Annotated in this window: 215 protein-coding genes and 3 tRNA genes (1 of these 218 only partly in view); 68 read left to right on the top strand and 150 right to left on the bottom strand. The window is 69.3% G+C overall.

All coding sequences use genetic code 11. From position 1 onward, the window contains the following. Positions 1-513, bottom strand: partial view of a ubiquinone-dependent pyruvate dehydrogenase gene (gene poxB / locus QQX04_RS09775; RefSeq protein ID WP_301128650.1) — the 5' end (the start) only. The gene continues 1,233 nt to the left of window position 1, outside the view; 513 of the gene's 1,746 nt are visible here — the first part of the coding sequence; its start codon is at positions 511-513; its stop codon lies beyond the left edge, outside the window. A 168-nt stretch (positions 514-681) separates the two neighbouring features. On the opposite strand from poxB, the gene QQX04_RS09770 reads away from it, so the two are divergent. Next, complete coding sequence (locus QQX04_RS09770; RefSeq protein WP_301128648.1) at positions 682-1,287, top strand: TetR/AcrR family transcriptional regulator; 606 nt, start codon at positions 682-684, stop codon at positions 1,285-1,287. Positions 1,288-1,316: 29 nt separating this feature from the next. Here QQX04_RS09770 and QQX04_RS09765 read toward each other — a convergent pair whose 3' ends face one another. The 16 genes from QQX04_RS09765 to QQX04_RS09690 all read right to left on the bottom strand — a co-directional run bounded on the left by QQX04_RS09765 (position 1,317) and on the right by QQX04_RS09690 (position 16,872). After that, positions 1,317-2,222 carry an NUDIX domain-containing protein gene (locus QQX04_RS09765; RefSeq protein WP_301128646.1) on the bottom strand — a complete coding sequence of 302 codons (906 nt, stop codon included), beginning with the start codon at positions 2,220-2,222 and terminating at the stop codon, positions 1,317-1,319. A gap of 33 nt (positions 2,223-2,255) precedes the next feature. Further along, a complete protein-coding gene (locus tag QQX04_RS09760) occupies positions 2,256-3,569 on the bottom strand; it encodes an aspartate aminotransferase family protein (RefSeq protein ID WP_301128644.1) in 1,314 nt (437 codons plus the stop codon). A gap of 25 nt (positions 3,570-3,594) precedes the next feature. Continuing rightward, positions 3,595-4,212: a YitT family protein gene (locus QQX04_RS09755; protein WP_301128642.1), complete on the bottom strand. Its 618-nt coding sequence runs from the start codon at positions 4,210-4,212 to the stop codon at positions 3,595-3,597. Positions 4,213-4,325: 113 nt separating this feature from the next. Further along, on the bottom strand, positions 4,326-5,504 hold the full coding sequence (locus QQX04_RS09750) for an acetyl-CoA C-acetyltransferase (protein WP_301128640.1): 1,179 nt from the start codon (positions 5,502-5,504) through the stop codon (positions 4,326-4,328). Continuing rightward, entirely contained in the window at positions 5,501-6,142 is a 642-nt protein-coding gene (locus QQX04_RS09745) for a 3-oxoacid CoA-transferase subunit B (protein ID WP_301128621.1), read from the bottom strand. Before QQX04_RS09745 ends, QQX04_RS09750 begins: the two co-directional genes overlap by 4 nt. 1 nt (position 6,143) lies before the next feature. Continuing rightward, positions 6,144-6,920, bottom strand: a complete 777-nt coding sequence (locus tag QQX04_RS09740) for a CoA transferase subunit A (RefSeq protein WP_301128619.1) — start codon at positions 6,918-6,920, stop codon at positions 6,144-6,146. Further along, the gene (locus QQX04_RS09735; RefSeq protein WP_301128617.1) at positions 6,917-7,819 is read right to left on the bottom strand and encodes an alpha/beta hydrolase; all 903 of its coding nucleotides are present in this window, start codon (positions 7,817-7,819) and stop codon (positions 6,917-6,919) included. The genes QQX04_RS09740 and QQX04_RS09735 overlap by 4 nt, the downstream gene beginning before the upstream one ends. Next, the gene (locus tag QQX04_RS09730; RefSeq protein ID WP_301128615.1) at positions 7,816-8,568 is read right to left on the bottom strand and encodes a 3-hydroxybutyrate dehydrogenase; all 753 of its coding nucleotides are present in this window, start codon (positions 8,566-8,568) and stop codon (positions 7,816-7,818) included. Before QQX04_RS09730 ends, QQX04_RS09735 begins: the two co-directional genes overlap by 4 nt. Then, positions 8,568-9,269 (bottom strand): TetR/AcrR family transcriptional regulator, encoded by a 702-nt coding sequence (locus QQX04_RS09725; protein ID WP_301128613.1) that lies wholly within the window; start codon positions 9,267-9,269, stop codon positions 8,568-8,570. The genes QQX04_RS09730 and QQX04_RS09725 overlap by 1 nt, the downstream gene beginning before the upstream one ends. After that, entirely contained in the window at positions 9,266-10,795 is a 1,530-nt protein-coding gene (locus QQX04_RS09720) for a class I adenylate-forming enzyme family protein (protein WP_301128611.1), read from the bottom strand. Before QQX04_RS09720 ends, QQX04_RS09725 begins: the two co-directional genes overlap by 4 nt. Further along, positions 10,792-11,847, bottom strand: a complete 1,056-nt coding sequence (locus tag QQX04_RS09715) for a branched-chain amino acid ABC transporter permease (protein WP_301128802.1) — start codon at positions 11,845-11,847, stop codon at positions 10,792-10,794. The genes QQX04_RS09720 and QQX04_RS09715 overlap by 4 nt, the downstream gene beginning before the upstream one ends. A gap of 56 nt (positions 11,848-11,903) precedes the next feature. Continuing rightward, the gene (locus QQX04_RS09710; RefSeq protein ID WP_301128609.1) at positions 11,904-12,782 is read right to left on the bottom strand and encodes a branched-chain amino acid ABC transporter permease; all 879 of its coding nucleotides are present in this window, start codon (positions 12,780-12,782) and stop codon (positions 11,904-11,906) included. Then, positions 12,779-13,504 (bottom strand): ABC transporter ATP-binding protein, encoded by a 726-nt coding sequence (locus QQX04_RS09705; RefSeq protein WP_301128607.1) that lies wholly within the window; start codon positions 13,502-13,504, stop codon positions 12,779-12,781. The genes QQX04_RS09710 and QQX04_RS09705 overlap by 4 nt, the downstream gene beginning before the upstream one ends. Continuing rightward, entirely contained in the window at positions 13,501-14,268 is a 768-nt protein-coding gene (locus tag QQX04_RS09700; RefSeq protein WP_301128605.1) for an ABC transporter ATP-binding protein, read from the bottom strand. Before QQX04_RS09700 ends, QQX04_RS09705 begins: the two co-directional genes overlap by 4 nt. Before the next feature lie 7 nt (positions 14,269-14,275). Next, positions 14,276-15,487, bottom strand: coding sequence for a substrate-binding domain-containing protein (locus QQX04_RS09695; protein WP_301128603.1), 1,212 nt, complete (start codon positions 15,485-15,487; stop codon positions 14,276-14,278). A gap of 131 nt (positions 15,488-15,618) precedes the next feature. Then, on the bottom strand, positions 15,619-16,872 hold the full coding sequence (locus QQX04_RS09690) for an MFS transporter (RefSeq protein WP_301128601.1): 1,254 nt from the start codon (positions 16,870-16,872) through the stop codon (positions 15,619-15,621). A gap of 146 nt (positions 16,873-17,018) precedes the next feature. Here QQX04_RS09690 and QQX04_RS09685 point away from each other — a divergent pair, with 146 nt between their 5' ends. Next, positions 17,019-17,513, top strand: coding sequence for a glutathione peroxidase (locus QQX04_RS09685; RefSeq protein WP_301128599.1), 495 nt, complete (start codon positions 17,019-17,021; stop codon positions 17,511-17,513). Positions 17,514-17,535: 22 nt separating this feature from the next. On the opposite strand, the gene QQX04_RS09680 is transcribed toward QQX04_RS09685, so the two are convergent. Together QQX04_RS09680 and QQX04_RS09675 are read right to left on the bottom strand one after the other, a co-directional pair. Next, positions 17,536-19,488, bottom strand: a complete 1,953-nt coding sequence (locus tag QQX04_RS09680) for an acyl-CoA dehydrogenase family protein (RefSeq protein ID WP_301128597.1) — start codon at positions 19,486-19,488, stop codon at positions 17,536-17,538. 26 nt (positions 19,489-19,514) lie between these two features. Next, complete coding sequence (locus tag QQX04_RS09675; RefSeq protein WP_301128596.1) at positions 19,515-20,147, bottom strand: TetR/AcrR family transcriptional regulator; 633 nt, start codon at positions 20,145-20,147, stop codon at positions 19,515-19,517. Positions 20,148-20,223: 76 nt separating this feature from the next. Here QQX04_RS09675 and QQX04_RS09670 point away from each other — a divergent pair, with 76 nt between their 5' ends. The 4 genes from QQX04_RS09670 (at position 20,224) to QQX04_RS09655 (ending at position 25,560) form a co-directional block, all read left to right on the top strand. Next, on the top strand, positions 20,224-21,492 hold the full coding sequence (locus tag QQX04_RS09670; RefSeq protein WP_301128594.1) for an acetyl-CoA C-acetyltransferase: 1,269 nt from the start codon (positions 20,224-20,226) through the stop codon (positions 21,490-21,492). Further along, positions 21,492-22,838 carry a 3-oxoacyl-ACP reductase gene (locus QQX04_RS09665; RefSeq protein WP_301128592.1) on the top strand — a complete coding sequence of 449 codons (1,347 nt, stop codon included), beginning with the start codon at positions 21,492-21,494 and terminating at the stop codon, positions 22,836-22,838. Before QQX04_RS09670 ends, QQX04_RS09665 begins: the two co-directional genes overlap by 1 nt. Further along, complete coding sequence (locus QQX04_RS09660) at positions 22,838-23,689, top strand: MaoC/PaaZ C-terminal domain-containing protein (RefSeq protein ID WP_301128590.1); 852 nt, start codon at positions 22,838-22,840, stop codon at positions 23,687-23,689. The genes QQX04_RS09665 and QQX04_RS09660 overlap by 1 nt, the downstream gene beginning before the upstream one ends. Before the next feature lie 143 nt (positions 23,690-23,832). Next, positions 23,833-25,560: an AMP-binding protein gene (locus QQX04_RS09655; RefSeq protein WP_301128589.1), complete on the top strand. Its 1,728-nt coding sequence runs from the start codon at positions 23,833-23,835 to the stop codon at positions 25,558-25,560. A gap of 83 nt (positions 25,561-25,643) precedes the next feature. Here the strand turns inward: QQX04_RS09655 and QQX04_RS09650 are convergent, their stop codons facing one another. From QQX04_RS09650 to QQX04_RS09635, 4 genes are all read right to left on the bottom strand, one after another. Then, entirely contained in the window at positions 25,644-27,290 is a 1,647-nt protein-coding gene (locus QQX04_RS09650) for an FAD-binding protein (protein ID WP_301128587.1), read from the bottom strand. 108 nt (positions 27,291-27,398) lie between these two features. Next, entirely contained in the window at positions 27,399-27,992 is a 594-nt protein-coding gene (nrdG, locus tag QQX04_RS09645; RefSeq protein WP_301128585.1) for an anaerobic ribonucleoside-triphosphate reductase activating protein, read from the bottom strand. A 9-nt stretch (positions 27,993-28,001) separates the two neighbouring features. Next, positions 28,002-30,260 (bottom strand): anaerobic ribonucleoside-triphosphate reductase, encoded by a 2,259-nt coding sequence (gene nrdD, locus QQX04_RS09640; RefSeq protein WP_301128583.1) that lies wholly within the window; start codon positions 30,258-30,260, stop codon positions 28,002-28,004. Positions 30,261-30,539: 279 nt separating this feature from the next. Next, entirely contained in the window at positions 30,540-31,598 is a 1,059-nt protein-coding gene (locus tag QQX04_RS09635) for a tRNA-dihydrouridine synthase (protein ID WP_301128581.1), read from the bottom strand. A 154-nt stretch (positions 31,599-31,752) separates the two neighbouring features. On the opposite strand from QQX04_RS09635, the gene ppdK reads away from it, so the two are divergent. Further along, positions 31,753-34,473 carry a pyruvate, phosphate dikinase gene (ppdK, locus tag QQX04_RS09630; protein WP_301128579.1) on the top strand — a complete coding sequence of 907 codons (2,721 nt, stop codon included), beginning with the start codon at positions 31,753-31,755 and terminating at the stop codon, positions 34,471-34,473. A gap of 76 nt (positions 34,474-34,549) precedes the next feature. Here the strand turns inward: ppdK and QQX04_RS09625 are convergent, their stop codons facing one another. Next, entirely contained in the window at positions 34,550-35,008 is a 459-nt protein-coding gene (locus QQX04_RS09625) for a thiol-disulfide oxidoreductase DCC family protein (protein WP_301128578.1), read from the bottom strand. Positions 35,009-35,170: 162 nt separating this feature from the next. Here QQX04_RS09625 and QQX04_RS09620 point away from each other — a divergent pair, with 162 nt between their 5' ends. Beyond that, positions 35,171-36,115: an NAD(P)H-binding protein gene (locus tag QQX04_RS09620; RefSeq protein WP_301128576.1), complete on the top strand. Its 945-nt coding sequence runs from the start codon at positions 35,171-35,173 to the stop codon at positions 36,113-36,115. Here the strand turns inward: QQX04_RS09620 and QQX04_RS09615 are convergent. Beyond that, positions 36,090-36,554, bottom strand: a complete 465-nt coding sequence (locus QQX04_RS09615) for a winged helix-turn-helix transcriptional regulator (RefSeq protein WP_301128574.1) — start codon at positions 36,552-36,554, stop codon at positions 36,090-36,092. The two genes, QQX04_RS09620 and QQX04_RS09615, sit on opposite strands and share 26 nt — an antisense overlap. A gap of 189 nt (positions 36,555-36,743) precedes the next feature. On the opposite strand from QQX04_RS09615, the gene QQX04_RS09610 reads away from it, so the two are divergent. Next, positions 36,744-37,352: a Pr6Pr family membrane protein gene (locus tag QQX04_RS09610; RefSeq protein ID WP_301128572.1), complete on the top strand. Its 609-nt coding sequence runs from the start codon at positions 36,744-36,746 to the stop codon at positions 37,350-37,352. On the opposite strand, the gene aceB is transcribed toward QQX04_RS09610, so the two are convergent. Both aceB and aceA read right to left on the bottom strand, forming a co-directional pair. Then, positions 37,319-38,938, bottom strand: coding sequence for a malate synthase A (gene aceB / locus QQX04_RS09605; RefSeq protein ID WP_436968475.1), 1,620 nt, complete (start codon positions 38,936-38,938; stop codon positions 37,319-37,321). The two genes, QQX04_RS09610 and aceB, sit on opposite strands and share 34 nt — an antisense overlap. 8 nt (positions 38,939-38,946) lie before the next feature. After that, positions 38,947-40,257, bottom strand: a complete 1,311-nt coding sequence (gene aceA, locus QQX04_RS09600; protein WP_301128571.1) for an isocitrate lyase — start codon at positions 40,255-40,257, stop codon at positions 38,947-38,949. 138 nt (positions 40,258-40,395) lie between these two features. On the opposite strand from aceA, the gene QQX04_RS09595 reads away from it, so the two are divergent. Both QQX04_RS09595 and QQX04_RS09590 read left to right on the top strand, forming a co-directional pair. After that, positions 40,396-41,868: an XRE family transcriptional regulator gene (locus tag QQX04_RS09595; RefSeq protein ID WP_301128569.1), complete on the top strand. Its 1,473-nt coding sequence runs from the start codon at positions 40,396-40,398 to the stop codon at positions 41,866-41,868. A 67-nt stretch (positions 41,869-41,935) separates the two neighbouring features. Beyond that, positions 41,936-43,750 (top strand): DEAD/DEAH box helicase, encoded by a 1,815-nt coding sequence (locus tag QQX04_RS09590; protein ID WP_301128568.1) that lies wholly within the window; start codon positions 41,936-41,938, stop codon positions 43,748-43,750. A 37-nt stretch (positions 43,751-43,787) separates the two neighbouring features. On the opposite strand, the gene QQX04_RS09585 is transcribed toward QQX04_RS09590, so the two are convergent. Next, on the bottom strand, positions 43,788-44,069 hold the full coding sequence (locus QQX04_RS09585) for a hypothetical protein (RefSeq protein ID WP_301128566.1): 282 nt from the start codon (positions 44,067-44,069) through the stop codon (positions 43,788-43,790). A gap of 143 nt (positions 44,070-44,212) precedes the next feature. Here QQX04_RS09585 and QQX04_RS09580 point away from each other — a divergent pair, with 143 nt between their 5' ends. From QQX04_RS09580 to QQX04_RS09550, 7 genes are all read left to right on the top strand, one after another. Beyond that, positions 44,213-44,827 carry a 2-oxoacid:acceptor oxidoreductase family protein gene (locus tag QQX04_RS09580; protein ID WP_301128565.1) on the top strand — a complete coding sequence of 205 codons (615 nt, stop codon included), beginning with the start codon at positions 44,213-44,215 and terminating at the stop codon, positions 44,825-44,827. Beyond that, complete coding sequence (locus tag QQX04_RS09575; RefSeq protein WP_301128559.1) at positions 44,820-46,049, top strand: transketolase C-terminal domain-containing protein; 1,230 nt, start codon at positions 44,820-44,822, stop codon at positions 46,047-46,049. Before QQX04_RS09580 ends, QQX04_RS09575 begins: the two co-directional genes overlap by 8 nt. Continuing rightward, positions 46,046-47,041, top strand: coding sequence for a thiamine pyrophosphate-dependent enzyme (locus QQX04_RS09570; protein WP_301128557.1), 996 nt, complete (start codon positions 46,046-46,048; stop codon positions 47,039-47,041). The genes QQX04_RS09575 and QQX04_RS09570 overlap by 4 nt, the downstream gene beginning before the upstream one ends. Then, positions 47,038-48,681 carry an NAD(P)-binding protein gene (locus tag QQX04_RS09565; protein WP_301128555.1) on the top strand — a complete coding sequence of 548 codons (1,644 nt, stop codon included), beginning with the start codon at positions 47,038-47,040 and terminating at the stop codon, positions 48,679-48,681. The genes QQX04_RS09570 and QQX04_RS09565 overlap by 4 nt, the downstream gene beginning before the upstream one ends. A 78-nt stretch (positions 48,682-48,759) precedes the next feature. Further along, positions 48,760-49,176 carry an NUDIX hydrolase gene (locus QQX04_RS09560; protein ID WP_301128553.1) on the top strand — a complete coding sequence of 139 codons (417 nt, stop codon included), beginning with the start codon at positions 48,760-48,762 and terminating at the stop codon, positions 49,174-49,176. A gap of 37 nt (positions 49,177-49,213) precedes the next feature. After that, positions 49,214-49,546 (top strand): YciI family protein, encoded by a 333-nt coding sequence (locus tag QQX04_RS09555; protein WP_301128552.1) that lies wholly within the window; start codon positions 49,214-49,216, stop codon positions 49,544-49,546. 119 nt (positions 49,547-49,665) lie between these two features. Further along, a complete protein-coding gene (locus QQX04_RS09550) occupies positions 49,666-50,841 on the top strand; it encodes an aminotransferase class I/II-fold pyridoxal phosphate-dependent enzyme (RefSeq protein WP_301128550.1) in 1,176 nt (391 codons plus the stop codon). 27 nt (positions 50,842-50,868) lie between these two features. On the opposite strand, the gene QQX04_RS09545 is transcribed toward QQX04_RS09550, so the two are convergent. Then, positions 50,869-51,756: an endo alpha-1,4 polygalactosaminidase gene (locus tag QQX04_RS09545; protein WP_301128548.1), complete on the bottom strand. Its 888-nt coding sequence runs from the start codon at positions 51,754-51,756 to the stop codon at positions 50,869-50,871. 109 nt (positions 51,757-51,865) lie between these two features. On the opposite strand from QQX04_RS09545, the gene pcp reads away from it, so the two are divergent. Further along, positions 51,866-52,525 (top strand): pyroglutamyl-peptidase I, encoded by a 660-nt coding sequence (gene pcp, locus QQX04_RS09540; RefSeq protein WP_301128546.1) that lies wholly within the window; start codon positions 51,866-51,868, stop codon positions 52,523-52,525. Here the strand turns inward: pcp and QQX04_RS09535 are convergent. Continuing rightward, positions 52,477-52,866 (bottom strand): ribonuclease E inhibitor RraB, encoded by a 390-nt coding sequence (locus QQX04_RS09535; RefSeq protein ID WP_301128544.1) that lies wholly within the window; start codon positions 52,864-52,866, stop codon positions 52,477-52,479. The two genes, pcp and QQX04_RS09535, sit on opposite strands and share 49 nt — an antisense overlap. Positions 52,867-53,001: 135 nt before the next feature. On the opposite strand from QQX04_RS09535, the gene QQX04_RS09530 reads away from it, so the two are divergent. After that, positions 53,002-53,529: a hypothetical protein gene (locus QQX04_RS09530; RefSeq protein ID WP_301128542.1), complete on the top strand. Its 528-nt coding sequence runs from the start codon at positions 53,002-53,004 to the stop codon at positions 53,527-53,529. Positions 53,530-53,624: 95 nt separating this feature from the next. Further along, positions 53,625-55,190: an SDR family oxidoreductase gene (locus QQX04_RS09525; protein ID WP_301128540.1), complete on the top strand. Its 1,566-nt coding sequence runs from the start codon at positions 53,625-53,627 to the stop codon at positions 55,188-55,190. A gap of 30 nt (positions 55,191-55,220) precedes the next feature. Here QQX04_RS09525 and QQX04_RS09520 read toward each other — a convergent pair whose 3' ends face one another. Beyond that, positions 55,221-56,894 (bottom strand): alpha/beta-hydrolase family protein, encoded by a 1,674-nt coding sequence (locus QQX04_RS09520; RefSeq protein ID WP_301128538.1) that lies wholly within the window; start codon positions 56,892-56,894, stop codon positions 55,221-55,223. Between the two features lie 540 nt (positions 56,895-57,434). Here QQX04_RS09520 and QQX04_RS09515 point away from each other — a divergent pair. The 4 genes from QQX04_RS09515 (at position 57,435) to QQX04_RS09500 (ending at position 60,949) form a co-directional block, all read left to right on the top strand. Beyond that, positions 57,435-58,865 (top strand): FAD-binding oxidoreductase, encoded by a 1,431-nt coding sequence (locus QQX04_RS09515; protein WP_301128536.1) that lies wholly within the window; start codon positions 57,435-57,437, stop codon positions 58,863-58,865. A gap of 68 nt (positions 58,866-58,933) precedes the next feature. Next, on the top strand, positions 58,934-59,164 hold the full coding sequence (locus tag QQX04_RS09510) for a hypothetical protein (RefSeq protein ID WP_301128534.1): 231 nt from the start codon (positions 58,934-58,936) through the stop codon (positions 59,162-59,164). Between the two features lie 79 nt (positions 59,165-59,243). Beyond that, positions 59,244-60,272 (top strand): P1 family peptidase, encoded by a 1,029-nt coding sequence (locus tag QQX04_RS09505; protein WP_301128533.1) that lies wholly within the window; start codon positions 59,244-59,246, stop codon positions 60,270-60,272. 101 nt (positions 60,273-60,373) lie between these two features. Continuing rightward, the gene (locus tag QQX04_RS09500; protein WP_301128531.1) at positions 60,374-60,949 is read left to right on the top strand and encodes a hypothetical protein; all 576 of its coding nucleotides are present in this window, start codon (positions 60,374-60,376) and stop codon (positions 60,947-60,949) included. Positions 60,950-61,045: 96 nt separating this feature from the next. Here the strand turns inward: QQX04_RS09500 and QQX04_RS09495 are convergent, their stop codons facing one another. Further along, complete coding sequence (locus QQX04_RS09495) at positions 61,046-61,279, bottom strand: hypothetical protein (RefSeq protein ID WP_301128529.1); 234 nt, start codon at positions 61,277-61,279, stop codon at positions 61,046-61,048. Positions 61,280-61,423: 144 nt separating this feature from the next. On the opposite strand from QQX04_RS09495, the gene QQX04_RS09490 reads away from it, so the two are divergent. Next, the gene (locus QQX04_RS09490; protein WP_301128527.1) at positions 61,424-62,377 is read left to right on the top strand and encodes a hypothetical protein; all 954 of its coding nucleotides are present in this window, start codon (positions 61,424-61,426) and stop codon (positions 62,375-62,377) included. Positions 62,378-62,381: 4 nt separating this feature from the next. On the opposite strand, the gene QQX04_RS14665 is transcribed toward QQX04_RS09490, so the two are convergent. Next, entirely contained in the window at positions 62,382-62,624 is a 243-nt protein-coding gene (locus QQX04_RS14665) for a putative acetyltransferase (RefSeq protein ID WP_436968474.1), read from the bottom strand. Positions 62,625-62,815: 191 nt separating this feature from the next. On the opposite strand from QQX04_RS14665, the gene QQX04_RS09485 reads away from it, so the two are divergent. Further along, entirely contained in the window at positions 62,816-63,913 is a 1,098-nt protein-coding gene (locus QQX04_RS09485; protein WP_436968478.1) for a class I SAM-dependent methyltransferase, read from the top strand. A 50-nt stretch (positions 63,914-63,963) separates the two neighbouring features. Here QQX04_RS09485 and QQX04_RS09480 read toward each other — a convergent pair whose 3' ends face one another. The 13 genes from QQX04_RS09480 to QQX04_RS09420 all read right to left on the bottom strand — a co-directional run bounded on the left by QQX04_RS09480 (position 63,964) and on the right by QQX04_RS09420 (position 76,313). Further along, positions 63,964-64,965: an amidohydrolase family protein gene (locus tag QQX04_RS09480; RefSeq protein WP_301128523.1), complete on the bottom strand. Its 1,002-nt coding sequence runs from the start codon at positions 64,963-64,965 to the stop codon at positions 63,964-63,966. A 2-nt stretch (positions 64,966-64,967) separates the two neighbouring features. After that, positions 64,968-65,852 carry a DUF1932 domain-containing protein gene (locus QQX04_RS09475; RefSeq protein ID WP_301128521.1) on the bottom strand — a complete coding sequence of 295 codons (885 nt, stop codon included), beginning with the start codon at positions 65,850-65,852 and terminating at the stop codon, positions 64,968-64,970. Continuing rightward, on the bottom strand, positions 65,849-66,898 hold the full coding sequence (locus QQX04_RS09470; protein WP_301128520.1) for a PrpF domain-containing protein: 1,050 nt from the start codon (positions 66,896-66,898) through the stop codon (positions 65,849-65,851). The genes QQX04_RS09475 and QQX04_RS09470 overlap by 4 nt, the downstream gene beginning before the upstream one ends. 1 nt (position 66,899) lies before the next feature. Next, positions 66,900-67,592: a 4-carboxy-4-hydroxy-2-oxoadipate aldolase/oxaloacetate decarboxylase gene (locus QQX04_RS09465; RefSeq protein ID WP_301128518.1), complete on the bottom strand. Its 693-nt coding sequence runs from the start codon at positions 67,590-67,592 to the stop codon at positions 66,900-66,902. Between the two features lies 1 nt (position 67,593). After that, positions 67,594-68,457, bottom strand: a complete 864-nt coding sequence (locus tag QQX04_RS09460) for an ABC transporter ATP-binding protein (protein ID WP_301128516.1) — start codon at positions 68,455-68,457, stop codon at positions 67,594-67,596. A gap of 2 nt (positions 68,458-68,459) precedes the next feature. Then, complete coding sequence (locus QQX04_RS09455) at positions 68,460-69,239, bottom strand: ABC transporter permease (RefSeq protein ID WP_301128514.1); 780 nt, start codon at positions 69,237-69,239, stop codon at positions 68,460-68,462. Then, positions 69,236-70,087, bottom strand: coding sequence for an ABC transporter permease (locus QQX04_RS09450; RefSeq protein WP_301128512.1), 852 nt, complete (start codon positions 70,085-70,087; stop codon positions 69,236-69,238). Before QQX04_RS09450 ends, QQX04_RS09455 begins: the two co-directional genes overlap by 4 nt. A 94-nt stretch (positions 70,088-70,181) precedes the next feature. Further along, a complete protein-coding gene (locus QQX04_RS09445; protein WP_301128510.1) occupies positions 70,182-71,201 on the bottom strand; it encodes an ABC transporter substrate-binding protein in 1,020 nt (339 codons plus the stop codon). Positions 71,202-71,323: 122 nt separating this feature from the next. Beyond that, entirely contained in the window at positions 71,324-71,950 is a 627-nt protein-coding gene (locus tag QQX04_RS09440) for a GntR family transcriptional regulator (RefSeq protein WP_301128508.1), read from the bottom strand. 119 nt (positions 71,951-72,069) lie between these two features. Then, on the bottom strand, positions 72,070-73,044 hold the full coding sequence (locus QQX04_RS09435) for an aldo/keto reductase (protein WP_301128506.1): 975 nt from the start codon (positions 73,042-73,044) through the stop codon (positions 72,070-72,072). Then, positions 73,041-73,997 carry a Gfo/Idh/MocA family oxidoreductase gene (locus QQX04_RS09430; protein WP_301128504.1) on the bottom strand — a complete coding sequence of 319 codons (957 nt, stop codon included), beginning with the start codon at positions 73,995-73,997 and terminating at the stop codon, positions 73,041-73,043. The genes QQX04_RS09435 and QQX04_RS09430 overlap by 4 nt, the downstream gene beginning before the upstream one ends. After that, positions 73,994-75,337 (bottom strand): protocatechuate 4,5-dioxygenase subunit alpha/beta, encoded by a 1,344-nt coding sequence (locus QQX04_RS09425; RefSeq protein ID WP_301128503.1) that lies wholly within the window; start codon positions 75,335-75,337, stop codon positions 73,994-73,996. The genes QQX04_RS09430 and QQX04_RS09425 overlap by 4 nt, the downstream gene beginning before the upstream one ends. Before the next feature lies 1 nt (position 75,338). Next, positions 75,339-76,313, bottom strand: coding sequence for an amidohydrolase family protein (locus tag QQX04_RS09420; RefSeq protein WP_301128501.1), 975 nt, complete (start codon positions 76,311-76,313; stop codon positions 75,339-75,341). Between the two features lie 103 nt (positions 76,314-76,416). Here QQX04_RS09420 and QQX04_RS09415 point away from each other — a divergent pair, with 103 nt between their 5' ends. Then, on the top strand, positions 76,417-77,334 hold the full coding sequence (locus tag QQX04_RS09415; protein WP_301128499.1) for a LysR family transcriptional regulator: 918 nt from the start codon (positions 76,417-76,419) through the stop codon (positions 77,332-77,334). On the opposite strand, the gene QQX04_RS09410 is transcribed toward QQX04_RS09415, so the two are convergent. The 4 genes from QQX04_RS09410 to QQX04_RS09395 all read right to left on the bottom strand — a co-directional run bounded on the left by QQX04_RS09410 (position 77,325) and on the right by QQX04_RS09395 (position 80,705). Then, entirely contained in the window at positions 77,325-77,984 is a 660-nt protein-coding gene (locus QQX04_RS09410; protein WP_301128497.1) for a hypothetical protein, read from the bottom strand. The genes QQX04_RS09415 and QQX04_RS09410 overlap by 10 nt on opposite strands. Positions 77,985-78,097: 113 nt before the next feature. Beyond that, positions 78,098-79,264 (bottom strand): 4-hydroxybenzoate 3-monooxygenase, encoded by a 1,167-nt coding sequence (locus tag QQX04_RS09405; protein ID WP_301128495.1) that lies wholly within the window; start codon positions 79,262-79,264, stop codon positions 78,098-78,100. A gap of 105 nt (positions 79,265-79,369) precedes the next feature. Continuing rightward, complete coding sequence (locus tag QQX04_RS09400) at positions 79,370-80,122, bottom strand: IclR family transcriptional regulator (protein WP_301128494.1); 753 nt, start codon at positions 80,120-80,122, stop codon at positions 79,370-79,372. Positions 80,123-80,252: 130 nt separating this feature from the next. Continuing rightward, positions 80,253-80,705 (bottom strand): MarR family winged helix-turn-helix transcriptional regulator, encoded by a 453-nt coding sequence (locus QQX04_RS09395; protein ID WP_301128492.1) that lies wholly within the window; start codon positions 80,703-80,705, stop codon positions 80,253-80,255. A gap of 91 nt (positions 80,706-80,796) precedes the next feature. On the opposite strand from QQX04_RS09395, the gene QQX04_RS09390 reads away from it, so the two are divergent. The 4 genes from QQX04_RS09390 to QQX04_RS09375 are packed head-to-tail and all read left to right on the top strand — an operon-like array spanning position 80,797 to position 84,741. Next, entirely contained in the window at positions 80,797-81,744 is a 948-nt protein-coding gene (locus QQX04_RS09390; RefSeq protein WP_301128490.1) for an SDR family oxidoreductase, read from the top strand. 11 nt (positions 81,745-81,755) lie between these two features. Beyond that, positions 81,756-82,640, top strand: a complete 885-nt coding sequence (locus QQX04_RS09385) for an amidohydrolase family protein (RefSeq protein WP_301128488.1) — start codon at positions 81,756-81,758, stop codon at positions 82,638-82,640. Between the two features lie 55 nt (positions 82,641-82,695). After that, positions 82,696-83,151: a MaoC family dehydratase gene (locus QQX04_RS09380; protein WP_301128486.1), complete on the top strand. Its 456-nt coding sequence runs from the start codon at positions 82,696-82,698 to the stop codon at positions 83,149-83,151. A 42-nt stretch (positions 83,152-83,193) separates the two neighbouring features. Next, positions 83,194-84,741, top strand: a complete 1,548-nt coding sequence (locus QQX04_RS09375) for an acyl-CoA synthetase (protein WP_301128484.1) — start codon at positions 83,194-83,196, stop codon at positions 84,739-84,741. 124 nt (positions 84,742-84,865) lie between these two features. Here the strand turns inward: QQX04_RS09375 and QQX04_RS09370 are convergent. The 3 genes from QQX04_RS09370 to QQX04_RS09360 all read right to left on the bottom strand — a co-directional run bounded on the left by QQX04_RS09370 (position 84,866) and on the right by QQX04_RS09360 (position 87,362). Further along, positions 84,866-84,939 (bottom strand) — tRNA-Pro (locus QQX04_RS09370). A 71-nt stretch (positions 84,940-85,010) separates the two neighbouring features. Beyond that, positions 85,011-86,180 carry a GGDEF domain-containing protein gene (locus QQX04_RS09365; RefSeq protein ID WP_301128482.1) on the bottom strand — a complete coding sequence of 390 codons (1,170 nt, stop codon included), beginning with the start codon at positions 86,178-86,180 and terminating at the stop codon, positions 85,011-85,013. A 9-nt stretch (positions 86,181-86,189) separates the two neighbouring features. Further along, positions 86,190-87,362, bottom strand: coding sequence for a GGDEF domain-containing protein (locus QQX04_RS09360; protein ID WP_301128480.1), 1,173 nt, complete (start codon positions 87,360-87,362; stop codon positions 86,190-86,192). 110 nt (positions 87,363-87,472) lie between these two features. Here QQX04_RS09360 and QQX04_RS09355 point away from each other — a divergent pair, with 110 nt between their 5' ends. Then, the gene (locus QQX04_RS09355; RefSeq protein ID WP_301128478.1) at positions 87,473-88,078 is read left to right on the top strand and encodes a nucleoside deaminase; all 606 of its coding nucleotides are present in this window, start codon (positions 87,473-87,475) and stop codon (positions 88,076-88,078) included. A gap of 22 nt (positions 88,079-88,100) precedes the next feature. Here QQX04_RS09355 and QQX04_RS09350 read toward each other — a convergent pair whose 3' ends face one another. Next, positions 88,101-89,480, bottom strand: a complete 1,380-nt coding sequence (locus tag QQX04_RS09350; protein WP_301128476.1) for an MFS transporter — start codon at positions 89,478-89,480, stop codon at positions 88,101-88,103. A 78-nt stretch (positions 89,481-89,558) separates the two neighbouring features. Between QQX04_RS09350 and QQX04_RS09345 the strand changes: the two genes are divergently transcribed. The 4 genes from QQX04_RS09345 (at position 89,559) to QQX04_RS09330 (ending at position 92,017) form a co-directional block, all read left to right on the top strand. After that, the gene (locus QQX04_RS09345; RefSeq protein ID WP_301128474.1) at positions 89,559-90,521 is read left to right on the top strand and encodes an alpha/beta hydrolase; all 963 of its coding nucleotides are present in this window, start codon (positions 89,559-89,561) and stop codon (positions 90,519-90,521) included. Then, complete coding sequence (locus tag QQX04_RS09340) at positions 90,514-91,284, top strand: glycerophosphodiester phosphodiesterase family protein (RefSeq protein ID WP_301128472.1); 771 nt, start codon at positions 90,514-90,516, stop codon at positions 91,282-91,284. Before QQX04_RS09345 ends, QQX04_RS09340 begins: the two co-directional genes overlap by 8 nt. Positions 91,285-91,346: 62 nt before the next feature. After that, on the top strand, positions 91,347-91,781 hold the full coding sequence (locus tag QQX04_RS09335) for a DUF1801 domain-containing protein (RefSeq protein ID WP_301128470.1): 435 nt from the start codon (positions 91,347-91,349) through the stop codon (positions 91,779-91,781). Positions 91,782-91,828: 47 nt separating this feature from the next. Next, positions 91,829-92,017, top strand: coding sequence for a hypothetical protein (locus tag QQX04_RS09330; RefSeq protein WP_301128469.1), 189 nt, complete (start codon positions 91,829-91,831; stop codon positions 92,015-92,017). A gap of 3 nt (positions 92,018-92,020) precedes the next feature. Here QQX04_RS09330 and der read toward each other — a convergent pair whose 3' ends face one another. From der to QQX04_RS09275, 11 genes are read right to left on the bottom strand one after another with little or no spacing between them, the layout of a single operon-like run. Continuing rightward, on the bottom strand, positions 92,021-93,520 hold the full coding sequence (der, locus tag QQX04_RS09325; protein WP_301128467.1) for a ribosome biogenesis GTPase Der: 1,500 nt from the start codon (positions 93,518-93,520) through the stop codon (positions 92,021-92,023). Further along, the gene (locus tag QQX04_RS09320) at positions 93,520-94,221 is read right to left on the bottom strand and encodes a lysophospholipid acyltransferase family protein (RefSeq protein ID WP_301128466.1); all 702 of its coding nucleotides are present in this window, start codon (positions 94,219-94,221) and stop codon (positions 93,520-93,522) included. The genes der and QQX04_RS09320 overlap by 1 nt, the downstream gene beginning before the upstream one ends. Beyond that, the gene (cmk, locus tag QQX04_RS09315; protein ID WP_301128465.1) at positions 94,218-94,892 is read right to left on the bottom strand and encodes a (d)CMP kinase; all 675 of its coding nucleotides are present in this window, start codon (positions 94,890-94,892) and stop codon (positions 94,218-94,220) included. Before cmk ends, QQX04_RS09320 begins: the two co-directional genes overlap by 4 nt. Then, on the bottom strand, positions 94,889-95,941 hold the full coding sequence (locus tag QQX04_RS09310; protein ID WP_301128463.1) for a prephenate dehydrogenase: 1,053 nt from the start codon (positions 95,939-95,941) through the stop codon (positions 94,889-94,891). Before QQX04_RS09310 ends, cmk begins: the two co-directional genes overlap by 4 nt. Positions 95,942-95,944: 3 nt before the next feature. After that, positions 95,945-96,307: a chorismate mutase gene (aroH, locus tag QQX04_RS09305; protein ID WP_301128462.1), complete on the bottom strand. Its 363-nt coding sequence runs from the start codon at positions 96,305-96,307 to the stop codon at positions 95,945-95,947. A gap of 47 nt (positions 96,308-96,354) precedes the next feature. After that, entirely contained in the window at positions 96,355-97,107 is a 753-nt protein-coding gene (locus tag QQX04_RS09300; protein WP_301128460.1) for a pseudouridine synthase, read from the bottom strand. After that, on the bottom strand, positions 97,104-97,658 hold the full coding sequence (gene scpB, locus QQX04_RS09295) for an SMC-Scp complex subunit ScpB (protein ID WP_301128458.1): 555 nt from the start codon (positions 97,656-97,658) through the stop codon (positions 97,104-97,106). The genes QQX04_RS09300 and scpB overlap by 4 nt, the downstream gene beginning before the upstream one ends. Then, on the bottom strand, positions 97,658-98,530 hold the full coding sequence (locus tag QQX04_RS09290) for a segregation and condensation protein A (protein ID WP_301128456.1): 873 nt from the start codon (positions 98,528-98,530) through the stop codon (positions 97,658-97,660). Before QQX04_RS09290 ends, scpB begins: the two co-directional genes overlap by 1 nt. A 2-nt stretch (positions 98,531-98,532) precedes the next feature. Next, complete coding sequence (locus QQX04_RS09285) at positions 98,533-99,348, bottom strand: ParA family protein (protein WP_301128455.1); 816 nt, start codon at positions 99,346-99,348, stop codon at positions 98,533-98,535. Positions 99,349-99,378: 30 nt separating this feature from the next. Then, complete coding sequence (locus tag QQX04_RS09280) at positions 99,379-100,299, bottom strand: site-specific tyrosine recombinase XerD (protein ID WP_301128453.1); 921 nt, start codon at positions 100,297-100,299, stop codon at positions 99,379-99,381. 1 nt (position 100,300) lies between these two features. Next, the gene (locus tag QQX04_RS09275) at positions 100,301-101,263 is read right to left on the bottom strand and encodes a heme o synthase (protein WP_301128451.1); all 963 of its coding nucleotides are present in this window, start codon (positions 101,261-101,263) and stop codon (positions 100,301-100,303) included. A 185-nt stretch (positions 101,264-101,448) separates the two neighbouring features. Here QQX04_RS09275 and tkt point away from each other — a divergent pair, with 185 nt between their 5' ends. The 5 genes from tkt to pgl are packed head-to-tail and all read left to right on the top strand — an operon-like array spanning position 101,449 to position 108,275. Then, a complete protein-coding gene (tkt, locus tag QQX04_RS09270; protein ID WP_301128449.1) occupies positions 101,449-103,512 on the top strand; it encodes a transketolase in 2,064 nt (687 codons plus the stop codon). Then, positions 103,509-105,137, top strand: a complete 1,629-nt coding sequence (locus QQX04_RS09265) for a phosphoglucose isomerase-related protein (RefSeq protein ID WP_301128447.1) — start codon at positions 103,509-103,511, stop codon at positions 105,135-105,137. The genes tkt and QQX04_RS09265 overlap by 4 nt, the downstream gene beginning before the upstream one ends. Next, entirely contained in the window at positions 105,134-106,657 is a 1,524-nt protein-coding gene (zwf, locus tag QQX04_RS09260; protein ID WP_436968473.1) for a glucose-6-phosphate dehydrogenase, read from the top strand. The genes QQX04_RS09265 and zwf overlap by 4 nt, the downstream gene beginning before the upstream one ends. Then, on the top strand, positions 106,654-107,562 hold the full coding sequence (locus QQX04_RS09255; protein WP_301128443.1) for a glucose-6-phosphate dehydrogenase assembly protein OpcA: 909 nt from the start codon (positions 106,654-106,656) through the stop codon (positions 107,560-107,562). Before zwf ends, QQX04_RS09255 begins: the two co-directional genes overlap by 4 nt. Continuing rightward, positions 107,559-108,275 carry a 6-phosphogluconolactonase gene (gene pgl, locus QQX04_RS09250; protein WP_301128441.1) on the top strand — a complete coding sequence of 239 codons (717 nt, stop codon included), beginning with the start codon at positions 107,559-107,561 and terminating at the stop codon, positions 108,273-108,275. Before QQX04_RS09255 ends, pgl begins: the two co-directional genes overlap by 4 nt. A gap of 77 nt (positions 108,276-108,352) precedes the next feature. Here pgl and QQX04_RS09245 read toward each other — a convergent pair whose 3' ends face one another. The 11 genes from QQX04_RS09245 to uvrA all read right to left on the bottom strand — a co-directional run bounded on the left by QQX04_RS09245 (position 108,353) and on the right by uvrA (position 120,242). Continuing rightward, positions 108,353-108,634 (bottom strand): SelT/SelW/SelH family protein, encoded by a 282-nt coding sequence (locus QQX04_RS09245; protein ID WP_301128440.1) that lies wholly within the window; start codon positions 108,632-108,634, stop codon positions 108,353-108,355. Further along, positions 108,634-109,011 (bottom strand): RNA polymerase-binding protein RbpA, encoded by a 378-nt coding sequence (locus QQX04_RS09240; RefSeq protein ID WP_301128438.1) that lies wholly within the window; start codon positions 109,009-109,011, stop codon positions 108,634-108,636. Before QQX04_RS09240 ends, QQX04_RS09245 begins: the two co-directional genes overlap by 1 nt. 29 nt (positions 109,012-109,040) lie before the next feature. After that, positions 109,041-109,286 (bottom strand): preprotein translocase subunit SecG, encoded by a 246-nt coding sequence (secG, locus tag QQX04_RS09235; RefSeq protein ID WP_301128437.1) that lies wholly within the window; start codon positions 109,284-109,286, stop codon positions 109,041-109,043. Positions 109,287-109,371: 85 nt separating this feature from the next. After that, entirely contained in the window at positions 109,372-110,163 is a 792-nt protein-coding gene (tpiA, locus tag QQX04_RS09230; RefSeq protein ID WP_301128435.1) for a triose-phosphate isomerase, read from the bottom strand. Between the two features lie 3 nt (positions 110,164-110,166). Then, entirely contained in the window at positions 110,167-111,357 is a 1,191-nt protein-coding gene (locus tag QQX04_RS09225) for a phosphoglycerate kinase (protein WP_301128433.1), read from the bottom strand. Positions 111,358-111,462: 105 nt separating this feature from the next. Further along, a complete protein-coding gene (gap, locus tag QQX04_RS09220) occupies positions 111,463-112,467 on the bottom strand; it encodes a type I glyceraldehyde-3-phosphate dehydrogenase (protein WP_301128431.1) in 1,005 nt (334 codons plus the stop codon). A 171-nt stretch (positions 112,468-112,638) separates the two neighbouring features. Continuing rightward, complete coding sequence (whiA, locus tag QQX04_RS09215) at positions 112,639-113,622, bottom strand: DNA-binding protein WhiA (RefSeq protein ID WP_301128429.1); 984 nt, start codon at positions 113,620-113,622, stop codon at positions 112,639-112,641. A 20-nt stretch (positions 113,623-113,642) separates the two neighbouring features. Continuing rightward, positions 113,643-114,611 carry a gluconeogenesis factor YvcK family protein gene (locus QQX04_RS09210; protein WP_301128427.1) on the bottom strand — a complete coding sequence of 323 codons (969 nt, stop codon included), beginning with the start codon at positions 114,609-114,611 and terminating at the stop codon, positions 113,643-113,645. Further along, positions 114,595-115,512 carry an RNase adapter RapZ gene (gene rapZ, locus QQX04_RS09205; protein ID WP_301128425.1) on the bottom strand — a complete coding sequence of 306 codons (918 nt, stop codon included), beginning with the start codon at positions 115,510-115,512 and terminating at the stop codon, positions 114,595-114,597. Before rapZ ends, QQX04_RS09210 begins: the two co-directional genes overlap by 17 nt. After that, positions 115,509-117,392, bottom strand: coding sequence for an excinuclease ABC subunit UvrC (gene uvrC / locus QQX04_RS09200; RefSeq protein WP_301128424.1), 1,884 nt, complete (start codon positions 117,390-117,392; stop codon positions 115,509-115,511). Before uvrC ends, rapZ begins: the two co-directional genes overlap by 4 nt. A 9-nt stretch (positions 117,393-117,401) precedes the next feature. Then, positions 117,402-120,242 carry an excinuclease ABC subunit UvrA gene (gene uvrA, locus QQX04_RS09195; RefSeq protein WP_301128422.1) on the bottom strand — a complete coding sequence of 947 codons (2,841 nt, stop codon included), beginning with the start codon at positions 120,240-120,242 and terminating at the stop codon, positions 117,402-117,404. A 113-nt stretch (positions 120,243-120,355) separates the two neighbouring features. On the opposite strand from uvrA, the gene QQX04_RS09190 reads away from it, so the two are divergent. Then, a complete protein-coding gene (locus QQX04_RS09190) occupies positions 120,356-120,655 on the top strand; it encodes a YciI family protein (RefSeq protein WP_301128420.1) in 300 nt (99 codons plus the stop codon). 79 nt (positions 120,656-120,734) lie between these two features. Here QQX04_RS09190 and QQX04_RS09185 read toward each other — a convergent pair whose 3' ends face one another. The 6 genes from QQX04_RS09185 to polA form a co-directional block, all read right to left on the bottom strand. Further along, positions 120,735-121,775: a TerC family protein gene (locus tag QQX04_RS09185; RefSeq protein ID WP_301128419.1), complete on the bottom strand. Its 1,041-nt coding sequence runs from the start codon at positions 121,773-121,775 to the stop codon at positions 120,735-120,737. A gap of 25 nt (positions 121,776-121,800) precedes the next feature. Next, positions 121,801-123,858, bottom strand: a complete 2,058-nt coding sequence (uvrB, locus tag QQX04_RS09180) for an excinuclease ABC subunit UvrB (protein WP_301128417.1) — start codon at positions 123,856-123,858, stop codon at positions 121,801-121,803. 34 nt (positions 123,859-123,892) lie between these two features. Continuing rightward, positions 123,893-124,492, bottom strand: coding sequence for a dephospho-CoA kinase (gene coaE, locus QQX04_RS09175; protein WP_301128415.1), 600 nt, complete (start codon positions 124,490-124,492; stop codon positions 123,893-123,895). A gap of 126 nt (positions 124,493-124,618) precedes the next feature. Further along, on the bottom strand, positions 124,619-126,112 hold the full coding sequence (gene rpsA, locus QQX04_RS09170; protein WP_301128413.1) for a 30S ribosomal protein S1: 1,494 nt from the start codon (positions 126,110-126,112) through the stop codon (positions 124,619-124,621). 176 nt (positions 126,113-126,288) lie between these two features. Further along, on the bottom strand, positions 126,289-127,311 hold the full coding sequence (locus QQX04_RS09165; protein WP_301128412.1) for a 6-phosphofructokinase: 1,023 nt from the start codon (positions 127,309-127,311) through the stop codon (positions 126,289-126,291). A 10-nt stretch (positions 127,312-127,321) separates the two neighbouring features. Next, a complete protein-coding gene (gene polA, locus QQX04_RS09160) occupies positions 127,322-129,976 on the bottom strand; it encodes a DNA polymerase I (protein ID WP_301128410.1) in 2,655 nt (884 codons plus the stop codon). 18 nt (positions 129,977-129,994) lie between these two features. Between polA and QQX04_RS09155 the strand changes: the two genes are divergently transcribed. From QQX04_RS09155 to QQX04_RS09135, 5 genes are all read left to right on the top strand, one after another. Continuing rightward, positions 129,995-130,405 carry a PaaI family thioesterase gene (locus QQX04_RS09155; protein ID WP_301128408.1) on the top strand — a complete coding sequence of 137 codons (411 nt, stop codon included), beginning with the start codon at positions 129,995-129,997 and terminating at the stop codon, positions 130,403-130,405. A 101-nt stretch (positions 130,406-130,506) separates the two neighbouring features. Beyond that, positions 130,507-131,613, top strand: coding sequence for a branched-chain amino acid ABC transporter permease (locus tag QQX04_RS09150; RefSeq protein WP_301128406.1), 1,107 nt, complete (start codon positions 130,507-130,509; stop codon positions 131,611-131,613). Positions 131,614-131,616: 3 nt separating this feature from the next. Further along, a complete protein-coding gene (locus QQX04_RS09145; protein WP_301128404.1) occupies positions 131,617-132,600 on the top strand; it encodes a branched-chain amino acid ABC transporter permease in 984 nt (327 codons plus the stop codon). After that, on the top strand, positions 132,593-133,456 hold the full coding sequence (locus tag QQX04_RS09140; RefSeq protein ID WP_301128402.1) for an ABC transporter ATP-binding protein: 864 nt from the start codon (positions 132,593-132,595) through the stop codon (positions 133,454-133,456). Before QQX04_RS09145 ends, QQX04_RS09140 begins: the two co-directional genes overlap by 8 nt. Further along, positions 133,457-134,185, top strand: coding sequence for an ABC transporter ATP-binding protein (locus QQX04_RS09135; RefSeq protein ID WP_301128400.1), 729 nt, complete (start codon positions 133,457-133,459; stop codon positions 134,183-134,185). A 459-nt stretch (positions 134,186-134,644) separates the two neighbouring features. Here QQX04_RS09135 and QQX04_RS09130 read toward each other — a convergent pair whose 3' ends face one another. Together QQX04_RS09130 and QQX04_RS09125 are read right to left on the bottom strand one after the other, a co-directional pair. Continuing rightward, positions 134,645-135,916, bottom strand: a complete 1,272-nt coding sequence (locus QQX04_RS09130) for an ABC transporter substrate-binding protein (RefSeq protein ID WP_301128398.1) — start codon at positions 135,914-135,916, stop codon at positions 134,645-134,647. Between the two features lie 284 nt (positions 135,917-136,200). Continuing rightward, positions 136,201-136,824 (bottom strand): ANTAR domain-containing response regulator, encoded by a 624-nt coding sequence (locus tag QQX04_RS09125; protein ID WP_301128397.1) that lies wholly within the window; start codon positions 136,822-136,824, stop codon positions 136,201-136,203. Between the two features lie 21 nt (positions 136,825-136,845). Here QQX04_RS09125 and QQX04_RS09120 point away from each other — a divergent pair. Together QQX04_RS09120 and QQX04_RS09115 are read left to right on the top strand one after the other, a co-directional pair. After that, a tRNA-Leu gene (locus QQX04_RS09120) sits at positions 136,846-136,919 on the top strand. A gap of 178 nt (positions 136,920-137,097) precedes the next feature. Beyond that, positions 137,098-137,556: a methylglyoxal synthase gene (locus tag QQX04_RS09115; RefSeq protein WP_301128395.1), complete on the top strand. Its 459-nt coding sequence runs from the start codon at positions 137,098-137,100 to the stop codon at positions 137,554-137,556. A gap of 122 nt (positions 137,557-137,678) precedes the next feature. On the opposite strand, the gene pyk is transcribed toward QQX04_RS09115, so the two are convergent. The 22 genes from pyk to QQX04_RS09005 form a co-directional block, all read right to left on the bottom strand. Beyond that, positions 137,679-139,097: a pyruvate kinase gene (pyk, locus tag QQX04_RS09110; protein WP_301128393.1), complete on the bottom strand. Its 1,419-nt coding sequence runs from the start codon at positions 139,095-139,097 to the stop codon at positions 137,679-137,681. Positions 139,098-139,113: 16 nt separating this feature from the next. Further along, the gene (locus QQX04_RS09105; RefSeq protein WP_301128391.1) at positions 139,114-140,580 is read right to left on the bottom strand and encodes a glutamate synthase subunit beta; all 1,467 of its coding nucleotides are present in this window, start codon (positions 140,578-140,580) and stop codon (positions 139,114-139,116) included. Then, positions 140,573-145,108 (bottom strand): glutamate synthase large subunit, encoded by a 4,536-nt coding sequence (gltB, locus tag QQX04_RS09100; protein ID WP_301128389.1) that lies wholly within the window; start codon positions 145,106-145,108, stop codon positions 140,573-140,575. Before gltB ends, QQX04_RS09105 begins: the two co-directional genes overlap by 8 nt. Positions 145,109-145,226: 118 nt before the next feature. Further along, complete coding sequence (lgt, locus tag QQX04_RS09095) at positions 145,227-146,192, bottom strand: prolipoprotein diacylglyceryl transferase (protein WP_301128387.1); 966 nt, start codon at positions 146,190-146,192, stop codon at positions 145,227-145,229. Further along, on the bottom strand, positions 146,189-146,992 hold the full coding sequence (gene trpA, locus QQX04_RS09090) for a tryptophan synthase subunit alpha (protein ID WP_301128385.1): 804 nt from the start codon (positions 146,990-146,992) through the stop codon (positions 146,189-146,191). Before trpA ends, lgt begins: the two co-directional genes overlap by 4 nt. After that, on the bottom strand, positions 146,989-148,197 hold the full coding sequence (gene trpB / locus QQX04_RS09085; protein ID WP_301128383.1) for a tryptophan synthase subunit beta: 1,209 nt from the start codon (positions 148,195-148,197) through the stop codon (positions 146,989-146,991). Before trpB ends, trpA begins: the two co-directional genes overlap by 4 nt. Then, complete coding sequence (trpC, locus tag QQX04_RS09080; RefSeq protein WP_301128381.1) at positions 148,194-149,003, bottom strand: indole-3-glycerol phosphate synthase TrpC; 810 nt, start codon at positions 149,001-149,003, stop codon at positions 148,194-148,196. Before trpC ends, trpB begins: the two co-directional genes overlap by 4 nt. Before the next feature lie 80 nt (positions 149,004-149,083). Further along, entirely contained in the window at positions 149,084-149,509 is a 426-nt protein-coding gene (locus QQX04_RS09075; protein ID WP_301128380.1) for a DUF2752 domain-containing protein, read from the bottom strand. Between the two features lie 7 nt (positions 149,510-149,516). Beyond that, positions 149,517-149,822, bottom strand: a complete 306-nt coding sequence (locus QQX04_RS09070) for a DUF4190 domain-containing protein (protein WP_301128378.1) — start codon at positions 149,820-149,822, stop codon at positions 149,517-149,519. A 51-nt stretch (positions 149,823-149,873) separates the two neighbouring features. Beyond that, positions 149,874-150,113: an HGxxPAAW family protein gene (locus tag QQX04_RS09065; RefSeq protein WP_301128376.1), complete on the bottom strand. Its 240-nt coding sequence runs from the start codon at positions 150,111-150,113 to the stop codon at positions 149,874-149,876. A 30-nt stretch (positions 150,114-150,143) separates the two neighbouring features. Next, positions 150,144-151,691, bottom strand: a complete 1,548-nt coding sequence (locus tag QQX04_RS09060) for an anthranilate synthase component I (RefSeq protein ID WP_301128374.1) — start codon at positions 151,689-151,691, stop codon at positions 150,144-150,146. Continuing rightward, positions 151,688-152,053: a phosphoribosyl-AMP cyclohydrolase gene (gene hisI / locus QQX04_RS09055; protein WP_301128372.1), complete on the bottom strand. Its 366-nt coding sequence runs from the start codon at positions 152,051-152,053 to the stop codon at positions 151,688-151,690. The genes QQX04_RS09060 and hisI overlap by 4 nt, the downstream gene beginning before the upstream one ends. A 30-nt stretch (positions 152,054-152,083) precedes the next feature. After that, positions 152,084-153,859 carry an ABC transporter ATP-binding protein gene (locus QQX04_RS09050; protein WP_301128370.1) on the bottom strand — a complete coding sequence of 592 codons (1,776 nt, stop codon included), beginning with the start codon at positions 153,857-153,859 and terminating at the stop codon, positions 152,084-152,086. After that, on the bottom strand, positions 153,856-155,733 hold the full coding sequence (locus QQX04_RS09045; protein WP_301128369.1) for an ABC transporter ATP-binding protein: 1,878 nt from the start codon (positions 155,731-155,733) through the stop codon (positions 153,856-153,858). Before QQX04_RS09045 ends, QQX04_RS09050 begins: the two co-directional genes overlap by 4 nt. Further along, a complete protein-coding gene (hisF, locus tag QQX04_RS09040; protein ID WP_301128367.1) occupies positions 155,733-156,503 on the bottom strand; it encodes an imidazole glycerol phosphate synthase subunit HisF in 771 nt (256 codons plus the stop codon). The genes QQX04_RS09045 and hisF overlap by 1 nt, the downstream gene beginning before the upstream one ends. Next, positions 156,503-157,390, bottom strand: a complete 888-nt coding sequence (locus QQX04_RS09035) for an FKBP-type peptidyl-prolyl cis-trans isomerase (RefSeq protein WP_301128365.1) — start codon at positions 157,388-157,390, stop codon at positions 156,503-156,505. Before QQX04_RS09035 ends, hisF begins: the two co-directional genes overlap by 1 nt. Positions 157,391-157,443: 53 nt before the next feature. Further along, positions 157,444-158,850: a Pup--protein ligase gene (pafA, locus tag QQX04_RS09030; protein WP_301128363.1), complete on the bottom strand. Its 1,407-nt coding sequence runs from the start codon at positions 158,848-158,850 to the stop codon at positions 157,444-157,446. Between the two features lie 39 nt (positions 158,851-158,889). Next, positions 158,890-159,069 carry a ubiquitin-like protein Pup gene (locus tag QQX04_RS09025; protein WP_301128361.1) on the bottom strand — a complete coding sequence of 60 codons (180 nt, stop codon included), beginning with the start codon at positions 159,067-159,069 and terminating at the stop codon, positions 158,890-158,892. 9 nt (positions 159,070-159,078) lie between these two features. Further along, a complete protein-coding gene (dop, locus tag QQX04_RS09020; RefSeq protein ID WP_301128359.1) occupies positions 159,079-160,590 on the bottom strand; it encodes a depupylase/deamidase Dop in 1,512 nt (503 codons plus the stop codon). A gap of 1 nt (position 160,591) precedes the next feature. Further along, positions 160,592-161,995 carry a proteasome ATPase gene (arc, locus tag QQX04_RS09015; protein ID WP_301128358.1) on the bottom strand — a complete coding sequence of 468 codons (1,404 nt, stop codon included), beginning with the start codon at positions 161,993-161,995 and terminating at the stop codon, positions 160,592-160,594. Beyond that, on the bottom strand, positions 161,995-162,993 hold the full coding sequence (locus QQX04_RS09010) for a tRNA (adenine-N1)-methyltransferase (RefSeq protein WP_301128356.1): 999 nt from the start codon (positions 162,991-162,993) through the stop codon (positions 161,995-161,997). The genes arc and QQX04_RS09010 overlap by 1 nt, the downstream gene beginning before the upstream one ends. Before the next feature lie 20 nt (positions 162,994-163,013). Continuing rightward, positions 163,014-164,123, bottom strand: a complete 1,110-nt coding sequence (locus QQX04_RS09005; RefSeq protein WP_301128354.1) for a M50 family metallopeptidase — start codon at positions 164,121-164,123, stop codon at positions 163,014-163,016. 73 nt (positions 164,124-164,196) lie between these two features. Between QQX04_RS09005 and QQX04_RS09000 the strand changes: the two genes are divergently transcribed. Then, positions 164,197-165,015 (top strand): RecB family exonuclease, encoded by an 819-nt coding sequence (locus QQX04_RS09000; protein WP_301128352.1) that lies wholly within the window; start codon positions 164,197-164,199, stop codon positions 165,013-165,015. Positions 165,016-165,060: 45 nt separating this feature from the next. On the opposite strand, the gene QQX04_RS08995 is transcribed toward QQX04_RS09000, so the two are convergent. Both QQX04_RS08995 and QQX04_RS08990 read right to left on the bottom strand, forming a co-directional pair. Continuing rightward, complete coding sequence (locus QQX04_RS08995) at positions 165,061-166,641, bottom strand: methyl-accepting chemotaxis protein (protein WP_301128351.1); 1,581 nt, start codon at positions 166,639-166,641, stop codon at positions 165,061-165,063. A 96-nt stretch (positions 166,642-166,737) separates the two neighbouring features. Beyond that, positions 166,738-167,418, bottom strand: a complete 681-nt coding sequence (locus QQX04_RS08990; protein WP_301128349.1) for an HAD family hydrolase — start codon at positions 167,416-167,418, stop codon at positions 166,738-166,740. A gap of 23 nt (positions 167,419-167,441) precedes the next feature. Here QQX04_RS08990 and QQX04_RS08985 point away from each other — a divergent pair, with 23 nt between their 5' ends. Then, positions 167,442-168,305, top strand: a complete 864-nt coding sequence (locus QQX04_RS08985) for a PAC2 family protein (protein ID WP_301128347.1) — start codon at positions 167,442-167,444, stop codon at positions 168,303-168,305. Positions 168,306-168,351: 46 nt separating this feature from the next. Here QQX04_RS08985 and QQX04_RS08980 read toward each other — a convergent pair whose 3' ends face one another. Next, positions 168,352-169,212, bottom strand: a complete 861-nt coding sequence (locus QQX04_RS08980) for an undecaprenyl-diphosphate phosphatase (RefSeq protein WP_301128345.1) — start codon at positions 169,210-169,212, stop codon at positions 168,352-168,354. 67 nt (positions 169,213-169,279) lie between these two features. On the opposite strand from QQX04_RS08980, the gene QQX04_RS08975 reads away from it, so the two are divergent. Further along, complete coding sequence (locus tag QQX04_RS08975) at positions 169,280-170,242, top strand: aldo/keto reductase (protein ID WP_301128798.1); 963 nt, start codon at positions 169,280-169,282, stop codon at positions 170,240-170,242. 37 nt (positions 170,243-170,279) lie between these two features. Here the strand turns inward: QQX04_RS08975 and QQX04_RS08970 are convergent, their stop codons facing one another. Further along, positions 170,280-170,552 (bottom strand): primosomal protein, encoded by a 273-nt coding sequence (locus QQX04_RS08970; protein WP_301128343.1) that lies wholly within the window; start codon positions 170,550-170,552, stop codon positions 170,280-170,282. 45 nt (positions 170,553-170,597) lie between these two features. On the opposite strand from QQX04_RS08970, the gene QQX04_RS08965 reads away from it, so the two are divergent. Continuing rightward, the gene (locus tag QQX04_RS08965) at positions 170,598-170,852 is read left to right on the top strand and encodes a DUF5703 family protein (protein WP_301128341.1); all 255 of its coding nucleotides are present in this window, start codon (positions 170,598-170,600) and stop codon (positions 170,850-170,852) included. Positions 170,853-170,902: 50 nt separating this feature from the next. Here the strand turns inward: QQX04_RS08965 and QQX04_RS08960 are convergent, their stop codons facing one another. Both QQX04_RS08960 and QQX04_RS08955 read right to left on the bottom strand, forming a co-directional pair. Then, the gene (locus QQX04_RS08960) at positions 170,903-172,201 is read right to left on the bottom strand and encodes a M20/M25/M40 family metallo-hydrolase (protein ID WP_301128339.1); all 1,299 of its coding nucleotides are present in this window, start codon (positions 172,199-172,201) and stop codon (positions 170,903-170,905) included. Positions 172,202-172,282: 81 nt separating this feature from the next. Further along, a tRNA-Leu gene (locus QQX04_RS08955) sits at positions 172,283-172,371 on the bottom strand. Between the two features lie 319 nt (positions 172,372-172,690). Between QQX04_RS08955 and QQX04_RS08950 the strand changes: the two genes are divergently transcribed. Together QQX04_RS08950 and QQX04_RS08945 are read left to right on the top strand one after the other, a co-directional pair. Beyond that, positions 172,691-173,467 carry a hypothetical protein gene (locus tag QQX04_RS08950; protein ID WP_301128337.1) on the top strand — a complete coding sequence of 259 codons (777 nt, stop codon included), beginning with the start codon at positions 172,691-172,693 and terminating at the stop codon, positions 173,465-173,467. A 31-nt stretch (positions 173,468-173,498) separates the two neighbouring features. After that, positions 173,499-175,718, top strand: a complete 2,220-nt coding sequence (locus QQX04_RS08945; RefSeq protein ID WP_301128335.1) for a sodium-translocating pyrophosphatase — start codon at positions 173,499-173,501, stop codon at positions 175,716-175,718. 86 nt (positions 175,719-175,804) lie between these two features. On the opposite strand, the gene QQX04_RS08940 is transcribed toward QQX04_RS08945, so the two are convergent. The 7 genes from QQX04_RS08940 to QQX04_RS08910 all read right to left on the bottom strand — a co-directional run bounded on the left by QQX04_RS08940 (position 175,805) and on the right by QQX04_RS08910 (position 185,154). Then, on the bottom strand, positions 175,805-175,951 hold the full coding sequence (locus QQX04_RS08940; protein ID WP_301128333.1) for a GPGG-motif small membrane protein: 147 nt from the start codon (positions 175,949-175,951) through the stop codon (positions 175,805-175,807). Positions 175,952-176,202: 251 nt separating this feature from the next. Further along, positions 176,203-176,748: a methylated-DNA--[protein]-cysteine S-methyltransferase gene (locus tag QQX04_RS08935; protein ID WP_301128331.1), complete on the bottom strand. Its 546-nt coding sequence runs from the start codon at positions 176,746-176,748 to the stop codon at positions 176,203-176,205. Then, the gene (locus tag QQX04_RS08930) at positions 176,732-178,234 is read right to left on the bottom strand and encodes an AlkA N-terminal domain-containing protein (protein ID WP_301128330.1); all 1,503 of its coding nucleotides are present in this window, start codon (positions 178,232-178,234) and stop codon (positions 176,732-176,734) included. Before QQX04_RS08930 ends, QQX04_RS08935 begins: the two co-directional genes overlap by 17 nt. A 115-nt stretch (positions 178,235-178,349) precedes the next feature. Next, complete coding sequence (locus tag QQX04_RS08925; protein ID WP_301128329.1) at positions 178,350-181,742, bottom strand: error-prone DNA polymerase; 3,393 nt, start codon at positions 181,740-181,742, stop codon at positions 178,350-178,352. A 111-nt stretch (positions 181,743-181,853) separates the two neighbouring features. Further along, positions 181,854-183,569 (bottom strand): DNA polymerase Y family protein, encoded by a 1,716-nt coding sequence (locus QQX04_RS08920; protein WP_301128328.1) that lies wholly within the window; start codon positions 183,567-183,569, stop codon positions 181,854-181,856. Beyond that, positions 183,566-184,249 carry a DnaE2-dependent mutagenesis accessory factor ImuA' gene (imuA', locus tag QQX04_RS08915; RefSeq protein ID WP_301128321.1) on the bottom strand — a complete coding sequence of 228 codons (684 nt, stop codon included), beginning with the start codon at positions 184,247-184,249 and terminating at the stop codon, positions 183,566-183,568. Before imuA' ends, QQX04_RS08920 begins: the two co-directional genes overlap by 4 nt. A gap of 95 nt (positions 184,250-184,344) precedes the next feature. Continuing rightward, positions 184,345-185,154: a TrmH family RNA methyltransferase gene (locus QQX04_RS08910; protein ID WP_301128319.1), complete on the bottom strand. Its 810-nt coding sequence runs from the start codon at positions 185,152-185,154 to the stop codon at positions 184,345-184,347. Positions 185,155-185,249: 95 nt separating this feature from the next. Between QQX04_RS08910 and QQX04_RS08905 the strand changes: the two genes are divergently transcribed. Further along, positions 185,250-186,257 (top strand): DUF2157 domain-containing protein, encoded by a 1,008-nt coding sequence (locus QQX04_RS08905; RefSeq protein ID WP_301128318.1) that lies wholly within the window; start codon positions 185,250-185,252, stop codon positions 186,255-186,257. Between the two features lie 71 nt (positions 186,258-186,328). On the opposite strand, the gene QQX04_RS08900 is transcribed toward QQX04_RS08905, so the two are convergent. The 5 genes from QQX04_RS08900 to glgA form a co-directional block, all read right to left on the bottom strand. Continuing rightward, positions 186,329-187,408, bottom strand: coding sequence for an SPFH domain-containing protein (locus QQX04_RS08900; protein WP_301128316.1), 1,080 nt, complete (start codon positions 187,406-187,408; stop codon positions 186,329-186,331). Between the two features lie 6 nt (positions 187,409-187,414). After that, a complete protein-coding gene (locus QQX04_RS08895) occupies positions 187,415-187,873 on the bottom strand; it encodes an NfeD family protein (protein ID WP_301128314.1) in 459 nt (152 codons plus the stop codon). Between the two features lie 134 nt (positions 187,874-188,007). Beyond that, positions 188,008-188,460 carry an RrF2 family transcriptional regulator gene (locus QQX04_RS08890; protein ID WP_301128312.1) on the bottom strand — a complete coding sequence of 151 codons (453 nt, stop codon included), beginning with the start codon at positions 188,458-188,460 and terminating at the stop codon, positions 188,008-188,010. A gap of 9 nt (positions 188,461-188,469) precedes the next feature. Continuing rightward, complete coding sequence (locus tag QQX04_RS08885; RefSeq protein ID WP_301128310.1) at positions 188,470-189,255, bottom strand: ABC transporter ATP-binding protein; 786 nt, start codon at positions 189,253-189,255, stop codon at positions 188,470-188,472. Positions 189,256-189,265: 10 nt separating this feature from the next. After that, positions 189,266-190,468 (bottom strand): glycogen synthase, encoded by a 1,203-nt coding sequence (gene glgA, locus QQX04_RS08880; RefSeq protein ID WP_301128308.1) that lies wholly within the window; start codon positions 190,466-190,468, stop codon positions 189,266-189,268. Positions 190,469-190,541: 73 nt separating this feature from the next. Here glgA and QQX04_RS08875 point away from each other — a divergent pair, with 73 nt between their 5' ends. Together QQX04_RS08875 and serB are read left to right on the top strand one after the other, a co-directional pair. Continuing rightward, positions 190,542-191,783, top strand: a complete 1,242-nt coding sequence (locus tag QQX04_RS08875; protein WP_301128306.1) for a glucose-1-phosphate adenylyltransferase — start codon at positions 190,542-190,544, stop codon at positions 191,781-191,783. Further along, complete coding sequence (gene serB, locus QQX04_RS08870) at positions 191,780-192,409, top strand: phosphoserine phosphatase SerB (RefSeq protein WP_301128304.1); 630 nt, start codon at positions 191,780-191,782, stop codon at positions 192,407-192,409. The genes QQX04_RS08875 and serB overlap by 4 nt, the downstream gene beginning before the upstream one ends. Positions 192,410-192,466: 57 nt before the next feature. Here the strand turns inward: serB and QQX04_RS08865 are convergent, their stop codons facing one another. From QQX04_RS08865 to fabG, 4 genes are all read right to left on the bottom strand, one after another. Further along, on the bottom strand, positions 192,467-193,414 hold the full coding sequence (locus QQX04_RS08865; protein WP_301128302.1) for a glycoside hydrolase family 88 protein: 948 nt from the start codon (positions 193,412-193,414) through the stop codon (positions 192,467-192,469). A gap of 7 nt (positions 193,415-193,421) precedes the next feature. Further along, positions 193,422-193,928 carry a SixA phosphatase family protein gene (locus QQX04_RS08860; RefSeq protein ID WP_301128300.1) on the bottom strand — a complete coding sequence of 169 codons (507 nt, stop codon included), beginning with the start codon at positions 193,926-193,928 and terminating at the stop codon, positions 193,422-193,424. A 4-nt stretch (positions 193,929-193,932) separates the two neighbouring features. Beyond that, positions 193,933-194,700: an enoyl-ACP reductase FabI gene (gene fabI, locus QQX04_RS08855; RefSeq protein WP_301128299.1), complete on the bottom strand. Its 768-nt coding sequence runs from the start codon at positions 194,698-194,700 to the stop codon at positions 193,933-193,935. Between the two features lie 78 nt (positions 194,701-194,778). Further along, positions 194,779-195,483, bottom strand: a complete 705-nt coding sequence (gene fabG, locus QQX04_RS08850; protein WP_301128297.1) for a 3-oxoacyl-ACP reductase FabG — start codon at positions 195,481-195,483, stop codon at positions 194,779-194,781. A 143-nt stretch (positions 195,484-195,626) separates the two neighbouring features. Between fabG and QQX04_RS08845 the strand changes: the two genes are divergently transcribed. Together QQX04_RS08845 and QQX04_RS08840 are read left to right on the top strand one after the other, a co-directional pair. Continuing rightward, positions 195,627-196,481, top strand: a complete 855-nt coding sequence (locus tag QQX04_RS08845; RefSeq protein WP_301128296.1) for an SURF1 family protein — start codon at positions 195,627-195,629, stop codon at positions 196,479-196,481. A 102-nt stretch (positions 196,482-196,583) separates the two neighbouring features. Beyond that, on the top strand, positions 196,584-197,120 hold the full coding sequence (locus tag QQX04_RS08840) for a hypothetical protein (protein ID WP_301128294.1): 537 nt from the start codon (positions 196,584-196,586) through the stop codon (positions 197,118-197,120). A 36-nt stretch (positions 197,121-197,156) separates the two neighbouring features. Here the strand turns inward: QQX04_RS08840 and QQX04_RS08835 are convergent, their stop codons facing one another. After that, entirely contained in the window at positions 197,157-198,731 is a 1,575-nt protein-coding gene (locus tag QQX04_RS08835; RefSeq protein WP_436968477.1) for an ABC-F family ATP-binding cassette domain-containing protein, read from the bottom strand. A 185-nt stretch (positions 198,732-198,916) separates the two neighbouring features. Between QQX04_RS08835 and QQX04_RS08830 the strand changes: the two genes are divergently transcribed. The 4 genes from QQX04_RS08830 (at position 198,917) to QQX04_RS08815 (ending at position 202,443) form a co-directional block, all read left to right on the top strand. Continuing rightward, on the top strand, positions 198,917-199,525 hold the full coding sequence (locus QQX04_RS08830; RefSeq protein ID WP_301128290.1) for a biotin transporter BioY: 609 nt from the start codon (positions 198,917-198,919) through the stop codon (positions 199,523-199,525). Between the two features lie 9 nt (positions 199,526-199,534). Next, positions 199,535-200,242: an energy-coupling factor ABC transporter ATP-binding protein gene (locus QQX04_RS08825; RefSeq protein WP_301128286.1), complete on the top strand. Its 708-nt coding sequence runs from the start codon at positions 199,535-199,537 to the stop codon at positions 200,240-200,242. Beyond that, positions 200,239-200,946 carry an energy-coupling factor transporter transmembrane component T family protein gene (locus QQX04_RS08820; RefSeq protein ID WP_301128282.1) on the top strand — a complete coding sequence of 236 codons (708 nt, stop codon included), beginning with the start codon at positions 200,239-200,241 and terminating at the stop codon, positions 200,944-200,946. The genes QQX04_RS08825 and QQX04_RS08820 overlap by 4 nt, the downstream gene beginning before the upstream one ends. An 81-nt stretch (positions 200,947-201,027) precedes the next feature. Beyond that, complete coding sequence (locus QQX04_RS08815) at positions 201,028-202,443, top strand: basic amino acid/polyamine antiporter (protein ID WP_301128281.1); 1,416 nt, start codon at positions 201,028-201,030, stop codon at positions 202,441-202,443. 28 nt (positions 202,444-202,471) lie between these two features. Here QQX04_RS08815 and QQX04_RS08810 read toward each other — a convergent pair whose 3' ends face one another. The 11 genes from QQX04_RS08810 to QQX04_RS08760 all read right to left on the bottom strand — a co-directional run bounded on the left by QQX04_RS08810 (position 202,472) and on the right by QQX04_RS08760 (position 211,391). After that, the gene (locus QQX04_RS08810; protein ID WP_301128280.1) at positions 202,472-204,070 is read right to left on the bottom strand and encodes a Na+/H+ antiporter; all 1,599 of its coding nucleotides are present in this window, start codon (positions 204,068-204,070) and stop codon (positions 202,472-202,474) included. Positions 204,071-204,103: 33 nt separating this feature from the next. Further along, positions 204,104-204,646 (bottom strand): DUF1697 domain-containing protein, encoded by a 543-nt coding sequence (locus QQX04_RS08805; RefSeq protein WP_301128278.1) that lies wholly within the window; start codon positions 204,644-204,646, stop codon positions 204,104-204,106. A gap of 7 nt (positions 204,647-204,653) precedes the next feature. Then, entirely contained in the window at positions 204,654-204,977 is a 324-nt protein-coding gene (locus QQX04_RS08800; RefSeq protein ID WP_301128276.1) for a metal-sulfur cluster assembly factor, read from the bottom strand. After that, positions 204,970-205,452 carry a Fe-S cluster assembly sulfur transfer protein SufU gene (sufU, locus tag QQX04_RS08795; protein WP_301128274.1) on the bottom strand — a complete coding sequence of 161 codons (483 nt, stop codon included), beginning with the start codon at positions 205,450-205,452 and terminating at the stop codon, positions 204,970-204,972. Before sufU ends, QQX04_RS08800 begins: the two co-directional genes overlap by 8 nt. Further along, positions 205,449-206,723, bottom strand: coding sequence for an aminotransferase class V-fold PLP-dependent enzyme (locus QQX04_RS08790; protein WP_301128272.1), 1,275 nt, complete (start codon positions 206,721-206,723; stop codon positions 205,449-205,451). The genes sufU and QQX04_RS08790 overlap by 4 nt, the downstream gene beginning before the upstream one ends. Positions 206,724-206,728: 5 nt before the next feature. After that, on the bottom strand, positions 206,729-207,484 hold the full coding sequence (gene sufC / locus QQX04_RS08785) for a Fe-S cluster assembly ATPase SufC (RefSeq protein ID WP_301128270.1): 756 nt from the start codon (positions 207,482-207,484) through the stop codon (positions 206,729-206,731). Between the two features lie 24 nt (positions 207,485-207,508). Continuing rightward, complete coding sequence (locus tag QQX04_RS08780; protein WP_301128269.1) at positions 207,509-207,850, bottom strand: non-heme iron oxygenase ferredoxin subunit; 342 nt, start codon at positions 207,848-207,850, stop codon at positions 207,509-207,511. Beyond that, positions 207,847-209,028: a Fe-S cluster assembly protein SufD gene (gene sufD, locus QQX04_RS08775; RefSeq protein WP_301128267.1), complete on the bottom strand. Its 1,182-nt coding sequence runs from the start codon at positions 209,026-209,028 to the stop codon at positions 207,847-207,849. The genes QQX04_RS08780 and sufD overlap by 4 nt, the downstream gene beginning before the upstream one ends. Next, on the bottom strand, positions 209,025-210,461 hold the full coding sequence (sufB, locus tag QQX04_RS08770; RefSeq protein WP_301128265.1) for a Fe-S cluster assembly protein SufB: 1,437 nt from the start codon (positions 210,459-210,461) through the stop codon (positions 209,025-209,027). The genes sufD and sufB overlap by 4 nt, the downstream gene beginning before the upstream one ends. 2 nt (positions 210,462-210,463) lie before the next feature. After that, the gene (locus QQX04_RS08765; protein WP_301128264.1) at positions 210,464-211,114 is read right to left on the bottom strand and encodes a helix-turn-helix transcriptional regulator; all 651 of its coding nucleotides are present in this window, start codon (positions 211,112-211,114) and stop codon (positions 210,464-210,466) included. Between the two features lie 103 nt (positions 211,115-211,217). Further along, positions 211,218-211,391 (bottom strand): hypothetical protein, encoded by a 174-nt coding sequence (locus QQX04_RS08760; protein WP_301128262.1) that lies wholly within the window; start codon positions 211,389-211,391, stop codon positions 211,218-211,220. A 144-nt stretch (positions 211,392-211,535) separates the two neighbouring features. Between QQX04_RS08760 and QQX04_RS08755 the strand changes: the two genes are divergently transcribed. Continuing rightward, positions 211,536-212,486, top strand: coding sequence for a COX15/CtaA family protein (locus QQX04_RS08755; RefSeq protein ID WP_301128260.1), 951 nt, complete (start codon positions 211,536-211,538; stop codon positions 212,484-212,486). Further along, on the top strand, positions 212,483-213,715 hold the full coding sequence (ilvA, locus tag QQX04_RS08750) for a threonine ammonia-lyase (RefSeq protein ID WP_301128258.1): 1,233 nt from the start codon (positions 212,483-212,485) through the stop codon (positions 213,713-213,715). The genes QQX04_RS08755 and ilvA overlap by 4 nt, the downstream gene beginning before the upstream one ends. 36 nt (positions 213,716-213,751) lie before the next feature. Here the strand turns inward: ilvA and QQX04_RS08745 are convergent, their stop codons facing one another. Genes QQX04_RS08745 through QQX04_RS08700 form a run of 10 tightly spaced genes read right to left on the bottom strand, consistent with a single transcriptional unit; the run spans position 213,752 to position 223,551 of the window. Then, complete coding sequence (locus QQX04_RS08745) at positions 213,752-214,399, bottom strand: NUDIX domain-containing protein (RefSeq protein ID WP_301128257.1); 648 nt, start codon at positions 214,397-214,399, stop codon at positions 213,752-213,754. A 3-nt stretch (positions 214,400-214,402) separates the two neighbouring features. Beyond that, positions 214,403-216,091, bottom strand: coding sequence for a CTP synthase (gene pyrG / locus QQX04_RS08740; protein WP_301128255.1), 1,689 nt, complete (start codon positions 216,089-216,091; stop codon positions 214,403-214,405). 52 nt (positions 216,092-216,143) lie between these two features. Then, entirely contained in the window at positions 216,144-217,070 is a 927-nt protein-coding gene (locus tag QQX04_RS08735) for a copper transporter (RefSeq protein ID WP_301128253.1), read from the bottom strand. Further along, the gene (gene steA, locus QQX04_RS08730) at positions 217,070-218,242 is read right to left on the bottom strand and encodes a putative cytokinetic ring protein SteA (RefSeq protein WP_301128251.1); all 1,173 of its coding nucleotides are present in this window, start codon (positions 218,240-218,242) and stop codon (positions 217,070-217,072) included. Before steA ends, QQX04_RS08735 begins: the two co-directional genes overlap by 1 nt. Positions 218,243-218,247: 5 nt before the next feature. Beyond that, positions 218,248-219,936, bottom strand: coding sequence for a DNA repair protein RecN (gene recN, locus QQX04_RS08725; RefSeq protein WP_301128249.1), 1,689 nt, complete (start codon positions 219,934-219,936; stop codon positions 218,248-218,250). After that, the gene (locus QQX04_RS08720) at positions 219,937-220,812 is read right to left on the bottom strand and encodes an NAD kinase (protein ID WP_301128247.1); all 876 of its coding nucleotides are present in this window, start codon (positions 220,810-220,812) and stop codon (positions 219,937-219,939) included. It abuts the gene before it with no gap. Continuing rightward, the gene (locus QQX04_RS08715) at positions 220,812-221,657 is read right to left on the bottom strand and encodes a TlyA family RNA methyltransferase (protein ID WP_301128245.1); all 846 of its coding nucleotides are present in this window, start codon (positions 221,655-221,657) and stop codon (positions 220,812-220,814) included. Before QQX04_RS08715 ends, QQX04_RS08720 begins: the two co-directional genes overlap by 1 nt. Positions 221,658-221,664: 7 nt before the next feature. Continuing rightward, entirely contained in the window at positions 221,665-221,835 is a 171-nt protein-coding gene (locus QQX04_RS08710; RefSeq protein ID WP_301128243.1) for a hypothetical protein, read from the bottom strand. 4 nt (positions 221,836-221,839) lie between these two features. Continuing rightward, the gene (locus QQX04_RS08705; RefSeq protein ID WP_367312952.1) at positions 221,840-222,853 is read right to left on the bottom strand and encodes an HAD-IIA family hydrolase; all 1,014 of its coding nucleotides are present in this window, start codon (positions 222,851-222,853) and stop codon (positions 221,840-221,842) included. Continuing rightward, complete coding sequence (locus QQX04_RS08700) at positions 222,850-223,551, bottom strand: tetratricopeptide repeat protein (protein WP_301128242.1); 702 nt, start codon at positions 223,549-223,551, stop codon at positions 222,850-222,852. The genes QQX04_RS08705 and QQX04_RS08700 overlap by 4 nt, the downstream gene beginning before the upstream one ends. A 6-nt stretch (positions 223,552-223,557) precedes the next feature. Between QQX04_RS08700 and QQX04_RS08695 the strand changes: the two genes are divergently transcribed. Continuing rightward, positions 223,558-224,517, top strand: coding sequence for a hypothetical protein (locus tag QQX04_RS08695; RefSeq protein WP_301128240.1), 960 nt, complete (start codon positions 223,558-223,560; stop codon positions 224,515-224,517). Positions 224,518-224,556 lie beyond the last annotated feature (39 nt).

Below are 224,556 nucleotides of genomic sequence, written 5' to 3'. Positions count from 1 at the left end.
TCGCGACGGTGCAGGCTGGAAGAAGATGTCCGACGGCACGGTCACCACCGCGACGCCCTTGCGCTCCACGGCGGCGCGCATCGCGGTCTCAAGCACCCACGGGAGCTGGGAGGCGTCGCTCACGAGCTCGGAGTAGACGGAGCACTCGCGGTACAGCTCCTGCGGGTGGGTCTCCTGGAAGTAGTTGCTCCCGATCTGGTCGAGCGGGATGTGCGACGCGATCGCGAGCACCGGGACGTGATTGCGCTGCGCATCGAAGAGGCCGTTGATGAAGTGGAGGTTCCCCGGACCCGAGCTGCCCGCGAGCACAGCGAGCCGGCCGGTCACGTCGGCGTCCGCGCCCGCCGCGAAGGCGGCCGCCTCCTCGTGCCGCGTGTGCATCCATTCGATGCGTCCGTCCACGCGCAGCGCGTCTGTGAGCGCGTTGAGCGAGTCGCCCGCGATGCCCCAGATGCGGGTCACCCCCGCGCGCACCAGTGTGTCGATGAAGGTGTTCGCCACCGTATCGGCCATCGTCCGTGCCTCCGTCCTGTGAGAGTCATGGCGCGCCAGGCGTCGCGCCGCATAATATGTGTACGCCGCGTTCATTAAGTGTATTCCCGTCTCCCTCGAGCGCTGCGACACGGGTCGACCGCGCGCCTGACGCCGGGACCCACGTGCACGACGGATATGCTGGACACGATGTCCACCTCGTCCGCGCCCGCACCCGGCGCCCGCACTCGCGGGCGGCCCCGGGACCCTGCGCTGCGCGAGCGCATCCTGGAAGCCGCGGCGAACCTCGCGATGGCGAGCGGCGTGGAGCTCGGCTTCGAGCGCATCGCCCAGGAGGCTGGAGCGAGCCGGACCACGCTCTACCGATGGTGGGACAGCCCCCAGGAGCTTCTGCTCGACGCGATGCTCGAGCGCACGCGCTGGTCTCTGGACCACGACTCCGAGGGCACCGCCGCCGCTCGCCTGAGAGCCCAGGTCGTCGACGCGGTGGAGATCCTCTCGGCCCCCGACACAGGACGACCGCTGCGCGCGCTTGCCGCCGGTGCCCTCACGAACGAGAAGGTGCGCACGGCCTTCATCGAGCACTGGCTCAGCCCTCGCCGGGAGGTGGCCGCGCGCATCCTCTCGGACGGCATGATCACCGGCGAGTTCAGGCAGGACCTCGACGCAGAGGCGGTGATCGATGCCCTCTTCTCCCCCATCTATCACCGGTTGCTGCTGACCCGCATGCCGCTCGGCAGGGGCTTCGCGGACACCCTCTGGCGGATCGTCGAGCCCGGGCTGTCGCCCGCCTGAGCGGCCGACCTCGCTCCGGCGCGTCTGCGTCAGCCGGGGAGGAGCTCCCTCAACCACGACGGGCCGACGGTCCTGACACCTTCAGGGAGCCGTGCGCGGAGACCGCGATCCGACGTGACGACCGTGACGGCGAAACCTTCGGAAGCAAGCGCGCTGGCCTGCGCGACGATCTCGGAGTCGCCATCGCGCTCGGCCTTGACCGCACGCACGGGTAGCGCGCTCTCGGCAGACCGGGCATCGCCCTCGAGCACCGCCACGACATGCGGCATCACGCGCCCGCCCTCGATCCCCCAAGGATCGCCCGGGAGGCCGCTCGCTATCGCGTCGGCCACGGCCGCGAGCAAGGCGGTGGTGGATCCCGCGCGATCGCGCCACCAGCCGTCGGGCACCGAGCCCACCACATTCGCGGTGTCGACGAGGAGAGCGGGCCGCGCCTCGAGCAGCGTCCTGAGAACGGGCCACGCGTCGGCGAGTCCAGGATGAAGCGGAAGATCGGTCACGGCGTCGATCCCCACCCATGCGAGAGACAGCGACTCCGCATCCGCCACCTCCGGCTCGAAGGGTGTGTCGACGCGTGCGACCACGGTGGTGTAGGTCCAGATCTCAAGGTCGAGCGTGTGCTCGGCCACCGGCACCAGGGCGTTCCGAGGCACCGCGGCCTCCTCCTCCGCCTCCCGAAGGGCGCCCTCGAGCGCCGACTCCCCCAGATGCCTCGCACCACCCGGGATGCCCCAGGTGCCGCCGAAATGGCTCCATGCGGCGCGGTGCTGCAGCAGCACCCCACGCGCTGGGTCGTGTGCCAGAAGGCCCGCGGCGCCGTACAGGCCCCAGTACCGTTCGCCCGAGTCCGCGAACACCCAGGCATCTGCCGGGTCACGGTGCGCGGGCAACGGTGGAGGGACGCTCGGGTCGTCCGGGGGCGGTGACGTCACCATGTCAGCGTCCCACACCCGTGCGCGGGGCTCTGGTCACGGACGGGCGTGGCGGTCAGCGACCTCGCGCATCGCTGCGGCCAGGATGTCGATGCCGCGATGCAGCTCGTCGTCCGTGACCGTCAACGGCGGCGCGATGCGGAACACGCCTCCCATGCCCTTGAGCTGACCGATGTTCATGTGAAGACCGCGTCGGAGGCTCGCCTCGGTCACCTCCACACCGAACGTCTCCGCGGGCGCCTTGGTCTTACGGTCGTCGACCACCTCGATGCCCTGGAGCAGCCCGCGCCCGCGGACGTCGCCGACCTGCGAGAAGGTCTCGTGAAGCTCCCGAAGTCGCAGCGACAGCTGGGTGCCGAGCTCTGCAGCCCTCTCCACCAGGCCTTCGCGCTGGATCACGTCGAGCACCGCGAGCGCGACGGAGGCAGGAAGCGGATCGTTCACGTGCGTCGTGTAGAAGAGGAAGCCGCGCTCCTTGCAGCGCTGCTCGATCTCGTCTCCGGTCATGACTGCCGCGACGGGCATGCCTGCACCGAGCGTCTTCGACAGCGTGATGATGTCCGGCACGACGCCGTCGCGCTCGAAGGCGTACATGAGGCCCGTGCGTCCCATGCCCGTCTGCGCCTCGTCGAGCACCAGCAGCGCGCCGCGCTCGTCGCACCACGTCCTCAGGCGCGCCAGATAGCCGGGCGGGAGCTCGATGATGCCGCCGGACGACAGGATGGGCTCTACGAGGCATGCGGCGATCGAGCCGGAGCTCGCGCGATCCACGGCGTCCAGCCCGTACTCGAGCTCCGCCTCCCAGTCGTACGAGCCGTCCTCGCGGCGGAACGGCGACCTGTACCCGTCGGGCGTCGGGAGCGCGTACAGTCCGACCCCCATAGGCCCATATCCCTGGCGCCCGGCTGAGAACGTGGCGCTCGACGCGCCCCCGGTCATGCCATGCCAGGACCTGTTGAAGGAGACGACCTCGTAGTGGCCGGTCGCGATCTTCGCCATCTTCAGGGCGGCCTCGTTCGCCTCGGCGCCCGTGCTCAGCAGGAGCATGCGTGAGAGCTCCGCGGGAAGGGTCTCCGCGAGACGCTCGGCCAGGTCGACCACGGGTCGGCTGAGCATCCCGCTGAAGAGGTGGTCGAGGGTGCGGACGCTGCTCGAGACCGCCTCGACGATGGCAGGGTGCGAGTGCCCGAGCACCGCGCTCATCTGGCCCGACGTGAAGTCGAGCAGGGCGTTCCCGTCCGAGTCGTACACGTAGGCGCCCGAGGCGCGCTCGATGATCCGGGGCGTGAACGGCGCGCCGTAGCGCACCAGGTGAGCCTCCGCTGATGCCCAGAAGGCCTCGTCGGACATGGGAACCCCCTTCGCTCGGGTGGTGTCAGCCGAAGTAGCGCCCCGGCCTGTGGTTGATGGCGATCACGAAGTTCAGGAGCACGGCGCCGATGATCGAGCACAGCAGGATCCACGGGTCGACGAGGGCGAGCGAGGCGATCACCACGGTGACGTCGAGCGCACCCTGCACGTAGCCGGCGCGGATGTTGAACCGCTCCTGCGCGTATGCGGCGAGGATCCCGAACCCTCCCGCGCTGGACCCGTGCCGGAACAGCACGAGCATGCCCATGCCGATCGACAGGCCGGCGAAGATCGCCGCGTACATGGGGCTCAGCTGCCCGATGTCGATGAAGTGCGGGTGCAGCGACGAGCCGACGGAGACGAGGGCGACCGCGATCAGCGTCTTCACCGTGAACGTCCAGCCGAGGCGCTTCACCGCCAGGTAGTAGAAGGGCAGGTTGATGACGAAGTAGACGACTCCGAAGCTCCACCCGCTCAGGTAGGTCGTCAGGAAGGCGACTCCTGCGAGGCCTCCGGACACGCCGTCGATGGCACCGAGAAGGTAGATGCCCCACGACATCATGAACGCCCCGACGACGAGCGCGAGGGCGTCCTCCCATAGGGCGTGCTTCTTCACCTCGAGCGGCGGCTCGATGACAGTCACTGTGGTCCTCCGAGATACAGGCGTCGGCCTGACTCGGCGACGCGAACCGCACCATTGTGCTGTATCCGGATGACGCGCAGGTTTCACCGCCCCACGGGAGGCGTCGCTTATCGCTACGCGGTGAGCAGCAGCGCCTCTCCCTGACCTCCGCCGCCGCAGAGTGACACGCCTGCCGTGCCGCCACCACGACGGTTCAGCGCATGGACGGCGTGGACCACGAGCCGTGCGCCCGAAGCGCCGATCGGGTGGCCGAGCGAGATGCCACCACCCTCGACGTTCACGGTCTCAGGAGAGACGCCCAGCACCTCGGCGGACCGCGCCACCACGGCCGCGAAGGCCTCATTGATCTCGATCACGTCCAGGTCGGTCGGCGCGACGGCGTCCTTCTCGCACGCGGCGAGCAAGGCATGGGCCGGCTGCTCCTGGAGCGAGTTGTCGGGGCCCGCGACCTGCCCGTACGCGCCAAGGGTCGCGAGTACCGTCAGGCCGTGGCGGTCCGCGTAGGCGCGGGTGGTGAGGACGAGCGCCGCGGCGCCGTCTGAGATCTGCGACGAGTTGCCTGCGGTCAGCGTGCCCTCGCGGTCGAACGCAGGTCGAAGGCCCGCAAGCCGCTCCTCGGTGGTGTCGGCGCGCACCCCCTCGTCCTGGGCGACCGTCACCGGCTCGCCACGGCGCTGGGGCACCTCCACAGGAACGATCTCCCCGTCGAGGAGGCCGGCCACCTGTGCGGCGGCCGCCGCCTGGTGCGAGCGCGCGGCTATCGAGTCCTGCGCCTCACGGGACACGCGCAGCCGCGCGTTATGACGTTCGGTGGACAGGCCCATGCTCTCGCGGTCGATCGCGTCCGTGAGCCCGTCGTGGGCCATGTGGTCGAGCGCTTCGACGGAGCCGTAGCTCCAGCCGCGGCGGGTGCCGGTGAGCAGGTGCGGGGCCTGTGACATGGACTCCATGCCGCCCGCGACCACGACGTCGGCGTCGCCGAGCCGGAGGACCCGCGAGGCGTCGATCACCGCAGCGAGCCCCGACAGGCACACCTTGTTCACGGTGACAGCCGGAGCGCTCCACGGCACGCCCGCCGCGATCGCCGCCTGCCGTGCGGGGTTCTGGCCGCACCCGGCCTGCAGCACCTGTCCCATGATGACCTGTCCGACGGACGCGGCATCGACCCCTGCGTGCGCGAGCGCCCCGTTGATGGCCGCTGCGCCCAGCTCGACGGCGGTGAGGGAGGACAGCGCGCCCTGGAGCCTGCCCTGAGGCGTGCGGACAGCGCCGACGATGACGATGTCGCTCATGCGCGCACGCCGATGCGCAGCTCAGGCTCGGTGGCCGCGACGACCTCGTCGGTCGTCACGCCTGGCGCGGTCTCCACCAGCACGAGCCCGTCCGGCGTGACGTCGATGACCGCCAGATCGGTGATGATGCGGTCGACGACGCCCCGCCCTGTGAGGGGAAGCGAGCACTGCTCGACGATCTTGGGCGACCCGTCGCGCGCCACATGCTCCATGAGCACGATCAGCCGTCCGGCACCGTGCACCAGGTCCATCGCGCCGCCGGGCCCCTTCACCATCTTGCCGGGGATCATCCAGTTCGCGAGGTCGCCCGACGCGGAGACCTGCATCGCGCCCAGGATCGCGGCGTCGATCTTGCCGCCGCGGATCATGCCGAAGCTGAGGGCCGAGTCGAAGTAGGCGGCTCCTTCGCCTACAGTCACCGTCTCCTTGCCTGCGTTGATGAGGTCCGGGTCGACGTCGGCCTCGGCGGGGTATGGGCCGACGCCCAGGATGCCGTTCTCCGATTGCAGCGTCACGGAGACGCCCGCGGGCATGTGGTTCGGCACGAGCGTCGGGAGCCCGATGCCCAGGTTGACGTACTCCCCGTCGTGAAGCTCGAGTGCGGCACGTGCTGCCATCTCGGGTCGTGTGAGGGCCATGTCAGCTCGCTCCGTTCTCGGCGACGGTGCGCCGTTCGATGCGCTTCTCGATGTCGGTGCCCACCTCGAGGATCCTGTGCACGTACACGCCCGGAAGGTGGACGGCGTCGGCCGGGATCTCCCCTGGCTCCACGAGCGTCTCGACCTGGGCGATGCATACCCGGCCGGCCATCGCGGCGAGGGGGTTGAAGTTCCTTGCCGAGCTGTGGAACACGAGGTTGCCGAGGGTGTCGCCGACAGCGGCGTGCACGAGGGCGAAGTCGGTGGTGATCGCCTCCTCGAGGACGAACTCCCGGGGACCGCGCGCGGTGTCGAAGGTGCGGACCTCCTTAGGAGGCGACGCGACGGCGACCGCGCCGGTGCCGTCGTACCTTCGCGGAAGCCCGCCCTCCGCGACCTGCGTGCCCACTCCCGTCTGGGTGAAGAAGCCCGCGATCCCCGAGCCGCCGGCGCGGAGCTTCTCGGCGAGCGTGCCCTGCGGCGTCAGCTCGACCTCGAGCTCGCCGGACAGGAACTGGCGCTCGAACTCCTTGTTCTCCCCCACGTACGACGAGGTCATCTTGCGGAGCCGGCCGGCACCGAGCAGGACACCCAGCCCCCAGTCGTCGACTCCGCAGTTGTTGGACACGACCGAGAGATCGGTCGTGCCCTGCGCGAGGAGCGCGTCGATGAGCGCCATGGGGTTGCCGCACAGCCCGAAGCCGCCGACGGCGAGCGAGGCGCCGTCGTGAATGTCCGCGACCGCTTCGGCGGCGGTCGCGACTGTCTTGCCAGTCATGCCTGTCCTCCTCGAACCGGGGTGGCGAGCAGCGCATCGTCGAGCAGCTCCGCCACCGTGGCCGCCCCTTCGGGCGTCATGGTGATCGTGTAGTGGTTGAAGTCGGGATTCCGGGTGTGCCGCACGTCCGTGCCTTCGAGCAGCGGGGCGAGCAGGGGCTCCGGGTACAGGCCCGGAGGCTGGTCGGTGAGCCCGCGGGGGACCGTGAGCATCCAGGTGGGAAGAGCCAGCGCCTTCCACGCGCGGGGCAGGTCCTCCCCGGCGATCAGATCCTCGGTGTCACGCGCCGTCGTGTCGTAGGACGTCGCGGGACGGAGCGAGCCGTCGGCGGGCACGAGGTCGTACGCGAAGTAGTCCTCGAGCTCGGCGCACCACGCCTCGGTGAAGGCCGGATGCTGGTGCCAGAAGTCCAGGTAGGCGTCGACGTCCGCGAAACGCATCTGGAGCCGCTGCGCTGTGGGGCCGAGCACCTGGGTCATCGCCTGGTCGGCGGTGACGCCCTCGGGGATCCCGAGCGGGAGACCGCCGTCCACGAGGATCAGCGCCCTCGCGATGTCGGGGTGGCGGTGCGCGGCGACGACAGACACGAACGCTCCCATCGAATGGCCGAGCAGCACGGGCCTGTCGAGCCCGAGCGTCTCGACCACCGCGGCGAGGTCGTCGGCGTGCGTCGCCATCCCCTGCCCCGGCGCGACCTCCTGCGAGCGTCCGCGCCCACGGAGGTCGGGAGCGACGATGCGCAGGTCCGGTGCCGCGTCCGCGAGCCACTGCCACGCGAGGTGGGACGACGTGATCCCGTGCACCGCGACCACCTCGCCCCGCACCGCTCCGTCCGGTTCCCAGACCGCGACACGAAGGTTGCCTCCGTCCACGGCGACATCGATCTCTCGCTTCGTCATCGGGCCGACCATCCGCCGTCCATCGTGTACGAGGCCCCGGTGACCATGCCGGCGTCGTCCGACGCCAGCCAGCAGGCGAGGGACGCGACCTCCGACGGCTCGACCAGGCGCTTCACCGCGGATTCGGTGAGCATCACCTTCTCGACGACCTCGGACTCGGGGATGCCGTGGACCCTCGCCTGATCTGCGATCTGCTTCTCCACGAGCGGCGTCCGCACGTACCCGGGGTTGATGCAGTTGGAGGTCACCCCGTGGGGGCCGCCCTCAAGCGCCGTCACCTTGGACAGGCCCTCAAGCCCATGCTTGGCGGCCACGTACGCCGACTTGAAGGGCGAGGCCCGAAGCCCGTGCACCGAGGAGAGGTTCACGATCCGTCCCCACCCCCGCTCATACATCCCCGGCAAGGCGGCGCGGATGAGGAGGAAGGGCGAGACGAGCATCAGGTCCTGGATGAGCCTGAAGGCATCCGGAGGGAAGTCCTCGAGCGGGCTGACGCGCTGGATGCCCGCGTTATTGACGATGACGTCCACGTCGAGCTCGAGATCGTCGAGCGACTCGGTGTCCGACAGGTCGACCACCCATGCGGTGCCCGAGACCTCGTCTGCGGCCCGATGTGCAGCCTCCTCGTTGAAGTCGGCGATCGTGACGGCGGCACCCCTCGCAGCGAACGCACGCGCGCATGCGAGGCCGATCCCGCTCGCCCCGCCCGTCACCAGGGCCCTGCGACCCGTCATGTCCTGCTCGGCCATCACGCCTCCTCGTCGGATCCGGTGGTCTTGTCTGCGGCGTCGTGGCGCGGTCCCCGACGGAGCGCGCCGTCGATCACCCGCATCGCCGCGTCGAGCACGGCGGGGTCGATCGCCTGCGGCGCCTGCCCGCCCGCGTCCCGCTCCCACAGCACGTAGCGCATCCCGATGAGCTCGCCGATGCCCATGAGGGCCCAGGCCGTCACCTCGGGATCGAGCTCAGCGTCGATCTCGCCATCGTGCTGCGCGGCGGTGAGTCCCTCCCGGTAGCCGGCGACGATCCTCGCGTAGTGCTCACGCATGGTCTCGGGCGAGACGAGCTCGGCCTCCCGGACGACCCGGTACAGCGCAGGGTGCTCCGCGGTGAAGCGGAAGAACCCCTCGAAGCCGAGCCGCTCCGCCTCCATGCGGTCCCGTGCGCCCTCCATGGCGGTCGACATGGCCTGTCGCACACGGCTGTTGAGGTCGAGCACGAGCGCCTCGAAGATCGTCTGCTTCGAGTCGAAGTACAGGTAGAAGGTGCCGAGTCCGATGCCCGCGCGCTCGGTGATGCGCACGATCGACGCCTCGTGATAGCCGGCGTCGGCGAAGACCTCCTCCGCGGCCTCGAGGAGGCGCCTTCGCGTGGCCTGGCCGCGCGTGGTGAGAGGCTTCCCTGTCGCCTGCGAGACGGGAACCTCCTCCTGCTCGTCGAGCTGGGTCATCGGGTCCTCCTCTCGGCGACGGCACGCTCCCGCAGGTGGCGCCTCTCGACCTTGTCGAGCGTCCCTGTGGGCAGGTCCTCGACGATGGTGAACTGGACGGGCACCTTGAATCCGGCGAGCAGGGAGCGTGCGTGCGCCTCCATCTCGTCTCGCGTGAGGACTGCTCCGGCGACGGGCCGCACGAAGGCGGCGCCTCGCTCTCCCCAGACGTCGTCGGGAACTCCGACGACGGCGGCGCGCGCGACCAGCGGGTGCGACTCGAGCACCCGCTCGACCTCCGCGGGCGCGACGTTCTCCCCGCCGGAGATGTAGATGTCCTTGATCCGGTCGACGATCGAGTAGCGGCCGGACTCGTCCCGGGACGCGAGGTCGCCGCTGCGGAGCCAGCCGTCCGTGAGGACCTGCGCGGTCGCGGCGGGGTCGTCGAGGTATCCGCTGAAGAGCGACGGGGAGCGCACCCACAGCTCGCCGGCGGCTGCGCCCTCGAGCACGAGCCCCGACTCGGGATCGCGCAGCGACACCTCCACGTGCGGGTACGGCACGCCGACGGCCTCTGGGGCGTCGGCCGCCTGCGCCGCCGGAAGGTGGAGGGTGTTGGGCCCGGCCTCTGTCAGTCCGTAGCCGGGTGTCAACGGCGTGCCACGCTCTCGCCATGCCTGCGCGACCTCTGGCGACAGCCGTGCGCCACCTGAGACGGCGAGTCTGAGGGTGGCGAGATCGGTCTGGTCCCACGCGGGATCGTCGAGCAGCAGCCTGTACTGCGTGGGGACGCCCATCATCGCGGTCACGCCCCGGGTCTCGAGCAGGCTCAGCACGCGCGAGGGCGAGAAGCCGCGCTCGAGCACGACTGTGGCTCCGGTGCGCCATGCAAGAAGCGGCTGCACGTTCCATGCCGCCACGTGATATTGCGGCAGCACGCACAGCACGACGTCGTCCTCGCGCAGAGGCATCGCCTGGTCGAGCGCAAGGTTGGTCCAGAAGCAGGCCTCGTGGCTGAGCAGGACCCCCTTGGGCGCCGCCTCGGCACCGGAGGTGAAGATCAGCAGCAGCGGATCGGAGTCCGCGGCGGCGCGTGCGGGCGTGGGCCGTGCGCTCCCAGGCGCGTGGCTCTCGACTCCCGCGGTGCCGAGCGACGCACGCGGGCACCGTTGCGGCTCCGCCTCGAGCGCGGAGGCGAGCAGCCGCTCGTGCTCCTCGTCCACCAGGATCAACGCCGGGTCCGTCCGGGTGAGCAGCGCACCGAGCTCCGCGGGAGCGAGGCGTACCGACAGCGGTGCGAAGGTGAGCCCGGTGAGAGCGCATGCGAAGAACGCGACGACGTGATCGGCCGACGTGCCCGACACCGTGGCGATGCGGTCCCCCGCGCCGTAGCCGGCGCCCGCGAGGCGGGCGGCGAGGTCCCGGGCACGGGCCGCCACCTCCTTGTAGGTGAGGACCACACCCCTGTCGTCGATCGCCGGGTGGGCTGGCCGACGGTCCGCAGAGTCGAGCAGCCAGCGGCCGACGGTGTGGCGGGAGGACGTCATGACCGCCTCGTCTCCGCCGGCTCGAGGACCTCCTCGGCGTCGTCCTCGAGCTCCCCCAGCTCGTCGCGCGGGCGACCGCCGCTGCGGCGGGCCCACCATGACTGCACGGTGCCGGCGATGCCGCCCGGCAGGAACATCACGACGAGGATGAAGAGCGTACCCAGGAGGAAGAGCGGCTCGCTGAGCGGCACCCTGAGCACCGATGGCAGCGACTCGATCGCCTCGGATCCCGCGAGCACCGTGAGGCGCTGGTCGAGCACCGTGTAGAGGAACCCTCCGAGGATCGCACCCCAGCGGTAGCCGACCCCGCCCAGCACCACCATCACGAGCACCGTGATGGTGAGGTCGGCCGACACGGCTCGAGGCACTGTGCCTGACTGGAGGAGGATGTACCCCACGCCGGCCAACGAGGCGGAGACCGCGGCGATGAGGAACAGCACCAGCTTCGCGCGGTTCGGCTCAAGACCGAGCACACGCAGTCTCAGCTCGTTCTCACGGGCAGCGGACGCGAGATGCCCGAGCCGTGAGCGATCGACCCACAGAGCTACCAGGTAGACGACCACGAGGAGCGCGAGCGTGAGCCAGTAGAGGTTGCGCGTGTTCGCGACCCCGACCAGGAAGTCGGGCACATGGTCGGTCTCAAGCGAGAGCCCCTCCTCTCCACCGGTGATCGACGAGTTGCGCCGCACCAGGACCGATCCGGCCTGGGCGAACGCGAGCGTCACCATGGCGAAGGGGATCCCCGTGACCCGCATGCTGATCGCGCCCGTGACAAAGGCGATCGCGAGGCCGCCCACGAGCGCGAGCACCACTCCCGGCCACAGCGGCACGCCGAGGTTGGCGAGGATGATGCCCAGACCGTAGGCGCCGGCGCCGAAGTAGAGCGCGTGACCGAACGAGAGCATGCCTCCCGTGCCGAGCAGCATGTTGTAGGACAGCGCGAGCGCCGAGAACACCATGGCGAGCGAGAGCATCGCCAGCGCACCGGGCTGGTAGGTGGGCGTCGGCAGGACCCCGGGGATGGAGATGTTGAGCAAGGGAAGCAGGGCCATGAGGACTACGAGCGCGACCCCGAACGCCGCGGCTCCGTAGGAGCGGATGAGCGCGTTCACGCGGGCCTCCTTCCGAGCAGTCCCCTGGGTCGTGCCAGGAGGACGACGGCGAGGGCGGCGACGACGATGAAGTCGCCGGTGCCACCCAGGTAGTAGTTGGCGAGCTGCTGAAGCACGGCGACGAGCACTGACGCGATCGCCGCGCCGGCGAGGGAGCCCAGACCTCCGATGACGGTGACGATGAACGCGAAGATCAGCAGGCCCTGTCCGAGGTGGGCCGACACGTAGCCGGTGTAGTGCGCGGCGAGCACGCCGCCGACGCCTGCTGCCGAGCCGCCGATGGCGAAGACGAGCGTGAAGGACTTCTTCACGTCGATGCCGAGGGCCGTCACCATCGCCCTGTTCTCGACGCCTGCGCGGATGATCATGCCGAAGCGCGTGTACTTGAGGAACACGACGAGGCTGGCCAGAAGCGCGGTCGCCGCGATCATGAGGACGAAGTAGACGTTCGGGATGCGTGCCCCGAGCAGCGAGGTGGTCTCGTCGAGCCACGCGGGCCCGGAGATGTAGAGCGGGTCCGAGCCCCAGATGCCTTCGAAGAGCGCGACGGCCGCGAACGCGAGGCCGACTGTCACGAGCACCTGCTCGATGTGCCTCTCGTAGAGCGGCCTGATCAGCGCGAGCTCGGTGACGGTCGCGAAGAGGGTGCCGACGATGCCGCCCACGAGGATCGACACCACGAAGGCGGCCCAGCCCGACGCGCCCATGCGCTGTGCTGCCTCCCAGCCGATGAACGCGCCGAGGGTGAGGAAGACGCCATGCGCGAAGTTGAGGACGTGCATGAGCCCGTAGATCAGGCTCAGGCCCGAGGCGACGAGGAAGTAGAGGGCGCCGAGCCCGACGCCGGTGGCGAGGACGAGGACGAGGGTGCTCATGCGTGCGCCTCCCCCGCCGGAGCCTCGCCGTGCACTCCGAGCAGACGCTTGGTGAGCGCGGCGTCGTCAAGCAGCTCCTTGGCGTCGCCGCGGTGGACGACGCGGCCGCTGTCAATCACGATCGCATCGGTCGCGAGTCGGCGCACGACCTCGAGGTTCTGCTCGACGAGCAGCATCGGGACCGTGTGCGAGGCCTCCTCGAGCGCGTCGGCCACCTCGCCGACGATCCTGGGGGCCAAGCCCTTGGTGGGCTCGTCGACCAGCAGCAGGCGGTTGTCGTTCAGCAGGGCTCGGGCGACCGAGACCATCTGCTGCTGACCACCGGAGAGCGTGCCGGCCATCTGCTTGCTGCGGGCGACCAGGTCCGGGAAGAGCTCGGCGACGAACTCGCGGCGCGGCGCGGCCTGACGCTCGGCGAGGGCGAAGTTCTCGGCGACGGTGAGCGAGGCGAAGACCTCGCGGTCCTCGGGCACGTATCCGATGCCGCGCCGCACGATCTTGTGCGTCGGCTCGTGGTCGATCCTGTCGCCCGCGAGCGTCACGCGGCCCTGACGCTTGATCAGCCCGAGGATGCCGCGCAGCGTCGACGTCTTGCCGACGCCGTTGCGGCCGAGCACGGCGGTGATACCGGTGCTCGGCACCTCGAAGGTGACCGATTCCACGACCTGCTGCCCACCGATCGAGGCGCTCATGCCGTCGACCGTGAGGATCGGCTCGCTCATGCGGCGTTCCCCAGGTAGGCGCTCTGGACGACCGGGTTGCTCATGATCTGCTCCGGGGTGTCGTAGGCGAGGATCGACCCGCCGTGCATGACGGCGACCATGTCGACCAGGCCGAGCAGCACGTCGATGTGGTGCTCGACCATGAGGACTGTGCGGCGTCCGCCCCCGTGGAGCTCGCGGATGCGGGCGACGAGACCGTCGACGTCTCCGGAGCCGACGCCTGCCATCGGCTCGTCGAGCAGGGCGATGCCTGTGTCGATCGCCATCAGGGTGGCGATCTCAAGCTTGCGCTTGTCGCCGTGGGAGATGTCCCCGGCGGGAGTGTCGAGGCGGTGCGAGAGGCCGACGGCCTCGAGGGCCTCCTCGGCGCGGCGGGTCGCCTCGTCGCCTCGGCGGGGGAACCTCAACAAGGTGTAGTTGCCGCCGAGCTGCACCTGGGCCGCGATGCGCACGTTCTCGCGCACGCTCAGCCGTGGGAAGTAGCTCGAGGTCTGGAACGTGCGTCCCAGGCCCGCGCGGGCCCGAGCGGGCACCGACATCGAGGTGATGTCGGTGCCGCCCAGGGTCACGCTGCCAGCCGTCGGCCGCATGATGCCGGAGATCACGTTGAACAGCGTGGTCTTGCCTGCACCGTTGGGTCCGATCACTCCGATCATCGCGCCTGGCGCGACGTCGAGGTCCACCCCGTCGAGGATCGTGGCTCCGCCGATGCGGAGGCCCACGCCCTCGACCTGCAGGGAAGGAGGCTGGCTGGTGGTGCTCATGCCGGGGCTACTCCGTCGCCTCGGCGGGGGCCACGTCGTCAGCCGCGACCGTCGAGAGCAGCTCCGGCGCGTAGCTGTCGCCGTCGGCGACGAGGGAGACCTGGTACATCTCCTGGATGAGGGCGTGGTCACCTGCACGGACCGTCGTGGTGCCCTTCGGCCCGTCGAAGGTCCAGCCCTCGAGGGCGGAGATCATGGCGTCGACGTCGTCGTAGCCTGCCTCGATCGCGTGGACGATCATGAGCGCGGCGTTGAATCCGTCGGGGCTGAAGAGGTCGGCGGTGCCGCCCTCGGCCTCGATCGCCGCGACCATCGCGTCGTTGACGGAGTTCGACGGTCCGCCCGCGAAGTAGTGGTTGAGGAACGAGATCTGCTCGCTCGCCGCGCCGTACGCGCCGAAGGTGGCGGCGTCGCCGAGTCCGGTGACGACCGGGATGCTGGCGAACACGTCCTGCTGGCTCATCGCCTCCCACATCGCACCGGAGGTGGCGCCGGCCCAGGCGACGAACACGAGGTCAGGATCGGCGTCGACGACCTGCTGGGCGAACGTCGTGAACTCGGTGACGTCCTCGGCGACGAGCAGTGAGTCCACCGTCGCACCCTGGGTGCCGAGGATCGCATCGACGGCTGCGACGTTGCCCTGTCCGAACGCCGAGTCCTGAGCGAAGACGAGGACGTCCTTGCCCGCGATGTCGTCCAGGAACGTTCCTGCGGTCGCGACGTCCTGGGAGGACTGGCGACCTGAGCGGAACGTGTAGTCGTTGATGCCGGTGATCGCGTCTGCGGCTGCAGGGCCGGAGATGTAGAGCACCTGGTTCTGCTCGGCCTGCTCCGCGACGGAGAGCGCGACGCCGGAGGAGACGGTTCCGGCGATGATGTTCACGCCCGATCCGATCAGCTCCTTGGTGATCGTCACGGCCTTGTCGACATCGCCTGCGTCGTCGCGATAGTCGACGTTGATCATGGTGTCGCCCACCATGTTCGTGCCGTCGGTCGCGTAGTCCAGTCCTGCGCGGAAGCCCGCGAGGTACTGCTCTCCGTAGCCGGCGAGGACGCCGGTCTCGGAGGTGATGATGCCGACTGTGACCTCGGTGGTCGTCTCAGCGGCATCGGATGCGGACGTCGTGGTGTCCGCCTCGGTCTCGGAGGGAGCGCATCCTGCGATCGTGAGCGCAGCGACTGCTGCGGCCCCCGCGAGCAACGTCTTTGTAGCACGCATCGGTGGGTACCTTTCGCCATTGAAGGGTCCTGACCTGAAAGGTGATTCAGGTTGCTGCTGACGCTAGACCGGGACCAAAGTCCTGTCAAGGGAACCGGGTGACACGTCCACCAATACGAGCGACTAGCAGGCTATTCGGCGGCGCCGACACGCACGTGCTCGCGCGTCGGCTCGGCAGGCGCCGAGGGGGCCGACCGGCGCGTGACGGCCCATCCGGCGAGCGCGAACAGCACGCCGGGCACGCACAGCACGAGCCCCAGCCATGCCGGTGCGAGATAGCCCCAGCCCGCCGCGATGACGACGCCGCCCAGCAAGGCTCCCAGGCTGTTTCCGATGTTCAGCGCCGAGTGGTTGAGCGCCGCCGCGAGGGTCTGGCTCTCCCCCGCGACGTCCATGAGCCGCGTCTGCACCGCAGGCGACAGCGCCGCCGAGGAGGCCCCCACAAGGAACAGCCCCGCGAGCAGACCGGGCACGGTCGCCGCCGCGAGTATCAGGACCAGCAGCGAGGCCGCGAACCCGCCGAACAGCAGGAAGACGGCCCGCATCGGACTGCTGTCCGCAAGCCTTCCGCCCACATGGTTGCCGGCGGTCATTCCCAGGCCGAGGGTCACCAACGCCCACGGCACGAACGACTCGGCAGTGCCGGTGACGCCGGTCGCCAGGGGCGAGACGTAGCTGTAGACGGCGAAGAATCCACCGAACCCCAGCGCTCCCGTGAGAAGCGCGAGCCACACCGCGGGACGCGCCAGCGCCCCCAGCTCGCGCCGGACGGTGGCCGCAGGGTCCCCCGCCTGCCACGGCACGACCGCGAGGATCGCGACGGTGGTGGCCGCGAAGATCGCGGCGACCGCGAGATACGCGACACGCCATCCCGCCTGCTGGCCCAGGTAGGTGATGGTGGGAACGCCCACCACGTTCGACACCGTGAGGCCCGTGAGGACCAGCGCGACCGCACGGCCGCGCTTTCCCGGCCCCATGAGCTCGGCTGCCACGAGCGCCGCGACGCCGAAGTACGCGCCGTGCGGCAGCGCCGCGACGAATCGTGCTGCCACCACGAGCTCGAACGTCGGGGCGAGCGCGGACGCCACGGTCCCGACGGTGAACACCACGGCAAGCACGGTCAGCAGCCTCTTGCGCGGGAAGCGTGCGGCGAACGCGGCGATCGCCGGAGCCCCGACGACGACACCGGCCGCGTACGCCGAGATGATCAGACCGGCACGGGCGAGCGCTGCGTCCGGGTCCTCCGCGTACAGAGAAGGAAGCAGGTCGCGCGCGATGTCCGGCAGCAGGCCCATGGCGACGAACTCGGTCGCACCGATCCCGAAGCCTCCAAGAGCGAGCGCCAGCAGCGCGAGGCGTGTGCGGGCGGGGCTGAGTGCGGTCATGACGACGCCGATCTGAGAGGGGACGGACAGGTCGCTCGCCGTCGAGCAGGGCGCGGTGCGCGCCAGGTGCAACGCTACAGGTGTGCAGAAGTGTTCCGGCGGCGGGGGCCTTCAGCCGGGGGCGCTCTCATGCGAGACTCGTGGACATGACAACCACCGCTCATCTCGGAGACTTCCGCGCCATCGACCTCACCGGCACCGACCAGCCGCTCGAGCAGTACGTCGGCAAGGTGGTGCTGGTGGTCAACACTGCGTCGAAGTGCGGGCTCACCCCGCAGTTCGAGGGGCTGGAGTCGCTGTACCAGGACCTGCGCGAGGAGGGCCTGGAGATCCTCGGATTCCCCTGCAACCAGTTCGCGGGCCAGGAGCCCGGCGACGCGGAGCAGATCGGGGACTTCTGCCAGCGGAACTACGGCGTGAGCTTCCCGATGTTCGACAAGATCGACGTCAACGGGCCGCACGCGCACCCGCTCTACCGATGGCTGAAGAAGGAGACGCGGGGCGTGCTCACGGGCGGTCCCATCAAGTGGAACTTCACCAAGTTCCTGGTGGCTCGCGACGGCTCGGTGGTGCGCCGTTACGCGCCCACCACCGAGCCCGCCGCGATCGCTGAGGACATCCGCGCCGAGCTCGCCCGCTGACGGAGGCCCGGCGCGGCACCGCTCAGTCCTCGAGGATCGCCGCCCGCAGCCACTCCGCGGGGACACCGAGCCCCTCGACGAGCGGCAGCGCGTGGGGCCGCAGCTCGCGGCACAGGGCATCGATCTGGTCGCCGATCGCCTTCGACCGGCCGGTGGAGATCCTCTGGTGCTCCATGAACCAGGCCCGGTCCTCGTGGATCGAGCTGAGCGCGTAGAGCGAGCACACGCGCTCCATCACGTCCCTCGTCTCGGGGTCCTCGCACGCGTCGAGCGCCTCCATGAAGGCCTCGAGCACGAGCCGTTCCACGTGCGCCCTCGCGACGAACTGCATGTGCCCACCCAGGCGGTTGATCGCCTCGAAGCGGTCTCCCCCTCCCTTCGTGGCGGCGCGGATGCGGCGCGCGAGCGATCCGAGCGCATGCTTCTCGCGCTCCTCGAACATGAGCGCGTGCCAGCCGCGATCCACGAGGGTCGTGCTCTCAGGCCCCCGGCGCGCGGTGTCGGCGAGCCTCTGCGAGAGCAGGCGGGCTGACGTTCGCTCCCCGACTGCCTCGCCGACCATGCGCGTGGTCGCCTGCATCACGCCCGCGCGATCGAGCGCCTTCCACTCCTCCGCGTAGCCGCCGAGCATGCCCTTGGCCACGAGCTGCAGGAGCACCGTGTTGTCACCCTCGAACGTGGCGAACACGTCCACGTCCTCGCGGATGCCGACGATGCGGTTCTCGCTCATGTACCCGGCTCCGCCGCAGGCCTCGCGGGCCTCCTGGACCGCGTCGTTCGCGAAGCGTGAGGTCATCGCCTTGAGGCCCGCGGCGCGCAGCTCGAGCTCGCGCTGGTCCTCCTCGGTGTGCTCTCCCCCGCCCTGGATGTGGATCAGGCGGCCCGTCAGCTCGTTCTGCGCGAAGCCGAGCGCATAGCTGCGCGCCACGAGCGGCAGCAGGCGTCGCTGATGGGTCTGGTAGTCGAGGAGCAGCACCCCCTCCGGACGCCCGGGCGCCGGGAACTGGCGGCGCCGCAAGCCGTGGCGGACGGCGATCGACAGCGCGCGGCGCGCGGCGATGCCGGAGCCGGCTGCGATGCAGACCCGCCCCCTCACGAGCGTGCCGAGCATGGTGAAGAACCTGCGGTTCGGGTTCTCGATCGAAGACTCGTAGGTCCCGTCGTCGGCGATGCCGCCGTAGCGGTTGAGAAGCATGCGGCGAGGCACGCGCACGTGGTCGAAGCGAAGGGTGCCGTTGTCGACGCCGAGCAGTCCCCCCTTATGGCCGTGATCGCCCGTGGTGACGCCAGGAGCGTCCCGACCTTCATCGTCGCGTATCGGCACGAGCACCGTGTGCACGCCATGGTTCACGCCGTCCACCTGAAGCTGGCCGAACACTGCCGCCATGGTGCCGTGGGTGGCGGCATTGCCCAGGTAGGCCTTGGTCGCGCCGGGCGTCGGCGAGTGCACCTCGATCTCGTCGGTCTCGGGCAGGTAGGTGAAGGTGGTCTCGAGGTGCTGGACGTCGGACCCGTGGCCCAGCTCCGTCATCGCGAAGGCCCCGAGGAGCCTCAGGGCGGTGATGTCCGGCAGGTAGGTCTCGTGGTGCCACTCGGTTCCCAGGTTCATCACTGCGCCGCCGAAGAGCCCGAACTGCACGCCGGACTTGATCGTGACCGAGAGATCGCCGTGCGCGAGCGTCTCGAAGGTCACGACTGCGGTGAGGGGGTCCGAGACCGAGTTCGCCCCGTCGGGCACGCCTGCAGAGCCGAACCCTGCCGCCTCGAGCTCGCGAAGGCGATCGAGGACCCAGTCCCGCGACTCCTCGACGCCGAGCTCCGGGTCGCGCAGGAGGTTCTCAGCGGGGAACTCCGCGCGGGCCGCCGCGCGCTCATGGCCGTACGGGCCGTCGAGCTGGGCGCGCAGCCGGGAGCCGAGGCTCGTGAGCCGCTCCGAGGGCGTCTGAGATGAGGGGCGGGTGTCGGTCGACGTCATTGTCGGTACCTCCATGGGTGTCGGGGTCAGGGAGCGGTCGCCTCCATGAAGGCGGGACCGAAGAGCGTGGTGATCTGCGTGACGACGCTGTCTCGCGGGGGACGCGGGTCTGAGGCCATCCAGTGGTCCGCGGAGGCGCGGATGAACCCGACGAGGCCGTGTCCCCACGTCTCGCTCGGAGCGGGATCGAGCCCGCGCATCACGAGGTGGGCTGCGATCGCGTCGGCGACGTGAGCGCCCATGAGGTCGGTCAGGGCGCCTGCCGGATCCAGGCTGGGATCGGCAGCCGAGGGTGGGCGGTGCAGCACGAACCGGTAGATCTCCGGGTCACGATCCACGAGCCGCATGTATGCGTCGGCCAGGTCGTGCACAAGCGAGGTCAGGTCCCCCGCCTCCGACGCCTCGAGCGCGGCCGTCAGGCCGTCGTGGATGTAGTGGTGCACCGAGTCCACGATCGCGGCGTAGAGGCCCGCCCTGTCGCCGAAGTGACGGTAGATGACGGTCTTGGAGGTGCCCGCACGGGCAGCGATCTCGTCCATGCCGACGCTCGCGCCGTGGGCGCGGATGGCTCGGAGCGCATGGGAGACCAGCTCGCGTCGCCGCTCCGCGCGGTGCTCCGCCCAGCGGGTGTCCCTGCCGTCCACTCTGACCCCGGTCATGACGTCAATATACCGCGTACTCGGAGTATCTGCTACCGTCGGTATCGGTGAAGTTCCCACACTCAACGGAGGCACCATGAACCACGACGTCGTGGTGGTCGGAGGCAATCGCACGCCGTTCGCCAAGTCGGGCGGCCCGCTGCGCGAGGCCTCGAACCATGATCTGCTCACGTCCGCGCTCGACGGGCTCGTCGCCCGCTACGGACTCGCCGGCACGCGCGTAGGAGAGGTGGCCGCAGGCGCCGTCCTCAAGCATCCGCGCGACTTCAACCTCACCCGCGAAGCTGTCCTGAGCTCCGCGCTCGCCCCCGAGACCCCGGCGTGCGACCTGCAGCAGGCGTGCGCCACCGGGCTCGAGACGACCATGTACATCGCGAACAAGATCGCGCTCGGTCAGCTGACCCACGGGATCGCCGCAGGCACGGACACGGCATCCGACGCGCCCATCTCCGTGAGCGACCCGCTCCGCCGCATCCTGCTGCAGGCGAGCGCCGCGCGTTCCGCGAAGGCCCGGCTCGCCGCCTTCGCGAAGCTCCGTCCCTCCCACCTCGCTCCCCTGGCGCCCCGTGTCGAGGAACCCCGCACCGGACTGTCGATGGGCGAGCACCAGGCGCTCACCACCGAGCGCTGGCAGGTCACCCGCGAGGAGCAGGACGAGATCGCCGTCTCCTCGCACCGCCACCTCGCCGCCGCGTGGGAGTCAGGCTTCTTCGACGACCTCGTCACCCCGTACCTGGGCCTCGCCAAGGACGCGATCCTTCGGCCTGAGACCTCCATGGAGGCGCTCGCGAAGCTGCGTCCCGTGTTCGGCGGGGACAACGGCACGATGACGGCAGGCAACTCGACAGCGCTCTCCGACGGCGCGGCAGCGGTCCTCCTCGCCGATGCGGCCTGGGCCAAGGAGCAGGGCCTGCCCGCGCTGGCCCGCATCGTCGACGCTGAGGTCGCCGCCGTCGACCACCCCACCGGCGCCGACCTGCTGCTCGCGCCGGTCGCGGCCACCGGAAGGATCCTCGCGCGGCAGGGGCTCAGCATCGCCGACATGGATCTCGTGGAGATCCACGAGGCGTTCGCCTCGACCGTCGCCGCGACGCTCAAGGCCTGGCAGGACGAGGACTACTGCACCTCGGTCGGTCTCGACGGAGCGATCGGCACGATCGACCGCGACCATCTGAACGTCACGGGCTCGTCGCTCGCCACCGGGCATCCGTTCGCCGCCACCGGCGCGCGGCTGGTCCCCACGCTCGCGAAGCTGCTGCACGAGCGCGGTCCCGGATCCCGAGGGCTGATCTCGGTATGCGCCGCCGGCGGCCAGGGGCTCGTCGTCCTCCTGGAGGCGGTGTGATGTCAGTGCTCGAGAAGGCGTTCACGTCCCCCGTCGGTCGCAAGGTCGCCGCCAAGGCCGGGCTCGCGGAGCCGCCCAGGCTTCGTCGCGGCCGCACCTATCCGTCCGGTCCGATCGTGCTGGCCGCCCTCGGCGACTCCACGCTCGGCGCGGACACGCTCACACTGCTCGGCCGTCCGTACGAAGCGCCGGTGCTCGACTCGGGCGACGATCCGGTGCCCGGCTACGGCGACAGGATCGGTGCGCTCGTCGTCGATGCCACGGCGCTGACCCGCGTCGACCAGCTTGAGCAGCTGCGTGCGGTCCTCCGCCCAGCCGTACGCGGCCTCGAGGGCGCCGGAAGGATCATCCTGCTCGGCCGGCCAGGCACCGGCGACTGGGAGCAGCGGTCCGTCGCCCGCGCGCTCGATGGCATCGACAGGACGGTCGCCAAGGAGCTGCGCAAGGGGGCCACGTCGAACCTGGTGCGGGTGGCCGAGGGCGCAGGCCCCGAGCAGCTCGCCTCGACGCTCGACTTCGTGCTGCAGGGCCGGTCGGCCTTCGTGGACGGCCAGACGTGGCAGGTCGAGCCTGCCGACGAGGTCGCGCCTCACTCCCAGCGCCCTCTCGACGGGCGCGTGATCGTGGTCACGGGCGCCGCACGGGGCATCGGCGCCGCGATCGCACGGACGCTCGCGCGTGACGGTGCCACGATCGTCGCCGTGGACATCCCCGCCGCAGGGGAGTCGCTCGCCGCCGTCGCCAACGAGGTGGCCGGGACGGCCCTCCAGCTGGACATCACTGCCCCCGACGCGGGCGCACGCATCGCCGCCCATGTGGCGGCGCGCGCTGAAGGGATCCACGGAATCGTCCACAACGCCGGCATCACGAGGGACAAGATGCTCGCCAACACCGACGCGGCGCGATGGGCCTCGGTGCTCGAGGTCAACCTCGTCTCCCAGATGAGGATCAACGAGGTGCTTCTCGACCCCAGCGTGGACGGTGGGCTGCTCAGCGGCGGCCGGATCGTCGGAGTCGCGTCCACCTCCGGGCTCGCGGGCAACAAGGGTCAGACCAACTACGCGGCCTCCAAGGCGGGCGTCGCGGGTCTCGTGCAGGCCATGGCCCCCGATCTCGCCGCGCGTGGCATCACTGTCAACGCGGTCGCTCCGGGCTTCATCGAGACCGACATGACGGCGCGCATCCCGTTCGTCCAGCGCGAGGTGTTCAGGCGGTCCAACAGCCTGAGCCAAGGTGGTCGACCCGTCGACGTGGCCGAGACGATCGGATACCTGCTCGACCCTGCGTCCCAGGGCGTCACCGGTCAGGTCGTCAGGGTGTGCGGTCAGAACCTGGTGGGTGCGTGATGACCGTCGCGGCACAGACGTTGAACGCTCCCCCGGCGATGGGTCCCGCGTTCGCTCACGCGTTGCTCCCTTCCCGTTCGCACACCGCGCGCATCCCCGCGCACGCGGCCGTGGTGCAGGACTGGACGCCCGACCCCGCCCGCCTCGCGGAGTACAGCCGGGTGTGCGGCTTCACCCTGCGTTCGACGGTGCCGCCGACGTGGCTGCACGTGCTCACCTTCCCCCTCCACGTGCATCTGCTCGGCGACAGGTCGAGCTCGGTGCGGCTCGTGGGGGCGGTCCACGTGAGCAACGAGATGACGCTGCACCGGCCCGTCGGCGCCACGGAACGGCTCACCCTCGAGGTGCGCGCCGATCATCTCCGCCGGCACGCCAAGGGCGCGCTCGTGGACCTCGTGGGCCAGATCCGCGTGGACGACGAGGTGGTCTGGGACGGCGTGAGCACATACCTCGCCCGCGGGGTGGAGGTCGCGGGCGAGCCCGCCAAGATGCCGCACCTCGGCTTCGAGCCCGGCATGCCGCAGGGCCGCTGGCGACTGCCCGCGGACCTGGGGCGCCGGTACAGGTCCGTCTCGCACGACCCGAACCCGATCCACACGAGCCGCGTGATGGCGCGCGCCTTCGGCTTCCCCCGCCCAGTGATCCACGGGATGTGGACTCACGCCCGGGCGCTCGCGGCCCTGGAGCAGCGGCTGCCGGAGTCGTACACCGTTCGGGTCGGGTTCGCGAAGCCGCTCCTGCTGCCCGGAACCGTCGGCTTCAGAGCGTACGAGGACGACGATGTCCTCCACGCCGCCGTCACGTCGCGCGATGGGGCGCGGCCGTACATGGTGATGGAGATCGACCGCTAGGTCCGCTCCCTCCACGCCGACCAGGCCCGCGGGTCGGCGTGGACGCAACACTGAGAACGGGTAGCCTGTGTGGGCCTCGGCCTGAGCCACGCTCGGTCCTCGGCGGCTCGCGCATCACTTCATACCGTCAAGGAGGATGGCCCATGGACGAGACGACGCACGGTCGCGTCGACGACCCGGTAGGCGGCGAGGACCGTCCCTGGTTCGACTACTACGGACCTTCGGTGCCTCGCACCATTCCTGAGCTGACCGAGGTGTCGCTCGGCGAGCTCGCCGCTGCGGCCGCCGCCACCCACGGCGATGCGCCGGCGTTCTCCAACCTGGGCGGCACCCTGTCGTTCAACCAGGTCGACGCGCTCGCGACCAGGTTCGCTGCCTTCCTTCAGCACGACCTGGGGCTGCACAAGGGCGACCGCTTCGTCATCCAGATGCCCAACGTGCTGCAGTACCCCGTGGCGTTCTTCGGGGCGCTTCGTGCAGGACTCGTCGTCGTCAACGCGAACCCGCTCTACACGACACGCGAGATGGTGGGCGTCTTCAAGGATGCCCAGCCCCGGGCGATCCTGGTGCTCGCCAACTTCGCCCACAAGGTCGAGGAGGTGCTCCCCTCGACGTCCATCGAGCATGTGATCGTCACCGAGGTCGGGGACCTGCTGCCTCAGCCGAAGCGGACCATCGTGAACTTCGTCGCCGACAAGGTGAAGAAGATGGTGCCCGACTACCACCTGCCCCACGCGGTCCCGTTCCGCAAGGCCATCGCGCTCGGTCGCACCGAGCGTTTCACCGACCCCGGGGTCACGCTCGACGACATCGCGCTGCTGCAGTACACGGGCGGCACGACGGGAGGCGCCAAGGCCGCCATCCTCACGCACCGCAACCTCCTGTCCAACCAGGAGCAGTTCATGGCGCAGATCCGCGCCACGCTAGGCGAGGAGCGGCAGTCGACGATCATCGCGGCGCTCCCGCTCTATCACGTGTTCGCCTTGACGGTGAACTGCCTGGGCTTCTACCGCTTCGGCTCCCACACCGTGCTCATCACCAACCCCCGCGACATCAAGGGGTTCGTCAAGGAGCTCGACAAGGCGCGTCCCGACGGGATCATGCTTGTCAGCACCCTCGCTGGCGCCCTCCTCGACGAGCCGACGTTCAAGGACATCGATCTCAAGCGGCTCAGCCTCACCGTCGCAGGCGGCATGGCGGTCCGCACCGCGGTCGCGGAACGGTGGAAGGAGACGGTCGGCACCGAGATCATCGAGGGCTACGGCCTCACCGAGGCCTCCCCCGTCGTCTCCGTGAACCCCACGCACATCCCGCCGCGGATCGGCACCATCGGCGTCCCCCTGCCCTCCACCGACGTGCGCGTGGTGGACGACGAGGCGCGCCCCGTGGGGATCGGCACCGCCGGCGAGCTCGCGGTGAAGGGGCCGCAGGTGATGCGCGGTTACTGGAACAACGATGAGGAGACGAGCCGCGTGCTCACCGAGGACGGCTGGCTCCTCACGGGAGACGTCGCGGTGATGTCCGAGGACGGCTTCTTCACCATCGTCGACCGCAAGAAGGAGATCATCGTCGCGTCCGGCTTCAACGTGTACCCGGGCGAGATCGAGGACGCCGCCATGATGCACCCGCTCGTGGCGGAGGCGGGCGCGATCCCGATCCCCGACGAGCGTGCGGGCGAGGTGCCGAAGCTCTTCATCGTGCGCCGCGACGACTCGCTGACCGAGGAGGCGCTCAAGGCCTTCCTCAAGGAGCGGCTCACCGGCTACAAGCGCCCCCGCGTGATCGAGTTCATCGACGAGATGCCCAAGACCAACGTGGGCAAGGTGCTGCGGCGCGCGCTGCGCGAGCGCGAGGCCGCATCGCAGGACTGAGCAGGACGCGCCGGAGCGCGCTCCGGCCCGCATGACGAAGGCCGCCCCCGTCGCGCAGACGGAGGCGGCCTTCGTGCGTGACGTCAGCGAGTCGCGGCGTGCTTGCCCGCGATGTACCCGAAGACGAGGGCCGGGCCCAGCGTCGACCCGGCGCCCGGATAGGTCCGTCCGACCACGGATGCCGAGCAGTTGCCCGCGGCGTACAGCCCGTCGATGACCGCACCCTTCGTGTCGAGCACCCGCGAGTGCTCGTCGGTGAGGAGGCCGCCCTTCGTGCCGAGGTCGCCGAGCACGATCTTGATCGCGACGAAGGGCCCGTAGGCGATCTCGCCCAGGTTGGGGTTGGGTCCGTGCGTGGGGTCGCCGTAGTAGTTGTCGTACGCGTCGTGGCCGCGGTCGTAGTCCTGGTCCACGCCGTCGCGGGCGAAGCCGTTGAACCGCTGGATCGTGGCCTTCAGGTTCTCCTTGGGCACGTCCATGGCCTCGGCCAGCTCCTCGAGGGTGTCCGCCTTCACCGCGAGACCCTCGTCGTAGAACTTCTTGGAGCCCATGAGGAACGCGTTGTTCATGTAGCGGCGACGGTGCCGACGGTCCAGGATCATCCAGCTCGGCTCGGAACGCTCCATGCCGTTCTCCAGCATCGCGTGGCCGAAGTCCACGTAGCTGGTGGACTCGTTCACGTACCGCTTGCCGTCCTGGTCCACGACGATCGTGTACGGCATCGACCGCTCGGAGACGAGGAAGATCGGACCGCTCTCGGACGTCGGCGCCACAGACGGCCCCCACCACGCGTCGTCCATGAGCGCCACGTCGGCGCCGTGCTTCATGCCGATCTCGATCGCGGTGCCGGTGTTGTAGGGGTTACCGGAGGAGCTCCCCTCGACGCCCTGGTACTTCAGGCGCATCTCCTTGTTGTGATCGAAGCCGCCCGCCCCCAGGTGCACGCCCTTGCGGGTACGGATGCGGCGCTCACCGTCAGGGCCGGTGACAACCGCGCCGACGACCGCACCGTCCTCCACCACGAGGTCAGTGAGGGGCGTCGAGAGCCGCACGTCGGTCCCCTGCTCGAACTTGGAGATCCACATCAGGCGCGCGGCGAGCGACATCCCCAGCCCCGAGAGCCGCTGGAGGGTGACGAGCCCGCCGAGCGTGCGGAAGACCATCTTCGCGCCACCGATCATGCCGGAGAACGTCGACCACGCGCGTGCGAGCAGATACGTGTCTCCCGCGAAGAGCGGGATGGGCGGGAGCTCCTTGCGCGCCGAGTCCCACCAGTCACCGAACTTCTTCGTGTTGAACGGCGCAGGTTCGACCGTGCGGCCACCTGCGATGCCGCCGGGCAGGTCCGGGTAGTAGTCCGGGTACGCCTTCGCGGGCTTCCACACCATGCCGTGGCGCTCGAGCCACGAGAACACGACGGGTGCGTGGTCCACGAACGCCTCGCGTCGCGGCAGTGACGATGCGGGCCCCACCTCCTCAGGCGTGCCGACGCATGCGTCGAGATAGGTGAGCACCTTCTCCTTCGAGTCGTCGACACCGAGTCGCTTCATCGCGGGGTGCGTGGGGAGCCAGCAGCCGCCGCCGCTCATCGCCGTCGAGCCGCCCCACTTGTCGGATCCTTCGACGACCACGACCTCCACTCCCTCATCGGCAGCCGCGATCGCGGCGGACATCGCCGCCGCTCCGGTGCCGACGACCAGAAGGTCGATCTCCTCGTCCCAATGAGCCATCTACGTCTCTCCCTCTAGACAGACCGGACAGCGTTGTCCGGTTGCTCCATGCTAAAGGGTTGCACGTCGATCCTTCCACCCGCCCTCGGCGGGCACGCGCACACGGCGTCAGGCGACGTGCTGCTCCATCCTCCCGAGCGGATCCTCGATCCGGGAGTAGGGAACCGCAGCGCCGTGCGCGAACGACGCCCGCGCATCGAGGACTCGCTGATTCCTGCTGCCCCGGTGAGGCAGCGTCAGGTCACGGAGCTCATGCTCGTACCGACCGTCGACGAGCACGTCGATCTGCGACAGCAGCGCACGCTTGTCCTCCGAGTCGACGATCAGCTCCTCGAACGTATAGCCGGTCCAGCACCAGATGTCCTTGGCGCTGCCGAACCGCTCACGCAGCGCCGTCACGATGCTCAGCGCCACCTGGGTGTTGAGGAACGGCTCACCGCCCAGGAGCGAGAGCCCCTGGATGGACTCGTGCGCGAGGTCGGTGAGGATCTGCTCCTGCAACGCGTCGTCGTACGGCCTGCCGCACCGGAAGCTCCACGCGTCCTCGTTGAAGCAGCCGTCGCATTTGAACAGGCATCCGCTCACGTAGAGGCTGCATCGCACGCCCTCGCCGTCCACGAATGAGAACGGCTTGTAGTCGGCGACGTAGCCATGGCTCACCTTCTCGGCGACCCAGAGCCGAGGGATGGGATCGCGGGCCATCGTCGGCGGCTACGGACGGGAGGTCGGCGCGCTGCCGCCCTCGTGCCCGGCAGAGAGCGGCACCCGGACGTCGCCGTCCATGTGCTTGACGCGGGAGGAGATCTCCACGTGGCGACCGTGCACCATGGGGCGCTGCTGGGGGTTGCCGAGGTAGCCGCACGTGCGCTTCACGACGTCGCACGTGCGAGGGTCCTCGTTCCCGCATGAGGGGCACGCGAAGCCTTCCGCCGTGGGGTCGAAGTCGCCGGCGAAGCCGCACTCGTAGCAGCGGTCGATCGGGGTGTTGGTCCCCAGGTAGCCCACGCGGTCGTACGCGTAGTCCCAGACAGCCTCGAGCGCCTTGGGGTTCTGGCGCAGCACCGGGTACTCGCAGTAGTGGATGAACCCGCCACCCGTGAACGGCGCGTAGTCCTTCTCGAAGTCGAGCTTCTCGAACGGGGTGGGGTTCTTGCGGACGTCGTAGTGGAAGCTGTTCGTGTAGTAGTCCTTGTCGGTGATGTCAGGCACCGAGCCGAACCGCTCCTTGTCGAGCCTGCAGAAGCGGTCCGTGAGGCTCTCGGACGGGGTCGAGTAGACGCTCACCCAGTAGCCGGACTCGGACGCCCAGGTCAGCGCGTGATCCTTGAGCGTCGCCATGACGCTCAGCGTGAGCTCCTTCGCCTCAGGGTTCGACTCCCACTCGGGCCCGTAGAAGGCCGTCGCGACCTCGTACAGGCCGATGTAGCCGAGCGACACGGTCGCACGCCCATTCCGGAAGAGCTCGTCGACGTCCTGCCCGGCGGACAGACGCTGCCCGAAGGCACCGTGCTGGTAGAGGATCGGCGCGTTCCCAGGCACGGCCTCCTTGCACCGGTCGACCCGGAACATGATCGCGTCGCGCATGGTCTGCAGGCGCTCCTCGAGAAGCGCCCAGAAGGCGCCCAGGTCGCCGTCGGACTCGAGCGCGATGCGAGGAAGGTTGAGCGTGACCACGCCGAGGTTCATGCGACCCTCGACCTCGTCCTCCCCTGCCTCGTTGGTCCAGCCCTGGAGGAACGACCGGCAGCCCATCGGGGCCTTGAACGAGCCGGTGATCTCGACCACCTTGTCGTAGCTCAGGATGTCCGGGTACATGCGCTCGGTCGCGCACTGCACCGCGAGCTGCTTGATGTCGTAGTTGGCGTCGCCCTCGGACAGGTTCAGCCCGCGCTTGAGCGTGAAGAGCAGCTTCGGGAAGATCGCCGTACGCCCCTCCTTGCCCAGGCCGCGCCTGCGGATCTGCAGGATCGCCTTCTGGATCTCCCGCTCGTACCAGCCTGTGCCCAGACCGAAGCCGACGGAGGTGAAGGGGGTCTGCCCGTTCGAGGTGAAGAGCGTGTTGATCTCGTACTCGAGCGACTGCATCGCGTCGTAGATGTCCTTGCGCGTGCGCTCCTCGACGTAGGCGAGCCGCTTGTGCTCGTCGTCGATCCAGCGCTCCGCCTCGGACGCGTGCTTGTCGTAGTTGAGCTTGGCGTAGGGCGCCAGGAGCTCGTCGATGCGGTTGACGGTCGCACCCCCGTACTGGGACGACGAGACGTTCGCGATGATCTGTGCGATCTGCGCGGTGGCGGTGCCGATCGACCTCGGGGGCTCCACCTGCGCGTTGCCGATGCGGAAGCCCTTCGACAGCATCGACTTGAAGTCGATCAGGCAGCAGTTCGTCATGGGCGCGTAGGGGTGGTAGTCGAGGTCGTGGTAGTGGATGTCGCCCTTCTGGTGCGCGTTCGCGACGTGGGGCGGGAGCATGCGCAGACCGATCGACTTGCCGACCATGCCGGCGGTGAGGTCGCGCTGCGTGTTGAAGACCTCGGCGTCCTTGTTGGCGTTCTCGTTGACGACCGTGTGGTCCTTCTCGAGCAGCTTGTTGATCGAGTGGTTGAGGTCGGTGGCCTGCGAGCGGGCGAAGTCGCGCTGGACGCGGTAGTCGATGTAGGCGCGGGCGACGTCGTAGAGGCGAGCCTCGAGCAGGACGTGCTCGACCACGCTCTGGATCTCGTAGATCTTGACGGTGTCGGCGAAGCGCGTGGCGATCTCGGCGTCGATGCGTGCGACCATCTCGTTGACGGTGCGCTCATCGAGCGGCGACAGGGGTCCATTGACCTCCTTGTACGCCTTGATCAGGGCGGCCCGGATGCGCGAGTCGTCGAAGCGCAGCGTCCGTCCGTCGCGCTTGACGATGTTGAGACCTGCGGTGGTCGCGGTCGTGGTGGACGCCTCTGCGGCGCTGTCGCTCTCGACGATGCTCACGGTGTCTCCCTCCTGTGGCAGCGACACGTCCCGGGGCCGGCACCTTGCCGACTGTCAGCCGCCTCCACCACAACATCTAGTGTTGCTTCGGTGGATTCACGCTAGATGTCGTAGTCGAACGGCTCTGGGCCCTTGGTCCTACACTCAGCCCCTGAAGGCGTCTTGCCGTCTTCCTGAAGTCGCTGCCCGTGCGGGATCACGCCGTCAGAGGCATGACAGAAAGATGGGCGACCTCGGCGTGTCGTCAGGGGCGTTCCGGCGTGTCGCGGCGAGCCAGGCTCACACCCGGTCTGCAGAGCGCACCGCGCGCCCCAACGACGGGTCGAGCATCGCACCGGTGGCGGACATGACGACGTCTGCCCCGGCGTCGACATAGGCGGCACGGTCCTCGACCGAGAGGACTCCGCCTACGCCGATCAGACGCACACGCGAAGCCCTGTGCTCGCGAAGGCGCGCGAGACGCGCGGTCATCTCGAGCCCGGCCCACCTGATCGCGCGGCCGCACACGCCCGAGACGGCACGCCCCTCGCCGGGCAGTGCCTGCGCGCCCGCGTCATCCACGAGGCGCGCGGGCATGGTGTTCACCGCCGCGTAGCCGTCGACCACGCCATCGGTCGCGGCGACGAGCTCCTCGAGCGCCGCATCCTCCGCGAAGTACGCCAGCTTCAGCACGAGCGGAACGTCGCCGACCTCCTCCTTCACCGCCCGGGCGATGCGGGCGACGAGCGGCGCGTCGAAGCAGAGCAGTCGGTTCGTGCCCTCGTTCGGGCAGCTCAGGTTCATCTCCATCGCACGCACGCCGGTCTCCTTCACCAGGCGTGCGGCGACGACATGGTCGGCCACATACGACTCCACCGAGCCGTCACCAGAGCCGACTGTGCCCTGGAACGAACCGACAAGCAGCTGCCCAGGGCCGGCCGCCGCGGCCGCACGGGCCATCTCCGGCTGCCACACGTCGGGATCGGCCGACGGAACTCCGAACGAGTTCGAGATGCTGCTCGCGCGCTCCCAGTCGTCATCGGCCAGAAGCGGCATCGGGGTCTGAGGCGTGAGATCGCCGTCGAGGTGGACGGCGAGCGTGTTCGGGAACGGGTGCGCGCGATGCGCGCGGGTGCGGACCGTCTTGTACACGTTGACGTCGAACCCTGCTCGGAACGCCGCCGCGCACGCCGCGGACCCGACGAGCGGCCCCGCGGGGATGCCGAACGCGGTCGTCACCCTCTCACCCCACAGCGGCACGGTGCCCGCCCGGGTCGCGACCGCGTCGGCGGGAACGCCGAACGGCCCTTCGGCGAGGTTGTCCTCGTAGGTGCGGGTCGGATCGTAGAAGGCATGCATCGTGAGGGAGGCTACCTCGGCTTCGGCGCGCTCCTCTGGGACCCATGGCCACCCTGATAGGCCCTTGGTCCCCCCTGGTAGGCCCCGCCGGGGTAAGACTGGGAGGACCCGCGACGAGGCGGGCTCACGAAGGACCAGCACAAAGGGGTGCCCCATGGTGAAGTACGTCTTCGACTTCAGCGAAGGCAACAAGGATCAGAAGGACCTTCTCGGCGGCAAAGGCGCCAACCTTGCCGAGATGACGAACCTCGGACTCCCGGTTCCTCCGGGCTTCACGATCACGACCGAGGCCTGCCGCACGTACATGACGACGAGCGCGCTTCCGCCCGAGCTCCGCGTGCAGGTCACCCTCGCGGTCCGCAAGCTGGAGGACGACCTGGGCCGCCTGCTCGGCGACGCTCATGATCCTCTGCTCGTCTCGGTGCGTTCCGGGGCCAAGTTCTCCATGCCCGGCATGATGGAGACCGTCCTCAACGTCGGCCTGAACGACTCGTCGGTGCAGGGGCTCGCAGCCTTCGCGCACAACGAGCGTTTCGCGTGGGACTCGTACCGCCGCCTCATCCAGATGTTCGGCAAGACGGTGCTCGACATCGACGGCGACCTCTTCAGCGAGGCGTTGGACGCGAAGAAGGCCGCGCTGGGAGTCACCGGGGACACCGACCTCACGGCCGAGGCCCTTCACGAGCTCGTGGACGAGTACAAGACGATCGTGCGGGAGCAGTCGGGTCGCGAGTTCCCGCAGCATCCGCGCGAGCAGCTCGACATGGCGATCGAGGCCGTCTTCAACTCCTGGAACACCGAGCGGGCCCGGCTCTACCGCCGCCGGGAGCGGATCTCCGACGACCTGGGCACTGCGGTCAACGTGGTCGCCATGGTGTTCGGAAACCTGGGCGACGACTCCGGCACCGGAGTGTGCTTCACGCGCGACCCCGCCACCGGCATGACCGGCGACTACGGCGACTACCTGCAGAACGCGCAGGGCGAGGACGTGGTCGCGGGCATCCGCAACACGCTGTCCCTCGCCGACTTCGAGCAGTTGGACCCCAAGGCGTACGCGGACCTGCGCGCCGCCATGAGGCGCCTGGAGGGCCACTACAGGGACCTGTGCGACATCGAGTTCACGGTCGAGCGCGGCAAGCTGTGGATGTTGCAGACCCGAGTCGGCAAGCGCACGGCCGCCGCTGCGTTCCGCATCGCGAAGCAGCTGGTCGACGAGCACATCATCACGCTCGACGAGGCGCTGGAACGGGTCACGGGCGACCAGCTCAGCAAGCTCATGTTCCCGCAGTTCGACCACGACGCCGAGGCGACGCTGCTCGCCAAGGGCATGGCCGCCTCCCCCGGTGCCGCCGTGGGCGCGGCCGTGTTCTCGTCGGCGAAGGCGCAGGAGTGGGCCGCCCAGGGCAAGGACGTGATCCTCGTCCGGCGCGAGACCAACCCTGACGACCTGGGCGGCATGATCGCCTCCGTCGGCGTCCTCACCTCACGTGGTGGCAAGACCTCCCACGCCGCTGTGGTGGCGCGAGGGATGGGCACCACGTGCGTCGTCGGTGCGGAGGCGCTCGACGTGGACGTTCACGCGGGAAGGTTCACCGCGGGCGATACGACCGTGGTCGAGGGCGACGTCATCGCGATCGACGGCACGTCGGGTGAGATCTTCCTGGGCGAGGTCCCGGTGGTCTCCTCCCCCGTCGTGCACTACTTGGAGGACGGCCTCGAGGCGACGATCGCCGCACTGGGCGACGATGAGCACACCGTGGAGCTCGTCGAAGCCGTCGACGCGATCCTCAGCCACGCCGACCACGCCCGCACCTTGGGCGTGTACGCGAACGCCGACACCCCCGACGACGCGCACCGTGCACGGTCGCTTGGCGGTGAAGGGATCGGGCTGTGCCGCACCGAGCACATGTTCCTTGGGGACCGAAGGGTGCTCATCGAGAGGCTCATCCTCGCCAAGGACGACGCCGCGCAGCAGGAGGCGCTGGACGCTCTCCTCCCGCTCCAGCGGGAGGACTTCATCGGGCTCCTGACCGAGATGGACGGACTGCCCGTCACGATCCGCCTGATCGACCCTCCGCTTCACGAGTTCCTTCCCGACTTCACGGAGCTGTCGGTGAAGGTCGCGCTCGCCAAGGAGCGTGGCGAGTCGGGCCCCGAGGTGGATCGCGACATCGAGCTGCTCGCCGCCGTCGACAGGCATCGCGAGGCGAACCCCATGCTGGGTCTGCGCGGCGTCAGGCTCGGCATCGTGATCCCCGGCCTGTTCGTCCTGCAGATGAAGGCGATCGCTCAGGCCCAGGCGGCCAGGATCAAGGCGGGCGGGGATCCGCACGCGGAGATCATGATCCCGCTCGCGGCCTCGGTCATGGAGCTGCATCTGGTCAAGGACGAGGCCGTCAGGATCCTTGCGGAGGTCGCCGAGCAGGAAGGAGTCGAGCTCGACATCCCGGTGGGTGCGATGGTCGAGCTGCCCCGCGCAGCCCTCACCGCCGATCGCATGGCCGACGTCGCGGAGTTCTTCTCCTTCGGCACGAACGACCTCACCCAGACCACGTGGGGCTTCTCAAGGGACGACGTGGAGGGCGCCTTCTTCACGGAGTACACCGAGCACGGGGTGTTCTCCGTCTCACCGTTCGAGTCGATCGACACCCAGGGCGTCGGAAGGCTCGTGCGCATCGCTGCCGAGGAGGGACGCGCGTCACGGCCCGACCTGCGTCTCGGCGTCTGCGGCGAGCATGGCGGTGACCCGCAGTCGATCCACTTCTTCAACGAGGTGGGACTCGACTACGTGTCGTGCTCCCCGTTCCGCATCCCGATCGCCCGGCTCGAAGCGGGCCGCGCGGCGGTGGTGACGAGCGGCAGCGACACCCGGTGACCGGCGATCGGGCCACCAGCCCGATCCCGTCCATGACGGAGGCCGTCCTCACACCACGGGGGCGGCCTCCGCCATGTCAGGATGTCCTCGCCGCGACGGCGAGCGCCTCCAAGTCCTGCACGGTGGCGAGCCGCGCGCTCCAGCGTCGCCTCTCGTCTGCATCGGCGACCCTGCACGCCCGCACCCGACCGCTGAGCACCTTGCGCCGACGCGCGACCGCATCGTACATGGCGTCACGGAGGCGCCGCGGCACGAGTCGCCCTGCCCCTGCCATCACGCGCCACGGCCGACTGAGCTCACGGAGCACTCCCAGCACCGCCGCGGAGCGAAGAAGCGGGGTTCCTCGGATGATCACGACGAGAGTGTCGGACGTCAGGCCCCACGGCACGCCGACCACCTCGAGCGCAGCCCTGCCCACCTCATCGGCGTTCGGCGCGATGGCGAAGCGACCGTGCCGATCGACTCGCATGAGCCATCGCACGAAGCCGTTGCACAGCCCGCAGTCGCCATCGAAGATGACGATCCCTCTGTCCATGGATCGATGCTACTTCCCGACGGGAGCACCGCATCGTGCCTGGTCCATGCACCGTCACCGGGAGGTGACCTAGGTTACCCGAAAGTGCCTTCTACCAGCCTGATCATGCGATAGCTAGCCTGGCGACGGTCCCCGCCACACGCGATTCTCGAAAGGCAGCGCATGTATCTCATCACCGGCGTGGACGGAAAGCTCTCCGGCATGGTCGTCGACAACGTCCTGGAGCGGGTCAGCGGCGACCAGCTCATCCTCACCAGCCCCTTCCCCGACCGGATCCCAGCCGACAAGGCGAAGGCATGGACCGCGGCGGGCGCGGTGATCCGTGAGGCCAACTACTCCGATCCCGCGCAGCTCGCTGAGGCCTTCGCCGGCGCCGATGCGGGATTCATGGTGTCGGCCATGACCGTGGGCGAGGTTCGCCAGCAGCAGCACCGCAACGTCGTGGACGCCTTCAAGGCCGCCGGCGTCGGCCGCATCGTCTACTCGTCGGGCTACGGCGCGGGCGAGGCGAACGACGAGCAGGTCGTGATCATCGACCACCACGCGACCGAGGTCTACATCCGCGAGTCCGGGCTGCAGTGGAACGTGTTCAGGGACAACCTGTACCTCGAGAACTACATCTACGCGTTCGCGCAGATCGCGCTCGAGGAGGGCCGCTGGCGCACCTGCGCCGGAGACACTCCCGCCTACCTCGTGGCGAAGGCGGACTGCGCAGCGACCGCAGCGGCGCTGCTGCTGGGCGACGGCGAGCCCAACACCGCGTACGACGTGACCGGGCGCGAGGCCGTGACCGTCGGCGCGCTGTGCGCCCTGGTGGCCGAGAAGGCCGGTGTGGAGCTGACCTACGACTCGATGCCCGAGCCTGACCTGTACGCGTACTACGACTCGCTCTACATCCCTCGCAAGGCCACAGGCGACTTCTCCCGTTCGCCGTACCCGTGGTGCAGCGAGGACATCGTGACGAACGAGGCCGCGATCCGCGACGGGCTGCTCGACAACTACTCCGACGACGTGGAGCGCCTGATCGGGCGCCCCCAGCTCACGGTGGGCGACATCATCGACCAGGCCGCGGCGACCTGGGTCATCCCTGCGAAGTCGGACGCCTGAGATCTGCCGGTGCCGACGCTCCCGTGGTCGGAGCGTCGGCACCTGCATCGGCATGCGCGGCGTCGTAGTCGCGCCGTGACTGCTCGACCTGCGGCATGTAGCGCCGCGACCACTCGCACAGCACATCGATCGGACCCAACGAGGCGATCCCGAGCTCCGTGGCGCCGTACTCGACATGCGGGGGCACCTCGGGGAAGACGGTGCGGGTGATCATCCCGTCGCGTTCGATCCCTCTGAGGGTCTGCGTGAGCATCTTCCGTGAGATCCCTGGGAGCGCCCGCTCGAGCGCGCCGAAGCGCTGAGGCCCCTGCTCCGCGAGCACGCGCATCACCGCGATGCTCCAGCGATCCGCGATCCTGTCCAGCACGTCCCTGGAAGGGAGCTCCGTGCAGGAGTGGAGCGAGGCCGGCTCGGTGCTCTCCGGCGACGGACGGGTCATACCTCGATCGTAGAGAGCCGCGCCAGGCGACTCGGGTGATGTTGGTCCCGGCGGGCGTCCTCGTGCGGCCATGCGTGCAAAACATCACGACACGGCGACTTTCAGATCACTTTTCGATCACGCTCAGGTAAAGTCGGAGCCATGGACAGGTCAATGTTGACCCAATTGTCCCGTTTGTCCGGCGCGGCCGTGATCACAGTCTCGCTTGGCATCCAGGCTTGGGCAGATCTCACGTACGGCACATTCACCTGGGCGCAGCTGCCCGGCTACTTCACCCCGCTCGCGAACATCGCCGGCATCGTCGCACTTGTCGCCGCGGCGCTCGCGGGATCGCGGGAGCCGGACTGGGTGGCGAGCCTCCGCGTGAACGCAGCCACCTACCTCGTGGTGGTCGGAGTCGTGTACTGGACCATGCTCGCTCCCTACACGAGTCCCAAGTTCCCCTTGGTCAACGCCATCCTGCACGGCGGCGCAGGCCTGATCCTCGCCCTGGACTGGCTCCTGATCGGCGGCGCGCGCCTGCCGCGCTGGCGCATGCTGTGGACGGTGATGACCCTCCCGGCAGCGTGGATGGGCTACCTGCTCGTCCGCGCCTTCCACGACGGTTGGGTGCCGTACCCCTTCCTCGACCCCGCACGCGGTGCTGTGGCGATCGCGCAGACGGTGGGCGCGATCGTGCTTGCCGGAGTCGCCGTCGCCGCGCTCCTGCGACTCCTCGCGGCCGCAGGGCCGCGGGCACGACGCCAGCGCCGTGCCCGCGGCTCCTACGCAGCGACCGGGATCCTCTCCGACAGGTAGCGCGCGCCGACGGGAACCGTGAGGAACGCGGGCAGCTCCTCCGCCAGCGCCACCTCCCGCAGCAGCTCCGCTGCGTCGTCCCACCTGTCCTCACCGGAGCGGGGCGCCTGCGCGAGGACGTCGTCGATCACCTGGGAGACGTGCTCGCGGGTCACGCGAGTGCCCTCCGCTGTGATCACGCCGTGCCGGATCCACTGCCACAGCTGCGTCCGGCTGATCTCCGCCGTCGCCACGTCCTCCATGAGGCCGTGCACCGCGGCGGCTCCGATGCCGCGCAGCCAGCTGTCCAGATAGGCGAGGCCGACCTCGACGTTCTGCCTCACGCCGCCGTCGGTGACCTGGGCGCCAGGGATGCGCACGTCGAGGAGGTCCTGCGGTGACACGGACACCTCGTCACGAAGGCGGTGGCGTTGATCCGCGCGCCCTTCCAGGACCGAGTCGAACTCCGCACGGGCAGCGTCGATGAGTCCAGGGTGCGCCACCCATGTGCCGTCGAAGCCGTCGTGGGCCTCCCGCCGCTTGTCGGCGCTCACCTGGGCGAGCGCGCGTGCGTTGGCCTCCGCGTCGCGTCGGTCGGGGATGAAGGCGCTCATCCCGCCGATCGCCTGCGCGCCCCGTCGATGGCAGGTGGAGACCAGGAGCTCGGTGTACGCCCGCATGAAGGGCACCGTCATCGTGATCGCGGACCGATCGGGCAGGACGAAGCGCGCTCCCCTGTCCCGGTACGTCTTGATGACCGAGAAGATGTAGTCCCAGCGACCGGCGTTCAGACCTGCGCAGTGGTCCCTCAGCTCATAGAGCATCTCCTCCATCTCGAAGGCCGCGGGCAGCGTCTCGATCAGCATCGTGGCGCGGATCGTCCCGTATGGGAGCCCGAGCTCGGACTCGGCGTAGCTGAAGACGTCGTTCCACAGTCGCGCCTCGAGGCGTCCCTGCATCTTCGGAAGGTAGAAGTAGGGTCCTCGGCCCGAGTCCACGAGCGCGTGCGCGTTGTGGAACAGGTACAGACCGAAGTCCACCAACGACGCCGACGCGGAGTGACGGTGGCCGTCAGCGTCCTCGTGCACCAGGTGCTGCTCCACCAGGTGCCAGCCTCGCGGACGGAACACGATGGTCGGGGTCCGCTCGCCGAGCGAGTAGACCTTCCCCTCCGCGTTCGTGAACGAGATCGTGCCCCGAATCGCGTCGTGCAGGTTGATCTGGCCCTCGACCATGTTGGTCCACGTCGGGGTGTTCGCGTCCTCGTGATCGGCGAGCCACACCTGTGCGCCGGAGTTCATCGCGTTGATGGTCATCTTGCGGTCGGTGGGACCGGTGATCTCCACGCGCCGGTCCTCCAGGCCGGGCCCGGGCCCCGCGACGCGCCAGCGCGGGTCCTCCCTGATCGCCGTCGTCTCTGACAGGAAGGCCAGGTCCCTGCCGTTGTCGACGGCGACGGACCGCTCCAGTCGGCGCTGGAGCTCGAGCGCCCTGCGGCACGCGAACCTGTCGTGAAGGCCCGCGAGGAAGGCGAGCGCGTCGGGGGTCAGGATCTCGTCGTAGCGATCGCCCTGAGGGGCGTCCGCAGTGATCTCCATGCGGGTCATGGCTGCTCCTAGAACTGCTCTGCTTCGGTCGAGCCCACCAGGGCGAGCGTCGACGCGGTGGGGTTGAGGGCGGTGGAGATCCGGTCGAAGTAGCCGGTCCCCACCTCACGCTGGTGCCTGGTCGCGGTGTAGCCGCGCTCCTCGGCAGCGAACTCGGCGTCCTGGAGACGCACATACGCGCTCATGTGGTGCTGCGCGTAGTCCTGCGCCAGCTCGAACATCCCGTGGTTGAGGGAGTGGAAGCCGGCCAACGTGATGAACTGGAAGGCGTAGCCCATCGCGGACAGCTCGCGCTGGAAGCGCGCGATCTCGTCGTCGCTCAGGTGGCTCCGCCAGTTGAAGCTGGGCGAGCAGTTGTAGGCGAGCTGCTTCCCGGGGTGCTCCGCATGGACCGCCTCGGCGAAGCGCCGTGCGAGCTCCAGGTCGGGCTTCGCGCTCTCGACCCACAGCAGGTCGGCGTATGGCGCGTAGGCGAGGCCGCGGGAGATGACGGGTTCGATTCCGTTGCGGACCTCGTAGAAGCCCTCCTGCGTCCGCTCGCCGGTGAGGAACGGGCGGTCCCGCTCGTCCACGTCGGACGTGAGCAGCGTGGCGGCAAGGGCGTCGGTGCGTGCGATCACCACCGTCGGCGCCCCGGCGACATCGGCGGCGAGGCGAGCGGCATTGAGGGTCCTGATGTGCTGTGACGTGGGGATGAGCACCTTGCCGCCCATGTGCCCGCACTTCTTCTCCGAGGCGAGCTGGTCCTCCCAGTGCACGCCGGCCGCGCCCGCGGCGATCATGCCCTGCATCAGCTCGTACGCGTTGAGAGGACCTCCGAAGCCCGCCTCGGCATCGGCCACGATCGGAGCCATCCAGTCACGCTCCTCCATGCCGACCTCGGCGTGCTCGATCTGGGCGGCCCGCATCAGCGCGTTGTTGATGCGCCGGACGACTGCAGGCACAGAGTTCGCCGGGTACAGGCTCTGGTCGGGGTAGGTCTGGCCCGAGAGGTTCGCGTCGGCCGCCACCTGCCAGCCCGACAGGTAGATGGCCTTGAGCCCTGCGCGCACCTGCTGGACGGCCTGGTTGCCGGTCAGGGCGCCGAGCGCGGCGATCCACTCGCCGTTCGGGCGGCGGTGCTCCTGGATGAGATCCCAGAGGAGCTCGGCACCGCGCTTCGCGAGCGTCGGGTCCTCACGGACGGGACCGCGCAGCGCCACGACGTCCTGTGCGGTGTAGTCGCGCTGGATGCCCTCCCAACGGGGGTTCCACGCCCACTCGGCCTCAAGCTGCTCAGCGGTCTGGGTCTGATCCCCGGGGCGGATCGAGTCGATCATGGTCTGCTCCTTCGCAGTTCTCGGCGGTGCTGCCTTGCTGTCACGCTAGGAGCCTCTTGGGTGCGCTCGGGGCGGATTGGCTCCAGAACTTTCGCCGAAGTTCTGCGAGCGAGAACATGACGTGTCACCATGTTCGTCATGAGCACGCCGAGCCCGGCGGACCTCGACGATGAGGTCGGCGCCACTCCCCTGTCCATCGGACGCCGCGTCCGCAACCTGCGCACCGCCCAGGGCCTCACTGTGAGGGAGCTCGGCGATCGCATCGGGCGGGCGGCCTCCCAGGTGTCCGTCATCGAGAACGGGCATCGCGAGCTCAAGGTCTCCGAGCTCGCCACGCTCGCCAAAGCGCTCGGCACGACCGTCGAGTACCTGTTGGACCCCGAGCCGCCCACGCGCCGCGACGCGCTCGAGATGGAGCTCGCGAAGGCCATGGACGGACCGCTGTTCGCCTCGCTGCGCCTCCCCCGGCTGGCAACGCGGCGCTCGCTGCCGGACGAGGCGATCGAGACCGTGCTGGCGCTGCACGCGGAGCTCGTCAGACTCCACCAACGTCGCGCGTCCACACCGGAGGAGGCGCGACGCGCCAACACCGAGCTGCGCCAGAGCCAACGTGCGCGCCACAACTACTACGCGCCGCTCGAGGCGACCGCCGCACGGCTCCTGGCCGCGATCGACCACCGTGGCGGACCGCTCTCCGACTCCGCGGTGTCCGCCCTTGCCTCGCACCTGGGCTTCACGGTGCACTACGTCCACGACCTCCCCATCACGACCAGGTCGGTCACCGACAGCAAGCACGGGCGCGTCTACCTTCCGGTGCGGCAGTCGCGGGGCGACCGCAGGGTGGCCCTCCTGCAGGCGCTCGCGGGCCACGTGCTCGAGGCCGACGAGCCGCACGACTACGAGGACCTTCTCACCCAGCGCGTCGAGGTCAACTACCTTGCCGGCGCGCTGATGATGCCCGAGGCCTCCGCGGTGCGCCTGCTGAGCGAGGCGAAGGCCGCGCGGCTGCTCGCGGTCGAGGACCTCAGGGACGCGTTCGCCGTGAGCTATGAGGCAGCCGCGCACCGCTTCACCAACCTCGCGACCGAGCACCTGGACCTGCCCGTGCACTTCCTCAAGGTGAGCGCGTCGGGCGTGCTGTCCAAGGCCTATGAGAACGACGAGGTGCGGTTCCCGCAGGACGCGCTCGGGCACGTGGAGGGTCAGCGGGTGTGCCGCCAATGGAGCGCCAGGCAGGTCTTCGAGCGCGACGACAGGTACGGGATCTACCACCAGTACACGGACAAGCCCAACGGCACCTACTGGTGCACCTCCGCCGTCCAGACCGACGCCGCAGGCGACTACTCGGTATCCGTCGGCACCCAGTACGCCCACTCGAAGTGGTTCCGCGGCCGCGACACCACCACGCGGCGCTACTCGAGCTGCCCCGACCCGGAGTGCTGCCGCTCGCCGCGACCCGAGCTGGCCGACCGATGGGACGGGCACGCGCACCCGGCGGCACGCATCAACTCCTCGCTGCTCGCCGCCACTCCGAACGGTTCGACGACCGGCATCGACTCCATCGCGGTGCTCGAGTTCCTCGACTCTCACGCCCCGCAGGAGCCTCACTAGGGCCCAAACAGGCCCAATCCGTCGCCGCGCGCCACGCGAAACCCCCAGGACCGCGTACCGTTGAGCCATGCCCCATGACTCAGGATCGGCGCAAGACGCTGCTGTGACCACCACCTTCGCCGACCTGGGACTCGAAGGTCCCGTCCTCGACGCGGTGAAGGGACTCGGATACGAGACCCCCTCGCCCATCCAGGCGCGCACCATTCCCACGCTCCTGTCGGGTCGCGACGTCGTGGGCCTCGCCCAGACCGGAACCGGCAAGACCGCAGCCTTCGCGCTGCCCATCCTCGCGCGCCTCGACCGCGAGCAGAAGAAGCCGCAGGCGCTCGTCCTCGCGCCCACGCGTGAGCTCGCGCTCCAGGTCTGCGAGGCCTTCGAGCGCTACGCGGCCAAGTCGCCCGGCGTCCACGTGCTGCCCGTGTACGGAGGCCAGGCGTACGGGATCCAGCTGTCCGCCCTGCGACGCGGCGTCCACATCGTCGTCGGCACGCCCGGCCGCATCATGGACCACCTCGATCGCGGCACGCTCGACCTGTCAGAGCTCAAGTACGTGGTGCTCGACGAGGCCGACGAGATGCTGCGCATGGGCTTCGCCGAGGACGTCGAGACGATCCTCGGCGCGACGCCCGAGGAGAAGCAGGTCGCCCTGTTCTCCGCGACGATGCCCAACCAGATCCGTCGCCTCTCCCAGCAGTACCTCCGCGACCCCGAGGAGGTGACGGTCAAGGGCAAGACCAGCACCTCGTCGACCATCACCCAGCGCTACCTGGTGGTGTCCTACCAGCAGAAGCTCGATGCGCTCAGCCGCATCCTCGAGGTCGAGAACTTCGAGGCCGTCATCGTCTTCACGCGCACCAAGAACGAGACGGAGACCGTCGCCGAGCGCCTGCGGGCACGCGGCTTCGGGGCCGCCGCCATCAACGGAGACGTGGTGCAGCAGCAGCGCGAGCGCCTGGTGCAGCAGCTCAAGGACGGCGACCTGGACGTGCTCGTCGCGACCGATGTCGCCGCACGCGGCCTCGACGTCGAGCGCATCACCCACGTGGTCAACTACGACATCCCCGTGGACACGGAGTCGTACGTCCACCGCGTGGGCCGCACCGGCCGCGCGGGTCGGTCCGGCGACGCGATCAGCTTCATCACACCCCGCGAGCGTCGCCTGCTCGGCGCGATCGAGAAGGCGACCCGTCAGCCGCTCACGCCGATGCAGCTCCCCACCGTGGGCGACGTGAACGCCACCCGCCTCACGCGCTTCGACGACTCGATCACCGCGGCGCTCGGCGAGACGGAACGCATCGACCGCTTCCGCGACATCATCGCGCACTACGTGGAGCACCACGACGTGCCGGAGACCGACGTGGCTGCGGCGCTTGCCGTCGTCGCGCAGGGCGACACCCCGCTGCTGCTGGACGAGGCCGACGAGATCCAGGCTGCCGCGTTCCGCGAGGAGCGTCGCAAGACCAAGGAGGGCGGCCCGACGTCCCCCGGCCGCCGCACCAGCGAGGGACGCATCTCCTACCGGATCGAGGTGGGGCGCAAGCACAAGGTCGAACCGCGTCAGATCGTCGGCGCGATCGCGAACGAGGGCGGCCTTGGACGCGACGACTTCGGTGCGATCAAGGTCAACTCGACCTTCTCGCTCGTGGAGCTTCCCGAGAACCTGTCGCCCAAGGTGCTCGACAAGCTCTCCCGCACCCGCATCTCCGGCCAGCTGATCGAGCTCAAGCCCGACAAGGGCACTCGCGTGCACCAGGCCCGCAAGGGTGGCAGGGACCGACGGGACGGCGGCGATCGTGGCGATTACGCGCCTCGACGCGGATCCAAGGGCGGGTTCGACAAGAAGGACGGGCGCAAGCCGCGCAAGGGCCGCTACTCGGACTGACGGCGGTCATGGCGCGCCAGCGCCGGGGTCGACGCCCTCAGACCTCTCTCAACGCCAGGGCGTCGATCAGTACCTGCTCCCACACCTCGAAGGGGTCCTCGGCCACCGCCTCACGCGCGATCGGCGCGAGCCTGCGATAGTCGTCCTCCGACTCGAAGATCGCGAGTCCGGCGAGCCGATCGGATCGCTCGTCCGCCAGGGTGTGGATGGATCGCAGTCCGTCGCGTCCCGAGATCGCGGCCCCATAGCGATGCATCGACTCGATCAGAGCGCCGCGATGCTCGGGATGCGGGCGATGGATCGACATGAGCACGAACATGCTTCGAGCGTAGCCGCACCCGGGACTTCAGTCCCGGTGAGCACACCCCCACCGGCATACCGTGGAGAGGTGGACGTCGCCGACGACGTTCCCCCGTGGGCCCCGAGCCCGCGCCGTCGCCGGGCGTCGCGTGAGGCGGACGCATGAGGCAGGTCAGGATCCACGGCCGCGGCGGACAAGGTGTGGTCACCGCCGCAGAGATGCTCGCTCGCGCGGGATTCCTCGCGGGTCATGAGGCGCAGGCGATCCCCTCCTTCGGATCCGAGCGCACCGGCGCGCCGGTGGTCGCCTACTGCAGATTCGCGGACGGGCCGCTGCGCACCCGCGAGCCCGTGCTCGCACCCGACGTGGTGCTCGTGACAGATCCCACGTTGCTGGGTCCCGTGAGGCCGTTCGAAGGCCTCGCTCCAGGCGGCCTCGTGATCGTCAACACCACCACGGATGCGCCAACGGTCCGCGACGCGGCAGGCGCCCGCGATGTCGATGCGACCGTCATCACCGTCCCTGCGACCACCATCACGATGACGCACCTGGGCAAGCCGAAACCGGCAGCGGCGATGCTCGCCGCATATGCCGCCGCTGCCGAGGACATCACGCTCGACGCCGTCGTCCAGGTGTTCGATGCGAGGTTCCCCGGAGCCATCGGCGCGGCCAACGCCGCCGCCGCCCGCGAGGCCTACTCGTACGTGAAGGCCGAGCTAGCCGGACCGACGCATGGGCTCGTCGCGGCGACCGGGAAGGAGGCGTCAGATGCGTGAGGTGCTCGAAGGCTCCCAGGCGGTCGCGCGGACCGTGGCACGCTGCCGTCCCGGCGTGGTCTGCGCGTACCCGATCTCTCCCCAGACGCACATCGTCGAGGCGCTCTCCGTCATGGCCCGTACGGGCGAGCTCGCGGACTGCGAGTACGTGAACGTGGAATCGGAGTTCTCCGCGATGTCCGTCGCCATCGGCGCCTCGGCCGCCGGGTCGCGGGCCTACACGGCCACCGCATCACAGGGACTCCTGTACATGTCCGAGGCCGTCTTCAACGCGGCCGGCATGGGCCTGCCGATCGTCATGACGGTCGCGAACCGAGCCATCGGCGCGCCGATCAACATCTGGAACGACCATTCCGACGCGATGGCGCTCCGCGACTCCGGCTGGTTGCAGCTCTACGCGGCCGACAACCAGGAGGCGGCGGACCTTCACGTGACCGCGTTCGCGATCGCGGAGGAGCTGGAGATCCCCGCGATGGTGTGCATGGACGGCTTCGTCCTCACGCACGCCACCGACGTGCTCGAGCTCCCCACCCAGGAGCAGATCGACGCCTTCCTTCCCGGCTACGAGCCGAAGCAGGTGCTCGACGTGCTCCACCCGACGACGATCGGCACGATGGCCGGTCCCGAGTCGTTCACCGAGACCAAGTACCTCCAGCATCTGCGGTTCCTCGACGCGGCCGACGTCATCCAACGTTGGTCGGACCGCTTCCACGACACCTTCGGGCGCGAGGCAGGCGGGCTCGTGGCCCGCTATGACGCGCACACGTTCGACCGCGATCGCGAGGCACCTGGGGCGAACGCCGAGGACATCGTCGTGGTGGCGATGGGTTCCGTGCTCGGCACCCTGCAGGCGGCCCTCCCCGAGCTCCGAGCGGAGGGCATCCCGGTGCGGTTGCTCGGGGTCTCTTCATTCCGCCCCTTCCCCGGCGGCGCGCTGCGCGATGCGCTCGGAGACAGTCGGCATGTCGTCGTCATCGACCGCGCGCTCGAGCTCGGCTCCGGAGGCGTCCTGACAGGCTGCGTGGGGCGCGCGCTCGCGGGGACGCGCTCCCGCATCCACTCCGTCGTCGCCGGCTTGGGAGGACGGCCCATCCTCGAGGAGTCGCTCCGTGACGTGATCCGACGCGCCCACTCACGGGACCTCCCCACTCTGGAGTTCATGGACCTCAAGGCGGGCGGAATCCCGCGCCCGCCCGTCGGCGCGACGGAGGTGGCACGATGACCACGGTCCACATCCCGTTCCTGCAGACCGGCACCCTCGCCGTCGGCGGCAGGCTGCTCGAGGACGAGGAGCGCTCGGTCCAGTCCCAGGCGGACCGGCCGTCGTCCCTGACCAAGGGCCACCGCGCCTGCCAGGGGTGCGCCGAGGCGCTCGCGGCCCGTTGGGTCATGGACACCGCCGTGGAGGCCGCGGACGACAAGCTGATCGTCGCCAACGCCACCGGCTGCCTCGAGGTCTTCTCCACGCTCTATCCGGAGAGCGCGTGGAAGCCGCCCTGGATCCACTCGGTGTTCGCCAACGCCGCCGCGGTCGCCACCGGCATCGCGGCATCGCTCCACGCGCAGGGCCGTGACGACATCCGAGTCCTCGCGCAGGGAGGAGACGGCGGCACGGTCGACATCGGGCTCGCCGCGGTCTCGGGCATGTTCGAGCGCAACGACGACGTGCTCTATGTCTGCTACGACAACCAGGGCTACATGAACACCGGCGTCCAGCGCTCCTCTGCCACGCCGACCTCCGCGCGCACCGCGACCACGCCCGCCGTGGGGTGCCAGCCCGGAGCACCCGTCGGCCAGGGCAAGTCGATGCCGAAGATCGCGATGGCGCACGAGATCCCCTACGTCGCCACCGCCACCGTCGCGGACCTGCGCGACCTGGAGCACAAGGTGCGCACCGCGATGTCGATCCACGGCGCCAGGTACCTGCACGTCCTCGTCCCGTGTCCGCTCGGCTGGGGCGCCTCATCGGCCGAGTCCATCCGACTGTCTCGTGCCGCCGTGCAGTCGGGGATCTTCCCGGTGATCGAGTCGCGCGCAGGTGAGCTGACCGACGTCCAGCCGATCCGACAGCGGATGGACGTCGAGGAGTATCTGCGCCCCCAGGCGCGCTTCGCGCACCTGTTCAAGCCGGGCGGCGAGGACGCCCTGGACCGGTGGCGCGCCATGGCCGAGAGGAACATCCGCCACTACGACCTGCTGGGAGAGCGCTCATGACCGGGCACGACGCACCTCCGACCCACGGACTCTCGACCGGTCCCGCCACGTCGCTCGCGTACCACACGGGCACCTGGCGCACCGAGCGACCCGTCTACGTGGAGCTGTCGCCGCCATGCTCGCTCGCGTGCCCCTCCGGCGAGGACATCCGCGGATGGCTCGGCTCCACCCAGGAAGGCGCACCCGGCTTCGAGGCCGCGTGGCGCCGGCTTGTCTCCGCGAACCCGTTCCCCGCCGTGATGGGCCGCATCTGCTACCACCCGTGCCAAGCGTCCTGCAATCGTGGCGAGCTCGATGAGGAGGTGGGCATCAACGCGGTCGAACGGTTCCTGGGAGACACCGCGCTCGCGGAGGGCTGGGAACTGCCTGCACCGACCACGGAGACGGGCCGGAGGGTGCTCGTCGTAGGGTCGGGGCCCGCGGGGCTCTCCGCGGCGTACCAGCTCCGCATGCTCGGCCACTCGGTGCTCGTGCGCGAGGCCGCAGGTGAACCGGGCGGCATGATGCGCTACGGAATCCCCGCCTACCGGCTCCCGCGCGAGGTGCTGGCGCAGGAGATCAGCCGCATCGAACGCACGGGCGTCGTGATCGAGTGCGAGGCGCCCGTCACCGACCTCGACGCCGCGCAACGCGAGTTCGACGCCGTCGTGCTCACCATGGGCGCGGGCGTCGCGCACCACGTGGACATCCCCGCGGGTGCCGCCTCCAAGATCGTCGACGCGATCGACGTGCTGCGGGACGTCGCCTCGGGCCGTCCCCCGCTCGTCGGGCGACGCGTCGCCGTCTACGGCGGCGGCAACACGGCGATGGACGCCGCTCGTACAGCCCGTCGCCTGGGAGCCCAGGACGCCGTCGTCGTGTATCGACGCACGCAGGAGCAGATGCCTGCCCACCCGACGGAGCTCCAGGATGCGATCGGCGAGGGTGTGCGCGTCCAGTGGCTGTCCACCATCTCGCAGGTGGAGGGCCAGACGCTCACCATCGAACGCATGGAGCTGGACGAGGAGGGTCGTCCGCATGGCACCGGCGAGTTCGAGGAGCTCGACGCCGACACGGTGATGCTCGCCGTCGGACAGGATGCGGACCTGACCCTGCTGGAGAACGTCCCCGACATCCACGTGTCCGACGGCGTGGTGCAGGTGGATCCGACCACGCTCATGACCGGACGGGACGGCGTGTTCGCCGCGGGCGACGTCTCTCCCGGCTCCAGGACGGCCACGTACGCGATAGGTCGTGGTGCCCGGGCCGCCAAGGCGGTCGACGCCTACCTCGCGGCCAGGGTCATCCCAGCCGAGCCTGCTCCCCGCGAGGCCACCTACGACAGGATGACCTCCTGGTACTACTCCGACGCCCCGAAGCAGCATCGCGGCGAGCTGGAGGCCGCCCGACGCGTGACGGGCTTCGAGGAGGTGCTCACCGGGCTCGACGCCGAGCATGCAGTCTTCGAGGCGCGGCGGTGCATGTCATGCGGGTCATGCTTCGAATGCGACAACTGCTTCGGCATGTGCCCTGACGACGCGATCAGGAAGCTCGGCCCCGGCATGCGGTACGAGATCGACTACGACTACTGCAAGGGGTGCGGCATCTGCGCCGAGGAGTGCCCTTGCGGCGCCATCGACATGATCCCGGAGGTCAAGTAGCCGCGGCTCCCCTCATCGTGAGTCCGACGGTGTAGCGTGCACGCGACAGTTCGCCGCACACGCAAGGAGCACCCCTTCATGGAGCCGATCATCCGCGTCGTAGGAGTCGTGATGCGCGATGAGCGTGGCCGCATCCTCACGGTGCGCAAGCGTGGGACCTCGCGCTTCATGCTCCCTGGCGGCAAGCCGGAGCCGGAGGAGACCGTGGAGGAGACCGCAGCGCGTGAGTGCGCGGAGGAGCTCCATGCCGTGCTGAACCCGGAGCAGCTCACGCTGCTCGGACGCTTCGAGTCCGCCGCCGCCAATGAGCCAGGGCACCGGCTCGAGTCCACGGTGATGGTGCACCCCCTCGTGGCCCACGGCGAGCCTGCTGCGGAGATCGCCGAGCTGCGCTGGCTCGACGCATCGGCGCCGCTCCCCGGAGACCTCGCACCCCTGCTCGAGCACCACGTGGTTCCAGCGCTCGCAGCCCAAGCGGGGCAGACTGAGGAGTAGAGCCCGCGACGAAGCGGTCCCGTCCCGAGGAGGCACGATGCCCCACTTCATGATCTCCGTGATCGACGCCTCGACGTCCTCGGCGACACCGGCGGAGATGGAGCGGATCGACGCGTTCAACGCCCATCTGATCGAGGAGGGCCGCTGGGTGCAGGCCGCCGGGCTCGCCCACCCCCGCGAGGCCAGGATCGTCGACGGGCGCGGAGAGACCGCGACGGTCACCGAGGGCGCTCTGCACACCGGCGCCGAGTTCCTGTCCGGCTTCTGGATCGTGACCGCGCCGGACCGTGACACGGCAACGCACGTCGCCGTGCAGGCCTCACGCGCGTGCGGTCGACGAGTCGAGCTCCGGGAGTTCCTGGGCGGTTGAGCGAGGGGGCCACGGTCCGTCGGCGCCCTCGGCTGCGGTTGCCGTGACCCGTGCTGTGCCGCACCCTGGATCCCAGGGGGACACGGCACCGACACCACGGCACGCACAAAGGGGTCCCCATGGAACTGGCACGGCGCGCGCAGGCGGCGGAGTCCGAGATCGCCCAGATGACGCGCTTCCTCGCGCAGATGGACGGCCTCGCCGACATCCCCGGCACGATCGACCTCACCTTCGGCAACCCGCACGAGATGCCCCTCACAGGGCTGGTCTCCGCAGTGCGCGAGCAGGTGGAGCCACGCTCTGAGAGCTGGTTCGGCTACAAGACCAACGAGGACCAGGCGCGCGACGCCGTGGCCACGGGCCTCCAAGCCGAGACCGGGCTCGCCTTCACTCCGGACGACATCGCGATGACGCAGGGCGCCTTCGGCGCGATCGAGCTCGCCTTCCACCTGCTCACCGACCCCGGCGATGAGGTCGTCATCCCCGAGCCAGGATGGTTCTGCTACCCGCCGATGCTCCGCGCCGCCGCAGCCGTGCCGGTGACGGCTGCGCTTGACGACAGCACCTTCGATCTGGATCTCGACGCGATCAGCGCGGCGCTCTCCCCGCGCACGCGGATCGTCGTGGTCAACTCCCCCGCCAACCCGACGGGACGCATCTATCCGCGTGAGCAGCTGGAGGCCCTTGCCGCGCTCCTCGAGGACGAGTCGGCCCACCATGGTCGCCGGATCTGGCTCCTCAGCGACGAGCCGTATCGCCGCATCCGATTCACGGGCGAGGGCTTCACCAGCCCCGCTGCCGTCTACCCGTGGACCATGATCGACTACAGCTACGGGAAGATCCTCCTCGCGCCAGGCCAGCGCCTCGGATACCTCGCGCTCTCACCTCTGATGCCCGACGAGGTGCGGCGGGAGATGCAGCAGGCATTCACGCCACTTCAGCTCTCGATCGGGTGGGGCTTCCCCGACGCGTTGATGCAGTACGCGGTGCCTGCGCTGGAGCGCGTCGGCATCGACCTCGTGGAGCTCGAGCGCAAGCGCGACCGCACCCATGGCGCCCTGACCGCCGCAGGCTTCGACCTCACCTTCCCCGAAGGCACCTTCTATCTGTGGGGACGCGCGCCAGGCGGCGACGGCGACGCCTTCACCGAGCAGCTTGCAGGGCGAGGAGTGTTCGTGATGCCCGGGAGGATGTTCAACCGTCCCGGCCATTTCCGCATCAGCCTGACCGCGACCAGCGAATCGCTCGAGCGGGCGGTGCCGGTGCTCATCGAGGCCGCCCGAGTCACGACGTGAGACGAACGCCGGCGACGGCGTTCCGCGTCAGCACTGGGACCGCACGTACTCGTCCTCGCCCCTGGGGACCAGGTCCCTGTCACGCAGCACCAGCAGCCGTGACCGTCCGTCAGCGCCGCAGACCTCGGTGAACGTCTTGTCGCCCTCGGCGAGCGCGTCGGGGTACTCGATCTGCAGCACCGCCGATCCATAGGCGTCGATGTAGGCCTCGCACTCGTCCCACACTGCGCACTCCTCCACCACGGCGAAGTCGAACCCGAGACCTTCCGCCGCGATCTCCACGGTGTTCTTCTGAGCGATGGCAAGCCCGGCATCGTGGGCACGTGCGACGTACGCGCGAACCAGGGCCATCGCCCCCGCCTCGGCGACGCCTGGGAAGCGGGTGAACGTGTCGAGGTTGTCCATCTCGACCGCATCGAAACCGGCCGCAGCGCAGTCATCGATCCACGGGCCCACGATCTCGAGGATCTGGGCGCGCTGCGCCGGGGTCGCGGGATCGAGCACCAGCTCGTCGGGCCAGTCGGGATCGAAGACAGGCTCACCGAGCGCGTCTCGCAGCACAGCGCCGGTCTCGAGCCACACCTCCTGGTCGCCAGGCTGGCTCTGGAAGCCGTTGACGTAACAGACGCTGTACGCGCCTTCGAGCGGTCCGTCCGACGGTTCGCGGACCACCACGTCGATGGCGACCTCACTGCCCCCGGCGGCCACCGTGTCGTACGCGCCTTCGAGCGGTCCGTCCGACGGTTCGCGGACCACCACGTCGATGGCGACCTCACTGCCCCCGGCGGCCACCGTGTCGTACGCGCCTCCGAGCTGGTAGTCGAACACGCCCTCACTCGGTGGTAGCGCGAACTCCGCATGGTCGACCGAAGGACTGACCGCGTCGGTCAGGGCCGGCAGGGGCTCCTCGCTCACGCCCGCGCACCCGGCCATGAGGACCGCGCCCAACGCCGCGCCGCTCACTCTCCCTTTCACGCCTGCCAGTATGGAGCGAGGCACCCGGACTCATCCGTAGGCTCGACCCATGCCTCATGTGCTCCTGTCAGGATTCGAGCCCTTCGACGGTGCCGATGCCAACCCTTCATGGGACGCCGTCGCGGCGCTGGCCGACTCGTGGGACGGCCCCGCCGAGGTGTCTGCGGTGCGCCTGCCGGTCGAGTTCGCGCGGGCGTCGTCGTACCTCCTCCAGGCGGTGAAGGATCGCTCGCCCGACATCGTGATCGCCACCGGAGTTGCGCAGGGCCGCAGGCACGTCACTCCGGAGCGGGTGGCGCTCAACCTGGACGATGCACGGATCCCCGACAACGCGGGAGCGCGTCCCGTCGAGACGCCGATCGACCCCGAAGCGCCGGCCGCGCTCTGGTCCACGCTGCCCGTCAGCCGGATCGTCGAAGGGCTGACCGCCGCGACCATCCCTGCACGGGTGTCGCTGTCGGCTGGGGCCTACGTGTGCAACCACACGTTCTTCAGGCTTCAAGCAGCCGACGCGCCGACCGTCAGGAGGTCCGGCTTCATCCACGTGCCTGCGACCACCGAGATGGGTCTGGGCGAGGACGTTCCGACGATGCCGCTCGCCACCCTCATCGAGGCGCTCCGCATCGCCGTCGCGACCACGCTCGCGACCCTCGAGGACGATCAGGCCTGCTTCTCCTCGTCGGTGAGGAGACCCGCCCACCCCTCGTAATCGCCGCCGTAGGTGCGCGCGAACTCCTCGCACAGGTCGATCGTCTCGCGCAGGAAGTCCGGCACGAGCGGCTCCTTGTACCCACGGATGAAGATCATCCACTCGGGGATGTCGTGGCTCGGTTCCACGAGCTCGTGGAAGATCCGGCGCGAGCGAAGCTCGTCGGCTGCGGCCTTCGCCTTCACGTCCGAGGTGAAGGAGAGGAAGAACTCCGACTCTCGGGGTGCACCGACGTCGGCACCCCGCGCCTCGAGAGCGGCGAGCTGCTCGGCGTCGTCGCTCCACAGATCGTAGGGCTCCACCCGCTTGCGCCCGCCGAAGATCTTGTCCAGGAAACCCATGGCACCACCGTAGTCGCCCCACGGAGCCGCCCCGGGAACTTCGTCACTTCCGCCGCTGCCAGAGGCGCCTCCCCACCGCGCGACCACACGCCCTGGTCACTAGGGTGGACGACAAGCCAACGACAGGAGTCCCCGATGTCAGCTCCGTGGCCAGGCGACGAAGGCGCGCGGGATCGCATAGGTCCGCAGGATGATGGCGGGCTGATCGTTCCACCCGACGACTGGACCCCGAAGCAGGCTCAGGAACCCGGCGCCGGTACGCAGATCCCTGGCTCCCCCGTTGAGGAGAGCGCGCTGCCCGGCACGGCGCCCGGCACTCCTCCGAACCCGGTGCGCGAACCCGTGCCGAACCTTGAAGGACTCGCCTTCACGCGCGCCACCGAGCACAACTCTCGTGCGGTGATCGGGATGGCGCTCTCAGGGATCGCCGCGGCGCTCATCCTCGCGTTCATCGCAGGCTTCAACTCGCCCCTGCTGATCACCGTGGCATTGGGCATCGGGGGCATCGTGATGGGCTGGCGAGGCTACCTGGCCGCCCGGAACGGGCTCGCAAGCAACGGGACGCTCGGCATCGCCGCCGTGGTCGTCGGCGCGCTCGCGATCCTCTCCGTCGTCGGGATCTACGCGATGGTGCTCTTCGCGCTCAGCCAGATCATCCCCTGAACTCCCCGTCGAGCCGACCCCGTGTGGGAATAGGGGCGGCTCACGACCGTGTTCCCACCTCGACAGCGACGACGCGATGCCGGAGGGAGCCATCCGTGGACCACGAGCAGGTCGGCCCCGGCGGACAGCCGCCGAACAGCCCCTTCGGCACGGAGGAGAGCCTTCGCGCCGTCGTGCGTGAAGACGGCACGACTCCACGCGTGCTCGTGCTCGGCGCGACCGGATACATCGGTGGACGCCTGGTCCCTCGACTTCTCGCGGGCGGCTATCGCGTAAGGGTGCTGTCGCGCTCGGCGTCCCGGATCGCCGCGCTTCCTTGGGCCGACGAGGTCGAGGTGGTCGAAGGAGACGCCGGCGACCCGCAGGCGATGGAGCGGGCGATGCAGGAGGTGGACGTCGTCTACTTCCTGGTGCATTCGATGATCAGCGGACGGGACTACGGCCGGCTCGACCGTGCGATCGCGATCAACGTCGCCAAGTCCGCAGCGGCCCACCGGGTCAGCCGGATCGTCTACCTTGGCGGTCTCCACCCCGACGACGTGGAGCTCTCCGCTCACCTCGCCTCCCGCCGCGAGGTGGGAGACATCCTGCTGGCGTCTGCCACGCCGACGCTCGTCCTCGACGCCGGCGTCGTCATCGGCTCCGGCTCGGCATCGTTCGAGATGATCCGCCACCTCACCGAGGTGCTGCCGTTCATGCCCGCGCCCAAGTGGGTCAGGAACTTCATCCAACCGATCGCAGTGCGCGACGTCGTCTACTACCTGCTCGCCGCAGCGCGAGTGCCGCCCGAGGTGAACACCGAGGTCGACATCGGCGGTCCCGACGTCATGCGCTACTCGGAGATGATGAACGGGTACGCCGCCGAGGCAGGGCTCCCCCAACGGAGCATCGCCGCCCTGCCGGTCCTCACGCCTGGCCTCGCCTCCCACTGGGTGGGCCTCGTGACGCCGGTCCCGCGCCAGATCGCGCGCCCGCTCGTCGAATCGCTGCTGCACTCCTGCGTGGTGAAGTCCGACGAGGTCGACTCCCTCATCCCGAAGCCGCCTGAGGGCCTCACCAGCTATCGCGAGGCAGTGCGCCTCGCCCTGGGACGGATCGAGCTCGACGACGTGGAGACAAGCTGGGTCGACGCTCGCGTCACGGGAGTCCCGAGCGATCCCATGCCGAGCGATCCCGAGTGGGCAGGACGTACCGTCTTCGTCGACGCGCGGCACAAGGCCACGACCGCGACGACCGATGCCGTGTGGAGCGTCGTCTCGCAGGTGGGAGGCGCGACGGGGTGGTACTCCGCCTCGGTCCTCTGGGCGGTGCGCGGCCTGATGGATCGGCTCGCTGGAGGCGTCGGGCTCCGTCGGGGCCGACGCGCGCTCACCGAGATCAGGGTGGGCGACGCCGTCGACGTGTGGCGGGTGGAACGCGTCGACCGCGGACGTCTCCTCCGCCTTCGCGCCGAGATGAGGGTGCCAGGGAAGGCCTGGCTCGAGCTCGGGGTCGACCCCACCGACGAGGGATCGGACTACTGGCAGCGTGCCGTGTTCTTCCCGCGCGGGCTCACCGGACGCCTGTACTGGCTGGCCATGCTTCCTTTCCATGGCCTCATCTTCAGCGGCATGGTCAACCGCATCGTGTCCGAGGCGGAGGAAGCGCACGCCGACGCCTGACCCCGGGCGACCGGCCCGGGCCCTCGCCCACTAGTTCGCGACCGGCGAGAAGGTGTCGTACTGCTCGATGACCGCACGGATGCGTGCAACGGCCTCGTCATCGAGCCCGGCGTCGCCGGTGATCTGGTGCAGGCCGTCGACCGCGAGGTTGCCGTACTTGTGGCCGGCATCCTCCGGGACCGCCGTGGACAGGATCAGATCGATCACGCCCTGGAACGCCGTCACCACGGGGATCCACACCATGTCGTCACTGACCGCGTCCGAGCGTTGCCCGTCGATCAGCCATTCCGGCTTGGACCAGATGACGCTGGGACCGATCCAGACGATCGGATCGTTCCCATGCTGAAGGTACGCGACGCGCGTCTCCTCCCACTCGCCCGGGAGCTCCTCCAGCCCGCCCCATGCGTCGGCCCACCTGACGTGCGATCCGCCGTCCAGGGTGGGAAGCGCATACGGACTTCCCGCGTCGCGCGCGTCCTGGGTGGCCGCCCAGATCGGCGTGAACGACGGTGTGCCGGCCAGCACCGCACCGTCCGTGGAGGCCATGAGGTCGTCCAGGTCGTCGTACGCCGACTGGATGCCGAGACTGCCGAGGCTCAGGCCGTAGACCACCAGCTGAGGGCGATCGCCTTCGGGAAGCTCGTTCCACCATCCGGTGACGGCCTCGACCAAGGCAGTCGTCCCGTCCTGGGACGCGTCGGGCGTGAGAATCGCTGAGACAGGGCTGCCAGTGGCGGTGTACTGCATGGACACGAGCGCCGTGTTGCCCGCGTGGAGGTACTCGAACCCGTCGATCGCGGCAGGATCCACCCACCCGGAGCCCGTGCTGCCCGCGATGAGCAGCACGTCGCGATCTGCCGCACCCGTGCGCTCGAGCTCGGCGACCGCCAGCTCCGCGTGCTCCTCGAACCCGCCCGGCGCGTCGAGCCCCACGTACACCCGGATGGGCTCTGTCGCCTCGACTCCGGTCACGAGCGCGATCTGCTCGGCGGTCGGTCCGCCCCCGACGATCTTGGCCCCCGCGAAACCCACCTCGTCCCACGCGACCAGGCTCTCCGCGCTTCCAGAGCGCAGCGGACTCGTGGGCTGCGCGTACTCCGGGTCGTACTGGCGGTTCTTGTGGGCCGACGCGACCGTCAGCAACCACGAGACCGCCGACAGCCCCAACGAGAAGACCACGAGCATCGCCACCACCGTCGTCACGCCCGACGTGAACGCCGCGACACGGGGCCGATCGTCACGCCCGGGCATGCGGGGCGAGATGAGCGCCCAGAGCCGTCGATAGCCGCCGGCGACGCCGCGCCCGATCGCGAACGCGAGCCACGAGCCGAGCGCGAAGGCGAGGGCAGCGATCAGCCAGTCGAAGCCGCTCGTATCGGGCATTCCCACGGCCTCGCGCACCGAGTTCTGCCACCCGAGGGCGAACGGCATGAGCGCCGCGGCGCCGACCACGCCGATGACCACCACGATCCAGGCCTTCGCGTCGGCAGCGGCGGGGATGCGCCCGCGCCCGAGCCTCGCGATGCCTCGCCACACCAGCACGCCCACTCCGTAGCCGACGGCGAACGCCAGCCCGGAGACGAGGCCCTGGCCCCATGCAGGCCGCGGAAGCAGGGACGGCGTCAGCGACAGCGCCACCGCCACCAGTCCGACCACAGCACCCGCGACATCCAGCGTCGCCCCGACCCGCACCACTCGCACCACCGCGCGCCCCTTCCGTCACGCTCACACTAGCGGGCGACGCCTCCTCGCAGGTAGGTAGCGGACTCCGACATCGTGAGACGTAGGGGCGACCCCGTGTGCGTCGGCTACCTCGGCCGCTCGTGCCGCTCGTAGACGGCGTCCAGAGGACCCGGATGCCCGTCTCACCAGCATGCGCTCGTGGACCGTGGTGGTCCACGAAACCCGCATCTTCCGGGCCTCTCCTTCTTTTGACGGTCCCGGCTCCATGGGTTTCACTTGTCGAGAGGAACACGGCGCACCATCCGACGGGGAGGGAGACCACCTAGCGCGACTACGGAGTCGCGTATCAGGGTGGTGCGGCAGATACGGCGTGAGCACGTCACGCGCCGCAGCCGAGCATCCTGACGCGCCGAGGGGGGCGCTCCTCGCCAGCCGGCCGCGACCCGCTCACGCCCGCCGACGGTCGAACGCTCCGCCCGACTCCCAAGCCGCACGCGGCACGATGTCGACCCGGGCGGGAGAAGCGGCCACGGGTCGGCACGACGGAAGACGGTCCCCACCATGTCCACATCCACCTCCCACGGCACCGGAGGGATGGTCCAGCTCGACGCGGACCAGCTCGCACAGCTCAGGATGCAGTTCCGCGGAGAGCTGCTCACCCCCGGAGAGCCCGACTACGACGCCGCACGCGCCGTCCAGAACCTGGCTATCGACAGGCATCCAGGTCTCATCATCCGATGCTCGGGCGAAGCCGACGTGATCGACGGCGTCAACCTCGCGCGCGAGCATCACCTCCTGCTCGCGGTCAGGGCCGGTGGACATCACGTCGCAGGGCACGGGAGCGTCGACGGTGGGCTGGTGCTCGATCTGCGCGACATGAACGGCGTCTGGGTGAACCCGGCGCGTCGCACCGTCCACGTTCAGGGAGGCGCCACCTGGGGCCAGGTCGATCGCGAGACGCAGGTCTTCGGCCTCGCGGTGCCGGGAGGCGTGGTCTCAACCACCGGAGTCGGAGGCCTCACTCTCGGCGGCGGAATCGGCTGGCTGCACCGTCGCTGGGGGCTGGCATGCGACAACCTCCTGTCAGCGACAGTCGTGCTGGCAGACGGGTCGCTGGTCACAGCGAGCGCCGACGAGCACCCGGATCTGTTCTGGGCCATCCGAGGCGGCGGCGGCAACTTCGGCATCGTCGTCGACTTCACCTTCGAGGCCCATCCCGTAGGACCCGAGGTGGCGCTCGCGGCCGTGTTCCACCCCATCGAGGCGGGCGCAGACCTCCTGCCCCAATGGCGGGACCTCGCGCTAGCCGCGCCCGACGAGGTGACCACACGGGCGATGTACTGGTCCATGCCTCCCAGCGACGAGCTGCCTCCGCCCATCCAAGGGCAAGACGTGCTGATCATCGCTGCCATGTACGCAGGCGACGCCACCGAGGGAGCCGAGGCCATCAGACCGTTCCGCGAGCTCGGAGCGCCAATGTTCGACATGACGGAGTTCATCCCCGACTATCGCGCCTTCCAGGCAGGATTCGATGCACTCGCGAGCGACCTCCATGCGTACTGGAAGTCCCTCTACCTGAACGAGCTCGACGACGAGGCGCTCGCGTTCATCCACGCGCAGGGGATGTCGCGCCCCGACCCCGCGACGCTGATCCATATCCCGATCATGGGAGGTGCTACCGCGCGGGTCGCGCCAGACGCGACGGCATTCGGCGACCGCGGTGCGCCCTTCATGCTCAGCTTCGACGCGCAGACCAGGGATCCCTCCAACTACGCGACGGTGCGCGAATGGGCACGCACCACCTCCGAAGCAGCGCGGTCCCTCAACGGAGCGCGTGGCGCGTACCTGAACTTCTCGGGAGACGAGGCCACGGACACGCGCGTGCTCGACCAGCAGTACGGGCAGAACATGTCCCGCCTCCGCGCGATCAAGAAGCAGTACGACCCGCACAACCTGTTCTGCGTGAACAACAACATCACCCCCGCGGCGTGAACCGCCACGCGCGCTCGGTGCATGCATCGGCGCCGGCGCCACCACCGCATGACTGAAGGGAGACAGCGATGGAGGAACTGCTCGAGGCCGGCCATTCAGCGAGTTGGGACGGACAGCGGTACGTGGTCCACGCCCCCACCGGCATCGAGATCGGGACGCTCGAGCACGTGGGCGACATCTGGGAGTGGGTGGAGTTCACCACCGAGTACGACCGGGGCGTGGAGACCGCCGACAGGTCGTTTCCCACCCCTGCCGCCGCGATGCACGCGATGCTCGAGCACGGAGGTTGGCTCGTCTGAGGAGCAGGAACAGCACCGCCCCTTCCGAGGCGCGCACGCCGTAGGGTGGCTCCACACGCACGATGAGTCGGGAGCGCCCGTGAACACCACCCTCACCGCCCTGCCAGGCGTCCGCGTCGGCCATTCCACGCATCTCGACAGGCTGACGGGGTGCACCGTGGTGCTGTTCGACGAGCCTGCCACCGTGGCACTGAAGGCGTACGGCGGCGGGGCCGGCGGATTCAACACCGGTGGCCTCAAGTCCGGGAGCACCGACTATCGGCTGAACGGAATCTTCGTCGCAGGTGGAAGCGGCACCGGGCTCATGGCGGGTGCATCGATCCTGGAGGCCATGCGGGAGGACGGGGTGGGCTTCCGCTCGGGACCTGGGGGCGTCGTCGTCAATCCCTCGGTGACAGGCGCCGCGATCTACGACCTGGGCATGAGCGTCGCACCTTTCGAGGCGGAGTTCGGGCGCGAGGCCTACCTCAAGGCGTCGGCTGATCCGGTCGCGAGCGGGAACGTCGGCGCCGGCACCGGAGCGTCGGTCGGGAAGTTCCTCTGGCTGGACGGAGGCGCGAAGGTGGGCGCGATGAAGGGTGGCGTCGGCTCAGCCCGCGTCGACCTGGGCGGCGGCATCACCGTCGTCGCGATGTCGGTCGTCAACGCGGTCGGCAACATCGTCCTCCCCGACGGACAGATTCTGGCGGGCAACCGTTCCGAGGCCGGCGGGTTCTCCAGGTACGACCAGGTGAGCGACATCGTGACCCGCAGCCTCAGCAACACCACGATCACCGTGGTCGGAACGAACGTGGATCTCGGTTCCAAGGAGCACTACGAGAAGCTCGCGCACCTCGCCACGCACGGCCAGGTGCGCGCCATCAACCCCGTGCACACCTCCGCCGATGGCGACTCGCTCTTCGTCTTCAGCACCGGCACGCTGCGCGACCCTCTCAACGCGAACGGCCCCTACTTCAAGGAAGGGCCCACGGACATCCATCTCCAGGTGGACCTGCTGGGGTACGCCGCGGCCCGCGCCGTGCAGGAGAGCATCTACGACGCGTGCCGGGCCGCCACCTCCGTGGCCTTCGACGACGCGTATGGCGGGGTGGTTCCCGCCGCTTCCTGACCGCCTGGCCGACGGTGCGCCTCCCGGTCGCAGACCCGCGTCCTCAGCGCGAGAATGGAAGAGAAGGCGTCGCCTTCCTGGCGTCGCCGGGAGAGGCCATCATGAGCGCCGTACCCACCCAGTCGCCCCCGTCCCTTGAGGGCGCCATCAAGAGACTCGCCCTCCCCTGGGGTGAACTGTGCTTCATCGGCACGTCGATCGTGCTTGTGCCGTTGCTCGGATCTCTGCTCGCACTTCTTGACCCGCCCGGGAGCCGGGGAGAGAGCTTCGGCTGGGCTTTGGTGCTGGGCGGCACGTACGCCGTCACCGGCGTGGTTCTCGGCGTTCCTCTTCTCGCGCTGACCCTCCGCGGGTGGCTGTCCCGCGTCGCCGTGCGGCGGGAGCCGTGGAGCCTGGCCCTTCTTCAGGCCGGCATTGCCGCGCTCGTGGCTCTGCCGCTGCCCCTCGCACTGCTGCTGGGCGGTGGAGAAGACCCTTCTGCCCTCACCGTGGTGGCAGGCTGCGCGTTCTACGCCGGTCCCGCCATCGTCGCCGCGGCGCTCGCAGGGCTGCTGTCGCGCTGGGCCGCCTCCGACCCGAGGCGCGCGTCGCGCCTCACTATCGCTGGCGCCGCAGCCGTCGGGATCATGCTGGTCGCGGCGCTCATCGCGCAGTTCATGCCACTGTTCCTGGCGTAGCCGAGCGAGCTGACACGCGCGAAGGGCCGTTCACCGGGGGGATCCCAGGTGAACGGCCCTTCCAGCGTCGCGATGCAGCGCGCAGTCGAATGCGCGCTAGTCGCAGAAGCCGCTCGCGGCCAGCTCGCGCGCGAGAGCGTTCTTGCCCTGGCCCTTGTTCTCCATCGACTGGACCAGCTGGCCGACGTTGTCGAGGCCAACCGCGCCGGCGTTGACGGCCTTGTGGATCTGGCCGAAGCACGCGGCGTCCGCGGGCGCGGCGTTCGCGGTGCCTGCGAGGCCGACCACTGCGAGAGCGGTCACGAATCCGGTGACGATGATGCGCTTCATTGGGCTTCCCTTTCGTCGACGGGCGCCTTGTGCGTCCCGCTTACCCCCTACTTCCGACGGGAGGCGCCGCGTGGATGCAGCGAGGCAGGAATTATGCTGTGAGCGAACGCGAATGCTCCGCTTGGCGTGTGGCAGAGTGACCACGTGAATGGATCCGCGCTGGCACGAACCGCCGAAGCCGTCCGTGCCGCCGCTGAGCGCCGCGCCGACCGGCACCGATTGTCGGTGCAGCTCCAGACCGCCGAGACGCTTGTCGCGCGGCGGCGGAACGAGCTGGCGGCGCTGGAGCGCACGCTGCAGGTGGAGCGCGCGGATGTTCACGCGCTGGAGCACCTGTCGCCCACCAAGATCTGGTCCACGCTGCGCGGCACCACGGCCGATCGCCTTGCCATCGAGCGCGCGGAAGCGGACGCCGCACAGCTCGCCGTCTCCGCCGCTCAGACGCGGCTGGGCAGCGCCCTCGCTGACGAGGCGCGCCTCCGAGCCGACCGCGATGCCCTCGGTCAGGCTGATCGTGCGTACCGCGAGGCCCTTGACGCCCATGAGGACGCGTTGCGCGCAGCCGGCGGCCGCGAAGCCTCAGCGCTTGCGGAGCTGTCTGCGCAGGTGGGCGTCGGCGAGGCGCACCAACGAGAGATCGACGAGGCTGTCGTGGCACTCCGAGAGGCACGCGCTGCCCTGCACGAGGCGCTCAGGAGTCTTGGCAGCGCAGGAGGCTGGGCGACCTACGACACGTTCTTCGGCGGCGGATTGATCGCCGACCTCGCCAAGCACTCCAAGATCGACGAGTCGACAGGGGCGTTCGTCGAGGTGAATCGGGCGCTCGAGCGGCTCTCCATCGAGCTCGCCGACATCGGGGTCACGGCGCTCGACGGAGTCACGATCTCCGACACCTTGGCGGTCTTCGACGTGGTGTTCGACAACATCGTGAGCGACTGGATGGTGAAGGACCGGATCTCCCAGGCAAGGGCAGATGCTGAGAGCCTGAGCCATCGTCTCGATCAACTCGCGGACGAGTTGGACGCGCAGTCCCGCCGGAACCAGACGCACCTCACCACGTTGCGGGGTCGACGTGAGGCCATCCTCACCGGCCTCTGATGGGTCAGCGCCCACCCCGCGGCCGCCGTTGAGGACGAGGGGGCACTCCCTTCGCCGCGACGACGGTGTCCACCGGGATCCGCTCGACTCCACGCACGCCGTCCACCACCAGCGCCTGATCATCGACGCTCAGCAGCTCACCGAGAGCATCAGTCGCCTCTCCCGTGGGGATCAGGTAGCGCACCACTACGCGCGCGCCGGGAGGCGGAAGACTGATCCGACCCTGTCTGCTGCTCCACTCAGGCATGTGCCCATCGTCCCAGAACTGCAAGGCCCCCAACTCCGGGACCGCGCTCGTCGCCCGAAGCTAGGCTTTGACCGTGATCGACCCTGCCCGCACCTCGGCTCCTCGTGAGTCCACGCACTCCCTCTTCGCTGCGTCCCGACGGCCTGGTCTACTGATGGCGGTGTGAAGCGGTGAGCAACGTCTTCGACTCGATGCGGCGCTGGCCCGACGTCGAGGCCCCGGGACTGGTGGCCGTCGACGCGGCAGACCGATTGATCCTGGACGAGTCCGCGGAGCTGCGCGAGTCAGCCGGGCCAGGCGACATCGTGGTGATCAACGACGCGTACGGAGCGCTCACGCTAGGGGCGGCCGAAGCGGGGGCAAGCGGGATCCGCACGCACCTCGACGCTCTCACCGGTGAGCGCGCGCTCGAAGCCAACGCCGCACGCGTCGGCCTCACCGGCAGTTTCCGCACGCTCCCCTTGGGGGCCGCGTTGGTAGCTGGCGCGCGAGTAGTCCTCCTGCGCCTGCCCCGGTCTCTCGACGCGCTCCGAGACATCGCGGGCCTGATCGCTGCGCACGCAGACCCCAGCGTGGTCGTCGTCGCGGGCGGGCGTCTCAAGCACATGTCCGTGTCGATGAACGCGGTGCTGAGCGAGCACTTCGGGCAGCTGGACATCAGCCATGCTCGGCAGAAGTCCCGAGTGCTGCTCGCCCGCGCACCGCGGGATGGCCGTGACCCTACGCCTGCCGCCGCACAGGTCGCTGGTCTCGAGGTGCGTGCCTTCGGCGGGGTGTTCGCCGGCGCACGGCTCGACATCGGCACCCGCCTGCTCCTCGACAACCTTCCCGACGCCCCGGCAGGCGGGACGCCGGACGATCCCCTCATCGACCTGGCGTGCGGCACGGGCGTCGTCGGCGCGTGGATGGCGACGCGATATCCCCGCGCACATGTCTATGCGTGCGACCAGTCCGCCATCGCCGTCGCGTCCGCGCACGCGACGATGCTCGCCAACGGCGTCAGCGACCGCGTTGAGGTGGCGCGCGACGACATGCTGGGCGGCAGGCCCGCCGCCAGCGCCTCCTTCATCGCCTTGAACCCGCCGTTCCACTCCGCCGCGGCCGTGACCGACCTCATCGCACCCCGCATGTTCGCCGACGCAGCCCGGGTGCTGCGCCCCGGAGGTCAGCTGTGGTGCGTGTGGAACTCCGGGCTGAGGTATCGGCCGCTGCTCGAGCGGACGATCGGCCCCACTCAGCAGGTCGCGCGCAACGCGAAGTTCACCGTCACCGTCTCCACGCGACGATGACGACCATCCGGCGCCTCGCGAGACGTAGACGGTGCCAGGATTCGTGAAGGTCAGACCCGCGCGGCGAGCCGCGGGAACACGCGAAGCGCGTTGCCGGAAAGGATGGCCTCGCGTTCGGCCTCGGACACGTGCGCGGCCTTGATGTACCGGAGCGTGTCGTCGAAGTAGTGGCCGGTCTCAGGGTCGATCCCCCTCACCGCGCCCACCATCTCCGAACCGAACAGGATGTTCTCGACCGGGATCACGTCGGTCAACAGGTCGATGCCCGGCTGGTGGTAGACGCACGTGTCGAAGAACACGTTGTTCATGAGGTGCTCGGCGAGCGCCGGCTTGCCGAGCATGTCCGCGAGCCCTCGGTAGCGACCCCAGTGATACGGCACCGCTCCCCCGCCGTGCGGGATGATCAGCCGCAACGTGGGGAAGTCGGCGAACAGGTCGCCCTGGAGCAGCTGCATGAACGCGGTGGTGTCGGCGTTCATGTAGTGCGCTCCGGTTGCATGGAACGCGGGATTGGCCGACGCGGAGACGTGGATCATCGCGGGGATGTCGTGCTCGACCATCCGCTCGTAGATCGGATACCAGTAGCGGTCGGTGAGCGGCGGCGAGGTCCAGTTCCCTCCGCTCGGGTCGGGATTGAGGTTGACGCCGATGAAGCCCTGAGCGACCCGCGCCTCGAGCTCGCGCACCGCCGCATCCAGAGGCTCGCCCGCGGTCTGCGGCAGCTGAGCGACGCCCACGAACGTCCCTGGGAAGAGGTCCACCACCCGCGCGATGAGGTCGTTGCAGGCGACGGTCCACGCGATCGAGGTGTCGAGGTCACCCAGGTGGTGACCCATCGCCGAGGCACGCGGCGAGAAGATGGTCACGTCGGCGCCGCGTTCGCGGAGGAGCCGCAGCTGGTTCGACTGGATGGTCTCGCGGATCTCGTCATCGGTGATGTGCGGGTACTCCGGGGCTGCCTGGCCCGCGTTCCACGCGGCGAGCTGAGCCTCGCGCCACTGCGTGTGCGCAGCTGGTGCGGTCGTGTAGTGCCCGTGACAGTCAATGATCATGGTCAGTCCTCCCGATCAAGGCCCGCGGCGCTGCGCACCGCGTCCACCAGCGCCGAGGTGCTCTCCTGCGGCAGCACCTCGCCGTACTGCGCCGCCCACCGCTGACGGTGCACGGCGGCGGACGCCATCCACGCGTCCACCCCCGCATCGGCCACCGTGGCGGCCGCCTCCTCCATCTCCTCCGCGCGGCGCACGCCGTGCTGGAGGGAGCGGGACATGAAGTAGCCGGCGATCGCGTCCCAATCCGCCTCGGGCAGGATGTTCGACAGCGAGGCGATCACCTCGCGATCGACCCCGTAGTGACGCGCTGCGAGCAGCGACTCCGACAGCAGCGCCTCGAGGCCCTTCACCACCACGGAGCGGCACAGCTTGGTCGCGGCGGCCACCCCGATCTGCTCCGCTCCGACGCGCGCCTCGGAGAGCCCGAACGCGTTGGCGTCGCCGCTGAACGCCGCAGCATGAGGCCCCCCAAGGATGAAGGGAGAGGCGAGGCGGCGGGGCTCGATGGGTGACATGAGCGCCGCCTCGACGTAGCGGCCCCCCGCGGCGTGGATCACACTGGCCGCCTCCTGCTTGTGCGCAGGGGAGCTCGAGTTGAGGTCGAAGAACCACGTGTCCGCGCCAAGTCCCGGGGCCGCAGATGAGGCGGCGGGCACGCAGTTCATCGCGGTCACGGCGCTCACCACGAGCGCGGCGCCTTCGACCGCCGCTGCAGCCGAGGCCGCAGTGGCGACGCCGAGGTCGTGCGCATTCCTGGCAGCGCGTGACTGAGCGTCGTCGAGCGCCACGTCCCACGCGACGAGGTCGGTGATCCCGAGCGCGCGAAGATCCTCCGCGAACACCCGGCCCACCTCGCCCAGGCCGATCAGGGCGACGCGCGGCATCATGTGGACTCCTTCCGGGGTGATCGGGGATGGACGCGGCCGTCCATGATCATGCGTGCGGTGCGCAGCAACCGGGTCTCTCCAGTGGGGTCGACCATGAGGTCGAGGAACCCCGTCGGGTGCTCGACGCGGATGCGTCGGTCGGCGCGCGGCGCCGGAGCGAGGCCCTCCGCGACGCTCCCCTGCAGGCTGACACCCGCGGCGACGGAAGCTGCGCCCAGCACCCCGATCGCCTCATGAACGCGGAACGGGATGAAGCTTCGCGTGCGGATCGCGCCGCCCTCACCAGGCTCCGAGAGAAGGACGATCTTGGGCGTGGTCGTGGTCTCCGGGGTACCGGCGATGCCCATGAGCGGGAATGCCGCGGCCCTGATCTCGGCCACACGGGCGACCAGGTCCGCGTTCGACTCGAGCTTCGCCGGGTCCTCGTCACCGGTGATCCCCAGGTCCGCGGCGCGCACCAGGACGGACGCCATGCCGTTGTCGATGAGCGTCGCATCGACCCCGGCGATCCGGTCGACCGGGTTGCCCGTCGGCAGAAGCGCACCCGACGGTGGTTCGACAGCGACCTCGACCGGCGAGGCTGTACCCGGCACACCGGAGATCTCAGCATCGCCTTCGTACGTCACCTCGCCGCCTGGTGTATGGACGGTCAGCGCGGCGACGGTCCCGGTGTTGACCATGCGCACGCGCACCACGGTGCTCCCGTCACGGGCCGGGACCAGGCTCCGTTCGATCGCGAACGGAGCTACGGCTGCCAGGATGTTGCCGCACGTCTGCGAGGTCGACACCACAGGCTTGTCGACCGCGACCTGAAGGAACAGGTAGTCGATGTCGGCCGCGTCATCCTCGGACCGGCTCACCACGCCCACCTTGGAGGTGAGCGGGTGAGCCCCGCCCAGCCCGTCGATCTGCCGCAGGTCGGGGCTGCCCATGATCCGCAACAGGAGGTCGTCGCGCGCAGCCGCGTCGGCCGGCAGGTCGTCAGCGAGGAACAGCGCCCCCTTCGAGGTGCCGCCTCGCATCAGCGCGCACGGGATACCGGACATATCAGCGCGCCTCGGGGTGGCGACGGTACGTCACGCCCAGGTCGGCGAGCACCGGCCGCATGCCGTACCGGTCGAGCCCCAGCTCGCCCTTGAGGAACGATGCCCGGGTCGCCTCCTCCTTGGCGAGGCGCGCCCGGGACTTGGCAAGCGCGTCGTCCGCCTGCCCACGAGGCACGACGACGATCCCATCGTCGTCGCACACCAGGATGTCGCCCGCGTCGATGACCTGACCGTTGATCACCACGGGCACGTTGACGGCACCGGGCGTGTTCTTCACTGTGCCCAGGACGTTGATGTGGCGGGCCCACACCGGGAAGCCCATGTCGCGGAGCTCCTGTGTGTCCCGCACGCCGGCGTCGATGATCGCGCCGGCGACGCCGCGGTGCTGGAGCCCGGTCGCGAACAGCTCGCCGAACATGCCGTGCTGCGACGGCGAGCGGGTGACCACCACAAGGATGTCACCCGGTCCGCACTGCTCGATCGCGGCGTGGATCATCAGGTTGTCGCCGGGCCAGGACAGCACCGTCACGGCCGTGCCCACGATCCGTGCGCCTGTCTGGATGGGCCGCAGGTCCGAGCCGAGGTCGCCGGTGCGGCCCAGCGCCTCGCCCACGGTGGCCGCGCCGATCCCGGCGAACCCTTCGACGGTCTCCCGCGGGGGCTTGGGCGGGTCGGTCAGGATCACGGTCTCCACGTCAAGCCTCCTGGTCCTCGTCGGGACGGTGCCCGGCCTTGGCCTTCTGGATGAGCGAGTAGACGTGACCGCGGAGCTCTCCGAAGCGCGGGTCGGAGCGGGTGGTGAGCTGATCACGCTCGGCGGGCAGGTCCACGGAGACGTCCTCCATGAGGACGGTCGGTCGATTGGACAGCACGACGACGCGCTCGCCCAGGTAGACCGCCTCGTCGATGTCGTGCGTGACGAACAGCACGGTGACGCCCAGGTGCTTCCACAGCGAGCGGACCAGGTCCTCGAGCTCGGCGCGGGTCTGCGCGTCGACAGCCGCGAAGGGCTCGTCCATGAGCAGGACCGTCGGCTCATAGGCGACCGCACGCGCGATCGCTACGCGCTGCTGCATGCCTCCGGAGAGCTGCCACGGGTGCTGGTCTGCGGCCTCGGTCAGGCTCACCTCGGCGAGCGCCCGCTCGGCCTTCGCCTTGCGTTCGGCCTTGGGGACCCCCTTCTCCTTGAGCGGGAGCTCGACGTTCTGGCGGACGGTCATCCACGGGAACAGCGAGCGCCCGTACTCCTGGAAGACCACGGCCATGCCGTCCGGCGGCCCGGTCACCGGGGTGCCGTCGAGGACCACCTCGCCCGCCGTGAGGTCGAGCAGGCCCGCGATGGAGCGCAGCAGCGTGGTCTTGCCGGCTCCCGACGGGCCCACCACGCAGACGAGCTCGCCGCGGTTGATCCGGAAGTCGAGGTTGCGGATCGCCTCGACCTCGGGACGGCCTGGCGTGTCGTAGGTCTTCTGCACGTTGCGCAGATCGAGCGCGACGTCCGTGGCGGGCGCTTCGGGGGCCTTCGCACTGCGGCCTGAGAGCAGGGTGGTGAAGGTCATGGTCAGGCTCCTCGTTCGATCTGACGCTGCCCGACGTACCAGGCCAGCATGCGGTTCTCGACCAGCTTGAACAGCGTGGCGAGCAGGACTCCGATGAGACCGAGCACGATCACTCCGGTCCACATCTGAGGGATGGCGAAGCTCCTCTGGAACTGCACGATCGCGGCGCCGAGGCCGCGGTTGGCCCCGAACAGCTCCGAGATCACCATGAGGATCACGCCGATGGACAGGGACTGGCGGGCGCCGGTGAAGATGCGCGGGCTGGCGCCCGGCAGGATCACGAAGACCAGGCGCCGCCAAGGGCTGAGCCGGTAGCTCTTCGCGGTGTCGGTGAGGGTGGGCTCGAGCCCGCGGACCCCCTCGACCGTGTTGAGCAGGATCGGCCAGAGGCAGCCGAGCGCGATGGTGACGATCTTTCCGAGCCAGCCGGTGTAGCCGGCGAACAGCGCGATGATCGGCACCAGGACCGGCGGGGGCACTGCGCGGAAGAACTCGAGCACGGGCTCGGAGAGAGCGCGCAGCGACGGCGAGAGGCCGATCGCCGTGCCGAGCACGAGCCCGAGGACCACCGCGATCCCGAACCCGATGCCGAGCCGCGCGAGCGACGGGAGGATGTCACCGACGATGCGGTCCATCGTCCATGTGGTGGGGAACGCCTCGAGGATCGTGGACAGCGGCGGCCAGAAGGGGTTGGTCGAGCCCGCCGAGGCGAACCACCATCCGGTCAGAAGGATCACGGGGAGGCCGAGCGTGTAGCCCGCCGACTTGAGGTACCTGGTCATGACTGCTCGCTCCTCACGGACGGGTGCCACCACAGGGCCTTGCGCTCGAGGAGTCTCACGAGCAGGTTGACTGCCACGCCGATGAAGCCGATCACGATGACCAGCGCGTACGTCTCGGGCACCGCGCCCGAGCTCTGGGCGATGCCGAGCTCTCGTCCCAGGCCGTCCACGCCGATCACCAGCTCGGCGGTGATCTCGAGGATGAGCGCCACCGCCGCGCCGAGCCTGAAGGCGGTCATGATGTACGGCAGCGCCGTGGGGTACACGACAGAGCGCGCGATGCGGATGGGTCCGAAGCGGTAGGAGCGCGCGGTGTCGCGGGCCACCGGGTCCACGTCCGCCACGCCGTAGAGGACCTGGACAAGCACCTGCCAGAACGCCGCATAGACCACCAGCACGAACGCGGACTGCGGCTGGGTGCCGAAGATCAGGATGACCAGCGGGATGAGCGCCACCGAGGGGATCGGGCGCAGGAACTCGACGGTCGAGCTCGTGAACCTCCTGAGGAACGTGCTCGAGCCGATGATGTAGCCGACGACGACGCCGAGCGCCATCGCCGCGGCCAGGCCGACCGCCCAGCCTCGCACGGTAAGCCACAGCGCCTCCCAGAACCAGCCCTCGCCGAGCATCGCGAAGAGGGCCGCGTACATCTCGGTCACAGGTGGCAGGAAGTCGGGGTTGACGATGCCGGTGCGGGACAGGAGCTCCGCTCCGGCGAGGACGATGAGGACACCGAGGACCCCGAGCCAGAGGTCCCGGCTGCGGCGCGGGCTACTGGAACGCGTGGCGGTCCGCGGACGGGGACGGGGACGGGAGGACGGTGTCAGCGTGGCTGAGGTCGGGCTCACGGGGAGGCCTCCGATTCAACGGCGAACCGTGGTTGAGGGGTGGGGCGAAGCCGGTGCCGGGGCCGCGGCGCGGAATGCCGCGGCCCCGGTTCCGCTACTTCAGGTTGGACAGGTCCGGGATCTCGCTGAGCGTCCCGTCCGTCACTGCCAGCTCGGCCTGGAGGTCGACCGACGCGGCGTCGATCTCGCTCGGCCAGCCCGGCAGACGCACGGCGTTCGCCGTCTCCTCGTCCATCCGCGTGTAGGTCAGCACGATCGCGCGGACCTCGTCGGGGTTCGCGGTGGCGTACTCGAACGACTTGGCGAGCGCGGCCGAGAAGGCTGCGACCGCGTCGGGGTTCTCGGCCGCGAAGTCGGACGAGGTGAAGTACTCGGCGATCATGAACGTCGGGCTCATCGCGAGGAAGTTCGAGCCGATGCTCACGAGGTCCTGGTTCACCCCGGCCGTGCGGAAGGGTTCGACGACCTGGCCTGCGTCGATGTCTCCCGACACGATCGCGGGAACGATGTCAGGGAACGGCAGCTCGACGTACGTGATCGTGGACGGGTCGCCGCCGTCGTCGCGCACCATCTGGTTGATGGTCGCGGTGTTGACGTTGGCGAGCGCGTTGACGCCGACCTTCTTTCCCTCCAGATCCTTCGCGGTGGCGATGCCAGAGTCGGGCTGGGTGAGCACCGCCGCCATGTCCTCCTCGGTGCCGTTGGTCGACGCGCCGGGGCCGACGGCCTCGAGACCGACGCCGTTGGCGGTCCCGAGGATCAGGGAGGTGACGTTGCTGAATCCGAACTCGTAGTCGCCCTGGCTCACCGAGGGGATGATGAAGGCGCCTCCCTGTGCGAGCTCGAGGGTGAGGTTGAGGCCCTCCTCCTCGAAGAACCCCTGTTCGACGCCGAGGTACACCGGCGCCACATCGAGGATCGGGATGAGGCCGACCGTGACGTCGAGCGCCTCCATCATCTCGCCCGAGTCGGCGGGCGTGGTCTCAGGCTCTGCCGAGGTGGCGGCCGGTTCGGCGTCGGAGCTGCACGCTGCGAGCGTGAGGATGGCGGCCGCGCCGGTGATGCCGAGCAAAGCCTTCACGCGGGTGGACAGCGTTGGGGACTGAACTTCCATGGGCTCTCCTCCTAGAGATCCCACCCTCGTCGTTGAGGGTGTGGCAGTACCACCATAACGCGATTGTCGACAATCTTGTAGACGATTTTGATAACGAAGTCGCTACCTGCGACGACGGTCGTCTACACGGTCGCACGGAGCGCCTCGATCACCGACGAGATGTGGGAACGCATCGCGGCCTCCGCCGCGTCGCCATCGCGCGCGATGATCGCGTCGATGATCGCCTGGTGCTGGTGCACAGAGACGCTCGAGCGGCCTGGGACGCGCGACAGCGCGTACTGATGCCTGACCATCTGACCGTGCAGGCGGGCGATGATGTCGCTCGCCTTGTGGTGACCCGCGATCTCGCGGACAGTGCTGTGCAGGCGCGAGTTCAGCTCGCCGTACGCCCCCGTGTCGCCCGCGGCAACGGCGGCATGCATGCTGGCGCCGATCGCCTCGAGGTCCGCGGCCTCCGCGTCGGTCACCCGCTCGGCCGCCCGTCGAGCGATCAGACCTTCCACCACCTCGCGCACCTCAGAGATCTCGACCGCCTCGTCGATCCCGATGTCGCGGATTCGCGCCCCGACGTTGGGGATGCGCTCCACGAGCCCCTCCGCCTCGAGCGCCTGGAGGGCCGCGCGGATCGCGAATCGACTGGCGGAGTAGTCCTCACAGAGCTCGGCCTCGACCAGGCGCTGGCGCGGCGCGTACCGGCCGGCGAGGATCGCGGCCTTCAGGTCATCGAGCACTCGCGTGTCCGCAGCCATGACACCCCTCCTTTGGGTACGACAATATCGTCAACAATATAGGCGACATTATGCCCGTGCCTGGGAGACGTGCGTCTGAGTCGCGACACGTCCCCGCACGATCGCGACGACGCGACCCCTCACGCGACGCTATCGAACGTCTCGGCGTCCACCTCGGCGGATTGCGCCGCGTTGTACCGCTGTCCCGACACGGTCGCCGTGTCGATGAGCTCGCCCGCGCGTGCGAGCAGCGTGGGATCGACCGCGAGCTCCTCCGCGGAACGGTTCTCCCTCAGGTGCTCAAGGCTCGTGGTGCCTGGGATCGCAACGACGTGCTCACCGCGCGACAGCACCCACGCGAGCGCGAGCTGCGCCGGGGTGCACCCAGCCGATGCCGCAAGCGCGCGCCACCGCGGAAGCAGAGCGGCATTCGCCGGCCAGTGATCGGGCTGGAAGCGCGGCATGCCCCGACGGATGTCCTTCGGCGCGAGAGCCTCAGGATCCGCCACTCCCCCGGCGAGGAAGCCGCGCGCGACGGGCGAGAACGCGACCAGGGCGACGCCGGCCTCTCGCGTCGCGTCGAGCATCCCGAGCTCGGGATTGCGGCTCCACAGCGAGTACTCGTTCTGAACGGCCGCGATCGGCGCGACCGTGAGCGCCTCGCGCAGTCGCGCGACCGACACCTCAGACAGCCCGATCGCACCGATCTTGCCTGCGGCGACCGCCTCGGAGAGCGCGCCGACGCTCTCGGCGATCGGCACGGCCTTGTCCCAACGGTGCAGGTAGTAGAGGTCGATGCGCTCGATGCCGAGCCGCGCCAGCGACGCGTCGACCTGTGCCTTGAGGGTCGCAGGTCTGCCATCGATGGTCTTGACCCCGTCGACCAGCGCCATCCCGCCCTTGCTGGCGACCACCGCGTCGTCCCTGCGGCCCTTCAGTGCGCGCCCCACCAGCTCCTCGTTGCGTCCGCCGCCGTAGAGCGTCGCGGTGTCGAGCAACCGCACGCCCTCGTCGAGCGCGGCGCGCAGCATCCTGACACCTTCCTCCGGAGGCGGCGCGACGCCGTACGCATGGCTCAGCTCCATGCAGCCCAGACCTATGCGCGGAAGGCTCACCCGAGCTGCTCCTCCAGCGCGCCGAGCACGCGGTAGCAGTCGATCACCTGGCGCAGCGACGAGTTCGGCTCGCGGCCCTCGCGGATCGCGGCGATGAACTCGCGATCCTGCAGCTCGATGCCGTTCATGCTCACTGCAACGTCGGACACGTCGATCGGCTCCTCCCTGCCGTCCACCAGATCGTCGTAGCGGGCGATGTAGGTGCCCGTGTCGCCGATGTAGCGGAAGAACGTGCCGAAGGGGCCGTCGTTGTTGAACGAGAGCGACAGCGTGCAGATCGCGCCCGACTCGGCGCGCAGCTGGATCGACATGTCCATCGCGATGCCGAGGTCAGGATGGATCGGTCCTTGGATCGCGTTCGCCTGGACGATCGGCCCCGACTGGTAGGCGAACAGGTCCACGGTGTGCGCGGCGTGGTGCCAGAGCAGGTGATCGGTCCAGGAGCGCGGCTCACCCTTGGCGTTCGTGTTCGTGCGTCGGAAGAAGTACGTCTGCACGTCCATCTGCTGGATGCCGAACTCGCCTTCCGTGACCCGCTGGTGGATCCACTGGTGCGAGGGATTGAAACGGCGCGTATGGCCGACCATCGCGACACGGTCGGAGGCATTGGCGGCCTCGAGAGTCGCCTCAGCGTCGGACAGCGAGTCCGCGAGAGGGATCTCGACCTCCACGTGCTTGCCTGCCGCCAGCGCGGCCTGCGTCTGGCTCGCGTGCAGGCCCGTCGGGGTCGCGAGGATGACGGCATCCACGTCGTCACGCCTCAGCACCTCCTCGTAGCTGAGCACCACGTGAGGGACGCCGTACTTGTTGGCGACCGCCTGCGTCGGCTCGGCTCGTGTGCCGCTGACGACGGTGACCTCGGCGTCAGGGATGCTCGCCAAGCCGTCGAGATGCTTCATCCCGAAGGCGCCGGCGGCCCCGACGACCGCGATCCGCACTCTGTCACCCGTCATGCGTGCACCACCTCCGGAGCCTCGTCAGCCGCGGGCGCCGTCTGGCCGACCGGGTTGCTCAGCACCAGGTGGCCGACCGCCGTGTTGGAGGCCGGCACGTGATAGAAGCGGTGGTCGACGCTCGGAGCGTCCCCTTCGAACTGATCATCCATCGCGCCGCGGGCGATCAGCCAGTCGACGAGCTCGATGCCCTCGGATCCGGCCTCGTCCACGTACTCCATGTGCGGCCACTCGGTGAGGCCCAGCGGATCGGCGATGAGGTGGTCGAGGAACGCGTTGTCCCACTCCTCATTGATCAAGCCGGCGCGCGGGCCCTGGAGCTGGTGGCTCATGCCACCGGTGCCCCAGATCTGCACGTTGAGCTCCTCGCCGTCCCACTTGTCGAGCGCCCGACGGATCGCCTTGCCCAGCTCGTAGCACCGGCGGCCCGAGGGCACCGGGTACTGCACCACGTTGACCGGCAGCGGGATGATCTTGCACGGCCACTCCTCCACGTCGCCGAACACGAGCGACAGCGGCACGGTGAGGCCGTGGTCCACGACCATCTCGTTGACGAGCGTGAGGTCGAAGTCGTCCTGGATCACCGACTGGGCGATGTGCGCCGCGAGCTCCGGGTGACCGTAGACGTCCGGCACGGGGCGGGGGCCGTACCCCTCGTCCGCGACCGGGTAGTGCGCGCCCGTGCCCAGCACGAAGGTGGGGATGATGCTCGAGTCGAAGGCGGTGGCGTGGTCGTTGTACACAAGGATGATCACATCGGGCGTGTTCTCCTTCGCCCACTTCCGGGTCCACTCGTAGCCGGCGAACATCTTCTTCCAGTACGGCTCCTCGGTCTTGCCCATGTCCATCGCGGCGCCGATGGCCGGCACGTGGGACGTGAACAGCGCCGAGGTGTACTTCGCGGGGGGATCCTCCCGCATCGTGGTCGCTTTCTCGTTCGAGGGCGGCTCCCAGCCGTCCAGGTCCTTGAGGCGCACCCCCTCGGGCCGGCGTCCGCCGCCGACCATCATGTCGCGGTAAGCGGCCTCGCTCATGCCCGTCATGGAGCCCGCCATCTGCTGGAAGCTCATGCCGTGCGTGGCGCCGATCTTGGACAGGAAGTAGATGTTGCCGCCCTCCGCCATCATCGCGTTCAGGTCGAGGTCGAGCACCGCCTGCCGCTGCGCTGGACTGAGCGGCCACTCATCGAGGTAGGCCTCGCGGTTCGCCAGGTAGCGCTCGCGGTTCTCCGGCTTCATGAGCGACATCGAGAACTGGTTGAGCTGATAGCCCTTCCGGGCCTGCTCGGCATCGAAGATGATCGTGCCAGGGATGTTCTTGTAGGGCTTGTCGAGAGCCATGTCATGCTCCTTCCGGCCAATACAGGCGTTGGGGATTGTCGACGAGCAGCTTGCGCTGCAGTTCCGGCGTCGTGGCGATCTGGGGGATGTAGTCGACCAGGAGCCCGTCGTCGGGCATGTGGTCCTTGAGGTTCGGGTGGGGCCAGTCGGTGCCCCACAGCACGCGGTCGGGGAACTGCTCGACCACGCGTCGGGCGAACGGCACCACGTCGGTGTAGGCGTGCTGCTCGCCGTCGAGAGCGCGCGGACCGGTGACGCTGAGCCGCTCGGGGCACGACACCTTGGTCCACACGTTCGGGTTCTCGCGCATGAAGCGCAGGAAGAGGTCGAACTCGGGACCGTCTGGATCCTTCGTGACGTCGGGCCGTCCCATGTGATCGACGACCACATCGGTGGGGATGGCCGAGAAGAAGTCGTACAGGTCCGGCAGGTCCTCTGCCTCGAAGTAGATGACCACGTGCCAGCCGAGCGGCGTGATCCGCTCGACGATCTCCTCGAGCGAGTCGGTCGGCACGCGGTCGACGAGACGCTTGACGAAGTTGAAGCGCACACCGCGCACTCCCGCGGCGTCGAGCTCGGCGAGCTGCGCATCGGTCACGTCACGGCGCACCGTCGCGACGCCGCGGGCACGACCCTCGCTGCGGTTCAGCGCATCGACCAGCGCACGGTTGTCGGCCCCGTGGCACGTCGCCTGAACGATGACGTTGCGTGCGAAGCCGAGGTGGTCGCGCAGCGCGAACAGTTGTGCAGCGCTTGCGTCGCACGGCGTGTACTTGCGCTCGGGAGCGAAAGGGAACTGGCCGCCCGGGCCGAAGACGTGGCAGTGCGCGTCGACCGCGCCGGCGGGCAGCTGGAAGGTGGGCGTCGTGGGCCCGTCGTACCAGTCGAGCCAGCCGGGCGTCTTCTCAAAGTCGCCGGTCGTCTCGCCGTGGCGCGCCGGGGCGTAGGCATCAGGGCCGGGGATGTCCTGGATCACGAGCAACGTCCTTGTCACTAGCTTTCTCAGTCTTGACTCTAGGCTCGCCGGCAACTGTGGTCCAATAGATTCTGCAGGGACGCCGCATAGAGAGGTTCGATAGATGTCGATAGCTGACCTCAACCAGCTCCGCACCTTCGTCGTGCTCTACGAGACGCGGAGCCTCACCGGCGCCGCAGACCGGCTCCACGTCACGCAGCCGACGGTCAGCTACACGCTCGCGCGCCTGCGCAAGCGCTTCGGCGACGACCTGTTCCGCCGCGACGGCCACGTCATGGTCCCCACGCCGCGGGCGAACCAGCTGTTCGGCCCGCTTCACGAGGCGATCGCCCAGATCGACGCCACGGTGACCGACAGCGCCGACTTCGACCCGAGCGACTTCGACGGAGAGCTGGTGCTGGGGCTCACGTCCATCGGCGAGCAGACCTTCCTTCCGCCGATCATGGCAGCGCTCACCCGAGCGAAGGCGCGCCCACGCCTGGTCGCCACACGTCTTGACGCCGACGTCGCCGAGGAGGAGATCGTCAGGGGTTCGATCGACGTCGCGCTCACCGTGTCCGTCATGGATACCGCGCGACTGTGGCGCACTCCGGTGCGCGGGGTCGAGTACGTCGCGCTGACCTCCCGCCACCATCCCGTGCCGGTCACCGGCCCGGGCATGTTCGAGGGCCGACGCTTCATCCGCGTCTCCGCGAGAGGCGGCCACACCTTCCCGCAACAGGCCCTCGTGGAGCACGGCCTCCTCCCCCAGGTCGCGCTCACGGTGGAGGAGCACTCGACCGTCCCGGCGGTGCTCGTCGCCACCGATCTGGTCGCGCTCCTGCCCCGCCACGTGGCAGACGTGTTCTGCGGCTGGTTCCCCGATCTCGAGACGGCGGACCTGCCGTGGCCGGGCATCAGCTCACCGGTGGCGCTCTACACGCGCCGCGAGATGAACCTTTCGCCTGCGGGGCGATGGTTCCGACGCCTCGTCCTCCACGCGGTGAGCAGCGGCGAGTTCACCGACGACGCTCAGCGCTGAGGGCGGTTCCAGCTCGCGCGCGCCGGGAACATCGGGGAGCGCACCGGAATGGTCCATGACGAGTGGGGGTGGATCCTGAGCAGCTGCTGCTCCCACCACGCGCGCGCCTCGTCGGACAGGTGCGGCATGACGGCGTCCTTGTCGGCATCGTCCTCGGGACGCGGACTGAAGCACTTCCAGAGGAGCTGCACCTCCGGCGCGCCTGTCGGCACCCCATCAATGTCCAGCACCACCCGATCCCACGGCAGCTGGAGCCGGGCGTCGCGACGATACATCCACGCGCGCGCGGCCCCGTCCTCGACGTTCACGCGCAGCACCCAGACGTCGGCCGGATCGTCCCTGATGAGGACCGGCTGAAGGTCGGCGTCCTCATCGGCGTCCGCGATCGGGATCATCCCTTCGCCCTCCGTACCGTCGGAGACCCATGCGGAGTACCGCGGGGGCAACACCGCGAGGAGCGGGCGAAGATCCTGCGGGATCGTGCTGACGTCGACGTTCTCGCGCCCCCGGATCTGGCGGCCAAGCCAGCGGTCGAGCGCGGCGCCGCCCGAGAGCCACCAGCGTGCCTCGCTGGGGCCGAGGAGCGCCGCGATCTCCTCCGCGGTGAGGGGCGCCCACGGCGTCGTGGGTGACGGCGTCGTCGTCGACATGGCACGAGGCTACTCCCACGACGCGCGGTCGGCCGGGGAGGTGCGGTCGAGCACACACGGTGACGACGCGCACCCGCGGGCCCTCCTCACGCGCGCCCCACGGCCACCGTGCTCTAGAGGGGCCAACCCGTGTAGGCCTCGGCGAGATAGGCGGAACCGGCCTGCGATTCGACCACGGAGCGCAACTCCCCTAGCTGACGCCGTCGATCGAAGTCGGACGCGTCGGGCGCCGTGTGAAGCATGCTCGTCATCCACCACGAGAAGTGCTGGGCCTTCCAGATACGTGCGGACGCGCGCTCGTCGAAGCTCTCAAGGAGAGACGCGTCGCCGCCTACGAGCAGAGCCTCCAGGGCCTCGGCGAGCAGCACGACGTCGGCGACCGCGAGGTTCATGCCCTTGGCTCCGGTGGGCGGCACGGTGTGCGCGGCGTCGCCGACGATCGCCATCCGCCCCCGCGTGAGCGCGCGCGCCACGAAGCTGCGGAACCGCAGGACGTCGCGCTGGAAGATCGCACCCTCATGGAGCGTCGCGCCCGGGACGCGGCGCTGGAGCGTGTCCCAGATCTGCGCGTCCGACGGCGCCTGCGCGTCTGCGTCCGGCTCGCACTGGAAGTACATCCGTTGCACCTCGGGCGTGCGCTGGCTGATGAGCGCGAAACCGTCGGGCGAGTTCGAGTAGATGAGCTCGTCCGCGCTCGGCGGCGCCTCGCACAGGATGCCGAACCAGGCGAAGGGATACTCGCGGAAGTAGCCTCCGTGACTGCCGCACACGGCCTGCCGCACGACGCTCCGTGAGCCATCGGCGCCCACCACGAAGTCCGCGCGCACCACGAGCTCCCCGCCTTCCGCGGTGGTCGCGAGGACCGCAGGCGAGACCGACTCCGCGTCCACGGCCTCGTGCGCGGTGACGCCGAAGCGGATGTCCTGCCCGTCGGCGAGCCGTGCTGCGATGAGGTCCTTGAGCGCCTCGTGCTGGGGGTAGAGCCACACACCCCGCCCCACGAGCCCGGCGAAGTCGATCCGATGACCCGTTCCGTCGAAGCGCAGCTCGATGCCGTCGTGCCGGCTGCCGACGGTGCGAGCACGGGAGCCTGACACCTCGTCGAGCAGTTCGACAGTGCCCTGCTCGAGGATCCCGGCGCGGATGGTGCTCTCGATCTCCTCGCGGCTGCGGGAGTCGAGGATGATCGAGTCGAGCCCTGCTCTCGCGAGCAGGTGGGACAGCAACAAACCTGCGGGACCGGCGCCGACGATCGCGACGCGGGTGCGGACTGCGTCCATGGCATCTCCTTTGATGTCGATGCGGCCATCTTGACGGCTACGCCCCTTGCCGTGGGATCGATTCCCGTTCAACGGGCATCTTGTCTGCGTCGAAGGTCGCCCGTGTCAGCGTCGGTGCCCCATCGCCTCCTGGATCGCGCGCGCCGCGCGATGAAGCTCTGCCAAGGCGAACGCCGTCGGCGCATCCCGCGGCAGCACGACCGAGAGCGCAGCGACCGTGCGGCCCGCCTCGTCGCGCACCGGCACTGCGAGACCCGTCGAATCCTCGTCCAGGAAGCCGGGTGTGACTGCGTGGCCCGCCTTGCGCACCCCGTCGAGCATGCGTCGGAGCACCGCGGGGTCGGTCGGAGTGCTCCGCGTGAACGCGCGCAGGCGCCCCGCGAGCACCCGCTCCTGCAGCGGGCGATCGCCGAACGCGAGCAGCACCAGCCCCGAGGACGAGGCGTGCAGCGGGAGCCGACCCGCGACACGGGTGATGTTCGCACCGGCGTCCGGGTGGCTCAGCCGCTCCAGGAAGAGGGGCTCGTCCTGGTCCAGGATCGCAAGCTGCGTGTGCTCACGGACGCGCGCCTGGACCTGCTCCATGAACGGCAGCGCGGCCTGCCTCAACAGGAGCGCATGCGATGACCGCGTGGCGAGCTCCCACAGCCGCATGCCGATCCGCACGCGTCGGTCCTCGTCCTGCTCAAGAAGCCCGGCCTCCACCAGCTCGCTCACGATGCGATGCGCTGTCGACGACGGCAGCCCCGCGGCGCGGCCGATCTCGGCGGCGGTGAGCGTGGTGCGCGTGGGCGTGAAGGCCTCCAGCACGCGCACGAGTCGCGCCGTCATCGACTCGCCGGAGGTCGAGTTCGCCACGCGCTCAGCATGGCACGCCTCGGCCATCCGATCCCGTTGAACGGGACGGCGTACTCGTTGAGCGTGATGTGGTGACACCCGTGACCGTGTCTGTGGCGGAACCCTTGGCCTCGTCACGCCGTCGCGCGTGTCACCTCAGATCGGAGTAGGCGATGCGCCGGAGGAAGGCACGAAGAGCGTCGGCCTCGTGGGTCGAGAACGACGCAAGGATCTCCCGTTGAGCGCCGTCGACCGCTGCGCGCGCACGGGCGAACAGCTCCGCGCCCGCCGGCGTCGCCGTGATCGTGCGCGCGCGACGGTCGGCAGGATCCGGGCGCCGCTCCACGTAGCCGCCCGCCTCAAGAGCGTCGACCAGCGCAACGATCTGGCTCGGATCCAGACGAAGCCTCTCGGCCAGCTCCCGCTGCGACGGACCGACCTCGACAGCAAGCGCGAGCACCGAGTACGAGCGCACCTTGAGCCCCATGCTCGACAGTGCGCGATTGCCCGCGGCCGCCGTCAGCGCGCTCGCGCGGGCGAGCAGGAAGCTCGCGTCGGCGTCCAGCGTCGGCGACACGTCCATCGGTGCGTTGTCGGTGCCCATGAGGTCATCCTGTCACGAGTGGTGAGAATCTCAATCATTGACTTTCTCAACGACTAGTGCTGTGCTGAGTCGTGAACAAAGGAGTTCAGTGATGTCCCCACAGCATGCCCCGCTCGCCGGTCGCGCCGCGATCGTCACCGGCTCGGGCCGCGGCCTCGGCCTGGCCTACGCCCTCGAGCTCGCCCGGCAGGGCGCCTCGGTCGTGGTCAATGATGTCGACGAGACCGCGGCGCAGGACGCAGTCGCCGAGATCGAGAGCGCGGGCGGCGCGGCGGTCGCCGTAGTCGCGCCCGTCGGCCCCACCTCCACCGCCGATGCTCTGGTCACGGCCGCGCTCGAGACCTTCGGTCGACTCGACATCCTGGTCACCAACGCGGGGGTCCTGCGCGACACCGTGCTGTGGAAGATGAGCGACGATGACTTCGACACCGTCATCGACGTGCACCTGCGCGGAACGTTCACCTGTGTGCGCGCAGCCGCCACGCACTTCCGCAACAACGGCGTGGCCGGGCGCATCGTCTGCATCGGCTCCCCCACCGGCCAGCGCGGCAACTTCGGTCAGACCAACTACTCGGCGGCGAAGGCCGGCATCGTCGGGATGGTGCGCACCTGGGCGATGGAGCTCAAGAAGGCAGGCGTCTCTGTCAATGCGGTGATCCCCGTGGCCGCGACAGCCATGACGGCGACCGTCCCCTACTTCGCCGCCGCGATCGAGGCCGACGCCGCAGGCGAGCCCATGCCGGACTTCTTCCGTCATGACCTGGGCTTCGGCACGTCGGACGACGTCGCAGGCTTGGTCGCCTATCTGGCTTCGGACGCCGCTGCAGGCGTCACAGGGCAGGCGCTCGGGATCGGCGGCGACCGCCTCCAGGTGTGGTCGCATCCGGAACCCGTCGCGACGGCATACCACGAGGGCGGCTGGAACCTTGAGGCGCTCACCGCCGACCTGCCGGGGATTCTTGAGGGGAACCTGCAGTCAGTGGGCGAGCGCTTCCCCGCGCTTCCTGAGTCGCTGGTGCGGCCCGCGCCCACCGCCTGAACGGGCCCGCCATGACTCGCTACGAGCCCGCGATCGACCTTCAGGCGATCGACGCGATCGATGTCCATGTGCACATCGAGGTCGACGACCACGGGCACACCTCCCTGCCGCCCGACCTGGTCGAGGCCGCGTCCCGCTACTTCCGCACCGACGGCCCGCGGCCGGAGCTCGAGGCGATCGCCGGCTACTACCGCGAGCGTCGCATGGCTGCCGTGGTCTTCACGGTCGACGCCGAGACGCAGCTGGGACACCCCACGCTCGACAGTGCGGAGATCGCCTCGCAGGCGGCGGACCACGCGGACGTCCTCATCCCCTTCGGCTCGGTCGACCCGCACCGTCCTGATGCCGTCGACCGCGTGCACCGCCTGGCACAGGACCACGGCGTGCGCGGCTTCAAGCTGCATCCCACGGTCCAGGGTTTCGACCCCTCGGACGAGCGTTGGTACCCGCTCTACGGCGCCATCCAGGACGCGGGTGTGCCCGCGCTGTTCCATACGGGGCAGACCGGCATCGGCGCGGGACTGCCGGGAGGCCGAGGTCTGCGCCTCGCATGGTCCAACCCGATGCTGCTCGACGGTGTCGCCGCCGACTTCCCCGACCTCGACATCGTGATGGCGCACCCGAGCGTGCCGTGGCAGGACGAGGCCCTCGCAGTCGCGACCCACAAGCACCGCACGTGGATCGATCTGTCGGGATGGGGGCCCAAGTACTTCCCCGAGCAGCTGGTGCGCGCAGCCAACTCCTACCTCAAGGACCGCATCCTGTTCGGTACCGACTACCCGCTCCTCACTCCCGACCGCTGGCTCGACGACATCACGCAGACAGCGCTCAAGCCCGAACGCCTGCCCGCGATCCTCAAGGGCAACGCGGCCCGCCTGCTCCGGCTTGACTCGTGATGCAGGCGCCACGCCGCATCGTCCCCCTCCACCCCCACTCCGAAAGGCACCGCTCATGACCGCCACCGTCCCCTACGCCGAGGTCCCGTCTCTCGAGGGCCGCGATCTTGGATGGTCCGACTGGCTCGAGGTCACCCAGGACCGGGTGAACCAGTTCGCCGATGCCGTGGACGACCACCAGTGGATCCACGTCGAGCCGGAGCGCGCGCGTGCGGAGAGCCCCTTCGGTGGCCCCATCGCGCATGGCTTCCTGTCGCTGTCGCTGACCACCAAGTTCTGGACAGAGCTGCTTGAGGTCGACGGCGTCACCACCAAGGTCAACTATGGACTCGACAAGGTGCGCTTCATCTCGCCGGTGCAGGTGGGCGCCCGGGTCCGCATGAACGCGGTGATCGCCGAGGTGGCGGAGATCCGCGGTGGCTTCCAGCTCACGGTCGACCAGACCATCGAGATCGAGGGCGGCACCAAGCCCGCAGTCGCGGCGCGAGGCCTCTACCGCTTCTACGCCTGACCCACGGCAGCACCCCACCCCCACTGCATCAACGAGGATGACATGAAGAACCAGGGGCTCGGCGACTGGATCGCCCGGCGACGCATCAAGTCCGAAGGCGAGACTGCGATCATCTGGTCGGGCGGCACCTACACGTTCGACCAGTACGCCGACCGCGTCGCAAGGCTCGCCCAGGTCCTCGCCGACCGAGGCCTGGCGAAGCGCGACCGCCTCGTCTATCTCGGCAACAACCACCCGGACTTCCTCACAACATTCTTCGCGTGCGGCCTGCTGGGCGCGATCTTCGTTCCCCTCAACACGCGCCTGGCGCCGCGGGAGCTCGAGTACATGATCGAGGATTCGGGCGCGGTGTTCCTCGTCACCCACGAGTCGGTGCGCGACCTCGCGCGCGCCGCCGCGTGGTCGACAGGCATCCGCAAGCGCCTCGTGGTCGACGGAGAGGCGGACCTGCCCGCGGTCGAGAGCGTCGACGAGGCGATGAGCACCACACCGCCGTTCGAGCTCGACGTCGAGGTGTCGCTCGACGATCCGGCGATGATCCTCTACACGTCGGGCACGACGGGCCGGCCCAAGGGAGCCGTCCTCACCCACGGCAACCTCACCTGGAACGTGCTCAACGCGATCGTGGACTACGACGTCACGCGCGAGGAGGTCGCGATGATGATGTCACCGATGTTCCACGTCGCCGCGCTCAGCATGGGCGCCCTGCCCACGCTGCTCAAGGGCGGCGCGGTGGTGCTGCACGAACGCTTCGATGCGGGCGATGTGCTGCACGCGATCGAGGAGCACGGGATCACCAGCCTCTCGGGCGTGCCGACCACCTTCCAGTTCCTCGCCGAGGACCCCGCTTGGAACACTACCGACCTGTCCAGCATCCGCAAGCTCACGTGCGGCGGCTCGGCGATGCCGCTACGCGTCATCGAGGCCTACGAAGCGCGAGGGCTCGCGTTCTCGAGCGGCTACGGCATGACGGAAGCGTCCCCCGGCGCCACCTCGCTGCCCGTATCGAAGGCCCGGGACCACGCGGGGACCTCCGGTCTGGCGCACTTCTTCACGGACGTGCGGGTGGTGGGCGAGGACGGTACCGAGATGCCGGTCGGCGAGCCCGGCGAGATTCAGATCAGCGGCCCCAACGTCATCCGCGAGTACTGGCGCCGCCCGGAGGCCACGGCGGAGGCCCGCGACGGCGAGTGGTTCCGGACTGGTGACATCGGCAGGCTAGACGAGGACGGCTACCTCACGGTCACCGACCGCCTCAAGGACATGATCATCTCCGGTGGAGAGAACGTGTACCCCGCGGAGATCGAGCAGCTCGTGATGGAGATGCCCGAGGTGCGCTCGGTCGCCGTCATCGGGGTGCCCGACGATCGCTGGGGCGAGGTGCCCCTGGCCATCGTCGCGATCCACGAGGGCACTCAGGTCACGCCCGAGGACGTCCTCGGCCATGTGCGCGGGCGAGTCGCGAAGTACAAGCTCCCGCGCGCGGCCGTCCTCGTGGACGACCTCCCCCGCACCGCCAGCGGCAAGGTGCGCAAGGTCGAATTGCGCGAGCGATTCCGTTCGCTGCCGGACCGCGCGCCAGAGTCGTAGGTCGCTCCTGGGACCGCCGTGCCTCAGGCGGGATCGGCTCTGACCGGGGCCGCCTGTCACATGCTCGCGACGGCGCGGGAAAAGCAGAAACGGCCCCGGCGTGAGCCGAGACCGTTCCATTTTGTCGGGCTGACAGGATTTGAACCTGCGACCCCTTGACCCCCAGTCAAGTGCGCTACCAAACTGCGCCACAGCCCGTGACAGCCTGATAATCGTACCGGATGTTGAGCGGTCGTCGTGACCACTTCAGCCGCGAGTCCTCGCCCAGTTCAGGCGTCGACCACGATCCTGTCTCGCCCGAGCTCCTTGGCGCGGTAGAGCGCGGCGTCGGCGCGGGCGACGAGCGCTCCCCAGGGCTTGCTCGGGTCTGCGATCGTCACGCCGTAGCTCACGGTGGGAGCGTTCTCAGGCGCGTCGGAGTAGGCGCTCACGTACGCGGCATTGAGGCGCTGACAGACGGACTCGGCATCCTCGATCGCAGTGCCGACGAGCAGGAGGTCGAACTCCTCGCCGCCCATGCGGCAGGCCAGGTCGTCCTCGCGGAGCACTCCCCTGCAGGCCTCGCCGAAGGCATGCAGCGCCCGGTCTCCTTCCGCGTGGCCGTACATGTCGTTGAGCTGCTTGAAGTGGTCGAAGTCGGCAGCGACGAGCACGAGCGGTCGCGCACTGGTCGCGGCCTCGGAAAGCGCCGCCTCGGCAAGCTCGGTGAACGCCTTCCTCGTCAGAAGCCCGGTGAGGTCGTCGTGGTTGGCGCGCTCGCGCCACTGGCGCGAGAGCTCGAAGTGGCTCAGCTCGGTCACGGAGTAGGTGACCACCACGAGCAGAAGCAGGACGACCAGCGTCGTCATCTTCGGGCCCGTCCACGCGAGGTAGAAGTCGGATTGCGGACCGGCGAGCGCATAGCTCACGATGCGCAGCCCGTAGAACGACGCCGCGGCGGTGGATGCGACGGCCATCGACAGCACGGCGGCGCGTGCCGAGTGGAACGCGTCAGCACCCTTGCGCAGGTGGCGCGTCTGGAGAATCTGCCACAGCTCCCGCGCGCTGAGCGCGATGAAGGCGCACATTCCCAGCAGCAGCGCGAACGTACCCGGCAGCGTCTCGTCCTGGCGGCTCTCCGCCATGGAGTAGGCGAAGATCACGAGGGGCACAGGGAACAGGTGCCAGAGGGTGGTGGCGCGGTTGCGAAGCGCCCTGGCCGCGCCCCAGACGAGGCCCGCACCGAAGACGCTCACGGCGTTCCCTATTGCGGCGGCAGCCACGCCCCAGGTGTCCAGCGGCAGGTAGAGCAACGATCCGACGCCAGAGGCGAGCACGGCACCGCTCCACCAGGCTGCGTACGGCGCTCGAGTGGTGCGATACGTGCCGAGATACACGAGCACGAAGACGCACGCGCCCACCGACACCTGCGCGATGCGGAGCGTGTCGATGTCGAGCATGCTCCAAGACTATGCGGCGCGGGTCTCCGCGACCTCGAAGCGGTCCCGCCCGGCGCGCTTGGCCCGGTACAGCGCCTCGTCCGCGCGCGCCAGGGCCTGCTCCATGGACTCACCGCGCTGAACCTCGGAGACTCCATAGCTGACGGTAGGAGTGCCGAGCCTGATGGGGGCGGCGTCGGCGTAGGTGCGCGAGATCTCCGAGGCGATGCCGCGCACGTCCTCCAGGTCGCGCGCCTCCACGAGGAGTGCGAACTCCTCGCCTCCCACACGTCCCGCGATCCCGTGGCCTTCGACCGCCTTGCGACAGGCCGCGCCGAACGCCCTCAAGGCGCGGTCACCGGCGGCGTGGCCGAGCGCGTCGTTCAGGTCCTTGAAGTAGTCCAGGTCCGCCATGACTGCATACCGCGGCGTCGCTCCGCCTTGCGAATGCTTCTGCGCCGTCGCGAGGAACTCGCCACGAGTGAGCAGACCCGTCAGGTCGTCGTACGCGGCACGGATGCGCAGGTCGCGGTTGAGCTCCAGGTGGCTCACCTCGCTCATGGAGAAGGTGGCGACCACCAGCACGACGGTGAGGGCGATCGTGGTGATGCTTGTTCCCATCCACGCCTCGAAACGCGGATCGTCGGGACCGATGGTGAGGTAGCCCACGACACGTGCCACGTAGAAGAGCGCGAGCCCTGTGCTCGCGACCTCCATCGCGAGCAGCGACACCTTGGCTCCGTCCTCGTGGCCGCGCGGACCGAGCGTCTTGCGCTCTCTGAGGACCAGGCTGATCTCCCATGCGGCGAGGCCGAGGCTGAGACTCATCCCGCCCAGCACGACCGGACCGCCGGCCCACACATCCTCCGAGGGACTGTCGAGGGCGGAGGCAAGCGCCGTGACGCCCACGACGACGCCCCAAAGCCACCACACGGGCTTCTCGCCCCGCACCGCTCGCGCCGCGAACCAGACGAACCCGACCCCTGCCACCGAGAGGAGGTTGCCGATCGGGTTCATGAGTCCCTGCAGGGACGTGCCGTTGAAGAGGTAGGCCGCGGTGCCGACGCCGGCACTGAGGAGCGCAAGACACCACCAGGCGGCATATCGCGACCCGCCGCGTCGGTAGGTGCCGACGTAGAAGAGCACCAGGACGGCCAGCGTCACCGAGGCGAGGACCATCCGGGTGGTGAGGGCATCGAGCACTCCCCGAGAGTACCGACAGGGGCTGATCCGCGGATAGCCCTGCAACACTGCGGCAACAAGGTGGGTGCACAATCGGCACAGTCCCGTCCCGTCACGCCTCGGAGCCTTCCATGACCGCCACACCGGCCTCGTCTTTCACCATGTCCCTCCCTGACTGGCTCACGGCGGAGCTCCCGACGCTGCCCCAGTCCATCGAGGGCGCAGAGGCGCAGATGGCGCTGGTGAACCGCCTCGCGGACCGCAACTGGCGGGAGGGCAACGGCGGCCCGTTCGCCGCGATCGTGGTCGACGCGTCGACGGGCGAGCTCGTGTCCGTCGGCGTGAACGTGGTGCTCGCGACGGGCATCTCGAGCGGGCACGCCGAGGTGATGGCGCTCGGTCTCGCTCAGACTCGCGTGGGTACGTGGGACCTGGGCGCCGAGCGCGACCTCGCGCTCGTGGTCAACTGGCGTCCTTGCGTGCAATGCTACGGCGCGACGATGTGGTCGGGCATCCGGCACCTGATCGTGGCGGGCGACGGACCGGAGCTCGAACGGCTCACGGGCTTCGACGAGGGACCGATGGTGCCCGACTGGGCCGCCCAGTTCGAGGCTCGCGGCATCTCCGTGACGCAGGACGTGGGCCGTGCCGACGCGCTCGCGGTGTACGAGGCCTACGGCGCCTCGTCGTCGACCGTGTACAACGCGCGCGGAGCGGGCAGGATCGAGAAGGACTGAGGCCGCGCCGGACCTCCCGAGATCAACGCGCCTCGATCTTCACGAACAGGAGCGCGACGAAGCCCACCACGACCACGGAGACTAGGCCGACGACTCCCCAGATGGTCGCGCCGGTGACGGCGATCGCGACGGTCCACATCAACGGGGCCATCCATGAGGCCGCGCGCCCAGTCGTCGCGTAGAGGCCGAAGAGCTCGCCCTCCTTGTCGGCCGGCGCCACCCGCGCCAGGAGCGACCTGGACGCAGACTGCACGGGCCCCACGAACAGGCACAGGATCAGACCCGCGATCCAGAAGACGATCGATCCCATCCCATGGAGCGCGACGACCACGGTGCCCGCGACGATCATGCCGCCGAGCGCCCAAAGGATCAGCGTCCGTGGCCCCACCTTGTCGTCGATGGTTCCAGCGATGATCGTCGCGATGCCGGCCACCAGGTTGGCGGCGACGCCGAAGAACAGCACCTCGGAATCGCTGAAGTTGAAGGAGACGGCGGCGATCACGGCACCATAGGCGAAGATGCCCGCGAGCCCGTCTCGGTAGATCGCGCTCGCGATGAGGAACCACACCGTGGAACGGCTCGTGCGCCACAGCTCGGCGACGTCTCGCCCCAACCTGGCGTAGCCCGCGAGGAACCCGACCTTCTCACGCCCCGTCGCTGCAGGCTCCGGGACGAAGGCGAACACGGGCCACGCGAACAGCACGGTCCACAGCGCGCACCCGAGCGCGATCGTCCGGTACGCCATGCCGTTCTCCGTCGACATGCCCCACCAGTCCGCGCCGTCGGCCACGACCACGAGCACCAGGGCGACGATGCCGCCGATGTAGCCCAGCCCCCACCCGAGGCCCGACACACGGCCCACGTTCTTCGACGTGGTCACCTGCGTGATGAGCGAGTTGTACTGCGCCCCGCCGAGCTCGTTCGCCACGAGGCCCACCGCGATCAGGCCCACCCCGATCACGAAGTACGACGGCGCCGCCTGCACGAAGTACAGTGCCGCGGTCACGACGGTGAGAATCCCGGTGGAGACAGCGAGCCAGCGCTTGCGTCGGCCCGCGGTGTCCGCCTGCTGGCCCAGCACCGGCGCGAGCAACGCGACGAACACTCCCGCGAGCGTGCCGGCGAGTCCGAGGCCGCTCGTCAGGCTCGCGATCGCGAGATCGTACGACGGATGATCCGCACCGAGCGCCGCGATCTCGGGATCGATGAAGGCGTCCGAGGTGAGGTAGAGCGCCGTGAAGACGAAGGTCACGATCACCGAGTTGAACGGCTGCGTCGCCCAGTCCCACAGGGCCCACGCGACGACCCGGCCCTTGCCCTTCGGGGTGTCGGAGACGGCGAGAGAGGGCGCCGCCCCCGCTGTCGACGGTCCTGCCGGCTCGGGGCGCGCATCCTCAGTCATGAGGACAGACTGCCGCAACCTGGTGAACAGCGGGTGACGACGCGGCGTCCCTTGCATGACCCGACGTACGATGCACAGGTGACCACCAGTGCGCCCTCGACCTCTCTTCAGTGGCGCGAGGACGTCCTGCCCGGGTTCCAGCAGGCCGCACTCGGTGAGGCGACGCTCGTCAGATCCACGAGCCGTCCTCCCGCTCCGCGCGGCGTCGTGCTGCACGTGCACGGCTACAACGACTACTTCTTCCACTCGCACGTGGCGAACCGGCTCCTGGACGACGGCTTCGTGTCCTACGCGGTGGACCTTCGCCGCGCTGGACGCTCCCTCCGCGAGGGCGACATCCCGCATTTCATGACCGACGTGGCCGAGCCCGGCGAGGACGTCGCGGCCGCGGCCGCCATGGTCGCGGACCTGGAGCCCGGCCTTCCGATCGCCGTGCACGCGCATTCCACGGGTGCCCTGACCACGCTCGTGCGACTCCACACGCATGGTCCTGGGCCCGTCGCCGCGCTCGCCCTCAACTCCCCCTACCTCGGCTCGGTTCCCTCGTGGCGGCTCCGGCTCGGCAATCGAGCGCTGCCCGGCATCGCGCGCAGGAGGCCGCTGTCGATCGTGTCGTCCGGACCGTCCTGGTACGCGACCCACCTCCTCGCCTCCGAGGGCGGACGCTGGGAGTACGACACTCGTTGGAAGCGCCCCGACGGACTGCCGGTCCGCGCCGCCTGGCTCGCAGCGGTCGTGCGCGCCCAGAGGCAGGTCGCGCGCGGGCTGCACCTCGAGATCCCGGTGCTCGCGGCCCGTGCAGGCGCAGGCGGACCCGATTCGCCCGACAATCCGCTGCTGGACGCGCAGGACACGATCGTGGACGTCGAGGCGATCTCGCGGCTCGCGCCACGGCTCGGGCGCGACACAGAGCTGCTCGTCGTCCCCGACGCCGTGCACGACCTCGCGCTGTCCGACACCACGCCGCGCGAGAGATACCTGTCCGAGCTCAGCGCGTGGCTCGACCGCGCGCTCCCGCCTGCGGAGCGACCAGGTGCCTGACCGCCATCCGTACCTGGGAGAGCCAGGCTCGATCGTCGCGCTCGCGCACCGCGGCTTCTCCCGTGAGGGCCTCGAGAACTCGATGAAGGCCTTCCAGGCGGCGGTCGACCTCGGCTTCCGCTATGTGGAGACCGATGCGCACGGCACGAGCGACGGGATCGCGATCGCGCTTCACGACTCGTCGCTCGACAGGACCACCGACCGATCCGGCGAGGTGTCTGCGCTGCCCGCACGGGAGGTGCGTGGCGCGCGGATCGGCGGCGTCGAGGCGGTCCCGCTCCTCGAGGACGTTCTCGGAACGTGGCCCGAGCTTCACGTGAACATCGACGTCAAGGCCGTCTCCGGGATCAGGCCGGTGGCGGAGGCGATCGAGCGCACCGCGTCTCACGACCGGGTGTGCGTGGCCTCCTTCTCTGCACGCCGCCGACGCGACACGGTGCGGCTTCTGAGCCGACCGGTCGCCATGTCCGCAGGCACGACCGAGGCAGCGGGGTTCTTCGCGGTGGGCGGTCTCGGACGCGGCGTCGGCCCCGCCCTGAGGCACGTCGACCTGCTCCAGATCCCCACGAGCATGCGGCGCGTGCCGCTCCTGGGCGCACGCCACGTCTCCGCCGCCCACCGCGTCGGCCGCGGGGTCCACGTGTGGACCATCAACGACGAGGCGAGCATGCACCGCCTCCTCGACATCGGCGTCGACGGCATCGTCACCGACCGCGCCGACCTCCTGCGAGAGGTGCTCGTCGCGCGCGGCACGTGGCGCTGAGCATGGGCGTGGCGTCGGCACGACGCCGCGCACTGAGGGCACATCGCTGGGAGACTGGCGATATGGGAGACGGGCGCGCAGCCAACAAGACGCAACCGACGGACCAGCCCGTCGAGGACTTCGTGGCGGGTGTCGAGCCCCCACGACGCCAGGACGAGGCGCGTCGGGTGGTCGCGCTGCTCACTGAAGCCACCGGCACCGCACCGGTCATGTGGGGAACCTCCATCATCGGGTGGGGCACCTACACCTATCGGTATGCGTCCGGCCGTGAAGGCGAGTGGATGAAGGTCGGCTTCTCCCCACGCAAGGCGCAGCTCAGCTTCTACGGGCTGCAGGACACGGACAGCCAGCGTCAGGTGCTCGACGGGCTCGGCCCGCATACGACCGGCGTCGGATGCGTCTACGTGAAGCGCCTCGAGCAGGTCGACGAAGCGGTGCTGTCCGAGCTCGCACGCCTGGGCATCGCGCGGGGCGACTACGACGCTGCCGAGAGCTAGCGGGCACGCATCGCATCGGGCGAACGCACGCGAGGAGGGACGAGCCCATGGGCAACGGAGACCAGCAGCAGCCGATCAGACCCCTGCCCTTCGCAGCGGGGATGCTGCTGGCAGCCGTCACCGGCTTCCTGATCTGGATCGCGACCGACACGTTCGCCCTGTTCCCGGCGTTCGTCGGGATCGGCGTCGTGCTCGGGCTGGTCTTCTCCCGTGCGAGCGACCGTAGAGGCCGCTGAGGATCAGCGCTTCCTGCGCTTCTCCCGCACCCGCACCGAGATCTGAATCGGCGTGCCCTCGAAGCCGAAGGTCTCGCGCAGCCGGCGCTCGATGAAGCGCCGGTAGGTCGGCTCCAGGAAGCCGGAGGCGAAGAGCACGAAGCGCGGAGGACGCGTGGACGCCTGGGTGCCGAACAGGATCTTGGGCTGCTTCCCGGAGCGCACCGGATGCGGATGCTCCGCGACCAGCTCGCCCAGGAAGGAGTTGAGACGCCCGGTCGAGATCCGCTGATCCCAGCTCGACAGGGCGAGGTTCACTGCAGGCATGAGGCGGTTGGTGTGCCATCCGGTGAGCGCGGACAGGTTGACGCGCGGCGCCCAGGTGAGCTGGACCAGATCGGTGTCCACCGAACGCTCCAGCAGGAACCGCTCGTCCTCACCCACGAGGTCCCACTTGTTGAACACGAGCACCATCGCGCGACCGGCCTCGGTCACCTGGGAGATCACCCTGGTGTCCTGCTCGGTGAGAGGCACGGACGCATCCATGAGCACGAGCGCGATCTCCGCGCGCTCGATCGCGGTCTGCGTGCGCAGGGAGGCGTAGAAGTCGGCGCCCTTCGTCTGGTGCACGCGGCGACGGATACCTGCGGTGTCGACGAGCACGAACGGCTGGCCGTCGATCTCCACGTTCTCGTCCACGGGGTCACGGGTGGTGCCGGCGAGGTCGTGGACGACGACGCGGTTCTCCCCCGCGAGCTTGTTGAGCAGCTGGGACTTGCCCACATTGGGACGGCCGACGAGCGCCATCCGTCGCGGCGCACCCTCCACGACCTCGACCTCGGGCATCTCGGCAGGCAGGGCGGCCATCGCGGCGTCGAGCAGGTCTCCTGTGCCACGGCCGTGAAGCGCGCTGACCGGATACGGCTCCCCCAGGCCCAGGTTCCACAGCGCCGCTGCCTCGAGCTCGCCCTGCGGACCGTCGACCTTGTTCGCCGCGAGCACCACGGGCTTGTCTGCCTTGCGCAGCAGGCGCACCACCTGCTCGTCGGTCGCGGTCGCGCCCACCGTGGCGTCGACCACGAAGATGATCGCGTCCGCCAGATCGATCGCGGCCTCCGCCGCCTGCGCGACCGAGAGGTCGATGCCCGTGACGTTCTTCTCCCAGCCGCCGGTGTCGAGCAGCATGAAGTCTCGCCCGGCCCATTCCGCCGGATAGTTCACACGGTCGCGGGTCACGCCCGGGCGGTCCTCGACCACGGCGAGCCGCTTGCCGATGATGCGGTTCACCAGGGTCGACTTGCCCACGTTGGGGCGTCCGATGATGGCGAGCGTGGGCAGCGCCTCCTCCACCAGAGGCTCAGGCTCCGCGTTCAGCGCGGAGAGATCGTCCTCGCTCAGCTCATACGCGTCAAGTCCAGCGCGGAGCGCTGCCTCGCGGATCTCGTCGAGGCTCTCCTCCGGGTCGGACTGGTGCGGAGCAGGCAGCTCCCTCTCACCGGGCCCGAGCTCATCGAAGTCGGTCATCATGCCTCCTGGGCGTCGTTCGCTGCGCGTAGACCGCGCGGGTCGTCCCTCGGAAGCTCGAGCGACGTCGTCTGCTGGACAGCGGCGAGATGGTCACGCAGCACCTCCGCCACCCGTTCCGCGGCCCAGGCCTGCCGGGCACGGCCCTTGAGCTCCTGGGGGATGTCGAGCGCATGCGCCTCGCCGAAGTCCATAAGCATACGTCGCCCGAGCTTCGGCCACGCATGCACCGACTCACCCGGGAGGCGCGTGCCCAGGATCGCGACCGGCAGAACAGGCGCACCTGACCGCACCGCGAGCCACGCCGCGCCGCCGTGCACGGACTCGGCCTCGCCTCCTCCGCGCGTCCCCTCCGGGAAGACGCCGACCACGTCGCCACGCTTCAGCACGGCCAGCCCCTGAGCCAGCGCCTCGCGACCCGAGCCCTCGACCGTGATCTGCTGGGCGGCGCGAAGGATGCGTCCGAGCACGCCCTCCATCATGTGCCCGCCGATCAGGAAGTACGAGCCTCGCGGGATCACCCCGTGGAGAAGCGGCCCGTCCGCGATCCCGATGTGGTTGGCGACCACGATCACGGCGCCCGAGCGAGGAAGCCTTCCAACGTGCCTCACCTCGGTGCGCCAGACCACCTTCGCCATGAAGCGTCCGACCCACCGGGACCAGCGTGGGCCCCAGCGGCTCGGCACCTTCCGGTCGGTCATGCGTCCCGCTTCGCCAGGGACATGACGGCCTGGACCGCCTGCTCGATGGTGAGGTCCGTGGTGTCGACCGTCACCACGCCGTCAGCCGCCGTGTGGAAGGAGACCACGGTGGAGTCCTGACGGTCGCGACCGAGGACCGCCTCCCGCACCGTCGCCGCATCGGCTCCTTCGCCCGCGCGACGTGCCACCCGCACATCCTCGTCGGCGGTCATGAGCACGCGCACGTCGGCCTCGGGAGCGATGATCGTCGTGATGTCGCGCCCTTCAGCGACCACGCCCCGCCCCTCCGAGTAGCCGCCCTCCTGCTCGCCAGCGATGACAGCACGCTGCCAGTCCCCGAGGATGCGGCGCGCCTCGAGGTTCGTCGCCACCTTCGAGACCTGCAGCGCCACGGTGTCCGACCGGATCAGGCGGGACACGTCCTCGCCCTCCAGCAGGATCGACGGGTTGTCGGGGTTGAGGATCAGCTCCACGTTCATCGTCGCGACCATCGCCGCCACATCGTCCTGGTTCGACAGGTCGACGCCCTCGCGCAGACACCACAACGTGCCCACGCGGTACGTGGCGCCCGTGTCGAAGTACGCGAGCTTGAGGCGTCGAGCGACCTCCCTCGACACCGTCGACTTGCCGGTGCCCGCGGGCCCATCCACAGCGATCACGATTCCGGTCATGAGGCAGCCACCGTCCATCCTGCGCGTTCCAAGGCCTCGACGAGCGGCGGCGCGCTCGCGGGCTCCACAAAGAGAGTCGTGAGACCCACCGGCTGACGCGGCGAGTGCTCGATCGACAGGTCCTCGACGTTCGCACCCACGGAGGCCGCGTCCTGGAGCAGGCGCACCAGCTGGCCAGGCTCATCCGGCACGATGACGGTGACGCCGCGCCACTCACGGGTCTTCCCACCGTGCTTGCCGGGGATCCGCTCCACCTCGAGGTTGCCACGGGCGATGAGGTCCGTGAGCGCCTCACCGATGTCGTCCGCCTCCCGCACATCCTCGAGGTCGCCGATGATGTGGTCGAGCGTCGCGACGAGCGCGGCGTGATTCATGCGAGCGATATCCGCCCACATCGCCGGCGGCGATCCAGCGATGCGAGTCACGTCCCGCAGTCCCTGACCGGCCAGCGCCACGTCGTCGGCGCCGAGCGGACCGAGCGCCGCCGCCGCGGCGGAAGCGACCACCTGGGGAGCGTGGGAGACCCGCGCGACCGCGGCATCGTGCGCGCTCGCATCCATCTCGACCAGGTCGCTCTCGAGCGTACGCGCCACGGAGCGCACGGTCTCCACGACCTCCTCGGCGGCGTCACCCGCGCACACGACCCAGGGCCGCGCGCTGAACAGGTCCGACTGTGCAGCGAGGCCTCCGGACACCTCACGCCCGGCCATGGGATGCGAGCCGACGTATCGCGCCGAGCCGCCCGCGGCGCGCGCCGCCTCCAGCACGGGGGCCTTCACGGACGCGACGTCCGTCACCCACGCACCTGGCCAGCGCTCGAGCGCCTCCGCTACGACCTCTCCGGTGGCGGACGGCCGCACGGCCACGATCACGAGCTCGGGAGCCTCGTGGCCCAGCGGGTCACCGGCGCCGATCCCCCATGCGAGCCGCTCCGCCTCCGCTGCAGCGTCGGCGATCGTGACGTCCCAGCCGGCGGCGCGCAGGCCGAGGCCGATGCTCGCGCCGATGAGTCCGGCACCGATGACGTGGGTGCGAGGTGTCGCCGGCATCGTCTACTGCGCGAGGTCTCGGCGAAGAGCGACAGCGTCGCGCAGGTACACGTGCGAGACGGCGTCACGAGGCACGTCCATCTCAGCGTGCATCATCACCCGGACGATGCGAGGAAGGGCACCAGGAACGGGGATCTCCTGCGCGCACATGAGCGGGACGGCGCCGAAGCCCATCTCTCGCGCGGCGGCCGCCGGGAAGTCGGACACGATGTCAGGGGTCACAGTGAAGATCGCGGAGATGACGTCGTCCGTGGTGAGGCCGTTCTCCTGCATGAGCGCGGAGACCAGCTCACGCGTCCGATCATGGAGATGCTGCTTCTCGTCCACGTCGAGCGAGATGGCACCTCGGATCGCGCGTACGGTCATGCCGTCATCGTATCGGTCGTCGGCGTGGCCGACCGCATCGGCGCAGGCTAGAGGCCCGCCACCTGCATGAGCTCGCCGACCTCCTCGCGGTTCAGCTGGCGTACCTCGCCTGGCGCGAGGGTGCCGAGCCGGACCGGGCCGAACTGGGTACGCACGAGCTCCACGACGGGATGGCCCACCGCGTCCAGCATGCGGCGCACGATCCGGTTGCGGCCCTCGTGGAGCTCCACCTGCACGAGCGAGTGATCGCCGGACACGTCGAGCACCGTGCATGCGGTGACCCTCACGGGTCCGTCGGCAAGGTCGACGCCCTCCTTGAGCGTGGTGCACAGGCTCTTCGCGAAGCGCCCCTCCACCTTCGCCACATAGATCTTCGACACGCCATGCGTCGGGTGCGCCAGACGGTTCGCGAGGTCACCGTCGTTGGTGAGCAGGATGACCCCGGTGGTCTCCGCGTCGAGCCGACCCACGTGGAACAGACGCTCCTTGTACCCGGACACGTACTGGTCGAGCGCAGGACGCGCCTGCGGGTCCTGCATCGTGGAGACGACGCCCAACGGCTTGTTCAGCACCACCGTCACGTGAGCGTCGTCCACGCTGATCCGCTTGCCGTCCACCTCGATCGACACGGCATCAGGATCGACACGCACCCCGAGCTGGTCGACGACCGCGCCGTTGACGCGCACGCGCCCGGCCTCGATCATCTCCTCGCACTTGCGCCGGGACCCGACGCCCGCCGACGCGAGCACCTTCTGCAGCCGGATCCCCTCGGGACGGTGAATCTCGAGCTCGGCCATCATCGGGCCCCCTCTGACTCGGCCCCGTCGATGTCCGCGAGCTCCGGGAGGAACGGCGCGAGCGGGGGCAGCTCGTCCAGCGAGGACATGCCCATGCGCTCGAGGAACTCGGTGGTGGTGCCGTACAGCAGTGCGCCGCTTGTCTCGCCGACCTCGGTCACCAGACCGCGTGCGCTCAACGTCTTCATCACGGAGTCCACGTTAACGCCACGCACCTGGGACACCTGACCACGTGTCACCGGCTGACGGTAGGCGACCACCGCGAGCGTCTCGAGCGCGGCCTGCGACAGCCGCGACGACTGGCCGTCGACCACGAAGCGTCCCACCACGTCCGCGTAGAGCCGCGACGAGTACATGCGCCAGCCGCCGTCCACCTCGCGCAGCTCGAAGCCGCGCGGGGCCTCCGGGTCCGCGTACTCGTCGCGCAGCGCGTGCAGCGTGTCCACCACGTGCGACACAGGCACCTCGAGCGCGGCCGCGAGCTGATCCGCCGGAACGGGCTCCTCGACCACCATCAGGACAGCCTCCAGGGCGCCCCTCACGTGCTGATCCATCAGCGGGATCCTCCCTCGCTCGACCGCTCCGACTCGCGGGCGGCCTCCAAACCGACGCCCATGGCGTCGTCCTCGTCGAACTCTGCCGAGACGTCGACCTCATCGGTCCCGCCCGTCCATCGCACGGTCAGCTCACCCAGGGATCGCGCCTGCTCGAAGGACACCGCGGCCTCCCTGAAGAGCTCGAGCAGTGCCAGGAACCGGGCGACCACCACATGCACGTTGTCCGCGTCCGAGACGAGCGAACGGAACGTCGCCGTACCCGAGTGTTGCAGTCGGGTCGCGATCACGTGTGCCTGATCACGCACGCTCACCGCCGGATTGTGCAGATGGCTCAGCGAGACCGAGGGCACGGCCTTCGGCTCCATCGCCTTGGCGGCGAGCGTCGCAAGCATCTCGGGCGTGATCGTCCACACGAGCTCCGGCAGCAGCATCGCGAAGTGCGGTTCGAGAGCGACGTCTCGAGGAACCCGTCGGGGAGCCTCGAGCATGCCCTCGAAGCGGCCTGCCACCTCCTTGAAGGCGCGGTACTGGAGAAGTCGTGCGAAGAGGAGGTCCCGTGCCTCGAGAAGCTCGAGGTCCTCGAGGTCGTCCACCTCGCCCTGCGGGAGCAGTCGGGCGGTCTTCAGGTCGAGCAGAGTCGCGGCGACCACCAGGAACTCCGAGGCCTGCGAGAGGTCCCATCCGGCCTCGTAGGCACGCACCACCGCAAGGAACTCGTCAGTGACACGCGCGATCGCCACCTCGGTGACGTCGAGCTGGTGCTTCGAGATCAGGGTCAGCAGAAGGTCGAACGGCCCCTCGAAGTTGTCGAGATGGACCTCGAAACCCTTCCGGGAGGCCTGGTCCGGCTGGGGGACGCCGGCAGTCACGGCTACGCGGCTACCCCGCGCGACATCAGCTCGCGCGCGAGCTGACGGTACGACTCCGAGCCTGAGTGCGACGGCGCGAACGTGAGGATCGGCTCGGCGGCGACGGTCGCGTCAGGGAACTTCACGGTGCGCGCGATCATGGTCTCCGTCACGCGATCACCGAAGGCGTCACGGACCCGCTCGACGACCTCCTGCGAGTGCAGAGTGCGCGCGTCGTACATCGTGGGCACGATGCCGTCCATCGTGAGACGCGGGTTCAGCCGGTCCTGCACCTTCTTGATCGTGTCGACGAGCAACGCCACGCCACGCATCGCGAAGTACTCGCAGGCGAGGGGGATCAGCACGCCATGCGCCGCCACCAGGGCGTTCACCGTGAGAAGGCCCAGCGACGGCTGGCAGTCGATCAGGACGACGTCGTAGTCGTCGACCACATCCCTGAGCGCCCGCGCGAGCGCGCTCTCGCGCGCCACCTCGCCCACCAGCTGGACCTCGGCCGCGGACAGGTCGATGTTCGCGGGCAGCAGGTCGAGGTTCTCGTAGGGCGTGCTCATGATCACGTCAGCGGTCTTCACGTCCGAGCGCATCAGCAGGTCGTACACCGTGGTCTTGAGGTCGTTGGAGTTGATGCCCAGACCCGCGGAGGCCGCGCCCTGCGGATCGAAGTCCACGAGCAGCACCCGTCGGCCGTACTCGGCGAGCGCCGCGGCGAGATTGACCGAGGTGGTCGTCTTGCCGACCCCGCCCTTCTGGTTGCAGAGGGCCACGACGCGTGCAGGCCCGTGGCTGGTCAGGGGCTTGGGCTCGGGGTAGTCGGTCACCGCATCAGGTTACCGTTTCGTGACGGTCTGTCAGTCGCGGGCGCGCGGGTGAGCGAGGACGTACGCCTCTCTCAACGAATCGCGTGTGACCAGGGTGTACACCTGCGTCGTGGTCACGGAGGCGTGCCCGAGCAGCTCCTGGACCACGCGCACGTCGGCGCCGCCCGAGAGCAGATGGGTCGCGAACGAGTGACGCAAGGTGTGGGGGCTCACGTCCGGCACCCCTGCACGCTCGGCTGCGGCACGCAGGATCGACCATGCGCTCTGACGCGAGAGCCTGCCCCCGCGAGAGTTGAGGAACAGCGCCGCGTCGCCCTTGCCGTGGGCCGCGAGCCCCGATCGGGCACGGACCAGGTAGGCGTCCAGCGCGTCGACGGCCATGCCACCCACCGGCACCACGCGCTCCTTGCGGCCCTTGCCCCTCAGGAGCACCGCCTCCACGCCCGGCTCGAGCGACACATCGTCCACGTCCAGGCCGACAGCCTCGGAGATGCGGGCGCCCGTGGCGTAGACGAGCTCGAGAAGCGCGCGATCCCGGAGTGGAGCGACCCCCTCCCCCGTCGACGACGCCTCGAGGATGGCCGCCACCTGATCTGTCGCGATCGCCTTGGGGAGACGCTTCGGGACGGCGCGGGGCTTGACCTGGAGCGAGGGGTCGTCGACCGCCCACCCCTCCTGCACGGCGAACCGATGCCAGCCGCGCACCGCCACGACCACGCGCGACGCCGACGACGGTGCGAGCGCCTTGCCTCCATCGGCTCCGGTGCCGAGCGCCTGGGCGAAGTCGGCCACGTCCGATCTGCCCACTGAGGACAGCGAGTCGAGGCCACGCGAGCCGAGGAAGGACTCGTAACGCGCAAGGTCACGGCGGTAGGCCGCGAGCGTGTTGTCGCTCAGACCGCGTTCGACGGCCAGGTGGGCGAGATAGCCCTCACGCTGGCCTGCGAGCACCTCAGCCCCAGACCGTCAGAGCATCCGGGAGGAACGGATCGACCAGCACGGCCGCGAAGACCACGGTCAGGTAGACGATCGACTCCCTGAACAACCGCATCTCGCGCAGCTTCGACTCTCCGCGCTGCGAGCGGCGGTACAGCTGGATGCATCCGTTGAGGAACCAGACTCCGGCGCCTGCGGCGGCCGCGAGATAGACCCACGTCATGCCGCCGACGGGCACCAGCACCAGGCTGGTCACCACCATCGCGACGGCGTACGCGATCATCTCGATCGCCACGCGCCGGGTGGGAGCCACGACCGGGAGCATCGGCACCTCGGCGTGCGCGTAGTCCTTGCGGAACTTCATGGACAGCGGCCAGTAGTGCGGCGGAGTCCAGAAGAACACGATGAGGAACAGCAGGAACGGCTCCCATGCGAGCGAGTCCGTCACAGCGGCCCACCCGATGAGCGCGGGCATGCATCCGGCGATGCCGCCCCACACGATGTTCTGTGCCGTGCGGCGCTTCAGGATCAGCGTGTAGCCGACGACGTAGCCCAGGATCGCGAGCACCGACAGCACCGTCGCGAGCACCGAGCCGATGACCACGAGGAACCACGCCGTGCTGACCACGCCGAGGACCCAAGCGAACACGAGCGCGCCGCGCTCGGAGACCTCGCCCGTCACGAGCGGACGGTTGCGCGTACGCTTCATGAGCGCGTCGATGTCGCGGTCGATGTAGCAGTTGAACGCGTTCGCGCTGCCGGCGGACAGGTATCCGCCGAAGAGGGTCGCCGCGACGAGTCCGAGCGACGGCCAGCCGTCGGCGGCGAGCACCATCGCGGGGAGCGTCGTCACGAGCAGCAGCTCGATGATGCGGGGCTTCGTCAGCGCGACGTACGCCTTGGCCACCCGTGTCGCGAGCAGCCAGCGCGGCACTGCCGGGGCAGGGACATCCGACACGACGGCGGCTGGCTGTGGCATGTGTCCATCCTAAGCCGCACCGGGACCAGGTTGGGACCTCCGTCCTACCTCCCACCGCCTTCCCCGGACTCGGAGGAACACCTGACGCCCGTCCCTTGTTGCCGAGACATCCCATGCCAACGACCGCCCCGGGCGGCTACTAGGCTGTGGACGTCATAGTCGATACATCTGCCACTGGAGTTTCCGTGAGCCTCAACTGGACCGCTGCTGACCACCGCGCCGTCGACACCCTCAGGGTGCTTGCGGCCGACGCCGTCGAGAAGGTGGGTAACGGCCACCCCGGGACCGCGATGTCGCTCGCGCCCGCCGCCTACCTGCTCTTCCAGAACGTCATGCGCCACGACCCCGCTGACTCGTCCTGGCTGGGTCGCGACCGCTTCGTGCTGTCCGCCGGTCACTCCTCGCTGACGCTCTACCTGCAGCTGTTCGCCTCCGGCTACGACCTGTCGCTCGACGACCTGAAGTCGCTCCGCACGGAGGGCTCGAAGACCCCCGGACACCCCGAGTACGGCCACACCGACGGCGTCGAGATCACGACCGGCCCGCTCGGCTCCGGCATCGCCTCGTCCGTCGGCATGGCCATGGCCTCGCGCCGTGAGCGCGGACTGCTCGACCCCGAGGCTGCGCCCGGCACGTCGCCCTTCGACCACCACATCTTCGTGATCGCCTCGGACGGCGACCTCCAGGAGGGCGTGTCGCACGAGGCCTCGTCGCTCGCCGGCACCCAGGAGCTCGGCAACCTCATCGTGATCTGGGACGACAACAAGATCTCGATCGAGCACGAGACCGACGTCGCGTTCACCGAGGACGTCCTCAAGCGCTACGAGGCCTACGGCTGGCACACGCAGCGCGTCGACTGGGTCACGCCCGACGGCTACCACGAGAACCCGGAGGCCCTCTACGAGGCCCTCGAGGCCGCCAAGGCCGAGACCGGCAAGCCGTCGTTCATCGCGCTCAGCACGATCATCGGGTGGCCCGCGCCGACCAAGCAGAACACCGGCGGCGTTCACGGCTCCGCGCTCGGTGGCGACGAGGTCGCCGCGCTCAAGAAGGTGCTCGACTTCGACCCCGAGGCGAGCTTCACCGTCGAACCCGAGATCCTCGCGCACATGCACCAGGTCAAGGACCGTGGCCAGCAGGCGCACTCCGACTGGAACGCCATGTTCGCGCGCTGGGAGGACGAGAACCCTGAGCGCGCAGCACTGCTGGAGCGCCTCCTCACCCGTTCGCTCCCTGAGGGCTGGGAGACCGCGCTTCCCGAGTTCGAGGTGGGCGGCTCGGTCGCCACGCGTTCGGCCTCCGGCAAGGTGCTCACGGCGCTCGCTCCCGTGCTCCCCGAGCTCTGGGGCGGCTCGGCTGACCTCGCGGGCTCCAACAACACCACGATGGGCGGCGAGCCCTCGTTCCTGCCTCCCCACCGTTCCACCAAGTCGTTCCCCGACGGCGACTGGTACGGCCGCACGCTCCACTTCGGCATCCGTGAGTTCGGCATGGGCACGATCCTGAACGGGATCACGCTGCACGGCCTGACCCGTGTGTACGGCGGCACGTTCCTCGTGTTCTCCGACTACATGCGCGCGTCGGTCCGCCTCGCAGCCCTGATGCAGATCCCCACGACGTTCGTCTGGACCCACGACTCCGTCGGCCTGGGCGAGGACGGCCCCACCCACCAGCCGATCGAGCACGTCGCGACGCTGCGCGCGATCCCCGGCCTCGACGTGATCCGCCCGGCGGACGCGAACGAGACCGCATACGCATGGAAGGCCATCCTCGAGACCACTGACCGCCCCTCGGCGATCATCCTCACGCGACAGAACGTGCCGACGCTCGAGGGCACCTCGGCCGAGGGCGTCGACAAGGGCGCCTACGTCATCGCAGGCGGCGACGAGGACGCCGACGTGCTGCTGCTCGCCACCGGCTCCGAGGTCTCGGTCGCTCTCGGCGCCCGCGACCTGCTCGCAGCCGACGGAGTGAAGGCCCGCGTCATCTCGATGCCGTCGCGTGAGCGCTTCGCGCGCCAGGACGCCGCCTACCAGGAGTCCGTCATCCCCGCCGAGGTGAAGGCCCGTGTCTCGGTGGAGGCAGGCTCCCCGCTCGGCTGGCGCGAGCTCGTCGGCGACGCCGGCCGGATCGTGGGCGTCGACCACTTCGGCGAGTCCGCCTCCGGCGGTCTGCTCCTCAAGAAGTACGGCTTCACCGCGGAGAACGTCGCTGCGAAGGCACGTGAATCCCTGGAGTCCATCCGGTGACATCCGCGTTCCTCAGCACCTGGGCGGGCGTCGATCACGAGGCTCATGTCGCGGTCACCGCGAGCGGCGACGCTGCGGAGTCCGTGCAGACCTTGACGCCCGCCCTGGTCGAGGAACGCGTCGCGTCGCGGCTCGGGTCCGGCGACCCCACGCTGTGGGGCGCCGAGGCTGAGGCTGACGCGCGACTGCGGTTGGGCTGGACCGCGCTTCACGAGACCGCCAGGCGTCATCTCGGTGAGCTCGAGGAGCTCTTCGTCGACCTCCGCGGCGAGGGCGTCAACCGGGTGGTGCTGGTGGGCATGGGCGGATCCACGCTCGCACCCACAGTCATCTGCGCCACCTACGGAGTGCCGCTCGTCACGCTCGACTCCACAGAGCCGTCGCAGGTGCGTGCCGCCATCGCCGGCGACCTGGCTGCGACCGTCGTAGTCGTCGCCTCGAAGTCGGGCGGCACCGTCGAGACGCAGGCGATCCACTCCGCCGTCGAGGAGGCGTTCTCCCGCGAGGGGCTCGACTTCCGCCGGCGCATGGTGATCGTCACCGATCCCGGCTCCCCTCTCGAGCGCCAGGCACGTGAGGACGGCTGCCGAGCGCTGTTCCTCGCCGACCCCCACGTCGGAGGACGCTTCAGCGCCCTCAGCGCGTTCGGGCTCGTGCCCGCCGCGCTCGCAGGGGTGCCCGTGCTGGACCTGCTGGACGAGGCGGCCGCGGTGGCCGAATCCTTGGAGGAGGACGATCCGGCGAACCCCGCGCTCGTGCTCGGCGCCGCCCTCGCCGGCCTGCGCCGCACGCTCGTCCTCTCCGACCACGGCTCCGGCATCGTCGGCCTGGACGAGTGGATCGAGCAGCTGGTCGCGGGCTCCACCGGGAAGAACCGCAGGGGCATCGTGCCCGTCGTGGCGGAACCGCATGCGCCCGAGCTCACCCAGCCCGATGTGCTCGACTGCCGCCTGGTGAGCCTGACCGCCATCGACGAGTCCGATGGATCCCACCTCACCGTCAGCGGCACTCTCGGCGGGCAGCTTCTGCTGTGGCAGCACTCCGTGGCGATCGCCTCGCGCGTGCTCGGAGTCAATCCCTTCGATGAGCCGGACATCGACAACGCGAAGAACGCAGCCCGCGAGATCCTCGACTCCGACGTGATGCCCGACGCACCCGATCTTGTGGACCAGGGCGTCGAGCTGCGCGCCACAGACGGGCTGCTCGACGGCATCGGGAGCCTCGAGGACGCCGTGCACGCACTCGAGAACCACCTCACGCCGGACGGCTACCTCGCCATCCTCGCGTTCCTCGACAAGGAGACGAGCCTCGCGCTCCCCGGCGCGCGCCGCACGCTCGCGAGCAGGCTCGCCAGGCCCGTGTCATTCGCCTGGGGTCCGCGATACGTGCACTCGTCCGGGCAGCTGCACAAGGGCGGCCCCGACTCCGGCGTCTACCTGATGCTGTCCTCGACCTACGGGGAGGACCTGGAGATCCCTGGTCTCCCGCACACCTTCGGCCGGCTCATCCGAGCACAGGCCACCGGCGACTTCGAAGCCCTCCAGGCCCTCGGACGACCCGTGCTCCACCTGACACTCACCGACCGTTCCCAGGTCGCCGCTGTGGCGGCCCTACTGGAGGGATGACCCACGTGAATCCTCTGCGAGATCCCCGGGATCGCAGACTCCCCCGCATCGCCGGATCCTGCGGCCTCGTCATGTTCGGCGTGACGGGCGACCTGGCCAGGAAGAAGCTGATGCCCGCCGTCTACGACCTGGCCAACCGCGGCCTCCTCCCGCCAGCGTTCGCACTCACGGGCTTCGCACGCCGCGAGTGGGGACGTGAGGACTTCGCGCAGGTCGTGTACGAATCGGTGCGCGAGCATGCGCGCACCCCGTGGAGCGACGAGACCTGGCGTCAGCTCTCCGAAGGCATCCGCTTCGTGCAGGGCACCTTCGACGACCCGGAGGCGTTCGCAGAGCTTCGCCGCACCGTGGAGGACCTCGACGAACGACGCGGCACCGGCGGCAACCACGCGTTCTACCTCTCCATCCCTCCGTCGGCGTTCCCCCAGGTCGTCACGCAGCTGCGCGACTCAGGTCTGTCCGACCCCAAGGACGGCACCTGGCGACGCGTCGTGATCGAGAAGCCCTTCGGCCACGACCTCGAGTCCGCCGAGCGCCTCGACGAGGTCGTCTCCAGCGTCTTCCCGCCTGACTCGGTGTTCCGCATCGACCACTACCTCGGCAAGGAGACCGTCCAGAACCTGCTGGCGATCCGCTTCGCCAACCAGCTGTTCGAGCCGATCTGGAACTCGCAGTACATCGACCACGTCCAGATCACGATGGCCGAGGACATCGGTATCGGGTCCCGCGCGGGCTACTTCGACGGCATCGGCACCGCCCGCGACGTCATCCAGAACCACCTTCTGCAGCTCTTCGCCCTCACCGCGATGGAGGAGCCCGCCAGCTTCGAGGCGGCTGACCTGCGCGCGGAGAAGGAGAAGGTGCTGCGCCTCACCGAGCTGCCCGAGGACCTCGGGCTCGGCACCGCGCGCGGCCAGTACGCCGCAGGCTGGCGCGGCGGCGAGCAGGTCGGCGGCTTCCTGGAGGAGGACGGAATCTCGGAGGACTCGACCACCGAGACGTACGCCGCCATACGGCTCGACGTGCCCAACAGGCGCTGGAACGGCACCCCGTTCTACCTGCGTGCGGGCAAGCGTCTCGGGCGCCGCGTGACCGAGATCGCGCTCGTGTTCAAGAAGGCGCCGTCGCCGTACTTCCAGCACATCCAGGGGTCCGACGTCGGCACCAACGCCCTTGTCATCAGGGTTCAGCCCGACGAGGGCGTCACCCTGAGGTTCGGCTCGAAGGTGCCGGGATCGCAGATGGAGGTGCGCGACGTCACCATGGACTTCGCGTACGGCAACGCGTTCACCGAGTCCTCGCCTGAGGCGTACGAGCGCCTGATCCTCGACGTGCTGCTGGGCGATCCGCCGCTCTTCCCCCGTCAGGAGGAGGTCGCTCTTTCCTGGCAGATCCTCGACCCGATCACCACCTACTGGTCCTCCCAGGGCCAGCCTGAGCAGTACCGCTCGGGCACCTGGGGTCCGACCAGCGCTGACGAGATGATGGCTCGCGACGGCCGAGCCTGGAGGCGCCCATGATCATCGACATGCCTGCAACCACCACGTCGGCCATCTCCAAGCGGCTCGTCGAGTCGCAGAGGGACGGCGGCGTGATCACCCTCGCCCGCGTGATGACTCTCGTGATCGACGCCAAGGGCGCCGACTTCGAGGCCGCCATCGCCACCGCGAACGTCGCGTCGCGCGAGCACCCCTGCCGTATCATCGTGATCGCCCCGCAGGAGGGCGGCGAGGCCCGTCTCGACGCGGAGATCCGCGTCGGCGGCGATGCCGGGGCGTCCGAGGTCATCGTGCTGCGCCCGTCCGGCGCACAGGTTGGCCACGACGACACGCTGATCACTCCCCTGCTGCTCCCTGACGCGCCGATCGTCGCGTGGTGGCCGGCAGAGGTGCCGCACGAGTGCTCCATCACGGGCCTCGGGAAGATGGCGCAGCGGCGCATCACCGACTCCAAGGGTGACCCCGATCCCGAGTTTGCCCTGCGGTGCCTTGCCCACGACCACCGCAGCGGCGACACCGACCTCGCATGGACCCGCCTCACGCGCTGGCGTGCGCTGCTCGCGTCCGCGCTCGAGCAGATCACCGACCCGGTCGTGACCCGGGCGCGGATCCATGGTGACATGAACAGCCCGTCGATCCTCCTGCTCGGCGCGTGGCTGAAGCGCGCGCTGGGATGCGAGATCGAGGCGACGTACGACGCCTCGGTGTCGGCGCTCCAGCACATCGTGCTCGAGACGCCGTCGGGTGAGATAAGCATCTCCCGCCCCGACGGCCACCACGCGACGCTGTCCCAGCCGGGGCAGCCCGACCACGTCATCGCGCTGCCCGCGCGCACGCTCGACGAGTGCCTCGCCGAGGAGCTTCGCAGGCTCGACGACGACCCCGTCTACGGCGAGACGCTCGCCACCTTCGAAGGAGCCTCATGAACCGCAGAGTCCTCGTGCTGCCCGATCGTGACGCGGTGGCCCGCACCGCTGCCGCACGCCTGCTCGTCACGATCCAGGACACCCTCTCCACGCAGGACGAGGCGCACATCATCGTCACCGGCGGGACCGTGGGCATCCAGTCGCTCGCGGAGGTCGCCGCCTCCCCGCTGTCCGCGGACGTCGACTGGACGTCGGTACACATCTGGTGGGGCGACGAGCGCTTCGTCCCCACGGGCGACCCGGACCGCAATGAGGGCCAGGCCCAGGAGGCGATGCTGGGGTCGCTCCCCCTGCCCGAGGAGAACATCCACCGGATGGGGTCCGCGAGCGACTTCTCCACCGCCGAGGACGCCGCGGAGGCCTACCGCGCCGAGATGGAGGCCGCGGGAGACCCCTCCTGGGACGTGCTGATGCTGGGCCTCGGTCCCGACGGTCATGTGGCCTCGCTCTTCCCCGGTCACGTGAGCTACACCGAGGGCGGACCCGAGGCCTACGCGGTGCACGACTCCCCGAAGCCGCCGCCCACGCGCGTCACGCTCTCGCGCGAGACGATCCAGCGTGCCAAGCGCGTGTGGGTCGTCGCGTCGGGAGCCGAGAAGGCGCAGTCCGTGGCCGCGTGCGTGCACGGAGACGAGTCGCTTCCGGGAGCAGTCGCTCGCGGAACGGATGAGACTCTCTGGATGGTGGACGCCGCGGCGGCGACAGGAATCTGACGCCGGGAACGGACCCCACCCATGCAGAGGAGCCCCCGCCATATGGCGGGGGCTCCTGTCACATCAGAGGCCGAGCGTCAGTGCTTCTTGCCCATCAGCAGGTCGCGGCCCTCGGGCTGCACACCCTCGACCGGGCCGATCTTCTCCCGGACGTCAGCCACGATCGCGTCGATGTCGAACTCTGCGGGCTTGGCGTAGATCTCCTCGCCGTCGGCTGTGAAGCTGAAGACTCCCTTGCGGCCGGTCTTCAGCGTCACTCCCTCAAGCGCGTTGCCGAACTCCTCAAGGAGGCGGGTCTGGGCCTCGGTCGCCCGCGGGAGGTATCCGCAGGGCACGCAGTACTCGATCGTGATCTGCATCAGTCGACGACCGCGACCTCGGCGTCGCCGCGGCGCTCACGCAGTCCGGAGAGCGCCTCCTGGAGCAGGGCTGCGCCCTCCTCGTCGGAGCGGCGCTCCTTCACGTAGGCAAGGTGAGTCTTGTACGGCTCGTTGCGCAGAGGCTCCGGCGGGTTCTCCGGGTCGAGACCGCCCGGCAGGCCGCATCGAGGGCAGTCCCACTCCAGCGGGATCTCCGGGTCCTCGAAGTCCTCACCGAGCGCGAAGCTCGGGGAGGTCACGTGTCCGTTCGCGCAGTAGTAGCTCACCGCACGGCGGGGAGCGGACTCACCACGCTCGTTCTCTCCCATGGGTCCCGCGCCGACGCGCGAGCCACGGATTGCGTTTCCACCAGCCATCGAGTGTCTACCCCCTCAGGTACGGATGATCACAGCGCGATGCGCTGGATGAGACCAAGAAGCACGATCACCAGCAGCCATACGGCGCCAGCGCCCCACGTGATGCGGGAAAGGTTGCGTTCACCGACGGAGGACGACTGGATGCCGGACGCGATGCCTCCACCGAACATGTCGGTGATGCCGCCTCCACGGCCGCGGTGCATGAGCACCAGACCGATGATGACGATGCTCAGCAGGACGAGCAGCACCCAGAGGATGCTTTCCAGAATTGCCACGGTACTCCCAGGACGTCGGTTTTCGGGACAAGTTTACGCGACGACGGCGCGGCCCGGGACAACCCCGGGCCGCGCCGTGTTCAGGTCAGAGTCCGACCTGGTGCTCCTTGAAGCGCGCAATCTTGGAGAACTCCTCCGGGTCGAGGCTCGCGCCGCCGACGAGACCGCCGTCGACGTCGGTCTCGGCCATGAGCTGCGCGATCGACGAGGACTTCACCGAACCGCCGTAGAGCACGCGGACGCCGTCCGCGAGCTCAGCATCGTAGAGCTCCGCGAGGCGACCGCGGATGGCGGCGCAGACCTCCTGCGCGTCCGCCGGCGTCGCGACCTCACCGGTGCCGATGGCCCACACGGGCTCGTACGCGATGACGACGTCCTTGGCCTGCTCGGCCGGGAGGTCCTTCAGCGCGCCGTCCACCTGCGCGAGCGTGTACTCGACGTGACGACCCTCCTTGCGGATGTCCAGGCCCTCGCCGACGCAGACGATCGGCACGATGCCGTGCGCGAACGCCGCCTTGGTCTTGGCCGCGACGATCTCGTCGGTCTCACCGTGGTACTGACGGCGCTCCGAGTGGCCGACAGCCGCGTAGCTCACGCCGAGCTTCGCGAGCTGCGCGCCCGACACCTCACCGGTGTAGGCACCGGACTCGTGCTGCGAGATGTCCTGCGAGCCGTACTTGATCTCGAGCTGGTCGGCGTCCACCAGCGTCTGCACGGAGCGCAGCGAGGTGAACGACGGGAGCACGGCGACCTCGACGGCCGAGTAGTCGTGCTTGGCATCGCGCAGCAGCCACGCGAGCTTCTGCACGGTGTGGGTGCCCTCGAGGTGGTCGAGGTTCAGCTTCCAGTTGCCTGCGATCAGCGGGGTACGTGCCATGTGTCAGCCCTCCAGGACGGCCAGGCCCGGGAGCACCTTGCCCTCGAGCAGCTCGAGCGACGCGCCGCCACCCGTAGAGATGTGTCCGAAGCCGGCCTCGTCGAAGCCGAGGCGGCGGACAGCGGCGGCCGAGTCGCCACCGCCGACGACCGAGAAGCCGTCGGAGTCGATCATCGCCTGCGCGACGGCCTTGGTGCCGCCGGCGAAGTTCTCGAACTCGAACACGCCCATGGGGCCGTTCCAGACGATGGTCTTCGCGTCGGCGAGCTTCGAGGCGAACAGCGCACCCGAGTCGGGGCCGATGTCGAGGCCCATCGACTCGGCCGGGATCGCGTCTGCAGCGACGACCTCGAACGCGGCGTCGGCGGCGAAGGCCTCGGCTGCGACGATGTCGGTCGGCAGGACGATCTCGACGCCGTTCTCCTCGGCGGTCTTCAGGTAGCCCTTGACGGTGTCGAGCTGGTCCTCCTCGAGGAGCGACTTGCCGACGCCGTAGCCCTTGGCGGCGAGGAAGGTGAACACCATTCCTCCACCGATCAGCAGGCGGTCGGCTTTGGTGAGAAGGTTGGCGATCACGCCGAGCTTGTCGGAGACCTTGGAGCCACCGAGGACGACGGCGTAGGGGCGCGCCGGGTCGGTGACAGCCTTGCCGAGCGACTCGACCTCCTTCTGCACGAGCAGGCCACCGGCGGCGGGCAGGATCTGCGCGACGTCGTAGACGGACGCCTGCTTGCGGTGGACGACGCCGAAGCCGTCCGAGACGAACACGTCGGCGAGCTCGGCGAGCTCGCCGGCGAGCGCCTGGCGCTCCTCGTCGACCTTGGAGGTCTCGCGTGCGTCGAAGCGGACGTTCTCGAGCATCAGCACCTGGCCGGGCTCAAGAGCGGCGGCCTTGGCCTTGGCGTCGTCACCGACGAGGTCGGCGGCGAGCGTCACAGGCTTGCCGAGGAGCTCGGCCAGGCGAGCGGCCGCCGGCGCGAGCGAGAAGGCGGGGTCCGGCGCGCCCTTCGGGCGGCCGAGGTGTGCCATCACGATGACCGAGGCGCCCGCACCGAGAAGCTTCTCGATGGTGGGCACGGACGCGCGCACGCGTCCGTCGTCGGTGATGGTGGTGCCGTCGAGCGGCACGTTGAGGTCGGCGCGGAGCAGCACCTTCTTGCCGGTGAGGTCGCCGAGGGAGTCGATGGTCTTCATCTCAATCCTTGGATTCGCGTAGGTGTGATGGTCGTGACATGACGACGCCCGCGAACGCCGGAGCGTGCGCGGGCGTCGCCGTGAGTCACTTCAGGCAGTCAGCCGTTAGAGGCGCTCGCCGACGTAGGTGGTCAGCTTGACCAGCGAGGTCGAGTAGCCCCACTCGTTGTCGTACCAGGAGACGATCTTCACCATGTTGCCCTGAACCTTGGTCAGCTTGGCGTCGAAGATCGACTGGTGCGGGTCGCCCACGATGTCCGAGGAGACGATGTCGTCCTCGACGTAGGACAGCGTGCCCGCCATGGCGCCCTCAGCGGCAGCCTTGACCGCGGCGTTGACCTCTTCGATCGTGGTCTCCTTGGAGGCCTCGAAGGTGAGGTCGGTGGCCGAACCGGTGATGGTCGGCACGCGCATGGCGAAGCCGTCCAGCTTGCCCTTGAGCTCGGGGAGCACGAGGGCGACGGCCTTGGCGGCACCGGTCGAGGTCGGCACGATGTTCTGCGCGGCCGCACGGGCGCGGCGCAGGTCCTTGTGGGGGCCGTCCTGGAGGTTCTGGTCGCCGGTGTAGGCGTGAACCGTGGTCATCAGACCCTTCTCGATGCCGAGGGCGTCGTTGAGGGCCTTCGCGACCGGAGCGAGGCAGTTGGTGGTGCACGACGCGTTCGAGATGACGTGGTGCGAGGCCGGGTCGTAGTCCGTGTGGTTCACGTTCACGACGAAGGTGGCGTCCTCGTTCTTCGCGGGAGCGGAGATGATGACCTTCTTCGCACCGGCGGCGATGTGCGCCTTGGCCTTCTCGGCGTCCGTGAAGAAGCCGGTCGACTCGATCACGATGTCGGCACCGAGCTCGGCCCACGGAAGGTTGGCGGGGTCGCGCTCCGCGAGGGCCTTGATCGCCTTGCCGTCGACGTAGATCGCGTCGTCGTCGTAGGTGACCTCCTTGGGGAACTTGCCGAGCACGGTGTCGTACTTCAGCAGGTGCGCGAGGGTCTTGTTGTCGGTGAGGTCGTTGACCCCGACAATCTCGAAATCGGCGCCCTCGGCCAGAGCGGCCCGGAAGAAGTTGCGTCCGATACGGCCGAAGCCGTTGATACCGACCTTGATGGTCACAGTTTCTCTCCTCGGCTCGCGCCGAGACTCGGCGCGGTAGGTAGCAGATTGCCGCACGTCCTAGTGCGAGATGACACCGCGCGACGGCGGGTCACTGGTCCCACCCTACTACCAACCGGAGAAGCGTTCCGCGCGACGAAGGTCCCGACGCATTGCAGGGACGTTGACGTCTCAGTCGGCGTCCACGAGGTCCGGTCCGATGCCCGCCTCGGTGTCCGGGATGCCCAGATCCTCGGCCTTCTTGTCCGCCGTTGCGAGCAGCCGTCGGATGCGTCCCGCGACCGCGTCCTTGGTCAGCGGCGGGTCGGCGAGTCGCCCCAGCTCCTCAAGCGAGGCGTCCCGGTGCGCAAGCCGCAGCTCACCCGCCTCACGGAGGTGCTCGGGGACCTCGTCAGCGAGGATCTCGAACGCCCTCGCGACACGCGCGGATGCGGCCACCGCCGCCTGCGCCGATCGGCGCAGGTTCGCGTCGTCGAAGTTGGCGAGGCGGTTCGCGGTCCCCCGCACCTCACGGCGCGTCCGCTTCTCCTCCCACTCGAGCATCGCGTCGTGTGCGCCGAGGCGCGCCAGCATCTGCGCGATGGCCTCGCCATCACGGATCACGACGCGGTCCACGCCGCGCACCTCTCGCGACTTCGCCGTCACACCGAGGCGGCGTGCGGCTCCTACGAGAGCCAAGGCGGCCTCAGGTCCAGGAGCCGTCACCTCGAGCGCTGCGGAGCGTCCGGGCTCTGTCAGCGAGCCGTGCGCGATGAACGCGCCACGCCATGCCGCCACCGTGTCCTCGACCGAGCCGCCGACGACGTGCGGCGGAAGGCCACGCACGGGACGGCCCCGATGGTCCAGCAGCCCGGTCTGACGCGCGAGGGACTCCCCGTCCTTCACCACGCGGACCACATAGCGGTTGCCCTTGCGCAGCGCGCCACCGGAGACGACGATGATCTCCGAGCCGAGGTTGTGCACCTCCTGGATGAAGGTACGGAGACGACGCGCGCCGATCGCGGTGTCGAGCTCCGCCTCGATGACGATGCGGCCGGACACGATGTGCAGTCCTCCCGCGAATCGCAGCATCGTCGCGATCTCCGCCTTGCGAGCCGACACCTTGTCGACCTGCACGCGCGCGAGTTCGTCCTTCACCTTCGCCGTCAGAGCCATGGGGACAATCGTGCCATGGCTCAGAGCGGGCGGCGTGCCTCGGGAGCGAGCTGAGCGATCGCGGACGAGATCGCCGACGCGAGGAGCGTCGGATCGTGACGGTCCTTCGTGCCCGCGAGCAGCATCGGTGCGACGACGACGCGGCTTCCCCACTCCTCGAGCTCCTCGAGCAGTCGCGGGTCGGCTCGATGCGAACGGTCCACCACCACGGCGCCCGGAACGAAGCCGGGAGCGATCTGGCGCAGTGCGCGCACATCGTCCAGCCTGCTCATGCCGACGGTCTCGACGTCCTCGTGCGCGATGTTCAAGGTCAGCACGGTGTGGGGCGCCGCTCTGTGGAGCGCCTCGGCCACCGGTGAGACGAGGAAGTGCGGCAGCACGGACGTGTACCAGCTCCCTGGGCCGAGCACCACGACGTCGGCGCCGGCGATGGCCTCGAGCGTCGCCGCCGGCACACGGGGACGCGCAGGCTCGACTGCGAGACCGCACACGCGACCCTCTGCGGTGGCGAGCGCGACCTGGCCGCGCACCTGCCTCACCCGGCCGTCGATCTCCATCTGCGCGACCATCTCGAGCGGATCGAGGGCGAGCGGCAGCACCCGTCCCTCCGCATGCAGCAGCCGCGCCACCCAGTCGAGGCCCGCGACGATGTCCCCGGTGTGCTGCCAGAGCCCGGCGATCAGCAGGTTGCCGACGGCGTGCCCATCCAACGGTCCTGTCGTCTCGAGCCTCGTCTGCAGCACGTCCCGCCAGGTCAGGCCCCACGGCGTGTCCTCGCACAGGGCGCTGAGAGCCATCCGCAGATCGCCCGGAGGGATCACCTGCATCTCCTCGCGAAGCCGTCCGGACGAGCCACCGTCGTCGCCGACCGTCACCACCGCGGTGAGAGTCTCCGCGACCCCGCGGAGCGCGCGCAGCGACGCGTAGAGCCCGTGGCCCCCGCCCAAGGCGACGACGTCGGGGCCTGGTCGCTCAGCGGTCCTTGTCACGATGCGTCGTCCTCACATCGAAGCCCTTCGTCCGCAGACGCTGGGACAGCTCCTCCGCCATCGCGACCGAACGGTGTCGGCCCCCTGTGCAGCCCACGGCGATCGTGACCGAGTGCTTGTCGTGGGCCTGATACCCCTGAAGCGCGACCTCGATCGCCGAGGTGTAGCCGTCGAGGAACTCGTGGGCGCCCGCAGACCCGAGCACGTGATCCCTGACCGCGGGATCGATTCCTGTGAGGGGCCGGAGCTCCGGCACCCAGTGAGGGTTGCTCAGGAACCGCACGTCGGCCACATAGTCCGCGTCGACCGGCGCGCCGTTCTTGAACCCGAACGAAAGAACGTTCACGTGGAGCTCCGGCACCTCCTCGGCGAAGGTGTCGGTGAGAACGTCCCGCAGCTGGTGCACGTTGAGGCTCGTGGTGTCCACCACCACGTCCGCTCTCTCTCGCACCGCAGCGACGGCGGATCGCTCGCGTGCGATGCCCTCCAGGATGGTCGCGTCGCCCTGGAGGGGGTGCGGGCGACGCGCCTCCTCGAAGCGGCGTACGAGCGTGTCGTCCGACGCCTCGAGGAACAGGATCTGCACGTCCACTCCGCGAGACTCCAGATCGTCCACGACGGCCACGAGATCAGCGAAGTACCCTCCGCCGCGCACATCCACGACCGTCGCGAGCCGACGCGTCGGGTCCGTCGCCACCATCGCCACGAGCGAACCGAGCATCTGCGGTGGCAGGTTGTCCACCACGTACCAGCCGAGATCGCTGAGCACCGCTGCGGCACGGGTACGGCCCGCGCCCGACATGCCCGTGACGATGAGCACCTGCGTGTCGAGGTTCACCCCCGACAGATCGGGGCGTGGGAGCCCGGAGGGATAGGTGTCGGGCGCCGGATCGTCCGTCATGCCTCCAGCATGCCATCAGTGCCATGCAGGGCGGCGTGAATCGCCGACGCCATCTGCTGGCCCACGCCAGGCACCATCGCGATCTGCTCCACGCTCGCCTCCCGCAGTCGCGCGACCGACCCGAAGTGCGTGACGAGCGCCTTCGCCCGCGCAGGACCGACCCCGGGGATCTCGTCGAGCGCGGAGGCCTTCATCGCCTTGCCGCGCTTCTTGCGATGCGCCGTGATGGCGAACCTGTGCGCCTCGTCGCGCACGCGCTGGAGCAGGTAGAGCGGCTCGGAGCCGCGCGGGAGGATCACGGGGAACTCGTCATCCGGGACCCACACCTCCTCGAGGCGCTTCGCGAGCCCGACGAGCGTCACGTCGTCGATTCCCAGCCGTTCGAGCACGCGCTGCGCGGCCCTCACCTGGGGCAGTCCGCCGTCGACCACGACGAGCTGGGGCGGATAGGCGAAGCGCGACGACTCGCGCTCCTCCGGCGGAAGCTCACGCTCCTCGAGAAGGCGGGTGAACCGGCGGGTCAGCACCTCGTCCATCGCGGCCGTGTCGTCCGCGGCGTCCCGGATCTTGAACTGCCGGTACTCGGCCTTGCGCGGCAGCGCGTCCTCGAACACCACCATGGAGCCCACCATGTTCGTGCCCTGCGTGTGCGAGATGTCGTAGCACTCGATGCGCAGCGGCGCCTCGTCCATCCCGAGCGCCTCCTGGAGCTCCTGGAGCGCTGCGGACCGCGACGTGAGGTCGGACGCACGCTTGAGCCGATGCTGATCCAGCACCTGCTGCGCGTTCTGGCGGCCCGTGGCCGCAAGGTCCGCCTTCTTGCCCCGCTCGGGCGTGCGCAGCGCCACCCGGGCCCCGCGTACGCCCGCGAGCCATTCGGCGAGCGGCGACGCATCCTCGGGAAGCGCGGGCACCAGGACCTCCGACGGGATGTCGTCCGGATCCATCGAGGAGTACGCCTCCTGCACGAGCTGCGTCATGAGCTGCGCGGGCGTGAGCGGCTCCGGCTTGTCGACCACCCACCCGCGCTCCCCCGCGATGCGTCCGTCACGTACGTAGAACACGTGCGCGGCGGCCTCCAGGTCCTCGTCGACGAGGCTGAAGATGTCGGTGTCGGTGCCAGGCGCGAGCACGATGGAGTTGCGCTCGAGGACGCTGCGGAGAGCGCCTAGCCGGTCCCTGGCGCGCGCCGCGACCTCGTACTCCTCGCGGGCCGCCGCCTCCTCCATCTGCCGTGTGAGGTCACGGATCAGCGGCTTGGCGTCACCGCCGAGCACCTGGCAGACCCGCTCCGCGAGGTCCCTGTGATCCTCCGGGCTGATCTTCCCGACGCAGGGGGCTGCGCACTTGTCGATGTAGCCGAGCAGGCACGGGCGCCCCTGACGCTCCGCCTTCTTGAAGACCGCCGACGAGCACGTGCGCATCGGAAGGACGTTCAGGAGCGTGTCCACCGTCTCCCGGATCGCCCACGCCTTCGCGTAAGGGCCGAAGTAGCGCACCCCCTTGCGCCTCTCGCCCCGCATCACCTGCATGCGGGGGAACTGCTCGTTCATCGTGACCGCGAGGAACGGATACGACTTGTCGTCGCGGAAGACGACGTTGAACCTGGGGTCGTACTCCTTGATCCACGTGTGCTCGAGGATCAGCGCCTCGACCTCGTTGCGGACGACCGTCCACTCGACGGACGCGGCCGTGGTCACCATCGCGCGGGTGCGCGGATGGAGACGTTCGAGCGGCTGGAAGTAGTTCTGCAGACGCGCGCGCAGGCTCTTCGCCTTGCCCACGTAGACCACGCGCCCGTGCGGATCGCGGAACCGGTAGACGCCCGGCCGTGTGGGGATCGTCCCCGGCGCAGGCCGGTAGTCCGCGGGGTTAGTCACCCGACCAGCCTACGCGGGGGCGCCGACGGCAAGGATCTCCGCCAGGAACCGTCCGGTATGGCTCGCCTCCACGGTCGCGACGTGCTCCGGCGTGCCCTCGGCCACGACGATGCCGCCACCTGAACCGCCCTCAGGGCCCATGTCGATCACCCAGTCCGCCGACTTGATGACGTCCAGGTTGTGCTCGATCACGATCACGGTGTTGCCCTTGTCGACGAGACCCTGGAGCACCGCGAGAAGCTTGCGCACGTCCTCGAAGTGAAGACCCGTGGTCGGCTCGTCGAGCACGTACACCGTGCGCCCCGTGGAACGACGCTGAAGCTCTGACGCGAGCTTCACTCGCTGCGCCTCACCGCCGGAGAGCGTCGGTGCAGGCTGTCCGAGCCGCACGTACCCCAGCCCGACGTCGACCAGAGTGCGGAGGTGCCGCGAGATCGAGGGGATCGCCTCGAAGAACTCGGCCGCCTCCTCGATGGGCATGTCGAGCACGTCCGCCACCGTCTTGCCCTTGAAGTGGACCTCGAGCGTCTCGCGGTTGTAGCGGGCGCCCTTGCACACCTCGCACGGCACGTAGACGTCCGGAAGGAAGTTCATCTCGATCTTGAGCGTGCCGTCGCCCGAGCAGGACTCGCAGCGGCCGCCCTTCACGTTGAACGAGAAGCGACCCGGTCCGTACCCGCGGACCTTCGCCTCGCTCGTGTCCGCGAAGAGCTTGCGCACCTTGTCCCACACGCCCGTGTAGGTCGCAGGGTTCGAGCGCGGCGTCCGGCCGATGGGTCCCTGATCGACGTGCACGATCTTGTCGAGGTGCTCGGTGCCGGTGATGCGCGTGTGCCGCCCGGCCACCTGCCGGGCATGGTTGAGCGTGTTCGCGAGGCTCGTGTAGAGGATCGAGTTGACGAGCGTCGACTTGCCCGAGCCGGAGACCCCTGTCACGGCGGTGAGCACGCCGAGCGGGAACGACACGTCGATTCCCTTGAGGTTGTTCTCGCGCGCGCCGACGACGGTCACGTCGCGGCCCTTCGTCAGCTCCCGACGCTCGGTGGGCGCCTCGATGCTGCGGCGGCCTGACACGTACGCTCCGGTGATCGAGCGATCGTTCTCGAGCAGGTCCTGGTACGAGCCCGAGTGCACGACCTCTCCCCCGTGCTCTCCGGCGCCGGGGCCCACGTCGACGACCCAGTCCGCCGTACGGATCGTGTCCTCGTCATGCTCGACGACGATCAACGTGTTGCCCAGATCGCGCAGCCGCGTCAAGGTGTCGATCAGCCTGCGGTTGTCGCGCTGGTGCAGGCCGATGCTCGGCTCGTCGAGGACGTAGAGCACTCCCACCAGGCCGGAACCGATCTGCGTCGCCAGGCGGATGCGCTGCGCCTCCCCGCCGGAGAGGGTGCCCGCGGCGCGGGACATCGTCAGGTAGTCGAGGCCGACGTCCAGCAGGAACCCGAGCCGAGCGTCGATCTCCTTGAGGACCTGCACGGCGATCGCGCGGCCCCGCTCATCCAGCTCGGCGGTCGCGATGAAGGTCCGCGCGTCCGCGATCGAGAGGTCGCAGACCTGCGCGATGGAGAGGCCTCCGATGGTCACCGCGAGCACCTCGGGCTTGAGACGGGTGCCCTTGCATACGGGGCAAGGCACCTCGCGCATGTACGCCTCGTACTTCTCGCGGGAGAAGTCGGACTCCGTCTGCTCGTGGAGACGCTCGAGCCACGTGACGACGCCCTCGAACCCCGTCGTGTACTGGCGCTCACGCCCGAACCTGTTCCTGAAGCGCACATGGACCTGATAGTCCTTGCCGTGCAGGATCGCCTTCTGCACGTCCTTCGGCAGGTCCTTCCACGGCTGATCCAGGGAGAAGCCCAGCTCGTCGGACAGCGCGGCCACCGTCCGCCCGAAGTACTCCGATGACGTCTGCGCCCACGGGGCGACGGCGCCCTCGTTGAGACTCGCGTCCGGGTCGGGGATCACGAGCTCAGGGTCCACCTCGAGCCTCACGCCGATGCCCGTGCACTCCGGGCACGCGCCATACGGCGCGTTGAAGGAGAACGTGCGGGGCTCCATCTCCTCGAGCGTCAGCACATGGTCGTTCGGGCACGCCCTCTTCTCGCTGTAGCGGCGCTGCGGCAGCTCACCGTCGACCGGGTCGACGACCACGAGCCCGTCGGCGATCCGGAGCGCTGTCTCGACCGAGTCGGCAAGGCGCTGTCGGACGCCGTCCCTCGCCACCAGTCGGTCCACCACGACCTCGATGTCGTGCTTGAGCTTCTTCTCGAGCTTAGGGGGGTCGGTGAGCTGGACCGTCTCGCCGTCGACGCGCGCGCGAGCGAAGCCCTGCTGCTGCAGCTCCTCGAAGAGGTCCTGGTACTCGCCCTTGCGCCCGCGGACCACCGGTGCAAGCACCTGGTAGCGGGTCCCCTCGGGAAGCGCGAGCACGGAGTCCACGATCTGCTGCGGGGTCTGAGACCTGATCTCCTCGCCGCACACGGGGCAGTGAGGCGTGCCCACGCGCGCGTAGAGCAGGCGCAGGTAGTCGTACACCTCGGTGATGGTGCCGACCGTCGAGCGAGGGTTCCTGTTGGTCGACTTCTGATCGATCGACACTGCCGGAGAGAGGCCCTCGATGAAGTCCACGTCAGGCTTGTCCATCTGACCGAGGAACTGCCGCGCGTACGCGCTGAGGGACTCGACGTAGCGGCGCTGCCCCTCCGCGAAGATCGTGTCGAAGGCGAGGGACGACTTCCCGGATCCGGACAGTCCTGAGAACACGATGAGCGAGTCCCGGGGAAGGTCCAGATCCACGCCCTTGAGGTTGTGTTCGCGCGCTCCGCGCACCAAGATCCGGTCGTTCACACGGCAATGCTACGCGGTCACGGTTCGAACATCTGTTCGACGCGCCGATCCTGCGACCCGGACAGGGGCTCCGGGCCGGTCCGTGGGTCGCTCAGATGGTGCAGGATGACCCCATGAGCCTCTTCGCGATCCACTACACCTACGACGAGCGCGCGGACGAGCGGGCCGCCCACCGCCCCGAGCACCTTGCGCATTTCCGCGCCCTGGCCGCTGCAGGCAAGGTTCCCGCCATCGGTCGCTACGGCGACGACCTTCAGCCCGGTGCTCTGATCGTGGCGGACGTCGCCTCCCTCGAGGAGGCCGAGCAGATCGTCGCGGACGATCCGTACGTGAAGGCGGGCCTCGTACCTGCGCACTCGATCAGGCAGTGGCCCGCTTTCGGCGAGTGGCCCGGAGCCGACTTCCCTGCGTGAGCGACGCTTCAGCCGTCCGAACCTGAGCTCACGTCGCTCGGTGGCGCGCCCTTCACGGTCCAGACCGCTGACGTCCGGCTCAGGCGCGGTCGTCGCGCCCTGAGGGGTCGGGCTCGCCTACGTCCTCGCGAGGATCGTGCAGGTGCTCCCCCGTCCGCTTGGAGACGATCAACGAGGCTGCGGCCGCGATGCCGAGCACGCCGATGATGACGCCGAGCGACGCCCAGGTGGAGGGCACCGGCACCTGCTCCAGCGGCATGCCTCCGTTGATGAACGGCAGGTTGTTGCCGTGGAGCGCCTCGAGGATCATCTTCACCCCGATGAAGCCGAGCACCAGCGCGAGTCCGTAGGACAGGTAGATCAGCCGGCTGAGCAAGCCGTCCACCACGAAGAAGAGCTGCCGCAGACCGAGAAGCGCCAGCGCGTTCGCGGTGAAGACGATGTAGGGATCCTTGGTGAGGCCGAAGATCGCTGGGATCGAGTCAAGCGCGAACATGACGTCGGTCGAGCCCAACGCGACCACCACCAGAAGCAGCGGTGTGATCATGCGTGTGCCGTGCTCGCGGACCACCATGTGTACGCCTCGATACCCGTCGGTCAGGGGCATGGCCCGGCGGACGAGCCTCGTGAAGGCGTTCTCCTTGTACTCGGCCTCGCCCTCCTCAGGTCCACCCTCACGTCCGATGACGATGGCCGTGTAGATCAGGAAGGCGCCGAAGAGGAAGAACACCCAGTGGAAGGTGTTGAGCGCGGCGGCCCCTGCGGCGATGAAGATGCCACGGAACACCAGAGCGAGCGCGATGCCGATCAGGAGCACGCGTTCCCGCAGCTTGGGTGGGACCGCGAACCTCGTCATGATCACGAGGAAGACGAAGAGATTGTCGACTGAGAGCGACTTCTCGGTCACGTAGCCCGCGAGGAACTCGGCGCCCTTGTCCGGGGTGGACCACCACCAGAAGCTCGCCCCGAAGACAAGGGAGATCGCGATGTAGAACACCGACCACGACACCGACTCCTTGAAGCTCGGCACGTGAGGCCGCCCGACGACCACGAAGAAGTCGAAGGCGAACATTCCGACGAGCACAGCGATCGTGATCGTCCAGACGAGGGGTGATTCCACCCGCCCATCCTAGGGGCGCTACGGCTCAGCCAGCGGCGAGCATCCCCCTCAGCTCCTTCTTGAGCTCGGCGATCTCATCGCGCAAGCGGGCGGCCAGCTCGAACTGAAGCTCCGTAGCGGCCTGTCGCATCTGATCGGACAGATCCTCGATGAGCTGGGCGAGCTCGTCGGCGGGCCGTTCGGCCTGCTGGGGTTCGACGGTCGACGGCGTGGGAGCCTTCTTCCTGACCTCCTCAAGAGCCGCAGCGGTGTCCGCCTCCTCACGCGCGAGCATCTCCGTGATGTCGCCGATGCGCTTGCGCAGAGGAGTCGGGTCAACCCCGTTGTCCAGGTTGTACTGGATCTGGATCTCGCGACGCCTGTTGGTCTCGTCGATGGCCGACTCCATCGAGTCCGTGATGGTGTCGGCGTACATGTGCACCTCGCCCGAGACGTTGCGCGCCGCGCGTCCGATCGTCTGGATGAGCGACGTCCCCGACCGGAGGAAGCCCTCCTTGTCCGCGTCGAGGATCGAGACCAGCGAGACCTCCGGGAGGTCGAGCCCCTCTCGCAGGAGGTTGATGCCGACCAGCACATCGAAGCGCCCACGGCGCAGCTCCCGGAGGAGCTCGACGCGCCGGAGCGTGTCGACGTCGGAGTGGAGGTACTCGACCTTCACCTCACGGTCGGACAGGTACTCCGTGAGGTCCTCCGCCATTCGCTTGGTGAGAGTCGTCACGAGCACACGCTCGTCGCGCTCGACCCGCACGCGGATCTCCTCCAGAAGGTCATCGATCTGGCCCTCCGTGGGCTTCACCACGATCTTCGGATCCACCAGACCCGTGGGCCTGATGATCTGCTCGACGACTCCGTCGGCGCGGTCGAGCTCGTACTGGCCCGGGGTGGCCGAGAGGTAGACGGTCTGGCCGATCCTCTCCTGGAACTCGCCCCACTTGAGCGGCCGGTTGTCCAGCGCGGACGGCAGGCGGAACCCATGGTCGACGAGCGTCCTCTTGCGCGAGGCATCCCCCTCGTACATCGCTCCGATCTGAGGCACGGTGACGTGAGACTCATCGATGACGAGCAGGAAGTCGTCCGGGAAGTAGTCGAGCAGGGTATGCGGCGGCGTGCCCTGCTCTCGCTGCTCGATGTGACGCGAGTAGTTCTCGATGCCGGAGCACGTGCCGACGGAGCGCATCATCTCGAGATCGAACGTGGTGCGCATCTTGAGGCGCTGGGCCTCGAGGAGCTTGTTCTGGCGTTCGAGCTCCTGGAGACGCTCCTCGAGCTCGAGCTCGATGGTGCTGATCGCCTTGTTCATCCGTTCCTCGCTCGCCACATAATGCGAGGCCGGGAAGAGGTGGACCTGCTCGCGTCGCTCCACGACGTCGCCCGTGAGGGGGTGCAGCGTGTAGAGCGCCTCCACCTCGTCGCCGAACATCTCGATGCGGATCGCGAGCTCCTCATACACGGGGATGATCTCGACGGTGTCGCCCCGCACCCGGAAGGTGCCTCGGGTGAACGCCAGATCGTTGCGCGCGTACTGCATCTGGACGAACTCCCGCAGGAGAGAGTCGCGGTCGACGACGTCTCCGACCGCGAGGGTCACCATCCCCTGGATGTACTCCTCCGGAGTGCCGAGTCCGTAGATGCACGAGACCGACGACACCACGACGACGTCCCGCCGCGTGAGCAGAGAGTTGGTCGCCGAGTAGCGCAGTCGCTCCACCTCCTCGTTGATCGAGGAGTCCTTCTCGATGAAGGTGTCCGTCTGCGGCACATAGGCCTCGGGCTGGTAGTAGTCGTAGTAGCTCACGAAGTACTCGACCGCGTTGTGCGGGAGCAGATCGCGGAACTCGTTGGCGAGCTGCGCCGCCAGGGTCTTGTTGTGCGCCATCACCAACGTGGGACGCTGCAAGCGCTCGACGAGCCACGCGGTGGTCGCCGACTTTCCGGTTCCGGTCGCACCCAGCAGCACCACGTCCTGCTCGCCGGCCTGGATCCGCTGAGCGAGCTGGTCGATCGCCTTCGGCTGGTCACCCGACGGCTTGTACTCCGAGACCACCTTGAAGGGATGGTCGGCCCTGCGCAGATCCGAGGTCATGCACCTACGGTACGCCGCACCTGTGACACTCAGATCACCCCTTGGACGGGACGATCTCCTCCCAGAGCGCGTCGATCTGGGCGCGGAGACGCTCAGGTGAGCCCGAGCCGTCGAGCACCACGTCCGAGATGGAGGCGCGCTGCTCGTCAGAGGCCTGGGACGCCATGCGCGCCGTCGCCTCCTCGTGAGACATCCCGCGTCCATCCATGAGCCGCTTGATGCGCACCGCACGATCGGCCTGGACCGTGATCACCAGGTCGAAGCCTCCGCCGTACCCCGCCTCGAACAGCAAGGGGATGTCGTGCACGACGACCTTCTCACCCTGCCGTCGCGCGATGCGGTCCTCCGCTTGACCCATCGCGAAGACGGTGGGATGCACGATCGCGTTGAGCCGCTCGAGTGCTGCGGGATCGGAGAACACGACCTCGGCGAGCGCCTGGCGGTCGAGGCGACCGTCCACCACGAGCCTGTCGCCGAACTCCCTCACGATGTCCACCAGCGCAGCTGAGCCCGGCTCGACGGCGCGCCTGGCGAGCACGTCATGGTCGACCACCCGCGCCCCCAGCTCGGCGAACCGGGCGGAGGCGGTCGACTTCCCGGCGGCGATGCCGCCCGTCAATCCGATACGAAGCACGCCGGGAGTCAACCACCAGGCGCCGTCACGCGCAACAAGAAGTGCAGCATCGCACAACGCGAGCACGCCCCCGCACGCACGAAGGGCCGCGATCCTCGCGGATCGCGGCCCTTCGAGTTGCGGTGCTTAGTTGCCCGTCAGCTTCTCGCGCAGAGCCGCGAGACGCTCGTCGGAGGCGAGGGTGCCGGCGTCGGCCGAGTCCTCATCCTGCGAGCTGTAGGAGGTGGGGCCACCCTTGCCGGCCGCACGCTTGCGCGGTGCGGCAGCGGCCGGGGCCTCGGCCTCGGCGACAGCAGCCTGCTCCTCCTGCTTGGCGACGAACTGCTTGTGAGCCTCCCAGCGCTCGTGGGCCTCGGCGTACTCCGCCTCCCACGCCTCGCGCTGCTCCTCGTAGCCCTCGCGCCACTCCTGGGTCTCCGGGTCGAAGCCCTCGGGGTACTTGTAGTTGCCCTGCTCGTCGTACTCGGCCGTCATGCCGTACAGAGCGGGGTCGAAGTCCTCGCCCTCCGGGTCGACGCCCTCGTTCGCCTGCTTGATCGACAGCGAGATGCGGCGGCGCTCGAGATCGATGTCGATGATCTTGACGAACACCTCCTCATCGGCCTGGACGACCTGCTCGGGCAGCTCGACGTGACGCACAGCGAGCTCGGAGATGTGGACCAGGCCCTCGATGCCCTCGAAGACGCGGACGAACGCGCCGAAGGGGACGAGCTTGGTGACCTTGCCCGGGACGATCTGGCCGATCGCGTGGGTGCGGGCGTAGACCGCCCACGGGTCCTCCTGCGTGGCCTTGAGCGACAGCGAGACGCGCTCGCGGTCCATGTCGATGTCGAGAACCTCGACCTCGACCTCCTGGCCGACCGACACGACCTCGTTCGGGTGGTCGATGTGCTTCCACGACAGCTCGGAGACGTGCACGAGGCCGTCCACGCCGCCCAGGTCGACGAACGCACCGAAGTTGACGATCGACGACACGACGCCCTTGCGGACCTGGCCCGGCTTGAGGGCGGTCAGGAACGACGAGCGAACCTCGGACTGCGTCTGCTCGAGGAAGGCGCGGCGCGACAGGACCACGTTGTTGCGGTTCTTGTCGAGCTCGATGATCTTCGCCTCGATCTGCTGACCGATGTACGGGCCGAGGTCGCGGACGCGACGCATCTCGACGAGCGAGGCGGGAAGGAAGCCGCGGAGACCGATGTCGACGATGAGGCCACCCTTGACGACCTCGATGACGGTACCGGTGACGACGCCGTCCTCCTCCTTGATCTTCTCGATCGAGCCCCAGGCGCGCTCGTACTGCGCGCGCTTCTTGGACAGGATCAGGCGGCCTTCCTTGTCCTCCTTGGTGAGAACGAGGGCCTCGATGGTGTCGCCGACGTTGACGACATCGTCGGGATCGGCGTCGTGGCGGATGGAAAGCTCGCGGGCGGGGATCACGCCCTCGGTCTTGTAGCCGATGTCGAGGAGGACCTCGTCACGGTCGACCTTGACGATGGTGCCCTCGACGAGGTCGCCGTCGTCGAAGTTCTTGATGGTCGCGTCGATGGCAGCGAGGAAGTCCTCAGCAGTGCCGATGTCGTTGACGGCGATCGGGGTGGACTCGGGGGAGGAAACGGACATTAAGGAGTAGCTCCGGTGGACAGGGAATTCGAATGAATATGGACAGACCCGCGGGCACGCCAAGGCATGCCGAAGGCCAGCGACCATGCTACCGCCTTTGCGCCTCGGTGCACAAAGCGCAGGAGGTCACCTTCGGGTAACGGTTCCCGAGGGTGACCTCCGTGCGTGGCGCGTGGTCAGAGCCCGCTTGCCGCCTGAAGCAGCTCCTCGGGCACCCACTTGGTCTTGCCGGACATCACGGAGAAGTCCTTGAGCGTGATGTCCTCGCCGCTCAGCGCGGTGAACTTGTGGCTCTCCCCCGCGACGATCGCGTCGATCGCCGCGACGCCGAAGCGCGTGCCGAGCAGACGGTCTGCTGCGGTGGGGATGCCACCGCGCTGGACATAGCCGAGCACGGTCAGACGCGCAGGGAACCCGGTGCGCGCCTCGAGCGCCTTCGTGACCTCGTGCCCGATGGAGCCCGCGATCGGGTTGCCCTTGGCGTCCAGGGTCGGCTTGCCGTCCCATGACGTTCCCTCCGCGGGCACCGCACCCTCGGCCACCGCCACGATGGAGAAGTTCTTGTAGCGGTGGCGGTGCTTGATCCGCTTGGCGATCTGGTCGATGTCGAAGGGCTCCTCGGGCGCGAGGATGATGTCCGCGCCTCCCGCGACTCCCGCGGTGACGGCGATCCACCCGCTGTGGCGGCCCATCAGCTCGACCACCATGACGCGGTTGTGGGACTCGGCCGTGGAGTGCAGCCTGTCGATCGCCTCGGTCGCCACGGTGACGGCAGTGTCGAAGCCGATCGCGGCGTCGGTTCCGACCACGTCGTTGTCGATCGTCTTCGGGATGCCGATCACGGGGATCCCCACCGCGTCGGACACCTTGCCGGCCGCCTTCAGCGTGCCGTCGCCCCCGATGCAGATGAGCCCGTCCAGCTTCTCGTTGTGCACGGTGTCCTGCACGGCCTCGAGGCCGCCTGGCACCTTGTGCGGGTGGCAGCGGGCGGTGCCCAGCATGGTGCCGCCCTCAACGAGGATTCCTGAGACGTCGTCCCGCGTGAGCGGCTTCGCGTCGCCGTCGATCACGCCCTGCCAACCGTTCTGGAACCCGACGATGGAGCAGCCGTGCTGCGCGGTACCGCGCTTCACGACTGCGCGGATCGCCGCGTTCAGCCCGGGGCAGTCTCCGCCGCCCGTAAGGATTCCAATACGCATGCCACCATCCCTAGTGTCCTGCGGCGCGCCACGTAGCGCCCGCTCCGACGTTCACGTCGAGCGGCACGGCGAGGTCGGCCGCGCCACCCATCTCCTCCCTGAGGATCGCCTCGACCGCATCCCGCTCTCCGGGGGCCGTCTCGACCACGAGTTCATCATGCACCTGAAGCACCTGCCTGGAGGCCAGACGTTCGTCCCGCAGACGATCCTCGACACCAAGCATGGCACGTTTGATGAGGTCCGCGGCAGACCCCTGGATGGGCGCGTTCAGCGCCGCACGCTCCGCGATCTCCCTGCGTTGACGGTTGGTGGAGCTCAGGTCGGGCATGTAGCGCCGACGACCGAAGATCGTCTCCGTGTAGCCGTCCTCGCGCGCCTTCGCGACCACGCCCTTGAGGTAGTCCCGCACGGCACCGAACCGCGCGAAGTAGTCGTCCATCAGCGCCTGCGCCTGGCTCACCTCAAGACCGAGCTGCTTCGACAGCCCGAAGCTCGACAGCCCGTATGCGAGGCCGTAGGACATGGCCTTCACCTGGGAGCGCATGTGCGGCGTGACGTCCTCCGGCTCGACGCCGAACACACGCGCGCCGACGAACCGATGGAGATCCTCTCCGCCGCGGAACGCCTCGATGAGCGCCTCGTCGCCGGAGAGATGCGCCATGATCCGCATCTCGATCTGGCTGTAGTCCGCGGTGACCAGGGTCTCGAACTCCGCGCCCACGACGAAGGCCTCGCGGATGCGGTGGCCCTCGTCCGTGCGGATCGGGATGTTCTGGAGGTTGGGGTCGCGCGAGCTGAGTCGGCCGGTGGCCGCCACCGTCTGCGAGAACGTGGTGTGGATCCTGCCGTCGGCCCTCACCTCTGACGCGAGGCCCTTGATGATCTGCGCCAGCTTGGTGGAGTCACGGTGCGCGAGAAGCGCTTCGAGGAACGGGTGGGGTCGCTTCGCATGGAGCTCCTGGAGCGAACCCGCGTCCGTCGAGTAGCCGGTCTTGATCTTCCGCGTCTTGGGCATCCCCAGCCGCTCGAACAGCACCTCCTGGAGCTGCTTGGGGCTGCCCAGGTTCACCTGGTCTCCCCCGATGGCGTCGTACGCGTCCTGCGCGGCGAGAGCGGCCCGGCCGAGCGCCTCGTCGGAGAGCGAGTCGAGGTGGGCGGTGTCGACGGCGATCCCCGCATCCTCCATGCGCGCGAGCACCGACACGAGCGGGATCTCGAGGTCTGCGTACAGATCGGACATCCCGCGCGACTCGACCTCAGCGTCGAGCAGATCGGCGAGCGCCGCGACGTGCGCCGCGCGCTCCCCTGCGGCGAGCCCCGGCGACGTCGAGAGCCCGAGGTCGAGCTCGTCTCCTCCGGCGGACGCGGACGGCACGGCGCCCAGGTAGCGCTGGAGGACCGAGTCCAGATCGAATCCGCGCTGGTCCGGATTCACCAGGAACGCCGCGATCTGCGTGTCCCCGACGATGCCGCGCAGCTCGATCCCCCGGGCCGCGAGCGAGTGCCATGCATCCTTCGCGCCATGCAGGGTCTTGGGCACCGTGGCGTCGGCGAGCCAACCTGTCAGGCTCTCCTCCTCTGCCGAGGTGAGCGAGGACAGGTCGATCCCCCAGGCCTCGCCGCCGTGGAACACGCCCACCGCCCACGCGTCCGCGTCGGCCCCCGTCCTGCCGTCGACGTGGAGCGTCACGGCGCCGGTCAGGGCCGTCACCGCGTCGACCGCGCCCTCGAGCACGACCTCCACCTCGTCACGCGATTCGGCGGGAGCCTCCGCGTCGCCGACGACGAAGGGCAGCAGCCTGTCGCGCAACGTGCGGAACTGGAGCGCGTCGCACATCTCGTGGATCGCCTGAGCGTCGGCCCCGCCGTAGGACAGCGCCTCGAGGTCGAGGGGCACCTCGAGGTCGGTCAGCAGGTGGTTCAGCTCGCGGTTGAGCCGCACCTGGTCGAGATGGTCACGCAGGCTCTGCCCCGCCTTGCCAGGCACGTCGTCGGCCTGGGAGAGGATCTCCTCGAGCCCACCGTAGACCCCGATCCACTTGGCGGCCGTCTTCGGTCCCACGCCCGGAACCCCAGGCAGGTTGTCGGAGGTCTCCCCGACCAGCGCCGCAAGGTCCGGGTACTGCCCCGGCGCGACACCGTACTTCTCCCGCACCGCGTCGGGAGTGAACTCCACGAGGTCCGAGACGCCCTTGCGGGGGTACAGCAGCGTGACGTCGTCGTTGACCAGCTGGATCGTGTCGCGGTCACCCGACACCACGAGCACCCGGAGACCGGCCTCGCTGCCAAGCCTGGCGTAGGTGGCGAGCAGGTCGTCGGCCTCGTACCGCTCCTTGTCCACGGACGCGACGCCGAGCGCCTGCAGCATCTCCCTGATCAGCGGGACCTGGGGCTCGAACTCGGGAGGCGTCGCGTCCCGAGTGCCCTTGTACGACGGGAGACGTTCGGTGCGGAACGTGCCTCCCGGAAGGTCGAAGGCCACGGCGACGTGCGTCGGCTCGCGGTCCCGCATGAGGGTCGCGAGCATCGTCGTGAAGCCGTACACGGCGTTGGTGGGCGTGCCTGTCGAGGTGGAGAAGTTCTCCACCGGCAGGCCGAAGAAGGCCCTGAACGCCATGGAGAGTCCGTCGACCAGCAGAAGAGTTCCTTGGGGAGTAGCGCTCACACATGACAACCTATCGCCATGACTGACATCGAAGACGCTGCCGCGGTCGTACCAGGCTCCCTGATGGAGCGGCTCGGCATCTCCCTGTCCGAGGTCACCGCCGACAGGGTCGTCGGCACGATGCCAGTCGAGGGCAACACGCAGCCCTTCGGCCTCCTCCACGGCGGCGCCACCGCGGCGCTCGCGGAGACGCTCGGCTCGTACGGAGCTCAGGTGCATGCGGGCAAGGGTCGCGCGGCTGTGGGGACGGAGCTGTCCATCACCCACCATCGGGGCGTGCGCGACGGCCTCGTCACGGGAACTGCCTCGGCGCTGCACCTCGGCGGTCGCGTCTGCACGTACTCGATCGAGGTCGTGGACGGCAAGGGACAACGGGTCGCTACCGCGCGGCTTACCTGCTTTCTCATTTCCGATTCGCAGGATTCTTAGCGTTTCAGCAGGAATCTTGCCGTCTCCATGACGTTATCGGTCCGCTACACAAACGAAACATGGCTGGTCTAGATTGGCGGAATCCCTAACAGGAGGAAACAGTGACGACCACCATCGATCGCCGCGTCATCGTGCGTGCGATCGTCGTCTTCCTGCTCGCAGCGACTGCGATCACCCTTGTCTCAGTGATCATGTCGGACAGCGCGCAGGCGACCGATGCAGCGGCCCAGGTGGTCGCTGCGGACACGTCGGGCGACGAGATCGCGACCACAGACGCCACAGGCACGGGCCAGATCCGCTGGCTCCAGCAGCTTGTCAACGGCCTCGCATTCGGAACGCTTCTGGCACTTGCGTCCGTGGGCCTGTCCCTCATCTACGGCACCACGGGGCTGAGCAACTTCGCACACGGCGAGCAGGTCTCGTTCGGTGCGATCCTCTGCTACTTCCTGGTGACGCCGCAGGACATCACGATCCCGTTCGTGCCCACCTCGTTCAACATCGGGCTTCCGCTCGTGGTCGGCGCCATCATCGCGATCGCCGTCTCCGCCGGCACGGGCTGGCTGCAGGACAAGTTCCTGTGGGCGCCCCTGCGACGTCGCGGCGTCGCCATGGTGCAGCAGATGATCGTCTCCATCGGTCTCTCGCTCGCGCTGCTCAACTTCATCCAGTGGTGGATCGGCGGCGGTCGCGTCCGCCTCACCATCGCGATCGATGAGTCGATCGACCTCGGCGTCTTCTCGATCGGACGGCAGACGCTTATCTCGCTGGTCATCGCCCTCGCGTGCCTGGGCGGCGTGTCCTGGTTCCTGCTGAGGACCCGCCTCGGGCGCGCGACCCGCGCGGTCTCGGACAACCCGGCGCTCGCCTCGGCCTCCGGCATCCAGGTCTCGAAGATCATCCGCCTCGTGTGGGTCCTTGCCGCCGGCCTCGCGGGCCTCGGCGGTGTGCTCCTCGCCCTGTACGACAACGGCACCGCGTTCGACGCGGGTGCCCGTCTGCTCATGCTGATGTTCGCCGCCGTCACGCTCGGCGGTCTCGGTCAGGCGTTCGGTGCGCTGGTCGGATCCCTCGTGATCGGCGTCGTCGCCGAGATGTCCACGCTGTGGCTCCCGGCCGACCTCAAGGTCGCGACCGCGCTCGTGATCCTCATCCTGGTGCTGCTCGTGCGACCCCAGGGAATCCTCGGTCGAGCGGAAAGGGTCGGATAGCGCATGGACTTCGCAGACCTTCTCGTCAACGCCGGGCGCGAGCTCTTCGCACCCGCCACCGCCGCGTTCGCGCTGGCGGCCATCGGACTGAACTTCCACTTCGGTCTCACCGGACTGCTCAACATGGGCCACGCGGGCTTCATGCTCCTGGGCATGTACGGCTACGCCATCACCGTCCGCGAAGGCGGCGGCATGCTGCTCGGCATCCTCGTGGCGATCCTGCTCGCGATGGCCTTCGGCCTCCTGCTCGGATGGCCCACGCTGAAGCTCAAGGGCGACTATCTGGCGATCGTGACCATCGCGGCGGCGGAGTTCGTCAGATTCCTGGGCAGATCCTCGGTGATGAAGAACATCACCGGCGGCTCCACGGGAATCCGAGGCACCGACTTCAAGGAGCCTTTCGAGTCGCTCTCGCCGTTCCCCTCCGAGCAGATCACCATCGGGCCCTGGACCCTTCACGGCACCGCCTCCACCTCGTGGTGGCTGGTCGTGGTCTCGTGGGGCCTCGTCGCCCTGTTCGCCTGGCTGTTCTGGATGCTCGCCAAGTCCCCATGGGGTCGCGTGCTCAAGGGCATCCGCGAGGACGAGGACGCCGTCCGCTCGCTCGGCAAGAACGTCTACGCCTACAAGATGCAGGCGCTCGTCATCGGAGGCGTCATCGGCGCGCTCGGCGGAATCCTCTGGTCGTTCGGAAACGCCGTCCAGCCCGACTCGATGGGCCGTCCCACCACGTTCTGGATCTGGACGCTGCTGCTCCTCGGCGGCGCCGCGACCGTCTTCGGTCCGATCCTCGGCTCGGCGCTGTTCTGGATGGCGCTCGTGGTCGTCAAGGGGCTCTCGGCCATGTTCATCCCCGAGACGCTGATGAACGCGACCCAGCGTGAGCCTTTCGCTCTCATGCTCGTCGGTGTCACCCTGATGCTGCTGGTCATCTTCAGACCACAAGGCATCCTCGGAAACAGGAGGGAGCTGGCGATCAATGGCTGACAAGAAGAAGGCGACGCCCACGTCCGCCGACCCGTTCGCGCTCGTGCCCCATGAGGCCGGCGCCCCCAAGATGGACAAGATCATCGTCGCGGACAACATCCAGCGCCGCTTCGGCGGACTGACTGCCGTCGACGTCGAGCACTTCGAGGTCCAGCGCAACGCCATCACGGCGCTGATCGGGCCGAACGGTGCGGGAAAGTCCACGTTCTTCAACCTGCTGACGGGCTTCGACCGACCGCAGACCGGTGAGTGGTCCTTCAACGGCTTCTCGCTCCACTCCAAGTCGCCCGCGCAGGTCGCGCGGTCCGGCATGGTCCGCACATTCCAGCTCACGAAGGCGCTGTCGCGCATGACCGTGATCGAGAACATGCGTCTCGGGGCGGCGAACCAGGTCGGCGAGAACCTCGCCCGCGCCTTCTTCCCCGCACTGTGGAAGAAGCAGGAGCAGGAGATCACCGAGAAGGCCGAGGAGCTCCTCGTGCGCTTCAAGCTCGACAAGAAGCGTGACGACTACGCCGGCGAGCTCTCGGGCGGACAGCGGAAGCTGCTCGAGATGGCCCGCGCGCTCATGTCCGACCCCGAGATCGTCATGCTCGACGAGCCGATGGCAGGCGTCAACCCGGCGCTCACCGAGTCTCTCCTGGACCACATCATCGAGCTGAAGAACCAGGGCGTCACAGTCCTGTTCGTCGAGCACGACATGCACATGGTCCGCCGGATCTCCGACTGGGTGGTGGTCATGGCCGAAGGCAAGATCATCGCCGAGGGTCCGCCCGGAACCGTGATGGCCAACCCCGCGGTGCAGGATGCCTACCTGGGCGCGCACCACGACACCGACCTGTTCGAGGAGCGGTAAGTGAACGACGCACCTGTCATCCTGCACGCCGACGACATCATCGCCGGCTACCTTCCCGGCATCGACATCCTCAACGGATGCACGATGGAGGTCCGCGAGGGCGAGCTGATCGGCATCATCGGCCCCAACGGCGCCGGTAAGTCGACGTTCCTCAAGGCCCTCTTCGGTCTGGTTCCCATCCGTTCAGGCTCAGTGACGCTCGCGGGTGAGAACATCACCAACAAGCGCGCCGACGAGCTCGTGAAGAAGGGCATCGGGTTCGTCCCGCAGACGAACAACGTGTTCCCCTCCCTCACGATCGAGGAGAACCTCGAGATGGGCAGCTACCAGGCCCACAAGAAATTCAAGGAGCAGTTCGAGAAGATCGTCGACCTGTTCCCCGTGCTCGGCGAGCGTCGCACGCAGCGTGCGGGGTCCCTCTCGGGCGGTGAGCGTCAGATGGTCGCCATGGCCCGCGCGCTCATGATGGACCCGCACGTGCTGCTTCTGGACGAGCCGTCAGCGGGCCTCTCCCCTGCGCGCCAGGACGAGACCTTCGTCCGCACGCGCGACATCAACCGCACCGGTGTCACGGTGATCATGGTCGAGCAGAACGCTCGTCGCTGCCTCCAGATCGCGGACCGCGGCTACGTGCTCGATCAGGGCACGTCCGCGTACACCGCGACCGGCCAGGAGCTGCTCAAGGACCCCAAGGTCATCGAGCTGTACCTCGGTACCCTCGGCGCCTAGCAGCGCTCCACGCGAAGGGCCCCGTCACCGCAAGGTGGCGGGGCCTTCTGCATGCCGCGGTGGCCGTGCCGCCGCCGACGCGCTCCGGAGAGCGCGTGGTGCCGCGCTCCCCCGGCGCGAGCGGCAGGCCGGTACGCGGCCGTGCCGTGCCCCTAAGAGCGCCAGGCGCCTCCTGCCGCTGCCGTGGAGCGTCGGCCCCTGAGCGGCCCCCTGCGCCGGTGTCACGCCCAGAGCCTGTGACGCGCCCACCGTGCGGGGCACACGCCAGAAAGCGATGGTCACATCGCCGGGAAGACCTGGTGGAGCCACGGTCCGCCCGGACCGGCGTGCAGACACCAGCGTCGGCCTCGAGGGCCCGGGAACGTGCGCAGCGGGCCCGGAGTCGGTCCCGCCGCCGCACGCGGGCATGCGAAAGGGCCCCCGGCCGAAGCCGGGGGCCCTTCCACTCAACTGAGCAGCTTAGGCTGCGGGGACCTCGCCGTAGACGGCCTCGGTCCAGATGTTGACGTTGTTCTCGTCGTACTCGTACACACCGATGTACGCGGACGACGGGTCGTTCGCCTCGTTGAACGGACCGGAGCCGGAGACAGCCATGTACTGGATCTCCTCGCCGGCCTCGATCAGCTCGACGCACGCGGCGAAGCTGTCGCACTCGGTTCCACCGTTGGCACCGGACACGGCAGCCATGTTGGCCTGCACCGTCGCGCCGTCGGTCGCGCCACCCTTGACCGCCGCGAGGGCGAGCAGGATGGTCGAGTCGTAGGACTCAGCACCGTACGAGTACGAGTCGAGCGGCGAACCGTTCGCCTCGTCCAGGAGGGCCTGGAAGTCCTCGGACGGGTTGGCGCCCGGGATGGTGCCCTTGGCGCCCTCGAGGGTGCCCGGCTCGAAGTCGGCCGAGTAGTCGGCGGTGTTGCCGTCCGTGAAGTACAGCTCCGAACCGGGGAAGCCCGCGCCCACGAGCTCAGGGATGAGCTGGTAGGTCTGGTCGAACGCGATGACGAGGATCGCGTCGGGGTTCGTGGCCATCACGGCCTGAACCTCGGCGGAGAAGTTCGTCGCGGTGGGGTCGAAGGTCTCGGTGCCACCGTAGGTGACGTTGACGCCCTCGGCCTCGACCGTCGAGACCACCACGTCGCGCAGCGACGTGCCGTAGTCGTCCTCGAACACCAGGATGCCGAGGTTCTCGACGCCGTCGGCGACGATCACGTTGCCCAGCGCGGAACCCTGAACGGTGTCCGGCGGCGCCACGCGGAAGTAGAAGGGCGAGTAGCCCGACAGCGCGGTCGAGGTGTTCGCGGGCGAGATCTGCACGACCGACGCAGCGGCGATGTCGTCGACCACGTTCAGCGAGACGGACGACGACGCAGCACCGACGATGCCGGCGACGCCCTGCGAGATCAGGTCGGAGACCGACTGCGAGGCGATCTGCGGGTTCGCGGTGTCGGACGAGTCGGCGTGGATGACCTCGACGTCCGAGCCCAGCACACCGCCAGCCTCGTTGATCTCGGTGATCGCGAGGTCGACACCAGCGACCTCAGGCGGGCCGAGGAAGGCGAGCGAACCGGTGATCGGGAGCAGCGAGCCGATCTTCAGCCCGTCGCCGGTAGCGCCGCCACCGTCGGACGACGAGCTCGTCTCCGAGCCCTCGTCGGTGGAGCAGGCGGCCAGCGCCAGCGTCGCGACGGCCGCCAGGGCCGCGCCACGCGCGATGGTGTTCCATCGTGCCATGTTTTTCCTCCAAACTGACGGGAGCCACCGTCAGCGCATCGCTGTAGGGACGGTCCCTACTCGATGCCGCCAAACTAGCGAGCGTATGTTTCTCTCATGCGTCGCGATCATCACGATTTCGTGACCTAGAAGGCTGTTCGACGGGGGAAACCTCCGCGTAACACGAAGTTCTTCTCCGATTTCGTCCGGGTTCGCGGGTTTTCGGCGCCGCGGGCGCGCTCCCCGGGGAAAGGGAAAGGCGCGGCTCCCCTCGCTGGGGAACCGCGCCTCGCCTCTGCGATGGGCTACTTGCCGCCCATCTGATCGATCACAGCCTCGGCCACCTCGCGCATCGTAAGGCGACGGTCCATCGAGGTCTTCTGAATCCAGCGGAAGGACTCGGGCTCGTTGAGCTTCATCTTCTCCATCAGCAGGCCCTTGGCGCGCTCGACCTTCTTGCGCGTGTCCATACGCTCGTTGATGTCGGCGATCTCCGACTCGAGCGCGCGGATCTCCTGGTAGCGCGAGGCCGCGATCTCCACGGCGGGCAGAAGGTCGCCCGGGGTGAACGGCTTGACCACGTAGGCCATGGCGCCTGCGTCGCGCGCGCGCTCGACGAGCTCGGTCTGGGAGAAGGCCGTCAGAAGCACCACAGGCGCGACGCGGTCCTTGGCGATGTGCTCGGCGGCGGTGATGCCGTCCATCACCGGCATCTTGACGTCCATGACGACGATGTCCGGCTTGAGCTCCTTCGCCTTGGCGATCGCCTCCTCGCCATCGCCGGCCTCGCCGACGACCTCGTAGCCGCCCTCGGTCAGGGTCTCGACGATGTCCATGCGGATAAGGGCCTCGTCCTCGACCACAAGGGCCCGACGAGACTTCGTGGACGCGGCTCCGCTGGCCTGCGTCGTGTCGTTCTCTGCTGTCACAGGCGCTAGCCTAGTCGTCGCGCCCCGATACCCCAACTGGCAGAGGGAGTCGGCTCAAACCCGATTCAGTGTGGGTTCGAATCCCACTCGGGGCACTGTGGCATGCCAGCGCCAGCGCGTACTCTCGGCGCTGACCGCTCCGGTGCGAGCGTGTGCCGTCGTGACCGGCACCTTCGCAGGAATGGACGTCGCTCCGCCTCTGGCATGCTTGTGGCAGTCCCATCGAAGCGCCCGGAGAGCCGTGGCGCGCGCATGACCCCGGGAGGTCCATCCATGGCGATCGTCGAGAGGCACATCGCGCTCGTCGCGCATGACAACAAGAAGGTGGAGCTGCTTCAGTGGGCCAGCTTCAACAAGAAGCGCCTGGCTCCGCACCACCTCTATGCCACCGGCACGACGGGCACGATGCTCGAGTTCGAGCTCGGCCTGAGCGTGCAGCGGTTCCTCTCCGGACCAGTCGGCGGCGACCAGCAGATCGGCGGCCGCATCGCTGAAGGCAGCATCGACATGCTGATCTTCTTCTGGGACCCGCTGGAGCCGCAGCCGCACGACCCTGACGTCAAGGCGCTTCTGCGTCTGGGAGCGCTCTGGAACATCCCGATGGCCTCCAACGTCGCGACGGCCGACTTCATCATCTCCTCTCCCCTGTTCGAGTCCGACTACGACAGGGCGGTGCCCGACCTCGGCCCGCGCAACTGGGAGCAGATGAGGGATCAGGACTCCGAGGACTAGCCCGTCAGGGCGGGAGCGCCCAGCCCGCCTCACGGGGCCGACCTGCCGCCCTGCACAGACACAGAAGAAGGGCCCCGCCGGATGCACCGACGGGGCCCTTCTTCGTCGCTATGCGACTCGGTCTACGAGCGGACCTGGCCCACCTTGTGGACGAGGATCGAGTTCGTGGTGCCGGGCGTTCCCACGGGCGCGCCGGACACGACGATCACGAACTCGCCGTCGGAGGCGAGGCCGTTGTCCTTGAGGTACGAGTCGACGACCTTGACCATGGCGTCCGTCGAGTCCACGTGCTCCACGAGCTCCGCGGTGATGCCCCACGAGAGCGCGAGACGACGCTGCGTGTTCTCGTCGGGCGTGAACGCGAGCATCGGCGTCTCGGGACGCAGACGCGACATGCGACGCGCGGAGTCACCGGACTGGGTGAAGGTGCAGATGTACTTGATGTCGAGGTTCTCGGCGATCTCCGCAGCCGCGTGCGTGATCGCACCACCACGGGTCTTGGGGACCGTGGGGAACGGCGCGATACGGTGACGCCCCTTCGACTCAGTGTTCTGAACGATGCGCGCCATCGTCTCGACCGTGACGATCGGGAAGTCACCGACCGAGGTCTCACCGGACAGCATGACCGCGTCGGTGCCGTCGAGGATCGCGTTGGCGCAGTCCGAGGTCTCGGCGCGGGTCGGAACCGGCGCGTGCGTCATCGACTCGAGCACCTGGGTGGCGACGATGACCGGCTTGGCCTTGGCGCGGCACAGCTCGATGGCGCGCTTCTGGACGAGCGGCACCTCCTCGAGCGGGAGCTCCACGCCCAGGTCACCGCGGGCGACCATGACGCCGTCGAACGCGTCGACGATCTCCTCGAGGTTCTCGACGGCCTGCGGCTTCTCGACCTTGGCGACGACGGGGACCGTACGCCCCTCCTCCGCCATGATGCGGGCGACGTCCTCGTAGTCCTTCGCAGAGCGCACGAAGGACAGAGCGATGTAGTCGGCGCCGAGCTTGAGGCCCCAGCGCAGGTCCGACTCGTCCTTGTCCGACAGCGCGGGAACCGAGACGGCGACGCCGGGCAGGTTGATGCCCTTGTTGTTCGACACGGGGCCGGGGACGACGACCTTCGTCACGACGTCGGTGTCGGTCACCTCGGTGACCTCCAGACGGACCTTGCCGTCGTCGATCAGGAGCGTGTCGCCGACGTTGCAGTCGCCGGGAAGGCCCTTGAACGTGGTGCCGCAGATGTCCTTGGTGCCCTCGACGTCGCGCGTGGTGATCGTGAAGACATCACCCACCGCGAGGTCGTGCGGGCCGTCGGCGAACTTCTCGAGACGGATCTTGGGACCCTGAAGGTCGACGAGGACGGCGACGTTGCGGCCGGACTCGGCAGCGGCCTGGCGGACGTTGTTGTAGACCGTCTCGTGCTCCGCCTCGGAGCCGTGGCTGCGGTTGATCCGCGCCACGTCCATGCCGGCGTTCACCAGCTCGCGCATCCGGTCGAGCGGCGCAGTGGCCGGTCCGATCGTGCAGACAATCTTCGCGTTTCGCATGTTCTCCAACCTTGCGTTAGGCACGGAGCGCAGTGGTGCGCGCCGTCACGGGGGCCGGAAGCTCGGTGCTCCCGGTCAAGTACTCATCGATGGCAGCCGCCGCCGCGCGGCCCTCGGCGATCGCCCAGACCACGAGCGAAGCGCCACGACCCGCGTCGCCGGCGACGAAGACGCCGTCGGCCGACGTCGAGAAGTTCTCGGCGCGGTCGATCTGACCGCGCGAGGTCAACGCTACCCGGGCCTGGTCCTGAAGCGCTGTGACCTCAGGCCCAGTGAAGCCCATCGCGATCAGTACCAGGTCTGCTGGCACATCACGCTCGGTTCCGGCCGTCGGCGTACGGGAGCCGTCGGCGTTGTACTGGGTCTCCGCCACCCGGAGGGCCTTCACGTGCCCGTTCTCGTCGGACACGAACTCGACGGTGGACGCGAGGTACTCTCGTGCGCCGCCCTCCTCGTGGCTCGACGACACCTCGAAGACGCGAGGATCCGTGGGCCACGGCATCGACTCGGTCCGGTCCAGCGGCGGCTTCTTGCCGATCGCGAGCGTGGTGACCGAGGCCGCGCCCTGGCGCAGCGCGGTGCCGATGCAGTCCGAGCCGGTGTCTCCTCCGCCGATGACGATGACGTGCTTACCTTCGGCGGTGATCTGCTCCGGGACCTCGTCGCCGGCAGCCGCCAGGTTCCCCTGGTGCAGGTAGGGCATGGCGAAGTGGATCCCGTCGAGCTCGCGTCCGGGAAGCGGCAGGTCACGCGGTGTGGGCGCTCCGGTCGCGACGAGCACGGCATCGAAACGGGCGCGCAGGTCGTCCCAGGTGAGGTCCTCACCGATCGAGACGCCCGTGCGGAAGCGGGTGCCCTCGGCCTCCATCTGCGACACACGCAGGTCGATGTGGCGCTTCTCCATCTTGAAGTCGGGCACACCGTAGCGAAGCAGTCCGCCGATGCGGTCGTCCTTCTCGTAGACCGCGACGGTGTGGCCGGCGCGCGTGAGCTGCTGCGCAGCGGCGAGGCCCGCCGGTCCGGAGCCGACCACCGCGACGGTGCGACCGGTGTGACGCTGCGCCACGTGCGGTCGGACGAGGCCGCGCTTGAACGCCTCGTCGATGATCGACACCTCGACGTTCTTGATGGTCACCGCAGGCTGGTTGATCCCGAGCACGCACGAGGTCTCGCACGGCGCCGGGCAGATGCGCCCGGTGAACTCGGGGAAGTTGTTCGTCGCGTGGAGGCGCTCGATCGCGTCCTCGAACTGGTCGCGCCATACGAGGTCGTTCCACTCGGGGATCAGGTTGCCGAGGGGGCACCCCTGATGGCAGAACGGGATGCCGCAGTCCATGCAGCGGCCGGCCTGGCGCTTGAGCTGCGCCGAGTCCTTCGTCAGCTCGTCCTTGACCTCGCTCCAGTCCCGCAGACGGACGGGCACGGGGCGGTTCTGCGGGAGCTCACGCTCCCGCACCTTCAGGAATCCGCGGGGATCAGCCACCGGTCACCTCCAGGAAGTCGGCCCAGGCGCCGGGGGCGGTCAGGTCGCCGCCCTTCGCCTCGATCTCGGCGAGCGCCTCACGCACCCGCGCGTACTGTGCGGGAAGGACCCGCGTGAAACGTGTCGCGGTCGCGGTCCAGTCGGCGAGGAGCTCCTTGCCGAACGGGGACTCGGTCTCGGCGACATGACGCTCGATGAGCGTGCGCACGATCGTCTCGTCCTCGGCGTCGAGCGGCGAGAGGGTCAGCTCTCCCCCGGCCAGCGCCTCCTTGTTGACACGTTCCGTGCGCAGGTCGAGCACATAGGCGGTGCCGCCAGACATGCCCGCGCCCAGGTTGCGGCCGGTCCGTCCGAGGATGACAGCGGTGCCACCGGTCATGTACTCGAGCGCATGGTCGCCCACGCCCTCGACGACCGCGGTGAGGCCCGAGTTGCGCACCAGGAAACGCTCACCCACGACGCCGCGCAGCAGGATCTCACCCGACGTGCCGCCGTAGCCGATGACGTTGCCCGCGATCACGTCGCGAGAGTCATCGAGCATCGCCTCACGTGCGGGACGCACGATCACGCGGCCGCCCGAGAGCCCCTTCGCGACATAGTCGTTCGCGTCGCCGACGAGGCGCATCGTGATGCCCTTGGGCACGAAGGCGGCGAATGACTGCCCCGCCGATCCGGTGAACGTGATGTCGATGGTGTCGTCCGGCAGGCCTGCGCCTCCATGGCTCCGAGTGAGCTCGTACCCGAGCATGGTGCCGACCGTCCGGTTGACGTTCCGGATCGGGATCGCGAAGGAGACGGGCTCGCCCCGGTCGAGCGCCGGCGCGGCCGCTGCGATGAGCTGCTGGTCGAGCGCGTCCTCCAGCCCGTGCTCCTGACTGGTGGCGTTGAGCAGCGCTGCGCCCTCGGCAGGGCGAGCGAGGACCGGGCTCAGGTCGAGGCCCTTCGCCTTCCAGTGCTCGACGGCGGCCTTGGTCTCGAGGACCTCGACGTGTCCCACGGCCTCCGCGAGGCTGCGGAATCCGAGCTCGGCGAGCAGCTCACGGACCTGCTCCGCGATGAACTCGAAGAAGGTCTCGACGAACTCCGGCTTGCCGGTGAAGCGCTCGCGCAGCTCCGGGTTCTGCGTGGCGACGCCCACGGGGCACGTGTCCATGTGGCACACGCGCATCATGACGCAGCCGGACACGACGAGCGGCGCCGTGGCGAAGCCGAACTCCTCGGCGCCGAGCAGGGCAGCGACGATCACGTCTCGCCCGGTCTTCAGCTGGCCGTCGACCTGGACGACGATCCGGTCGCGCAGGTCGTTCAGGACGAGCGTCTGCTGGGTGTCGGCCAGGCCGACCTCCCAGGGCGCGCCTGCATGCTTGAGCGAGTTCAGCGGGCTCGCGCCCGTGCCTCCGTCGTGTCCCGAGATGAGCACGACATCGGACTTGCACTTCGCCACGCCAGCAGCGATGGTGCCGACGCCGACCTCGGACACGAGCTTCGTGTGGATGCGCGCCGTGGGGTTCGCGTTCTTCAGATCGTGGATCAGCTGCTTGAGGTCCTCGATCGAGTAGATGTCGTGGTGCGGAGGCGGCGAGATCAGGCCGACGCCCGGCGTCGAGTGCCTGGTCTCGGCCACCCACGGGTACACCTTGGCTCCCGGCAGCTGACCGCCCTCACCGGGCTTGGCGCCCTGCGCGAGCTTGATCTGGATGTCGTCCGAGTTCACGAGGTACTCGCTCGTCACACCGAAGCGGCCCGAGGCGACCTGCTTGATCGCGCTGCGGCGCTCGGGGTCGAGCAGCCTCTCCGGCGACTCGCCTCCCTCACCGGTGTTCGACTTGGCGCCCAGACGGTTCATCGCGATCGCGAGCGTCTCGTGCGCCTCCTTCGAGATGGAGCCGTACGACATGGCGCCCGTGCTGAAGCGCGCGACGATGTCGCTCACCGGCTCGACCTCGTCGATCGGGATCGACGGACGGTCCGACGAGAACTCGAGGAGCCCACGCAGGGTCATGAGGCGCTTCGCCTGGTCGTCGACCCTGTCCGTGTACTCACGGAACAGGTCGAATCGACGCGTGCGCGTCGAGTGCTGCAGCTTGAACACCGTCTCCGGGTCGAACAGGTGCTCCTCGCCGTCGCGGCGCCACTGGTACTCGCCGCCGGTGTTGAGGCGCTGGTGCGGGGGCAGCTCGCCGGACGCGGGGTACGCGTCGGCGTGGCGCTGCGCCACCTCCTGTGCGATCACGTCGAGACCGACACCGTCGATCTGGCTGGGGGTCCCGACGAAGTGCCGGTCCACGAGAGAGCGCGAGAGACCGATCGCCTCGAACACCTGGGCGCCGCGGTAGGACGCGATCGTGGAGATGCCCATCTTGGACATGATCTTCAGGACGCCCTTGCCGAGCGCCTTGATCAGGTTCTTGACGGCCTTCTCCGCGCTGACGTCACCGAGGTAGCCGCGCTGCGCGAGGTCCTCGACGGTCTCCATCGCCAGATACGGGTTGACCGCACCGGCGCCGTATCCGATGAGGAGCGCGACGTGGTGCACCTCCCGCACGTCGCCGGCCTCGACCACCATCGACATCTGCGTCCGGGTGTGATGCCGCACCAGGTGATGGTGCACTGCTGCGGTGAGCAGCAGCGACGGGATCGGCGCGAGGTCCTTGTTGGCGTCGCGGTCCGAGAGGATCAGGAAGGAGACGCCGTCGGCGAGCGCCTGGTCGACCTCCTCGAAGATCTCCTTGAGCCGTGCCTCGAGCCCCTCTCCGCCCTCCGCCACGCGGTACAGGCCGCGGATCTTGCGCGCGGAGAAGATGCCGCGCAGGCGCGGGTCAGCGTCGATATGCGCGATCTTCGCCAGCTCGTCGTTGTCGATCACCGGGAAGTCGAGCATGACCTTCCGCGCGTGCTCAGGAAGCGCCTCGAGAAGGTTCGGCTCAGGCCCGATCGCGCCGCCGATCGAGGTGACGATCTCCTCGCGGATCGAGTCGAGCGGCGGGTTCGTGACCTGCGCGAACATCTGCACGAAGTAGTCGAAGAGCAGGCGCGGACGCTTGGACAGCACGGCGATCGGCGTGTCCGAGCCCATCGCTCCGATCGGCTCGATGCCGTTCTTCGCCATCGGCGTGAGCAGGATCTTCAGCTCCTCCTCGGTGTATCCGAACGCGCGCTGGCGGCGCATCACGGACCTGGCCGAGTGCGAGATGTGCTCGCGGTCGGGAACCTCGGACAGCCGGATGGCGAACGTGTCGATCCACTCCGAGTACGGGTGCTCGGACGCGAGCTGCGCCTTGATCTCCTCGTCCTCCACGATGCGGCCGCCCGCGGTGTCGACCAGGAGCATGCGGCCGGGCTGGAGGCGTCCCTTGCGGATCACCTTGGCGGGGTCGATGTCGAGCAGGCCCGCCTCCGAGCCGCACACCACCAGGCCGTCGTCCGTCACCCAGAAGCGTCCGGGGCGGAGCCCGTTGCGGTCGAGGGTCGCGCCGATGAGCGTGCCGTCGGTGAAGTGGAGCGCCGCAGGGCCGTCCCAGGGCTCCATGAGGGTCGAGTGGTACTCGTAGAACGCACGCCGCGCGGGGTCCATGTGCGGGTTGTTCTGCCACGCCTCGGGGATCATCATCAGCACCGCGTGGGGCAGCGAGCGCCCACCGAGGTGGAGCAGCTCAAGGACCTCGTCGAACGAAGCCGTGTCGGAGGCGCCGGGCGTGCAGATCGGCGCGATGTCGGCCATCTCGCCCAGCAGCTCGGAGCGGAGCATGCCCTCCTTCGCCGCCATCCAGTTGCGGTTGCCCTGCACGGTGTTGATCTCGCCGTTGTGCGCGATCAGGCGCAGCGGCTGCGCGAGAGGCCACGACGGGAACGTGTTGGTGGAGAAGCGCGAGTGCACGAGCGCAAGCTCTGACGCGAACGCGGGGTGCAGCAGGTCCGGGAAGACCTTCTCCAGCTGATACGTGGTCAGCATGCCCTTGTAGGTCAGGGTCCGCGCGGACAGCGACGCGAAGAACGGTCCGTCCGCGTGCTCGGACCGACGCCGCACGCGATACAGCCGGCGGTCGAGCTCGACGCCCGCCAACCCGTCGCACGCGAGGAACGCCTGGCGGAACGTGGGCGCGGAGGCCTGCGCGGAAGGGCCGAGCGAGCCGAGCTCGACCGGCACGTCGCGCCATCCGAGGACGGTGACTCCTTCAGCGGCAGCCGCGTCCTCGAAGATGCGCGTCTCCGCGTCCTCCTCACCCGGGGTGAGGAACGCGATGCCCACGCCGTAGGCGCCGGCCTCAGGCAGATCGAAGGAGGTGACCTCGCGCAGGAACGCGTCGGGAACCTGGGTGAGGATGCCTGCGCCGTCGCCGGTCTCCGTCTCAGCGCCGACAGCGCCGCGGTGCTCGAGGTTCTTCAACGCCGTCAGCCCTGCATCGACGATGTCGCGGCCCGCAGTGCCGCGCAGGGTCGCCACGAAGGCGACGCCGCAGGCGTCGTGCTCGTATGCGGGGTTGTAGAGCCCTCCGGAGGGCTGGGGGGCGCTGAGAAGCGAGGCCATTGAACCGTCCTTCATCGGACGCCGCACGCGGCGGGTCCTCATGGTTGATGGGCACCGTCGACCCGGGGGGAGCATGGGTGACCAGCGTACCGCGCCGGGCAAGCCCTTTTGGAACTCTTTACTGCGCGCTGGGGGTATCGCCGGGGTCGCCGGCGTCTTCTGCCGCGTCCAGGGTACCGGCAGTGCTTTCGCCCTCGGTTCCGGACCCCTCCGACTCAGTGCGCGTGTGCGCACCGCTCGCCCCGACTGCCGCGAGCGTGGCCCGGTCGGGGACCTCGGACAGGCGTCGCTGACGCGCACCGGTGACCAGGAAGGCGATGATGGCACCGAGCAGCACGATGCCCGCCACCCACACGTTGATGCGCAGCCCCAGGACGTGCACGGCGGTGTCGATGCGCACCGTCTCGATCCAGAGGCGCCCCGCGGTGTACACCGCGACGTACAGCCAGAAGACACGCCCGCCCCACAGCTTGAAGCGACGGTCGGCCCACAGCAGCACGGCGACGCCCGCGAGGTTCCACAGCATCTCGTAGAGGAACGTCGGGTGGAACGTGGTGAAGGCCTCGTAGCCCGCGGGCCGGAAGGCCTCTTCGATCTCAAGGCCCCAGGGCAGATCCGTCGGCCCGCCGAAGAGCTCCTGGTTGAAGTAGTTGCCGAGGCGCCCGATCGCCTGGGCCAGCAGCACCGCAGGCGCCACCGAGTCGGCGAAGGCGGTGAACGATGCTCCAGCCCGACGCGCGCCGATCCATGCGCCGAAGGCCCCGAGCGCGACGGCGCCCCAGATGCCCAGGCCGCCCTCCCAGATCTTGAACGCGTCGATCGGGTTGCCGTTCTCGCCGAAGTACGCCGCGGGACTGGAGATCACGTGGTAGATCCGGCCGCCGATGATCCCGAAAGGGATCGCCCAGAAGGCGATCGACTCGACGACCTCGGGATCACCTCCGCGCTCGATCCAACGACGGCGCACGAGCCAGAGCGCGACGAAGATGCCGATCAGGATGAAGATCGCGTACATGTGGATCGTCAAAGGGCCCAGCGAGACGCTGGACCACTCGATCGGCGGGCTGGGGATCGACGCCCTCACACGTGTCCTCTCACGCCGGCGGCAAGCTCTTCCGTCTTGGCCCGGAGCGCCGCGATGCCGGCGTCGAGATCGTCCGGGTGGTCGGCGAGGCACCTCACGAGCGCCGAGCCGACGATGACTCCGTCCGCGTAGGACGCGACCTGCGCAGCGTGCGCGGCCGTCTTCACGCCGAGGCCCACGCAGACGCGAGGTGCTCCTGCCTCACGGGCCCGTTCGACGAGAGCATCCACGCCCTCTCCGATGGACGCACGCTCGCCGGTGACCCCCATGAGGGCCGCGGCGTAGACGAATCCGGAGGAGGCCTGGCATGTCAGGTGCATCCGCTCAGGGGTCGTCGTGAGCGCCACGAGGTGCACGGTGTCGATGTCTCGCGTCGCGGCGACCTCGGCCCACCCTGCACCGGAGTCCGGCGTGATGTCGGGCAGGATCACTCCAGAGCCGCCCGCCGCCAGGAGCTCGTCCGCGAAGCGGTCGGGTCCGTACTGAAGGATCGGGTTGAAGTAGCTCATCACGACGGCAGGTGCGCCGGCGTCGGTCACGGCCTTGACCGCGGTGAAGACGTCCGCCACGCGGGTGCCGGTCGCCAGGGCCGCCTCTGCTGCCAGCTGGATGGTCTCGCCATCCATCACCGGGTCGGAGTAGGGCAGGCCGACCTCGACGATGTCCACTCCCGCCTCGACCATCGCGGTCATGGCACGCACAGAGCCCTCGACGGACGGGTAGCCGACGGGCAGGTAGCCGATGAGCGCCGAGCGTCCCTCCGCCTTGATCTGGTCGAGCCGATCTCCGAGCGCCGTCACGCGTCCTCCCCCGGCAGCATTCCGAACCACTGGGCGGCCTGCTCGACGTCCTTGTCTCCTCTTCCGGAGAGCGTGACGAGCAAGGTGGCCTCCGGGCCGAGCTCGTTGCCGAGCTTGATCGCGCCGGCGAGCGCGTGCGAGGACTCGATCGCGGGCATGATGCCCTCGGTCCGGCACAGCAGGCGGAACGCGTCCATGGCCTCCGCGTCGCTGATCGGCCAGTACTCGGCACGGCCGATGTCCTTGAGCCACGAGTGCTGCGGTCCGATGCCCGGGTAGTCGAGGCCCGCGGAGATCGAATGCGACGCGATCGTCTGCCCGTCCTCGTTCTGCAGGACGTAGGAGCGCGAGCCGTGCAGGACGCCGACAGACCCCAGCGAGAGGGTCGCCGCATGCTTGTCGGTGTCGACGCCGTCACCGGCCGCCTCGCAGCCGATCAGCCGGACATCCGCATCGTCGAGGAACGCGTCGAAGCTGCCTATCGCGTTCGAGCCGCCGCCCACGCATGCGAGCACGGCGTCAGGGAGGCCGCCGAGCGCGAGCATCTGCTCGCGCGCCTCGACCCCGATCACACGCTGGAAGTCGCGGACCATCGCGGGGAACGGGTGCGGACCTGCGGCCGTGCCGAAGATGTAGTTGGACGACTCCACGTTCGCGACCCAGTCACGGAACGCCTCGTTGATCGCGTCGCGGAGGGTGCGGGAGCCTGTCGTGACGGGCACCACCTCTGCGCCCAGGAGGCGCATGCGCGCGACGTTGAGGGCCTGGCGCTCGGTGTCCTCCTCCCCCATGTAGACCACGCAGTCGAGGTCCATGAGGGCGGCGGCGGTGGCGGTCGCGACTCCATGCTGCCCGGCACCGGTCTCCGCGATGACGCGGGTCTTGCCCAGGCGCTTCGTCAGGAGGGCCTGTCCGAGCACGTTGTTGATCTTGTGCGAGCCGGTGTGGTTCAGGTCCTCACGCTTGAGGAAGATGCGCGCACCGCCCGCATGCCTGGCGAAGCGCGGCACCTCGGTGATGATCGACGGACGTCCCGTGTACTCACGGGCAAGACGCTCGAGCTCCTCGGTGAACGCCGGGTCCACACGCGCCTTGTCATACGCGTCGGTGAGCTCGTCGAGCGCCGCCATGAGCGCCTCGGGGAGGAATCGGCCGCCGAACTGGCCGAAGAAGGGACCGGGCGCCGACTGGAGCGATTCCGTCACGGGCGCACCGATCGAAGCGCGGGGTGGGCTCCTGCGGCGACCATCTCGGCGACGGCGGTCCGCGGGTCGCGGTCCTTGACGAGCGCCTCGCCCACGAGCACAGCGTCGGCCCCGAGGCGCGCGTACTCGACCACATCGTGGCTGTCGCGGATGCCCGACTCGGCCACCCGCAGAATCCCGTCAGGGATGGCAGGCGCCACGCGGGCGAAGGTGTGCCGGTCGACCTCGAGCGTCTTCAGGTTGCGAGCGTTCACGCCGACGACGCGTGCGCCGGCGTCCACTGCCCGCGCGACCTCGTCCGTGTCGTGCACCTCGACGAGCGCGGTCATGCCGAGCGAGTGAACGCGCTCGATGAGGCCCTCGAGCGCCATCTGCTCGAGCGCGGCGACGATGAGGAGCACGACGTCGGCGCCGTGAGCGCGTGCCTCCCACACCTGATACGGGGTGACGATGAAGTCCTTGCGCAGGATCGGGATGTCGACCTTCGCCCTGACAGCGTCGAGGTCGGTCAGCGACCCGCCGAAGCGGCGCTGCTCGGTGAGCACCGAGATGACCGAGGCTCCCCCGGCCTCATACTCGGTGGCGAGCGAGGCGGGATCCGTGATCTCCGCGAGATCACCCTTGGACGGGCTGGACCGCTTCACCTCGGCGATGACGGCAACCTCGTCCCGCGCGAGACGCTGATACGCGTCGATCGCGCTCGGGAGGCGGCTGGCGCGCTCCTTCAAGGCGTCCATCGACGTCGCCTGCTCACGGACTGCGAGGTCCTCACGGACCCCTGCGACGATGCTCTGCAACACGCTCATTGTTGCTCCACCTCCCTGGCGTCAATGGTAGCGCCGGACGAACGGCCCGATGACCGCGTCGGCGCTGAGCCGACCGGAGCCTAGACGGTCAGGTAGGGAGCGAACGGCGGGAGGTTGCGCACGATCCAGAACACCCCGAGCAGCGCGGGAAGCCCGATCGCGAACCACATGGGTACGGGGATGGTGCCCTTTCGGCGCCACGCGCGGTACCACCACAGCGCGATCGCGGCGATGCCCATCGGGATGATCAGGAGCACGACCACCACGTTGTACTGCAGTGCGAGCGCGAGGTCCCCGCCGAGCAGCGAGTGGACGGCGCGCAGGCCACCGCAGCCGGGACACCAGTGTCCCGTCGCGGCGAAGAAGATGCATGACGGGAAGACTCCGGATCCGGTGGGATCCTGCACCCCCGTGTACGCCGTGCCAGCGAGCAGCGCCGCCGTCACCACCGCCGGGCCCGCGAGTCTGTGCGGGGTCCGGCGATCGGTGACGGCGGCGGCTGTCACAGCGGGATCAGTACGCGCCAGCGGCGGCGGCGATGCCGTAGAACACGCCACCGAGCACCGACAGCACGGAGCCGATGATGCCCAGGATGAAGCCGACCTGGCCCAGGTTGCCGTTGGTGGCGAGACCCTGCGCGGCGGCCTCCTTGGACTTGTTGCCGACGATGATCGCGGGGATGCCCGCGAACAGACCGCAGCAGACGATGCTCAGGATGCCGAGCACGAGCGCCCAGGTACCGAGGTTGTTCTTCGAGTCCGAGGGGCCAGCGGCGAATCCGGGCTGCGGCGGCATGGGGGGCGGCGGGATGTCAGTCATGGTGTCTTCTCCTTCGTGTGAATGGGCATGCGGCGCCTGCCAGCGCCGCGCTCAGCTCGAGGTCTGGCCGTGGCCGAGAGCCTTGAGCGCACCGCCGGCCGCAAGCGACACGACGGCAAGGGCGGCCCCGACCCACACGAAGGCCATCTGAGGAATGCCGACGCCGAGAGCCGCGATGATCGACGCGATCACCAGGCCGACGTTGGTCACCCAGGCCGCGGGGGTGCGGCCATGGTTGTGAGGCGCTGCCTCGGGAAGGTCCTGGGGACTCAGCTTGACGCTGCTCGACACTTCTCCTCCTTGGGTCCGGGTGACGACAGTCTAGCCACGGCCGCGCGCGGACAGCCGCGACGCGAGGAAAACTGCGCGGATCATCGCCGCCGCCTTGCTGCGCGTCTCCGCCTCCTCGGTCACCGGCACCGAGTCCGCGACGATGCCCGCGCCTGCCTGGACGTACGCGATGCCGTCCTTGATGAGGGCGGTACGGATAGCGATCGCGGTGTCGGTGTTCCCGGCGAAGTCGAAGTAGCCGACCGCGCCTCCGTAGAACGCGCGACGGGCCGGCTCGACCTCGTCGATCAGCGCGATCGCGCGCGGCTTCGGCGCGCCGGACAGGGTGCCTGCGGGGAACGTCGCCGTGAACGCGTCGAAGGCCGTGTGCCCCGCCTCGAGGCGACCGACCACCGTCGAGCACAGATGCATGATGTGGCTGTAACGGTTGAGCGCCATGAAGTCCGCCACCTCGACTGACGTGGGCTCGCACACCTTCACCAGGTCGTTGCGCGCGAGGTCCACGAGCATCACGTGCTCGGCGATCTCCTTCGGGTCGGCGCGCAGCTCCTCCTCGAGGCGGCGGTCCTCCTCAGGGGTGGCGCCGCGGGGCCGCGAGCCTGCGATCGGGAACGTCGACACGTCACCGCGCTCGACTCGCACCAGCGACTCCGGGCTCGAGCCGACGACCGCGAACTCGCGTCCGTCGGCGTCCTCGAGCTGGAAGCAGTACATGTACGGGCTCGGGTTGACCGTGCGAAGCACCCGGTACACGTCGAGCGGAGTCGCCTCGCACGGGATGTCGAAGCGCTGCGACGGGACCACCTGGAAGACCTCGCCGTCGCGGATGGCCTCCTTGGCGAACTCGACGGTGCGCTCATACTCACCGACGGCGGACCGCATCCGCACCTCGGGCTCATCGGCGGAGCCGAGACCTGAGACCTCTCCCCCTGGCGCGTCGGCGAGCGCTCGCTCCATGGCGTCGACCCTGGCGACTGCGTCCTCGTAGGCCTGCTCGATGCCGCTGGCCTGAGCATCCGCATTGACCGCGTTGGCGATCAGCCACACCGAGCCGTCGAGATGGTCGACGACCGCGATGTCGGTCGCGAGCAGCAGCAGCACGTCCGGCACATCGATCTCGGCCGGCGCCTTGTGCGGCAGCGTTGGCTCCCATTGGCGGATGATGTCCCAGCCGAGGACGCCGACCATGCCGCCCGTGAGGGGCGGGAGACCAGGGATCGCCTCGGATGCGAGCTCGGAGAGCACCTGTCGGATCGTGGGCAGAGGCGCCCCGCTCTCCAGGCCGACGGGCACGTCGCCCGTCCAGCGCGCCTCGTCGCCGTCGACAGTCAGGGCCGCCCGCGACCGGACGCCGATGAACGAGAAGCGTCCGAGCGTGCCATCGGGCTCAGCGGACTCGAGGATGAAGGTGTTGGGCCGCGACTGTGCGAGCGCGCGGTAGACGGCGACGGGAGTGGTCGAGTCGGCCAGCACGCGACGCACCACGGGCACGACGCGGTGGCTCTCGCCGAGCTCCTTGAAGCGCGACAGGTCGGGCCACGTCTCGCCCCACGCGACCTGCACGGGCGCGTCGCTCATCCCTCGACCTCGCGACCGTCGACCGCGCCCAGGTCGCCCCCTGTGAGGAAGCACGTCCGCTCACCCGTGTGGCACGCGGCGCCCACCTGGTTCACCTCGAGCAGGATCGCGTCGCCGTCGCAGTCGAGCGACGCCCGCACCACGACCTGCCGGTGACCCGAGGTGTCCCCCTTGCGCCACAGCTCCTGGCGTGACCTGCTCCAGTACACGGCCCTGCCCGACGTGAGCGTCTCGTGGAGCGCCTCGTCGTTCATCCAGGCCACCATGAGCACCTCACGGGTGTCGTGCTGCTGAACGACGGCGCAGACCAGGCCGTCGTCGTTGCGCTTCAGGCGCGCTGCAAGAGTGGGATCCAAGGACATGCGCCCATCCTTCCATGACGGCGCGAGGTGTCAGCGCGTCTGCGCCACCCAGGCCTCGTGCATCCGTGCGTAGGTGCCGCCGAGCTCGACGAGATCGCTGTGCGAGCCGACCTCGACCAGCTCGCCTGCGTCCATGACCGCGACCAGGTCGGCACGCTCGGCCGTGGACAGCCGGTGGGCGATCACGATCGCCGTGCGACCGCGCATGAGCGACTCGAGCGCGCGGGAGATCCGCACCTCGGTGGCAGGGTCGACGGCGGAGGTCGCCTCGTCGAGGATCAGCACGTCGGGGTCGCGCAGGTAGGCGCGTGCGATCGCGACCAGCTGCCTCTCCCCTGCGCTCAGCAGCTCGCCTCGCGGACCCACCGGCGTGTCGAGGCCGTGAGGCTGCGCGGCGAGCCAGCCATCGAGTCCGAGCGATTCGAACACGGCGAGCGCCTGACGCTCGAGGTCCTCGGCGGAGGTCGACTCGTCGAGCGCGTAGGCGAGGTTGCTGCGGATGGTGCCGTCGAACAGGAAGCCCTCCTGCGGCACGATCGCAACGGACCGGCGCAGGTCGTCCATCGGGACGTCGCGCAGATCGACGCCGCCGATGCGGACGCCGCCGCCGGTCGGGTCGATGAACCGCGCGAGGAGGCGCACGAACGATGTCTTGCCGGAGCCCGTCTCGCCGACCAGCGCGATGCGGCGACCCGCCGGCACCTCGAGGTCGATGCCCTTGAGCACCTCTGGCCCGGTCGGATACTGGAGCCTGACCCCTTCGACTGACACCTCTCCGCGCCCGCGCGGGATCGGCGTGCCGTCCGCACCCGGGTCCGCGACGACCACGGGAGTGTCCACGAGCCCGATCACCCGGCGCCAACCGACGAGCGCGCGCTGCATCTCGGCGAGCATCTCGATGATCCAGCCGATCGGTCCCGCGAAGCTGTACACGAGGAATGCGAAGGCGACGACGGTACCGACGCTGACGGCGCCGTCGAGGGCGAGCCTGGTGCCCACCACGAGCGCGAGGCCGGTCGCGATCGACTGCGCTGCGGCGTTCGTGGAGAACAGCGATGTGCCGAGCCATCCCGCGCGGGTGTCACCCTTCACGATGTCACGGTTGGTGCGCGCGAGGTCGTCTCTCATGTGGCGGTGCACGCCGTAGGACCGGATCGTGGAGATGCCGACGAGCTGCTCGCCCGTTGCGGCCAGCAGGTCTCCGGCGCGTGCGCGCACGCGACCGTAGGCCGCCATGATGCGAGGCTGCATGACCTTCACCATCACGACCGTGGGGATGTACGCCACGATGACGACGAGCGCGAGCTGCCATGCGAAGACGAGCATGACGACGAGCATGATCATCGACTCGAAGGCCGCGATCATCATCGCCGCACCCGTCCACTGCATGAGGTCGCGCATGGTCTCGACGTCGCCCGTCACGCGGGAGACGTAGCTGCCTCGCCTGTCGGCGTTCTGTGTGAGGACGGACAGGTCGTGGACGGTGTCGAAGGCCTTGATGCGCAGCGTCGCGAGGCCCTCCTCGGCCTGCACGACCATGCGGATCCTGACGATCCGCTCCACGAACGTCGCACCGATGAGCAGGGCCGCGCCGATGGCCGCGAAGGTGAAGGCGATCGACACGTCGACGCCGTCGGGCGCGAGGAGACCGCGGTCGGTCACCTGCTGGGTGACGAACGGCACCGCCGTCTTGCCGAGCCCTGCCACTCCGGCGAGGGTCAGGGTGATCCCGAAGCCCTTGCGGAACTCGGGGCTGAGCGCGAAGCCGCGCTTCAGCGTCTGCCGCATGGTGGTCGGCTCGCTCACTGGACGTCGCCCTCCTTCTCCACCGCGTCGGCAGCTCGCGCCGCATCCCGCTCATACGCGAGCACGATGTCCTTGTAGCCCTCGTCACGAGAGAACAGCTCCTCGTGGGAACCGGCGTCCACGACTCGACCCGAGTCGACGTGCACGACGCTGTCGGCGAGCATGATCGAGGCGAGGCGGTAGGCCACGAGCAGGACCGTCGGAGAGTCGTCCGAGGCGGACAGCCCGGTGAGGATCTCGCGTTCGACGACGGGGTCCACTGCGGAGGTGGCGTCGTCGAGGATCAGCACACGGGGCCGACGCACCAGCGCCCTGGCGAGCGCGACGCGCTGGCGCTGGCCGCCCGAGAGGTTCGATCCGCGCTCGTCGAGCACGGCGTCGAGCGGGTCCTTGCCCGCCTCTACGAGCCCCCGCACCACGTGGTGGACGGAGGCGCGGCGCAGCGCCTCCCAGACTGCGGCGTCGTCGATGTCGGCGCCGAGCGTCACGTTCTCCCTGACAGTTCCCGCGAACACGAAGGCGGTCTGCGGCACGAGCGCGACGTGCGATCCGAGGTCCTTGACGTCCTGGAGCGGCACCCCGTCCAGGAGGATCTGTCCCGAGGCAGGCAAGGTCAGCCGGGAGGCGGCCATCGCGATCGTGGACTTGCCCGAGCCGGTCGGACCGACGAGTGCGGTCACGGTGCCGGCCCGCAGCTCGATAGAGGCCCCCTCCACGAGGACCGTCAGCTCGTCGTGCCCGTCGTCGGCGGCGATCGAGGCGCCGAGGAAGCTCACGGTACCCGCACCCGACCCCTCGATCTCGATGTGCCCGGGTTCGTCGATCTCGCGGGCCGCCTCGGTGATCTCTCCCACGCGACGGAAGGACACGAGGGCCTGAGGCATCTGTCCCAGGATCCAGCCGAGCCCTCGGATCGGGATCGCGAGCAGCGTCACGAAGTACATGGCTGCGACGACGTCTCCCACGGAGACGTGTCCGCCTGCCGCGCGTGCCGTGCCCACCACGGCGAGCGCGATCGCGCCGAGCGGCGCCATGAGGTCCATGAGCGGCTCGAACCAGGCCTTGACCCGCCCCACGCGGATGTCCGCCTTGGCAAGCGAGCGAGCGGCCACGGCGAACCTGCGCCCCTCTCGCTCCTCGACACCGAGCGCCTTGACGACGGTGCCGCCATCGAAGCTCTCGTGCGCGATGTTCGAGACGTCGGCGCGGAGCGTCTGCCCCTTCATCCACAACGGGGTGACCACGCGTTCGAACAGGAGGTTCACCCCGAGGATGAGCGGCACGACCGCGAGGCCCGTCACTGCGAGCCAGGGGTCGGAGCGCCACATCGACACGCCCGCGGCGACCATCATGACGACCGAGCCGACCGTGAACGACAGAGGATGCAGGGGGCCCGTCGCGGTCTCCGCATCGGACGAGATCGCGGAAAGGATGCGTCCCGAGGACTGGGTGCGGTGCCACCCCATCGGAAGCCGCGAGAGCGACTCCGCGACGACCTCGCGATGACGGCCGCCGACGCGCGCGACGCCCGCCTGGGTCATCGCCTGACGGAACGCCTGTGCGAGCGCGATCACGATGCCGATGCCGACGAAGGTCCCGCCCGCGTACAGGATGGCCGTCATGGGGTCGTCGGTCATCTCACCCCAGCGGCCACCCAGCGGGTCGCCTGCGACACCAGGGATCACCACGGAGTCCGTGATGTCTCCGAGCAGCGTGCCGAACGCGATCGTCATCACCGAGAACAGGGCGGCTGCTCCGATGCCCGCGAGGAAGAAACCAGGCGCCTGGCGGATGCCGTGCCACAGCAGCTGGACGGACTGACGTGCGAAGGAGCCGCTGAGCGCGTACTCCCCCGGCTTGGCTGGTCCGTGCACTACCGCACCTCGATGCCGGCCGCGCGCATGTGGTCCTTCACCTGCGCGATCGACAGGGTGCCGAAGTGGAAGACGCTTGCGGCGAGGACGGCGTCGGCGCCCGCCCGAGCGGCGTCCACGAAGTGATCGGGCGTGCCGGCGCCGCCCGAGGCGATCAGCGGGATCGACACCGCTGCGCGTGCCTCCCGGATCATCTCCAGGTCGAAGCCGTCGGTGGTGCCGTCGGCGTCCATCGAGTTGAGCAGGATCTCGCCCGCGCCGAGCTCCTCCGCGCGTCGGATCCACTCGATCGCGTCGATACCGGTGCCGCGGCGGCCCCCGTGCGTCGTGACCTCGAAGCCGGAAGGGGTCTCTGCACCGTCCTGGCAGCGTCGGGCGTCGGCCGAGAGGACCAGCACCTGGTTGCCGAAGCGGTGCGAGATCTCGGTGATGAGCTCGGGACGCGCGATCGCCGCGGTGTTGACCCCGACCTTGTCCGCGCCCGCCCGCAGCAGCCTGTCGACGTCCTCGGGGGCGCGCACGCCGCCACCGACGGTCAGCGGCACGAAGACCTGCTCCGCGGTGCGGCGCACCACGTCGTAGGTGGTCTCACGGTTCCCGGACGACGCGGTGACGTCCAGGAACGTCAGCTCGTCGGCGCCTCCCGCGCCGTACAGCTCCGCGAGCTCGACCGGGTCGCCCGCATCACGAAGGTTCTCGAAGTTGACGCCTTTGACGACGCGTCCAGCGTCGACGTCGAGGCAAGGGATCACGCGCACGGCGACAGGCATCAGGAGACCTCCGGAGAGAAGACGTCAAGGATGTCGACCACGAGCACCACGGGCCCCTGGTCGGGATACGCGGAGGTCGCGGGCGAGAGGATCACGATCTGCGAGCCGAGGGTCTGGTCGAGCAGCCCGACCTCGATGGCCTCGATCGACTCGCCTGAGCCGACCTCGACGGTGAGCGGGGCGATCTCCTCGGGCCAGGACGAGTCGAGCTCGGTGCCGTCCCAGGACAGCATCGTGTAGTTGACGAGGACGAGGTCGCCTTCGCGGACCTGCTGGCCGGTGCCCTGCACGAGGGTGGCCACCTGGACGTCGGCGGGCGGCTCGAGGTCCTCGGGGATGGTGACCGTGGGTGCACCATCGGCGGCCCGGCGGACGGTCGGGAAGTCCTCGCGGGGCTCCGCCTCGGCGCCGACGGCATGCATCGGGAGCACGTCGATCACGAGCACGATCGGAGGTTCCGAGTCGGGGTTGTCCTCCGGGGCCGGCGAGACGTGGAGCACGCGAGTGCCGACGCGGACATCGAGAAGCGCCTCGTAGAGGTCCTCCCCGAGCAGCTCGGGCGCGAGCAGGAAGGAGCGTGCCAGACCTTGGTACGAGTTCGTGACCCTTGACCCGTCCTCGAGCGACTCTCCGTACATGTCGAGCAGCAGCGGCTGGCCGTCCTGAAGACGCTCGCCGTCGCCCTCGAGCATGACCTCCGTCTGCGTCGTCTCCCAGTTCAGACCCCGCTCGAAGTCCAAGGTGGGAGTGCCGGAATCGTCGATGCCGACGGTGATCGTGGAGATGTCGCCGCTGGGCGACACGGACGCCGATGCGTCAGGGGGTCCGCTCACGCAGCCGGTGAGGGCCAGCCCCGCGGCGAGCGCGAGGGCGACGAGGCGACGCATGGTTCACTCCTGAAAAGGTCTCTGGACAGCCTGACAAGTGTACGCGTCGCGCGTCACTGTGAGAGCGTGCCCAGAAGCATGTCGACGCGCTCGTCCTCATACCTGAAGGGGTCCTTGAGCAGCACGGTGCGGCTCTCCTGCCCCGTGAACTTCAGATGCACCCAGTCGACCGTGAAGTCGCGCCCAGAGGCGAGCGCCTCCCGCACGAAGCGCCCACGCAGATGTGCGCGGGTCGTCTCCGGAGCGGTGGTCTTCGCTCGGGTGATGGCCTCCTCGGACACGAGGGTGCGGATGAGGCCCTGCGCCTCCATGCGGTTCGCGAGACCTCTCTCCGGTGAGACGTCGTGATACGCGAGCTCGAGCCGAGCGAGTCGCGGATCATCGAGCTCGCACTGAAGCTTGTCCTGGTAGCGCATGAGCAGCTTGTGCTTGATCGCCCAGTCGAGCTCGGTGTCGATCGAGGAGAAGTCCTGCGTCCGCACCGCGTCGATGCCGCGCTGCCACAGATCGAGGATGCTGTCGACCTCGTCGGTGCGCTCGATCACGTCGCCCACGTGGGACTTCACGGCGTCGAGGAAGGCCTGCTGCACCTGCACGGCGGTCATGCGCGACCCGTCGGCCAGCTCGACCGTGGCCTGCCCCGTGAGGTCGTGAGCGACGTCACGGATCGCCTGCATCTCCTTGGCGAGCGTCAGATCGGGCATGAGGACGCGAGCTTCGAGCAGCCTCAGGACCAGATCGGTCGAGCCGACCTTCAGGAGCGTGGTGGGCTGCGCCATCGTCGAGTCGCCCACGATGACGTGCATGCGGCGGTACAGCTCCGCGTTCGCGTGGGGTTCGTCGCGCGTGTTGATCATGGGACGCGACCGCGTGGTCGCAGAGCTCATGCCCTCCCACATGTGGTCGGCGCGCGGCGAGAAGCTGTAGTGCGCTCCTTCGGGCGTGCGCGTGATGCAGCCCGCGCCTGTGACGATCTGCCGTGTCACGAGGAAGGGCAGCAGCTGGCGGCCGAAGCCCGCGAAGTCGGCGCGCCGACGCAGCAGGTAGTTCTCGTGGCAGCCGTAGCTGTTGCCCGCCGAGTCCGTGTTGTTCTTGTAGAGGTGGATCTGGCCGTCGACACCCGCTTCGCGCAGCCGCTGCTCCCCCTCGGCGACAAGGTCCTGGACGATGCGCTCGCCGGCCTTGTCCAGCGCGATCAGGTCCTCGATCGTGTCGCATTCGGCGGTCGCGTACTCGGGGTGCGCTCCCACGTCGATGTACAGACGCGAGCCGTTGGTGAGGAAGACGTTGGAGGAGCGGCCCCACTGCACGACGGAGTGGAACAGGTGGCCCGCGACCTCCTCCGGCGTGATGGGCCGTGAGCCTGGGGCGACGACGTGCAGGCCGAACTCGGTCTCGAGTCCGAAGATGCGACGGGAGGGTTCAACCTCGAGCGGCGGGGGGACCTCGGCGATCTGCATCGCGAGCGGGCGGGCGAACAGGCGCGGCCCGGGGCCGGCCTACTCGCCGCCCTTCTGCACGAACGAGCGCACGAACTGCTCGGCGTTCACCTGCAGCGACCCGTCGATCTCGTCGAGGAGGTCGTCGAGAGCGTCCGTGGACGCCTGCTGGGCGGGTGCCGGTGCGGGCTCGGGAGCGTCGTCCTCGTAGGGCTGACCGGAAGCGTTGACCTGAGGCATGGTGCCAGTCTATCCACCCATCAAGGAGTCCAGGAGGGCATGGCTGGCCTCATGCGGGTCGTCCAGGTGGATGACCTCAAGGTTGCCGTGACGCGCCTCGCGGTCGATCACGACGGTGGACCATCCGGCGGCGTCGACGATGTCCGCTCGCGCGACGACGACGGCGCCTCGGAGTCGCGCGCGCGTGTTCGACGGCGCCTGTGCCGCGGCGGCAGCCACCTCGTCGTCAGTGGTGAGCCGCTCGACCGCGCCGGCGGCGGCGAGCCGCCACGCGAGCCCGTCACCCAGCCTGGACCACTGCAGGTCCATGGCCGCGAGGCGCGGGTCGTCCCACGACAGCAGGGTCCCGTCAGGCGCCGCGTTCTTGACGCGCATCCGGCCGAGCAGCTGCAGCTTCGCGACCCACTCGACCTCACGCGCGGCCTCGAAGATGTCGCGCCCCAGGCGGTCGAGCACGCCCTCCCAGCGCGCGATCACGTCCGCGTCGTTGACGTCGGTGGCGTAGGTGCGCGCGATCTCGAGCAGCGCACGCTGGATCTCGAGCGCCGTCGCGTCCTCGCCTGAGCGCAGGCGCAGACGAGCCGTGAGGTCCAGGTCGCGCGACACCGTGCGCACGTCCTCGACCGGCTCGGCGAGCTCGAGCATCTCGAGGCGCTCGTCCCCCGCCTCGATCGCCGCGAGCACGAGCGACGTGGTGCCGAGCTTCAGCAGCGTCGGCACCTCGAGGCAGTTGGCGTCACCGATGATGAGGTGGAGTCGGCGCCAGCGCTTGCGGGTCGCGTGCGGCTCGTCCCTGGTGTTCACGATGGGGCGGCGCAGCGTGGTCTCGAGCCCGACCTCGGTCTCCATGTAGTCGGCACGCTGCGAGAGCTGGAATCCGGGGGTCTCACCGTGGGTCCCGAGGCCGACGCGTCCGGAACCCGTGTAGATCTGCCGCGTGACGAGATGCGGGATCAGGAGCGCGGCGAGCGCGTCGAAGTCGACGTCGCGGTCGATCAGGTAGTTCTCGTGGGTGCCGTAGCTGGCGCCCTTCCCGTCCACGTTGTTCTTGTAGAGGGTGACGCGCTCGTCCTCGATCTCGGCGTATCGCTGTGCGGCCCTGAGCGCGATCGCATCGCCGGCGGCGTCCCAGGTCACGGCGTCCCTCGCCGTGCGGACCTCGGGGCCCGAGTACTCGGGGTGGGCATGGTCCACGTAGAAGCGAGCGCCGTTGGGCAGCACCGCGTTGAGGTGGGCGGGGTCCTCCCAGGATCCACGCCGACGACGCAGGGTGACGCCGCGCGCGGCGTCGTCGTACTCGGGCGAGTCCGTCAGCATGTCCCCGGTCGCGTAGCGGCGCTCGCGGCGCATGCCTCGCTGGTCCTGGAGCGGGTCCTCACCTCCGTAGTCCCAGCGCGCGGTGAGCCCTCCGAGCGCGTCGCGGCACGCGCTGACGAGCCTCGACGACATGAGGATCGGGTTGGCGCCGGGACGGTCGGGGTCCGCGATGCCGTACTCCGTCTCGAGTCCGACGATCCTCATGTCAGATGAGCTCCTTCGCGGCCACTGCGCGTGCCTCGGCGATCTCCTGGTCGGCGGCGGCCTGCAGATGCGCCGTGGAGATGCCCTTCTCGCCGCCCGAGATGACGGCCTTGATGGCCGATGTCTTGGCGCGGTCGACGATGTTGCGGACCATCGCGCCCGACGCGTGCTCGTCCACGTCCTCGTGCGAGAACAGGCGGTCGACGGTCGAGTCGATCATGTCGCGCAGGGTCGCGTGGACGTCTCCCCCGTGCGCCTGGACCTCGGCGGGCGAGAGCGGAAGCGCGTCGGTGAGGTACTTGGAGAAGATGTCCGCGGCCGAACGGCGGTCGGGACGCGAGATGGAGATCTTCACGTCCAAGCGGCCGGGTCGGAGGATGGCCGGGTCGATCATGTCCTCCCGGTTGGAGGCTCCGATCACGATGACGTTGCTGAGCGCCTCGACGCCGTCCAGCTCGGTCAGGAGCTGCGGCACGATCGTCGTCTCCATGTCGGAGCTCACGCCTGAGCCGCGCGCACGGAACAGCGCGTCCATCTCATCGAAGAACACGACGACCGGTGCGCCGGAGTGCGCCTTGGCGCGCGCCCTCTCGAAGATCGTGCGGATGTACCGCTCGGTCTCGCCGACGTACTTGTTGAGCAGCTCGGGTCCCTTGACGGAGAGGAAGTAGCTGCGGTCAGCGCCCACGGCGTCGGCCAGGGAGTGCGCGACCGCCTTCGCGATGAGCGTCTTTCCGCATCCGGGCGGACCGTAGAGGAGCATGCCCCGCGGGGGCTGCAGGTGGTGCTCGCGGTACAGCTCGGGGTGCACGATGGGCAGCTCGATGGCGTCACGGATGCGCTCGATCTGACCCGTGAGGCCGCCGATCGCGGCGTAGTCCACGTCGGGCACCTCCTCGAGAAGGAGCGCCTCCACGCCGGTGCGCTCGACCTTCTCCGAGGCGAAGCCCGTGCGCGGATCGATGATGACGGTGTCGCCTTCGTGGACCCGAGCGCGTGCGTCTCCGCCGATGAGCACCGCGACCCGCTCGTCCTCGCCGCGGGAGACGACGAGGATCCTCTCCTCGTCGATGACCTCGCGGACGATCGCCGCCTGGCCGGTGCGCTCCGGCTCGGCCTTCCCGACGACGACGCTCATGCCGTTGAGCAGCACCTCGTCACCTGGGACCAGGGTCAGGTCAGCGCCGGGGAGGACGGCCACACGCATGCGTCGGCCCTGCGAGACGATGTCGGCGTGGCCGTCGACCCATTGCACGAAGGTGGCGAAGGTCTGCGGCGGCTCCGACGCCTCCGCGAGCTTCTCGCGCATCTCCCCGAGCTGCTCGCGGGCGAGCTCGAGCAGCCGCTGAAGCTCGGCGTTGCGACGCTCGAGCGCCGCGGTCCGGTCCTGGCCTTCCAGCACCATCAGTCCTCCTCTTCCACGGCAGGCGCGCTGTTGATCGCGTCTCGACGCACCTTCCGCACCTTCTTGTCGGACACCGCACGCTCACCGAGGTCCTCGGGCGTCCACTCCTCCTCGACGGGGTACGACCCCTTCGCGGGCCTCCGGTGGCGCAGCGGAGCCTCGACGCCAGGCGCCATGCGGCGCGCGGTCAGCAGGAAGCCGGTGTGGCCGATCATCCGGTGGTCGGGCCTCACCGCGAGCCCCTCGAGATGCCAGGTGCGGACGAGCGTCTCCCACGCCTGCGGCTCGGTGAAGCCGCCGTGCTCGCGCAGATCCTCGGCGAGCCTGGACAGCTGCGTGGTGGTCGCCACGTAGGCGAGGAACACCCCGCCCGGTGCGAGCGCTCCGGCCGCGGCCTCGATGTTCTCCCAGGGGGCGAGCATGTCGAGGATGATCCTGTCCACGGTGCCAGGTTCGGTGACCTCGGCGATCCTGTCGGCGAAGTCGCCGATCTCGAGCCGCCACGCGGGGTGGTGCCCTCCGAAGAAGGACTCGACGTTGGCGCGCGCGATGTCGGCGAAGTCCTCGCGCCGCTCGATCGAGGTGAGCGAGCCCTGATCGCCGACTGCGCGCAGGAGCGACATGGTGAGCGCGCCGGAGCCGACGCCCGCCTCCACGACGCGTGCGCCTGGATAGATGTCCGCGTACTGGATGATCTGGCCCGCGTCCTTGGGGTACACGACGGCGGCGCCGCGCGGCATCGACAGCACGAAGTCGCTCAGCAGGGGCCGCAGGGCGAGATAGGCCGTGCCGGCGCTGGTCGAGACGACCGTGCCCTCGGGCTGCCCGATCAGGTCGTCATGCGCGAAGTGGCCGCGGTGCGTATGGAAGACCTTGCCCGCGCTCAGGATGATCGTGTGGTGGCGGCCCTTGGGATCCGTCAGCTGGACACGGTCGCCGTCGCGCAGGGGGCCGCGGCGCTCAGGCGCGCCGACAGGCTCGGAGTTGTCTGGGGTCATGCGCTCAATCCTAGGGGCCGCTATCGGAGCGCGTTCATGGCATCGAGGAGCCGCAGGACGCCGACAGGCTCCCCGTCGGACGAGACCACCCACACGTCGGTCCTCCCCCACCATTCGCGCAGGTGGCCGACAAGGTCCTCAGCGTCGTCGGTCGCCTGCACCACGGCGCCGCGCGGCAGCGGGGTCGTGACGGCCTGGAGGCCCGTGGAGGCCCTGCGCTCCTCGGGCACCGACAGCGCGACGTCCATGGTGATGTGACCTGCGGGCACCCCGTCGGCGGCTAGCACGACCGCCTCGTTCGCGCCGACGGAGCGCGCCGTGGCGACCACGTCGGCCACCGTCACATCGAACGGGACGCCCACAGCGGCATCCATGAGCGTCACGGCCGAGACCCCGACGCGCCTGCCGACCGTCTGCGAATGCCGCAGGGCCGCGGAGGCCGCGGGCCACAGGATCGAGGCCAGCAGGAGCGACCAGACGATCGAGAACGTGTCAGGCGTCCGGCCGTTGAGGAGCGGCACCGCGACCGCCCACAGGACGACTCCCGCGGCGATCACGCGGCCGCCCCACGCCGCCACCTTCAGTCCGGTGTGCCTGCGTCCGGTCAGCGCCCACACCACGGCCTCGAGCACGTGCCCGCCGTCCATCGGGACGCCCGGCAGGATGTTGAACGCTGCGAGCAGCAGGTTCGCGTACCCGGCCCACGCGAGGATCTGACCAGGGAGCCCGCCGAGCACCCCGGCGTCGCTGAGGACGTAGATCACCACGCCGATCACGAGGTTCGCGGCGGGACCCGCGAGGGCGGTGACAGCGGCGACCTTCGGGGTGATGTCGCGTGCGTCGAAGGACGTGTGGCCGCCCCACAGGGTGAGGACGATCTCGTCGACCCGCCTGCCGAAGGCGCGCGCGGCGAGCGCGTGCGAGGCCTCATGCAGGAACACGGAGGCGAAGAGGATCACCGCGAGCGACAGGCCCAGGATGAAGGTCCGGCTGTTGAGCGTCCCCGAGCCGGACGCGAAGATCGCCGCCAGGATCACGAGCATCACGAGCGTGGACGGCTGCACGATGATCCGTGCGCCGACGAGCGTTCCGAGCGAGAAGCCGCGGGTCTGACGGGGCTGCTGGGGCATGGGTCCACGGTAGAGGGTCGCGGAGCCGGTCGGGACCGTGCCGCGTGTCGGAGCGTCCGCGTACTGTGGCGCCATGGCCAGACGCCCCGCCCTCTCCCCGTCGCGAGCCAGCGACTTCCGCCAGTGCCCGCTGATGTTCCGGCTGCGGACCATCGACAAGGTGCCCGAGCCGCCCTCGGCTGCGGCGACGCTCGGAACGCTCGTCCACGCGGTCCTCGAGGACCTGTTCGACCTGCCCGCCGCGGAGAGGACCGAGCAGGCGGCTCTTGCCGCCGTCGCGCCTCGGTGGGAGCGGATGCTGGAGCGCAACCCGGCGTTGGCGGAGCTCCACGAGGACGACGCGGCGCTCGCAGTGTGGCTCGAGGACGCCCGCTCGCGGCTGCGCACCTACTTCACCATGGAGAACCCCACCCGGCTTCAGCCTTCCGGCAAGGAGGAGTTCGTCGAGCTCCAGCTCCCCGACGGGCCGCTGCTGCGCGGGATCATCGATCGGGTGGAGACGGCGCCGGACGGCTCGATCAGGCTGTCCGACTACAAGACCGGGAAGACGCCGCACCCGCGCTACGGCACCAAGGAGCGCTTCCAGATGAAGTTCTACGCGCTCCTGGTCGAGCGGCTGCGGGGGACGCGTCCTGCGCTCCTCCAGCTCCTATTCCTCAAGGACGGCGGCACCCTGATGCTCCGCCCCACAGCGGAGGACCTGGCCAACGTCGAGGCGGAGATCCGGGATCTGTGGGTCGAGATCAGCGCGTGCGCACGCGAAGCGCGCTTCGTCGCGAAGCCCAGCAAGCTGTGCGACTGGTGCAACTTCCGCGAGCTCTGCCCGCAGTTCGGTGGCACTCCCCCGGCCCTGGAGCCCGAGAAGGCGATGAAGGCGCTCGGCCTGACCTGACGCGTGGGTTCGCCCTCATCAGTGGCGGCACCGCGCTCGATCACGTCAGACCGAGGCACCTGCGGCGGTGCGCAGCCGCTGAGACGTCTCCGCGAGCGCTGCCGCCGCAGAGTTCACCGCGCGGATCCCCTCGGAGGTTCGCAGCGACGCCTGGTTGACCTCGTCCAGCGACGAGGCGATCGTCCGGCCGCTGTCGGCCACGCGTTCGGCGCTGGAGGCCATCTCGGCGGTCGTCGCCGTCTGCTCCTCCACCGCCCCCGCAATCGTCGACTGGAAGTCCGAGATCGCTCGGATGATCTCCCCGATGCGCGTGATCTCCTCGGACGCCCGCTCCACCGTGGACTGGATGGCGGCCACGCGGTCGGAGATGCCGCCCGTGGCGCGCGCGGTCTCCTGTGCGAGGTCCTTGACCTCGCCGGCCACGACCGCGAAGCCGGATCCCGCCTCGCCTGCGCGCGCCGCCTCGATCGTGGCGTTGAGCGCCAGGAGATTGGTCTGCTCCGCGATCGCGGTGATGACGTTCACGACCGCACCGATCTCCTCGCTGGATGAGCCGAGCTCCTCGACGGTGCGGCTCGTCGCCTCCGACGCCTCCACCGCCTCCGAGGCCATGCGCGCGACCGACTGCGCGTTCTCGGCGATCTCCCTGATCGAGGCGCCCATCTGGCTCGTGGCGGACGCGATCGTGTCGATGCCAGAGCTGACCTCCTGCGCCGCACCGGACACGGAGGCGGTGCGCTCCGCGGTGCTGTCCACGTCGTGCGTCATGCCTTGCGAGCTCCCTGCGAGCGACGTCGCCGCGGTGTCGAGCTCGTCGACCGCGGCACTGACGTCGCGGGCGACGGCCGCAGAACGGTCCAGAGTCTCGTTGAGCGCGACTGCGAGCTGCTCGAGCTCCGTGCGGGACTCTCCGACGGGAAGCCTGGTGTCCAGGTCACCTGACTCGAGGACCCTCGTCGCGGAGCGGACGCCCGTGACGATCGAACGGCCGATCAGCAGCGCGACCCCCGCCACCACGACAGCGATGCCGAGGCCCAGCCCTGCCAGTCCGAGCGCTGCGCTCACCGCGGCCGCGTGAACGTCGTCCACGTAGATCCCGGAACCCACGATCCAGTTCCACTCAGGGATCCCCTGCACATAGGAGACCTTGGGCGCGGCCTCCTCCTGCCCGGGCTTGGGCCACATGTAGTCCACGAAGCCCGCGCCGTCCGCTTGGACGGTGTCCACGAACTCGACGAAGATCGCCGTGCCGTTCGGGTCGGTGTTCTCGCTGAGGTCGGTGCCGTCGAGCTCCGGCTTGATCGGATGCATGACCATCGTGGGAGTCTCGTCGTTGATCCAGAAGTACTCCTCGCCCGAGTAGCGGAGGTCACGGACCGCGTCGATCGCGGCCTGCTGGGCCTGCTCGGTCGTGAGGGTACCGTCCTCGGCAAGGGCGACATTCCGCTCGATCACCTGGGCGGCGAGCTCGACGACCTGGCGGGTACCGGACTGCCTCTCGGCCATCATCCGGTCCTCGATCGCGGCTCCGCCCAGCGCGATGAGCGCAGCCATGCCGACGGTGGTGAGCGCGAGGATCGTGACGATCCTCGCCTGGATCGAAGGTGCGCGGAACTTGCGGATCACTGTGGTCCTCCCCGGGGATGCGGTGTCGAGCACCCCATCGACCCGGGACCAAGGTCCTTGAGGGAACCTGCAGAATCTCCGCCGCGGCGTCAGCGATCAGTCGAGGGAGTCGAGCACCTGGCCCCGCGCGACCGCGCGGAGCGTGTCGACCGTGACGTGCTCGAGCGACGCGACGCGGCTCACCCCCTCGATCTCCTCGAGCGGCGTCAGCCTGCGCACCGCGATCGTGCGCGCGCCCGACGCGGCGGCCGACCTCACGCCCGACCGCGAGTCCTCGATCGCGACGCACCTCTCGATGTCCACCCCGAGCCGCTGGGCCGCAAGAAGGTAGGCCTCAGGGTCGGGCTTGCCGTGCTCGACCTCGTCGCCAGAGACGACGACCTGGAAGGCCTCCGGCACCCGCGCCTGGAACGCCTGCGCGAGACGCGCATAGGACATCGTGACCAGCGCGCAGGGGATGCCCGCCCCGACCACCTCGTTCAGGAGCGCCCGCGCGTCCTCCTGCCACGGGACTCGCACAGCCATGTCGCCTGCGACGGAGGCGACGAGGAACTCCACGATCTGCTCGTGAGGGAGATCGATGCCCCGGTCCGCCAGGATCACCGCCGACTCCGGCAGCGCGCGACCCACGAGGCTCAGTCCGTCCTCGTCGGTCCATTCCACTCCGAAGCGCGACGCCAGCTGCTTCTCTGCCGAGATCCAGTAGGGCTCCGAGTCGATGAGGGTGCCGTCCATGTCCCACAGCACGGCCACGGGGTCAGAGTCGTGTGGATTCACGGGCGCCAGTCTAGGCTGGCCGGATGAACGAGGAGACCGAGATCCCCCACCTCCCCGAGGACGAGTCCGTGATGATCGCAGCCTTCGAAGGCTGGAACGACGCCGGCACCGCCGCGTCCAGCGCGCTGGACCACATCGCAGATCAATGGGACGCACGCGAGCACGCGGTGCTCGACCCGGAGCTTTACCACGACTTCCAGGTCAACCGCCCTTCGCTCACCCGCCTCTCCTCGGGCGACAAGGTGCTGTCGTGGCCCGGCACCGTCGTGTCGCGCGCCCAGGGCGACTGGGTCGGCAACCGCGAGGTGGCGCTGGTGAGGGGCATCGAACCCTCGATGCGATGGCGCACCTTCGTGGACGAGCTGCTCGACCACGCCGAGGACCTCGACGTGACGACGCTCATCACGTGCGGCGCGCTCCTGGTGGATGTCCCGCACACGCGGCCGCTGCCCACGTTCGTGTCGTCGGAGAGTGCGACGGCGCGGCAGCTGTTCGACCTTGAGCGCTCCGACTACGAGGGCCCGACAGGCATCCTCGGGGTGCTCGGCCACGAGGCCGAGCTGCGCGGGATCACGGTGCTCAGCATGTGGGTCGGCGTGCCTCACTATGTGGCGCACCCGCCGAGCCCCAAGGGCACCGTCGCGCTCCTCAGCCAGATCGAGCGCTTCCTGGGCGTGCCGATCGACCTGGGCGACCTGCCCTACGAGTCGGAGGCGTGGACGCGCGGCGCGAACGAGCTCATGGAGGACGACGAGGAGATCGCGCAGCACGTGGAGCGGCTCGAGTCGATGATGGATGAGGCGAGCCTGCCCGAGGCCTCCGGCGACGCGATCGCCGCCGAGTTCGAGCGGTTCCTTCGCCGGCGCGACGGCGGCACCGGCAAGTAGCCGCGCACGCAAGGCGCTGCGCTGTGGGCCGCCGGCCCACACGCGGTCACAGCGCCGAGACGACTCCCGTGGTGAGCAGCCCGACGATCACTCCCGCGAACAGGATCCTGTAGACCACGAACGGCATGAACGACCTGGTGGTCACGAGACGCAGGAACCACACGATCACCGCGTATCCGACCACGAAGGCCACGAGCGTCGCGATCGCGGTGGACACCAGTCCGGGCCCGTCCGCGTGCGTGAGGCCGTCGATCTCGGTCGCGAGCTCGAACAGCCCTGAGCCCAGCACTGCCGGGATCGCGAGCAGGAACGAGTAGCGCGCCGCGGCCTCGCGCGTCAGGCCCAGGAACAGCCCCATCGAGATGGTGCCGCCGGAACGGGAGACGCCGGGGACGAGCGCCATCGCCTGCGCGAGGCCCAGCAGCACCGCGTCCTTGCCGTTGAGCTCGCGCAGCTCGCGGCGCTTGGCGCCGATCCTGTCGGCCCATGCGAGCACGAGCGCGAACACCGCGAGGACGGTGGCGGTGATCCACAGGTTGCGTAGCGCGGTCTCGATCGAGTCCTTGAACAGGACGCCGAGGATCACGATCGGGAGCGAACCGATGATCACCCACCACCCGAGCCTGGCCTCCGGGCTGTGCGCACCAAGGCGCGACGCACGGTCCTTCCCATCGTGGCCGAGCAGCGCGCCCGTCCATGCCTTGAGGATGGCGACGATGTCCTTGCGGAAGTACACCAGCACCGCCGCCTCGGTGCCGATCTGGATGATGGCGGTGAACGCCGCGCCAGGGTCGGCTCCATGCGGAAGGAGCTCTCCGAGCACGCGCACGTGCGCGCTCGAAGAGATCGGAAGGAACTCGGTCAGGCCCTGGATCAGGCCGAGCAGCACAGCTTCCCACCACGTCATGGCTGCAAGGCTAGCGTCCGCGCGTCGCGACGCCGACACCCCTGTGGAGGCCGGTAGCGTCGTCCGCATGCAGCGCAGGCGGGTCGGTACGAGCGGTCTCGAGGTCTCGAGGCTTGCGCTCGGCACGATGACATGGAGCCGGGACACCTCCGCCGAGGAGGCCGCGGACCAGCTCGACATGTTCCTGGATGCCGGCGGCACCCTGCTCGACACTGCGGCGACGTACGCCGAGGGCGGCTCGGAGTCCCTGATCGGCGCGCTCCTCACCGGCGCCGTGTCTCGCGACGACGTCCAGATCTGCACGAAGGCGGGGATCAGGCGCACCCCGTCCGGAGGGCTCATCGATGCGTCGCGCGACACGATGCTCGACACGCTCGACGCCTCGCTCACGCGGCTCGGCACCGACCACGTGGACCTGTGGCTGGTCCATGCGTTCGACGCGATCACACCCTCGGACGAGACGTTGCACGCCCTCGAGATCGCCGTGAACTCGGGTCGCGCCCGCTACGTCGGCGTCTCGAACTACCCCGGCTGGGCGACGGCGCGGATCGCTGCCCAGGCGACCGGGCGCCCGGCGATCTCCGCGACGCAGATGGAGTACTCCCTGCTGCAGCGCGGCATCGAGAGGGAGGTCGTGCCGGCCGCCCGATCCATGGGGGTGGGCGTGCTCGCCTGGTCGCCGCTTGGACGCGGCGTCCTCACCGGCAAGTACCGCCACGCCGTGCCCGCCGACTCCAGAGCCGCGTCCGAGCACCTCGCCGGATTCGTGGACCCGTACCTGGGAGAACGCTCGCGCACCGTGGTCGATGCACTCGCCACAGCCGCCGACGGGCTGGGCATGTCCTCCCAGGAGGTCGCGCTCGCGTGGGTGCTGTCTCGGGAATGGCTCGCCTCCGCGATCGTCGGCGCACGCACTGCGCACCAGCTCGCACCCTCGCTCGAGGCGGCCGATCTGGAGCTCCCGTCCGCGATCCTCGGCGCTCTCGACGAGGTGACAGCGCCGGAGCTCGGCTATCCGGAGCGCCGGTAGGAGCACCCGTGGAGACGACAGCCCTGGCCCGGTCCTGTCAGCGCAGCTCGAACTCCTCGATGTCGTCGTCCAGCTCGTCCTCATCCTCGACCGCGTGGGCATCGAGCTCGTCCGAGTCGTCGAGCATGAGCGGCAGGCTCTCGCCGAACTCGTCGTCAAGCGCCGAGTCGTACGCCTCGAAGGCCTCGGCCACCGCGTCATACGCGTCATCCACGGCGACATCGTCGTCGCCGCGCCGCGCCGCGACCGCCGCAAGATGCTCCTCGAGGGCCGCTTGCAGGCGCCTCAATGCCTCACGAGACTCGTTCATGGTCTCGACGGTACTCGTGAGTCTGCTGAAATGGGAGGGATGAACATGAACAGCACCCCGGACAGCCCGCGCCACGTGGTCACACCCAAGCGCGCGAAGGACGCTCAGCGGTCGCGCTTCGAGTGGCGCGTGGTGACCATCCCGAGGGACGTGTCGAAGGCGGACGCGCGCGCGATGCTCACGGAGCAGGCGGAGTACGGCCATTGGGAGCTCGCGCGCACCCAGCTGTTCATCGGAGGCACACGCAAGTTCTGGCTCAGGCGCCGGACCATGAGGGTGGAGCGCTTCGACGCCGCCTGAGCGGCTCGCAACCACGCGGCGACTCGGGCCGTGCCCGCGACGCCGTGACCTCAGCAGTCCAGCAGGAACTGCACCACCACGTCGGCGCCCACGCGCAGCGATGAGATCGGGATGCGCTCGTCGATGCCGTGGAACAGGCTCGAGAAGTCGAGCCCGTCCGGCAGCATGAGCGGTGCGAAGCCATAGCCGTTGATGCCCAGCCTCGCCAGGTGCTTGTTGTCCGTGCCGCCCATCATCATGTAGGGCAGCGCGACGGCCTCGGGGTCGGCGGTGCGCAGCGCGGAGATCATCTTCTCGACCACCGGAGCCTCGAAGGGTGCTTCCACGGCAGGCTGCTCGATGTACTGCTCGACCTTCACGTGGTTGCCCGCGAGCTCCTCGAGCTGACGCAGCACCTGCTCCTGCTGACCGGGCAGGTAGCGCGTGTCGATGTAGCCCGTCGCCACGTCCGGCACGACGTTGGTCTTGTAACCGGCGTCCATCATCGTGGGGTTCGAGGTGTTGCGCAGCGACGCCTCGATCATCCGGCTCACGGGCCCCATGCCTGCGACGATCTGCGCGACGCGCTCCTCGGTGGGCTCGTACTCGATGTCGAGAAGCTCGGCCACGCCCCGCAGCAGCGCCTCAGCGGTGGGGTTGATGTCGAGCGGCCACTCGTGGGATCCGATCCGGGTCATCGCGCCTGCAAGGTGCGCGACGGCGTTGTCGTGGTGGACGAGGCTTCCGTGACCCTGGATGCCGGTGCCGACGAGCCTGAGCCAGGAGATGCCCTTCTCGGCGGTCTGGATCAGGTAGGTGCGCTTGCCGGCGATCTGGACCGAGAAGCCCCCGACCTCAGACACCGCCTCGCTCGCGCCATGGAAGTCCTCGGGGTGGTTCTCGACCATCCACGCGGCACCGCGCCGGCCCCCGTGCTCCTCGTCGGCGAAGAACGCGATCACGATGTCGCGCGCGGGCTTGCGGCCCGAGGTGATGATGCGCTTGACGGCCTCGAGGAACATCGCGTCGATGCCCTTCATGTCCACGGCGCCGCGACCCCAGATCATGTCGTCGTGGATCTCCGCGGCGAACGGCGGGTAGGTCCATTCCTCGGGGAACGCCGGAACGACGTCGAGGTGACCGTGCAGGACGAGCGGCGGGCGGGAGCGGTCCTTCCCCTCCCACAGCGCCGTCACCGTGGTGCGTCCAGGCTCGGCCTCGCGGATGACCGGCTCAAGCCCGAGATTGGACAGGAAGGTCGCCACGTACTCGGTCGCCTCGCGCTCACCGGGTCCGGGCTCGTCGCCGTAGTTCGACGTGTCGAAGCGGATCAGGTCCTGGGTCAGCTGGATGAGGGAGTCGTCTGACATGCGCCCCACACTATCGGGGACGCTCGGGCCTGAGGCACCCCCGACACGGCGAAAGGCCCCTCCGAGGAGGGGCCTTTCTGCTGGTGTCCGAGGGGGGACTTGAACCCCCACGCCCTAAAACGGGCACTAGCACCTCAAGCTAGCGCGTCTGCCAATTCCGCCACCCGGACGAGGTGGACCGAGGTCCCTTTCGGGCTCCTCAGCGCGACCAAAAGGATAGCACGGTCTGGAGGGGTGCAATGCCACTTCGCGCACCTCGCCGCCGCCCCCGACGCCCCACGCAGCGCTGGAGCCCGCCCCTCCGATGGCACTGTCGGCTGTGAACGCGCACATGTGTGCCCGGCGTGTCACGCTGAAGACGGCCCAGATTCTGCCTATCCCCGTGCTCAACAGGGAGTTCGTCAGGACCAAGGGCCCAGGAAGCACCACCCGCGACGCGCCTAGCGTCAAAGACGAGGTTCCCTCCAGTCAACGAAGACAGGAACAGTGATGACGACACATCTGTACCTCTCGCTCATCCCCGAGGCGCTCATCGCCTCGATGCTCACGCCAGAGGAGTTCGGGCTCTACTACGCCATCGGAAACGCGAAGCGCTCCCGAGGCCAGGCAGTGTTCTTCTCCGTCGACCGCGATCTCCTCCCCGAGGACGCCTTCGACCTGAGCGAGGTCGACGCACGCTGCGTGCCCCACCCGAACGGCGATCCGAAACGATCCCTGTACATCTCGATCTACCGTGTGCTTGAGAAGATCCCGCGCCAAGCGCTGTCTGCGCTGCACCTCGTCACGGACGACGGCAGGGTGCTCACCATCGGACCATCCGAGCACGTCGCGACCGAAGCCGGCTCCGCGCACCTCTACCAGGAGTTCTGCCCGGTCTCGCCGCGCGTGGTGTCGACCCTCGACCCGGCGGGCTTCACGGAGTTCATCACTGACGACTCGCAGCCCATCCACGTGCCTCGGATCGTCTTCGCAGAGCTCACCCTGGGCGCGCTGGCGACCGATCCCACGACCGGGAACGCCGAAGACCTCCCCTATCCCAACATCGGCCACCTTCGTGACTGCCTCGTCGAGCTCGGCGGACAGGACAAGGCCACCAAGACCGTGCTGCGGCAGATGACCCAGGAGGTGCTCTTCCGCACCGTCCACGGAGGCTTCCACGTAGGAGACCCGACCGGCATCACGACCTTCGCGCTCCCCACGCTCGACGCCCTCGAACGCGAGCACTTCGCGTGGTGGCGCTCCGCCCAGTCCACCTTCGGCCAGTAGCCGATCCGACCCAACCCTTCGAGAGGAACCCATGCCTGTCTGGTTCTGGCTGGTGCCCATCGCCTCGGTGATGGCGCTCGGCGCCGCCTACTACTTCTTCTCCGTGATGATGAAAGAGTCCGAGGGCACGGAGACGATGGCGCGCATCGCCCTCCACGTGCGCAACGGCGCCATCGCGTACCTCAAGCAGCAGTACAAGGTGGTCGGCATCGTCCTCGCGTCGCTGACCGCGCTGTTCTGCGTGCTCGCCTACGTGTTCCACGTGCAGAACCCCTGGGTGCCCTTCGCATTCCTCACGGGAGGCCTGTTCTCCGGACTCGCGGGCTTCATCGGCATGCGCACCGCGACGTACGCGTCGGCGCGCACCGCCAACGCCGCGCGTCACTCGCTCAACAAGGGCCTCAACGTCGCGTTCCGCTCCGGCGCGGTCATGGGCCTCACGGTGGTGGGCCTGGGCCTTCTGGACATCGCGATCTGGTTCTTCGTCCTCACCAGCTTCTACGACATCGAGGAGTCCCAGCAGGTCGTGGTGATCACGACGACGATGCTGACGTTCGGCATGGGCGCCGCAGTGCAATCGCTGTTCGCTCGCGTCGGAGGTGGAATCTTCACCAAGGCGGCCGACGTCGGCGCCGACCTGGTCGGCAAGATCGAGGCCGGCATTCCGGAGGACGACCCGCGCAACCCGGCGACGATCGCCGACAACGTAGGCGACAACGTGGGCGACGTCGCCGGCATGGGCGCCGACCTCTACGAGTCCTACGTCGGCGTGATCCTCGCGTCCGCAGCGCTCGGCGCCGCCGCGTACTACACCTCCGGCACCGACGTGCAGCTGCTCGCGGTGATCGCTCCCATGGTGATCGGCGCGCTCGGCGCCCTGCTGTCGGTGGTCGGCGTGTTCTTCGTCCGCACCAAGGAGGGTGCGACCCAGAAGGACCTGCTCGGCTCGCTGGGACGAGGCGTCAACGGCTCGGGCGTGCTCATCGCGGTCCTGTCGCTCGCACTTCTGTGGGCCATGGGAGTGCCGAACATGTGGGGCATCTGGCTCGCGCTGGTGATCGGTCTGCTCACCGGCATCGCGATCGGCCAGGCCGCCGAGTACTTCACGTCCGAGAGCTACAAGCCGACGAAGACCATCGCAAGCGCGAGCAAGACCGGCCCCGCGACCGTCATCATCGCCGGAATCGGCTCGGGCATGCTCTCGGTCGCCGTGCCGGTGATCGCGGTGGTCCTCGGCACGTCGCTCGCCTACTTCTTCGGCTCCGGATTCGTGTACTCGACGGACACCATGAACCTGGGCCTCTACGGCATCGGCATGGCCGCGGTGGGCATGCTGTCCACGCTCGGCATCACTCTCGCCACCGACGCGTACGGCCCGATCGCGGACAACGCCGGCGGCAACGCCGAGATGTCCGGTCTGCCCCCTGAGGTTCGCCAGCGCACCGACGCTCTCGACTCGCTCGGCAACACGACCGCCGCCACGGGCAAGGGCTTCGCCATCGGATCCGCGGCGCTGACCGGCATGGCGCTCCTCGCGTCCTACATCGAGGAGGTGAAGATCGGCATCTCCCACGTGCTCGAGCGCGGCAGCGACTTCATCTTCCCCGACGGCACGAGCCTCGCCGCTGGAGCGATCGACGAGCTCCAGTCGCTCAACCTGATGGAGATGATGACCTACTTCGAGGTGGTGCTCATCAACCCGAAGGTCATCGTGTCGATGTTCACCGGCGCGATGCTCGCCTTCGCGTTCTCCGGCATCACCATGAACGCGGTCGGCCGCGCGGCCGGGCAGATGGTCGACGAGGTCCGTCGACAGTTCCGTGAGATCCCGGGGATCATGAGCGGTGAGACCGACCCGGACTACGCCCGCTGCGTCTCCATCTCCACCAAGGCGGCACAGAGGGAGATGATGATGCCCGCGATCCTCGCGCTCGCCGCGCCCGTGATCATCGGCCTCATCTTCGGCGTCCCCGGAGTCCTGGGACTCCTGATCGGTGCGATGGTGACCGGATTCTCGCTGTCGATGTTCCAGGCGAACTCCGGCGGTGCGTGGGACAACGCCAAGAAGTACATCGAGCAGGGAAACCACGGAGGCAAGGGCTCCGAGGCCCACAAGGCCGCCGTCATCGGCGACACCGTCGGCGACCCGTTCAAGGACACGTCGGGTCCTGGCCTGAACATCCTGGTCAAGCTGATGTCGATGGAGTCCATCGTCATCGCCGGCGTCACCGTGGCGGTGCATCTGGTCTGACCCCGCAAGGCAGGCGTCCGCTTCTCTCCCCGGACGCACGGAAGGGGGCCCCGCTGAAAGGCGGGGCCCCCTTCGTCATGCCTGCGTCACGTGAACAGGCTGACGCCTCCAGGTCCGATCAGCAGCGCGACCACGATGAGGACGATGCCCCAGAGGAACTGCCGCTGGAAGATGCGGACCACTCCGATGATTCCGACGATCAGGGCGATGATCCAGAGGATGGCATCCCACATGGTTGATCTCCTTGTGCTCGGTGATTTCGGACGTACCGTGCAACCTCGAGGGACAGCCCTGCTATTCCCCGCATCATGAACTTCCAGGAGTCGTCGAGGGGCGAGGGACCCCCTACGGGGGTTCCTCGCACACCCCAGATTCGCGCGCTGACCGCGCCCCGCGCGGGCGCGGCGAGCGGCCGATCGTCGCTCCGTCCGCGTCTGCCGCGGTGACCCCGTCACCACTGCGCGCCTGCCTCAACCGACCCGGGCTACAGCGCGAGCGCCGCCCCCTCGTGAGCCAGGAGCCATCGCTTGCGCTCAAGCCCTCCCGCATAGCCGGTCAGGGAGCCGTCGGCGCCGATGACCCGGTGACACGGGACGAGCACGCCGACCGGGTTCGCGCCGATCGCCGCAGCGACCGCGCGCACCGCGGTCGGTCTACCGACCTGCTGGGCGATCTCCGAGTAGGTCCGGGTGACCCCCGAGGGGATCGTGGTGAGCGCAAGCCACACCTCGCGCTGCAGCTCCGTGCCCTGGGGGTCGAGCTCAGGCATCGGGCCCGCGATGCCGTCACTCGCGAAGTACTCGTCGAGAGCCTCGGCTGCGGCGTGGAGATGATGGCGCGCGGCGGCGCTGTCGCCTTCCTCGAGCGACCCGGGCTGGGCGTCCGCTCCAGCCAGCTCGCGCGCGCCACCCTGCCACTGTGCGAACGCGGCGACGGCAAGACCCTGGCCTGTCGCCGCAAGGCGCATCTCCCCGAGCGGCGTATCCATCTCCCGGACCAGGACCACTCGACCGTCACTCCTCGTAGACATATCCTCTCCCTTCCGCTGAGGCACTCCATAGATGCTGCGCTGCATAGGCTCGCCACGGCCTCCAGCGCTCGGCCCGACGGCTGAGCTCGGCCGCTCCGATACCGGTCACCTTCCTCAATACGAGGTCGGTCGCGGGAAACGCGTCCGGATCGGCGTATGCGCGGAGCATGACGTAGTCGACCGTCCAGTCACCGATGCCCCGGATGCCCCGAAGCACCCGCCTCACCGCGGAACGGTCGGCGCCTGGCGAGACGTCGATCTCCCCTGCCGCGACGCCCCGCGCCACCGCGATGACAGCGGACCAGCGCGACGCTGGCATGAGGCCCACGTGCGGATCGATCTCCGTGAGGGTCTCCGGCTCCGGCAGCATCCTCCATCCCTCCCCCGCCCACGCCGGCGCGCGAGCTCCCCATCGGTCGACGATCGCGCCGAAGGTGGTGGCCGCCCCGGCGACCGACACCTGTTGACCGATGACCGCTCGCAGCAGGGTTTCGAACCTGTCCGCGGTGCCAGGCACTCGCAGGCCCGGCGCTTCCGCGACGAGAGGAGCGAGCGCCGCGTCCGCACGCAGCACCTCGGCGACCGCCTCGGGGTCGGCGTCGAGATCGAGCATGGCGCGGCAGCGGGCGACCGTTGCACCGAGGTCCCGTGGATCAGACAGCGTGACCCGCGCACGTACCTCGCTCTCGTCAGGCGTGAGGGTGACGATCGCGGGGCCGTGATGCAGGCGCAGCGTCCGGGTATGCGACCGCGACTCAGCGCGCTCCAGGCCCGGCACCGCACGTGCAGCCAGGAAGGCGAGCAGGCGGTGCCCGTCGAACGGCGTGCGCACCCTGAGCCTCAGCTCGAGCGAGACGGCGCGCTCGGCTGACAGCTTGCTTCTCGCGGGGTCAGGCGGCGGGTGGACGTCCGTCCGGGCGGCTGAGCCTCGCCGACCGTCGCGCACCTGTGTGGGCGTGAGGCCCCAGCCCGCCTGGGCCGCCTCGTTGAACTGTCTGACTGATCCGAAGCCCGAGGCGTGCGCCACCTCGACCATGGCGAGCGTGGTGTGCTCGAGGAGTGCACGCGCGGTGTGAAGCCTATGCGCGGTGGCGAGGGCGAGCGGCGCGGCCCCGACCTCATCCACGAGGATCCTCTGCAGCTGACGGCGCGAGTAGCCGAGCCGCGAGGAGAGCCCGTCCACGCCCTCACGGTCGACGATGCCGTCGTCGATGAGCCCCATCGCTCGTGCCGCCACGTCGCCCGTGACGTCCCAGGACGGAGAGCCAGGAGTGGCCTCGGGCCGGCACCTGCGACACGATCTGAACCCTTCTGCCTGTGCGGCGGCGGCGGTGCGGAAGAACCTCACGTTCTTCCTGGCAGGCGTGCGGGCCGGGCACGAGGGCCTGCAGTAGATGCCCGTGGTGAGGACGCCGGTGAAGAACTGACCGTCGTAGCGCGCGTCCCTGCCACGGATCACCGCGTAGCGCGTGTCGTCGTCCCACATGCCTTCGAGCATGACGGATGCGCGCGCTGTCCGCTGGCGGTTTTCGGACATCACAGTGGGACGTGGAGCCAGCGGGACGAACCCTGTCTCGCCTCTCGGCTCCCGCCCTGCCCGATCACCGGAAGTCCCGACTGGTGGTCGGGATCGTCAGGCTGAGGGGGGCGAGATGCTCGGCCACGAGGTTGGTGGCGCCATCGGCGCGTTCGATCCTCCCGCGGATCACCAGCGCGGGTGAGCGTCGCGCGACCGCCTGGAACCGCCGCCACAGCCCAGGGGAACAGATCACGTTCAGGAAGCCCGTCTCGTCCTCGAGCGAGAGGAAGGTGACCCCCTTCGCCGTACCCGGCCGTTGCCGGTGGGTGACGACGCCCGCGGTCGCGACACGCCTCTCCGCTTTGTGTGTGAGAACGTCCGCAACCCGGAGCACGCCTTGCCGGTCGAGCCCGTCGCGCACGAACGCCGTGGGGTACGAGTCGACGGATACTCCGGAGGCCCACACGTCGGCCACCGCCTCCTCGACCGGGGACATCCCCGGCAGCTCAGGGGCGACGGCGCCTGGCACCACGTCGGGAAGGGTTCCGGGCCCTTCCTTGGCGAGCACTCCCGCTGCCCAGAGGCCTTCGCGCCGTGTGATCCCGAGCGCTTCGAGGGCGCCTGCGGTGGCGAGCGCCTCCCATTGGGCGACGGTGAGGCCTCGCTCGGGCGCAAGCCCCGCCTGACCCGAGACACCTGCGGGACGCACCCTGATCCGTCGGGCCATGTCGCCGAGCGAGGCGAACGGGCGCTCCTCCCTTGCAGCGACGATCGCGTCGGCCGCCTCAGCCCCCAGGCCTCGGACGGCGCGCAGGCCCATGCGGACGGCGAGCGTGCGATCCACGCGGGTCAGTCGAGACATGTCCTCTCGCACCTCTCCCGGCGTCGTGAACGGCTCGTCGAGCCGTTCGACCGTCGCCAGGGTCTCGGAGCGCAGCACGCAGGGCCGCAGGACCACCTGGCCGTGACGGCGGGCGTCCGCCGCCAACGACTGCGGCGAGTAGAAGCCCATCGGCTGCGCCGCCAGCAGGCCTGCGTAGAAGGCTGCAGGCTTGTGCGCCTTGAGCCAGGAGGAGGCGTAGACCAGGTAGGCGAACGAGAAGGAGTGCGACTCGGGGAAGCCGAAGTCGGCGAAGGCCTTGAGCTTGTCGAAGATCTGATGCGCGACGTCCGCCTCGATCCCCCGCTCATGCGCCCCGACCATGAACCGGGCTCTGAGCGCCTCCATCCTCTCGGGAGAACGCTTGGACCCCATGGCGCGCCGCAGCTGGTCGGCGAGCGAGCCGTCGAATCCTGCGCAGTCCATCGCCATCTGCATGAGCTGCTCCTGGAACAGCGGCACGCCGAGGGTCTTCTCCAGCGACTTCTTGAGGAGCGGATGCAGGTAGGTGACCTCCTCCCGACCACGGGCGCGGGAGATGTACGGGTGCACCGACCCGCCCTGGATGGGCCCCGGACGGATGAGCGCGACCTCGATGACGATGTCATAGAAGCGTCGTGGCCTGAGCCTGGGAAGCGTGGCCATCTGCGCGCGCGACTCGACCTGGAACACGCCGACGGTATCCGCGGCGCACAGCAGGTCGTACACCGCGGGGTCCTCCTGCGGGAGGTTGTGGAGACTGAGATCCTGCCGCTCGACGTCCTGGATGTACCTGAACGCGTACTTGAGCGCGGACAGCATGCCCAGCCCGAGGAGGTCGAACTTGACGAGGCCCGCGTCGGCGCAGTCGTCCTTGTCCCATTGCAGGACGGTCCGCCCTGGCATGCGCGCCCACTCGACCGGGCACACGTCGATCACGGGCCGGTCGCACAGCACCATGCCGCCGGGGTGGATGCCGAGGTGTCGCGGGAGCCGCAGCATCCTCTCGGCGAGCTCGACCACCTGGCCAGGGATGTGGTCGAGCGGCTGGGTGGGAGGCGGCTCGGGCCACATCGCGTCGCGCTGTCTGGCAGCCCACGCGGACTCGGCCGCGTGGTCGGTGCGCAGCGTGGACCACCGGTCGATCGAGGTGGACCAGGCATCCTGCTGACCTGCGTCGAATCCGAGCGCGCGGGCGGCGTCGCGCACCGCGGACCGTGGCCGGTACTGGATGACGTTGGCCACCATCGCCGCGTTGATCCGGCCGAACCGCTGGAAGACGTACTGGATGACCTCCTCGCGCCGGTCGGACTCGATGTCGACGTCGATGTCGGGCGGGCCGTCTCGCTCGGGCGCGAGGAACCGCTCGAACAGCAGCCCGTGCGTGACGGCGTCGACTGCGGTGACTCCGAGCGCGAAGCAGACGGCGGAGTTGGCCGCGGATCCGCGCCCCTGGCAGAGGATGTCGGCGCGCCTGCAGAAGCTGACGATGTCATGGACGATGAGGAAGTAGCCCGGGAAGTCGAGCGCCTCGATCACGGCGAGCTCGTGCTCGATCTGCGCCCACGCGCCTGGGACCCTCTCGGCGTCGGGCGGACCGTAGCGCTCTCGGGCTCCGCGATAGGTGAGCTCGCGCAGCCATGTCGCCTCGGTGTGGCCCTCGGGCACGGGGTACGGCGGGAGCTTCGGCGCGACGAGCTGAAGGTCGAAGGCGCATTCGGCGCCGAGCCTGGCGGCGGTCGTGACCGCCTGCGGGTGTCTGCGGTGACGGTGGAGCATCTCCCCTGGTGAACGCAGGTGCTGGCCCGCGCCACCGGGGAGCCAGCCGTCCATGTCGTCGAGCGAGGAGCGGGTCCTGACGGCGGCGAGGGCGGAGGCCAGGTCGGCGTCGCGCGGGGTCGCGTAGTGCGCGTTGGTCGTGGCGACGAGCGGAAGCGAGGAATCGAAGGCGAGGTCGGCGAGCGCGTCGTTCGTCTCGGAGTCGTAGGGCTGGCCTGTGTCGGTGATCTCGACGGCGACGTTGTCGCGCCCGAAGAGCGCGGTGAGGCGATCGATCTCCGCGCGGGCAGCGGCGAATCCTTCGCGGGTCACGCCGCGCCCATGATCGTCGAGGCCCACCCCAGGGACGCCGATGCCGGCGAGCGCGCGGCGCACGAGCCCCTTGCGGCAGCCGGTGAGCACGAGCAGCTCTCCCTGCGCGTCGGAGGCGAGCTGCTCGAGCGTGTAGCGGGCGGTGCCCTTCTCCCCTGTGGCGAGGTGGGCCATGCCGATGGCATGCGAGAGCTGCGCATACCCCTGAGGCCCGCGGGCGAGCACGAGCAGATGCGATCCGCGCGGATCGGGTCGTGCGGTGGGAGCGTCGAGGACGGGGGCTCCGCCAGGCCCGTCGGGTGCGGCGAGGTGCAGCTCTGCGCCGAAGATGGCGGGCAGCCCGATCGCTCGTGCGGCGTTCGCGAAGCGCACGGCCCCGTAGAGGCCGTCGTGGTCGGTGATCGCCATGGCGGAGAGCCCGAGCCGTCCTGCCTCGGCCGCCATCTCCTCGGGCTGGCTCGCACCGTCCAGGAAGCTGAACGCCGAGTGCGCATGCAGCTCCGCGTACTGGGGAAGCTCGGTCATCTGGTCTTCCTGGTCTCCTTCTGTGCCTGAGGGTCGTCAGCGGCGGCGGCTCGGCCCGCGGGGTCGTCGTGCCCGCGAGCCGGCCTCGCCCATGAGTGAGGTCTCGGAGGCTCAGTCGTAGAGCGCCTCGAGCTGCCATCGGCCACCCGAGAAGGCGGCGAGGATCGCCAGCCCCGGCTCACCTTCCGGGGTCTGCAGCGCGAGCTGCATGTAGGCGCGACGGTCGGCGTCGGGGGCCCACCACCGTTCGGCGACGGGCCAGGGCCCGGCCCACGCCTCCACGGGGCGGGCGCGCTCCCAGACGGGTCCGTCGTCCCCGCCGACGTGACCGGAGGAGGGATGACGATGGGCCGCGCGGGCGATGGCGTCGCGCGGGTCTGCGGGGAGCCTGACCCACGTGGGCGGCGCGGACACGGCGAGCCGTCGGTCGACCACGACGGGGGTGCCTCCGGCATCGAGGACCTGGATGGGGGCGGAGACAGGCAGGACGGTGGCAGGCGCAGGCTCGGGGATGCGTCCGGGCCAGGGGTGCTCGATGCGCCGGGGCGCCTGCCCCTCCTGCCCCCAGGCGAGCGCATGGACGCGGTCGCGTGGGGACCTTCCGCCCTGCTCGGCGACGGCGATCACCCCGTCGATGCCGAGGAGTCCCTGGAGGCGTTCCAACGCCCGGCGGGCACGTGCGTCCCCGCCTGACGATCCGCCCCACAGGTAGGACTGCTCGTCGCCGAGCGCCACGACGTCCTCGGCCACGAGCGCCAGCGAGGTCAGCGGCGCAGGCTCGGGTCCGTCGGCGAGTCCGGACAGCCAGCCCTCGAGCTGCCAGCGGACACGATCCGTCATGTGCGAGGCGAAGGCTCCTGCACGGGTGGCGACGTCGGTCCGCCACACGCGTTCAAGGAGGTCGCCCTTGACCGTGCGGGCGACGATGCGGACCTTGCCGCATCGCACGCCTGCATCGAGCAGCGCCGAGTCGAGGCGCTCGGCCGCGTCCCGTGCCGCCCAGCCGAGCTGCTCGATGCGCTCCGCAGGGTCCTCGAAGGTCTGCTCGACCGCGATGTCCTCCTCAGTGCGTCGAAGCACGGGAGGCGCGACGTCGAGGCCGAGCGCCATGCGTCGGGCCCATGCTCCGATCGGCCCGAAGCGTGCGAGCACGTCTCCCGCAGGGAGCGCGGCGAACTGCCCGAGGGTGTGCAGCCCGAGCCTTGCCAGCACCTCGGCGAGCGATTCCGCCTCGGTGCGCCTGCCTCGCTCCATCGCGGCGTGCACGAGCGAGTCCAGGGGAAGCGGCGCCAGGAAGTCAGGTGACTCCCCTGGCGGGATCATCACGGAGGAGCGGGCCGCCATGACGGCCGCGAGCAGCCCGTCGGCCGCGCCCACCTGGGCCTCGCCGCCCGCCTCGGCGACAGCGCCGACGAGCGCCTCGGCGAGAGCCTCCTCCGAGCCGTGGAAGCGGGAGGCCCCCTCGGAGGGGATCATCAGCAGTCCAGGGCGAGAGATCTCGACGCCCGAGACCACCTGCTCGGCTGCGACCGCGACCGACTCGAACTCCCGCGCGTCCCTTCCCTCGTCGTAGCCGAGGATCGTCAGCTCGGGGCAGACACGCTGCGCCGCACGCCTGCGCATCCCTCTCTTGACGCCCAGCGCACGCGCCGATGCGGATACCGCGACGAGACCGCGGCCGTGCAGCACCGCCGCAGGCTCCTCAGCCCCGATTCCCACCTCCACTGCGGCGGCGACGACGGGCCAGTCCGGCACCCACAGCACTGCACGGCGGACCGTCGCCACAGGTCCTTCCGAGTGCGACGGAACCCTCAGCTCTGCGCTCATGCGACCTCCTCACGGGTCTCTGCGGCAGCACCGCGAAGCGAGCCGAGCGAGCGATCGACGTCCAGCTCGACCCTGACCCTCCTGACCGCCCCCAGGCGGCGACCGCTGACCGCGACAGTGGCCTCCCGCCCGCGCAGCCTGCCGTCACCGGCGCCGAGGCCCGACCACCTCACCCGTTCCACCTCGAGGGACAGCTCCGCCCCCGGCCATGCCCCCACCGCCAGCAGCAGTGCGCCCTGCTCCCGCGCACGCGAGGCGAGCCTGCGCCGGTCGGAGTCGGACATCGCGAGGCGGTCGCCCGTCATCACCACGTCCACCCCCTCGAGGCACAGCCCCACCACTGCGGCGGCTTGCAGCCCAGGCTCAGGCACGAGCGCGAGCCGGGACAGGTCGATCCCCCGCCTGGCCGCCGCCACGACGCCTACGGTCGGCATGCCCACGGCCGCGACCCACGCCCCCTCACGCGACGCCTGACCCGCGAGCGCCAGCAGCAGCGAGGTGGAGCCGGCGACGCTCACCACGCGCCCGCGCGGAAGCCCGTCAGGCAGCAGCGCGTTCCATTCGTCGTCGACCCTCCAGGCACGCTCGGAGGCGTCGCGCGCGACGCCTACCCGCGCCTCGACCTCCTTGAGGGCGGCGCGGGCGGCGGCCAGCCGATCGTCGCGTACCTGTTCGAACATATGTTCGATTCTGCCACGCGGGACGGACATTCGAGAAGGCCCGGTGGCGCCCCTCACACGACACGCAGGCGAGCCAGGGAGGACGCCGCGACGGGTCAGCGCACGCGCAGCTCCCACATCGCCACCGCCGACGCGGCGGCGACATTCAGCGAGTCCACTCCCCCAGCCATCGGAATCGTCACCACCGCGTCCACGCTCCTCAACGCAGCCCTCGAAAGCCCGTCCCCCTCCGCTCCCATGAGGAGCGCCACCCGCTCATGCCCGCGGGCCGCGAACTCGTCAAGCGGCACCGCATCGTCCGCGAGCGCAAGCCCCGCGACCACGAATCCTGCGTCACGCAGCAGAGCCAGGTCGCCCGGCCAGTCCTCCGCACGGGTCCATGGCACCTGGAACACGGTGCCCATCGACACCTTCACCGAGCGGCGGTAGAGAGGGTCCGCGCAGGTGGGGGCCACGACGATCGCGTCGGCGCCGATGCCTGCGGCGGAGCGGAAGATCGCCCCGACGTTGGTGTGATCGACGATCCCCTCGAGGACGACGACGCGGCGCGCCTGAGAGACAAGGTCTGCCACGGAGGGAAGCGTCGGCCGCTCCATGGCCGCCAACGCACCGCGATGGACCTGGTAGCCGGTCACAGCCTCGAGCAGCTCCGCAGGCGCGACGTAGACGGGTGCGTCGACCCCGGCGCTGTCCAGCGCCTCGACGACGCCGGGCAGCCACCTCTCGCTCACGAGCACCGAGCGCGGACGGTGACCCGCCGCGAGCGCCCGCGAGATCACCTTGGCACCCTCGGCCATGTAGAGCCCCTGCTCCGGCTCCAGGCGTCGCCTCAGCGCGACGTCCGTGAGGTCGCGATAGTCGGCGAGCCGCGCGTCGTCGGCGGAGTCGAGAGGGATGACAGGCATGGGTCCATCATCCCAGCCGCGACCAGCGACGACACCCTCATCGGCGTAGCCTGAGATGGAGGGCCCGCGAGGGTCCGAGCTGAAGGGACGCGACCATGGGTGCGCGGCAGGATCGGTTCGACGAATGGGTCGGGGCGGGGCTGCTGGAGGCCTCGACCGCCGAGGCGCTGCGGCGCTACGAGGAGGAGCACGGTCGCATTCCGGGCCCCCCATCTCAGACGCAGCCCCCGCCGGAGACGGTCGCCCCCGCAGACGACGGACAGCAGGAGGGTCGACCTCGTGCGCTCGCCCTGGTCGGGGAGATCCTGGGCTACTTCGGCGCAGTGCTCGCCATCACGGCGATCAGCTTCCTCGTCAGCCAGTCCTGGTCGTCCATCCCGATCCCGGGGCGCGTCGTGCTCGTCTCGGTGCTGACGGCGGTCGTATGCGTGGCCGGCGTCGCTGCGGGACGCTCCCCACAGGACGCGGCGCAGCGTCTCGCGTCCGCGTTGCTGCTGGCGACGGTCGTATGCGCCGGCTGGCTGGCGTGGGTGTCCGTCGACGCCGCCGGGGTCCGCGACGAGGCCGCAGCGCTGTGGACCTTCAGCGTCGCGACGGCCGTCGCGATCACGATCTACGTCTTCCGGCGCAAGGCGCTGGCGCAGCTCGCGATGCTCGCCGGCGCGATCGGCGTCGTCGCCATGACGCTCGAGACTCTCGACCTGACCGACAGGTCCGTGCCGGGCCTCGCGCTCACATGCCTGGGCGTGGCGTGGGTGGCGCTGGGCGCGACGCGGGCCCTCGCTCCCGCGCCTCCCGCGCTGATCGCTGGAGGACTCGTCGCTGTGTTCGGCGCCAACAACATGGGGTTCGACGACCCCACGCGGGGTCTGGCACTGGCAGCCGGTGTGGTCCTCGCGGTCAGCATGCTCGCGCTCGCAGTGCTGCGTCGCGACCTCATCACCCTGATGATCCCTGGCGGGATCGGGCTGCTGACGATGGTGCCGCAGCTGATCGAGCATCTGGTGGGGGGCGCCATGGCGACCTGGGCCGCGGTGCTCGTGACGGGCGTCGTCCTGATCCTCGTCGCGGTCAGGATGCTGCGGGCTCCACGATCCGACTGAAGCGGATCGCGCCCCGCATGCAGACGGGCCCCGAGGAGCAGAATCGCTCCTCGGGGCCCGTTCCGCTGCTGCTACTGGCCCTTCTCGGCGTTCGGGTCGAACGGACGTCCGGACTCGGTGCCGGCCTTGTCGGCCTCCGCAGAGACGCCCTCGGCCTGACGACGCGCCTCCTCGAGAGCGGCGCGCGGGTCGGCGAGCGCCGACGTGATGCGCGACTTGCGGCTCTCGGAACGCTCCGAGCGGGACAGCGGCTCGAGGTCCTCCTCGACGCCGAAGCCTGCAGAGATCGCCTTGAGCGCTCCCGTGAACTCGGTGGGCACGAACCACATCTGGTTGTTGGTGCCCTTCGCGATCTCGGGGAGCATCTGCAGGTACTGGTACGAGAGCAGCTTCGAGTCGGCGTCGCCCTCGTGGATGGCGTCGAAGACCTGGAGGATCGCGCGTGCCTCACCCTCGGCCTTCAGGATGCGGGACTGCGCCTCACCCTCGGCCTTGAGGATCGCCGACTGCTTCTCACCCTCGGCTGTGAGGATCTGCGACTGCTTCACACCCTCGGCGGTCAGGATCGCCGCGCGACGGTCACGCTCGGCGCGCATCTGCTTCTCCATCGAGTCCTTGACGGACATCGGCGGCTCGATCGCCTTGAGCTCCACGCGGTTGACGCGGATGCCCCACTTGCCGGTCGCCTCGTCCAGGACGCCGCGGAGCTGACCGTTGATCTGGTCGCGGCTGGTGAGCGTCTGCTCGAGGTCCATGGTTCCGATGACGTTACGGATCGTGGTGACGGTGAGCTGCTGCATACCGACGATGTAGTTGGCGATCTCGTAGACGGCGTCCTTCGAGTTCGTCACCTGGAAGTAGATGACGGTGTCGATCTCCACGACCAGGTTGTCGGAGGTGATCACCGACTGCGGCGGGAAGGACACGACCTGCTCGCGCATGTCGACCTTCTGACGGACCTTGTCGATGAACGGCACCAGCAGGTGCATTCCGGCCTCAAGAGTCCTCTGGTAGCGGCCGAGTCGCTCGACGACGCGGGTCTCCGCCTGCGGCACGATCTGAAGCGCGCGCGCGATCACCGAGATGATGAAGATGACGAAGACGATCAGGGCGATGATGCCCACGATCGCTCCGATGTTCAGGTCTTCCATGACGTTCTACTCCTTCTCCTGCGCGGCCCCGTGGGCCGCCTCCGCGGCGACGATGGCAGTCGCCCCCTTGATCTCGAGCACGTTGACCTCGACCCCTTCAGGGATCGTGGGCGCGTCGTCACGCGTCCGTGCGCTCCACACCTCGCCCGCGAGCTTCACGCGCCCTGCACGCTCGGTGATCTCGTCGAGCGTGAACGCCTCCTGGCCGACCAGGCGCGCCGAGTTGGTCTCGGCGACAGCGCCCCTCTTCCGCAGCGAACGCAGCAGGAACGGCCGGACGGCGAACAGCAGCACGCTCGACACGACGGCGAACACCACGATGCTCACCCACAGCGGTGCTCCGAGGAGTGCCGCGATGCCGCCGGCGGCGGCACCTCCCGCGAACATCAGCAGCGTCAGATCGAGCGTGAAGATCTCCGCGATACCCAGGGCCAACGCCCCGATGAACCACCATAGGGAATCCATGTCCCACCTCCTTCTGGAACGCTAGCAGGAGGGGTGTCCGCGCTCCATCGGTCCTGGGGATGATCGCCTCGCGCGGCGTGCCCGGGACGTCATCCCCGGGACGGATCGCGAGGACCGCGCGCCCCGTCCGAGGCTCAGTGGCTCTCCCATGCGGACTCGTCCGCAAGGAGCGCGGTGACGGGCGCGGGCAACGTCCCCTTCGCCAGGTCCTCGAGCGACACGCTCTCCAGCACCCCGCGCACGCTCGCGCGCAGCGCGACCCATACCTTCAGAAGATCGTCCGCCGCGCCGTCGTAGTGCAGCTCCGATGGGCGCTCCCCGCGGACGAAGACGAGCGGACCGTCGACTGCGCGGACCACGTCAGCCAAGGTGATCTCAGAGGCGGGGCGCGCGAGCCTGAACCCGCCGCCGAGCCCCCGCTGGGACACGACGATGCCCTCGCGCCGCAGCACGCCGAGGATCCCCTCGAGGAACTTGCGCGGCAGGTCCTGTGTCGCGGCGAGCATCTCGGTCGTCATGGAGGACTCGGAGGCAGCGAGCTCCGCCACGGCCCTGATCGCATAGTCAGCGCGCGCAGACACCCTCACGCGGGTGCCTCAGGAGGCCCGGCGAGCGGTCCAGCGTCCGTGGGACTCCTGGATCTCCACCGACATGCCGTACGTCTGCGAGAGGTTCTCCTGGGTGAGCGTGTCGCGCAGCGGACCGGCAGCGACCACCTCGCCCTCGCGAAGGAGCATCGCGTGGGTGAAGTCCACGGGGATCTCCTCCACGTGGTGGGTCACCATGACGATCGCAGGAGAACGACGGTCGCCTGCCAGCTCGGTGAGCGCGCCGAGCAGCTCCTCGCGTCCGCCCAGGTCGAGGCCGGCCGCAGGCTCATCCAGGAGCAGGAGCTCCGGGTCGGCCATCAGCGCACGTGCGATCTGGACGCGCTTGCGCTCACCCTCGGAGAGGGTCCAGAACTGGCGGTCTCGATACGCCGTCATCCCGAACGCCTCGAGCAGCAGGCCCGCACGGTCCTCGTCGATGCTCTCGTACTCCTCGTGCCACCGGCCCGTCACCCCGTGCGCGGCGGTCATCACGACGTCCTCGACACGCTCGCCCGGAGGGATGTGATCGGCCAGGGCGGCGCTCGCGAGTCCCACACGGATCCGCAGGTCGGTGACGTCGACGGCGCCGAGGCGCTCCCCGAGCACCGTCACGGTGCCCTCCGTGGGGTGCATGCGTGCGGCCGCAAGGGTGATGAGCGTCGTCTTGCCCGCGCCGTTCGGTCCGAGCAGGACCCACCTGTCCTCCGAGTCGACCGTCCAGTCGATTCCTCGCAGGATGGTGTTGTCTTCGCGGCGCAGCGTCACGCCGCTCATGTCGAGGACTGAGGTCATGGGCGCGAGCCTATCCGAGGACCGACTCGTACAGAGCGAGCGTCCTGTCCCCGATGGCCTCCCACGAGAAGCTCTCGGCGGCCCGCACCCTGCCTGCAGCGCCGAACGCGGCTGCGCGATCCACGTCCGACACCATGTCGGTGAGCGCCGCGGCGAGGTCCGAGGCGAACGCCTCCGGGTTCAGCGGCGTGCCGGTACCGTCCTGGACCTGCTCGATGGGCACGAGCGTGCCGGTCTCACCGGGCACCACGACCTCAGGGATGCCGCCCGTGGCGGTGGCGACGACGGGAAGGCCGACGGCCATCGCCTCGAGGTTCACGATGCCGAGCGGCTCGTAGACGCTGGGGCACACGAAGGCCGTGCAGGCGTCGAGCACCGCGACGAGCTCCGGCCTGGGGAGCATGTGCTCGATCCAGATCACGCCGTCGCGCTGCTGCTGAAGCTTCTCGACCGCGCCGGACACCTCGGCGGCGATCTCCTTGGTGTCGGGCGCGCCCGCGCACAGCACCACCTGGATCTCCTTGGGCAGCTGCTCGACCGCCTTGAGGAAGTAGGGCAGTCCCTTCTGACGGGTGATCCGCCCCACGAACACGATCGCGGGACGGTCGGGGTCGATGCCGTAGCGGCGGACGACCTCGTCGGCGGCCGCCCGCTCCTCGTCGGACGACGGTGCGGCCCAGCCGTCCACGTCGATGCCGTTGTGGATGACGTGCACCTTCGCAGGGTCGACCTCCGGGTAGCAGCGCAGCACGTCGTCGCGCATGCCCGCACTGACGGCGATGATGCCGTCGGCCGCTTCGTACGCAGTCTTCTCGATCCAGCTGGACACCCGGTATCCACCGCCGAGCTGCTCCGCCTTCCACGGACGGAGAGGCTCGAGCGAGTGAGCGGACAGCAGGTGCGGGATGCCGTGCAGGGTCTTCGCAAGGTGACCGCCCATGTTGGCGTACCAGGTGTGCGAATGCACCAGATCCGCACCGTGGCAGTCCTTGGCCATCGGCAGGTTGTGGGCGAGCACGTCGAGCGAGGCGTCGCCGACTCCCCCGCCGAGCGCCGTGTACCCGGTCACGCCCGGCTCGTCGCGCGGGCCATCGAAGGCTCGCACCTGCACATCGACCCGGTTCCGCAGCACTGCGGCCAGCTCGTTCACATGCACTCCGGCGCCTCCGTAGACGAAGGGCGGGTACTCACGCGTCAGGATGTCTACTCGCATGCTCCACACGCTATCGCGTCGAATCTCGGCGCGCGCTCTGCACCACGCCCCTTGGTGCCGCTACGCTGGCCATATGTCAGCGCCGAAAGTTCTCGCCATCGTCCTTGCTGGAGGTGAGGGGAAGCGCCTGATGCCCCTCACCGCGTCCCGAGCCAAGCCGGCTGTGCCGTTCGGCGGGACGTTCCGACTGATCGACTTCGCGCTGTCGAACCTGGTGAACTCCAGATATCTGCACGTCGTGGTGCTGACCCAGTACAAGTCGCACTCGCTCGACCGCCACATCGCCCGCACCTGGCGCATGTCGCCGCTGCTCGGCAACTACGTGGCGCCGGTGCCCGCGCAGCAGCGCCGCGGCCCGCACTGGTACCTCGGCTCGGCCGATGCGATCTACCAGACGGTCAACATCATCGAGGACGAGAAGCCCGACATCGTGGTGATCGTGGGTGCCGACCACGTCTATCGCATGGACTTCTCGCAGATGGTGGACGCGCACATCGAGTCCGGCGCCGAGTTCTCCGTCGCCGGCATCCGCCAGCCGATCGGGCTCGCCGACCAGTTCGGCGTGATCGACGTGGACCCGGCGAGCCCGGACCGTATCCGCGCCTTCCTTGAGAAGCCCAAGGATCCGGAGGGCCTGCCTGACAGCCCGAACGAGATCCTCGCGTCCATGGGCAACTACGTGGCGAACGCCGACGCGCTCCTTGAGGCGCTCGTCGCCGACGCCGAGGACCCGGGCTCGAAGCACGACATGGGCGGCGACATCGTCCCCTACTTCGTCAACAAGGGCACGTGCGGCTTCTACGACTTCATCCGCAACGACGTCCCGGGCTCGACCGATCGCGACCGCGACTACTGGCGCGACGTCGGAACGCTCGACATGTACTACGACGCGCACATGGACCTCATCGCGGTGCAGCCGGTGTTCAACGTCTACAACGACGAGTGGCCGCTCCACCAGGGCCTCATCACGCACCCGCCGGCCAAGTTCATCCACTCCGAGGAGGGCCGCCTGGGCCACGCGGCCGACTCGATCGTGTCGCCCGGCGTGATCGTGTCCGGCGCGACCGTCACGGGTTCCGTGCTCTCCCCCGGCGTGCGCCTGCACTCGTGGTCCACGGTGTCCGACTCTGTGCTCTTGGACGACGTGATCATCAACCGGCATGCCCAGGTGCACCGCGCGATCCTCGACAAGAACGTCGTGATCGAGGAGGGCGCGCGCGTCGGCATCGATCGCGAGGCAGACATCGCACGCGGCTACACCGTGACCGAGTCCGGTATCACCGTCGTCTCCAAGAACACCGTGGTCACCGCATGACGCGACTCTGCGTCATGGACGTCGACTCGACGCTCATCACCGCGGAGGTCATCGAGCTCATCGCCGAGCGCGCAGGAACGCGCGAGGAGGTCGCGGCCGTCACCGAGTCGGCGATGCGCGGCGAGATCGACTTCGGCGAGTCGCTGCGGCAACGCGTCGCGACGCTTGAGGGCGTCGCCGACACGGTCTTCGCTGAGGTGATCGCCGAGGTCGAGTACACGCCTGGCGTGCCGGAGCTCGTCTCCGGGCTGCAGGCAGCGGGCTGGGAGGTCGCGCTCGTCTCGGGCGGCTTCGTCGAGGTGGTCGGCTCGCTCGCGGAGAGGCTCGGCATCTCCCGCTATCGCGCGAACTCGCTCGAGGTGGTCGACGGCCGGCTCACGGGACGCACGCAGGGACCTGTGATCGATCGTGAGGCGAAGGAGTCCGCGCTGCGCGAGTTCGCTGCTGAGCTCGGCTGCCCGCTCGAGGACACGGTCGCGATCGGCGACGGCGCGAACGATCTGGCCATGATGGGCGCCGCAGGGCTGGGCATCGCCTGGCATGCGAAGCCGATCGTGCAGGAGCAGGCGGACGTCGCGCTCAATGGCCCTCGCCTGGACGAGGCTCTCGAGATCATCCTGCGCTGAGAAGCCGCGGGCACAGGCCCACAGCGCTCTCAGACCGCGTCTCTCAGCCTCCGCCGCTCAGGAGAGGCGATCGTGCGCGGCGAGCGCCATGAGCGCGAAGGCCTGCGCCTCTGGCGACGTCCCCCGTGAGTCGAAGCCGGGTGCGCCGCACACGCCATGGACCAGCCCGTGCCCGTCGACCTGCGCGAGCGCCGCGGAGAGCCAGCGCTCGGCCGAGATGGCGTACCCGTCGTCGAGCCAGCCGTCAGCGACGCCCGTGAACGCGGAGTACGCGAGCATCAGGCCCGCGCAGCCGTCGGTGAAGGTGCTCGCGTTGTCGAGGATGTCGTGGAACAGGCCCTCCTCGGTCACGTGGACCGCGCACGCGTCCAGGAGCGCACGCAGGTCCCGCTGCCAACGCTCACGCACCTCCTGGGCTGCGACGCCATGGTGGAGCGCACGGGACAGGCCGGCCGCGACCCATCCGTTGCCGCTCGCCCACGGCTCGGGGCGCGTCAGGGTGCCCGTCGCCATGTCAAGCCGATGCGACCACAGCCCTGAGCCCCCGTTCCAGAGCTGCTCCTTGTGCATGCGGTACTGCATGTCGGCGGGCGGAAGGTCGCCCGCAGCCACCAGCGCGGGCACGACCATGTAGACCGAGTCGGCCCACACCTCCTCGGACCCGCGGAGGTGGTGCAGCACGCCCCAGTCGTCGCGCGGCGACCACCGCAGCAGCCACCAGCGCTGCCGCTCAGCCGCCTCGGAGGCCGCCGGGTCGGTCTCGCCCAGCAGGCGTGCCGCCTCGTAGAGGGCGCCCGAGTTGACCAGGCCGCCGTCTCCAGTGCCGCCGAGCTGCCCGTCGGCGTCCTGCCTCGCGACAGCATCGCGAGCAATGGCAAGAGCCCGGTCGACGCGCCCGGTGTCGAGGGCAGCGTGCGAGGCGACGCCCTGCTCCCATGCGGCGCGCTGCATGGCAAGCAGCGCAGTCCAGATCGCCTCGCGATCCACGGAGGCCGCGGAGGTCATCGAGGTGTCAGAGGTCCCGACCGGAGACGATCGCCGTGAGCCGCGCGGTACGTGCCCCGAGCTCTGCCCACGAGCAGTCGAACTCGAGCACGGCCGCGGTACCGGTGGGCAGGCCGTGGGCGACGCGCTGGAGCGCGGTCTTGTCCGAGCCTGATCCCGAGAGGAAGGCGGCAGCGGCAGAGGACGTCGGCTCGTGGCCGACGACCACGACGACTCCGTCCACGTCGAGCGTGTTCAGCTCGCGCAGCAGTCCGGGAACGTGGGTCTCATAGATCGCGTCGACGATGCGCGTCTCGCACTCGGGCAGCGCGGTCGCCATGAGCTTCCACGTCTGCTGGGTGCGGTTCGCGGGCGAGACGAGCGCGACGTCGGGCGTCAGCGACGCCTCCACGAGCGCCTCGCCGAGGTTCACGGACGCCTTGCGTCCGATCACGGCGAGAGCGCGGTCCATGTCGCTCAGGCCTGCGGCGGGAGCCTCGGCCTTCGCGTGACGAGCCAGGATCAGTGTGGGCACGCGACTACTGTCCCATGGCGTGCACTCCGCCGTCCACGTGGATCATCTCGCCGGTCGTGGCGGGGAACCAGTCGGAGAGCAGGGCGGTCACGGCCTTCGCTGCGGGCTCGGGGTCGCTCGAGTCCCAGCCGAGCGGGGCTCGCGTGTTCCAGTTCGACTCCATCTGGTCGAATCCGGGGATGTGCTTCGCGGCGGTCGTCTTGATGGGACCGGCGGAGACCACGTTGCAGCGGATGCCGTCGACGCCCAGGTCGCGGGCGACGTAGCGCGAGACGGCCTCGAAGGCGGCCTTCGCGACGCCCATCCAGTCGTACACGGGCCATGCGAAGCGTCCGTCGAAGGTGAGGCCGACGATCGAGCCACCCTCCTTCATGAGGGGCGCGGTGGCGGCTGCGAGCGACTTGAGCGAGTAGGCGGAGATCTGCACGGCGGTGGAGACGTCCTCCCACTCGCCGGTCATGAAGTTGCCGCCCATGACGGACTGCGGCGCGAAGCCGATGGAGTGGACGACGCCGTCGAGGTGCGGCACGAGCTCGCGCACCTTGTCGGCGAGGCCGGCCACGTGCTCCTCGTTGGTGACGTCGAGCTCCACGACCTGCGCCTCGACGGGCAGGCGGCGGCCCATCGCCTGGGTGATCTTGAGCGAGCGGCCGACGCCGGTCAGCACCACCGTCGCGCCCTGCTCCTGGCACAGACGTGCGACGTGGAAGGCGATCGAGCCCTCCGTCAGCACTCCGGTGACCAGGATGTTCTTTCCTTCGAGCATGCCCATCTCAATTCCCTCCTGTGGTGGGAGCCTAGCGCCGCACGGCGTGGCTCTCGCGTCGGCCCGAAGGCCGGAATCCGTCGGTCAGTGTCCCATGCCGAGGCCGCCGTCGACCGGCAGCACCGCGCCGGAGACGTAGCCTGCCGCGTCCGAGGCCAGATACACGGCGGCGGCAGCGACGTCCTCCGTCGCGCCGAAGCGCTTGGCGGGGATCGTCGCCTCGTACTGCTTCTTCGTGTCCTCGGGGAGCTCGTCCGTCATGTCGGTGGTGATGAACCCGGGCGCGATCACGTTGGCGGTGATGCCGCGTGAGCCGACCTCGCGGGTGATCGAACGGGCCATTCCGACGAGCGCGGACTTGGAGGCCGAGTAGTTGACCTGGCCGGGGTTGCCCATGAGGCCGACGACGGAGCCGATGAGCACGATGCGGCCGAAGCGCTCGCGCATCATCGAGTTGACGGCCCGACGCACGCACCGGAAGGTGCCGGTGAGGTTGACGTCGAGCACCGACTGGAAGTCGTCGTCGCTCATGCGCATGAGCAGCCCGTCGCGCGTGATGCCTGCGTTCGCGACGAGGACGCGCACGCGGCCGTGCTTCGCCTCGAGCTCGTCGAAGGCAGCGTTCACCGCGTCGGTGTCGGTGACGTCGGCGATCGCCCCGGTCACCCCGTCGGGAAGATCCCCGCCTCGGTAGATCGTGCTCACGGTGTCCCCGTTCGCGACGAACGCCTCTGCGAGGGCGCGGCCGATGCCGCGGTTCGCTCCTGTCACCACCACGTGTCGTGTCATGTCGCCCACGCTAGTCGGTGCGCACTCCAGGGACGATGTGGAGGTCACTGCGCGTCGGCGCCCGCTGATTGTCGTCCTCGTACACAGCATCGGACGCTCTGCTGTGGCAAGGGGGCAGACGCTCCGGGGAATAGCATCGGGGGGTGAGCTCCCCCGACTCCCCTGGCACGCGCGCCCTGCGCACCGCCCGTGAGATCGGCTGGGGCCGCTTGGCGATCACCGTGCTGATCGTGCTGGTGATGTCGGCCCTGTGCGTGGTCGCGGGCCGGTGGCAGTACGGACGCTACGAGACGCGAGCGCAGGCGATGGAGGACTACGACCTCGCGCAGCAGGAGCCGGTCGCCGCCGTCGAGGAGGTGGCATCGCCCGGCTCGGACGCTCTGCCCGAAGGAGCTGAGTGGCGCACCGTGACGGTCGCCGGAGTCGTCGACACCGAAAGCGTCGTCCCGCTGAGGAATCGCCCGGTCGACTCGACCGCGGCCTACCAGTACCTCGCGTGGATGCACCTGGCCGATGGCGCCGCCGTGCTCGTGAATCTCGGGTGGGCGCCTGTCGAGAGCGGCACGACCGTGGACGACGTCGTGGCTTCCCTTCCGGACGAGACGCTCGCGGTCTCCGGCACGCTCCGCAGCTTCGAGGACGACGATGGCCGGAGGGATTCCGGCGCGACCCGCATCACGCCGGCACAGGTGCGCGACCCCGACTCCGACGTCATCGTCGCCGGATACGTCGCTCTCGACGCGCCGTGCGGCGAGCTGTGCGACGCCGATGGTCCGCTCACCGAGGTCCCCCTGCCGACGCTCTCGCTCGGGCCCCACCTCAGCTACGCGTGGCAGTGGTGGGCGTTCGCGCTGCTTGTCCCCGTCGGCGCGTGGCTGCTCACCAAGCGCGACCTGGAGCTCAAGAGGGACCCGGCAGCAGCGCCCGCCCGCGAGCGCCAGCCCCGTGCGAAGCGCCGACGCGGGCCGTCCGACGAGGAGATCGAGGACGCCCTCTAGCCCTTCGTGTCACCTTGAACGGTGGACCGGGACGCCGCGACGTGCCAGTCTCGAACCAGGACGGCCAGCACCCCGGCGGCCGTCTGGCGAGGGGACGCGACGATGCGCCAGGACGATTTCAGCATCGCAGTGGACGTGGACGAGACGCTCGTGCGCCTCCTGCATCGCCGCGACGCGTGGGGGCTCCCCTACGGCTGGGACGTGCCCCCGTGCGCACCCGAGGTCCCGCTCACGGCTGATGCCGACGAGCAGCGTGAACGCTCCGGAACGCTCCTTGCCCGCCTGTGGGAGCGTGCGCTCGTCGAGCGGTGGGGCTCTCCCCTGCAGATCCCGCAGGTCTCCCCCGTCGAGTTGACGGCGCTCGGCGTGGACCGAGAAGCGCCCGGCCATTCCACGATGACGCGATGGATCGCCGCGCGCCGGGAGGAGCTCCGCGCACTGTCCGAGGAGGGCCCTCGCGCGGACCCCGGCTGGTGCCTGTGGGAGGCCCTCGCGTGCGCGGGAGAAGGCTCGGTGTGCTCAGTCACGGTGCTGCCCGTGTCGGGCGACTGGCTCGAGCGCCTTGGCAGCAGGATCCTCGTCTCGTTCGACCTGTACGGCGCGCCGGACCGCTTCGTCGATGCGGCGATGGCGCGATGACCCCCGTCGCCCCGAGGCCGAAGCCCCTTCGGCGGGTCAGGCGAGCGAGATGAGGTCGCGGTAGGTCTCGTTGTAGAGGTCCTCGATCGCGTCGGGAAGCAGCAGGACCCTGTCGGGCTCGAGCGCCTCGACCGCGCCCTCGTCGTGCGTCACCAGGATGACGGCTCCCTCGTAGGTGCGCAGCGCGTTGAGGATCTCCTCGCGGGAGGCGGGGTCGAGGTTGTTGGTCGGCTCGTCGAGCAGGAGCACGTTGGCCTGGCTCACGACCAGGGTCGCGAGCGCGAGCCTCGTCTTCTCACCGCCGGACAGGACGCGTGCGGGCTTGTCGGCGTCGTCCCCTGAGAAGAGGAAGGAGCCGAGGACCTTGCGGACCTCGGTCTCACCCAGGTCGGGGGCGGCGTGCGCCATGTTCTCGCCGACCGTCGCGTCCATGTCGAGCGTGTCGTGCTCCTGCGCGTAGTACCCGAGCTTGAGACCGTGACCGGGCTGGACCTCTCCGGTGTCGGTGGACTCGACGCCGGAGAGGAGCCGGAGCAGCGTCGTCTTGCCCGCGCCGTTGAGGCCGAGCACGACGACTCGGGAGCCGCGGTCGATCGCGAGGTTCACGTCGGTGAACACCTCGAGAGAGCCATAGGACTTGCTGAGCCCCTCGGCGCGCAGGGGCGTCTTGCCGCAGGCGGCGGGGGTCGGGAAGCGCAGCGAGGCGACCTTGTCCTGCTGGCGCACGCCTTCGGTCTCGCCGAGCATCTTCTCGGCGCGCTTCATCATCTGCTGTGCCGCGACCGCCTTCGTCGCCTTGGCACGCATCTTGTCAGCCTGCGCGAGGAGAGCGGCAGCCTTCTTCTCCGCGTTGTCGCGCTCGCGGTGGCGGCGACGCTCGTCGGCCTCGCGCTGACGCAGGTACAGGTCCCACTTCATGGCGTACTGGTCCATGACGCCTCTGTTCGCGTCCAGGTGGAAGACCTTGGTGACCGTCTGGCGCAGGAGCTCCACGTCGTGGGAGATCACGATGAGACCGCCCTGGAAGGCGGACAGGAAGCCGCGCAGCCACACGATCGAGTCAGCGTCGAGGTGGTTGGTCGGCTCGTCGAGCAGCAGCGTGTCGGCCCCGGAGAACAGGATGCGGGACAGCTCGACGCGACGACGCTGACCACCCGAGAGGGTGCCGACGGGCTGATGGAGCTGGCGCGAGTCGAGCCCAAGGTTCGCGGCGATCTGCGAGGCCTCCGCCTCAGCGGCATAGCCACCGGCGGCGCGGAACCGCTCCTCGAGCCGCGGATAGGCGTTCATGGCCTTCTCCTGGACCTTGGGGTCCTCGCTGGCCATCCCCTCCTCGGCCTCGCGCATCTTACGCATCAGGCCTGCCAGGTCGCGCACGGACAGGATGCGGTCCATCGCGAGCTGCTCCAGGTCTCCGGTGCGCGGATCCTGCGGCAGGTAGCCGAGCGATCCCTTCTGGATCGCCTTGCCCGAGGTGGGCATGCCCTCACCCGCGAGGATCTTGGTGAGCGTGGTCTTCCCCGCACCATTGCGCCCCACGAGGCCGACGCGGTCGCCTGGCCCCACCTGGAACGACGTGGGCTGCAGCAGGACGCGCGCGCCGATCCGCATCTCGAGCTCCTGGGCGACGATCACTGGCGATGCACTCCTTGAGGTGGCTGGTCATGGTGCCGACGGATGATCCGGGTGAGGATTTGTGCGAATCCCACAACGATCCGCCCGGTCTGCCTGATTCACGTCGCGATCCTTTGTCGCAACGATAAAGTGGCCGCCAACCATTATCCCCGGGAGTAACGATGGCTCTGCACAAGCATTTCACGGGCCCCAACGTGGCCCTCGTGTCCGTGTTCGCGGCCCTGGTCGCCGCGTCGACCCTGATCCCCGCCGTGTCGCTTGCCGGCGGCGTCCCGATCACCCTGCAGACGTTCGCCGTCATCCTCGCAGGCGCGGTGCTCGGACCGTGGCGTGGCGCCTCGGCCGTGCTCCTCTACCTGGTGGTCGGCACCGCGGGCGCCCCGATCTTCGCGGGGCACGTCGGCGGGCCGTCGGTGTGGGCCGGACCCACTGGAGGCTTCCTCGCGGCGTTCATCCCCGCGGCCTTCGTGACCGGGTGGATCGTGCGGGCGGTGCGCCGCCGCGGCCGCCTCAACCTGGGCTGGCTGCTCCTCGCCTGCGGGCTCGGCTCCCTCGTGGTGCTCAACGTGATCGGCTGGACCTGGTTCGCGATCCGTCTGGGCTTCGACCTCCCCGCCACGCTCGCCGTCGCACTGCCGTTCGTGCCCGGCGACGTGATCAAGGTGGTCGCCGCGGCCGGCACCGCCTGGGCCGTCCACCGCGCCTACCCGGGCATCCTTCCTGCCACAGAGCGTCGGGAGGCGGCCACGAGCCGCGCCACGACCGCCTAGTCTGTTCGCATGATCGTTTTCGAGGACGCGGCTGTCGTCGCGCCCGACTCGGGCGTCACCATCCTGGAGCCGACCACCCTGACGCTCAGCGAGCGCCACATCTCGGTGATCGGCGCGAACGGCTCGGGCAAGTCGACCCTGGCACGGCTCATCAACGGGCTCGTGATGCCCACCGAGGGCACCGTCACGGTCGAGGGCAAGACCACCCGCAAGCACGGCCGCGAGGTCCGACGCATGGTGGGCTTCCTGTTCACCGACCCGTCGGCGCAGCTCATCATGCCCACCGCAGCCGAGGACGTGATGCTCTCCCTGCGCCGCACGGTCAAGGGCAAGGACGCACGCATGCGCGCCGCGCTCGAGGCTCTCGAGTCACTCGGGCTCGCCGACCGTGCCGACGTCGCGGTCAGCGCCCTCTCGGGTGGCCAGCGCCAGCTGCTCGCCCTCGCGGGCGTGCTCGCCGTCGCGCCCAAGATCATCGTGGCCGACGAGCCGACGACGCTGCTCGACCTCAAGTGGCGCGGCCACGTGGGCGCGCTGCTCCGCTCCCTGCCCGTGCAGCTGATCGAGGTCACTCACGACCTTGACAGCGCGATGCGTGCCGAGCGGACGCTCGTGATCGACTCCGGCAAGGTCGTGTTCGACGGTGCACCCGGCGATGCGGTGCAGTTCTACCGCGACCTGATCTTCGGCCGGCCCGAGCAGACCCAGCGCGTATGAACCCCACCCTCGGCGCGTACCGGCCGCTGCGCACACCGATGCACCTGGCTCCGGCCTGGTTCAAGGTGCTGCTGCTCGCCCTCGTGTCGGTCCTCATGATCTTCGTGCAGGACATGGCGACCGGCGTGGCGTTCGCGTCCGCCTCGCTCGCGCTGTATCTGTCCACACTCCCCCCGTGGCGGACCGCGCTCAAGGCGATCCTCTGGACCTTTCTCTTCGCGGCCATGGCCGCCGGGTATCAGCTGTGGCGCGGCGAGTGGCAGCTCGGCGTGGACATCGCGACCGATCTGCTCACCGTGGTGTTCCTCGCGCTCGCCGTCTCCACTGCGACGCCCATGTCCGAGATGCTCGACCTCCTGTCCGGGGTGCTGCGTCCGTTCCGCCGGTTCGTGCCGCACGAGACCATCGGGCTCATGTTCTCCCTGCTCATCCGCCTGATCCCGGAGATGGTGCAGATCCTCGGCGAGTCCCGTCAGGCGGCGATGGCACGCGGAGTCGAGCGCTCACCACGCGCGATCCTCGTCCCTGCCGCGACGCGCACCGTCGGCTTCGCAGTGGATCTGGGACAGGCGCTCCACGCGCGCGGCATCGCCGACGGCGTGGTCGAGGAGAGGGACGAGGTGGTCGACAGCGAGCTCCCGAAGTCCCGCCGAGCGCGCAGGGCTCTCGAGTCCCGCAAGGCACGGCGACGCGCCGCGCGCTAGCGTCATCCCCAGGGGTCTTGCGCCAGTGACGGGACCCCTGCTCGACGTCCACACGTCGCGACCACTCAGGGGGTTCGCCGCATGACCGCCACGCACGCTCCCGCGCGCACGTGGCCGATGCCTGTGCTCGCCTCGATGGTGATCGGGTCGATGGTGGGCGCGGGCGTCTTCTCGCTTCCCTCCTCGTTCGCAGGCTCCGCCGGGGTCGCGGGCGCAGCGATCGCGTGGGCCGTCGCGGGCGGCGGCATGCTCATGCTCGCGCTCGTGTTCCAGCGCCTCGCGGTACGTCGCCCCGATCTCGACTCAGGCATCGTCGCGTACGCGCGCGCAGGTTTCGGCAGCTACGTGGGGTTCTTCTCCGCGTTCGGGTACTGGGCGTCCGCCTGCATCGCGAACGTCACCTACTGGGTCCTGCTGTCCTCGACGCTCGGCGCCGTCGTCCCAGGGCTCGGCGAGGGCGACACAGGGTGGGCGTTCCTGTTCGGCACCGTCGGACTGTGGCTGTTCCACCTCGTGATCGCGCGAGGGGTCTCCCAGGCGGCGCTCCTGAACGCGATCACCACGGTCGCGAAGATCGTGCCGCTCGTGCTCTTCCTCGCGATCGTCGCCGTCGGTGGCTTCTCCTGGGACGTCTTCCTGGAGAACCTGCGCGGTGACACCACCGTCCTCGGCCCGGTGGCCGAGCAGGTGCGCGCCACCATGCTCGTCACCGTGTTCGTGTTCCTGGGCGTCGAAGGCGCCAGCGTCTACTCCCGCTACGCGCGGCGACGCGAGGATGTGGGGCGCGCCACCGTCGTCGGCTTCCTCTCCGTGCTCGCCCTCTTCGTCGCCGTCACGATGCTCGGCTACGGCGTCATGCCACGCGAGGAGCTCGCCGGCCTGCGGCAGCCCTCCGTGGCGGGTGTGCTGGAGGCCGTCGTCGGCCCGTGGGGCTCGTGGTTCATCGGGATCGGCCTCGGAATCTCCGTCCTGGGCGCGTACCTCGCGTGGTGTCTGCTCGCCGCCGAGGTGCTCTTCGAGGCGGCGACCCAGGAGGACGCGCCCCGCTTCCTGACCCGCATGAACCGCCACGGGGTCCCGATCGCCGCGCTCACCGCCACCTCGGTCGCGACCCAGGCGTTCCTCATCGTCACGCACTTCTCCGCGAGCGCCTTCGACTTCTCGCTCGAGCTCACGAGCGCGCTCGCGCTGCTCCCCTACCTGCTCACCGCCGGCTTCGGGCTGAAGGAGGCGCTCGGACCGCGCCGCTGGTCGGGCGCTGTGGCGATCGCGTCGATCGCAGTCGTCTACACCGCCTACCTCGTCTACGCCGCGGGCATGAAGTATCTGCTCCTCGCGCTGCTCGTCTACGCACCCGCCTCGCTGCTGTACGTGTGGGCCCGCCGAGAGCGCGGCCTGCGGGTCTTCACCCCGTGGGAGGCGGCGCTGTGCGTCGGCAGCGTCACTGGCGCCGTGGTCGCCGTGGTCGCGCTCGCCACGGGCACGATCACGCTGTAGCCGCCGTCAGGACGCAGCAGGCCGGCCCTCAGCCTTGAGGGTCGATTCCCCTGAGCCGCAGCTCCTCGACGTCCAGCACGGCCTCGATGCGGCGCACGACCTCGTCGTCGATCGTCGTCGCGCGGCGGAGGGCGTGCAGCTCCTCGCGCTCCAGGTCGATCAGCGCAAGCCTGCCGCGTGCGTAGGCCGCCGCGTCCTCACGATCCGGAGCCTCAGACCTGTCCTGTCCCGACTCGTCGCGGGCGCGTGCGAGCTGGCTCACCGCGCGCTGCTGGGTGGCGAGCCGTTCCCGCACCGCGGGAGAAAGCGACAGCTCGGCGCTGATGTCGTCGAGCGCGCGCAACGCGACTGTCGACATGCGGACCCGAGCGATGTCGAGCTCCTCCTGGTCCTCCGTGTCGCGCGGAAGCCGCGCCCACTGCGCGAGCGCAGGCAGCACCGGCCCTTGTACCAGCAGGGTCAGCACGATGACGCCCGCGGTCACGAAGACGATCTCGTCGCGCCCCTGCATGGGACCGCCACCGGCCACGGTCAGTGGCACGGACAGCGCGATGGCGAGCGAGACGGCGCCACGGAAGCTCGCCACGGTGCTCACCACCCTGCCTCGCTGACCGAGCTGCTGACCGCCTGGGGCGCCTCGCAGCCGGGCATCGAGAAGCCTGGCCGCTGCCGACCCCGCCAGCTGGAATGCGTAGCGCACGACCATGAGCACCGCCCATACGGCGACGGTCAGGAGGACCAGGATTCCCAGCTCGCTCGGGTCGATCTGCCTGATCGAGGCCTGCACCTGGACTCCCACGAGCACGAACAGGGCGCCGTTGAGCACGTACGAGCCGAGCGGCCACATGCCGTGCATCTGACGGCGTGACAGCGCCGTGCTGGTGCGTGCGGAGAAGAACGACAGGAGCAGCCCGCACGTGACGACCGACAGGACTCCGGAGGCGCCGAAGGCCTCCGCGGCGAGGTAGGACGCGAAGGGCAGCACGAGCATCGTGATGTTGATGATCAGCGCATCCGAGGTCTGGCGCAGGAATGCGATGCCGAGCGCGCCGAGCGCGAGGCCCGCCGCGACCCCACCGAGGTACGCGATCGCTACCGTGCTGGTCACCTCGAGCGTCGACGTGCTGCCGCTGACCGCGAAGCCGACGGCGATCGTGTAGAGCGCCAGCGCGGCGCCGTCGTTCGTGAGGCTCTCTGCGCGCAGCAGCGCGAACTGTCTGCGCGGCAGCACGTTGCCCAGGGAGGCGATGGCGGTCGCGTCAGGCGGGGCGAGCGCGGCGCCGAGCATGAGCGCGGCCGGCCACGGCATCCCCAACGAGTAGGCGATGCCGGCGACCGCGAAGGCGGTGGCGACGACCAGCACGGTGCTCATGAGGATGATGCCGCGCAGGTCGCGTCGGATGGACCTCAGCGACGTGGTGAGCGCCTCCCAGAACAGCAGCACCGGGAGGAACAGCAGGAGCACGGCCTCCGACGGAAGCTCGACGTCGCGCAGTCCGGGCACGAAGCCGAGCACCAGTCCGAGCAGCAGGAGCACGAGCGGGGCCGCGAGGCGCAGCCGCGGCGCGAGCACGGTTCCTGCGAGCACGGCGACGCCGAGCACCACGGTGAGCACAAGGCCTTCCACGCCGTTCCTCCTCAGTTCGTACGTGCGCGACTGTCAGGAGTCGAGCATGCCAGCAAGCGTGGTGGTGGTCCGCCAGTTCCGGATGGTCATGTGCTTGTACTCGGGCCTGGAGACCAGGCGGGACATGTAGCTGCGGGAGGCCTGGGAGATCAGCCTGCGGATGTAGACCACGGCCGTCCCCTGCCATGCGAAGTCCACCCCATCGCGCAGCTCCACTGCGGCGAAGGCGTCCTCGGCGCTCAGAGTCTCCCGCAGGAACACGACATCCCAGCGGTACGCGTCGTCCTCGCCGAAGCCGTGGGGCGCGTCGGTGACGGCCGAGCGCAGGTCCTCCGCGGGGACGGTGACGACGGGAGTGTCCACGTCGAAGCGGTCCCGGAGCACCCTACGGACGGTGTCGCCGACCTCGCCCGTCGACGCCCCCGGTGCGTCGACCAGCACGTTCCCCGACTGGATGTAGGTCCGGACATGACTGAGCCCCGCGTCCTCGAGCGAGGAGCGGAGCTCTGCCATCGGCACCTTGTTCTTGCCGCCGACGTTGATCCCGCGGATCAGGACGACGTGCGTGGCGCCCATGCGTGGATCAGACGTTGAACCCGAGTGCGCGCAGCTGCTCGCGGCCGTCGTCAGTGATCTTGTCCGGGCCCCACGGCGGCATCCACACCCAGTTGATGCGGAAGCCGTCGACGAGGCCCGCCAGCACCTGGGAGGCCTGGTCCTCGAGGACGTCGGTCAGCGGGCACGCCGCCGAGGTGAGGGTCATATCGATCACCGCGTGGCGGTTCTCGTCGACGTGCACGCCGTACACGAGCCCGAGGTCGACGACGTTGATGCCGAGCTCCGGGTCGATGACGTCGCGCAGCGCCTCCTCGATATCCGCGGTGTTCGCGGGCATGGTCTCAGCCATCGTTCTCTCCTTCCGCTCCCCCAGCGGCCTGGGCCTGTGCGACAGCGTCGCGCAGTGCCATCCAGCCGAGGAGGGCGCACTTGATACGGGCAGGATACTTGCCGACACCGACGAAGGCGCCGGCATCTCCGAGCATGTCGTCACGGTCGTCGCCGAGATCCTCGCCGCGATTGCCCATGAGGGCGCGGAAGGCCTCGTAGACCTCGTCGGCCTCCTCGAGGCTGTGACCCTCGACGAGCTCGGTGAGTGCCGAGATGGAGGCCTGGGAGATCGAGCACCCTTGGCCTTCCCAGTGCACGGACGCGACCGTGTCCCCGTCGAGGCCGACGCGAAGGGTCACCTCGTCGCCGCAGGTCGTGTTGACCTGGTGCGACTCCCCGACCGCGGGCAGGTCGAGGTCGACGAGCCCGGCGCCGTGACGCGCGCGGGCGTGGTCCATGATGACCTGCTGATACATCTGCTCCAGGCTGCTCATGCGGGCACTCCGAAGAACTCTCGGACCGAGGCGAGCCCCTCGAGGAACCGGTGGGCGTCCTCCTCGGTCGTGTACACGTGGGCGCTGGCGCGGGTGGATCCCGTGACGCCGAAGCGCTTGTGGAGCGGCTGCGCGCAGTGGTGTCCCACGCGCACCGCGATGCCAAGGTCGTCGAGCACCTGGCCGACGTCGTGCGTGTGCACGCCCTCGACCACCACGGTGGCGAGGCCGAGCACCTCGTCGGCGTCGGGATCCCCGATCGGCCCGAGCAGACGCACTCCAGGCATCTGGGAGACGCCTTCGCGGATGATCTGCGCGATCCGCCTCTCGTGGGTCGCCACGTCGTCCATGCCGAGCGCCATCAGGTACTCGGCGGCGGCTCCCATGCCAACGGCTTGCGTCACGGGCTGCGTGCCCGCCTCGAACCGTGTGGGCGCCGGATGCCAGGTCGTCTCCTCGAGGGTCACGACCTTGATCGCTCCCCCGCCGAAGACCGACGGAGGCAGCACGTCCAGGAGCTCCTTGCGACCCCAGAGCGCGCCGACGCCGGTGGGCCCGAGCATCTTGTGCCCGGAGAAGGCCGCGAAGTCCACGCCGAGCGCCTGGAAGTCGACCGGCAGGTGCGGCACGGACTGGCAGGCGTCGAGCACGGTGTACGCGCCGACCTCGCGGGCACGGGCCACGAACGCCGCGACGTCGCTCACCACGCCGGTGACGTTGCTCGCGTGTGTGAACGCGACGATCTTGGTGGTGTCGTCGATCACCGTCGCGAGCTGCTCGAGGCGGTGGCGTCCGTCGTCCCCGATCTCGATCCAGCGCAGCGTGGCGCCCGTGCGGGCGGCGAGCTGCTGCCACGGGATCAGGTTGGCGTGATGCTCGGCCTGGGTGACGACGATGGAGTCACCGGCGCCGATGCGGAACCGTGCGGACTCCTCGCCGCCCTGGCCCATGGATGCGTTGCCGATGCCGTTCGCGACCAGGTTGAGCGCCGCGGTGGCGTTCTCGGTCCAGACGATCTCGTCCGGGCTCGCCGCGTTCACCAGGCGCGCCACGGACGCCCGCGCGCCCTCGAAGGCCTCGGTGGCCTCCTCCGCGAGCAGGTGCGCGCCGCGCGCGACCGCGCCGTTGTGCAGGCGGTCGAACTCGTCCATCGCGTGCAGCACGGCGTGCGGCCGCTGGGCGGTCGCGCCGGAGTCGAGGTACGCGAGCGGCTTCCCGTTCCTGACCGTGCGGGCCAGGAGCGGGAAGTCGTCGCGCAGATCGGGCAGCATCGTGGTTACGCGTCCGCCAGGTAGCGGTCGTAGCCCTCGGCCTCGAGACGCTCGGCGAGCTCGGGGCCGCCCTCCTCGGCGACGCGTCCGTTGACGAACACGTGCACGAAGTCGGGCTTGATGTAGTTGAGGATGCGCGTGTAGTGCGTGATCAGCATGACGCCCAGGCCGGTGTTCTCCTTGACGCGGTTGACGCCCTCGGAGACGATGCGCAGCGCGTCGACGTCCAGGCCGGAGTCGGTCTCGTCGAGGATCGCGATCTTCGGCTCGAGCAGCTCCATCTGGAGGATCTCGTGGCGCTTCTTCTCACCACCGGAGAAGCCCTCGTTGACGTTGCGCTCGGCGAACGACGAGTCCATGCGGAGGTCGTCCATCGACTTCTTGACGTCCTTGACCCAGGTGCGCAGCTTGGGCGCCTCGCCGGAGACAGCCGTCTTGGCGGTGCGGAGGAAGTTCGACACGGAGACGCCGGGGACCTCGACCGGGTACTGCATCGCGAGGAACAGGCCCGCCTTGGCGCGCTCGTCCACGGACATCGCGAGGACGTCCTCGCCGTCGAGGGTCACGGTGCCCTCGGTGATCGTGTACTTGGGGTGGCCGGCGATCGAGTACGCGAGGGTCGACTTGCCGGAGCCGTTGGGGCCCATGATCGCGTGGGTCTCGCCGGACCTGATGGTCAGGTCGACGCCCTTGAGGATCTGCTTGGTGCCGTCGGGGGTCTCCACGGAGGCGTGGAGGTTCTTGATCTCGAGAGTGCTCATTGCATGTGCTCCTAGGGAAAGGTCTTACGAAGTCTTCGGGTTGTCGATGTCGACGAGCACCTGCTCGCCGTCGACTCGGACGGGGTACGCCTTGACGGGCGAGAGCGCGGGCAGCTCGGTGGGCTGGCCGGTGCGGAAGTCGAAGCGGCCGCCGTGCGCCCAGCACTCGATCTCGCAGCCCTCGACGTCGCCCTCGGAGAGGGAGACGGCGCCGTGCGTGCAGGTGTCGTCGATGGCGTAGAAGTCGCCGTCGTCGCTGCGCACGATCGCGAAGGGCTTCTCCGAGCCGTCCGCGAGGGTCAGCTCGGCCAGCAGCGCGGCGCCGGGCTCAAGGTCCGACACGGCGCAGGCGACCTGCTCGCTCACTCGTCCTCCTCGATGTGCTCCAGCTCGAGCTCGATCTCCTTCATGAGGCCTTCCTCGACCTCAGGGATGCCGATCTCGCGGACCAGGTCGGCGAAGAAGCCGCGGACCACGAGCTTGCGGGCCTGGTCCTCGGAGATGCCGCGCGAGCGCAGGTAGAACATCTGCTCGTCGTCGAAGCGGCCGGTCGCGGACGCGTGACCTGCGCCCTCGATCTCGCCGGTCTCGATCTCGAGGTTCGGCACCGAGTCGGCGCGGGCGCCGTCGGTGAGCACGAGGTTGCGGTTGAGCTCGTACGTGTCGGTGCCCTCGGCCGCGGCGCGGATGAGGACGTCGCCGATCCAGACGGTGCGGGCCGACTTGCCGGCGAGCGCTCCCTTGTAGGTGACGCGCGACGTGCAGCGCGGCACCGCGTGGTCCACGAACAGCTGGTGCTCCTGGTGCTGGCCCGAGTCGGCGAAGTAGAGGCCGAACAGGTCGACGGAGGCGCCCTCGCCCGCAAAGGCGGCCGAGGTGTTGAGGCGCACTGCCTTGCCGCCGAGCGTGACGACGGAGCCGCGCAGGCGGGAGTCGCGGCCCAGGCGGGCGACGACCTCTCCGGCGTGGACCGCGTCGTCGTCCCACTGCTGCAGGAGCACGAGGTTGAGGCCGGCGTTGTCGCCCAGGTCCACCGAGACGAACTCGGAGTAGGTGGCGGTGCCCTTGCGGGTGAGGACGACGGTCGCCTCGGCGCCGGGGCCCACCTCGACGAGGATGTGGCCGCGGACGTCCTCGCCTGCACCGGTCATGGTGATGGCGATGGGCTCGTCGACGATCGTGTTGGCGTCGACGCGCAGCGCCATGGCGCCACCGGAGCGGGCGACGGCGACGGCCGACGCGCGGTCGCCGGGGGCACGCACGGAGCGGGCCTGCGCTTCCTCGGCAGCGACCTCGACGAACTCGACGCCCGCGGGAAGCTCGGGCACGTCGAACGTGAGGTGGCCCTCGCCGCCCTCGAGCGCGAAGACCGGCTTGAGGTCGGACAGCGCGGAGAACCGCCACTGCTCGATGCGGTTGTTCGGGACCTCGAAGACCTCGGGGTCGAACGACGTGGGCCGGTCGGCGCGCGAGGCGTCCGGGACGACCTGGCCGTGGCTGTGGGCCGCGTCAGAGGTGGCGCGGGTGTGATCGGTGACGGTCAACCGACGGATCCTTCCATCTGGAGCTCGATGAGGCGGTTCAGCTCGAGGGCGTACTCCATGGGCAGCTCGCGCGCGATGGGCTCGACGAACCCGCGCACGATCATGGCCATGGCCTCGGTCTCCTCCATGCCTCGGGACATCAGGTAGAACAGCTGGTCCTCGCTCACGCGGGACACGGTGGCCTCGTGACCCATGTGCACGTCGTCCTCACGGACGTCGACGTACGGGTAGGTGTCGGAGCGCGAGATCTGGTCCACGAGCAGCGCGTCGCACAGCACGTTGGACTTGGAGTTCTTCGCACCCTCGAGCACCTGCACGAGGCCTCGGTAGGAGGTGCGGCCGCCACCACGGGCGACCGACTTGGAGATGATGGACGACGACGTGTTGGGGGCGGCGTGCACCATCTTGGCGCCCGCGTCCTGGTGCTGGCCCTCGCCCGCGAAGGCGATGGAGAGGGTCTCGCCCTTGGCGTGCTCGCCGAGCATGAAGATCGCCGGGTACTTCATGGTGACCTTCGAGCCGATGTTGCCGTCGACCCACTCCATGGTGGCGCCCTCAGCGGCGGTCGCGCGCTTGGTGACGAGGTTGTACACGTTGTTCGACCAGTTCTGGATGGTCGTGTAGCGCACGCGGGCGTTCTTCTTCACGATGATCTCGACGACCGCGGAGTGCAGCGAGTCGGACGAGTAGATCGGCGCGGTGCAGCCCTCGACGTAGTGCACGTACGAGCCCTCGTCGGCGATGATCAGCGTGCGCTCGAACTGGCCCATGTTCTCCGTGTTGATGCGGAAGTAGGCCTGGAGCGGGATCTCGACGTGGACGCCCGGCGGCACGTAGATGAACGAGCCTCCGGACCACACGGCGGTGTTCAGCGCGGCGAACTTGTTGTCGCCCGAGGGGATGACCGTGCCGAAGTACTGCTCGAACAGCTCCGGGTGCTCCTTGAGCGCCGTGTCGGTGTCGAGGAAGATGACGCCCTGCTCCTCCAGGTCCTCGCGGATCTGGTGGTAGACGACCTCGGACTCGTACTGCGCGGCCACACCGGCGACCAGACGCTGCTTCTCCGCCTCCGGGATGCCGAGCTTGTCGTAGGTCGCCTTGATGTCCTCAGGCAGGTCCTCCCAGCTGGTGGCCTGCTTCTCCGTGGAGCGCACGAAGTACTTGATGTTGTCGAAGTCGATGCCGGTGAGGTCCGAGCCCCAGCTGGGCATGGGCTTCTTGCCGAACATCTTCAGCGCCTTGAGGCGGGTGTTCAGCATCCACTCCGGCTCGTTCTTCAGCGCGGAGATGCGGCGGACCGTCTCCTCGGACAGACCGCGCTCGGCGATCTCGCCTGCCGCGTCGGAGTCGTGCCAGCCGTACTCGTAGCCGCCGATGGAGGCGATGATCTCGTCATCGCTCCTTGCGGGCGCGTTGTCGGTAGGGGTGCTCATAGTCAACCTTCCTTGGGGGCCGCCGGGGCGACGGGGATGGTGGTGGTGCACACGTGGGCTCCACCCGCGAGGGTGGACAGACGCTGCACGTGGACGTCGAGAAGCCTGGAGATGGCGCGGGTCTCCGCCTCGCACCATTCGGGAGCCTCGGTGGCGATCTCCTGCACAGGGCAGTGGCCCTGGCACAGCTGGAGCGTGTAACCGCCGGGGCCGGGGCGGACCGAGGCCGCGTACCCCTTGATGCCGAGCGCCTCGGACACGATCGCGACCCTCTCGGGCAGCGACGCGTTGTCGGGGATCTCGGGCGCGATGTCGGCCTCGAGCTGCGAGGCCTTCGACTCGACGAAGGCGTCGAGGTCTCCATGGTCACGCATGAAGCGCACCGCGTCGACCGCGACGGACGAGGAGTCGGAGGTGAGGGACTGCTGGCCCTCAGAGGTGGCGACGAACGAACGGGCCGGTCGGCCGCGCCCACGCACCGCGGGGCCGGGCTGCTCATGGTCGACGATCAGGCCGTCGTCGAGCAGCATCGACAGGTGACGCCGCACGCCGGCGGGCGTCAGGGTGAGCTCATCCGCAAGCGACGCCGCCGTGATGGGGCCAGCGGAGACGATGAGGCTGAGAACCCGGTCACGCGTGGTGTCTGCATGCATGCGGTGTGCCTCTTCTCCTCGTCGGGGATCGGCCTCAGACGGCCGTCGAGCAATTAGGCAACATTTTGGTTCATTAAAAACTTCCCCGCAAGCAAGGAGTGCCTTACCTAGCCTCGGGCACGGAGGCCTCGCGCAGCACCCTCTGCATCGCTGCGGCGAGGCTCATCGGGAGTCCCGCCACGACGGGGCCGAGGAACTCGCGGCACGACTCGATCGCGTCGAGCTCCTCGACGAGCAGGACGACGTCGTCCCGCACGGTGCCGGGCTCCTCGTCCATCCCCACCCCCTCAGGTGTCCGGTCGGCGCCTCCGGATCGACGGCACAGCCATGCAGCGTCGACCAGGGCTCGTGCAACGTAGCACCGCGTGCCGGCCCCGCGCGGAGGCGCTGTGGACAACCTCCACGCACCTAGACTTGACGCGTGAGCACGACCGACCAGTCCCCTTCTGCGGCAGCGAGGCCGCTCCCCCTCCGAATCGTCCGCCGAGGAGCCGACTTCCTCGGACGCCACGCGCGTGGCCTGACGCTCGCGAACATCGCGGCTCAGGCGGGCATCATCGTCACGGGCGGCGCCGTCCGGTTGACAGGATCGGGCCTCGGCTGCTCAACGTGGCCGCAGTGCGAGCCCGGAGAGTTCACCCCGCAGTTCCACGGCGAGGCCGGGATCCACGGCTTCATCGAGTTCGGCAACCGCACCCTCACGGGTGTCCTGCTCGTGGTGGCCCTGCTGCTCGCGATCGGCGTGTGGAACTCGCGTCCCGACCTCAAGTGGTGGGGGCTCGTGCCGGGCATCGGAGTGATCGGCCAGGCGGTGGTCGGCGGCATCACCGTGCTCGTGGAGCTCCACCCGCTCGTCGTGGGCCCGCACCTGCTGCTGTCGATGCTGCTGGTGTGGCAGGCGGTCTGGCTCGCGCTCACGTACCGTCGCGCGCCACGTCGCGATGGAGCCCCGCTCGCTGCGACGCGCTGGCTCTCGGTCGTCCTCCTGGTGGGAGTCCTCTTCGGGGGTGTGCTCACCACGGGCGCCGGCCCGCACTCAGGCGACGCCGACGCGACCGAGCGTCTCGCGCTCGACCCCGCGCTGATCGCCCGCGCTCACGCCATGATCGTGTGGGCGTTCGTCGCACTACTCGCCTTCCTGGTGTTCCGTCTGCGGCAGGACCGCTCGATCGGTGCCAAGGACGAGGTGCGCAAGGCGTGGATCGTCCTCGTCGCGATCACGTTCGCGCAGGCGGCGATCGGCTACATCCAGTACTTCACGGGCCTGCCCGAGGTGATCGTCGGCATGCACCTGCTGGGGGCCGCGGCGCTCACGGCCGCGCACGCCGCCTTCTTCTACCTCACCAAGGCCGGAGCCACGGAAGCACGATGAGCGGGTCGGAGGTCACGCTCGGCCATATCGAGGCCGCGGCAGCAGCACTGACAGGCGTCGCGCAGCACACGCCCGTCGACCACGCCTCGTACCTGAGCGACCTGCTCGGCGTGCCGACGTACATGAAGCTCGAGAACCTCCAGCGGACGGGCTCCTTCAAGCTGCGCGGCGCGACCTACCGCCTCTCCCGCCTCACCGACGAGGAGAAGGCTCGGGGCGTCGTCGCCGCATCGGCCGGGAATCACGCGCAAGGAGTGGCCTTCGCAGCCCAGCAGCTCGGCATCGACGCGACGATCTTCATGCCGCTCGGCGCACCCGTGCCCAAGCTGCTCGCCACGAAGGGCTACGGCGCCACCGTCGTCACCGACGGCGCGACGGTCGAGGAGTGCCTGGCGCTCGCCGCCGAGCACGCCAAGCGCACCGGCGCCATGATGATCCATCCCTTCGACCACGCGGACGTCATCGCCGGCCAGGGCACGATCGGCCTGGAGATCCTCAAGGATGTCCCCGACGTCGAGACGGTGATCGTCCCGATCGGAGGCGGCGGGCTCATCGCAGGCATGGCCGTGGCGCTCAAGGAGGCGGGCGCACGCGCAGGTCGCGACATCAAGGTGATCGGCGTCCAGGCCGCCGCGACCGCGGCGTTCCCCGCCTCGCTCGCCGCTGGACACCCCGTCACGATCGAGCGTCACTCCACGATCGCCGACGGCATCGCGGTCGTACGTCCCGGCGACGTCACGTTCCCCCTGGTGCAGCGATACGTGGACGACGTGGTGACCGTCGAGGAGGACGACCTTGCCAAGGCGGTCCTCACCGTGCTCGAACGCACCAAGCTCGTCGTCGAGCCCGCCGGGGCCGCGCCTGTCGCAGCGATCCTGGGCGGACATATCCGACCGACCGGGCCGACGGTCGTGCTCCTGTCCGGGGGCAACATCGACCCCCTCCTCATGCAGCGGATCATCGCCCACGGCCTGGTCGCATCCGGTCGCTACATGACGCTCCGGATCCCACTGCCGGACCGGCCGGGCCAGCTCGCGCGCGTCGCCGACATCCTGGCGGAGGTCAGCGCGAACGTGATCGAGGTGGTCCACACCCGGCACGACATGGGCCTGACCATCAACGACGCCGTGCTCGAGGTCTCGGTCGAGACCCGCGGACCCAACCACCAGGGCGAGGTGCTCGAGGCGCTACGCCTCGCGGGGCTCTCCCCCGACGTCATCAGCTCGTAGCCCGGCACACGTCGGCGAGACTCCCGCCGACGACGCCTACCGCACCAGGCGGGTCGCCTCCGGACGCATCCAGGGCGCATCCGCGGCGCGCAGCGAGGCGAAACCGTCCCGCCGCGCACGGTCGGCGGCGAGCAGTCCTGCGACGGCCGACGAGGCGTGCACACGGCCGTCCAGCACCGCCTCCACCGCGTCGTCCAGGGAGACCCAGGCGCCGATCATGTCGCGTTCCTCGGCCTCGCGAACATGTCGCTCGTCCTCAGGGACCTCGCCGATGCCACGTGCGAGGAACACCCGCACCGCCTCCGACGTGCCTCCGCCTGAGGGGAAGTAGTCGACCAGCGTGTGCCACGTCTCCGCAGTGAGGTCAGTCTCCTCCGCCAGCTCACGGCGAGCGGCGTCGACGGGGGACTCCCCCGCCATGTCCAGCAGACCGGCCGGAGGCTCCCAGCACTCGGTGCCGACGGGGTGCCGATACTGACGCACCAGGTAGACCCGCTCCTGCGCATCCATCGCGACGATCACCACGGCACCCGTGTGTCGCAGGTAGTCGCGCGTGACGACGCCCGACTCCCCCAGGTCCACCTCGTCGCTCGCGACGTCCCACACCTTCCCGTGGAAGCGCTCGTGGGTCGCGAGCACGGGGCGAGGACCGGGGACGTCGACGAGGGGCCCGTCGTCCGCCATGGGTCAGGCGCCCGCGACGGCAGCCTGCTCGCCGGCGCCCTCACGGGCCGCGATCGCGGCACCGATCAGGCCCGCGAACAGCGGGTGCGCCTTCGTGGGGCGCGACAGGAACTCAGGGTGCGCCTGCGTCGACACGTAGTACGGGTGCACGTCCTTGGGAAGCTCCACGAACTCGACGAGCGAGCGGTCGGGCGACTCCCCCGAGACGACCAGGCCGGCCTCCTCGAGCTGCGCACGGTACTTGTTGTTGACCTCGTAGCGGTGGCGGTGACGCTCGCCCACGGTCGTGGCGCCGTAGGTCTCTGCGACCACCGAGCCGGGCGTCAGGACGGCCTTGTACTCACCGAGGCGCATCGTGCCGCCCAGGTCGCCCTTGCCGTCGACGATCGCGAGCTGCTCCTCCATGGTCGCGACCACGGGGTACTTCGGGTCATCGTCGAACTCGGAGCTCGACGCGCCCTCAAGGCCCACGACGTTGCGGGCGTACTCCATCACCATCGTCTGAAGGCCCAGGCAGATGCCGAGCGTCGGCACCTTGTTCTCGCGCGCCCAGCGCAGGGCACCGATCTTGCCGTCCACGCCGCGCACGCCGAAGCCGCCGGGCACCAGCACGGCGTCGACGCCGCCGAGCGCCTTCTCGGCGCCCTCCTCGGTCTGGCACGTGTCGGACGCGACCCAGCGGATCTTGACCTTCGCGTTGTGGTGGAAGCCGCCGGCGCGCAGCGCCTCGCTCACCGACAGGTACGCGTCGGGGAGGTCGATGTACTTGCCGACCAGCGCCACCTCGACGTGGTGGGCCGGGTGGTGGACGCGACGCAGCACGTCGTCCCAGGCGCCCCACTGAACGTCGTGGAACGGCAGGTCGAGGCGGCGCACCACGTAGGCGTCGAGCCCCTCGGAGTGCAGCACCTTGGGGATGTCGTAGATCGACGGAGCGTCGATCGCGTTGACCACCGCATCGGGCTCGACGTCGCAGAACAGGGCGATCTTGTTCTTCACCGACTGCGGCACGGGACGGTCGGAGCGCAGCACGAGCGCGTCGGGCTGGATACCGATCGAACGGAGCGCGGCGACCGAGTGCTGCGTCGGCTTCGTCTTCTGCTCGCCCGACGGGCCGATGAACGGCACGAGCGAGACGTGGAGGAAGAACACGTCGTCACGGCCCACGTCGTGGCGCACCTGACGCGCGGCCTCAAGGAACGGCTGCGACTCGATGTCGCCGACGGTGCCGCCGATCTCCGTGATGATCACGTCGATCTCCGGGCCCGCCTGCTCGCGCATGCGACGCTTGATCTCGTCCGTGATGTGCGGGATGACCTGCACCGTGTCGCCCAGGTACTCGCCGCGACGCTCCTTGGCGATCACCTGCGAGTACACCTGACCGGTGGTGACGTTCGAGCTGGAGGAGAGCTTCACGTCCAGGAAGCGCTCGTAGTGGCCGATGTCCAGGTCGGTCTCAGCGCCGTCGTCCGTGACGAAGACCTCGCCGTGCTGGAACGGGTTCATGGTGCCCGGATCCACGTTGAGATACGGGTCCAGCTTCTGCATCGTGACGCGCAGTCCGCGCGACCGGAGAAGTCGGCCGAGGCTTGAAGCCGTCAGGCCCTTCCCGAGGGAGGAAACGACGCCCCCCGTGACGAAGATGTGCCGGGTGACATGGTCCGCATTGGACGAGAATCTCGATCGCTCCACGGGCTTCAATGCTAACAGCCGGAACGGGGTGCCGTCGCCCCGGACTCGCCGATCATCCGCCCGCACCGAGCATCGACGGCGGCAGAAGAGGTCCGTCCGAGCCTGCCCCGTAGTGGCCCATGCCGCCCGAGATCTGCTCGGCCAGCGCGAGCGCCACCGCAGTCCGGCCGTAGATGGTGCCCGCCTCCGTCACCGTGCTGATGCCCGCCGTATCAGGCACGTTCCGCAGCGCCGACGAGAGGTCACCAGTCATCGGCTCTCCCTGCGCCTGCGTCGTCCCCGCCACGTACGAGTCCAGCACCCCGACGACGTTGGCGAGCGAGTCCGATTCCCTCGCCCGCGCGTCGTCATCGGCAAGTCCGTCTCCCGAGACGACGACGATCGCCGTCGCCCCCGACGTCACGGTGCCCGTCACGAGGTCGGCCTGCTTCAGCAGATCGAGCAGCACAGTGGACGAATCCGACGCGGCTCCCTCCACCGGCGCGAGCGACTGCGCGAGCGCGTGCGCCAGCATCCTGTCGGACGACGTCGTCGCCGGATCCACGTCCACCAGCTGGGCCGCCAGCTGGTCCGCGAGCGCAGCACGGAACGTCCCCTGCGAGGAGTCGGTCCATGCCGGCTCGATCGTGACGTCCGCGCTGACGGACGCCCCCGCGGAGACCAGCGCCGAGCGCACCGACTCGACCCGCGAGTCCGCGGGGTCGGACACCGAGACCAGCGCGACGTTCTGGCCCGCGAGCCGTCCACCGAGCAGGAACGGCTCGACCTCGGCCGCGAAGTCGGTGCCGACGACCGCCTGAGCCTGAGCCGTCTCCACGTCGGCCTGCGCGTCGTCGACCTGCTGCTCAAGCGAGTCGACCTCCTCCCCCAGGGAGGACACGAGGGAGGTGCGCAGCGGGCCGGAGCCGAGCACGATGCCCACCGCGAGCGCGAGGAACACGGCCGCCAGGGAGACCACGTGATAGCGGAACGAGGTCATCACGCCACCCCGATCCAGCCGCCGACCGTCTGCCAGACGTCCTCCAGCCACGGTCTGCCACCTGGGGTGATCCAGAACGCCACCCCGAGGGCGAGCACGGCGGAGAACAGCAGTGCGCCCACGACCCACCACGGATACCGATGGCGGTACAGCACCGCCAGGGCCTCGCCGTCGATCAGGCGATCCCCCGCCTGGAGGCGCGCGAGGAAGGTGCCCGCTGCACCTGCGACATGATCATGAGCCGAGGACTCGAGGAGCGACGTGAGGTCCGCCGGCACGCCGATCGTCACGATCGATGCGGCACCGGCGGCATGAGCCATCAGGATCGCCACGTCCGTGCTCCCCAGCGTCGACTCCACCTTCGCGTGGGCGAGACCCAGCGTGTCGAGACGGCTCGAGCCCGCGTCGCCACCCGTCGGGTCATGCAGGACGATGCTCGTCGTCTTCGTGAGAGCCCGCTCTGAGACGCCTTCGACGTCGCCCACCACGATCGCGGCCGGGTAGGCGCCCTCAAGCACGGCGTCCGCCGCGTCGGACACCGCGATGATCACGGGACGATGCTCGCGCAAGTAGGGCCTGAGCGACTTGAGACGCGCACGATGCTGGTAGCCGGGCGCGACGATGACGACCTGGCGATCCTTGAGGTCCACCTCGACCTCAGGCAGGCCCTTGGACTCGAGGAGCATCGGCGCCTCTCGTTCGACGCGGTCCACGGCGTCGGCCGCGAAGGCGGTGAGCTGAACGCGCAACCCCTCCTCGGCAGAGACCAGCGCCTCGCCGACGCTATCCGGCGTCAGCAGCGTGCCGCTCGCGAGCTCCCGATCGCCCGCACGGAGCACGCCATCGTCGCCAAGCGTCGCGCGAGTGCCGTCCATGAGCGCCATCACCGCGTTGCCCGCGTCGTCCACGACCGGGATCCCCGCGCTCACCAGGACCGCTGCACCTCCGGCCGGGTAGCGGCCCGAGAGCGTGCGCTGCGCGTTGACCACCGCAGCCGGACGCGAGGAGACGATCTCCTCCGCGGTGCGGGAGTCGAGGTCCATGACATCGATGACGGCGATATCGCCAGGTCGCAGCCTGCGCAGAAGCACACGGACGCTCGACTCGAGACGGAGCGTTCCGGTGACCTCTGCCTCAGGAGCGGCGGAATCTCGGCGGCGGAGGGGGGTCATGTGGCTCATGGTGCCACGCGGGAAGCCTCCAACAGCTCAAGCGCGTGGGCGCGTGCAGTGTCCGAGTCCTCATGACCCGACAGGAGGCGCGCGACCTCCTGGATGCGGGCGTCTCCGTCGACAGGACCGACCTGAGATCGGGTGATCGCACCGTCGGTGGCCTTCGCCACCACCACATGCGTGTCGGCGAACGCCGCAACCTGGGCAAGGTGAGTGACGACGAGGACCTGATGCGTCTGCGCGAGCTCCGCCAGGCGCCTGCCCACGGCCTGCGCCGCCTTGCCGCCGACACCCGCGTCGACCTCGTCGAACACGAAGGTGTGCCCCGGACGATGCGCCCCGCGGGCGAGCGACACCTCGATCGCGAGCATCACGCGTGAGAGCTCACCGCCAGACGCCGCGTCCGCGACAGGACGCGAGGGCGCGCCGGGGTGCGCCGCGAGGGTCATCGTCACGGCGTCGGCGCCCGAATGGCGCAGCTCATCAGGCTCGACGGTCACAGCGAACTGCGCGTCAGGCATCGCGAGTCCCGCGAGCTCCGCGTTGACCGCCACCGCGAGCCTCTCCGACGCCGCCACGCGTCCCTCGGTGACCCGCGCCGCCACATCGCGGACGAGGGTCTCCGCCCGTGCGGCCGCCTCCCGCCGGATCTCGAGGCGCTCGTCCCACTCGTCGTCCTCCGCGACGGTCTCGGCCGCCCGGAGCCGGTACGCGAGCAGCCCCTCCATGTCGGTGCCCACACGCCGCATGAGACCGGCGAGCGCCGACCGCCGGCTGAGCACGGCATCGAGGCGCGCTGGATCGGCGTCCATCCGGTCGAGGTACGACGAGAGCTCCATCGCGACGTCCGACGCCGTGTACGACACCTCAGCGAGACGCTGCTCGAGCTCGGCGAGCACCGGGTCGTGCTGGGCGGCCTCTCCGAGCGCACGACGCGCCGCCTCCACGGCCACGACCAGGGTGGTCTCTGACTCACCGTCGATCGCCTCGTGCGCGCCCGCGACCCCTGACCGGACCGCCTCGGAGTTCTGAAGGAGCTCGGCCTCTGCGGCGAGCGCCTCGTCCTCGCCCGGTTGCGGATCCACCTCGTCGATGGCGGCGAGATCGTCGCGCATGCGCGCTGCTTCCATGCGGGCGCGGTCAGCGCCGGACTCCATGCGCTCCAGCTCCTCGCGGGCCTCTCGCCACGCCGCCCACGCCTCGGCGAACTCCGTGAGCAACGACGCGTGGTCAGCGCCTGCGTACTCGTCCAGCAGGGACCGCTGGCGTGCCGCGCTGCGGAGCCTCTGCTGGTCCGCCTGCCCGTGCACGGTCACCCATTCGGCCGCGAGCTCCGCCAGCAGCGCTTGAGGTACGGTCCGGCCACCGATCACGGTGCGCGACCTGGTGGTCGCACCCACGGACCTGCTGACGACGACGGTGCCGTCCTCATCCAGCACGGCTCCCGCGTCCTCGAGCCGATCCGCCTGCGACGACCCCGGTTCGACGTCCACGATCGCCTCGGCAAGCGCCGAGTCGGCTCCGACACGCACGGTGGCAGGCACCGCCTTCGAGCCGAGGATCAGCCCCAGGCCCGTGAGCACCATGGTCTTGCCCGCACCGGTCTCACCGGACACGACTGTCAGCCCAGGGCCGAGCTCCAGGCGGGCAGAGTCGATGACACCGAGGTTCTCGATCGAGAGCTCGTGAAGCACCTAGTGCCCCTCCCCCGCGACGCCAGGCGCGCGCACGCGCCCGTCCTCACGCCAGCCGTGAGTCGGGAGGTGGAACTTGCGGACGAGCCGCTCCGTGAACGGCGCATCGGAGAGCCTGGCGAGCTTCACGCGGCCGGCGCTGTACGCGACCTCGACGCGACCGCCAGGGACCAGCTCGATGTTGCGCGACCCGTCGAGGACAACGTGGCCCGCCGTCGACGAGTGGGGCACCACCTCGATCGTGAAGGTGGAATCCGGCCCGACCACCAGCGGGCGCGCGAACAGCGCATGAGCAGCCAGCGGCACCAGCAGCAGACCTTCGACGTTCGGCCACAGGACCGGCCCACCGCCCGAGAAGGCGTGGGCCGTGGACCCCGTCGCCGTCGCCACGACGACCCCATCGCAGCCGAAGCTCGACAAGGGACGACCGTCCACCGACAGCACCACCTCGAGCATCGTGCGCGGATTCGCACGCTCGATGGTGGCCTCATTGAGCGCCCAGCCGCTCTCCACCGTGCCGTCCGGGGAGACGACACGCACGTCGGCGGTGCCGCGTTCCTCGATCCGGTAGGCGCCCTCCGCGAGCCGCTGAGCCGCGTGCGCGACATCGTCCCGCTCGAGCTCCGCGAGGAATCCGACATGGCCCAGGTTGACGCCCAGGAGCGGGATGCCTGCATCGCGCGTGAGGTGTGCCGCGTGGAGCATCGTGCCGTCTCCTCCTAGCACGAGCGCTGCCTCGATCGGCTCGTCGTCGTTCATCTCGAACGTGGCGCACGCGTCGACGCCGGATTCGGCCAGCGCGGCGCGAGCCACCTCCACAGCGGCGAGCGTGTCGTCCCGATGCGGGTTGGCCACGATGAGGATGCGGCGGCCCATCACTTCCCTTCCGTTCCTGGCGAGGCATGGACCTCGCGGCGGATCGCGGCCGCCTCCTGCTCGCCGTCAAGCTCCGGCCAGTCAGGTGCGATCCCCGTCTGACCACTAGCCTGCCACGGCCCACCGACCCACACGAAGAATTCAACGTTCCCGTGCGGACCAGGCAGTCCGCTCCTCGCCACGTGCCTCACCGCCAGGCCCAGACGCCGCGCCTCCGCGAGCACTCCTGCCACGGCGTCGGCCCTGTCGCGGAGGTCGGTCACGACGCCACCAGCACCGAGCCGCTCACGCCCCACCTCGAACTGAGGCTTCACCATCAGCAGCATCTGGGCGCCCTCGCGGGCGTACGCGACAAGCGCAGGAAGCACGAGTCGCAACGAGATGAACGACAGATCGGCGACCACAAGATCGACGCCGGCGCCCTCGGACGTGGACGTGAGGTCGCGCACGTTCACACCCTCACGGACGCTCACACGCGAGTCGGACGCGATGCTCGGCGCGATCTGACCATGGCCGACGTCCACAGACCACACGTGGGCGGCACCATGCTCCAGAAGGGTCTGCGTGAATCCGCCCGTCGAGGCCCCCGCGTCCAGCGCGGTGAGCCCCCGCACAGGGAAGCCGAGCGGCTCGCACACCTGCAGAGCGCCCTTGAGCTTGTATGCGGCGCGAGACACGTAGTCGCTGCCGTCCGCGACGTCCAGGCGTGCGTCGGCCGTCACCTCGTGGGATGGCTTGGTGATCCTGTGCCCGTCGACCGTGACGGACCCCGATCTGATCAGCTCCTGAGCATGCGAGCGGGACCGCGCCAGGGCACGCTCCGCCAGCGCGCGGTCGAGCCGCACGGCACGCTCAGGAGTCGTCGCGCAGGCGCGAGGAGAGGGACTCCTGGATCTTGTCGAAGAAGTCTGCCTGCTCCTGAAGGTCCGACGGCATCTCCGTCACGGATTCCAGCGCCTTCTTCACCTCGGGCGGGTAGTCGACAGCGCCGAGCGGCTCGCGGTGATCGTTCATGTCAGCCATGCGCTCAGGCTACTCCGTCAGTCGGGAGCGCCTCAATGTCGATGTGACCTCCTGCATCCACGGTGGACCAGGCGGCCGAGCATGCGGCACGAACCCTGTCGATGCGGGTGCCCCCCTCAGCCTGGAGGACACCGTCGACCACCCGTGCACGCGAGTCGCCTGAGCACCACCAGCCGTCCTCGAGACGCGGCGCGGGGTGCGCCTCCGCGAGGCCCGAGAGGTCCTCAGCAATGTACGACGGACGCATGTCAGGGGTCGCGAGGATCGCCTCACGCGCACGGTCCACTCCGGTCAGGACGAGCAGCCCCGGGTAGCCCGCCGCACGGGCACCCTTGAGGTCGGTGTCGAGCCGGTCGCCGATCATCATCGGGTTCTCGGCATCGGCCTTCGCCGCGGCGAGGTGGAACATGGCCGGCTCCGGCTTGCCTGCCGCAGGCGGGACCGCGCCAGTCGCCTGCACGACGGCCTGCACGAGCGAGCCGTTGCCGGGGGCGATACCGCGCTCGTTCGGGATCGTCAGGTCCAGGTTCGTCGCGACGTGCACCGCGCCGCCCTGGACCGCGTAGGCGACCTCGGCAAGGTCACGCCAGCGCAGATCCGGGTTGAATCCCTGGATGACCGCGTCGGGCCCGTCCTCGGCGCTGGCGACCGTCTCGAATCCGAGCTCGGTCACGGCGGTGACAAGGCCGTGCCCGCCCACGACAAGCACCTTCGCCTCTGCGGGCACGAGGGTCGCGAGCAGTGCGGCGCCTGCCTGTGCCGCAGTCATGACCTCATCGCGAGTGGTCGGCATGCCGAGCTCGCTCAGGTGCTCTGCGACGGTCTCAGGCGCACGGTTGGCGTTGTTGGTGACGTACACGACGCGCATGCCGGCCTCGCGTGCGGCGGCAAGCGCAGGCGGAGCGCTCGGGATCGCCTCGGGCCCACGGTACGTGACGCCATCGAGGTCGACGAGAGCGACGTCATGCACCTCCTGCAGGGGCTTGTCGGTTCCCAGCAGCATCGGTGCTTCCGTCACTTGTCCTCCTCATCGGTGGGCTTCTCGTCGGCCACGTCGTCTTCGTCGGCCACGTCGTCTTCGTCGGCCACGTCGTCTTCGTCGATGGTGTCATCGGCGTCCACCGCGGCGTCAGGACCGGAGTCCTCGTCCTCGGGCTCGTCGTCCTCGACCCATACCTCTGCGGTGTCGTAGAGCACGATGTCATCCATGAACGGGTCGGTGGGCTCTTCCTGCTCGGGGATCTGAGCCTCTAACTCCTCGGCCTCGTCGGCGCGGCCGAGCGAACGCAGCACCTCGGCGCGTGCGCCGAGGATGCGGAGACGCTGGTCGTCGTCCACGGGCTGGAGCCTTCCGAGCTGCACGAGGGCGGCCTCCGACTCGCCGAGGTCCATGCGAGCACCAGCGACCACGATCTGAAGCTCGACCTGTGCCTCGGGCGAGAGCCCGGTCGCACCTTCCTCACGAGCGATGTCCAGCGCGCGTTCGGGACGCCCGAGCCCTCGCTCGCAATCGGCCATCAGCGGGAGGTGCTCGTTGGAGCCGTTGAGACGGCGCACGGTCCGGAGCTCGCGGAGCGCCTCGGCGAACCTGCCGGTCGCATACGCGGTGAGCGCGGCGGCCTCACGGACGACGTCCACACGGCCTGCCCGCTGCGCAGCGACCTGCGCGTGCTTGTAGGCAGTCTCAGGGTCGTAGTCCAGAAGCCGGCCCGCCATCACAAGGTGGCGGCCGACGTCCTCGGCATTGTCCTTGCTGAGGGTGCGCAGGCGTGCCCGCACCTCGCGGTCGAGCTGACCGATCGTGACTTCCTCGGGGATGTCCGGCACATCGAGGCGCGGCCGCGCGGCGCGTTCGACCTGGCCAGGGCGCGCACCACGATCGCGGTCCGCCTGCGGTCCACCCATGCCACGTCCGGAACGCGAGCCTCCGCCGTCCCGACGGGGACCACGAGCGTCACGATCGCCCCGGTAACCACCCTGACGGGGACCACGGTCATCGCGATCGCCCCGGTAGCCACCCTCGCGACGCTCACCGTCACGACGAGGACCACGATCACCCTGGTAACCACCCTGACGGGGACCACGGTCATCACGGTCACCGCGGTAGCCACCCTCGCGACGCTGACCGTAGCCACCTTCACGGCGCTCACCGTCACGACGAGGACCACGATCACCCTGGTAACCACCCTGACGGGGACCACGGTCATCACGGTCACCGCGGTAGCCACCCTCGCGGCGCGGGCCACGATCGCCCTGGTAACCACCCTGACGGGGACCACGATCATCACGATCGCCCCGGTAGCCACCCTCGCGACGCTCACCATCGCGGCGCGGACCACGATCGCCCTGGTAACCACCCTGACGGGGACCACGGTCATCACGGTCACCGCGGTAGCCACCTTCACGACGCGGGCCACGATCACCCTGGTAACCACCCTGACGCGGGCCACGTTCATCGCGATCGCTCCGGTAGCCGCCCTCGCGGCGCGGGCCTCGATCGTCGTCACGACGCTGCCCGTACCCGCCGTCGCGACGACCGCCGCCGGCGTTGGAGCCAGAGCGGTAGTTGCCACGAGGTCCTTCCTTGCGCGGCCGCTGGCGGTCGCCGTCGCCGCCGGCCGACTGGCCGTTGGGCTTCTCCTCGTCGGACATGATGCTCCGCTCTGCTCTCTGTGTACGTAGATCTATTGTGGGTGAAACGTCGAAGGGCCGCCCTGTGTG

Source organism: Demequina zhanjiangensis (assembly GCF_030418315.1).
Taxonomy (GTDB): Bacteria; Actinomycetota; Actinomycetes; order Actinomycetales; family Demequinaceae; genus Demequina; species Demequina zhanjiangensis.
The sequence above is the reverse complement of the archived record's forward strand: the minus strand, read 5'-3'. Positions and strand labels throughout refer to the sequence as shown.

What these genes read in the sequence shown, in the direction of transcription:
- QQX04_RS09770 (WP_301128648.1), top strand. Translation starts at nt 682, where the DNA reads ATGTCCACCTCGTCCGCGCCCGCACCCGGCGCCCGCACTCGCGGGCGG.
- QQX04_RS09765 (WP_301128646.1), bottom strand. Translation starts at nt 2,222, where the DNA reads ATGGTGACGTCACCGCCCCCGGACGACCCGAGCGTCCCTCCACCGTTG.
- QQX04_RS09760 (WP_301128644.1), bottom strand. Translation starts at nt 3,569, where the DNA reads ATGTCCGACGAGGCCTTCTGGGCATCAGCGGAGGCTCACCTGGTGCGC.
- QQX04_RS09750 (WP_301128640.1), bottom strand. Translation starts at nt 5,504, where the DNA reads ATGAGCGACATCGTCATCGTCGGCGCTGTCCGCACGCCTCAGGGCAGG.
- QQX04_RS09745 (WP_301128621.1), bottom strand. Translation starts at nt 6,142, where the DNA reads ATGGCCCTCACACGACCCGAGATGGCAGCACGTGCCGCACTCGAGCTT.
- QQX04_RS09740 (WP_301128619.1), bottom strand. Translation starts at nt 6,920, where the DNA reads ATGACTGGCAAGACAGTCGCGACCGCCGCCGAAGCGGTCGCGGACATT.
- QQX04_RS09735 (WP_301128617.1), bottom strand. Translation starts at nt 7,819, where the DNA reads ATGACGAAGCGAGAGATCGATGTCGCCGTGGACGGAGGCAACCTTCGT.
- QQX04_RS09730 (WP_301128615.1), bottom strand. Translation starts at nt 8,568, where the DNA reads ATGGCCGAGCAGGACATGACGGGTCGCAGGGCCCTGGTGACGGGCGGG.
- QQX04_RS09725 (WP_301128613.1), bottom strand. Translation starts at nt 9,269, where the DNA reads ATGACCCAGCTCGACGAGCAGGAGGAGGTTCCCGTCTCGCAGGCGACA.
- QQX04_RS09720 (WP_301128611.1), bottom strand. Translation starts at nt 10,795, where the DNA reads ATGACGTCCTCCCGCCACACCGTCGGCCGCTGGCTGCTCGACTCTGCG.
- QQX04_RS09715 (WP_301128802.1), bottom strand. Translation starts at nt 11,847, where the DNA reads ATGGCCCTGCTTCCCTTGCTCAACATCTCCATCCCCGGGGTCCTGCCG.
- QQX04_RS09710 (WP_301128609.1), bottom strand. Translation starts at nt 12,782, where the DNA reads ATGAGCACCCTCGTCCTCGTCCTCGCCACCGGCGTCGGGCTCGGCGCC.
- QQX04_RS09705 (WP_301128607.1), bottom strand. Translation starts at nt 13,504, where the DNA reads ATGAGCGAGCCGATCCTCACGGTCGACGGCATGAGCGCCTCGATCGGT.
- QQX04_RS09700 (WP_301128605.1), bottom strand. Translation starts at nt 14,268, where the DNA reads ATGAGCACCACCAGCCAGCCTCCTTCCCTGCAGGTCGAGGGCGTGGGC.
- QQX04_RS09695 (WP_301128603.1), bottom strand. Translation starts at nt 15,487, where the DNA reads ATGCGTGCTACAAAGACGTTGCTCGCGGGGGCCGCAGCAGTCGCTGCG.
- QQX04_RS09690 (WP_301128601.1), bottom strand. Translation starts at nt 16,872, where the DNA reads ATGACCGCACTCAGCCCCGCCCGCACACGCCTCGCGCTGCTGGCGCTC.
- QQX04_RS09685 (WP_301128599.1), top strand. Translation starts at nt 17,019, where the DNA reads ATGACAACCACCGCTCATCTCGGAGACTTCCGCGCCATCGACCTCACC.
- QQX04_RS09680 (WP_301128597.1), bottom strand. Translation starts at nt 19,488, where the DNA reads ATGACGTCGACCGACACCCGCCCCTCATCTCAGACGCCCTCGGAGCGG.
- QQX04_RS09675 (WP_301128596.1), bottom strand. Translation starts at nt 20,147, where the DNA reads ATGACCGGGGTCAGAGTGGACGGCAGGGACACCCGCTGGGCGGAGCAC.
- QQX04_RS09670 (WP_301128594.1), top strand. Translation starts at nt 20,224, where the DNA reads ATGAACCACGACGTCGTGGTGGTCGGAGGCAATCGCACGCCGTTCGCC.
- QQX04_RS09665 (WP_301128592.1), top strand. Translation starts at nt 21,492, where the DNA reads ATGTCAGTGCTCGAGAAGGCGTTCACGTCCCCCGTCGGTCGCAAGGTC.
- QQX04_RS09660 (WP_301128590.1), top strand. Translation starts at nt 22,838, where the DNA reads ATGACCGTCGCGGCACAGACGTTGAACGCTCCCCCGGCGATGGGTCCC.
- QQX04_RS09655 (WP_301128589.1), top strand. Translation starts at nt 23,833, where the DNA reads ATGGACGAGACGACGCACGGTCGCGTCGACGACCCGGTAGGCGGCGAG.
- QQX04_RS09650 (WP_301128587.1), bottom strand. Translation starts at nt 27,290, where the DNA reads ATGGCTCATTGGGACGAGGAGATCGACCTTCTGGTCGTCGGCACCGGA.
- nrdG (WP_301128585.1), bottom strand. Translation starts at nt 27,992, where the DNA reads ATGGCCCGCGATCCCATCCCTCGGCTCTGGGTCGCCGAGAAGGTGAGC.
- QQX04_RS09635 (WP_301128581.1), bottom strand. Translation starts at nt 31,598, where the DNA reads ATGCATGCCTTCTACGATCCGACCCGCACCTACGAGGACAACCTCGCC.
- ppdK (WP_301128579.1), top strand. Translation starts at nt 31,753, where the DNA reads ATGGTGAAGTACGTCTTCGACTTCAGCGAAGGCAACAAGGATCAGAAG.
- QQX04_RS09625 (WP_301128578.1), bottom strand. Translation starts at nt 35,008, where the DNA reads ATGGACAGAGGGATCGTCATCTTCGATGGCGACTGCGGGCTGTGCAAC.
- QQX04_RS09620 (WP_301128576.1), top strand. Translation starts at nt 35,171, where the DNA reads ATGTATCTCATCACCGGCGTGGACGGAAAGCTCTCCGGCATGGTCGTC.
- QQX04_RS09615 (WP_301128574.1), bottom strand. Translation starts at nt 36,554, where the DNA reads ATGACCCGTCCGTCGCCGGAGAGCACCGAGCCGGCCTCGCTCCACTCC.
- aceB (WP_436968475.1), bottom strand. Translation starts at nt 38,938, where the DNA reads ATGACCCGCATGGAGATCACTGCGGACGCCCCTCAGGGCGATCGCTAC.
- aceA (WP_301128571.1), bottom strand. Translation starts at nt 40,257, where the DNA reads ATGATCGACTCGATCCGCCCCGGGGATCAGACCCAGACCGCTGAGCAG.
- QQX04_RS09595 (WP_301128569.1), top strand. Translation starts at nt 40,396, where the DNA reads ATGAGCACGCCGAGCCCGGCGGACCTCGACGATGAGGTCGGCGCCACT.
- QQX04_RS09590 (WP_301128568.1), top strand. Translation starts at nt 41,936, where the DNA reads ATGCCCCATGACTCAGGATCGGCGCAAGACGCTGCTGTGACCACCACC.
- QQX04_RS09585 (WP_301128566.1), bottom strand. Translation starts at nt 44,069, where the DNA reads ATGTTCGTGCTCATGTCGATCCATCGCCCGCATCCCGAGCATCGCGGC.
- QQX04_RS09580 (WP_301128565.1), top strand. Translation starts at nt 44,213, where the DNA reads ATGAGGCAGGTCAGGATCCACGGCCGCGGCGGACAAGGTGTGGTCACC.
- QQX04_RS09575 (WP_301128559.1), top strand. Translation starts at nt 44,820, where the DNA reads ATGCGTGAGGTGCTCGAAGGCTCCCAGGCGGTCGCGCGGACCGTGGCA.
- QQX04_RS09570 (WP_301128557.1), top strand. Translation starts at nt 46,046, where the DNA reads ATGACCACGGTCCACATCCCGTTCCTGCAGACCGGCACCCTCGCCGTC.
- QQX04_RS09565 (WP_301128555.1), top strand. Translation starts at nt 47,038, where the DNA reads ATGACCGGGCACGACGCACCTCCGACCCACGGACTCTCGACCGGTCCC.
- QQX04_RS09560 (WP_301128553.1), top strand. Translation starts at nt 48,760, where the DNA reads ATGGAGCCGATCATCCGCGTCGTAGGAGTCGTGATGCGCGATGAGCGT.
- QQX04_RS09555 (WP_301128552.1), top strand. Translation starts at nt 49,214, where the DNA reads ATGCCCCACTTCATGATCTCCGTGATCGACGCCTCGACGTCCTCGGCG.
- QQX04_RS09550 (WP_301128550.1), top strand. Translation starts at nt 49,666, where the DNA reads ATGGAACTGGCACGGCGCGCGCAGGCGGCGGAGTCCGAGATCGCCCAG.
- pcp (WP_301128546.1), top strand. Translation starts at nt 51,866, where the DNA reads ATGCCTCATGTGCTCCTGTCAGGATTCGAGCCCTTCGACGGTGCCGAT.
- QQX04_RS09535 (WP_301128544.1), bottom strand. Translation starts at nt 52,866, where the DNA reads ATGGGTTTCCTGGACAAGATCTTCGGCGGGCGCAAGCGGGTGGAGCCC.
- QQX04_RS09530 (WP_301128542.1), top strand. Translation starts at nt 53,002, where the DNA reads ATGTCAGCTCCGTGGCCAGGCGACGAAGGCGCGCGGGATCGCATAGGT.
- QQX04_RS09515 (WP_301128536.1), top strand. Translation starts at nt 57,435, where the DNA reads ATGTCCACATCCACCTCCCACGGCACCGGAGGGATGGTCCAGCTCGAC.
- QQX04_RS09510 (WP_301128534.1), top strand. Translation starts at nt 58,934, where the DNA reads ATGGAGGAACTGCTCGAGGCCGGCCATTCAGCGAGTTGGGACGGACAG.
- QQX04_RS09500 (WP_301128531.1), top strand. Translation starts at nt 60,374, where the DNA reads ATGAGCGCCGTACCCACCCAGTCGCCCCCGTCCCTTGAGGGCGCCATC.
- QQX04_RS09495 (WP_301128529.1), bottom strand. Translation starts at nt 61,279, where the DNA reads ATGAAGCGCATCATCGTCACCGGATTCGTGACCGCTCTCGCAGTGGTC.
- QQX04_RS14665 (WP_436968474.1), bottom strand. Translation starts at nt 62,624, where the DNA reads ATGCCTGAGTGGAGCAGCAGACAGGGTCGGATCAGTCTTCCGCCTCCC.
- QQX04_RS09485 (WP_436968478.1), top strand. Translation starts at nt 62,816, where the DNA reads ATGCGGCGCTGGCCCGACGTCGAGGCCCCGGGACTGGTGGCCGTCGAC.
- QQX04_RS09480 (WP_301128523.1), bottom strand. Translation starts at nt 64,965, where the DNA reads ATGATCATTGACTGTCACGGGCACTACACGACCGCACCAGCTGCGCAC.
- QQX04_RS09475 (WP_301128521.1), bottom strand. Translation starts at nt 65,852, where the DNA reads ATGATGCCGCGCGTCGCCCTGATCGGCCTGGGCGAGGTGGGCCGGGTG.
- QQX04_RS09470 (WP_301128520.1), bottom strand. Translation starts at nt 66,898, where the DNA reads ATGTCCGGTATCCCGTGCGCGCTGATGCGAGGCGGCACCTCGAAGGGG.
- QQX04_RS09460 (WP_301128516.1), bottom strand. Translation starts at nt 68,457, where the DNA reads ATGACCTTCACCACCCTGCTCTCAGGCCGCAGTGCGAAGGCCCCCGAA.
- QQX04_RS09455 (WP_301128514.1), bottom strand. Translation starts at nt 69,239, where the DNA reads ATGACCAGGTACCTCAAGTCGGCGGGCTACACGCTCGGCCTCCCCGTG.
- QQX04_RS09445 (WP_301128510.1), bottom strand. Translation starts at nt 71,201, where the DNA reads ATGGAAGTTCAGTCCCCAACGCTGTCCACCCGCGTGAAGGCTTTGCTC.
- QQX04_RS09440 (WP_301128508.1), bottom strand. Translation starts at nt 71,950, where the DNA reads ATGGCTGCGGACACGCGAGTGCTCGATGACCTGAAGGCCGCGATCCTC.
- QQX04_RS09430 (WP_301128504.1), bottom strand. Translation starts at nt 73,997, where the DNA reads ATGACGGGTGACAGAGTGCGGATCGCGGTCGTCGGGGCCGCCGGCGCC.
- QQX04_RS09425 (WP_301128503.1), bottom strand. Translation starts at nt 75,337, where the DNA reads ATGGCTCTCGACAAGCCCTACAAGAACATCCCTGGCACGATCATCTTC.
- QQX04_RS09415 (WP_301128499.1), top strand. Translation starts at nt 76,417, where the DNA reads ATGTCGATAGCTGACCTCAACCAGCTCCGCACCTTCGTCGTGCTCTAC.
- QQX04_RS09410 (WP_301128497.1), bottom strand. Translation starts at nt 77,984, where the DNA reads ATGTCGACGACGACGCCGTCACCCACGACGCCGTGGGCGCCCCTCACC.
- QQX04_RS09405 (WP_301128495.1), bottom strand. Translation starts at nt 79,264, where the DNA reads ATGGACGCAGTCCGCACCCGCGTCGCGATCGTCGGCGCCGGTCCCGCA.
- QQX04_RS09395 (WP_301128492.1), bottom strand. Translation starts at nt 80,705, where the DNA reads ATGGGCACCGACAACGCACCGATGGACGTGTCGCCGACGCTGGACGCC.
- QQX04_RS09390 (WP_301128490.1), top strand. Translation starts at nt 80,797, where the DNA reads ATGTCCCCACAGCATGCCCCGCTCGCCGGTCGCGCCGCGATCGTCACC.
- QQX04_RS09385 (WP_301128488.1), top strand. Translation starts at nt 81,756, where the DNA reads ATGACTCGCTACGAGCCCGCGATCGACCTTCAGGCGATCGACGCGATC.
- QQX04_RS09380 (WP_301128486.1), top strand. Translation starts at nt 82,696, where the DNA reads ATGACCGCCACCGTCCCCTACGCCGAGGTCCCGTCTCTCGAGGGCCGC.
- QQX04_RS09375 (WP_301128484.1), top strand. Translation starts at nt 83,194, where the DNA reads ATGAAGAACCAGGGGCTCGGCGACTGGATCGCCCGGCGACGCATCAAG.
- QQX04_RS09365 (WP_301128482.1), bottom strand. Translation starts at nt 86,180, where the DNA reads ATGCTCGACATCGACACGCTCCGCATCGCGCAGGTGTCGGTGGGCGCG.
- QQX04_RS09355 (WP_301128478.1), top strand. Translation starts at nt 87,473, where the DNA reads ATGACCGCCACACCGGCCTCGTCTTTCACCATGTCCCTCCCTGACTGG.
- QQX04_RS09350 (WP_301128476.1), bottom strand. Translation starts at nt 89,480, where the DNA reads ATGACTGAGGATGCGCGCCCCGAGCCGGCAGGACCGTCGACAGCGGGG.
- QQX04_RS09335 (WP_301128470.1), top strand. Translation starts at nt 91,347, where the DNA reads ATGGGAGACGGGCGCGCAGCCAACAAGACGCAACCGACGGACCAGCCC.
- QQX04_RS09330 (WP_301128469.1), top strand. Translation starts at nt 91,829, where the DNA reads ATGGGCAACGGAGACCAGCAGCAGCCGATCAGACCCCTGCCCTTCGCA.
- der (WP_301128467.1), bottom strand. Translation starts at nt 93,520, where the DNA reads ATGACCGACTTCGATGAGCTCGGGCCCGGTGAGAGGGAGCTGCCTGCT.
- QQX04_RS09320 (WP_301128466.1), bottom strand. Translation starts at nt 94,221, where the DNA reads ATGACCGACCGGAAGGTGCCGAGCCGCTGGGGCCCACGCTGGTCCCGG.
- cmk (WP_301128465.1), bottom strand. Translation starts at nt 94,892, where the DNA reads ATGACCGGAATCGTGATCGCTGTGGATGGGCCCGCGGGCACCGGCAAG.
- QQX04_RS09310 (WP_301128463.1), bottom strand. Translation starts at nt 95,941, where the DNA reads ATGCCGGCGACACCTCGCACCCACGTCATCGGTGCCGGACTCATCGGC.
- aroH (WP_301128462.1), bottom strand. Translation starts at nt 96,307, where the DNA reads ATGACCGTACGCGCGATCCGAGGTGCCATCTCGCTCGACGTGGACGAG.
- QQX04_RS09300 (WP_301128460.1), bottom strand. Translation starts at nt 97,107, where the DNA reads ATGATGGCCGAGCTCGAGATTCACCGTCCCGAGGGGATCCGGCTGCAG.
- scpB (WP_301128458.1), bottom strand. Translation starts at nt 97,658, where the DNA reads ATGGATCAGCACGTGAGGGGCGCCCTGGAGGCTGTCCTGATGGTGGTC.
- QQX04_RS09275 (WP_301128451.1), bottom strand. Translation starts at nt 101,263, where the DNA reads ATGCCACAGCCAGCCGCCGTCGTGTCGGATGTCCCTGCCCCGGCAGTG.
- zwf (WP_436968473.1), top strand. Translation starts at nt 105,134, where the DNA reads ATGACCCACGTGAATCCTCTGCGAGATCCCCGGGATCGCAGACTCCCC.
- QQX04_RS09255 (WP_301128443.1), top strand. Translation starts at nt 106,654, where the DNA reads ATGATCATCGACATGCCTGCAACCACCACGTCGGCCATCTCCAAGCGG.
- pgl (WP_301128441.1), top strand. Translation starts at nt 107,559, where the DNA reads ATGAACCGCAGAGTCCTCGTGCTGCCCGATCGTGACGCGGTGGCCCGC.
- QQX04_RS09245 (WP_301128440.1), bottom strand. Translation starts at nt 108,634, where the DNA reads ATGCAGATCACGATCGAGTACTGCGTGCCCTGCGGATACCTCCCGCGG.
- QQX04_RS09240 (WP_301128438.1), bottom strand. Translation starts at nt 109,011, where the DNA reads ATGGCTGGTGGAAACGCAATCCGTGGCTCGCGCGTCGGCGCGGGACCC.
- tpiA (WP_301128435.1), bottom strand. Translation starts at nt 110,163, where the DNA reads ATGGCACGTACCCCGCTGATCGCAGGCAACTGGAAGCTGAACCTCGAC.
- QQX04_RS09225 (WP_301128433.1), bottom strand. Translation starts at nt 111,357, where the DNA reads ATGAAGACCATCGACTCCCTCGGCGACCTCACCGGCAAGAAGGTGCTG.
- whiA (WP_301128429.1), bottom strand. Translation starts at nt 113,622, where the DNA reads ATGGCTCTGACGGCGAAGGTGAAGGACGAACTCGCGCGCGTGCAGGTC.
- rapZ (WP_301128425.1), bottom strand. Translation starts at nt 115,512, where the DNA reads ATGACGGACGATCCGGCGCCCGACACCTATCCCTCCGGGCTCCCACGC.
- QQX04_RS09190 (WP_301128420.1), top strand. Translation starts at nt 120,356, where the DNA reads ATGAGCCTCTTCGCGATCCACTACACCTACGACGAGCGCGCGGACGAG.
- uvrB (WP_301128417.1), bottom strand. Translation starts at nt 123,858, where the DNA reads ATGACCTCGGATCTGCGCAGGGCCGACCATCCCTTCAAGGTGGTCTCG.
- rpsA (WP_301128413.1), bottom strand. Translation starts at nt 126,112, where the DNA reads ATGTCCGTTTCCTCCCCCGAGTCCACCCCGATCGCCGTCAACGACATC.
- QQX04_RS09165 (WP_301128412.1), bottom strand. Translation starts at nt 127,311, where the DNA reads ATGCGTATTGGAATCCTTACGGGCGGCGGAGACTGCCCCGGGCTGAAC.
- QQX04_RS09155 (WP_301128408.1), top strand. Translation starts at nt 129,995, where the DNA reads ATGACTGACATCGAAGACGCTGCCGCGGTCGTACCAGGCTCCCTGATG.
- QQX04_RS09145 (WP_301128404.1), top strand. Translation starts at nt 131,617, where the DNA reads ATGGACTTCGCAGACCTTCTCGTCAACGCCGGGCGCGAGCTCTTCGCA.
- QQX04_RS09140 (WP_301128402.1), top strand. Translation starts at nt 132,593, where the DNA reads ATGGCTGACAAGAAGAAGGCGACGCCCACGTCCGCCGACCCGTTCGCG.
- QQX04_RS09130 (WP_301128398.1), bottom strand. Translation starts at nt 135,916, where the DNA reads ATGGCACGATGGAACACCATCGCGCGTGGCGCGGCCCTGGCGGCCGTC.
- QQX04_RS09115 (WP_301128395.1), top strand. Translation starts at nt 137,098, where the DNA reads ATGGCGATCGTCGAGAGGCACATCGCGCTCGTCGCGCATGACAACAAG.
- pyk (WP_301128393.1), bottom strand. Translation starts at nt 139,097, where the DNA reads ATGCGAAACGCGAAGATTGTCTGCACGATCGGACCGGCCACTGCGCCG.
- gltB (WP_301128389.1), bottom strand. Translation starts at nt 145,108, where the DNA reads ATGGCCTCGCTTCTCAGCGCCCCCCAGCCCTCCGGAGGGCTCTACAAC.
- trpC (WP_301128381.1), bottom strand. Translation starts at nt 149,003, where the DNA reads ATGAGCGTGTTGCAGAGCATCGTCGCAGGGGTCCGTGAGGACCTCGCA.
- QQX04_RS09070 (WP_301128378.1), bottom strand. Translation starts at nt 149,822, where the DNA reads ATGACTGACATCCCGCCGCCCCCCATGCCGCCGCAGCCCGGATTCGCC.
- QQX04_RS09060 (WP_301128374.1), bottom strand. Translation starts at nt 151,691, where the DNA reads ATGAGCGACGCGCCCGTGCAGGTCGCGTGGGGCGAGACGTGGCCCGAC.
- hisI (WP_301128372.1), bottom strand. Translation starts at nt 152,053, where the DNA reads ATGTCCTTGGATCCCACTCTTGCAGCGCGCCTGAAGCGCAACGACGAC.
- hisF (WP_301128367.1), bottom strand. Translation starts at nt 156,503, where the DNA reads ATGCCTGTCGCCGTGCGCGTGATCCCTTGCCTCGACGTCGACGCTGGA.
- QQX04_RS09035 (WP_301128365.1), bottom strand. Translation starts at nt 157,390, where the DNA reads ATGCGTCGCCTCGTCGCCCTCGCGCTCGCCGCGGGGCTGGCCCTCACC.
- pafA (WP_301128363.1), bottom strand. Translation starts at nt 158,850, where the DNA reads ATGCAGATCGCCGAGGTCCCCCCGCCGCTCGAGGTTGAACCCTCCCGT.
- QQX04_RS09025 (WP_301128361.1), bottom strand. Translation starts at nt 159,069, where the DNA reads ATGCCTCAGGTCAACGCTTCCGGTCAGCCCTACGAGGACGACGCTCCC.
- dop (WP_301128359.1), bottom strand. Translation starts at nt 160,590, where the DNA reads ATGAGGATCGTCGGACTCGAGACGGAGTACGGCATCGCGGACCCCGAC.
- arc (WP_301128358.1), bottom strand. Translation starts at nt 161,995, where the DNA reads ATGGTGCTGGAAGGCCAGGACCGGACCGCGGCGCTCGAGCGTCGCAAC.
- QQX04_RS09010 (WP_301128356.1), bottom strand. Translation starts at nt 162,993, where the DNA reads ATGACCCCAGACAACTCCGAGCCTGTCGGCGCGCCTGAGCGCCGCGGC.
- QQX04_RS09005 (WP_301128354.1), bottom strand. Translation starts at nt 164,123, where the DNA reads ATGCCCCAGCAGCCCCGTCAGACCCGCGGCTTCTCGCTCGGAACGCTC.
- QQX04_RS09000 (WP_301128352.1), top strand. Translation starts at nt 164,197, where the DNA reads ATGGCCAGACGCCCCGCCCTCTCCCCGTCGCGAGCCAGCGACTTCCGC.
- QQX04_RS08985 (WP_301128347.1), top strand. Translation starts at nt 167,442, where the DNA reads ATGAACGAGGAGACCGAGATCCCCCACCTCCCCGAGGACGAGTCCGTG.
- QQX04_RS08980 (WP_301128345.1), bottom strand. Translation starts at nt 169,212, where the DNA reads ATGACGTGGTGGGAAGCTGTGCTGCTCGGCCTGATCCAGGGCCTGACC.
- QQX04_RS08975 (WP_301128798.1), top strand. Translation starts at nt 169,280, where the DNA reads ATGCAGCGCAGGCGGGTCGGTACGAGCGGTCTCGAGGTCTCGAGGCTT.
- QQX04_RS08970 (WP_301128343.1), bottom strand. Translation starts at nt 170,552, where the DNA reads ATGAACGAGTCTCGTGAGGCATTGAGGCGCCTGCAAGCGGCCCTCGAG.
- QQX04_RS08965 (WP_301128341.1), top strand. Translation starts at nt 170,598, where the DNA reads ATGAACAGCACCCCGGACAGCCCGCGCCACGTGGTCACACCCAAGCGC.
- QQX04_RS08960 (WP_301128339.1), bottom strand. Translation starts at nt 172,201, where the DNA reads ATGTCAGACGACTCCCTCATCCAGCTGACCCAGGACCTGATCCGCTTC.
- QQX04_RS08950 (WP_301128337.1), top strand. Translation starts at nt 172,691, where the DNA reads ATGACGACACATCTGTACCTCTCGCTCATCCCCGAGGCGCTCATCGCC.
- QQX04_RS08945 (WP_301128335.1), top strand. Translation starts at nt 173,499, where the DNA reads ATGCCTGTCTGGTTCTGGCTGGTGCCCATCGCCTCGGTGATGGCGCTC.
- QQX04_RS08940 (WP_301128333.1), bottom strand. Translation starts at nt 175,951, where the DNA reads ATGTGGGATGCCATCCTCTGGATCATCGCCCTGATCGTCGGAATCATC.
- QQX04_RS08935 (WP_301128331.1), bottom strand. Translation starts at nt 176,748, where the DNA reads ATGTCTACGAGGAGTGACGGTCGAGTGGTCCTGGTCCGGGAGATGGAT.
- QQX04_RS08930 (WP_301128330.1), bottom strand. Translation starts at nt 178,234, where the DNA reads ATGTGGGACGACGACACGCGCTACGCGGTGATCCGTGGCAGGGACGCG.
- QQX04_RS08925 (WP_301128329.1), bottom strand. Translation starts at nt 181,742, where the DNA reads ATGACCGAGCTTCCCCAGTACGCGGAGCTGCATGCGCACTCGGCGTTC.
- QQX04_RS08920 (WP_301128328.1), bottom strand. Translation starts at nt 183,569, where the DNA reads ATGAGCGCAGAGCTGAGGGTTCCGTCGCACTCGGAAGGACCTGTGGCG.
- imuA' (WP_301128321.1), bottom strand. Translation starts at nt 184,249, where the DNA reads ATGTTCGAACAGGTACGCGACGATCGGCTGGCCGCCGCCCGCGCCGCC.
- QQX04_RS08910 (WP_301128319.1), bottom strand. Translation starts at nt 185,154, where the DNA reads ATGCCTGTCATCCCTCTCGACTCCGCCGACGACGCGCGGCTCGCCGAC.
- QQX04_RS08905 (WP_301128318.1), top strand. Translation starts at nt 185,250, where the DNA reads ATGGGTGCGCGGCAGGATCGGTTCGACGAATGGGTCGGGGCGGGGCTG.
- QQX04_RS08900 (WP_301128316.1), bottom strand. Translation starts at nt 187,408, where the DNA reads ATGGAAGACCTGAACATCGGAGCGATCGTGGGCATCATCGCCCTGATC.
- QQX04_RS08895 (WP_301128314.1), bottom strand. Translation starts at nt 187,873, where the DNA reads ATGGATTCCCTATGGTGGTTCATCGGGGCGTTGGCCCTGGGTATCGCG.
- QQX04_RS08885 (WP_301128310.1), bottom strand. Translation starts at nt 189,255, where the DNA reads ATGACCTCAGTCCTCGACATGAGCGGCGTGACGCTGCGCCGCGAAGAC.
- glgA (WP_301128308.1), bottom strand. Translation starts at nt 190,468, where the DNA reads ATGCGAGTAGACATCCTGACGCGTGAGTACCCGCCCTTCGTCTACGGA.
- QQX04_RS08875 (WP_301128306.1), top strand. Translation starts at nt 190,542, where the DNA reads ATGTCAGCGCCGAAAGTTCTCGCCATCGTCCTTGCTGGAGGTGAGGGG.
- serB (WP_301128304.1), top strand. Translation starts at nt 191,780, where the DNA reads ATGACGCGACTCTGCGTCATGGACGTCGACTCGACGCTCATCACCGCG.
- QQX04_RS08865 (WP_301128302.1), bottom strand. Translation starts at nt 193,414, where the DNA reads ATGACCTCCGCGGCCTCCGTGGATCGCGAGGCGATCTGGACTGCGCTG.
- fabI (WP_301128299.1), bottom strand. Translation starts at nt 194,700, where the DNA reads ATGGGCATGCTCGAAGGAAAGAACATCCTGGTCACCGGAGTGCTGACG.
- fabG (WP_301128297.1), bottom strand. Translation starts at nt 195,483, where the DNA reads ATGACACGACACGTGGTGGTGACAGGAGCGAACCGCGGCATCGGCCGC.
- QQX04_RS08840 (WP_301128294.1), top strand. Translation starts at nt 196,584, where the DNA reads ATGCGCCAGGACGATTTCAGCATCGCAGTGGACGTGGACGAGACGCTC.
- QQX04_RS08835 (WP_436968477.1), bottom strand. Translation starts at nt 198,731, where the DNA reads ATGCGGATCGGCGCGCGCGTCCTGCTGCAGCCCACGTCGTTCCAGGTG.
- QQX04_RS08830 (WP_301128290.1), top strand. Translation starts at nt 198,917, where the DNA reads ATGGCTCTGCACAAGCATTTCACGGGCCCCAACGTGGCCCTCGTGTCC.
- QQX04_RS08825 (WP_301128286.1), top strand. Translation starts at nt 199,535, where the DNA reads ATGATCGTTTTCGAGGACGCGGCTGTCGTCGCGCCCGACTCGGGCGTC.
- QQX04_RS08820 (WP_301128282.1), top strand. Translation starts at nt 200,239, where the DNA reads ATGAACCCCACCCTCGGCGCGTACCGGCCGCTGCGCACACCGATGCAC.
- QQX04_RS08815 (WP_301128281.1), top strand. Translation starts at nt 201,028, where the DNA reads ATGACCGCCACGCACGCTCCCGCGCGCACGTGGCCGATGCCTGTGCTC.
- QQX04_RS08805 (WP_301128278.1), bottom strand. Translation starts at nt 204,646, where the DNA reads ATGGGCGCCACGCACGTCGTCCTGATCCGCGGGATCAACGTCGGCGGC.
- QQX04_RS08800 (WP_301128276.1), bottom strand. Translation starts at nt 204,977, where the DNA reads ATGGCTGAGACCATGCCCGCGAACACCGCGGATATCGAGGAGGCGCTG.
- sufU (WP_301128274.1), bottom strand. Translation starts at nt 205,452, where the DNA reads ATGAGCAGCCTGGAGCAGATGTATCAGCAGGTCATCATGGACCACGCC.
- QQX04_RS08790 (WP_301128272.1), bottom strand. Translation starts at nt 206,723, where the DNA reads ATGCTGCCCGATCTGCGCGACGACTTCCCGCTCCTGGCCCGCACGGTC.
- sufC (WP_301128270.1), bottom strand. Translation starts at nt 207,484, where the DNA reads ATGAGCACTCTCGAGATCAAGAACCTCCACGCCTCCGTGGAGACCCCC.
- sufB (WP_301128265.1), bottom strand. Translation starts at nt 210,461, where the DNA reads ATGAGCACCCCTACCGACAACGCGCCCGCAAGGAGCGATGACGAGATC.
- QQX04_RS08765 (WP_301128264.1), bottom strand. Translation starts at nt 211,114, where the DNA reads ATGCATGCAGACACCACGCGTGACCGGGTTCTCAGCCTCATCGTCTCC.
- QQX04_RS08760 (WP_301128262.1), bottom strand. Translation starts at nt 211,391, where the DNA reads ATGGACGAGGAGCCCGGCACCGTGCGGGACGACGTCGTCCTGCTCGTC.
- ilvA (WP_301128258.1), top strand. Translation starts at nt 212,483, where the DNA reads ATGAGCGGGTCGGAGGTCACGCTCGGCCATATCGAGGCCGCGGCAGCA.
- QQX04_RS08745 (WP_301128257.1), bottom strand. Translation starts at nt 214,399, where the DNA reads ATGGCGGACGACGGGCCCCTCGTCGACGTCCCCGGTCCTCGCCCCGTG.
- QQX04_RS08735 (WP_301128253.1), bottom strand. Translation starts at nt 217,070, where the DNA reads ATGACCTCGTTCCGCTATCACGTGGTCTCCCTGGCGGCCGTGTTCCTC.
- steA (WP_301128251.1), bottom strand. Translation starts at nt 218,242, where the DNA reads ATGACCCCCCTCCGCCGCCGAGATTCCGCCGCTCCTGAGGCAGAGGTC.
- QQX04_RS08720 (WP_301128247.1), bottom strand. Translation starts at nt 220,812, where the DNA reads ATGGGCCGCCGCATCCTCATCGTGGCCAACCCGCATCGGGACGACACG.
- QQX04_RS08710 (WP_301128243.1), bottom strand. Translation starts at nt 221,835, where the DNA reads ATGGCTGACATGAACGATCACCGCGAGCCGCTCGGCGCTGTCGACTAC.
- QQX04_RS08700 (WP_301128242.1), bottom strand. Translation starts at nt 223,551, where the DNA reads ATGGCGGGCCGGCTTCTGGACTACGACCCTGAGACTGCCTACAAGCAC.